This is a genomic window from Enterococcus sp. AMC1157, assembly GCF_058216555.1.
Map to the genome: position 1 here is coordinate 1,842,672 of NZ_CM177099.1, position 230,686 is coordinate 2,073,357.

The following is a 230,686-nucleotide window of genomic DNA, read 5'->3' on the forward strand; positions in this document are numbered from 1 at the left end:
ATGAAATAAAAATCAGCCTGTATTCACCAAATGCATATTTATATCCTTATTTGAACAAGCATTTTGATACACCATATTTTTCATCAAACCTTTCTTTTGCTGATGAAACAGTTCCATTACTACAATTGATTCTGAGTGGTCAAACAGAAATGTATTCAACTTATTTGAATAATGCATCAAATGACCAGAAAACAGCATTAAAATTGATTGAATTTGGTTTATACCCTAGTTTCTTAATGACAGATGAATCAGCATACAAATTAAAAGAAACTCCATCTAACAATATTTCGGTATCGGAATATAGATATTTAGAAAATCGTATGGAAAATTACTATCAATCAATTAACTCTGTATTATCAGAAGTTATAGGTGAAGAGATGGTTGATCACAAAATTGTTGAAGAGGGTATCGTTAATATTAGGTATAGTAATGGAAAAACTATATGGATTAATTACAACGATCGAGATTATAAAAATGAAGAAATTGAGATAGAAAGAAAAGGAGTGATCGTTAAATGAAAAATATAAGTATGCAAAAGAAAAAAGCTTTGACGGGTCTCCTTTTCGTCTCACCTTGGATAATAGGTTTTCTTCTTTTAGTAGCCTATCCGTTCTTTCGAACAATATCTTTTAGTTTTAATGATGTTTCTTACGGAATTAGATCGGGTTGGAGATATAGATGGGTTGGATTAGAAAATTACAGTCGAATTTTATTTCAAGATACGGATTTTATTGTGGAATTACATGATTTTCTTGTCTCAACAATTGTCCAGGTTCCTGTGATTGTTTCATTGTCAATAATGATTGCAGTATTATTGAATCAGAAAGTTAGTGCCAATTGGATATTTCGTCTAATTTTCTTTTTACCTATTATCATCCTAAGTGGAAAATTAATAATGAATATGCAAAATTATGGTGGATCTAGCTTTACATCTAATCGTATTGTCATGGATATACTCCAAACAATCATACCTTCAGAAGAAATTGCTATTGTAATTTTGGAATTATTTGAAAAAGTAACCGAATTATTATGGTATTGTGCGGTACCTATTCTCATTTTCCTTGCATCTTTACAAAATGTAAATCCAAGTGTATATGAAGCTGCTTCTATAGACGGAGCTTCACCATGGGTTACTTTTTGGAAGATAACATTACCTACGATTTTTCCTCTAGTAAATGTTTGTGTTGTTTTTGTGGTTGTATTTTTAGCTAACTTTGAAGCTAACCCTATAATATCTATTATTTTAGAATCAACTTATGATGGTGCTAGAAGAGAAGGGTACGCCTCTGCGATGTCAATTATATATACATTTTTCCAATTGTTATTAATTGGTATTTTATATTTTTCATTGCGTAGTAGGAAAAAGAGAAGCTAAATATGAGGAGTGTAATTATGGATAAAGAAATTTCAAAAGAAAATAAATCGTTATTTTTTTGGTATAAAAATAACAAACTTCGAATGAAGAAAAAAATCTTAGGTTCAACTCTCAGTGATGGTATTTTAGGAAAGTCTACAATCTATATTGTTCTGGCAATTTTTGGATTTGTCTTCCTATTTCCTCTTTTGAATATGTTAGCAATTAGTTTTATGTCTAATCTTGATTTGGCAAACAGTACAATTGAATGGATTCCTTCTGAGGTGTATTTGACGAATTATAAATTGGCATGGCGTGCTTTGCGTCTACCAGGCTCCTATTTAACGACAATATTTGTGTCGGCTTCAGCAACTTTCGCGCTTATCTTGTCATCATCTGTAATCGCTTATGGATTAGCCAGATTTAAGTTTCCATTTAAGAATTTAATATTTGCTTTAATTCTTTTTACCTATTTAGCTCCGAAAGTTTTATTTTTTATTCCTAGATACCAAATTTTTTCAAGAATGGGTTTAAACGGGAATATCGGCTCTTTGATTCTACCTGGAATATTAGGGCAGGGAGAACAAGCCGCACTCTTTATTTTGATTTTTTATCAGTTTTTCAAAATGATACCAACTGCTCTAGAAGAAGCTGCATTTTTAGATGGAGCAGGAGCATTCAAAACTTTTTTACGAATTGCTTTACCTATGGTTAAACCCGCATTCGTAATTGTAGGAATATATGCTTTTTCTTTATATTGGAATGAAACCTTGATTACATCTTTTTATTTAGAAGGCAATGTTCCCACTGTTCCGATTTTACTAAATTCACTGGAAAGTTCTTTTCAAAATGTAGTACAAAATACAAGTCAATTTGGAGATCCTAGTGTTAATCCTAATTTAAGTTATACTGAAGCGATTGTTTTCTCAGGGACAATATTAAGTATTCTTCCGATGATAATTTTTTATCTATTCGTTCAAAAATGGTTTGTAGAAAGTATTGACAAGTCAGGAATTACGGGAGAATAGAATAATAAATAGAAGGGTATTCTTCTTTTAAATATTTGAGAATATTCATAGAGGTGATTATTAATATGACAAAACATTGGTGGCAAGAGGTCGTGGTTTATCAAATTTATCCACGTAGCTTTAAAGATAGTAATGGCGATGGAATTGGTGATATCCGTGGCATGATTAGTGAATTAGATTATTTACAAAATTTGGGGATTGGTGCGATATGGCTATCACCCGTTTATCAATCGCCGAATGATGACAATGGCTATGATATCTCCGATTATCAAGCGATTATGGATGAATTTGGAACGATGGATGATATGGATGAATTTATAGCCGAGGCAAATAAACGCGACATCAAAGTGGTGATGGATTTAGTAGTCAATCACACTTCTGATGAACATCGTTGGTTTATCGAAGCGAAAAAAGGACAAGACAATCCTTACAGAGATTATTATGTTTGGGCAGATCCAGCAGAAGATGGTGGCGTTCCTAATGGCTTACGTTCAACTTTCTCAGGAACGGCTTGGGAATTGGATGAAACAAGTGATCAATATTATTTACACTTATTCAGTAAAAAACAACCCGATTTGAATTGGGAAAATCAAGAGATGCGCCAAGCAGTTTATGACATGATGAATTTTTGGATTGATAAAGGGATCGGCGGTTTCCGAATGGATGTGATCGATTTAGTCGGAAAAATTCCAATGGAAGGAATTACTGGAAACGGTCCGAAGTTACATGAATATTTACAAGAAATGAATCAAGCCACGTTTGGCAATCATGATTTATTAACGGTAGGTGAAACTTGGGGAGCCACACCAGAAATTGCTAAATTGTATTCCAATCCTGAACGCAAAGAATTATCAATGGTCTTCCAGTTTGAACACATCGGCTTGGACCAACAACAAGGTAAAGAAAAATGGGATTTAAAACCTGTTGAAATTGCCGAATTAAAAACGGTTTTAGCCAAATGGCAAACTGAACTAGGTAATGAAGGTTGGAACTCTCTGTTTTGGAACAACCATGATTTACCCCGCATGCTTTCTCGTTGGGGGAACGACCAAGAGTACCGTGTGGAAAGTGCCAAGATGTTAGCAATTCTTTTACACATGATGAAGGGCACTCCTTATATCTATCAAGGGGAAGAAATCGGGATGACCAACACGGCTATTACCGATATTTCTCAAGCCAAAGATATTGAAACAGTGAATATGTACAACGAACGATTAGCGCAAGGTTATGAAAAAGAAGATATCATTGCGTCAATTAATGCCAAAGGTCGAGATAATGCTCGTCGTCCAATCGCTTGGACAGCCAATCGCAATGGAGGCTTTACCGAGGGTACTCCTTGGTTGGCTTTGAATAAAAATTACCAAGAAATCAATGTCTCCCAAGCCTTGGCAGATAAAGACTCCATTTTTTATACCTATCAAAAATTGGTTCAACTACGTAAAGAGCATCCAATTATGATTTGGGGCGAGTTTGAATTAATGACTACTCAGGATGAAGTGTTCAGTTATATTCGATCATACCAAGGTGAACGATGGTTAATCGTGACTAACTTCTCAAATAATAACCAATCTTTCTCTTCAGTAGAGCAGGTAGCAGAAGTTCTAATTCAAAATACAGCAGATGAAATTACCTCTTTAGCAGACATGGAACTTACTCCTTGGCAAGCATTTGTGGTGAAATTGAAATAAAGATAAAAAAGACAATCGTTTTGGTTGTCTTTTTGTTTGAAAAAAAAATCAACTTTTATTCTATATAATAAAAAAAATCGCCATTTTTTGCGTAAGTAAGAGTGAAATCAAATTCATTCAACAATCATGAGAAATAACTTGCATTAGTTGGGATAAAAGTGTATAATTTGTGTTTGTGAGTAGTCTTAGACGACCACTCTCTGCTCCTAACAAAGATTAGGGGCCAAAGTCCATAGGGAGGTGAAAATCAATGGAAAACACGAAATATGAAATTCTTTATATCATTCGTCCGAACATTGATGAAGAAGCAAAAACTGCTTTAGTCGAACGTTTCGACGCAATTTTGACTGATAACGGAGCGGAAGTTCTTGAGTCAAAACTTTGGGAAAAACGCCGTCTAGCGTATGAAATGAATGGATTCCGCGAAGGTATCTATCACATCGTTAAAGTTTCTGCTCCATCAAGCGCAAGTGCAATCAACGAATTTGATCGTCTTGCTAAAATCAACGACGATATTATCCGTCACATGATTGTTAGAGAAGAAGCATAAAACTTGTTTCACGTGAAACAAAATAACGATGAAGGGATGATGAATTTTGATTAATAATGTTGTATTGGTCGGAAGATTGACAAGAGATCCTGATTTACGCTATACCGCTAACGGTACAGCTGTAGCAACTTTCTCATTAGCTGTGAATCGTAACTTTACGAATCAAAGTGGAGAAAGAGAAGCCGATTTTATCAACTGTGTTATTTGGAGAAAACCTGCAGAAACGATGGCAAATTATGCCCGTAAAGGTACATTGCTAGGAGTTACAGGCCGTATCCAAACTAGAAACTATGAAAACCAACAAGGTCAAAGAGTTTATGTTACAGAAGTTGTTGCAGACAACTTCCAATTGTTAGAGTCTCGTTCAGCAAATGAACAGCGTCGTGGCAATGATAGTGGAGATTATAGTTCAAATAATCAATCTAGCTTCGGCAGCAATAACAACAACTTTAATCAAAATAACAGTCAATCATCTCAACCATCAAGCGGAATGCCGAGCTTTGATCGAGACAACTCTGATCCATTCGGAGGCTCGACACTAGACATTTCAGATGATGATTTACCATTCTAAGAAATTTGATAGGAGGGAAATAGGATGGCACAACAAAGAAGAGGCGGACGTAAACGTCGTAAAGTAGACTATCTTGCAGCAAATCATATCGAACATGTTGATTATAAAGATCTTGAATTGCTAAAAAGATTTATCTCAGAACGTGGTAAAATTTTACCTCGTCGTGTAACTGGTACTGGTGCTAAAAACCAACGTAAATTAACAGTTGCAATCAAACGCGCACGTATCATGGGATTACTTCCATTCGTAGGCGAAGAAAACTAATTCATTTAAATTATAGGCTGAATCCTTATCTGATAAGGGTTCAGCTTTTTTGTTTGGTTAGAATTTAAAATTTAGACTAAGTTTCCATCTGATTGAGTAAAGATATCAAAATGATAAGACTAGTTGCATAGAACAATAGCTCACAAACTATAAATGTTGTGATATAAGATCAACAGGAGTGGATACGAAGTCATGTTGAAAATAAAAATTACGAGAATAATTTGGTAAAAAAATTTTAATGGCTTGCATTCTTATGAACAATGATTAATCATAATGATACTAGCACTTGTATCGTTCCCTGTTTTTTTAAACAAAGCGTTACGAGTCTTTTTTTTTTTTTTAGGAGATAATAAATGGATAAAAAAATAGAAAATTTTAAAGCTACAATTGATGAAGATAAAAAGATGAAACCATTTTGTACTATAAATGAGCTTATAAAAAAATTAGAATGTGCTAAAGTTAATCCATTGACTTTTAACGAAAACGAGAGATTGTTTGCTGAAGAATTTTTTACATATACGAACTATTATTCTTTTTCGATCTATCGAAAACATTTACCTAGCATTGAAGAAAAAATATATTCATTTTCAGATTGCATGATTTTGTATGATTTTAATATGTTTTTGAGATCCGAGCTTAATAGAATAACAGGTCAGATAGAATTAATGTTGAAATCATCATTTTTAAAAAGCTTATGTGAAAATTATTCTGGGGATTTGCAAAAAGGTGAATGTTACCTAGATTGTGAAATATATGCTTCTTTCGATAAATTTATTGATGAGAAGAGTGTTATAAATAATCGAGTTCAAGATAGAATAAAGACTTTGCCGATTTCACATCATATAGAGTACAAAAATGGTGAAATTCCTTTCTGGGTTATTGTGCCAGAACTTACATTTGGGGAAATGACGGGTTTTATTTCATCTGTTAGAGAAGATATAAAAGTGCAGTGGATAAAAGATTCATTTTTATCATTAAATAGAATAAATAAAAATATTTATAGTGATGAAATCATAAAGAAAATGTTTGGTTAGTTTTCTTCAACTTGGTACATCAGAAATGTCTGTGCTCATTATGGTAGATTATACAGAAATAATTTTAATATTGGATCGCCAAGTATTTTTTCAGAAGATTTTCGCAAAATAAAGAAATATGGAAAGAAAAAAACGCATAACAGAGATTTATTTGCATATATGATGGCTATGAAGAATATACTTACTTTTCATTCTTTGACTGTACAAAGTGAATGGAATGGATTTTTGGAAGGTATAAAAATTTGGATAGAAGAAAACCCTGAGATAATTTTATTGAAAAAAATTGGCTTCACAGAAAATTGGAAAGATGTACTCATTATAAAATAGAGAAAGTATGTCTTTGTAGATATGAAGAAAATTGTTTTAAGTTAATTAAAAATCTGAACCCTTATGTGATAAGAGTTCAGATTTTTTTAATTGAATAGGGTCAATGTATATAGATACTTATTTTGTTACTAATTATTTATATAACTTATTATATCTTTGTTCTGATTTATCGTAACTATTTATGTTTTTTTCCATAAATATAAATGTAGACAATATCACTTTATTCCATATCTCACACCCCCAACTCCAACTTCTCCGTAATCTCATGCAATTTTCTTTTAAAATTCTCTCCAATGGCATTGTCCATGACTTCTTTATTTCGCACTAAATAAATGGTACGAGTGAGATCGAAGGTCGATAAGTCTTTGCTGGCTAATGAATGGTTGGCAAGTTCTTCTTGAACTAAATATTCGGAAATAAAGGCAATCGTTTGTCCATATTCCAGAATTTTTTTCATGGTGGTAATTGAATCTAATTCAATTCGATTTAAATCTGTGATTGGACAACCTAGCCACTGTTCTAAAAGGAATTTACTAGAGCTCTGTTTTTCATGGAACAGGATTTTTTGATTTAAAATATCGGCTTTTTGGATACTTTCTTTTTTGTTAAATGAATGGTTATTGCCAAAAACTAATTTCAAACGGTCATTTCCGATCTTTACATAGTTCAATTCAGGATGTTTTTTTGGAGACCCAATTAAAATACCATAATCTAATTCAAAATTTGCGACCATTTCTTCGATTTCTGGTGAGGTAGAGGAGGTCACAGATAATTGAATTTGTGGATAATCGGTAGAAAAACTATGAATGATTTCAGGAACAAAAATTTGATTGGCTAACCCACTGACACCAATTCGAAAAGTTCCCCGTACTCCTTGGTGATTGGATTGAGCAAAATAAAGTAGTTCATCCTGTAAATGAACAATTCGTTTGGCGTAGCCGAAGATGATTTCTCCTTGAGAGGTTAAGATAAAATTCCCCATCTTTCGATAAAACAGTTGTACACCTAATTCTTTTTCTAATGATTGAATGTGAAAAGACACGGTAGAAGCAGTGATATTCAGCACTTTTGCAACTTCAGTTCCTTTTTTTAGTTCGCTTAATTTACAGAAAACCAATAATTTGAAATAGTTCATTTTCTCTGCATTCCTCTCTAAAAGTAAAAATTCGAATAATTGATAGACTATTTCTATTTTATCTTAATTATTTTGATTTAAAGTTAACAAAACGTTAACTTTAAATCAAAATTCATCAAGTATGATTGTTTTTGAGGAGGATAATCAAATGACGATTCAACTAAATAATATAAATAAGAGTTACGACCATAAAACTGTTTTACAAAATATTAGCCTCAAATTAGATAAAAAATTTACGACGATTCTCGGAGAATCTGGTTGTGGGAAAACAACCTTACTTAAAATTATTTCTGGTTTAGTTCAACCGGATGGAGGAGAGATTATTTTTGATGATCAAACGGTTTTTTCAGATCAACAAAAAATCAATATTCCACCAAATCAACGAAATTTAGCAATGGTTTTTCAAGATTTTGCTTTGTGGCCTCACATGACCGTTTTTGAGAATGTGACCTACAGTTTAAAAGGAAAGAAAAAAGAAGTAACTAAACAAGTTATGGAAGCCTTACGCTTGGTGAATTTGGAAGAGTTTGCTGAACGAAAGCCAGGTGAATTATCAGGTGGACAACAGCAACGAGTGTCTTTGGCTCGCGCAATTGCACCAAAACCAAAAGTGATTTTGTTTGATGAAGCCTTGTCTGCTTTGGATGCGGTCTTGCGAGAGCGAATGCAAACGGATATTGTTCAATTGCTAAATCAGACAGACAGTCAAGCAATTTTTGTGACTCATGATCAAAATGAAGCGATGTCGATGTCGGAAGAAATTATTGTGATGGAAAAAGGACAAGTCAGTCAAATTGGTACACCAAATGAGATTTACCAAGAACCAGCCAATTTATATGTGGCTCATTTTATTGGGAAAATCAATCAAGTACAAGATGATTTGTTTATCCGTCCAGAATACATTCAAACGTCTCAAACCAATCAAGCAGATTCAAAAGAACAGTTAACCGTCACTCTCAGTCAATTTACCGGACAACACTATATTATTCATGGAAAGCTTCAGCAGTTTTCTTGGTTGTTCTATGCAAATCAACCTTTTGAAAATGGTTCTACGTGTGATATTTATTATAATAAAAAACATTTAACAAAAATCGGAGGAAATAAAAATGAAATTTAAACAACTAGGAATTCTTTTATTTGGTGCATTGACATTAGCGGCATGTGGAAATGGAAATAGTAATGAAACAAGCAATACAACGAATGCCTCAGAATCTGAAGCAACAGAAGCCTCTTCAGTAGTAGAAAACACTGATTCGATTGAAGGCAAAGAAATTACGGTTTATTCCGCAGGTCCCAATGGTTTAGCAGAAAAAATTCAAACAGCCTTTGAAGAAAAAACAGGGGTAAAAGTCAATTTATTCCAAGGAACAACTGGAAAAATTTTAGCAAAACTAGAAGCCGAAAAAGGCAATCCAATTGCTGATGTTTTGGTATTGGCTTCCTTAAGTTCAATGGATAGTTTAAAAGAAGCGGGTGAATTACAAGCTTATTCAGAAGCAATCGGCAAAGAAAATATTAATACGGATTGGATTGATGCAGATGATTTCTACTTTGCTTACAGTGCTTCAGCTTTAGGAATCGCTTATAACACAAACAGTGTAACAGAGCCACCAAAAGACTGGTCTGACTTAGGAGATGCTAAATGGAATGGGACTTTCAACATGCCTGATCCAACACTTTCTGGTTCTGCACTAGATTTCATTTATGGATATACAACAACAGATGCAGGATGGCCAACAATCGAATCTTGGTTTGATAATGGCTTACAAATCATGGGAGCCAATAAAGAAGCTTTAGATGCGGTTATCACTGGCGAAAAAGATATCACTTTATCTGGTGTTGACTACATGACATATAAAGCAAAAGCAGATGGCGAACCAGTCGAAATCGTATATCCGACAAGTGGAACTGTGGTTAGTCCACGTGCTGCTGGTATTACAACTACTTCAAAAGAAGTCGCTGCCTCTCAAGCTTTTATTGATTTCCTTTTATCTGATGAAGGTCAACAATTAGTAGCTGACGCTTACCTATTGCCAGGAAATAGTGACATTCCAGTTAAAGACCGTGTTGCTATAGATGAGATTGACCAAATCCATGTTGACTGGACTGGTTCAGAAGCAAAACAAGTGGAAGTATTAGAACAATTTACTGATATTAGCGAGAAGTAGGGTTAACTATGATTTCAAGTAAAAAATATTTTAGCGTGATTACCTTGGCAATTAGTGTAGTCACCGTGTTCCCAATACTTGCTTTGTTCATTTACGCTTTTTTCCCAGAGGGTCATTTTTCAATGACCGCTCTGGTTCCTATTTTAACTAGTAGTAAAACTTATCTTTTAATCATGCAGTCATTAAAGTTAGGTGGTTGGGTGATTATTGGGACCTTTATTATTGCTTTTCCTTTGGCTCTGATTACCACAAAAACTTTTTTACGTAACTATTATTGGTTGGATATTTTATTCACTTTACCCTTTATGACACCACCTTATATTGGTGCAATGGGTTGGATATTATTTATGCAAAAAAATGGCTTTTTGATGCAACTTTTTCCAAAATTAAGCTATTTGTCTACACCGTTTTTCTCGTTATTTGGCATGGTTATGATTATGAGCTTACATCTCTTTCCAACTTTGTATCTGATGATTAAAAATAGCATGTTGGATATTGAAGGTTCTTTCCAAGATGCAGCGATTATTTATGGAAAAAATCCCTTAATCAATTGGCTAAAAGTTTCTTTGCCTTTACTAATTCCTAGCTTGATATTGGGTGCATTGTTTATCTTTGTTAAAACCTTATCTGAATTTGGTACACCGATTACTTTTGGTACAAGAATTGGCTATAAAGTATTTACAACCGAAATTCATAGCAATCTTTCTTCTTGGCCGGTTAGTATTTCCAAAGCTACCTTGTTATCCTTTATTTTATTTGTCATTTGCTTTGTTATTTGGTTGATTCAAGTGAAAGTCATTCAACGATTTATTCATGGCACATCAAATGCAAATAGAAAAGCTCCTTTAGTGACAAACAAATGGGTAGTTGGTGCATCTTGTCTTTTTGTTGGTTTGATTTTATTGTTTTCGATTGTGATTCCTTACTTTACCATTTTTATGACATCTTTAATGAAAGTCAGAGGAGACGGTCTAGCATGGAGTAACTTTGGTTTAGATGCCTATCGACAATTATTCCAAAATCAACAAGGAGGCTTATCTGCCTTTTTAAATAGCTTATTGTTTGCGACATTGACCGGCGTTATTACTGCTGCTTTAGGATTTTTTGCGGCCGTTTATATTCAAAAAGGCAATAAAACAACGCAAAAATTTCTTGATTTTCTTTGTCTGATTCCAAATATTGTGCCAGGAATTGTCTTAGTTGTGGGAATGATTCTGTTTTGGAACAGTTCTTGGATACCAGTGACAGTCTACAATACACGAATAATGCCAGTTCTAACCTACTGTGCTTTGTTTCTACCGTATTCCGTCCAATATGTAAAAAATAATATTATTCAAATTGGGTCCTCAGTTTTCCAAGCAACCGATGTATTTAGTCCTAATATAGGTTCGGCCTTTTTCAAAGTTTATTTTCCTTTGTTAAAAAGAGGTGTGTTAACAGGAATGATGATGACCTTTATTATTTCCATGCGCGAACTAGTCGCTTCTTCCTTGATTCTGCCGCCAGCTGTTGAAACCAGTGCTACCTTTATTTTCCGTCAGTTTGAACAAGGAGATGTCAACTCAGGCATGGCGATGGCGGTTCTTACCATCGTGATGACGTGCTTCTTTGTTGTTTGGATTGAAAGAGGGAAAATCAAGGAGGGATTGTCATCTTAGTCGAAGTTTTAGGCGGTTGCGGTGAATATGGGAGAAATTGCTTTTACATTGAAGAAAAAGGCGAGGCCATTTTACTGGATTGTGGACTGATGAATGATGAAAGCCAACGTTTACCTGATCTGACTCAAAGACATGTCAATAAGTTAACGGCAGTTTTTATTTCTCATTTACATCAAGATCATATAGGTGCCTTATCTTTATTAGTAAAATTTGGCTATCAAGGTCCGGTCATTGTTTCCGAAGTTACCCATCGATGGTTGGCAAAAAAAAAGTTACCGTTGAATTTTAAAATCTTTATAAATCATCTTCACAGAAGTTGGCAGAAAATCACCCCTCATTTGGAATTTTATTGGGGCTATTCTGGACATGTGATTGGCAGTAATTGGTACAGTTTGTTTTTCCATAAAAAAAGAATTTTCTTTTCTGGCGATGTGTCACTGTCTTCTACTTTGTATCCTGTGGAAGGTCCGTTGCGCTTGTCCTATGATCTTGCTTTACTTGATAGTGGTAATGCGGGAGTGCCGATTGATAATTTGATGAGTAAACAAAAAATGCTGGCTAGATTAACCCAGCATCCAGAGAAGTTCTTTCAACTTGAGAGTAAATTTAATGGTAAATGTATTGAGTTGTTGTTATTTTTTTACGAAATGACCCAACGACCGTTAGTGGTCGATCAAACGATTTATCAATGGCTTTTATTCCATGAAGAAAATCGACAACTGCTTTTAAAAAGAACACAAAAATTAGTCGGAAAACTACTAAAAAGTGAACGATTAAAAGTAGAAGAAAAAGTGAACCAAGCGATTTTTTTCTACAAAGAGCAATCATTGTTAGAGTCAAATCAAGAGCTTTTGTCTCTCGATGATATTCCTTTTAAAAGTCATCTGGATACAAGTGAAATCTATTATTTAAACAATTACATTGCAGCCAAACAAACGATTTTCTTCCATAATCCACAATTATCAGCTGAATCAACCATTGAAAATGTGTTAGATTTAGCTAAAGGAAACTAATGAATACTCCCTTATCGATATTGTCGGTGAGGGAGTTTTTTTGTATGACTTATCGAACCTAAGCCCCAACCTTTACTCTAACAATCGAGGATTATATACTCTTAGTAAGAAGAGCGAGAGGAGGTCGTTAAAATGAAAGAGCTGTTGTCGGAGATTTTAATCTATATGAAAGAACATACCGTAGAAGAAATCACGATTGAAGAAATTGCGGCTCATTTTGGCTACAACAAATATTATTTTAGTCGTGAATTCAAACGAATTACGGGTTTTTCTGCAGCTGATTATTTGTCCTCTGTTAAGATTGAATATGCCAAACAAGAATTTCTTAAAAGGAATCAATCGATTACCGATTCTAGCTTTGCTTCTGGTTTTTCAAGTTTAGGCACCTTTTCCACGACCTTTGCCAAAAAACAGGCTTGTCTCCTCGAGAATATAAAAATCAAGTAGAAGCATTGGTTCAATTAACGAAAGTATACGATGATCAAGCACAAATGGAGTTTGTCGATAAACAATCAAATCCTACTAACAATCAGTTAACGGTACATATTCATTATCCTGAAAATTACAAATCAAGTATTACTTTTGTTGGTTTATTTCATACATTGATTCCGAATCATAAACCGGTAGTCGGAGCAGCTTTAGTGACAAAAAAGTGTCATACATTTGAGCATATTCCTAATGGTCAGTATTATTTATTGGCGTGCTCAATTGAACAAACGAATAATCTGTTAAAGTATTTTATTTTGGATGATTGTTTACGAGGGAAAGCAGAACATCCTCTGTCTTTTCCCAATCAAAAAATGTAAATTTTATTCTGATAAATTTTCCTAAGCAAAAAAACTACTTCCGCTTTTTTTATCTAATATTATATAAAAGTTTTTTACAAAAGAAGGTGAAAATCTTAAAGGAAATTGGCAAATACCTGTTCATTTGTCAAAATAAAAGAATTTCCTATTGTTGAGTTTGAATCAAGTACAAGTGATAGTATTCAAATTACCAAAGCTATCGCCTATCCGACTACGTTTACTGTGAAAATATCGGTTGATGAGATGGAAAAATTCCCAACATACAGTGGAGAAAATACTATCCAATTAAAAGATAATGATAGATTTTATCCTTATAGAAAAGCGGATATTATTGATGACAATACGGATAAGTATTTAGAATTAATCTTTGACTGTTCTGGATACGATCAGTTTTCTGAAATATACATTGTGATAGGTAATATAGCAGAGATAAGGTTGACGAGTAAATAGGAATTAAAAAGAAGTTAAGATACTGGGTAATTTATCAAATAGTGGACTATTTGTAACTATCAGTTTTTTATTTTCACCACAAATTAGCATCTTTTCAATAACTTAGTTCTGATTATAATTAGAACTAAGTTATTAATTAATCTCCCTCCCTCCTCATCCACTTAATCGCTAAAAAACCCATTTTGTGGTAAAATCAAACGTAAAGTTTCTCATGTTGTTAGGGAGAATTAGGAGAAATATGGGGTGAAAAATGGCTACAGTAATCGGGATCATTTCTATTGATAATTATGATGATGTCATTGATAAAATGGATGATAAACATATCTCCTATCTGAATACATTGATTACGACAATGGTTTCTGATTGGGCACATGAACATCAGGCATTTTATAAACGAATCAATTCAGAACGCTATTTTTTTGTGGCTGAATCAGACGCATTAAAAAAAATGCAGGAGCACCAATTTAATTTATTGCAACGAACAAGAGATGCTGAAATTCACAGTGACATTGTGTTGACGATGAGTATGGGGATTTCTTACGGTATCGAGTCGGCTGAAAAAATTGGTGAAGTCGCTCAAAATAATTTAGATATTGCCTTGGCTCGTGGGGGCGACCAGGTAGTGCTAAAAGATACCAATCCGCAATCAAAACCCCAATTTTATGGTGGGAATACAGATGGTTCGATTAAGCGAAGTCGTACGCGTTCTAGAGCGATGAGTGTTGCTTTAAAACGAATCTTTAATGAGAATCAACGGATTTTTATCATGGGGCATCGATATCCGGATATGGATGCGATTGGTGCTGCCTTTGGTGTAGCAACTTTAGCTGGCTTTAGTGGCAAAGAGGTGCACGTGATTTTGAATCAAGAAGAAGTGGCAGAGGATATTACGCGTGCATTGAAAGAAATTACAGCAATTCCTGAACTAGCGCAACAGATTATTTCTACTCAGGAAGCTTTGACATTATTGGACAAAAATAGTGTCTTAGTGATGGTCGACTATAACAAACCTTCCCTTTCGATTTCCCAAGAAGTCTATGAAGCGTTTGAAAAAATAGTAATTATTGATCACCATCGACGAGGAGATGAATTTCCTAATAGTACGCTACTGACCTATATCGAATCCTCCGCTTCTTCTGCCTCAGAACTCGTTACAGAGCTGATTCAGTATCAAGTGGATAAAGAGCATCAACTGCCACGTATGACGGCGACGATGCTATTAGCTGGCATTTATGTGGATACCAAAAGTTTTTCTGTCCGTACGACAGGTAGAACCTTTGATATTGCTAGCTATTTAAAAAATCAAGGAGCAGATGTCTCAAAAATCCAAGGAATGTTAAGCTCGGATTTACATGCTTATTTGCAAATTAGTGAGTTGGTTTCTAGAAGTGAATATGTTAGTTCGGATGTTGTGATGGCAGTGGGGGCTGAAAATAAAATTTATGAAAGTGTCACGATTGCGAAAACAGCCGATACTTTACTGTCGATGAATGATGTTCAAGCAGCTTTTGTTGTAACGATGCAAGCAGAGGACAAGGTAGGCATTAGTGCACGTAGTTCTGGAAAAATCAATGTCCAAAAATTGATGGAATTACTAGGTGGCGGTGGGCATTTCACCAACGCGGCGACACAAATTACAGGAGAGCCTCTTGAAAAAGTGCGAGAAATGCTATTTAATGAATTAAGAAGACTTGAAGAAAAGGAGCAATCAATATGAAAGTAATTTTCTTAGAAGATGTAAAAGGCAAAGGAAAAAAAGGGGAAGTCAAAGAAGTACCTACTGGCTATGCTCAAAACTATTTAATCAAAAACAATTTAGCTCAAGAAGCCAATCGTGGAAATATGGCAGTAGTGGCAGGTCAAAAGAAAGCTCAAGCAAAACACGATGCGGAAATCTTAGCAGAGGCTAAAGAATTAAAAACGTTAATTGAAAAAGAAGAAACGGTAGTAGAAATTAAAGCTAAAGCTGGTGCAGATGGACGTTTATTTGGATCAATTCCATCAAAACAAATCACTGATGCATTAAAAGCACAATATGAAGTGACTGTTGATAAGCGTAAAGTTGATTTAAAACAACCAATTCGTGGGTTAGGCTTTACGGATGTGCCCGTCAAATTACATCCTGAAGTGACAGCGACTATCAAAGTACACGTTGTAAACGAATAATGAAGTAATATTTTCAATAAGTGTCAGACTGTGGCAAAGAGCGACAATGAAATCAGAAAATGATTGATGAATAGGGAAAAATGCGATTCATCTTAGATTATTTGCTGAGGATTATTGCCCTTTGATCACAGTCTCTCCTTTTGCAAAATCGCTGGATCAGAAGAAATATAGGAGACGAAAATTATGAATGAAGTTTGGCAAGATCGAATTCCACCTCAAGATATTGAAGCAGAACAAGCCGTTTTAGGTGCGGTCTTTTTGGATGCGGATGCGATTATTGAAGCCATGGAATTAATCGAACCTCGTGATTTTTATCGTCGAGGACATCAAATCATTTTTCAATCGATGATTCAATTAAACGATCGCAATGAAGCGATTGATTTGATCACGCTCAAAGCAGAAGTCGAAAAAAGCAATGCTTTAGAAGATATTGGTGGCATCAGTTATTTAACAGAGCTGAGTCAAGCCTCTCCTTCTTCTGCAAGTGTGTCTTATTACGCAAAAATTGTTGATGACAAAGCAACCTTACGCAATTTAATTCAAGCAGCGAACAAAATTGTGACAGCTGGATTTGAACAAGGAGAAGAAGTTCAATCGATTGTTGACGATGCGGAAAAAAGCATTTTAGAAGTTTCTGAAAAACGTAACAGTACTGGTTTTAAACGTATCAGAGATGTATTGGAAAATACGATTGAAAACATCGACTTGCTGGCTCAACAAAATGAAGCCATTACTGGTTTACCAACTGGCTATCATGAGTTAGATCGGATGACTGCAGGCTTACAAAAAGAAGAATTAATTATTTTGGCCGCTCGTCCAGCCGTAGGTAAAACGGCTTTTGCACTAAATATTGCGCAAAATGTCGGCACCAAAACAGATAATACCGTTGCTATTTTCAGTTTGGAGATGGGGGCTGAATCACTGGTTAACCGGATGTTATGTGCAGAGGGTGCAATTGAAGCTAGTCACTTGCGAACAGGTCAGCTAACACCGCTAGAGTGGGATAATTTGATTGTGGCGATGGGAACTTTGTCTCGAGCGAGTATCTATATTGATGATACACCCGGAATTAAGATTTCTGAAATCCGAGCACGTTGCCGTAAGTTAGCTCAAGAACAAGGAAATCTCGGCTTGATTTTGATTGACTATTTGCAATTAATTGAAGGAACTGGTAGAGAAAATCGCCAACAAGAAGTCTCAGAGATTTCTCGTCAATTGAAAAAATTAGCCAAAGAATTAAAAGTACCGGTGATCGCCTTATCTCAGCTTTCTCGTGGAGTGGAACAGCGACAAGACAAACGTCCAGTCCTGAGTGATATTCGTGAATCAGGTTCTATTGAGCAGGATGCGGATATCGTGGCGTTCCTTTATCGTGATGACTATTATCAACGCGAAGGAGAAGAGGAAGAAGTCGAAGCCCCTCAAAATGATAATATCATTGAGGTTATTATCGAAAAAAACCGGAGTGGAGCTCGCGGAACGGTGGAGCTCCTCTTTATCAAAGAATACAATAAGTTCTCCTCTCTTTCACCGAGGGAAGAATATGCTTAAAGGGATTGCTTCAACAGATAGAAAGCCTAGAATTTAGACTTTCTATCTTAGAATCTCTGGGCAAATATTAAATAGCCTAAAAAGAAAGCGAGGGATTCACTTTGAAAATTTTAAAGAACGTTGGTTTAGGTTCTCTTTTTTTTTGTAGTTTTATTTTTAATAAATTCTTTCTATGCACTATTTACATAACAACCAAATACGACAATTTCTACTATAACGGGGTTAAAAATTAATAATTCTACAACTTCTGCAGAATTATATAATAACTTATCTTTAACGAGCACATTTATTTTTGTATACATAATTTTTATATCCGTGTTTTTAATCATCAGTTTATTGATCTTACCTAAAATAAAACAATCATTGTATAAAAATGAGACGACGTAAATGTCTCGTTTTTTTACTGTTCATCAAAGTTTATTTTTTTCAGTCATCCTATATGGTCCACCGCTTTTTTTAGTCCGATCGTCAGGCTTAAAAGCATCGTCATATCGATAGGAATTGATTAAAAAGTATTTACTTATCAATTACAATAAAAGCAAAAAATGATTATCAAACAGAAGGATTTTGTGATGTAGCATAGCAGAAAAGTTGGAATATATTATTGTTGCAAGTGTAGATAGTGCACGAAAAAATTCAAAAAAGGAAACAAAGAATCCTAAGATAACTTTGTTTCCTTTTTTGGTATGAGTAGCTATTCAGGTTTTGCCGCCCAAATGTCCACTTCAATTTTTATTTCAGGTAAACCCAAGGCGTGGATATAAGCAATGGTCATGGCTGGATATTTTTGATTTATAAAGAAATTATCCCACGTCTCATAGAAAAAATCCCAATCAATTTCTTCCGTTGCCCAAATATTGACTTTGATAATATTGGAGGCATCTAATTTTTCTGATGCTAAAGCTAGTTGAATATTCTTGAAGGTGTTGGTTACTTGTTCATTGAAGGATTCAGGAAGTGTACCTGATTTATTTGCACCAATTTGTCCTGAAAAAGTAAATAGTTCAGAGTTTTTAGGGATTTTTGTAACATGACTATAATTACCAACCGGATTAGGCATTGTATTTGGATTATTTCGGATTATTTTATTCATTTTTAGTGCTCCTCAAAAGTTATTTTCTAGTTATTTTTGGGCAGACTCCACCCGTTGATTGTTTATTCTAGAAAAAAACAGCCGTCGAGTACCCATAACCAATCGATAAAAATGCCAGCATTTTCTTTTTCATTACAAATACCCTCCTTTTTTGAGATAATATTATAGCATAGTGGATACTATTCTTTTGATGAAGGACAAGTTAATTATCTCAAAAGTAACGACAATTTTGAAAAATCATCAAATTGTGATACGTTAAAAAGAGAAAAATTATAATATGAGGTGAGAGGATGTACGTAAAGAACGGAACCAGTGTCTTGAAGAAAGTCTTAATGTCGAAACCAAATCATCTTCAAGCTGCCGAGCAGTTGAACGAAATTGCAAAAAAATGGAACATGAAAAAAATAAATGAAGAACTTGTAGAAGATGAATTTAACCAACTACAAGCCGTGTATCAAGAAGTGGGTGTAGAAGTTAGTGTTGTTTCTACTACCCAAGCGCTCCCTCATGCTGTTTTTGCTAGAGATTTTGGTGGTTGTGTGCAAGAAGGTTACGTGATGGGGAATTTTAAACATCAAATTAGACAAGCAGAAACCTTATTTTATAAGGAAAGCATGGATCAATTAGATATTTCTTTATTAGGAGAAGTAACTGGTGATGGGTATTTTGAGGGAGGAGATTTTGCCTTTCTTGATGAAAAGACGATTGCTTTAGGTCTACTTGATCGAACCAATCAAGCAGGATTTCAGCAAGTCAAAAATATTTTGGCTCCCTATGGATATGAAGTTCATCCTGTACCGGCCAACCCTGATTATTTGCATTTAGACATGTGTTTTAATTTGATCACGCCAAATCTTGCAGTAGGATATAAAAAAGGTCTTTCAGCGGACTTTACGGACTTATTAAAGAAAAAAGATATTCAACTTATCGAAGGTGAAGAACAAGTCATTTTTCTTCATGGCTACAATGTTCAAGCTTTGGGAGAAAACCGAGTTCTTTCGTTGGCTTCTAATCAAATAATGAATCAGAAAATGCGCGACAAGGGCGTGGAAGTGATCGAAGTGAATCTATCAGAAACCTTAAAATTAGGTGGCGGTATTCACTGTATGACCTTTCCTTTGTTGAGAGGATAGGGATAGTTACTTACAAATGAAGTTGAAGGAGGGAAATAGGTGAATAAAATCATAGTTATCGGAAGTCTTTCGATGGATTTTGTCGTTTCTGTGGAGAAGAAACCTAAGCAAGGAGAAACAGTTTTTGGTGAAGATTTCCAAACAGCCTTTGGTGGCAAAGGTGCAAATCAAGCAGTAGCTGCTAGTCGATTAGGTGGAAATGTAGAAATGGTTGGTGCTGTAGGTGGCGATGAGTTTGGTAAGCAAATTATTCAAAATTTGCAGGAACAAAAAATAACGATAGACAAGGTAGAACGTATAACAGATCTTCCCTCAGGTTCAGCACATATCACTCTTTCAGAAGAAGATAATAGTATTATTGTGATTCCTAGTGCGAATAATCAAGTGTTTCTAGAGAAAGAACAATTGGAAAAACTGTTAGACAAAGAAAGTTTTGTGATTTTACAGCATGAGATCCCTCAAAAAACCAATGAAAAAATTATTGAATACTGTTATCAACATGAAATTCCAGTGTTGCTTGATCCAGCACCAGCGAGAACTGTATCACCGGAAATTCTTGAAAAAATTACGTATTTAACGCCTAACGAGCATGAATTTAAGCTTCTTTTTCCAGACGAAGACTTATCCACTTGTTTAAAAAAACATGCCAATCATTTAATTGTTACTTTAGGTTCTAAAGGAGCTATTTTTAATGATGGACAGAAGGAACAACAGATTCCCAGCTTTTCAACAAAAATCGTAGATACGACCGGAGCTGGTGATACTTTCAATGGAGCTTTAGCATTAGCAATTGTTCAAGGTTTACCATTAGCAGAAGCTGTAAAATTTGCCAATTTGGCTGCGTCTATTTCAGTGACTGGTTTTGGAGCTCAAGGTAGGATGCCGACAATGGAAACAATGAAAGAGCATTCTTCATACGAAGAAAAATGGGGATTTGAAAAGTAGAAGAAAAAGTCGTTATACTTTTGTTTATGCAACTACATTCTCTTTATCCATAAATAGATTATTCCGTTTGAAATCTTTAGGATTTTCAAGCGGAATTTTTTTGCTATTTTAACAAAGTCCAAATTAACTTATATTGAAATATTGTACAAGTTGAATTGTTTTGGTATAGTACAAACCATATGGGGTGAGAAAATGATGGATAAAAAATATTATGGTTTGTTAAAAGAGAAATTTCAGAATAAAGAAAATGTCGTGACCGAAATTATTAACTTAGAAGCAATCCTCCACTTACCTAAAGGAACGGAACATTTTTTGAGTGATGTTCACGGGGAATTTGCGGCTTTTGACCATGTTTTACGAAATGGTTCGGGAAGTGTCAAAGAGAAGCTAGTGGAATGTTTTGCGGAAGCTCCGAATGTGGATATTGACGATTTAGCTACCCTGATTTATTATCCAGAAGAGAAAATTTCACTTGCTTTATCAGGGAAAACGGCAGAGGAAAAAACAAATTGGTATGCTGAAAATATTCAGCGATTGATTCAAGCCGTTAATTTTGCTGGTCGAAAATACACTCGTTCAAAAGTCCGTAAAGCGTTACCTAGTCATTTTAGTTATATCATTGAAGAATTATTAACAGAAGCTCAAAAAGAACCTGGAAAAGAAAATTATTTTCATGGAATTATCGATAAAATTATTGATTTACAGCAAGCTTCTGCTTTGATTATTGATTTATGTTACTTAATTCAACGCTTTGTCGTCGACCATCTTCATGTCGTAGGAGATATTTATGATCGTGGACCAGCACCAGATTTTATTATAGAACGACTGATTGAGCATCATTCTGTAGATGTTCAATGGGGGAATCATGACATTGTTTGGATAGCAGCGATGGCGGGTTCACCGATTGCGATGGTTAATTTGCTACGTATTTGTGCACGTTATGGGAATTTAGATATCGTCGAGGATCGTTATGGTATCAATGTCCGTCCTCTGATAGAGTACAGTCAAAAACATTATCTACCGAGTGAAAAATTTGCTCCCCATGTAGACGATGAACAATCCTTGTCAGATATGGAAAGAAAAAATCTAAATCTTGTTCAACAAGCAACCGCTATTTTACAATTTAAATTAGAAGGACAATTGATTGCTCGTCGTCCTGAATTTGATATGAAAGATCGAGGAATGCTAGCACAGATAAATTATCAGACGAAAGAAATTCAACTGTATAACAATCATTATCCACTAACCAATTTTCAAGCTCCAACAGTTGACCCAAGCAATCCTTGCGCCTTAACAACTGAAGAAAAAGAGTTGCTTGAAAAATTATTAGTTTCCTTTCAAGCATCAGAAAAACTACGGAGACATATGGACTTCCTAATAGAAAAAGGTAATATGTATCTTTGTTATAATGGCAACCTACTGCTTCACGGTTGTATTCCGCTACATGAAAATGGCGATTTTAAATCCTTTCGTTTAAAGAAAAAACAATATTCTGGAAAAGAACTACTTGATTTATTTGAAAAACAAGTACGTAAAAGCTATCAACAACCAGAAATAAGCGATGATTTAGCAACTGATTTGTTGTGGTATTTGTGGACAGGAGAGTGCTCTTCTTTATTTGGTAAACAAGCAATGACGACTTTTGAACGTTATTATATTGAAGATAAAGCTACGCACAAAGAAGAAAAAAATGCCTACTATCGTTTGCGAAATGAAGAAAGTATTTGTCGGGAAATTTTACAGACATTTGGTTTACCCGTAACGGGACATATTGTTAATGGTCATACACCTGTCCAAGCTAAAAAAGGTGAAAGTCCGATTAAAGCAAATGGTCGTTTATTAGTTATCGATGGTGGTTTTGCGAAAAGCTATCAGTCTCAAACTGGTTTGGCAGGCTATACCTTACTTTCTAATAGTTATGGTTTACAATTAGTTGCCCATCAGTCTTTTTCTACTGTGGAAGATGCAGTTCTGCAAAAAACAGATATTCTTTCTACCAAGCGATTGATTGAAGCGGTGGAAGAACGGATTCCAGTAAGACAAACCAATACTGGTCAAAAGCTGTTAGAAGAAATGGAAGCCTTAGAAGTTTTGTATCAGAAATATGAAAAGTTTTAAGACATTAAAAAATAGACTGTGAGATAAGTAGTTGAACAGTATAATAACCGAAAGATAGAAGAGTACTCTTGCGGTCCAGTTGGTCCGAATCGTAAATTTAGCTCAAATTGATAAAATTCATTCTATTTTCTCCGGATATTTTAGTCTTGTTTTTGCTTGTGTCACAGTCTATTTTTCGTTATTTCAGTATTTTTGTCGATAAAATAAAAATATCGTTCGTCATTTTATAGATAATTTCATTTTTAACGATTGAATATTCGATATTTATTGAAATTAGGCCTGAAAATTGTTACAATTATTTAGGAATACATTAAAAATAAAGAGGGGTATTCATATGTCATCAGTAGTAGTAGTAGGAACACAATGGGGCGATGAAGGAAAAGGGAAAATCACGGACTTTTTAAGTGAAAATGCCGAAGTAATCGCACGTTATCAAGGAGGAGACAATGCAGGCCATACAATTAAATTTGATGGTGTGACTTATAAATTGCATTTAATTCCATCTGGGATTTTCTATAAAGAAAAAATCAGTGTCATTGGTAATGGGGTTGTTGTTAATCCGAAATCATTGGTTAAAGAACTAGCTTATTTGAAAGATCATGAAGTAAGTACAGAAAATCTGCGTATTTCAGATCGTGCACATGTTATCTTGCCATACCATATTAAACTAGATCAATTACAAGAAGATGCAAAAGGCGAAAATAAGATTGGAACGACAATTAAAGGAATCGGTCCAGCTTACATGGATAAAGCAGCTCGTGTGGGTATTCGAGTAGCTGATTTATTAGACAAAGAAATTTTTGAAGAACGTCTACGCATTAATCTTGAAGAAAAAAATCGCCAGTTCGTCCGCATGTTTGATTCAGAGCCAATTGAATTTGATGACATTTTTGAAGAATACTATGAATATGGTCAACAAATTAAAAAATATGTAACAGATACATCTGTCATCTTAAATGATGCGTTAGATGAAGGAAAACGTGTATTATTCGAAGGTGCCCAAGGAGTTATGCTGGATATCGACCAAGGAACCTATCCATTTGTTACTTCTTCTAATCCAGTTGCTGGTGGAGTAACCATTGGTAGTGGTGTAGGTCCTTCTAAGATTGATAAAGTTGTTGGTGTATGTAAAGCTTATACTTCTCGTGTGGGAGATGGTCCTTTCCCAACAGAATTATTTGATGAAGTAGGGGACACAATTCGTGAAGTGGGTCGTGAATACGGAACAACAACCGGTCGTCCAAGACGTGTAGGTTGGTTTGACTCCGTTGTTATGCGTCATTCTCGTCGTGTATCAGGTATTACTAATCTTTCATTGAACTCAATTGACGTATTGAGTGGCTTGGAAACAGTGAAAATTTGTACAGCTTATGAATTAGATGGCGAGTTAATTTACCATTACCCAGCAAGCTTAAAAGAATTAAATCGCTGCAAACCAGTTTATGAAGAGTTACCAGGTTGGCCAGAAGATATTACTGGTTGTAAATCATTGAGTGATTTGCCTGAAAATGCTCGTAACTATGTTCGTCGTATTTCTGAACTAGTTGGTGTGCGTATCTCTACATTATCAGTGGGTCCAGACCGTAACCAAACCAACATTTTAGAAAGTGTTTGGTCACAAATTTAACATTTTTAGGATACACGGAATTCATTTTCTGTTGTATCCTTTTTTATTTGCTATAATGAAGTATCAAAGTTCGTTTAGGAGGCGAAAAAATGTTTCAAATAATAACAGATGCGTGTTGTGATTTACCAGCAAAAGTATTAGATCAAGCGAATGTTGATTACATTCCAATGTTTTTAGATTTAGAAGGTAAAGAATATATAGATGATTTAGGTCAAACCTTTGACTATGCATGGTTTTTAGAATGTTTGAAGGAAAATAAGCAACCAACAACTTCACAAATTAATGTGGGACGTTATATGGAATTTTTCCGTCCGTATGCTGAAAAAGGAATTCCTATTTTATATGTCGGCTTTTCTTCTGGTTTAAGTGGTTCTTACAGCAGTTCGTTACAAGCGATTGAATTATTAAAAGAAGAATACCCAGAAGCAGAAATCTACAGTGTTGATACTCAAGCAGCTAGTTTAGGTGAAGGAATGTTAGTGATGGAGACAGTGGCGTTAAGAGATGCTGGAAAATCCATCACAGAGATTGTTGAATGGTTGGAAACAAACAAAAGACATCTTCGTTCATGGGTTACTGTAAATGATTTAAAACATCTTGAACGCGGGGGGCGAATTTCTAAAGCAGCTGCAGCGATTGGTGGTTTGTTAAATGTAAAACCCATTATTCACATAGATACAGAAGGTAAATTACAAAATGTTGATAAAATTCGTGGACGTAACAAAGCGATTCAAAAATTAGTAACGGAAACAGAAACAGATATTGATTTGTCGATTGTGAATGCTTTATATGTTGCCCATAGTGGAGACGATGAAATCGTTGAAAAACTAGTAGCACAATTAGAAGAAAAATACCCAGAAACACCAGTTACCCGCTTCCCTCTAGGACCAACAATTGCCAGTCATACTGGTTATGGTTGTATCGCCGTATTTTCAATGGGAAGTAAGGAAAGATAGAACTTATTTTTATTATTTGAAGGAATCTACTTTTTAGTAGGTTTCTTTTTTTATTGTGAAAATAATTTCAATATTGTGATAAAAAAAGAAACATAATACAGAATTTAACCTATATATGTATTATAAAAAATGAGGTGCTTTTAAAGTTTTGGGTATTTATCGTTACCATCCTTGATATTTGAACAAAACATTAAAATTCCTATCTCGAAACTTCGACAAATATCTATTTACTGATTTAGTGGATGCTGATTTTACTTTGGATAAAATTGGTGAGGCTATCGAAAAATCAAGAAAACGTGAAGTCGAACGGGTATCATTAGTGATTGAATAAAAATAGATACTTTTACCTGCTTACAAGTGATGAATTAAAATTAGAAACAATTTTTTTTAATACCAATCTAAATGAAAGCGTTCAGGTATGAATATCCCACGTTTAAGACAAAAATGGTTGCTAGACTTAAATATATGCTATGATTCAGTCATAAATTTTCATATAGATATTCAAGATTAATGCTATGAAAAATATAATATATTAAATAAAGAATTGAGAAAATTTCGAAGGAGAAGAAATTTGTTGTACTACTTTCTTAAATCAAAGAAAACAAATAGTTGGTTGACTAACGAAATGATAAAGGCAAAAAAATTGGGAAAATTTATTATTATGAAATGAATTCCTCTACAGTAAATATATTAAAAAATATTCCTCTTCTTTGTTTGAATGGGGGACTTCCGAACTTCCAGAAGATATCGCTTTTTATTTAAAAGAAGACCCGATACTAGCGGTAAGTGGTCATGAGAGTTTCTATTTTTTAAATAAAAAATATGAAAAATGGATTAAACCTTTCCAAACTTAGAATTCGTACTAACTGAAAAAACGTCTCGCCACTTATGGCAAGACGTTTCTTTCTTATGCATATAAAGCTGCGACACGTTTTTGTAAATCAGTATTTGCTAAGAAATCATCATAAGTTGTTTCTGCACGATCCACAACACCATTCGCTGATACCACAATGATGCGATTGGCTAATGTTTGAATAAACTGGTGGTCATGAGAAGCAAATAGTAATGAACCAGTGAAGGCCATTAAACCTTCATTCAATGCTGAGATTGACTCTAAGTCTAAGTGATTCGTTGGATCATCTAAAACCAAAACGTTGGCTTTTGAAAGCATGTTTTTAGATAACATACAGCGAACTTTTTCGCCCCCAGATAATACGTTGACTTTTTTCAATACTTCATCACCAGAGAATAACATTCTTCCTAAGAAACTACGTAAGAAAGTATTGTCATCTTCTTCTTTGTTGGCATATTGACGTAACCAGTCTAAAATAGTTAGCTCGTTATCAAATTCAGCACTTGGATCTTTTGGTAAATAAGAGTGGCTAGTTGTGACACCCCAACGAACATTTCCTGAATCAGGCGTGATTTCTCCCATAATTACTTTAAATAAAGTAGTGGTAGTAATATCATTATTTGCGATGAAAGCTACTTTATCATCTTTGTTTAAAGTGAATGAAACTTTGTCTAAAATCTTTTTACCATCAATAGTTACAGTCACATCTTCCACTTGTAACAAGTCATTTCCAATTTCACGTTCTGGTTTGAAACCAACAAATGGGTAACGACGAGAAGATGGTTGAATATCGTCTAAAGTAATTTTATCCAACATTTTTTTACGAGAAGTTGCTTGTTTTGATTTTGAAGCATTCGCAGAGAAACGTGCGATAAACTCTTGTAATTCTTTGATTTGGTCTTCTTTTTTCGCATTTGATTGTGATTGTAATTTAGCCGCTAATTGACTAGATTCTAACCAGAAATCATAGTTTCCGACATATAATTTAATTTTTCCGAAATCAAGGTCTGCCATGTGAGTACATACTTTATTCAAGAAATGACGGTCATGGGAAACAACGATAACGGTATTATCAAAGTTAATCAAAAATTCTTCTAACCAAGCAATCGATTGAATATCCAATCCGTTTGTCGGCTCGTCTAGTAATAGTACATCAGGTTTACCAAATAGGGCTTGAGCTAACAATACTTTGACTTTTTGTCCGGCAGTTAATTCACTCATTTGTAGTTGGTGCAAATCTTCTGTAATATTCAAACCTTGAAGTAAAACGGCTGCTTCAGGTTCTGCTTCCCAACCATCTAATTCGGCAAATTCGCCTTCTAATTCTGCGGCACGAATCCCGTCTTCATCACTGAAATCAGGTTTCATATAAATCGCATCTTTTTCTTTCATCACATCATAGAGACGTTTATGTCCCATGATGACTGTTTCAAGAACTGTATGATCTTCAAAATCAAAGTGATTTTGTTTTAAAACGGCCATACGTTCATCTGGTCCTAAGGTTACATTTCCGGTAGAAGGTTGAATTTCACCTGCTAATATTTTTAAAAAAGTTGATTTACCAGCACCATTTGCACCGATCAAACCATAGCAATTTCCAGGTGTAAACTTAATATTCACATCATCAAAAAGTTTGCGATCTGAAAAATGCAAACTAACATCACTTACTGTAATCAATTTTTTTCCTCACTTTTGTTTATACTTTATTGACCGAGGTCTCCTAGCATTATAGCGATGATAAGTGAAAGTTTCAAGATATTGAGATGAATTTCACGTTTTCTCTACCCTTTCCTTGATATTTCTTTTGGTACATCTTAAAATATAGACAATATTAGTTATTTTAAGTAAACGTGGAGGAATGAAAATGATTGATTGGCTTGTCTCTTTACAACCTTGGCAGCAAGCTTTAGTAGGTACGGGGTTTACCTATTTTATGACAGCTTTAGGTGCTGGTTTGGTTTTTTTCTTTAAAAGTATTAATCGCAATGTATTAAGTAGTATGTTAGGTTTTGCTTCAGGAGTAATGATTGCAGCGAGTTTTTGGTCCTTACTTGATCCAGCAATTGCACGAGCAACAGAAAGAGGAGATATTCCTTGGTTAGTTGTCAGTATAGGTTTTGCTTTTGGTGGTTTATTCTTGTATGCTGCCGATAAAATATTACCTCATATGCATTTTGGTCAAAAAGAAGCAGAAGGAATACCCAGTCATTTTAAACGTACAATCTTATTAGTATTCTCTATTACTTTGCACAATATTCCAGAGGGCTTAGCGGTTGGCGTGGCATTTGGTGCTGCGGCGAATTCAGATAATCCGCGAGTGGCTATTTTAGCAGCATTGTCCGTGGCAATCGGAATTGGGATTCAAAACTTCCCAGAAGGAGCCGCCGTTTCCATTCCTTTGCAACAAGAAGGTCTCAGCCGTAAACGAGCTTTTTTCCATGGACAAGCGTCAGGAATTGTGGAACCCATCGCCGGAGTCGTTGGTGCCGTATTAGTTGCCAGTATGGAAGCTATTTTACCTTATGCCTTGGCTTTTGCTGCCGGAGCGATGATTTATGTAGTGGTGGAAGAGTTAATTCCTGAAGCCCAACAATCGTCTACAGAGGGTACTCATTATGGAGTTTTTGGTACGATGTTAGGTTTTGTCATTATGATGATTTTGGATGTCGCTTTGGGATAATAATAGGAAAAATGAGAACTTGGACAATTTGCGAGTTCTTTTTTTTTTGCTAATAAATAAATAGGAGTTTCATCTAGCTGAAATTGAAGTTTTGAGTGAGAGACAAGCGATCTTTTTGTTTCACGTGAAACTTAGAGAACTTTTTATAGGAAAGTCTTCTGGAATTTTGATACGCTTGAGAAGCAAAAAAAGGAGGAGATTACATGAGCAGTTCCGTGATTCCATTGTACGATATCCCTTATCGAGAATTTGATGAGGTTCTGTTGTTTTATAGCGCATTAGGATTTGAAATGGTGTATTACCAAAAAGCACCCTATCGTTATGCTTCCATGAAAAAAACAGATTTAGTTGAGATTGGCTTTTTCGGAAACAAAGATTTTTCTGAGGCTCATCCTAATGGTTGTTTTATTGTGGTTGAAGATATTGATAGTGTCTATCAAGAATTAAAAAGTCAATTAAAAGAGTATTATGGAAAAATTCCAACGAAGGGTAAACCAAGATTTTCAAGATTGAATCGTACAGCAGAAGATGTGCGTGTTAATATCACCGATCCTTGTGGAAATACCCTAACCATTGGTCAACCACTGGGAGATTCACAAAAATTAATGGATGAAGAAGAAAAAAGAGTCAAAAATTTAAGCAGTCGTTTTGAAATAGCCTATGAACAAGCGTATCGTTATGCATATTCAAAAGAAGATTTTTCCACATCCAATAATTTAATTTCTGCTGCTTTGAATCGTTCACAAGAGCCTTTGACGGAAGCAATGATCTATAAAGCAAAAGTTTTACAGCTTGAATGTAGTTTAGCTTTGGATTTAGAAAGTAAAGTTAGCTTACTTGTTAAAGAGTTAAAAACTCTAGCGATACCAGAGGATTCAGAAGATTTTACAGAAATTATTGCGAGAAAAGATGAACTATTGAGGGAGATAGAAGAATTGTAACAAAAATCCGAACTTTCTCGTTCGGATTTTTTATTAACTATTTAGTTGAGAATTCCCTCTGCTAAAGCTAGCAGTTGCATCAATTTTAACTTTAAATTGAGCCTGAACTAATTCTTTTACTACAACTAAGTTCATTGCTGGTTTGCTTTCACCAAGTATCTCGGTGAAAGCCTCACGGACTTCCCCTAGGTAACTAGCATCAGTGATAAAAACATTCAATTTTACTGCGTTTGAAAAATCAAGAGACTCTTCAGTCAATACTTGCTGAATTTTTTTCAGGACAATCTTTGTTTGTTCCAAAATATTCTCAGGAATAAAGCCATTGTCTACAGGTGTTTGACCAGAAATAAATAAGAATGGACCGTTGACAATTACAGAGTTGGTATAAATTGGCATAATTTTTTTCCTCTTCTATGATATTCAATTATCGTAGCATACATTATTTTGTATTGAAAGCGCCTTTATTGCTATAATAATAGAAAGAACATTAGGAGGTATATCATGTCAAAAACAAATAAGCGAAAATTGACCCGCTTTCTGGGACCTGTGGGGAAAGTCATGGATATTCTCCCAGAGACTACCGAGGTAATTAATAAAACGATCGAAAAAGCTGCCCCGATTATAGATAAAGAATTAGAAAGTCGTCGAGAAAATCGGAAGCTCTACCGTGATATTCCCAAGGTGCTTGAATTGGACGTTAATCGTGGAAAAGAAATTTTAGAAGAAGTCGGATTTGTTACCGAGGTACTTTTGGCAAAACCTACTAAGAAGTATCAAGACAAACGTTCAGGAGAAATTGTTGGCTTATCTCTTAAAGGGAAAACTGCGAAACTAGGCACCTTAATCAAAGTATATTATGTCGATGAGCAAGTCATTGCGGATTCTCGAAAAAGAGCCTTACCTAACTTACTGGGAATGCAGGTAGAAGAGGCAAAGGAATTATTGTTGGCCGAAGATTTACAACCGATTTTAAAAGTGATTCCTCCTCATAAGAAGTATGCATTATTACAACCAGGAACGATAGTAGATGCTAATCCTAAGTTAGATTTGTTTCATAAGGTGGTTGCACCGGGGACACGAGTTCAACTATTTTATGTCAATGAACAAACAATTTTACAAAGCCAGCAATTGCTTGAGAAAAAAGAACCAGTCAAGAAGGAAAAAATGCCAAAAACCAAAAAGAAGATATTTAAACGAAAAAAATAGTCTTTCGCAAATTAAAAACACGATGCTAGTTGAGAGTTCTCATCCTAGCATCGTGTTTTTATAGTCAATTTGGTTATTTAGCGATAATCACGTTTGTTGTTGTTTCGATTCGTCAACCAACGAACAACGAAAATAGCAATCAGTAAAGGAATACCAAAACGGAATGCAACATAGAATAAACCACCTAATAAAGAAAAAGCGACTTTAAGCGCTAAACTAGCAACCACGATAAATCCAATAACGATAAAAATATTTTCTAAAGTAGAACGATTTTTCATTTTTTTGTCCTCCTGTATTTTTCTTATTCTTACTTTAACAAAAACAGAAGTTGAAAACATCCGACTTAAGATGGAATTTTACCCACGAATTTGTCCGTCACCATAAACAATATATTTGGTTGAAGTTAATTCAGGTAGGCCCATTGGTCCACGAGCGTGGAGTTTTTGAGTAGAGATTCCAATCTCAGCACCAAATCCAAAGACAAATCCATCGGTAAAACGAGTAGACGCATTAACATAGACTGCTGCCGCATCAACTTCTTTTAAGAATTTTTGTGAAGCAAAGTAGTTGTCGGTCACAATCGCTTCTGAATGTTTGGTATTGTAATGATTGATATGGGTAATGGCTTCTTCAATTGAATCAACAACTTTGACTGCTAAGATATAATCAAGAAATTCTGTGCCCCAGTCTTCTTCTGTGGCGGGTATGGCATTTGTTAAATGAGTCAATGCTCGTTCATCCCCACGCAATTCCACCTGTCCGGCTAAGGTATCCTCTAATTTTGGTAAGAAAAATTCAGCAACTTCTTGATGAACTAAGACCGTTTCGATTGAGTTACAAACAGAAGGACGTTGTACTTTGGCATTAATCGTAATATCTAAAGCCATTTGTAATTGAGCGTCCTTATCGACATAGACGTGATTATTTCCTGTACCCGTTTCAATAACAGGAACAGTTGCCGTTTCTTTTACTCGTTGGATTAAACCAGCGCCACCACGAGGAATCAGCACATCTAAATATTCTGTCAGACGCATCATTTCATTGGCGACAGCATGGGAAGTATCATCGATAAATTGAATCGCATAAGGAGAAAAATCATTAGCTGTTAAGGTATCTTGTAAAATTTTCACCAAAATTTGATTGGAATAGAAGGCCTCTTTACCCCCTCTTAAAATCACGGCATTTCCGGTTTTAAAACATAGACTCGCCGCATCGGTGGTAACATTTGGACGAGATTCATAAATAATCCCAATTACCCCTAAAGGTACACGTTGACGACCAATCATCAAGCCATCCGCATTTTTCCACATTTTTTCGACTTCACCAATTGGATCAGGTAATTGCACGACTTGGCGAATACCTTCTGCCATTTCCTTGATTCGGGAATCGGTCAAACGCAACCGATCTTTCATCGTTTCTTTGATGCCATAGTCATCGGCTTTGGCTAAATCTTGTTCATTGGCTGCCAGAATTTGTGGAATATTATTTTCTAAAGCTTCTGCCATTTTTTCCAACAATTGATTTTTAATTTCTGTGTCTAATAAACCTAATTGATAGGTACTTTCTTTTGCTTGTTTTCCTAATACGTGTAAATCCGTCATTGTCATTCCCCCTTAAAGAATGTGCCAATATCTGCGCCACTTAAAATATCAAAAATAACTTTTGGTCGTTTGCCATTAGCTAAAATCATGCCACTTTGATGATCCAATACACGTTGCGCGGCTTTTAGTTTGCTATACATACCACCTGTACCAAATTGACTGCCCTTACCACCTGCTCGTGAAAATAAATCATCGGTGAGTTCAGTGATTCGTGAATACAACTGAGCTTCTTTATTGGTACTTGGATTATCTGAGTAAAAACCATTAATATCCGATAACATAATCAGTAAATCTGCATTGGTTAATTGTAGCACAATGGCTGACAATTGGTCGTTATCACCAAATTTTGTCAGATGGTCTAATTCATCAACAGCCACCGTATCATTTTCATTAATAATTGGAATAATTCCCATTTTTAATAGCTGTTCTAGAGTATTTACTACATTTTGACGACTCTCTGGAAATTCAGTGACATCTCTCGTTAATAAAACCTGAGCAGTTTGTTGGCTATAGGTAGCAAAACGTTGTCCATAAATCGACATTAATTCTGCCTGACCCACCGCTGCGACTGCCTGTTGTTCTGGAATCGAAGAGGGGCGTTGATGAAAGTGCAATTTATTCATTCCGACGCCAATCGCTCCGGAAGAAACTAAAATTACTTCTTTCCCTTGATTTCGTAAATCAGTTAGCACAAAAGCTAATTCATCAATTCCCGCTAAATTAATATTGCCATTAGGATAAATTAAGGAACTCGTGCCTATTTTAATAACAATTCGTTGGGCATCCTGTAGTTGATTCCGCATAGTCCACCTCTATTTGATTTCTATATAGTGCCTCTATTGTACTAGCAAAAAGGTGTTTCGTCATGCAAATTATTTCAAAATTCGGAAAATGAAATAAAAATTGGGTGAAATGATTTATATGACAAAAATTTTAGCTGATTTTGTGGTGGAAATAACTCATCCAATCTTCAAAAATCATCTGGAGGTCGTTTTTTGTTACCGAAAAATTCATTTCTTTTTGTTATTTTTGAAATAGTTCAACAAAAAAAGTTGATTTTCAATTTTTTTGCATATTTATGTTAAAATAGTCTTAGTATTTATTGGAGGTTAACCATGGGAAAAAGAGGATTTGAACGGATTACAAAGTATCAAGATAAAGGGATCAATTTACCTATTCGAGCAACGCATCATGCGGCAGGATATGATTTTGAAGCAGCAGAAGATGTGGTAATTCCAAGCATTTGGAAACAATTTTTAGCGAGAAGAATTGGCGAAAACCAAGCAGTTGAAAAGAAAATCAAACCGGTTTTAGTACCAACTGGAATTAAAGCGTATATGGCTGAGGACGAATTTTTACAATTAGCCAATCGTTCTAGCAATCCATTAAAACGCTTTTTAGTTTTAACAAATGGTGTTGGTGTGATTGATAGTGATTATTATAACAATGATGCTAACGAAGGACATATCATGTTCCAATTTACCAATTTTGGTTTGCGTGATATGACGATTAAAAAAGGTGAACGGATTGGACAAGGAATTTTCTTACCTTTCTTAAAAGCCGATCAAGATGAAACAAGTGGTGAACGCACAGGTGGTTTTGGTTCATCAAACAAATAATAAATAAAGGAGGGTGATCCATGGCAAAAAAAGTAAAAACACAATTTGAATGTCAGCATTGCGGATACATCTCTCCTAGATATCTAGGAAAGTGTCCGCAGTGTAGTAGCTGGAATTCAATGGTGGAAGAGAAGATTCAAGATACCTCTGATCGCCGAGTACGCACTACTTTGACGGGACAAAAAATGCAGCCGACTAAATTAGCGGATGTTATCCCTAAAAAAGAACTGAGAGTAAAAACGGAGCTAGATGAACTAAATCGTGTATTGGGTGGCGGTGTTGTTCCGGGCTCAATGGTGTTATTAGGCGGGGATCCGGGAATTGGAAAGTCTACTTTACTCTTGCAAGTCTCACAACAATTAGCAGCAACTGGTGGCAAGGTCTTGTATGTTTCTGGTGAGGAAAGTGCCGAACAAATCAAAATGCGTGCCCAACGTTTAGGTGTGGTAGATAACGAATTTTATCTTTACGCAGAAACTGATATGCATGATATTAGTCGGGCGATTGAAAATTTAGAGCCGGATTATGTGATTATTGATTCGATTCAAACGATGACTCAACCAGATATTACAAGTGTAGCGGGTAGTGTCAGCCAAGTTCGTGAGACAACCGCAGAGTTATTAAAAATTGCCAAAACCAATGGGATTGCTATTTTTATTGTCGGACATGTAACCAAAGAGGGTTCTATTGCTGGTCCAAGAATGTTGGAGCATATGGTAGATACAGTTTTGTATTTTGAAGGGGAACAACATCAAAGTTTCCGTATTTTACGTGCAGTAAAAAATCGTTTTGGTTCAACCAATGAGATTGGTATTTTTGAAATGCGTGAAGGAGGACTTCATGAAGTAGCCAATCCTTCTCAAGTCTTTTTGGAAGAACGTCTGGCAGGAGCAACGGGTTCTGCAATTGTGGTGGCGATGGAAGGTAGTCGTCCGATCTTGGTCGAAATCCAAGCCTTAGTAACGCCAACAATGTTTGGAAATGCCAAACGAACCACGACTGGTTTAGATTTTAATCGAGTGTCATTGATTATGGCGGTACTAGAAAAACGGGCAGGCTTGCTTCTACAAAATCAAGATGCCTACTTAAAAGCGGCAGGTGGGGTAAAATTAAATGAACCCGCTATTGATTTAGCCATTGCTATTGGTATTGCTTCTAGTTACCGTGAAAAAGGAACAGATGCGACGGAATGTTTTATTGGTGAAATTGGTTTGACAGGTGAAATTCGTCGGGTAAATGCCATCGAACAACGAGTCAAAGAAGTGCAAAAATTAGGCTTTAAAAAAGTCTATTTACCAAAAAATAATTTAGTGAATTGGGAGCCACCTAAAGGAATCGAAGTTGTAGGCGTGGCAACCATTAACGAAGCGTTAAAACGAGTATTTGGTTAAGTTTTAGCAAACATCATAGATAAATAACATTAAGTATGAGAAAATACTCTCATACTTAATGGAGAAGTGGAGGACAGAGTATGCAGAATCGGATTATTACAGTGTTGATGGTTTTAGCTGGAGCAAGTATCGGTGTGTCTTTATTTCCGTTGCTATGGGAAGCCATTGGACAAAATGATATTTCTTGGCTGAATAATACAGTAACCAATAGTGTAATTGGTGCAATTATTTTTTATTTATTTTCTTTGCTGGTGGCGAAGTATATTTCAGCAGGTATCGAAAAAATTGAAAAAAAATTAAGTGAGTTTAGTTTAACCTATCTTTTATTTGGGGCGATTGGAACGATTATCGGCTTGATGATTGGTTTGATTGTGTCGATTCCTTTTTATAACTGGCAAATTCCTTTTGTAAATAGTATCGCACCGATTTTGATTATGTTTTTACTAGGTTATCTAGGTTTCCAAATTGGAACGACACGAATTGAAGAATGGAAAAAAGTTTTTTCTTCTAAAAAAAAGTCAGAACAAAATGAACAACAGTTGCTGGATCGAAAAGTGGAAGATCATTTCCATAAATACAAAATTTTAGATACTAGCGTGATTATTGATGGACGAATTTATGATATTGCTAAAACAGGTTTCTTAGAAGGAGTTATTTTGATTCCAAATTTTGTCCTGTATGAATTGCAATATATTGCTGATTCTGGTGATAGTTTAAAACGTGTTCGTGGTCGCCGTGGTTTAGATATTTTGAACTCTTTGCAAAAAGAGGAAGGAATTACGGTTGAAATGTATGATGGTGACTTTGAAGATATTTCTGAAGTTGATAGCAAACTTTTAAAATTAGCGAAGTTATTAGATGGTGTCGTTGTAACCAACGACTATAACTTAAATAAAGTGGCAGAATTTCAAAATGTACCTATCTTGAATATCAATGCTTTAGCAAACGCGGTCAAACCAGTCGTCATTCCTGGAGAAGCCATGGAAGTTCTCTTAGTGAAAGCCGGAACAGAGCGTCAACAAGGGGTTGCTTATCTCGATGATGGTACAATGGTCGTCGTAGAAGATGGGCAACATTACATGAATGAACGAATTAAAGTTATTGTAACTAGCGCCTTGCAAACAGCGGCTGGACGAATGATTTTTGCTAAACCTGCCCATTCCAGTCGAGGGATTGATAGTAAACAAGAGTGATAGTTGAAACTATTTAAAAATAGATGAATGGGTTTTAGTACCTGGAAATCACTATTAGTATTCGAAGCAAAACAACTAAATTTAGTTCGGATAGAGCCAAAACTCAACTTATATGATTAAGTTGAGTTTTTTTTCGTTGAAGAACATCTGCTGTCATGCTTAATAAAAAAACGGAATGTCCTTCATCCGGAAATAGTCAATGTATTCTTGTTGAACACCAGCATCCGTTATAATACCGGATATTTGGTTAAAAGGACAAATTTTAATTTTTGAATGCTGGCCAAATTTATGATGATCCGCCACGGCGTATATTTGATGAGCATTCGACAACATGGCTTTTTTTGCTTCATATTCCTGAAAGCCATAATCCATTAAGCCGTCATGGATAGAAATACCAGAAACACTCATGAAAAAGAGGTCGGTGTAGTAATTTGAAATAAAGTCAACGGCAGATACACCGCTAATAAATAATTCCTTGGTTAATAATCCCGGGGGTACAAGAACATTAAAATCAGAATTCAAAACAAGTTCTTGAGCAATTGTGAAACAATTGGTTAGGATCGTTAGTTGTTTAAAATGAAAGACCAACTCCTTGGCTATAGCTAAGTTTGTGGTACTAACGTCTAAGGCAATAAAGGCATTTTCAGTGATAAGAGGCATAGCTTTTTTGGCGAGCTCTTTTTTTTCTTTTCGATAGGATATTCGTCGTTGCATAAAATTCTCTTCTTCGATATTCGTCTGCTTGATTTTAGCGCCCCCATGCATTCGATCTAATCGGTAATGCACTTCTAGTTCTGTTAAATCACGACGGATAGTTTCCATAGAAACATTCAGTTGTTGACTCAATGTCTTAATTTTAATGTGTTTATTTTGATGAAGTTGTTCCATGATGAACGTTTGACGAGCGTCTTTATTCATGATTAATCTCCTTTCTATTAATTTGAGTTTATTATACCCAAAAATGTGAGTTTTTCAGTGGGATTGTGGCAATTTACAGTAAAAACACTGAAACTTTACAAGATGTTTTCGTAATCTACATCAAAACAAAGGTATTCATTTGATATTATCTTTTTGTAAAGAGGGGGAAGAAATCACTCATGGATATGATTGAACTGAAACATATAAAAAAAGACTATGATAATAAGCAAGGCGTGATAAAAGATTTTAACTTAACTATTTCAAAAAAAGAGTTTGTAGTATTTTTAGGGCCTTCTGGTTGTGGGAAATCAACTACCTTGAGAATGATTGCTGGATTAGAAGCAATTAGTTCAGGAGATCTGTTCATCGAGGGGGTCAGGCAAAATGATTTACCTGCTAAGGATCGGGACATCGCTGTTGTTTTTCAAAATTACGCTTTATATCCGCATATGACCGTTTTTCAAAATATTGGTTTTGGACTAAAAGTTAGAAATGTTCCTAAGAAAACGATAAAAGAAAAAGTGGAAGCTGCAGCAGAATTATTAAACTTAACGGATTATTTAAAGAGTTATCCTCGAGATTTATCTGGAGGCCAAATGCAGCGAGTGGCTTTAGGAAGAGCATTGGTTCGAGAAACAAATCTATTTTTAATGGATGAACCCTTATCTAACCTAGATGCCAAACTAAGAACGACCATGCGTGAGGAAATTGTTCAATTCCATCGTAGATTAAATGCAACGACAATTTACGTGACTCATGATCAGACAGAAGCAATGACTATGGGGGATAAAATTGTCATTATGAACCAAGGGGAAATACAACAAATAGGGTCGCCAAGTACGATTTATAAAGAGCCGGCGAATTTATTTGTGGCTAACTTTATTGGTTCACCATCGATGAACATTTTGCCATTAAGAAGGTCAGAAGGAAGCTATTTTCTAGAAGATTATATGGTTGAACTACCGAAAGGCATTGCCCAAAATCATGATATTGTTTTGGGAATCCGTTCGGAAGATGTAGAAGTAGTGAAAGATAAAGGGATTCGATTAAAGATTGATTATATTGAAGATGTCGGTTCTGATCAATTTTTACATGGACAATTAAATGGGGTGAAAATGATTGTTAGACAGGCCCCAGAAATTTCCTATGAAGTATCTCAAGAAATTTCACTTGCTTTCAAAAAGGGGAAAATTAGTTGGTTTGATACTGTTACTGGGAACAGATTGGTGGTTGAACAATGACCAATAAAGCAAGTTATCGTCAAATTCTTTTATTCATTTTGCTTCCAGGGATTCCTTTTCTCTTATTTTGGATTTTACCATTATTGTCTTCAGTCTGGTTAAGTTTTACAAATTGGGATTATATCAGTCCCAGCTTTGACTATGTAGGAATAGGAAATTATACCGATCTTCTGACAAGTAGTGAGTTTCAGCAAGCGTTAAAAAATACTTTGATCTTTGCGGTCGCTAGTTGTGTTCCTATTTTATTCTTTGGTTTTATCTTTGCGCTGATGATTAATCGTTTAAAGCAAACCTCAAAATTTTTACAAGGGTTGATGTTTGTGCCGTGGATTACGCCGATGATTGGGATGTCCATTGTTTGGTCATGGATGTTTAATCCGCAAGTAGGTCCAATTAACGCAGTGCTGGAAATGTTGGGATTGCCACAGCCAAACTGGCTAACAGATTCGAAGGTAGCCATTTGGGCGGTTATTATTGTAACGGTGTGGAAGAATATTGGATGGGCAATGCTCTTTTTTTCAGATGCTTTGTCTAAAATTCCTATGAGTTTATTTGATGTGGCAGATGTTGAAGGAACAAGCTGGTGGAAAAGAATACGATACATCATTATTCCAATGGTATCTCCTACAACATTGTTTTTATTAATTATTATCACGCTAGATTCCTTACAAGCATATGATCAAATCAATGTCCTGACACAAGGTGGTCCGTCTGGTAGTACGAGAACGTTACTTTACTATTATTATCAGTTGGCCTTCGAACAATTCAATATGGGAAGTGCCACCGCTTTAGCTGTTCTAATTTTAGTGTTATCTGCCATTCTATCATTTGTGTCAATTAGATTAACAAAGAAATACGTCTATTACTAATGCAAAGGAGAATAAGATGTGAAAGCGAAAAATCGTAACGAACGTATTGTATTGTTTGTTATTTTAATGATTGTCAGTTTGTTTATGATTTATCCCATGATTTGGATGTTATTTAATTCAATCAAACCAACGAATGAGGTATTAAGTGGGTCAATGAACTTATTGACAGCTAATCCTCAATGGGAAAATTATAGCAATGCGCTAAAATTGGCGCCTTTTTTCAAATATCTATGGAATAGTTTATTTACTTCCGTACTAATTGTATTATTTCAAATTTTCTTATCAAGTTTGCTTGCTTATGCTATAACCCAGTTAGAATTTAAAGGAAGACAGACTATTTTTGTCATCATTTTAGGTACTTATATGTTACCCAGTGCAGCAACGTATGTACCAAGTTATGTATTGCTATCAAAAATGGGACTGATGAATTCCTTGTCTGGCCTAATTGTTTCTAATTTAGCCAATGCCTTTATGGTATTTTTGCTTCGTCAAAGCTTTTTAAAAGTCCCACATGAAATTATTGAGGCTTCTCGCGCAGACGGAGCAAGTGAATGGCGTATTTTGTGGCAAATAGTTGTCCCGATGGCTAGAAATTCTTTATTAAATGCAGCTATCATTAGTTTCATCAGTAACTTTAATAGTTATTTATGGCCATCTTTGATTATTAATGATAAAAGTAAATATTTAATTTCTGTTGGCTTAAATAAATTTTCAAGTAGTCAAGGGGCATTTGGAGAAACTTTTCCTTTGATTATGGCGGCAACAGTTATTTCCGTTTTTCCATTAATTATTGTGTATTTTATTTTACAAAAATATTTTATCGGAGCTGTCCAATCATCTAGTGTGAAAGGATAAAAATTTAGGAGGAAGAAAATGAAACGGAATAAAGTAAGATTAATGGCATCAGTGTTGGGAATTAGTGTATTGTTAAGCGCTTGTGGGAACCAATCAGGAGAAGTATCTAGTTCAAGTACAACGAATGAAGTAGATTCGACTGAAAGAGTAAGCATTGATTTTTGGTATGGTTTAGGTTCGGTTGCAGGAGAAACGATGGAAGAGATTATTAAAGAATTCAATGAATCTCAAGAAAACGTGACAGTGAAGGGTGTCCAACAAGCGGATTATTCAGAAACATGGCAAAAAGTACAAGCTAGTTTAGCGGCTCAAAATGCGCCTGCTGTTTTCATTGCACAATCCGGGACGGTGAATGCTTATGGCGGCGATGAGGGAGTACTTGAACCATTAGATGAATATCTGTCAACGGAAGGATTTAATGAGGATGATTTATTAGATGTGTTTACGAAAAATAATGAAATCGATGGACAGACATACGCAGTTCCAGCTTATGGAACGACGCAGATTATGTATTTTAACCAGGAAGTTTTTGACGAAGCAGGAATTGATCCAACAGAAGCCTTTTCTTCTTGGGAAAATCTAGCATCCGCCTCCAAAGAAATTAAAGAGAAAACAGCCGCTACAGATGGTCATATGATTATGTGGGGAGCAGATAACCTAGCTGATCTGGCTTTGAGTAATGGAGGTAGCTTTCTATCAGAAGATGGTAAAAAGGCGACAATCAATCAACCGGAATGGGTAGAAGCTTGGGAATTTGCAAGAACGCAGCTACATGAAGATGAGAATATGGGAATTATTTCTGGTGGTCAAGGTTGGGAATATTGGTATAAAACAATTGACCAAGTAATGACCGGAAACGCGGGAAGTTATACAGGATCCTCTGGTGATCGCGGAGATTTAGATTTTTCGAAAATTGATGCTCGAAAACAACCTGGATTAAATGGTCATGAGGCAAAACCCGTAGCAGGAGGATTAAATATGGCGATTCCTAAAATAACAGAGCAAGAAGAAAAAGATGCTGCATTTGAATGGATAACGTATTTTACTAGCGCTGAAGTTCAAGCAAAATGGTCTCAAACAATCGGTTATGTCCCTGTTCGTGAATCAACGGTTGATGTACCGGAGTATAAACAGTTCTTAGAAGAAAACCCTTATGCGAATATTCCTTTTGAACAATCATTAACAGCAAGTCCTGTATTTATTGATCCAACAGGTGGGAAAATAAATGACGCCTTGACAATAGCGGCAGATAAAGTGGAGTTAGAAAATATTTCAGCTAAAGAAGCTTTGGATGAAGCGAATCAAGTTGCCCAAAAAGAATTAGATAAGATTAATAATTAAAAGAATGGGAGTCATTGTTTGATGCAAGAAAAGTGGGAAATTTACCTAAATGATGAGCCGCTAGATGATAGAAAAAGTGGTGAATTTTATCTTGAGATAGCGAAATCAGTAGAGCAGATCGAGGTTCAGATTACATTGGCCTCTAACCAATGGTGCCAAGTCACACTCCATGATAAATCTGGTGCCAGAGGACAAGTATTAAAGACGCATTTACAAGAAAAGGTTGTTGGTTTCATCGGCCAAAGCGTGGCCACAACGTCCGCCACAATGATAGCTGGATCAATTCCTTCAGGTGTGTGGCGAGTTACCTATGAAATTGAAGGCGAAGTAAAAGTCCAATCAGCATTGCACCTCACCATTTTGCAACATGCAACTAACCAATGGATAGAAGAAGGGACCGAAAACATTATGGTTCATCCAAAATCTAACCATAAAACGGGTTGGGTTAAAGGAGATTTGCATACGCACACTATTTTTAGCGATGGAAAAATGAGTCGTGAAAATAACTTATGTAGTGCAGCCAAACAAGAGTTAGATTTTTTTGTGGCAACTGACCATCAAGTGGTTACCCATCTTTGGCCGAAGTCAGATATAGCTGTATATGCTGGGGTTGAGTTAACCACACCAATGGGTCATGGAAATTTTTTGGGTGTGAATCATTTGTTAGTAGAAGCATACGAAATCTCATCCTTACCAATTCACACGCAAATGATGGACTTGATTAAAAAAAATCGAGGCAATGGTTTATTCTCTGTGAATCATCCTTTTCTAGAGCCTTGGGAGTGGCAGTTAGATGAGCTACCTTTAGCATGGATAGATGCACTTGAGCTTTGCAATGATCCGACTTTTCATGACAATACGGCAGCTACTGAAAAAGCGTTGCATTTCTGGAGTAAACTATGGAATGATGGCTGGAAAATTCCTGGTGTAGGGGGATCGGATAGCCATTTATTAATGACTGAGAAGTATCCAGGTAGCGAGCTTCCTTCGCTAATAGGAGATCCTGCAACCTACATTCATGTACGCGCGTTAAATCAAGAGGACTTGTTAAAAGGTATTAAAGAAGGAAAAACGCTACTTTCTAGAACAGGGAAAATTTTTTTATCGTCTTTAGAAGACAGGGAAATCTTACCTGGACAGCAAATGAAGCGATTGACGGGAACGTTGGAAGTTGCGATTGAAGGGGATCAGTTTGTTACATTTGAATGGGTTCTAGATGGTCAAATTGTTCAAACGAAATCAGGGACGGTATCTACGTTTACCTATCAGTTTAATCAAGAAGACTACCACTGGTTGCGAGTGGATATTAGAGGAGATCAAGGAATCTTTTTAGGAACAATGACACCTATCTATTGGCACAATCAACCGTCCAAATTTAGTATATGGAAAGATGTTTATGATGGATAGAAAATATAAAAAAGCTATTTTATTTGATAAAGACGGCACGTTAATTGAGTATAATGATTTATGGACTAAAGCTATTTTTGGGATGGTTATGGCATTAGATAAGAAATTCTCTCGAAAGTCGATGTTTGATAAGACGCTCCTTTATCAACAATTAGGAATATTGGAGACACATGTTTCGGATGCTTCACCATTAGGAACAGGAACAACCGCTCAAATTGCAAGTGTCTTACAACATTTTTTTCTATCTGAGGAAGCTGAGATGTTAGCTTTTGTGCGAGATTATTTGTATCAGTACACCCTTTCACATCAAGAAGAGTTGGTGCCGATTGGAGATCTACCACAATTACTTCAGCGCTTAAAAGCAGAAGGTTATATGTTAGGAATCGTTACGTCAGATGATTACGAATCAACCTTGTTTACATTAAAGGTGTTAGAGATAAAAACTTATTTCGATGTGGTAGTTACAGGAGATCGATTTGAACCCAAACCAAACAGAGAGGCATTGAGGTATGCAAGTTCGATCCTCGATGTGTTACCACAGAATATTTTGTTTGTAGGAGATTCTAGTGTGGATGCACAATTTTCTCGTCATTGTGGTATGGGAGCAGGTGTTACAAGCGGTTTAGCTTATGAAGAAGAGTTAAGAGAGCTAAGTCCGTATATTTATCAAACAATCCATGATATACCCTATCAGGATCTTTTTACCCAAATGAGTCAGTGCTAGTAAAGATTGTAGGACCGTATTAAGAGAAGCACTTTTTATGAGAGGCTATTTAGGCAATATCGCTAGTATAAAACAAGGAGAGGATGACAATCAGTCATCCTCTCCTTGTCAGATAGATATGAATTTTTATAGTTGTCCTAATTCTTGTTGTTTAAAGCGTTTTTCTACAGCTAAGAAGAAGGGTAGATAAAGAAGGATATCTAAGATTACGATAACAATCTGTAATACCGCGCCCATCAAACTACTTGTTGTAAGGAAACCACTGATAATAATCGGCATCGTCCAGGTGGCGACTGTTCTGGTGAATGGAACCAAACCAGATGCCATAGCAAAATAGGCGACAATAACATTAACAATGGGTGCTAGAACGAATGGAACAACTAATAAGACATTTAATACGATGGGTAACCCAAACATCGTAGGCTCATTAATATTGAAAAGTCCTGGAACTACCGTGATGGGTGCCAGTACTTTTGTTTGTTGACTGGTCTTTTTCTTGCGTGCCAAGTAACCTAAAACCAAAACTAATCCCAGCGTGGCACCACCGCCACCGATATACACAAAGTTATCCATAAAGGAACTAGTAAAAATATGAGGCAACTCTAAACCAGCTTGATAAGCTTCTCTATTTGCATCTAGGTTAGCCAGCCAAACAGGTTGCATAACAGAATTGACAACATTACCACCATGGATCCCAACGAACCAGAATAAACTATTGAGTGTGACAAGAATCATTGTCCCAAAGATATTATTTCCTAATAGGCCAAGAGGTTTTCCTAAGACAACTTGAGCGATGGCATGGATATTTGGTAGCCCAAAGGTATCTAGTAGACCAAAAATAATTAGCAAAAGGTAATAATTACTGCCCCAGGAATGATCGCACTAAAACTCCTAGCGACAGCTGGGGGGACACTATCAGGAAGCTTAATTTGAATGTCTCTATTAATAAACCACGCATAGACATAACCGTTTAATAACCCTAAGACAATGGCTACAAACAGACCTTGCGCAGCCATGTAAGTGGTGGGCATACCAGCTCCGGCATCAGATGAGATAAAAGGAGTGACCGTAATAAATGTAGCTAATGAAATAATTCCAGAAGATACTCCATCTACCCCATATTGATTCGTTAAACTATACGCAATCCCAAAACTAGCAACTAAACCAATTAAACCAAAGCTGCAATCTACCCCTTTCCATAAATAAGACGCAACGCCAATATCACCTAACCAAGTTTCCCACCCTGGAACTGGAAAACTAGCAATGATCATAAACAAAGAACCAATAATAATTAGCGGCATAGCTAAAGTAATTCCATCTCGAATCGCGATTAAAAACTTATTTGCGCTTAATTTTCCTGCCACAGATAACATTTTTTCTTCTAAAAACGTATTTAGCTTATTCATTATTTTTCCTCCTATACGATGTAGCCTATTTTCAAAATGTCTTCTATAAAAATGACTGAAAGATGATTGATATAAATAACTTAAAACCGGTTAAATCCTCCTTTCATGGTATAAGGTCTGATTGATAGCTGGTAAAGTTTAAAAATCAAGAAGCGCTATCAAGCAGAACAGTGAATCATTCAGACATTTTCACAAATACATTTGAATGCCGTAATTCCTGTGATACTTAGTAGTTATCGAGTTTGTTACTAATTATGATAGATATTTTTTTTAAAAATATCAACGCTTACACAGATAAGTGGAATAGGATCTTTATCTTATTTATAGAGAAAAGAGAATACCTCTTGTTTATTGGTATGTCTTATTTTACAAGAAATATTTTTTTGTCATACTTATTCAAAGGTAAGAGAATGAGTCAGAAATAAATCATTTAAATCGTTTTTTTACGGAACTATTTTGAAACTTTAATCGATAGTTCTGTTTTGTTGGGTACAATCATTAGGAGTATCTACAAAGACAAGTCAGTAATGAGATTACAAGGAGTGAATCGATGTTTTTGGATGGATTGAATAGAAACTTTGCTGAGAGTCAAGCCTTTAATAAAAGCTTGGCTCAAGAAAGAACTAATTTTTATGAAAATGAACAATTGCGATTAGAAGAACGAGCAAAAATTGCCATGAAAAATTTTGGAGAGCAAGAAAATTCGAAGCTGTTAAAAGAACTCTTAACAAGGTTGTATACATTAAATCCCGAGGAAGGGAACTATTTAATGGGGTTAGGGTTTCTTTCCATGAATACCGGTGAAATTGAATCCGGCTTCAACTATTATCTTCAAGCCTATAAACAGATGAAAAAGGAGGAAGCCTTAATCCATATCGGCCTTTATGCGAAAGCTTTGAATCAACAAGAATTATATGTAAAAGCAAAGAAAGAGTTAGCCATACCTGCTTTCAAAAAAGCAGAGCGCCATTTTCATTGGTTAGAGCAAAAAATGGACACGGCAAAAGATATCCCGCTAACGATCGACATGCCAGCTACATTGCCGGAGAAAAATCATCTATTTGTCTTGTTAGGGTATGAATTACGTGATGATGGCACGATGCAGGAACCTTTAATGGAACGTCTAAAGATAGCCAAAGAAGCCTTAGTCCAATTTTCTAGCTCCAAAATTATCGTAAGTGGAGGTATCGAAAAAAATGGGTTTACAGAAGCGAGGCAAATGAGCAGTTGGCTAATTCGTAACGGTATTGATCCTCAACGAATTTTGCAAGAGAATCAGGCGGTTGATAGTATGGAGAATAGTATTTATTCGTTGAAATTAATCGAAGAAGAAAAAGATATTCACTTTGTTACGTTACTATCTAGTGCCTCACATATTCGACGAGCTACCGTGTTATTTGAATTAGTTGATGAGCAGATGGCACAGCGTCAAGCTCGTGAGAAGAAGGTATTTACGAATATCTCTTATCAAGATTTTTCTGAGGATAACCGAGGGGTGATAGATTTTTTTGGAATTGCAAGAGATTCCTTGAGAATTACCGGCTTATGGGGATTTCCAGGATTTAGCCATAGTGTCAAGAATCTTGTGTAAAGTCCAACCCTGCTATTTTTCGTTTATCCATTGACGAGCTGACCGAATCCCTTGTGTATCCTTGAACCAAACTTTCGATTGTAATCGATGCACACAGAACAAAGGAATCGATCCAATGATGCTTCATTGGGGAACTGTTCTTTACGCTTGGTCAAACGCTTGAGTTGTTTGTTAAAGCCTTCGAGTAGATTAGTCGTGTAGACACTCCGGCGAATGGCTGGATCCATCGCATAAAAGCTAAATAAACTCGGATGATCGAGGGAGAACTTGTCATTAAGCTTGGGATACTTCTTCCCGAAGCGTTCGAGAAAGGCTGCTAATACTTGTTGTGCTGCCTCAAGGTCTTCTACTTGATAGCCATCCTTTAACGCATCCAAGACCTCTTTTCGATCTTTGACTCTCACCATGCGGGCTACGGAACGAGACAGATGAACCCAGCAGGATTGATGGAGTGCTTGTGGGAAAACACTCAAGCAAGCATCGCGTATACCGGCTAACCCGTCACTGACAAAGAGATCGACTCGTTCCAATCCTCGTTCTTGCAACGACAAAAGCATTTCCTGGTAGTTATGCGAAGACTCCGAGGGAAAGACCACATAATCTAATACCTCTTTATGACCCTGTGGTGTAATGCCTACCATGAAGTGAACCGCCTCTTTTGAAACACTATCGCGCCGGACATTCAACCACGTTGCATCCAAAAAGAGCACGGTGTAATGAGGTGCAACGGCCCGGGTATGGAACGCATGCACTTGCTCTTCCATGGCAAGACTCATGTTGCTGATGGTTTGTGGGCTATAGTGGGCGCCATACATGCGCTCAATCAGTTCCGCAATTTCTCTCGTCGTCAATCCTTGCCGGTAAAACTTAATGACCATTTGCTCCAGGTCGTCGGTAGACCGTTGGTAGGGCGATAGGGTCACTGGACTGAATTGACCGTTTCGATCCCGAGGCATGACAACACAGATTTCTCCAAAGCGCGTTTTGATGAAAACGTTCATAGGAGCCATTCCTTGAATTGTCGCTCCCGTAGCCTGAAAACTCGTACTTGTCGTATTGCAGTAAAGCGGTCATTTCTTGCTGTGGCAACTCGTTCACAGCTTTTTCGAGTTCTACTCGAATTAACTCGTCAATCGACTCGCCTTGGTACAGTATTTCCATCAAATTCGTGGTAAAATAACTCATGAGAGGACGCCTTCTTTCCCTGTTTATGTTTTGTTTTGTCACTTAACATTGTAACAAGGTTGGGGTCCTCTTTGCTATTAGAACCAGTTATTCAGTTTACACAAGATATTTTACGCTACCAAGAAGTACTCTAGAAGTAATAAATATGAAACTTTACTGTTATTAGTAAGTGATTTAGAGACGATTTAACGGACAATGACCTTGCTTTCGATTTGAAATGCTCTCTGAATATTTGATAACATCAATCTTGATTTTAAAGAAGGTTCAAAAAAGGAGTAATTGGTTAATCATTATCAAACAAAAAAGGACGAGAGCAATGCAAATTGCGTTCTCATCCTTTGCTATCTATTGTTTTATCTTATACTTAACACCTGATAGTATTAACATTTATTTTCTCAAAACACGCATGGCGTTCAATACAGCAACAACTGTTACGCCAACATCTGCAAAAACAGCTTCCCACATCGAAGCAACACCAAGGGCACCTAAAACCAAAAATACCCCTTTGATGGCTAGTGCAAGAATGATATTTTGCCAGACAATTTGGCGAGTATCTTTGGCCACTTGCATGGCCGTTCCAATTTTAGACGGCTTGTCGTCCATGATCACGATATCCGCCGCTTCAATGGCTGCGTCTGATCCTAAGCCACCCATCGCAATCCCGATATCTGAACGGGCCAATACAGGCGTATCGTTGATACCGTCGCCCACAAAAGCAACTTTTTCTTTTTTGTTTTTGCGCGCCATAATTTCTTCCATTTTCTCCACTTTGTCTTGTGGAAGAAGTTCCGAGTGGATTTCATCGATGCCTAATTTACTTCCAACAGCCTCAGCGACCGCTTTTGAATCGCCCGTAAGCATAATGATATGTTCGACGCCTTTTTCTTTCATTAAGGCTATACCTTCTGCAGCGTCCTCTTTAATCGTATCGGCAATCAAAAGGTAACCAGCATAAACACCCTCAATAGCTAAATAGACCACCGTTCCGACTTCTTCTACTTCTTTAAAAGGAATATCATATTTAGCCATTAATTTAGCATTTCCGGCTAATATCTCTTTCCCATTAACAATTGCTTGAACACCATGGCCTGAGAGATCATTGTATTCATCAATTCGTCGTTCATCAATCTCTTTCCCGTAATGTTCTTTGATAGAAACCGCAATCGGGTGTGAAGAATGGGTTTCCGCATAAGCGGCTAGTTCTAAGAGTTCTTCATTATTGAATTCTGGTGTCGATTGAATATCGGTTATTTCAAATTCCCCTTTGGTTAAGGTTCCCGTCTTATCCATAATGACATATTTAACATCGTTTAAGCCTTCTAAGAAGTTGCCGCCTTTCACTAAGATCCCTTTACGTGAAGAAGCACCAATTCCGCCAAAGAAACCGACGGGAATCGAAACAACTAAGGCACAAGGACATGAAATAACAAGGAAAATAGCTGCCCGGTAAACACCATCGTTAAACGTCATTCCAGGAATAGTCAAGGGTAAAAGAACAGCTAATAAGACAGCTAAAATGACCACAATCGGCGTATAGTAACGAGCAAACTTTGTAATGAATTGTTCGGTTGGTGCTTTACGACTGCTTGCATTCTCAACCAGCTCGAGAATTTTTGTCACGGTTGACTCTGAGAAGGGCTTTTCAACCACGACTTCTAGCAAGCCGCTTTTGTTGATAAAACCACTTAAAACGTCGTCACCTTCTTTAACACTTCGGGGCATTGACTCACCGGTTAAAGCAGACGTATCCATAGCGGAAGAACCGCTGACCACTTTTCCGTCTAAGGGCACTTTTTCGCCTGGACGTACGAGAATGGTATCGCCGACTTTAATCGATTCTGGTGAAACTTGGCGTGTACTGCCATCGGCTAACTTTATATTGGCGTAATCCGGACGAATATCCATCAAGTCTGCGATTGAGCGACGTGATTTGTTTACGGCCACATCTTGAAAAACTTCCCCCACTTGATAGAAAAGCATGACGGCTACTGCTTCGGGATATTCTTGCACATAGAAGGCAGCAAGTGTCGCAATCGTCATCAAAAAGTTTTCATCAAAGACTTGGCCATTAAAGATATTTCGAACGGCTCGCCAAATCACATCATAGCCGGCCACAAGGTAAGCGACCACAAACAAACCAAAGGAAAGGGAAGGGGTAATGGGGGCAAAACTTGCCAGTAAAAGCACTGACACGGCAAGGATTAAGCGACCGATGGTTAACTTAATTGCCCAATTTTCTGGTCTTTTGTGATTCTGTTTCTGACCCGATTTTTCTGACTGGAGACCCCTGTCTTCTCCAACTTCCTGACCTGTAGCTTTTATAAGAGGGATGATATCAGGTTCTAGTTTTCTAATTTTAGTTTTAACCGAAGAAAGAGTTTTAGTGTCATTTTCTGCCACAAGATCAAAGCTTAATGTCTGGGTCATGTAATTCACGTTACTATTTATGACACCGTCTATTTCAGACACGCCATTTTCAATCTTGGCGGCACAATTGGCGCAATCAATTCCCTCTAATAGCCATTCATGATGGCTTTCCTCATCTTCTTTGGATTGACTTTCCAAAGCAATTGCTGGGTTTATGTTAATCAATTGCCCATCTGCTTTGTTTTTTAAAGTAACGTCGGGTTCCAACTTGTTAATTTTTTCTTGTATATTGACTAAGATTAAATTTTCTTGTTCATCAGCAACCTCAAACCTCAAGGTTTCTGTCATGAAATTCACATTGCTTTCAGTCACTCCGGGAATTGAAGCCACGCCTCGCTCCACTTTAGCAGCACAATTGGCGCAGTCAATTCCTTCCAGGAGCCACTGATGCGATTTCTTCTTTTCACTCATCGTTTTCTTCCTTGTATATTATATTTAAGGCTTTAATCTTCCGATTTTTAGAGGAGAACCTTAGGAACCTTTTGTTATTTTTTATTTGGTATTTACTCAATTATTTGAGAAAATATACTTAATGGATTGAGAGGTAGATTGTTTCTTCCTTGAGTTTTCAAACTCGTAATCGAAAGACTAATCCCTCTCTCTGTTAAGCTGTTTACGAATGAGTTAGATGTTGAAGGCAAATGCCTTACTCCGTATCTAGAACAAGGTAGTGACGCTTTTCAGTTGAGTGGCAATCAATCCAAATTTTGTAAAGAAGGTGTGCTTATGTTTTATCTAGGTATTGATATTGGCAAACGAACACACGTCGCTTCCGTCATGAATGACGATGGAAAAGTCCTACTTAAAGGTTTTTCTTTTGCGAATTCTTTGGACGGTACTCACGCTCTTTTAGAACGACTTACTTCTTTCTCTGATTCCACAGAGGACTTTCTTGTTGGTATGGAAGCCACCGGTCACTATTGGTTAGCCCTTTTCTCATTTCTTGATGAACAACAGTTTCTTGTTCACGTCATCAATCCCATTCAAACAGATGGCTGGAGAAAAGGAACTGAAATTCGTAAACGAAAAAATGATAGTATCGACTCAGTATTAATTGCTGACTTAATTCGCTACGGTTCATTCAACGAAACAGCTTTAGCGGACGAAACCATGTTCTCCTTACGTCAATTGACTCGTTATCGTTCATATCTTGTTGGCACAGCTGGCGACTTTAAACGAAAAGTCATTGCCATACTAGACCAAATCTTTCCTGAGTACGAAAAGGTGTTTTCAAAAGTTGGCATTTTTGGCAAGGCCTCCAAAGCCGTCCTATCTGAGTTTTCGTCTCCTGATGAATTCAATCAAGTTTCTGCCGAAACATTAGCTGAAACACTCCGTGTAGCGAGTCGAAGTCGTGTTGGACAAAGCAAGGCAGAGGCACTGAAAACAGCCGCCGCTCATTCTTTTGGTGTTCGTTTTGCTCAAGATGCCTTTGTTTTTCAATTACGTTCTATGATTGATCAACTCAGCTTTTTAGAAGAACAAATTAAACGAACAGAAGAAGAAATTGCACAATTAATGGCTTCTCTTCATTCGGTCATAGAAACCGTTCCTGGTATTGGAGCTGTCCTTGGTGCGACGATTTTAGGTGAAATTGGCGATATTCAGAAATTTTCTACGCCTAAAAAACTAGTAGCTTACGCAGGAATCGATGCGTCTGTCTCAAAATCTGGTGAATATGAAGCCACTCACAACGTGATGAGTAAACGTGGCTCTCCCTACTTAAGAAAAGCACTGTTTCAAGCGGCACTCATTGCGTCCAGATGTGATCCAGTTTTCAAAGCCTTTTATGATAAGAAACGAGCAGAAGGAAAACACCATCTTACAGCGATTGGCGCTGTTTCAAGAAAGCTATGCTATATTATTCATGCCATTCTAACAAAGAATGAACCGTATGAAATTCGTCAGTAGTGAAAAAATAATCTTTCTGAGGTTTATTTGTGATGCACTTATTCGTTATTTTTCAATCAGAAGATTTTATTTATTTTCACTTGACTTTATATAGTTAGTCTTTCACATACGAGCCTTATAAACCGAATAACGTTTGAATGGTCCCGTTTTCTAGCATAATAAAGATTCCTAAACCGATAAAGACAATCGGTACAATAATTCGTTCATACTTTTCCAATGTTTCAGAGACAAACGAAATTTTTGCCAATCGATAACTGATGTAGCAAAGCACCGCAATCGATAGAGCAAAAACGACTATAGCAATGACTATTTCAGAAACAGATAGAGCGGTAAAATAAGGAATATAAATCCCTAAATTATCTCCACCGGAAGCAATTGTAATTAAAGCAACAGACCAAAACAAACGGTTGGACCCTCTGGACTCTAACTTCTCCACGACTTCCTCTTCTTCTGCTTCTTCTTCGCCTCCCATAGCAACTCGGATACCTAAATAGATAGGAATGAGTCCCAAAAGTCCGAACATCCAATCTTGGGGGATAAAATTCAGCACATAAGCAGCAAATAAACTAATGGCTACTAAAATGCCGGTTCCAAGATATTGCCCGAAATAAATCTGACGAAGTCCTTTTTGTGTATAGGCTTGCGAGAAAATAATCAGTAAGATAAATAAATAATCGATGCTGGTCGAAATATACACAGCAATTGCTGAAAAAATAATTTGTAACAAAATATTCTCCTCCAAACTAAGACGTCAAAGATAAGCTGTTTGGCATGTCTAAAACTATACGAATAGTCGAAAGGATTTCTTCATTCGTTAACGAGTAGTAGACTTCTTTTCCGTCTTTACGTGATTTCGCCACGCCTTGCTTTTTTAAATAGCTCAAATGGTGTGACGTCGTAGCAATACTAGCGTCTAATACTTCGGCTAAATCACAGACACACATTTCTTTGAAGGTTTCTAAAGCATAGAATATCTTAATTCTAGAAGAATCACTAAAACATTTTCCTAACACAAGTAAATTCGATAAATCTTTATTTTCTAATTTATTTTTTACCACATCTACTTTTTCAGGATGTATGATCGTCGTTTGGCAGACTTCAGTCATTTCATTCACCTCTCATTCAAACGTCCATTTGATTATAATATAGATATTATACATTCTACATGAGGTGATAGTCAAACGATTGTTTGATTGTTTAACTATTTGATTTTCTTGCAATAATAAATCTTTTAAATTTATATAATGACTTTTAACAGAAAATTAAAATTAAAGTGGACATGTCGATTATTTAACGAGTACAACTTTATTAGAGCTAGAAGAAGTTCCAGAAAGATTGACTGTTATTGGTTCAGGTTATATTGGGCTAGAGCTCGGTCAATTATTCCACAATTTAGGTGCTGAAGTAACATTAGTACAGGGAAGTAAACAATTACTAAAAGATTATGATCCAGAAGTTTCGGCAGCAGTTGAAAAAGCCCTTCATGAACGAGGCATACAGGTTAATATTGGTATAAATTATGACCATATCGTACAAGACGGTGGTATTAAAAAACTAACACTCACTAAAAACGGTATTCAAAAAACGATTGAGTCTGACTAAGTATTAGTTGCGACTGCTCGAAGTCCGAATACAGACGCTTTAAGTTTAAGTGCAGCTAGTGTTGATATAGGGGAAAACCATGAAATTTTAATGAATGAATATGGTCAGACAAGCAATAATCGGATTTATATGGCAGGAGATGTTTTCTTAGGCCCTCAGTTTGTATACGTAGCAGCATATGAAGGCAAGATTGCAGCAGATAATGCAATGGGTGGTTTAAATAAAAAGATCGATCTATCCGTTGTTCCTGGAGTAATATTTACAAATCCCGGAGTAGGTACAGTTGGGTTAACAATCGAGGATTTAACAGACACAATGGCTCCCTATTTAACGATCGTGGAAGGACTGAAACTTACAGCGCTTGGTTATAATAATGATATTTCAAAATTATCGTGTTGCGCGGGGTAAAAAAGGGTGCAACGGGAAAAGTTGATGTTCTACATGCACGTTTAAACACTTTTAAACGGACAATGACTTTGCAGATCCTTACAGGAACGGCAAAGCCATTTTTTTGAAAACATCTTATAATTTATTATTTACCAATTTCTAGAATGGCTTTCATTCCGCCTTCAATTACTTTAGGATTTAATCCTTTTGATTCAAGGAAAGAAGCCGCTGCAGTACTTCGGTTACCAGATCCACAAAGCGTAAAAATTTGTTTGCTCGTATCCAGTGATTGATAATCATTAACTAAATCCTCAAATGGAATATTGACCAAATTCTTCTCAGGTGCTGGTCGTGTAATTTCATCTGGATGTCTGACATCAAGTAATATAAAATCATCTGATTTATTCAGGAAATCTTCAGAAGGGATAGTTTCCGTTGTCTGTAAGTCTTCTTTGGGGACTTCATCTATCAAAAGATATCCATTGTTTTGAGTAAAACCTAATTCATCAGCAAGTTCAGAAAGTTCTTCTAAATGAGCTTCTTCCTCAGAGCCAACGATAAAAATAACGGGTTGATTTACATCGAGATAATAAGTTGCATACGTTTTAAAGTTACTTGGGTTAAGATTGAGAGAGTTTTTAATATGTCCCTCTTGGTACCCATGTTGAGTTCGAACATCAACCAGTTGTTGGTTCTTAATGTCCTCGTAAAATATTTTCTTCATTTGTAATACTCCTCCTGATAGTTAGGTATTCATTTACTATTTACCTAAAGTTGAATGAAAGGGGGGAATAAATAAGTGTCCTTCTCAAAAAATATCCCTAATGACCTTTCGACAAAATGAGGTAAATAAAAATGATAAGATGGCTTGACTAAACATAGACAGTTATTTATATTTAATACATAGACAATCTTCTATGTAGGTGAAGTATATAAAATTTAGTGAACTATTTCAAGTTTTTTGTCACATAACTCGCTTTTTTACACTGTACATAGACAATCATTTATATAGGTCATTGATTATTGAAAAAAAGTCAATCATTTCGTCCAAATCGTTTAACAAAGGAGTGAAAAATAGAATGGAAATTTTTGATCCAAAAAAACATATTAATACTAAGTATTTATTCTATACAGGTAAAGGTGGCGTTGGGAAAACAACTGCCGCTAGTGCAACAGCTATTCAATTAGCGAATGAAGGTTTCAAAGTTGTATTAGTGAGTACAGACCCTGCCAGTAATTTACAAGATGTTTTTGAACGAGAACTAGATGATAACGGAACAGAAATTGAAGAAATTCCTGGCTTAACCGTCGCTAACTTTGATCCAGTCAGTGCTGCAGAAGAATACAAAGAATCCATTGTGGGTCCATATCGTGGGATTCTACCAGACGCTGCGGTACAAAATATGGAAGAACAATTAAGTGGTTCATGTACGACAGAAATTGCTTCTTTTGATCAGTTCGCAAAATTCTTAACAAGCCCTGATATATCTGACCAATACGACTATATCATTTTTGATACAGCACCTACCGGCCATACATTAAGACTCTTACAATTACCTTCTGCTTGGACAAACTTCTTTGATGAAAATACAACTGGCACAAGCTGTATGGGGCAATTATCTGGTTTAGATGAAGAGAGAGAAAGTTATAGCTTGGCAGTAGAAACACTTGCCAATGCTGAAATGACAACTTTAATCCTCGTGACTCGTCCTCAAGAAGGACCATTAGTCGAAGCCAATCGTGCGTCCGAAGAATTACGAGCATTAGGGGTTGAAAACCAAAAATTGATTGTGAATGGTCTTTTAGAACATCCGACAGATACGATTTCTCAAACATACTATGAAATTCAACAAGATGCACTAAACAAAATGCCTGAAAATCTTAAAAACTTACCTGCTTTTGAAATTCCATTAAGACCTTACAATCTTGCAAGTATTGAAAGTATCGGTTTATTACTTAGTGAAGAACAACCTGAAATCATTCATGAAGAAGTGCAATCTCAAGAATTCCCACGCTTACAAACTGTTATCGATGATTTATACAACATAAACAAACGAGTTGTCTTTACAATGGGTAAAGGTGGCGTAGGGAAAACAACCATTGCAGCCAGCATTGCGAAAGGACTTGTAGAAAAAGGTAAAAAAGTGCATTTAACAACGACCGATCCTGCAGCTCACTTAAATTATATTGTGCATGAATCAGATACTCTTGGGGTTAGCCATATTGATGAGAAAAAAGAGTTAGAGCTTTACCAAAATGAAGTTTTAGCTAAAGCGCGTGAATCAATGTCGGAAGAGGACTTAGCTTATGTAGAAGAAGATCTAAACTCACCTTGTACAGAAGAAATTGCGGTATTTAGAAAATTTGCTGAAATTGTTTCGATGACGGAAGCAGATGTGGTGGTTATTGATACTGCTCCTACGGGACATACACTTTTACTTTTAGAATCTTCTCAAAGCTATGCCCAAGAGGTGGAGCGAACTTCTGGAGAAGTACCAGAATCAATTACTCGACTACTTCCAATTTTACAAGATCACAACCAAACAGAAGTGGTCATGGTGACATTACCTGAAAATACACCTGTCTATGAATCCATTCGTCTGCAAGAAGATTTAGATCGTGCAGGTATTGCACATACTTGGTGGGTGGTTAATAACAGTTTATTATCAACAGGGACTACAAATGAAACATTGTTAGCTCGTGCAAAATCGGAAGAAGAATGGATCCAACGTGTCGATGGATTATCAAATGGACATTTTGCGGTCATCGACTGGAGTCCTTTTGATTTAAAAGATGATGTTCTTGCTACAATTGTTTAATCTCAAAGGAGAATATAAATGAATTATGAATTATTTGCTGAAAAAATGAAAGCTTTATCTGATCCAAACCGAGTAAAGATACTCGATTTACTATCCTGCGATACTTTATGTGCCTGTGATTTGCTTGAACACTTTGATTTTACTCAACCAACTCTCTCCCATCATATAAAACTATTAAGAGATGCGGATTTAATTGTTACAGAAAAAATAGGAACTTGGCATCATTATTCGGTGAATCGAGAATTATCTACCGAGATAACAGAAATCCTTCAAAGTGTTTTCTCAAGTTCTGAAAGATGTATTTGTCATACAACAATAAATGAAAAGGAAGATCAATATGAAAAAGTTAGCCATTTATGAACCTGCCCTATGCTGTAGTACTGGAGTATGTGGTCCTTCAGTAGACGAGGATTTACTACGTATTACGGGTGTGATGAAACAAGTGAAAGAAGAAGACGATGTGATGATGATCCGTTACAATCTTGCTTCCAATCCTAATTCGTTTGTACGAAATCAAAACGTCATAGACACCATGCAAAATGAAGGACAAGACTCTCTGCCAATTACTGTTTTAGATGGAGAAATTGTTAAAACCGGTGCTTATCCAACGAATGAAGAAATTGCTGATTGGTTAGGTATTTCTTTGCAAGAAACTGAAGACTCTATAGTTTAATAGAAAGATTAACGCAATAAATTACGAAGAATATACAAAAAATCTTAAGCCTTGTCCTAACAAAACGAGGAAAGATTTTGGACATGCTATCATGCGAAAAAATGTAGCGCTGTTATATTTTAAAGGTTTTTGATTTCATACAACTGACTTTGTCCCACTATTTCAAGGTGTTAGTGAACGCAGGGATGGTTCTGCTAAAAAAATAATATCTAGCAACATGACTCAGTTAATGAAGAAACCTCAGAACAGGACATTCAAGGAATGATTCATTTATTAACATATTCAACTGATTGTGTCTGTAAAGAAAAAGAAAGTAGAGCGAAGTAAGGCAGTTTAGCCTCTGTCGTTCTTGGTTAAAAACAAATTAAATTTTGGAGGAAAGTCAAGATGAAAAATGAAGTACAAAAAACACTATCACAAAAAAATAGCGGTATGGGGCTATGGGAGCGTTACTTAAGCCTTTGGGTCGCGCTTGCTATGGTTGTAGGAGTATTATTAAGTCAGGTTATGCCTGCAATTCCAGAATTTTTAAGTCAATTTGAATATTACAATGTATCTATTCCAACGGCGATCTTAATTTGGTTGATGATTTTTCCAATGATGTTAAAAATTGATTTTAGTAGTATCGTCAATGCAACCAAAAAACCTAAAGGATTAATTTTAACAACAACCATTAATTGGTTGATTAAACCATTTACAATGTTTGCTATCTCTGCCTTTTTCTTTTTAGTGGTATTCAGACCATTTTTGGGTCCAGAACTAGCGAAAGAATATATAGCTGGGGCTGTTCTTTTAGGCGCTGCGCCTTGTACAGCTATGGTATTTGTTTGGAGTGAATTGACAAAGGGTGATCCAGCATATACGCTTTTGCAAGTGTCCATAAACGATATTATCGTTCTCTTTCTCTATGCACCAATCGTTGCGCTCTTGTTAGGGGTAGGTAATGTTTCTGTACCGATGGGAACATTGTTTCTTTCCATTGTTGTATTTATTGTAATCCCTTTGGCTCTAGGAATTATTGTTCGGAAATACGTGGTAAAGCAAAAAGGTGACGATTATTTTGAAAAAGATTTTGTGAATAAATTTGATGGGACCACACGGATTGGTTTACTACTAACTTTAGTTATTATCTTTTCATTCCAAGGTGAACGAATTCTAAGTAATCCATTCCATATTTTATTAATTGCTATTCCACTAATCATTCAAAATCTTGTCATATTTTTCCTCGGATACGGTGGAGCAAAAGCGTGTAAATTGCCATTCTCCATTGCAGCACCAGCAGCTATGGTTGGAACGAGTAACTTTTTTGAACTTGCTGTAGCTGTTTCAATTGCATTGTTTGGATTAAATTCTGGTGCAACTTTAGCAACCGTTGTAGGTGTTTTGATAGAGGTTCCTACTATGTTGCTATTAGTCAAATTTGCAAACAGAACACAGCATTGGTTTGATGGCTACGAATATTAAATAAAAAGAGACGAAAATAGCATGATAGGACTTTTTATTAACTGTTTTATTAACTTAAAATTTGGATGAATAGATCGTCCAAATGTATAATGGCAGGCTTTATCTAATCTTTGATCGGAGTAGATGTCTGCCATTTTTTGTTGCGGTCAAATCACAAACACAAAGAGAAAAGGGAGAATAAATTCAATCATAAATCCACTAGATGCAGTTAAATCTTCACAATAAGATTCATGATGTATAAGTGAGAGGATTAGAGGAGATTAAACGGTCGAAATTCCGTATTCAAGATGCTCATTTTTCTTCTGTCTATTATGAAAAGCGAGATATTGATTGTCCTACACTTCAAGAACTGGCAACCTGTAGTTTTATTAATCACCGTAGAAATGTTATTTTTCAAGGCTTTACTGGCTCAGGAAAAACCTTTTTAGCTTGTGCTTTAGGTCGGGAAGCCTGTAAGAAAGAGATCCGGACACGTTACATTCGGTTACCTGATTTACTAATAGAGCGAGATGAAGCAACGCTTAAATCGAAAGGTGTAACGAATCTCATCACAAAATTCTCCAATTATGGTCTGCTCATTATTGATGAATGATTACTTGACGACGTATCGGAAGAAGATTTAAAATTTCTTTTTGAAATTATCGAGCGTCGCTACGACTCCGGTTCCACTATCTATTGCACGCAATTTCGTAAAGCAGATTGGCATAAAAGATTAGGTGGAGACGTCCACGCGGACGCCATCATGGACAGAATTGTGCATAATGCTGTCTGGTTCGATACCGGACAACTAAACATGAGAGAACAACTCGCTAAAACGAATATGACCTGAACAATATTAAATCAGCCACGCTTTTAAATGAGCGTGGCTATTTTCCGGACTCCTTACACGAAAAGGCGGACTCGAATTAGATATCTAAAGACTCGACCATCCGTAAATGGGGACTTGAAAGCACGGAATAATCATTTGGACCTAAATATCCTGAAGTGCATAAAGATTTTGTAAAAATGTATCTAAAAAAGTTAAACATCAAAGCAGATTTAAAAAATAGTTCGTTAAACATAAAATAGAAAAAAATTACTCCATTAACCTAATAATAAGAATTTTAAAATAAGATAAAGTCCGTATAATTGTGTAAAAGTAAAAAGGCCATATAACAGTCCTTTTACGGTACAATGTTTTTAACGACAAAAACATACCCAGGAGGACTTTTACATGACCCAAGTACATTTTACACTGAAAAGCGAAGAGATTCAAAGCATTATTGAATATTCTGTAAAGGATGACGTTTCTAAAAATATTTTAACAACGGTATTTAATCAACTAATGGAAAATCAACGAACAGAATATATTCAAGCAAAAGAATATGAACGAACAGAAAACCGACAAAGTCAACGAAATGGCTATTATGAGCGCAGCTTTACGACACGTATAGGCACGCTAGAATTAAAAGTACCCAGAACACGTGATGGCCATTTTTCACCCACAGTGTTTGAACGTTATCAACGAAACGAAAAAGCCCTCATTGCTTCAATGTTGGAAATGTATGTATCAGGCGTTTCAACTCGTAAAGTATCAAAAATTGTGGAAGAACTTTGTGGTAAATCCGTCTCTAAGTCCTTCGTTTCTAGCTTAACAGAACAGCTAGAACCAATGGTTAACGAGTGGCAGAATCGTTTATTATCAGAAAAAAATTATCCTTACTTAATGACCGATGTACTCTATATAAAAGTACGAGAAGAAAATCGAGTACTCTCAAAAAGCTGTCATATAGCGATTGGAATAACCAAAGATGGCGACCGTGAAATTATCGGCTTCATGATTCAAAGTGGCGAAAGCGAAGAGACCTGGACAACATTTTTTGAATACCTAAAAGAACGCGGTTTACAAGGTACGGAACTCGTTATTTCTGATGCGCACAAAGGATTAGTCTCTGCCATTAGAAAATCCTTCACCAACGTAAGTTGGCAAAGATGCCAAGTTCACTTCCTAAGAAATATCTTTACCACCATTCCTAAAAAAAATTCAAAATCTTTCAGAGAAGCTGTTAAAGGAATTTTTAAGTTCACAGATATTAACTTAGCGCGTGAGGCTAAAAATCGATTGATTCATGATTATATCGATCAACCAAAATATTCAAAAGCTTGCGCATCATTGGATGATGGATTCGAAGACGCCTTTCAATATACCGTACAAGGAAATTCCCACAATCGACTAAAGAGTACCAATCTAATTGAACGACTGAATCAAGAAGTACGCAGAAGAGAAAAGATTATTCGTATCTTTCCAAACTGCGTTTCAGCCAATCGTTTAATCGGAGCAGTCCTTATTGATCAACACGATGAGTGGCTTTCTTCATCAAGAAAATATATTAAATTTGCCAAGTAAAAAATAGTGAGAGCATTGTATAGTATTTTACACAGGATTGTGGACTTGACTTAAAATAACTTTACAAAACATAGGCGTATGCGTGAAAATTGAGTACAAACCATTACCAAAACCATTACTATATAACTATAAACGGTGATGCGAAGGGGCTTGGTTGAGCCCCCTCAGGTCGAGGGTTGGATAGTAAATAAAAAGTAGATGATAGAAAGCCTTTTATTCAAGGTTTTCTATCATTTTTTTGTTTAAAATCAACATCTGATGGAACATGAGATTTTTAGTTCATTTGCAAGAGAAAAATACCAATTGATTTCCTTTTCAAGTCTCAAAACCGTTAGTCTGATACGTATTTTCCCCTCCTGCTTGTATGTCTTTTTTAAATCAAAAAGCGGTATTCTATATAAACGGGTGGTTTCTTATCAGCATTCAATAATTGTTATCTTCTGTTAAAAACCAACATAAAGCTTTCTTTCTTTTTTTTCCATGCTATGATGAAACCAAGAGTATTTTGAAAAGGAGCGAGTAATATGAACGTAGAATTAACCAAAGTAACGCCACCAAAAAAAGATAACAGTGGTGAGATTGTCCAACTTACCGATGCGACTTTAAGGGAGCGTCGGGAGAAAATTCTTTCAGCGATGAAAAAAGAAAATTTGGATACCTTGATTATTTATAATGATTTGGAGCATGGTGGTAATTTTTCTTATTTGACTGGTTTTGTGACCCGTTTTGAAGAGGGTTTATTAGTCTTGCATCAAACAGGAGAAGCATTTTTAATTTTAGGAAATGAAAACACTAAAATGGTTAATTATTCAAGAATTCCAGCGACTTTAATTCATACACCTTTCTTCTCTTTACCGGATCAGCCGATGGCAGGAGAAAAACCATTAACGGAAGTTTTTCAAGAAGCGGGCTTATATGAAGAGAGCAAAGTTGGATTAGTTGGATGGAAAATGTTTACTGGAAAGTCCGTTAACAATCGTCAATTATTTGATTTACCTAGTTATGTAGTGGATGCGATTCAACAAGTAGTGACAACAGGAACAGTTGAGAACTGGGCAGATTTATTTATTCATAGTGAATATGGAGCAAGAGCAACCAACAATGCCAATGAAATTGCCCATTACGAATTTGGTTCTTCTTTAGCATCGGATTGTGTTTTGGATGCTTTGGCAGCTATCGAAGTAGGGAAAACTGAACTAGAGATTGCTAGTCAGCTTGTGCAATATGGGCAATTACCTAATGTTGTACCGATTTTAGCAACAGGGGAACGTTTTGAACACGCCTATGTTTTTCCGAGAAATAAAGCAGTTCAATTAGGAGATAAAATGTCAGTGACAACTGGTTTTAAAGGTGGTTTGGCAAGTCGCAGTGGCTATGCAGTGACGAAGGCAGAAGAACTTCCTGATGGCCAGCAAGATTATGTAGAAAAAGTAGCGGCACCATATTTTAATGCGGTTGTTGCGTGGTTGGAAAATATTTTCATTGGGATGAAAGGCAAAGAAATGTACCAATTGATTGACGAGGTTTTACCGCAGTCAGACTATCATTGGGAATTAAATCCTGGTCACTTAACTAGTGATGAAGAGTGGATGTCTTCACCTATTACAGCTAATTCTGAGATTCCACTACAATCAGGGATGTTGTTCCAAATTGATATCATTCCTTCAGTTAAAGGATATGCTGGAACCAGTTGTGAAAGTGGTATTGCTTTAGCCGATGAATCGTTACGCCAACAAATTCAAACAGAATATCCGCAACTTTGGGAGCGAATCGAGACTCGTCGTAACTATCTACAAACAGAATTAAAGATTGATTTACCTGAATGTGTTCTACCATTATCCAGTGGCGTGGCTTATTATGCTCCCTATTTCTTAAATTTAGAACTGGCTTTTGCCAAAAAATAAACGAACAGTTCACATAGTCAGACTGCTCATTCTTTGCTATAATCTAGCGAAAAGTATAACGAGAAATAATGTGTGTTTAGGGAAGCTATGACAAACTAAAATATCTGAACAAGAATTACCTGAATTTCAGAAGAATTTTCTATCGTTCAGGTATTTTTCTGTCACTAGATTTAGGTATGAATATCTCTATTTCTAACACACATTTTGGAGGAATTAGATGAAAAATAATGAGCAACGCTTGGATTTCATGGCTACGACTAAAGCATTAATCATGTTTAGTTTGCCTTTAATTGGTAGTGGAATCTTGCAACAACTTTACAATTGGGCGGATGCTTTTGTTGTCGGTAATTTTGTTGGTGAGACCGCCTTGGCAGCGGTAGGATCAACTGGAACGGTTATTAACTTTTGGTTGATGGCAATTACTGGATTTACTTTAGGACTCTCAATTTTAGTTGGGAGAAAATTTGGTAGTGGCGAGAGGGATTATATTGCTCGCTTACTCTCAACTTTTAGTTTGTTTCTTGGAGTAGTGGCAATTGTCGCAATGATTGTCGGCATAGGTTTTATTCATTCGTTATTGGTTCTTTTGGATACTATGCCCGATGCAATGACTTTGGCAGAAACGTATTTAAAAATTTGCTTTTTGGGAATTCCTTTTTTAGCCATCTATAATGTGTACTATGCTGCTCTAAGAGGAATTGGTGACAGTCGCACGCCTTTTTTAGCGATTATGATTTCTTCGGTGTTAAATATTGTGTTGAATGTACTTTTTGTCGCCTATTTTAAGTGGGGGATTGCCGGAGCTGCGATTGCGACAGTGATTTCTCAGATGGGAATGACAATTTTTATTATTTGTTATGCAATCAAAAAACATGCCTTGCTTCGTTTTCCATGGAAAGCAAAACTGTTCCATTTAGATGTTTTTAAAGAAGGGTTGCGCTTTGGTTTCCCACCAATGATTCAATCAAGTGTCAGTGCTTTTGGTAGTTTGTTGCTTCAAAATTTTATGAATGGATTCGGTACTCAAACGGTTGCTGCAATTACCACCGCTTATCGGGTGGATACAATTGTGATTTTGCCTATTATTAATTTAGGTTCTGGAATTGCGACGATGGTAGCTCAAAATCATGGGGCAGGAAATCTAAAAAAAGCACGCAATGTGCTGACGGCTGGCTTATGGTTGATGGTGCTTATTTCCCTATTTTTGACTGCCTTAATTATTCCGTTTGGCGGAAAAGTCATTGCGTTATTTGGAATTAGTCCAGCATCGATTGCGATTGGATACGCTTTTTTTCAACGCTTAGCTAGTTTTTATGTGATTTATGGCTTGGCTATGGCAATGCGTGGTTATCTTGAAGGCATGGGGGAATTGCGTTACTCTAGTTTTGCTAGTATTAGTGGTTTAGTCGTTCGTATCGTAGCTTCTTATCGTCTGGTTGTTTACTTTGATAATATGGTGATTGCATATGCGGAAGCCTTTGGTTGGCTCGCTTTATTTAGTTTATTTCTTGGACGTTTGTTGATCTTATCGAGGAAAAGAGACGTCTTAACTTTAGAAAAGAATTTTGTTGACACACGCCCTTAGATAAGCTAATGTTATACGCAACTCAATAAACTCCGATGAAGAGGAGAGTAGTCTTTGGATTCTTTAAAAGAGAGATTCTGGTTGGTGGAAAGAATCAAGAATAAAAAGATGAAGATGGTCTCTGAGGAAAATTGTCGATAAGTAGGCAATTTCGATTTGTTCAATAGTTACCTTGAACGCCAATTTCATTGAAGTTGGGCAAAGAGAAGTTTTACTTCTAAACAAAGGTGGTACCGTGATTACTCGCCCTTTTACTTGTATCTTTTATGAGTAGAAGGGCTTTTTTGTTTTTTTAGGGGAAACAAAAAAAGCACACAAAAAAAGGGAGGAAATACAAATGAAAAAAAATGGTTAAAAGTAGCAACAGGAGTTGTAGCTGTAAGTTTATTGGTTTTATTGGGTACCTGTGGTTCAGGTGACTCAGCTGGTAGCAATGAAGATAAAGTAGTGAGATTAGGGGTCGTGGGAGAAAGTAACGAAGCTTGGGAATATGTTCAAAAAGAATTAAAAGACAAAGAAGGCATTGATTTAGAAATTGTTAAATTTACTGACTATCGTGCACCGATTACTTCTTTGGAAGATGGTTCAATTGATTTACATTCAACTTTGACAGAGATTTTTATGGATCGTGTCAATGAAGAAGCCGGTTATTCAAATACAACGATTGCTTATACAACACTAAATCCACTAGGTATTTTTTCTAATAAAATTACTGACATTAGTGAACTAGAAGATGGTGCAGTTGTTGCTGTTCCGAATGATGTGTCTAATGAAAGTCGTGCATTGTTGTTATTACAAACAGCTGGTTTGATTACTTTAGATGAAGAAAAAGGGTTGTTGCCAACAACGAATGATATTGTTGATAACCCTAAGAACTTAGTATTTAATCTTTTGGATGCCAATCAAACAATTCGTGTGTTAGATAATGTAGATATTTCTTGTGTAAATAATAATGTTGCCGTAGATGCTGGTTTTATTCCAACACAAACAGCGATTTATCTTGAACCTATCGCTGAATCTTCTACACCGTATTACAATGTCATTGCGGTGCGTGAAGATGAAAAAGATGAAGAAATCTATCAAACAATTGTCAAATATTACCAAACCGATGAATTCAAAGACATTATCGCAGAAGTTACTCAAGGATCTAGTGTCCCTGTTTGGTAAAAATCTTAAAAATGTTCATTGGAAAATAACCCTAAACTCAACATCTTACGCTTAAGATATTTATCCGTGACATTATTTGATTAAAAATAGTAAACAAAATAAACTACCTTTCAAACTCTCCTTGGGCTGCAAAGTTCTGAGGAGAGTTTTCTTAACGCTATAGAAAAAGCTTTCGAAAGGATAAAGAGCCCAGTAGAATAGGTTTTCTATCCGTTTTCATGAAATGCTCAATTCCGTTCTACTAATTCAACCAATAAGCATATAGTAGTTTTTTTTACAGTAATTAACGCATTGAAAAGGGTTTCTAATTTAAAGGAAGTATGATAGAGTTACTTTAACGATGAACATGGAAGGAGAATTATATGGGCAGACCAACATTTTTTGTTAAATAATTTCATATTATTTAATAAGGAGAAAAATTTATGCACTTAATCACACTAAAAAAATCAGAAGCTATTGAAAAAAATGTTCTCAATCAAATCTTTGAAGAAGCAAAACCGCATTTCAATAAGGTAGAAGGGCGCGATCCGTTGCCACCGCTAATTAATATTGAGAGCGTAATTCCTGAACTTTCTAATGACGACTGTCATTGTCTAAGTGTATTTTATTTAAATACGATAATTGGGTATTTATGGGTATTCGATGACTCTCTTTCCAGCACATACATTCTTCACTTTTATATAAGTGAGAAATATAGAAAATGTGGATTTGGTAAACTTGCAATAAAAGAATTGGAAAAGAGCTATGTTAAAAAACAGGTAGAGACAGCTGAACTTATTGTATCGGCTAATAACTACGTGGGTTTAAAATTTTGGCAATCCACTGGCTTTGATAAAATATTAAATATTTACAATATAGATCAAGTGGAAACAAGCTCTATTGAAATTGAACTTCAAAAACAATTTACCAAAGAATCTGAGGAATGGATTCATTTACTTCCAGTAAATGAAGAAAATTCTTTCTTAGGTAATAAACTAGCTGTTACTAATGAACAAAAAAATTCTAATTTGGTGTTATCAATACCAGAGGCAATTCAAGCTGCTTTTGTAAATCAATTTGCAGAACCTTATTTTATTTGCTTGAATAATAAAGTCATTGGGTATACTGCTTATGTTTTTGATCAAACGATTTTAAATGAAGAAAATCGATACTGGCTATGGCAGTTTACCATAGATAAACGTTATCAAAATAAAAAGTATGCATCAAAAGCGCTAGAAATAACTATTGAAAAGTTAATAAACAGAGATGTACCAGTCATTACTTTGTCAACGAAATCAGATAACCATAATGCGCTACACCTATATAAGAAATATGGTTTTACTTTGACTGGAGAGACGAACGGAGATGAGATAATCTTAAAGAAGCGTTTGATATAGATAAAGAAGCTTTTTAATAACTAGTGATGGTAAAAGTTTAGAAAATTTTTAATAGTTAGAATAGAGTCTTTGGGTCAATCAGCGATTTTGCTGCTTGACCTTTTTTCTTTGGTTTTGGTTGGTTAAGTTAAGATATTATTTTCCTCGATGAATAAAGTAAGAAGGTTCATATCCTCGAATCAGTTCAGAATGGTTGTAAGAAATCGATCCAATACTACTTTAAGTGTCGGTAATGTTTATCGGTGTCAGAAAATAATTTCATTACAGTGATTTAATATCTAAAGAGAACACAATTCATAGATACTTCGGCAAACGTTTCTGATTTAAATTTACCTAAGGGAAGCACCTTAGGCAATGCTTGATTTTCAGGTAACATGGTTGTGAGGTATAGGAAGAGTCCCCAAGAACACCTAGGACCATCATGAGAGCGATAGCGATTTGTTTAGCATTATAAGTTATAGAGGCATTTTTTTCAAATATCTGCCCGTTAATTTTCAGTATATATTTTGACAAGTGTAGAATAGTTAGGGCGTCTTATTTTCAAAACGTACCTGATAATGTACATCTTGTTTGACGTACGCTATTACGTACATTAAAATATACTTATTAAAGAATATGTATGGGAGTGAGCAATATGGAAGTTTTTAGCCCTACAAATGCAAGAAAAAATTTGTTCGGTATTATTAAAGCAGTTGCAAATAATAGCATACCAATTGAAATTACAAACACGAAAGATGAAAAAGAAAGTGTGGTTGTTATCAGTAAAGCTGACTGGGAGGCAATCCAAGAAACATTGTATTTACAACAAGTAGGGGTACTTGATAGAATCAAATATTTTGAAGACGAAGAGGCAGAAGACTTAGGAGAAGTCAATTGGGATACAATGTAACAATCAAAAAAAATGCGAAAAAGGATTTACCAAAATTGAAAGCAGTTCACCTTGCTGGAAAATTTGATGAATTGCTAAAAGTTATAAAAGAAAATCCCTATCAAACTCCCCCTCCTTACGAAAAATTAGTTGGTTTACCTTATTATTCAAGAAGACTTAATATTCAGCATCGCTTAGTATATAGTGTGGACGAAGAGTCAAAAACAGTTATTATCTTGTCAGTATGGTCACACTATGAAAGAGGATTGTAAAGTTAGTTTTTTTTTATGAGTGATAGAATGTCATAGTGTCAATGGAGTCTCGTTCTTCACGGAGCGGTTCTGGGCTGATCTAATCAATATTCTCTAGCAGTGAAGCGTCAAGTTCGCTGTGGATGGTAATGATTTTTTGACAAAAAACGAATTCTCCTAGTCATTGGCTTTACTATTTTGCTTAATAAATGTACAATTCTAGCTATACAGCAATTTTTTATTTAAAGAGAATTGCATTTGAAAGAAGAGGAAGATGACAATGACAAAAGTACGTGTACGTTACGCACCGAGTCCAACAGGGCATTTACACATTGGAAATGCACGAACAGCATTATTCAACTATTTATACGCTCGTCATAACGACGGCGAATTCATTATTCGTATTGAAGATACCGATCAAAAGAGAAACATTGAAGGCGGCGAAAAAAGCCAATTAGAAAACTTAAAATGGTTAGGTGTTGACTGGGATGAGTCACCGGAAAATCCAGGAGAGCACGGACCTTACCGTCAATCCGAAAGAAAAGATATTTACCAACCATTAATTGACCAATTATTGGCTAGTAACCGTGCTTATAAATGTTACTGTACAGAAGAAGAATTAGAAGCCGATCGTGAAGCCCAACGAGCTCGTGGAGAAATCCCTCGTTACAGCGGAAAATGTGCACATTTATCTGGAGAGGAACAAAGAGCTAAAGAAGCAGAGGGAATTACACCAGTGATTCGTTTCCGTGTGCCACGCAATGTTGAATATCGTTTTGACGACATGGTGAAAGGTGAAATCGCCTTTGAATCCGACAATGTCGGTGGCGATTTTGTTATTCAAAAACGTGATGGTATGCCAACCTATAACTTTGCAGTAGCAGTAGATGATCACGATATGAAAATCACTCATGTGTTACGTGGGGACGATCACATTGCCAACACACCAAAACAAATGATGATTTATGAAGCCTTTGGTTGGGATGTTCCTAAATTTGGACATATGACCTTAATTATCAATTCTGAAACTGGGAAAAAATTAAGCAAACGTGATGAATCTATCCTACAATTTATTGAACAATACCGTGATTTAGGTTACTTACCAGAAGCGATGTTTAACTTTATTGCTTTGTTAGGTTGGTCACCAGTCGGCGAAGATGAACTATTTTCTCCAGCAGAATTAGTAGAGATATTTGATGCGAATCGCTTAAGCAAATCCCCAGCAGCCTTTGATGGGAAAAAATTAGAGTGGATTAACAACCACTACATGAAACAATTAGATTTAGACGTTCTAACGGATATGTGCTTACCTTATCTAGTAGCTGAAGGACATATGGAAAAAGAACCAACACCAGAACGTTTAGAATGGTTTAAAAAAGTAGTCAGCTTGTATCAACCACAAATGAGTTATGCAGCAGAAATCGTTGAAGTCTCTAGTTTATTCTTTAATGAGCACCCAGTCTTAGATGATGCAGCGAAGGAAGTCTTAGCAGGCGAAACAGTTCCTACTGTTTTAGCAGCCTTTAAAGCACAATTAGAAGCAATGGATGTTGTCGATGCACCAACAGTTAAAGCATCAATTAAAGCAGTTCAAAAAGAGACAGGCATTAAAGGAAAAAATCTATTCATGCCAATCCGTGTAGCTGTCTCAGGACAAACTCATGGACCAGAATTACCAGATACGGTAGAATTATTAGGCAAAGAAAAAGCTTTAGCTCATTTAAATCAAGTATTATAAACAAACACAAGGAACAGACGAAGTACAAAGAACTTTTTTTAGAGAAATTGCGGGTGGTGAAAGCAATTAAAAGGACTTTGGAAATGCACCTGGGAGTGGCTTTGATGAAAATCAAAGACGGCAAAGCCCGTTACGCTTGAAGAGGCAGAGAATACTCTGTAAATAAAAGTGGAACCACGCCCAAAGCGTCTTTTGAATAGGCAAACCTATTTGAAAGGCGCTTTATTGTGTAATTAAATAAAAAAAAGAAGGTGAGAACATGAGTTGGTTGAAAAGAGCCATCCAAGCAGTCAAAACGAATGATCCCGCTGCAAGGTCAACTGCAGAAATCATTTTGACCTATCCCGGTCTCCATGCCTTATTTTGGCATCGAATTTCCCATTTTTTATACCAGCATAAACTGTATTTGTTGGCAAAAATCAATGCGCAATTTTGGCGCTTTATTACAGGGATTGAAATTCATCCCGGAGCTAAAATTGGTCAGGGAGTATTTATTGATCATGGCATGGGCTTGGTGATTGGAGAAACGGCAGAAGTGGAAGATGATGTGATTTTGCATCACAATGTCACTCTAGGTGGAACGGGAAAACATAAAACCAAACGTCATCCGACTGTCAAAAAAGGTGCACTAATCTCCGCTCATGTTCAGATTTTAGGACCTGTGACGATTGGTGAACGAGCAAAAGTCGGGGCAGGGGCCGTTGTGTTACATGATATTCCTGCAGATACAACCGCAGTAGGGGTTCCTGCAAAAGTGGTACGTGTGAAAGGAGAAAAAGTGGATTATGATTAAAATCTATAATACTTTGACAAGAAAAAAAGAAGTCTTTACTCCTTTAGAAGAAGGCAAAGTAAAGATGTACGTGTGTGGACCAACCGTTTATAACTATATTCATATTGGAAATGGTCGAAGTACGGTTTCTTTTGATACGATTCGTCGTTACCTAGAGTTTCGTGGATATGAAGTGAATTATGTGTCTAATTTTACCGATGTGGATGATAAAATTATCCGTGCAGCTAAAGAATTAGAATTAACTGCACCAGAAGTTGCGGATCGTTTTATCGAAGCGTTTAAAGAAGATACACAAGCCTTAAATGTGAAACCAGCTTGCAGCCATCCACGAGTAATGGATCACATTCCAGATATTATTGAGTTTATTGAGGCATTAATTGAAAAAGATTTTGCTTATGAAGCCCAAGGAGATGTCTATTATCGGACGCGTAAATTTGAAAATTATGGAAAATTAAGCGATCAATCGATTGATGAATTAGAAGTGGGAGCTAGTCAACGAACGGGTGAAGAGCAACAAATCAAAGAAGACCCATTAGATTTCGCGTTATGGAAATCAGCAAAACCAGAAGAAATTTCATGGGAATCACCATGGGGACCAGGTCGTCCGGGTTGGCATATTGAGTGCTCGGTAATGGCAACCAAATTGCTAGGTGAAACGATTGACATTCATGGGGGTGGACAAGATTTAGAATTTCCTCATCATGAAAATGAAATTGCTCAAAGTGAAGCCAAGACAAATAAAACCTTTGCGAATTACTGGATGCATAATGGTTATGTCACCATTGGGGATGACGATGAAAAGATGAGTAAATCCCTAGGTAATTTTGTGACGGTTCATGAAATGGTTCAACAACTGGACCCTCAAGTATTACGTTTCTTTATGGCTACCACGCAATATCGTCGCCCAATTCGTTATAGTGAAACAACCTTAAAAGAAGCTACCACTAATTTGCAACGCTTGCGAACTGCTTACGAAAATGCTGGTTTCCGTTTTGCGGATGCCTCAGCAGATTTAGCAGAAGATACTCAAAAGGCCACAGAATTACAAGCTCTTGTTGAACGTTTTATTGAAGAAATGAATGATGACTTTAATACTGCAAATGGGATTACGGTTGTCTATGAATTAGCAAAATGGTTGAATTTATATAGTGAACAAGCAGAAGTTTCCCAAGTAGTTCTTGAAAAAGCGCGAACTATTTTTAGTCAATTATTAGAGATTTTTGGAATTGTTTTTAAAGAAGAATTAGTGGATACAGAAATTGATGCTTTAATCGACGAACGAAATCAAGCGAGAAAAGATCGTAACTTTGCCCGTAGTGATGAAATTCGTGATTTATTAAAGGAACAGGGAATTATTTTGGAAGATACCCCGCAAGGAACAAGATGGAGAAAAGAAGCATGAGAGATTATCGACAATTAAATGGTTTAGCCTTAGCCTATGTAGGGGATGCAATTTACGAAGTATACATTCGTGACTATCTTGTTTCCCAAGGACAAACTCGTCCGAATCAACTCCATCGAATGGCAACACATTATGTTTCGGCGAAAGCCCAAGCAGCCTTGGTTCAACTGATGTTAGCAGAGGAGATTTTAACAGAGGAAGAACAAGATTTTTACCGTCGTGGACGTAATAGTAAAAGCCATACCAGTGCTAAAAATGCCGATATTACCACTTATCGCATTTCTACTGGTTTTGAAGCATTAATGGGTTATTTACATTTGACGGAACAAAAAGATCGTTTAGAAGAACTGATTCAATGGTGTATTGATAAAGTTGCACAAGAAAATAAGTAAGTTTACCTAGGTAGAATGACAAAGAAAAGGTGAAGACAATGAAAAAAGGGTTTAACAATGACAAGCGTCAAAATAAACCAGATAAACGCCGAGGAAAAAATCCTCGTGAAGATAAACCAACTGTTCGAACGCAAGAAGAAATTGAAGAGAATTTTGTCTTTGGTCATCATGCAGTCGTCGAAGCCTTAAAACAAGGAAGAGGTAATAAATTATTTGCTGCAGAAGATGCTCGTGGCGAAAAGATTGAAGAATTAAAAGAATTAGCTAGAGAACAAGCAGTTCCGATTAAATGGGTACCGAAACAAAAATTAGATACGATGAGTAATCAAGGAGTGCATCAAGGCTTAATTTTAGCGATTACTCCATATGAGTATTTAACGTTGCCAGAATTGATGGAACAAAGTAAGGAGAATCCATTCTATTTAATCTTAGATAGTATAGAAGATCCTCATAATTTTGGCTCGATGTTAAGAACCGCTGATGCCAGTGGAGTGGACGGAATCATTATTCCAAAACATCGTGCAGTAGGTATCACTCCAGTCGTTGTAAAAACATCTACGGGAGCAGTGGAACATGTACCAGTCGCCCGAGTGACTAACTTAAATCAAGCGATTAAAGAATTAAAAGAACAAGGTTTCTGGATTTTTGGTACAGATATGAATGGAACGACTTATACGAAGTGGAATGCACAAGGTTCCATTGCTTTAATCATTGGCAATGAGGGTCGTGGCATGAGTGAAGGCTTGAAAAAAGAAGTCGATGAAATGTTAACCATTCCAATGACTGGTCATGTTCAAAGCTTGAACGCTTCTGTAGCGGCAGGATTATTAATGTATGAAGCTTATCGTCAGAGGGCGGAACTATGAAGAGCCAACTCCTAATTGTGGATGGCTATAATATGATTGGTGCTTGGCCAGAATTGGTTACACTAAAAAATCAAGATCGTTTAGAAGACGCTCGAGAGAACTTGTTGCAACGATTATCGAATTATGCAAAGTATGAAGGATTACGAATTATCGTTGTTTTTGATGCCCAGCTAGTTCCAGGAATTACTCAAAATTATAAAAAGTATCAACTGGAAGTGGTTTTTACCGAAGAAGGTGAGACAGCAGATAGTTATATCGAACGCATTGCTGGCGAATTAAACGATTTGTTAACCCAAGTCACTGTAGCAACAAGTGATTTGGCTGAGCAATGGGTGGTTTTCTCCCAAGGCGCTTTACGAACCTCTGCTAGAGAATTGTATAAAGCCGTTCAAAAAACCGAAAAAACCATCAATCAGCATCAACAAGATATTAAATTCACGAGCTATCGTCGTAATTCACCGTGGAATCAAGACCAATTAAGTGAATTAGAACAGATATTAAAAGATTTAAGCAATCGAAAATAGGAAATGAAGAAAGGAAAAAACGACAAGCGATTGTCTGTTTTTTCCTTTTTTGTTAGTTGCCTCCTCAAAAAACCTAGCGTTCAGGACAAGATATTCAACGTTCAGGGTATTTTTGGTTTTGAACGGGATTTGTTTGGTAAAATAATTGTCCAATGATGAAATGAGGTTGATTGTCTATGAAAAAACGAATAGCATATACATTATCTTTTAAAGATCGGGGATATATGAATTTTTTAGAGGCATTGTTTTCAGAATGTGACTGCCTTTTATTTTACATGAAAGAGACTAAAAATCCGTTAAATAAAAAGGACGAGCAATTTTTAGAATATATGCTTCAAAATATTTACACTGTGACATCAGAAGAAGTCGAAGAAGACTTTTATGGTAGAGCCCAAAGAAATTGTTATCAAATACTAATTACCCCAGAATTTGAAAAAGTGTTTAAAGAGCACTATCCTACGATGCAAGCTTTATTTGCCAGTCAAATATGTGAGGAATGGATGTTCCAACGGGAAAACCATATTGTCTTTTGGGCAGTGTCAGATGATTTAGATGAAGGTCTATTTACCTTGCATTTGGATAAAGAGATTGCTTATTTTCGAAGCATTGATGGTGTAATCTATCACGAAATGGGAATTCTTAGTTAAATCTCAATTTTTTGTTCGATAAATACTTTTCTATAAAATCAGAATTGATATACCATATGAGAGACGACTCTTTTCTTGCGTGATACCCTCAGTTTACTAAGGTAGACGAAGGGAGAAGTTTAGGATGGAAGAAGTATTAGCTTTGGCAAAGCAAGGAGATGAAGACGCGTTTCTTCAGTTGTATATTCATCATCAAGGAATAATCTATAGAATTAAAAATAAATACTATTTATGTGATTTTGACTATCAAGATTGGACACAAGAAGGTTTGATTGTTCTTCACCGATGTGTTCATAGTTTCGAAGTGACAGAAGGAATTACGTTCGGCTCTTTTTTCAAACGTTCTTTTGAAAATCAAATTCGTAGTTATGTTCGTAAAAAATTGGCTTACAAACGAAAAAGTAATGTAAATACTCTTTCGGTAGAAGAAAAAACAGCTCACGAAGGTGGTTTTTATGGACATTCTCCGTTTTATGGTGAAACCTTAGACCAAATTTTGATACAAGAATCTTTGGAAGAATGTCAGGATTTACTCTCTGATTTAGAGAGAGCAGCTTTTTTTACTTATGCGGTAGAAGGTAATCAACCCATTCAAGAAGCGAATCCAAGAATGCGTAGTGCTTATGAGCGTTCTCGACGAAAAATTCGGTTTTTTTTATTAGAAAAATAACCGAATATATTTGATTGTCGATTATGAAATATATAGGAACAACAAATAATCTTTGAAAAAATAGGGAATTAATAAAAGAAGATTTAGCAATTAGTCGAATATTGAAATAAGTTTTATTTTATGGTAAACTTGAATTTTTCAGATAATTATGCTATAATGTGTGGTAGAGGTGAACGTGATGGCAACAACTTTAGCGACAATCAAAAAAGATTTAGAAGGCCGTATTGGTAGCGAAATCATGCTAGTTGCACAAACCGGAAGAAAACGCCAGACAGAGCGTAAGGGTATTTTAACTGAATTATATCCATCGGTTTTTGTGGTAGATCTTGATCCAGAAGAAAATTCTTTTGAAAGAGTTTCTTATAGTTATTCAGACATCTTAACAAAAACTGTAGAAATTGAATTTTTATCTGAGGCAGTCTAATAAAAGAGTAAAGAGCTTCCTTTTTAGGTAGGCTCTTTTTTTCAATTTCTATAAGTGAGGAGCAATAAATTTGGACGTAAAATACAAGCGATTTTCAGAATTACATATTATGGAGTATCATCGTATTCTTGCTTTGCGTGTAGCTGTGTTTGTGGTGGAGCAAGAATGTCCTTATCAAGAAGTCGATGATGTTGATCTTGAAGCAATACATCTTTGGTTGGAAGATGAGGGAGAAATTTTAGCATACGCTCGTATTTATCAAAGCAAAGAAATGCTTCATTTTGGCCGCGTGTTAGTCAAAGAAACGGCACGTCATCAGAAATTAGGAAATCGTTTAGTTCAAGAGGTATTGGATTGGATGACTGAGCGTTATCCTAATCAGTTGGTAGAAATTGGCGCACAAGCACATTTACAAAACTTTTATGGTAGTTTTGGTTTTGAAATAATTTCCGAAGTGTATTTAGAAGACAACATTCCTCATATAGACATGAAAAAAAAGCTTTGTTGACTTGAGTAAATAACTCAAGCAACAAGCTTTTTTTTATTCTTCCTCTTCTTTTGGTGGTAAACCTGATTGTAGACGTAACAAGTCACGAATTTCAGAAAGGTAGTCCTCTGCAGTAGCAACCACTTCTTCAATTTCGGGCTCACCTTTTTTACGAGATTCTTGCAAGCGATTGATTCCTCTTACTACTAAGAATAGAACGAAGCCAGTAATAATAAAGGTAATAATTGCACTGACAACAGATCCGAAGTCAAAGGTTACTCCGTTGACGGATACTTCTAATACTGCAAGGGTGCTTTCTAAGTCAGTTCCGTTGGTAAATAGACTAACGAATAAGGCAACTAAAGGAGTAATCAAGCCATCAACTACTTGGGTAACAATCGCAGTAAACGCACTACCAATAACAACCCCAACTGCTAAGTCAACCACATTTCCTCGCATCAAAAATTCTTTAAATTCACTAAACGTATCTTTCATTTAATTCACCTCCATTTGATGTTTTTAGTATAGCGAAAGTAGATGTTTTTTTGAAATAATAACACTCCGATTCAACAGATTTTCTGCTATTGGAGGTCTATGTTATAATTTATAAGAATTAAGGTAATAAAAGGTATTAACTTATATATATTACAAGTGACAGGAGAAAATAAATGACCGTTCAATTACAATCAGGAGTACATTTAACTGTAATTCCAACTGAAAAATATAAAACTATTCGTGTTTTTTTGCGTTTCTCAACGAAACATAGTGAAAAAACAGCAGCAAAAAGAACTTTATTAACTAGTTTATTAGAAACTAATAGCTTACACTACCCAGATCAAATTGCGCTAAGTTCTCAATTGGCAGAACTTTATGGGGCAAGTTTTGGCTTAAATGTTGGCAAGAAAGGTAATCTTCATCAAGTCCATGTTTCTATGTCTATTGTCAATGGGAAATACATCGGTAGTCCCCAAGTGTTTACCGAGGGAATTGATTTTTTAAAAAAAATTCTATTCTATCCTAATATTCAAGAGGGACATTTTGAAGAAGAAACTTTCCGTATAGAAAAAGATAATATTATTTCTTATATCAAGAGTTTAGAGGAAGACAAGCAAACCTTAGCAGCTTTGCGCCTTCAAGAGCTTTATTTTGGATTAGATGCAGATCAGAAAGTACCAAGTTTTGGTGCAATTGAACATTTGACCGAGGTAACGTCTACGGATTTAGTAGAAACTTATCAAGAGATGATGAAAAATGATCAAATTGATATTTTTGTGGTGGGAGACATTCAAGAAGAAATGGTCAAAGAGGCATTCGCCAACTGGGAGTTTCCAAAAACAGAGCGTAAACGACCAGAAATGTTTTACCATCAAGAGTTGTTCCCAGAAGTTAAAGAAGAAACGTTGCATGAAAAGGTGACCCAAGCTAAGTTAAATCTTGGTTATCAAATTCCAGTTTATTACAATGATTCTCGCCGTTTTGCTTTAATGGTCTTTAATGGCTTATTTGGAGGTTTTCCCCATTCAAAATTGTTTATGAATGTGCGTGAAAAAGCTAGTTTAGCTTATTATGCTTCCAGCCGTGTGGATACTTTCCGTGGCTTTTTATCGGTACAAACGGGTATTGATGGAAAAAACCGCCAACGAGTCTTTGATTTAATTAGTGAACAATTAGAAAGTATGCGTCGTGGCGAATTTAATGAAGATGAATTAGCACAAACAAAAGCGATGTTACAAAACCAATATTTATTGTCATTAGACAATCCACAATCTTTAATCGAAACAGCCTATTTAGATCAGTGGTTACCTGAAACCAAACTGACAGAAACCGAATTTTTACAAGCGGTAAAAGCTGTAACGAAAGAAGAAATTCAAGCAGTAGCCAAAGACATTCGATTACAAGCAGTCTTTGTTCTGGATGGAGAGGAATAAGATGGATAAAAAAGTATATGAGCAATTAAATGAAACGTTATATAAAGAAGTCTTACCTAATGGCTTAAAAGTTTTTGTTTTACCTAAAGAAGGGTTCCATAAAACTTATGGACTATTCAGTACGAATTATGGCTCAATTGATAATCAATTTGGCTACGAGGGCGAAGAGAATACCCATGTACCCGATGGCATTGCTCATTTTCTAGAGCATAAATTATTTGAAAAAGAAGATGGCGATGTCTTCCAATTATTTGGAAAACAAGGAGCTTCAGCGAATGCCTTTACTAGTTTTACTAAGACTAGTTATCTTTTTTCAGCGACAGATCGAGTAGAAGAAAACTTGCGTACTTTGATTGATTTTGTACAGGATCCTTATTTTACGGAAGAGACAGTTGAAAAGGAAAAAGGGATTATTGGTCAAGAAATTCAAATGTATGATGATGATCCAAATTGGCGCCAATTTTTCGGTATTTTAAACAACTTATATCCAAAACACCCTTTGCACATTGATATTGCAGGAACTATAGAAAGTATCGCAGACATTACTGCAGAAGATTTATATCACTGCTACCATACGTTTTATCATCCAAGTAATATGACTTTATTTGTTGTAGGGAATGTGGAACCTGAAGCGATTATTGAACTGGTTCGAGAAAATCAAGCGCAAAAAGAATTCGCTGAGATTCGTGAGATTCATCGCCAGTTTCCAGAAGAAACTATCGAGGACATTGTCCCTTTTAGTCGTTTACAAATGCCCGTTAGTCGTACAAAAGTTGTTGTTGGGATTAAAGGCCAACAAGCCAACCTACCGACAGAGCCTTACGAATTATTACGCTTTCGTACCTCTGTGAATTTATTGTTCCAATTGTTAGTAGGAAATACTAGTAAAAATTATTTGAAGCTTTACAATGAAGGGGTCATTGATGACACCTTTGGCTTTGAATTTTCATTAGACCGTAGTTTCCATTTTGCTGATTTTTCAGGTGATTCTGATGCACCCGAAGCTTTTTGTGAAGCAATTGAAGCAATTCTAGTCAACTTTAAACAAGATGCAGAAGTTAATGAAGCCAATTTAGCACTTTTAAAGAAAAAAATGTTAGGCAAATATTTCCAATCATTGAATTCTTTAGAGTTTATTGCCAATCAATTTACTCAAGACCTATTTGGTGACATCACATTATTTGATGTGCCAGAAGTGATTCAAAGTATTCAACTAGAAGACGTCCTAGAAGCCGGAGACCGCTTTATCAATCCCAAAGCCTTCAGCCGCTTCTACCTAGAACCTCTTGAAAAGTAAAAATAGACTGGGTAATGAAGCTTAGATGAACGCTGAAACTTCCAGAACAAAGCTCCGAAAATACTCTTGTTGTGTGAGACCGCCATGAGCCTCTATACAGAGTCTCTTCGGCTGCTGACGTTCAAACTCAGACTAAGTGTTATACACTAAGTCTGAGTAATTCATTCAGCTCTTTGTCACACGACAAGGTGTTTTCTCCGTTTGTTCTTACAGCTTCTTGTTGCAGAACCTTTTTACTTCTTGTAAATTTGAAAATAAAATGAGGTCAAAAACTGGAAGGCAAGCTGGGAGAAAAGACACTCATCGCTGGCCAAAGATGAGGATGAATTACACAGTGTTGGAAGTAGCGACTTTCTACTTGCTACAGTGTGTTTGAACGCCGAAAGCTTTGAGACTTCTGAAAGAAGGCTCAGAGCGGTCTCTGGCAATGAGTGTCTTTTTCGGACAGGTGGACTGGAAGTTTTATTGTTTCAAGTCTTATCTAACCTTGGATGTAAAAAAAGAGTTTAAAAATTGTTTGAGAGTGGTTGACTTTCTATCCTCATTCGATTTTATTTATGGTATTCTAGAGTATATTGATTTATAGACTGGAGAAGAGATACGTGGGCAATGAAATAATTATTGGAGATAAACTACGGCAAGCCCGATTAAATAAAAATATAAGCATTGATGAATTACAGAAAAAAACTAAAATTCAAAAAAGATATCTAGAAGCAATCGAACGAGGGGATTTCAAATTATTACCTGGCGATTACTATGTTCGTACTTTTTTAAGAGAATATGCAGCAGTTGTTGGCTTAGATGGCAGCTTTTTAGTTGCTGTATTTGACGGAGAAGCTAGTTTTGATGCACCACCACCAAAGCGCTCTGCTCCTGAAACGGCAGAAGGCTCTCGTGTAGCAAAAGAACGAAAACATGCAACAGACTACATTCCTATGATTTTATTAGGACTAATTGCTTTTACGATTATCACAATTGTTGGCTACATGACTTGGCAAGATCGACAATCACAGCCTATGATTAACAGTCGTCCATCTTCTGTAGTAAGGGAGTCCACTTCCACATCTGAAGTAAGTACTTCAGAATCTACTGCTGAATCAACAGAAACAACCAGTGAAACGACAGAATCTTTAGAAGAGCCAGAGATGATGATCGAATTAACGGATTCACGTGTTGCAGGCTCTACATTTAGTATCGATTTTGATGTTCAAGAAGCAACAAAACCGATGGAACTAATGTTTAAAGTAAATGAAGCAGGTTGTTGGATTAGTGTCACGGCAAATGGCGAAGAAATTTTCCAAAAAACCTTGTATGACACTGAAGAAGAAGTGATTCTTCCAGAAGACGCCACAGATGTTGAAATTATTTTGGGTAGAAGTTCTAGTGTAGAGTTTTTAGCAAATGGAGAATTGCTAGAGTACGATGATTCACAATATGAATTGTTAGTAAAAAATCTTCATTTGACGATTGCTTACGCAGAATAAGAAAGCAATAGATTAGTTACAGAGAGGGAAAATTATGAATTTACCAAATCAATTAACCGTATTAAGAATATTAATGATTCCAGTGTTTATCCTGATTTTAGTCTTACCTTTTGATTGGGGAACGTTAACTGTTGGAGGTACTCAATTATTGGGGACCCATTTAGTTGCAGCTGTGATTTTTGCGGTAGCTAGTATAACAGATTGGTTAGATGGAGAAATCGCCCGCAAGCGAGGTTTAGTGACCAATTTTGGGAAATTTGCGGATCCATTAGCTGATAAAATGTTGGTGATGACTGCTTTTATTATGTTAGTCGATCTAAATAAAGTTGCTGGTTGGATTGTGGCAATTATTGTTTGTCGCGAATTAGCAGTCACTGGTTTACGTTTATTATTAGTCGAAGATGGAGAAGTAATGGCTGCCGCTTGGCCAGGTAAAATCAAGACAGCAACCCAAATGGTAGCAATTATCTTATTGTTTATTAATAATATACCCTTCAATATGATGGGTATACCATTGGATCAAATCATGTTGTACACTTGTTTAGCTGCAACTATCTACTCCGGAGTAGATTATTTTGCAAAAAATACGGCAGTTTTTAAAGGATCTATGTAGAAATGTGAGGAAGAGAAGAAAATGACTAGTCATTTTCTTCTTTTTTGTTTTGGCATATTTTAAAGGGAAACGTTTGATGTAAGAAAGTGAGTAAGGCTTTCTTTAATTTTTTTCAGCAATCTTTACGTGTTTTCATCTATGATTGTTTGTTGTCACACGTTTCAAGTATCAGCAGTAAGCATGAAATTATCGGTTTTTAAACTGTTTTGATATTTTTGATATTATTTTAAAAAGGATATAACCTAAAAATGTAATCAGTAAGAATTCGAAGAAAAAAACATAAATCTTAAATTAAATGCAAATTTAAGCCAAACGACCCACAAAAAAAGCGCAAATAGAAGTTTTCCTGTAAAGTTCAATTTTCTTACTAAAAACCACGTAATAAAATCATCTGTAGGTTGTCGAGTATCCCTATAATCTTGAATAAACTTTCGCATATATCCTCCTTCAAATTGTCTGAAGATTTTTTTTAGATTTCATTATCTATAGTTTATAGGTTACTTAGTGCATATTCAAGAGAGAGAAAATTATGTATTTATTACATTAGTGAGCTCCTGTGGCCATCAATAGTTATGTTACTAACTACACTACAAAGTCTGCTTTTGTTGAACGTGAGCTTGAAGTCTGTGGTCTCTAGGCTGCCAATCTTCAATCTGTAATGTCTGTCAATAAATCCTCAATTAGTAAACTCAATTGTCCTCTGCCGTTCCTATCAAAATAAAGAAGTTCATTTCATGTTAAATTTTTTATTAAAGTGTAAAATGAAATTAGAGAAAAATGCGTATATTAATATAGGAGCGTGACATATGAAAGCAGAAATTATTGCAGTCGGGACAGAATTATTGCTTGGACAAGTTGTGAATACCAATGCCACCTTCATTTCAGAAGAATTGGCTAGCCTAGGAATTAATGTTTATTATCATAGCGTCGTAGGAGATAACCCACAACGCTTAGAAGCTTTATTAGAACTTGCAGATCAAAGAAGTGACTTAATCGTCTTGTGTGGTGGATTAGGACCTACAGACGATGATTTAACGAAACAAGTGACGGCAGCTCATGTGGGACAGGAATTGGTGCAAGATGAATGGGGCTATCAAAATTTGATGACCTTCTTTGAAAAAAGACAACGTCCAATGACTGAAAATAATCTATTACAGACACTAGTTTTTAAAGAGGGGCTAGCTTTAAAAAATACAGCTGGTTTAGCGATAGGCATCTTTTATACTTCAGACCAAGGAAAACACTACTTGCTATTGCCGGGACCACCTAGCGAGCTGAGACCGATGTTTTATCATGAAGTGGTGCCTTTGTTACAAAAGAATTTTCAAAAAGAAGACTACCTTATCTCTCGCGTGTTACGTTTCTACGGAATCGGTGAATCTCAATTAGTCACTGATTTAGCAGATTTAATCGAAAAACAAACGAATCCGACCATTGCCCCTTATGCTAAACCAAATGAAGTAACCCTGCGTCTAACTGTCAAAACGGCAGATAAAAAACAAGGAGAAGAACAGCTGGATGAATTAGAAGAAAAAATTCAACAGTTGGTAGGGGATTATTTTTATGGTTATGGCGAAGAAAACTCATTGGCGAATGTGGTGATTGAGTTATTAAAAGAACAGGGGAAAACCCTGACTGCTGCGGAAAGCTTAACTGCAGGAGCTTTTCAATCAGCTTTAGGGGCTGTTCCAGGAGTTTCAGAAGTTTTCAAAGGTGGTTTTGTCACGTATTCAGCAGCAACCAAAGCAGACTTTTTAGATATTAGTCCAGAGTTATTGGAAGAATTTGGGACTGTTAGTCAAGAATGTGCAGAAGCTATGGCACAAAATGCTCGTAAAAAAGCAAAGGCTGATTATAGTGTGGCATTCAGTGGTGTTGCAGGTCCAGATTCATTGGAAAATCATCCTGCAGGAACCGTTTGGATTGCTTTGGCAAATGAAGATGAAGTAGTCAGTCGTAAGTATCATTTTTCAAGAGATCGTAGTTATATTCGCCAGAGTGCCGTGATGGCAGGCTTGGATTTAGTTCGTCGAGGTTTATCAAAATAAAGCGAATGTTTGTTCGCTTTTTCTTGCTTTTTTGATTTAGAAGGGCTATTATAGACATACGAAGTGGAACATGGAATTAACATGGTTTTAAATATAAGGAGGACATCCCATTGGCAGATGATCGTAAAGCAGCCTTAGACGCTGCGTTGAAAAAAATTGAGAAAAACTTTGGTAGAGGCGCTGTAATGAAACTTGGAGAGAAAGCAGATCAACGTATCTCTACTATTCCAAGTGGTTCATTAGCTTTAGATGTAGCTTTGGGTGTCGGTGGTTTTCCTAGAGGCCGTATTGTTGAAGTCTACGGACCAGAGAGTTCAGGTAAAACAACCGTTGCTTTACATGCAGTGGCAGAAGTTCAAAAACAAGGTGGAACAGCAGCCTTTATTGATGCGGAACACGCATTAGATCCGCAATATGCTGAAAAATTAGGCGTAAATATTGATGAATTATTACTTTCACAACCAGACACTGGAGAGCAAGGCTTAGAAATTGCCGATGCTTTGGTATCTAGTGGAGCTGTTGATATCGTGGTTATTGACTCGGTAGCCGCATTAGTTCCTCGTGCAGAAATTGATGGAGAAATGGGTGCTTCTCACGTTGGTTTACAAGCTCGTTTGATGTCTCAAGCATTGCGTAAACTTTCAGGAACAATCAATAAAACCAAAACAATCGCTTTATTCATTAACCAAATTCGTGAAAAAGTGGGAGTAATGTTTGGGAATCCTGAGACAACACCAGGTGGACGTGCGTTAAAATTCTACGCAACTGTTCGTTTAGAAGTTCGTCGTGCCGAGCAATTAAAATCAGGTACTGACATTATTGGGAACCGTACCAAAATTAAAGTTGTAAAAAATAAAGTAGCTCCACCATTTAAAATTGCAGAAGTAGATATTATGTATGGTGAAGGTATTTCTCAAGTTGGGGAATTGTTAGATATGGCTTCCGACAAAGACATCATCAATAAGAGTGGTGCATGGTATTCATATAAAGAAGAGAGAATCGGCCAAGGTCGTGAAAATGTTAAAACTTATATGAAAGAGCATCCTGAAATGGTTGCAGAAGTTTCTGCTCGTGTCCGTGATGCCTATGGAATTGGCGATGGAGGAACCTTGGCAGAAGAAGGTCAAGAAGAGTTAATTTTAGATTAAACATACAGGGTGTGGTAGAAGCAAATTTAATGGCTTTTACCACGCTTTTTTTTCATAAAAAAGTTACTAAAAAAGAGGGATTATCGGTACCAACTTCTTTTTTTTAAGTTGACACTCTCCCCTACAAACATTAGAATAAAACTGTGTACTACACACATATGCAAAGTAGGCATATTGATAATTTTATGTAAATGTATGTTTATCAAAAAACTACAAATTGAAAATAAGAAAGATAGTATGGAGGTGATTCATCAATGGGACTTAACATTCTCCTCGCTATCATCGGGTTAATTGTCGGTCTTTTCGTTGGTATCTATGTTGCCAATTCTCGTCATGAAAAAGAGATTAATGGTGCAAAAAACAGCGCTGAAGGCATTTTATCTAGTGCTAAAAAAGAAGCTGAAACCTTACGAAAAGAAGCGTTATTAGAAGCTAAGGAAGAAAATCAGAAGTACCGGTCAGAAATTGAAAGTGAGTTGAAAGAAAGCAGACTTGAAATAAAATCACAGGAAAATCGCTTACTACAAAGAGAACAATTACTTGATCGAAAAGATGATTCTTTGGAAAAACGTGAGAATTCGTTGGCAAACAAAGAAAACAGAGTCAATGAGAAACAACAATTACTAGACGAGCGAGAAACAGATGTTGAAAAACTAATTGGCGAACAACAAAGTGAATTAGAACGAATTGCTGCATTATCTAATGATGAAGCAAGAAGCATTATCATGAAAGCAACGGAAGAAGAATTAAATCATGAATTGACAATAATGGTGAAAGAATCAGAACAACGTGCGAAAGAAGAGGCTGATCGTAAAGCGAAAAACTTACTTTCATTAGCTATTCAACGATGTGCAGCGGATCAAGTATCCGAAACAACGGTTTCAGTAATCACATTGCCAAACGATGAAATGAAAGGTCGAATTATTGGTCGTGAAGGCCGAAACATCCGTACCTTAGAAACATTGACAGGAATTGATTTAATCATCGATGATACACCAGAAGCGGTCGTATTATCAGGATTCGATCCTATCCGTCGTGAAATTGCTCGTATGACCTTAGAAAAACTGATTCAAGATGGACGTATTCATCCAGCGAGAATCGAAGAAATGGTTGAGAAATCTCGTAAAGAAATGGATGAACGTATTCGTGAATACGGAGAGCAAGCAGCCTTTGAAGTTGGCGCTCATACCCTACATCCAGATTTGATTAAGATTATGGGACGTTTGCGTTTCAGAACTAGTTATGGACAAAACGTATTGAACCATTCGATTGAAGTAGCGAAGTTAACAGGAGTGCTTGCCGCTGAATTAGGCGAAGACATCCAATTAGCTAAGCGCGCTGGTTTCTTACATGACATCGGAAAAGCATTGGATCATGAAATCGAAGGCTCTCACGTACAAATTGGTGCCGAATTAGCTGCGAAATATAAAGAAAATGCGACAGTTATCAATGCGATTGCTTCTCACCATGGAGATACCGAAGCGACTTCAGTTATCTCTGTCTTAGTTGCCGCTGCCGATGCTTTATCAGCAGCTCGCCCAGGTGCACGTAGCGAGTCATTGGAAAACTATATTCGTCGTTTAGAGAACTTAGAAAATATTTCTAATAGTTTTAATGGCGTGGACTATAGCTTCGCCGTTCAAGCAGGACGTGAAGTACGTGTAATGGTTAAACCAGAAGAAATTTCAGATTTAGATGCCGTACGTTTAGTACGTGATATTCGTAAGAAAATTGAAGATGAACTGGATTATCCAGGAAATATCAAAGTTATCGTTATTCGTGAAACACGAGCAACTGATTACGCGAAATAATAAAAAAAGCTAAAAGCCTTATCATACTGGGCTTTTAGCTTTTTTTGACTGTACTTATTCTGAAAATGAAAAAAACCAGCTAAGAATGAATAATACGCGACGAAAATATGGGAAAATTTGTGCATGTTTATTTTTAGCTCTGTCTTTTTCTTAAAAACATGAAATAAAACCCGAAAAAATGATCCTACTCATGGTAGGCTTTGCTTCACGGCGAGAAAATCTTGCTTAAGTCAACCAAGAAATCACCCTGAGCGGTTTCGAAGTTTGAAGCTTAGTAGATTTAAATAGCCGATTCAAGTCGGTTGTATGAGCAACAAAAAAACATTGCTGTGTAGTGGATCGTTTTGATTAAAAAATAGCCTTGAATTCGTAGCAAAAAAGTTGATTTTAGTAGTTATTTTGTTTGAAATAACTATTCCAATCGATAGGAGTAACGTAGGTTCAATTATTGTTAGACTAGTTAGAAATTTACTATACTTATTGTAAGTAGTGGGAATGAACGGAGGAGGATCTGATATGACAAAACAACGTGATATAGGCTATTTATATGTTTTAGTGTTTTTTTTATTCTTTACTTTTAGTCAATTTATGCAAAGTTTTTTATATATTTTATGATTAATGTGTCAAGTATTACGGACACGCCTTTTACGGAAGGTGCCATAGGATATAGTCGTTTTATGATTTATCTAGGTATTACTCAAGTTCTTACATTGCCTTTAGGTGGATACTTATCTGATCGAATCGGAAATATTCGTATAATTAAATGGGGTTCGCTATTGGCCTTGATTTTATGTATTGTCGATTTAGTACTTTTGGCTAGCAAAATGAATCATCAAACTATTTTGTATGCTGTAAATATTGGTTTTGCCATTGTTTGGGTATTAATAATTCCGGGATTGTATTCGAGCATCCCTAAATTAGTCCAAAATGAGCAGTTACTTCGCGCGAATAGTGTGGTTGATTTTGTACAGCAACTAGTCTTGCTAGCTGTTCCAGGCTTCGCATTGAAATTGTTCTATACTCAATCTGCGTTGGTTTATTTGGGTGTTGTATTATTCACAGCATTGATATTATCTGTCGTTATTTTTTTAATCGAACGAAAAAGCAGTCAAGACGAGTGGTTTTCTTCCAATTCATCTAATATAAAAAATTCTGGTGAAAAGACGCAAAATGCGCTACAGATAATTTTATTATTGCTTGCAGCACTCGTAGTAAATCTACCTGTCACTGGATTGCGACAACTTATTGTTCCGCTTATTTTTCAACAAAATATCATTGAAACTTCTTTTGATGTACCGACGCTTTTATTTTCTTTACTTGGGATTGGGACTTTACTTGGAGTCATTCTTTCTTTTGGTGTGAACTTTAAAACTGTTAAAAAAGTTCTTTTGAGTAGCATGTTATTTTTGGGAATTACCTTTGTTTTATTTGGATTAGTCCGTAATATTTCTCTAGTAGGAATACTTTTATTGATAACTGGAGTATTGCTAGGCATAATCAATATCTTACTGATTACCCAACTACAACGTGTTACCTTGATTGAAAATATGGGCATTATCATGAGTTTATTCCTGATGCCCACTGCCTTACAATCATTGGTTATAGCAGGTACAGGAACAATCATCGAAAAAATGAGTTTTCCTATCGTTTTGATTGGTTGTGGTGTATTAATTGTTATTGTATCTGGAATTGTGTCCTACTTTATGAAGAATACTGAAAAATGATGAGAGAAAAATGCAAGAAGAATCATTTATACCACGAATAGTTGAATGGATAGAGGATAGAAGCAACTATTGTTTCAAAACTGAAAAATGTATCTGTTAATAAGTCAAAAAGATAGGTAACTTTCAGCAGAATACGTGCAGAGTGATTAATCCATACCTAGAAGAATATATACGAAACTATTTACTTGGTAAACTTTAAAAAGGAGTGTACGTTGTATGGGAACTATTTATGAAAAAATCTATCAGATTGAGATCATTAATGAATTTTCTCCCACTGTTTATAATCGTGTATTGAATTATGTATTAAATCATGAATTGGATAAAACGAATAATCAATTATTGGAAGTTAATTTGTTGAACCAATTAAAACTAGCCAAGCGTGTAAATCTTTTTGACTATTCTTTGGAAGAATTAAAAGCAGTGGATGACTATTGGCTTTCCATGGATCACTATTCAAAAAAACTATTATCCAAAAAAGAGGGTGCTTGATATGTCAAATATCATTCATTTTACCGAAAAACAATTTGAGGATCGTTTAACTGATAATTTAGAAGAATTGATTCAAGGGAAAAGAGCAGTCGATAACCCAAGTGCTTTTTTACTTAGCGGACAACCAGGATCGGGAAAAACAGGTTTACGTTCGATCATTTTGGAAGAAACGCAAGAAAATATGATAGTTATTGATAATGATACATTCAAGCAACAGCACCCTAATTTTGAAGAACTAGTAAAATCGCATGGAAAAGAAGTTGTGGCAGAGATTACGCCTTTCTCTAACCGAATGACAGAAGCCGTAGTTGATCACTTGAGCGACCAGAGCTACAATCTAGTAATCGAGGGAACAGGGCGAACAACAGACGTTCCTATTCAAACAGCAAAAATGCTTCAATCCAAAGGGTATGAAACAAAAATGTATGTCATGGCAGTACCGAAAATGGAATCTTATTTATCCATAATTAAACGGTATGAAGATATGTTTAAACGAAATCCGTTGACTGCCAGAGCGACACCCAAACAAGCACATGACATTGTTATCAAAAACTTACCTAGCAATTTAGAAGTGCTATATAAAACGGGCTTATTTAGTGAAATTCGCCTTTATAATCGAGACAAGATAAAACTTTATTCAATCATAGAAACGCCCTTTATTAGTCCAAAAGAGATCTTAGAAAAAAGTTTGAATCATAAGGTATCATCCAACCAGCAGAACGAATCAAAGAAAAAAAGGAAATACTAGGCAAGGTCCAAATTTCAAGTAATCAACCGAAATTTAGGTCAATTGCAGAGGCTAATGTCGCAGATTCTGAAAACACTTAAGTTATCAGGACTGTTATTAGCTAGATTAGAAATTTTTTCTCTTATGTTCTGGGATACCCCCTTTAAGTGGACAAAAAAAGGTTACTATTCACAGTTAACTTTTGAATCCATTCGCTACACTGCGAGAGAGGCTTGCGTTGTCGCCACGTCTAGAATTCAATGTGAACTACGCCGCCCAGTAACCAATTGATTGGTTACTGGGCGTGTGAAGCTTGAAAGCTCCAAGACTACGGGCTTGGAGCGGTTCCGTAGCTGACCTAAGCAAGAATCTCTCGCAGTGAAGCGTCAAATTTACTGTGAATAGTAACAAAAAAAGCGCTATGCTAAAGCATATCACCGCTAAACCGTTGAATTTCCTTCTATTTTTTGCTATACTAAAACTGTAAAGAGGAGTTGCTGAAACAACTCCTCTAACAGCACCGTTTAAAGAACGGTGGCACAGTTTAATTATTTAGAAAAATAACCGAACTCGCCAAAGTTAGACGGTTATTTTTTTTGCGTTTTTTTCGCGTCTGCTTGCTTTTCAAGCGAGCAGAACGAGCTTCCATAATCGTAGTTGCTAACTTAACACATGCTTCCAGCAAGCCAATTAAAGCTATTAGTAGCGGTGTGGTAGTCACAAGCGTAACGATTATATCTGCCATTTGCAAAAGGCTACTCCTTCAGATTTCGATAGTAAATGCATATGCACCACCTCACTTTCAAAAAAAGCGCCACCGTCATTAAACTTTACTGTCACTAATAGTATAATATTAAAAGAGGTGGGAATCTATATGCATCAATGTTTTCTACCTCTTTTTATTTCTGAGTTATAGAAAAAAACATCTTTTTATGGATATGAAGCGACCCCTAAAAATCTAACATCTAGAGGTCGTTTTTTATCCAGCATCTACTTTTGTTGGCTGAGAGCGATTTTTTTTTTTTGTTTATCAAGTAAATTTGAACTTTTCAAAGATAAGTTAACGACTAGTCATCAAGAAAATGATGAGCCCAATGTTGAAAGTACCTACTCTTGATTCATAAATACAAATTGAATGGACCAAGGTTACGTACAAATTGCAAAATAAATCCTAGACAAAACATATAGGTGAAGTGCTAGTTCGTTCAGTCTCCCCATTTCTAACAAAAAAAGTATGATAAGGGTCTTAACTAGATATTTTAACAAAACATCAAAGACAACTTACCTCACTAAAAACCGTTGAACAGCCTCGTCAATATGCAACAAGTCTCGCGAGGTCAGTTGAAGGCGAATCATAATGAACTGTTGCTTTTCTGAAAGTGTCTGTTCTCGAAAATTTATGGTGCCTATAATCACATCGGCAGCTTCCCAAGTAGACACAAAGGTGAATTTATACTTATTCGAAAAATAAATTTCTAAATTATTTTGAATACGGTGCAACGAAAGAATAGTCAAATCAGTAAATACATAAAGTTTCACTTCCGGTAAATCATTCATTATAGGGAAAAAATATTCACATAAAAGAAAGCTCTGTGTTTTTAAATGTGGAGTTGTCCACGTTGGCTGTCGTTTGCTCAAATCGTCCCAAAAATTAGTAAATAGTTGCAGGTAGAAAGGTTTATTTTTTTCAATTAATCGAAAATCAACCGCAGGAAATGCTTTTAAAAGAGTTTCATCAATGGCCAAAAAATAATCTGAGAAATAACGTTTGATTAAATTTTGATACAAAAATTCTCTTTGATTTTGATCTAAGGGAGCAAAATATTGCTCAAAACAATGAACCCATGCTGTAACCAAGGCATCAAGTTTTTCGGAATGAAAGGCAGAAGTATCAATAGGAATAGTATAGTTTACTAAATTTGAATTATAGGTCATCAATAAGAGTGCTTGCCATTCCTCCTCAGGCCAAGAAATAAAACTGGGTTTATCAGGAAACTGTAAATCCTCTTGATAAGGGAAAGCTTCTTGTTCAAATACAAACCTATGCCCTTGCTGAATGGCTGTTTCGAATATGAAAAGAAATAATGAAAAATTTTCAAATTGTGTTGTACGAAAAGGAAGAGCCAAAAAGTCGGCGATTTTTTTAGATAATTCGAGATAGTGCTGCTTGTTTTCAATCCAAAAAATATTTGAAATTTGCCGATGCTTTATATAAAGGAATATAAAGGCAGCAGAACGAACAGTCGCCTCTTTTCCTTGAATGCTGAATTTTTGTCTTGAGTAGGACAAATGAAGACCGTATCTATTGATGTCAGCATTAATCTTTTTGATTTTTCGCTGCAAAGTAGAGGCACTGATAAAGCTTCTCTGGCAAAAATCCTCTGTTGAAACGGTACGCTCAAATAAAACCGATTGATAAATTTCGAAGGCCAAGTCTTTTGAGGAAATAAAATCTATTAAGCTTTGGGCATTTCTAGAAGAACTCGTCACGAAACGGATACCATTACGAGTGTTAATAATCAGCTCAAACTCATCTTCCGAATAAGATTCTTGGATATATTTTTGTAAGTCCTTACATAATTTTTTGATTTGACCAAGATTTGAGTATCCAAGCAAATCAAGAAGCTGATTACTTGAAATAAAATCGTCTTGTTCATTTAAAATACGAATCATGTCACGAATCATCCATAAAGATAAATCAAATCCAAACATCGATATACAACCCCTTTTCCTTGGAACAACTGAAAAATAAAAATCCTTAGATGCGAAAAAAATAATCTAGCACGGATAGTTTCTAAAAATTTTTTTTCACTACTAGTCTTATTTCAATAATAGTAGTATACCTATTTCTTTGGATTTTTTGAAAATATCGGCTCATGATACTTTCGACTGAATATAATACCATGAGAGAAATGAATATTGAAGGAAAAGCCCTTATGAAATTTGTTTAAAGAACAATGATTTCATCAGGATTTTTATTTTTGTATAAAGGGAAAATAGGCTACTGAGTATCATTAGATTCATATTTTGAATAGTGCTGGGTAATACTACGGGCATAGTTATTGTTTAGAGATACTGCCAAGTTTTTTGTGGATGTATCTCTGTACGAAATTGACCACAGATGCTAGCGATTTACTCGGTATAGGACATTCGTTTTAGTAAATTTTTTTTAATAGCCGTATCAATATTTAAAAAATCTCGAAAAGCCAATTGAAGACGAGTCATGACAAAGTTTTGGTCTTCAGAAAGTGATTCTTCTCTAAAATTAATGTTACCCACAATCACATCAGCCTCTTCTAAAGTAGAGACTATGGTTATTTTGTACTTGTTTGAAAAATAAACCTGAATGGTATCTTGAATTCGATGTAAAGATAGGGCCGTCAAATCAGTAAATACATAAAGCTTCACTTCTGGCTGTGAGTTTCTTAAAGGAAAAAAGTATTCACACAAAAGAAAGCTTTGCGTTTTTAAATTGGAAATTTTGAATGAAGCGGGCTTATCAGAAAGAGACTGCCAAAAGTTGTTAAATCGATGCATATAGAATGGCTGCGTTTGTTCAATTAAACGAAAATCGACTGCAGGAAATGTTTTCATCAGAATTTCGTCAACCGTAAACATATAATCTGAAAAGTACTGTTTTAATAAATTTTGGGACAAAAAAGCTCTTTGCTTCATATCAAAAGGCGCAAAATGTTGCTCAAAACAATTAATCCATTCAGTAATTAATTCTTCAAAGTCGTCAGAGTAAAAAGCTGACGTATCAATTGGAATATTATAGTTAGCTATATTTGAATTGTAAGTCATAAGTAAGAGTGCCTGCCATTCTTCTTCCCCCCACAAAAGAAACGGTGGCTTAGTTGGAAATTTAAGATCTTTTTTATAAGGCAAATTTTCTTTTTCAAATATAAATGCATGACCTTGTTGAATGGCTGTTTCAAAAATAAAAAGAAATAACGAAAAACTTTCTAGTTGTGTGGAACGAAAAGATAGTTCCAAATGGTCAGCGATTTTACTAGAAAGGTCAAGATAATAGTCTTTATTTTTAATCCAAGGAACATTTGAAATCTGTCGATGTTTCACATAAAGAAAAATAAAGGCAAAAGAACGAAGCGTGGATTCTTTACCATGGATACTAAATTTTTGTCGTGAGAAAGACAAATGAATACTATTTTTGTTAACCTCTTCATTGATTTTTATAATCTTTCTTTGCAAAGTAGAGGCAGAAACGAAATTTTCCTGACAAAAATCCTCTGTTGAAACGACCCGCTCAAACAAAACTGATTTATAAATCTCGAAAGCTAAGTCTTTAGAGCCAATGAAATCCATTAAATTTTGGGCATTTCGACCAGCGTGAGTTTTTAAGCGAATACCGTTTCGAGTGCTAGTAATCAACTCAAATTCGTTTTCCGAAAATGATTCCTGAATATATTCTTGCAATTCGGCACATAATTTTTTTACTTGACCAAGATTAGAGTAGCCAAGCAACTCAAGAAGATAACTAGTAGAAATAAACGTTTCTTGCTCACTTAAAATTCGAATGATATCACGAATCATCCATAAAGACTTATCAAAACCAAACATCAACGAATAACCTCTTTTCTTTGGTAATTATGCAAAATAACCCTCATATAAATAATCAGTTTATCTATTTATATACATGATAGCTTCTTAAAAAGCAACTTTTGAGTCTAATTTGCTAACATGCGCAGCTAAAGTATGTCACATGCATTTTTTCGTAGTGACAAAGTGATCTTCATGGTTTGGTTCTTATCTAAATCAATAGTCAAAAGTGGGTTGTAAATCAAAGAATATTTTTATTGACTAAAACTCCATGAATAACTTTTTCAATATGAGTCAAGTCTTTTTTAGTTAATTGCAAGCTTGTCATGACAAACTGCTGATGCTCTAAAAGTTCTTTTCCCCTAAGGTCGATAGGCCCAATCACGATATCCGCTTGCTCTTTCGATTCAACCAATACAAGCTTGTATTTATTCGAAAAATATAATAATAGATTATTTTTCATACGCTGCAGAGACAAAAAAGTTAAATCAGAATACACATAAATGCGGATTTCAGGTAAGCATAGAGAGACAGGGAAAAAATACTCGCACAACAAAAAGCTCTTCATTTTGAAATAATTATCGGCCCATTGAGGTTGTTTTTTCGAAAATAAGGCCCAAAACTCATTGAAACGGTAGCTAAAAACAGGATAGTTACGGTTAAATTGATCCAAGTTATACGATAAGAAAAGAGACAGCAAAGCATTGTCAATCACCAAAAACTGATAGAATAACAATATTTTTACAAGACTATTATGTAGAAATTTTTGCTGTGCAAACGTAGGCTTAATGAATACTTTTTCAAATGATTGAAGCCAGTCTTGCATGACTAGATGTAGTTCTGTTCCCGGGTATTCTGAATTATCAGTAGAAATATTGAAGGAAATCAAATCCATACAGAACGCCAAAATTAGGAAAAATTGTCATTCTTCAGTAGACCAATCCGCTAGAAACTTAGGTTTTTCAGGAAAATCAAATAGTCTACTATAAGCAAATTCTAGTTGAAGAGACAAACTATTTGCAGACTGCTTTCTTTCTTCAAAGACTGTCACTAACAGTTGAAATACTCTAAATTGTGGTTCTCTAAAAGAAAGCGTCAAATAATGAATAATATCTTTGCACCGAGTCATTAAGTTAGGTGGGTCTGCTAGCGATTCAAAAGCTGGAAATTGTCGATCAGAGGCTAAATGTAGAAAAAAAATAAAGGTTCGAATGGTTGTCTCCTTCCCGGAAATATGAAAATTGTGCTGTGAAAAGCAAATATGTAGACCGTAAGTTGTAATCGTTTCGTTCATTCTTTTAATTTTTCGCTGTAATGTAGATAGACTGACGAAATTTTTTTGACAAAATTCATCAGTCGAAATTACTTGTTTAGCAAAAAGTTCTTGATAAACAGCTAAGGCTAAATCTTTTGAAAAAATAAAATACAATAGCTTGGATATATTTTGGTTAGAGTAAATGACCAATTGAATGCCGTGGCGTTTATTAACAATTAATTGCAACTCTTGATTGGGATAACATTCTTGAATATAAAATTTTAGCTGATTACATAGTTTAAGTATGTGGCTACTGGAGTATCCTAGCTGCTGGGCGAGTTGCTGACTAGGAATGAAATTAGGATGTTCATTTAAGAGTAAAAGGATGTCTTTAATTGTCCATAGCGTTTTATCAAATCCAAACAAGTCGGTCACCTCCTGAAGCATAATAAATTAATTATTCACAAAACTAAGGATAAATAGAAATACTCAATAAAAGCTTATTAGCTAGCATGAAAATGAGTATTGAAAAAATCGGGATTTTATGTGAGTGAAATCACTTTTTTTTTTTAGGATTTTTCACTAATTCCATTAGATTTTTGTTCATTTTTCGGAATAATATTAATAACTTTGTGATAATTGAATTTAAAATTTATTCAGTATTTCTTAACATGTTAAAACCATCACTTTTATTTCTGCTATATACTCACTTTTTCGCTTGCTATTAGCACAGAAGCGACCACTTAGTCGCCTGATAAAGCAGTTAATATGAGCATAAGATAGTTATTACTACACATCCAATTGATTTGAAATGACGTTATGATAATTGCCTTTTTTGAAGTAAATCAGTTTAGTCTTTAAAAAAGTATTTTATTGAGCTGAGTTTCACTCATTTTTGTATAACTGACTATCTTTGAAATCATTTATATAAAATAGGAAAAGTGAGGGAGCGCAGATGAAAAAGAGTAAATTTCAGTTGATGCAAAAAATATCAACTATGTTGGCTATCGGGCTACTGATTTTACAAGTGACTTTGCCAGCAGTAACCGTATTAGCTGAAGGAATCGATCAAACGACTGAGACTACTTCAGACATGCAACAAGCATTACAACAAAGTTCAGAGTCAGTACCTTTAGTGGATAGCTCTGTGACAAATGAAACATCGACTTCTCAAACAGCAGAAGTCACAGCCGAAAGTTCATCAGAGGCTAAGGAAAACGGGGATACCGTTGATGTAGTAACTGAGGAAGAAGATGGCGAGGAGTCAGATGACCCTGACCCTGTGAGTGAAGGGGAGACAACAGCAGAATCAGAGGAAACTGAAGCTACTTCTGAAGATGTAACTGAAAAAGCAAAAATAACTCCTAATGCGACGAAAAAGGGAGCGATTGGCCCACAAGCAGTAGCATTATCAGGGAACTATGTGACTGAGTTTTCAATGATTTTGAAAACGGCTGATGGAGATATTTCTCTTACTGATGGTAGCACGGTGGAAATAGACCCAACTAAAATTACTGGACTTCAGTATATCTATGATATGGAGTTCCCAGATGATTTAGAAATTCTTGAAGAAACAACTTATTCATTTAATTTGCCTGAAGTGACAAACATTATACCTACACCTGGACCGATTAGTATTCATGAATCTCCAGATGTTTATTATGAGATTGATACGGATGGTAAGGTAACCATTAGTTTTACAGATGGTTGGGAGACTGGCGATCATCGTGAGTTGAAATTAGATTTGACTCAAGCATTAAATGTAGAAATTTTTAATGAAGATAAAGTGCAAGAGATTGAAGTTCCCTATTCGGAGGATAAAAATTTCCACGCCATTCTTATTGGTAAGAAGGATGGTGTTGAAGGGCAAGATTACAAACAAGGCTTCTCTTATACATTAAATGGAGATACAAAGACAGAAACAACCTATCGTCCAACACATGCAGACTGGAAAGTTCGAGTTAATGATCAAATGGGTGTCTATTCAAATGCAAGTGTAGTAGATGAGTTAAGTTCTGGTCATACATTAGTCGTTGATTCTGTAAAAGTGTATCGTGTCAAACGTGACTTGGATGGTAATCCTATCGGGGACAGAACCTTAGTTTCAGTTGATGAGTATACTATTGATCCTTCTTCAGACGGTTTCAAAATAGATTTCAAAGATGATATAAAAGACACTTATGAAATTGAATATACAACAACGATTGAGCAAGAATTGGTAGAAAATGAAACTACGATTAATAACACTGCTACGATTACGCTAGGGGATGACAGTAGCAAAGTTGATTATCCAATTGAGTTAGAGTGGGGCAATGATTTTGATCCAATTACTAAAAAAGGTCAAATAAATGCGAACGATAAAACACTAATTGATTGGTATATTGAATATAATTTCTCTGGTAAAAAATTAGGAGATGTTGTATTAACAGATACGATAGATTTTGGCACGATTATTTCAGATAGTATCCAAATTTATGAAGTTGATGTTGATCAAAATGGACAGCCACAAAATTGGCGCCTAGTTCCAGTTACCCCTGTAATTTCTAATGAGGGGAAAACTGCGACGATTACTATTCCAGATTCGGATGGAAAATCATATGTAATGAAATTACAATCGGATGTTCCACCAAATAAAGTAGGCGAAGTTTTAAATAAAGTGGACGACAACAATCCTAATACACCAGAAGCTGAGGATACAGTAGAATACAATACGGTTCCAACTGCTAAAAAGTCGGGTACTGTTAAGTATGGTTCAGATGGTCGTCCATATATAGAATGGACAATCAAATTCAATAGTGAAAAAATTGCTTTTGATGGATTTTCTTTCCAAGATAACTTTGATAAAACTTTGTTAATATTAGATGAAGATTCATATAACTTGACACCTAATACTCCTGATTTTACTGTCAATCCAAATGATAATGGGTTTAAATTCACATTGAATGGTACTTCACAAAAAGAAGAATATACATTTACCTATAAAACGTATTACACTGCAGAAGGATTGAAAAAACCTAATGTTACTAATGGTGTTAGTTTAGATTGGTCTGGCGTTGGAATTGGTTCTGGCGATATTGGACATCCAGTTGCAGGTATCGAAAAAGTTGCCAATTGGGTAGTTGGCGAAGATGAGAATGGGAAAGCTCGCCAAGAAATTGAATGGACGATTACCTTTAATAGTAATAAGTTGGTTTTGGAAAATGCGAAACTTATTGATATTTTGACACCTGCTGAACTTGAAATTGTTGATGGAACATTCAGTATGAAAGTTAATGGAGCCGATGTAAACTCTAATTTCTATACCTATACTCCAACAACTGATCCAAAAGGTTTCGAAATTCAATTTACACAAAACACACTTCCACAAGTGTATACGATTAAATATCGGACAACAATTCCTGCTGAAAATACTGGTGCGGAGAACAAAGTTAATCTGATTTGGCAAGGAAATTCCGAAAAAGATAATGCAAAAGTTGATAAACAAATCAACAAACCAGGAGTTTCAAAAACTGGGGAAGTTGAATATTATCAAGTAGAAGGTATTACTTACAAGAAAATTAATTGGACAGTGAAGTTTAACACGAATAAACGAATCATTAAAAACTTAGTTCTTACGGATACCTATACACCAAGTGATGTAGAACTAACAGATTTTAAAATTGTTAAGGGAACTTCTGATGAAGCGTTAGTCGAAGGTGAAGATGGTATCTACACACTGGAACAAGATACTGGAATATTTACGGTTAAATTTAAAGATCAAACAGAAGCAGAAGAATATACTTTAACTTACAGTTCAAGCTGGAATGCAGATCAAGACACTGCCAATGCCGTGAATAATGTAAGTGTGAAGTATACTGGTGGGGAAGACAAGGATGATGAAACAATCGTTAAACCTACCCTAACACTTCAAAAAGCAGCAACAAATGTTTCTAAAAAAGAAAACGGCGATGTCGTGATTAGCTGGGAAATCAAAATCAATACGGATAAACCATACAAGGCGTTGAAAGATGCAGTGTTGGAAGATACGATTGAAAATGATCAACGTTATGTAGATGGCTCATTGACGTTAGATACTGCAGCCTATGATGAAGACTCAACTTGGTCAGGATCGTATGACGATAATACGCGTAAATTTACAATAAACTTACCAGACGGTGCAGCAACACATACTGTCACTTACCAAACAACTATTTATAGCTACCCATCAAATGATGGAACGATTCAAGATAAGTATAACAATATAGCTAAATTAACAAATTATTCTAAAGCAGACGAACCAGAAACAATCTCTAAAGATGCTTCTGCTAGATACTTTAAGGAAGGTGAAAACAATAAACCAACAAAATCAGGTATTCAAAATGAAGACACTGACTTAATTGAATGGACAGCAATGATTAATCCACATGCTTTACCAATTAAGGGTGGTTACATTCTTGATGAACTTGATGTGAATCAAGACTACTTTGGGGCACCAGAAGTTTACGCTGTTATTGATGGTAAAGAAGTACTAGTTCCAACGAGCGGTTATACGTTTAGAACTGGAACAGGAGAAGATGGTACAGCTAATTTTAGAATTGACTTTAATGGACCAACTACTGTGACCCCAAATGAAAAAGAACATGGAATCCATTATACGTATGTGATTAAGTATAGTACTTCGCTGAAACCAGATGTTATTGGAATAAAAGAAGTAGCAAATACTATTAAAGTTGTCGCTTATGATAAGGATAAAATCATTGAAGAGGGCGGAACATCTACAACGGGTGAAAAATGGTACTTTGGTGGTAGTGGTTCAAGCATCAACATTACGTTTAAAGGCAAAAAAGTTATTACTGATTTACCAAGTGCAACCTTAGCAAATGTACCTTTTACATGGGAAAGAATTACTGGAAAAGAAGGCAGTGAAAAAATTGCGGCCTCTGGAGAGGTAGTAACCAATGATCAAGGTCGAGTATCAGCTGAAGGAGTTCGTGCTGGAAGATATAGAATAACGGAAACATGGACTGACGATAACTTCCTTGACATCGCCCCTATTTATCTGATTATTGGGTATGATGAGAATAAAAACAGTACGTTAGAGCTTGCTAACTCCGATTGGTCTACACCTGGTACTCATCCAAACGTGACAGTTGATGAGAGTGGTGAATTGGTGATTACGAATACACCAGCAGAAAATAGAATCAATATCCCTGTACAAAAAGTTTGGGACGATGTAGAGAATGTGGAAGGTTTCCGTCCAGAATCGATAACAGCAGTTTTAGTTATTGATGGAGAAGAATCTGACCAAACACTTGAACTTAATGAAGACAATAATTGGTATGGCGTATTCATCGGGTTAGACAAAGATCATGAATACGAGGTAAAAGAAGTAACAGTTACGATGTATGAATCTGTTATTACCGGTGATCCAATTAAAGGATTTACCATTACAAATAGCCGTACACCTGAAAAAGTTACTGTTGAAGGTACGAAAACTTGGGATGATGATAAGGATAGAGACAGAATCCGCCCAGAATCAATTACAGTTAACTTACTAGCAGAGGGAGAAGTTTTTGACACAATTGAAGTTACTGAAGGCGATGACTGGAAATATGAATTTACTGATTTACCGAAATATGTTGAAGGTAAAGAAGTATTATACTCTATTGAAGAAGTAGCCGTTGATAAGTATGAAACGAGCATTGATGGATACAACATCATCAACTCTTATGAACCTGTAAAAGTGAGCGTTAGCGGTAAGAAAACATGGGATGATGCAAATAACCAAGATAATAAACGCCCGGGATATATTACAGTTCATTTATTAGCGGACGGAGATAAGGTTGGTAGTCAAACAGTGAGAGCTGAAGACAATTGGAAGTATGAATTTACCAACTTACCAAAATTTGCAGAAGGAACAGAGATTGTTTTTACCGTCGAAGAAGATGCAATAGAGGGTTATGAAGCAACTTACGACGGAATGAACATCACCAACACCCACAAACCTGAACAAATCACTTTATCAGGTGAAAAAAAATGGGATGATAATGACAATCAAGATGGTGTGCGTCCAGATTCCATTTATGTATATCTGAAAGCTGATGGGGCGGTTGTCGCTGAACAAGAAGTAACGCCAGGTGATGATGGAAAATGGACTTACTCTTTTGAAGGTCAACCAAAATTCAAAGCTGGAAAAGCGATTATCTATACAGTTCAAGAAAAACAAATGGATGGTTACACACCAACTTACAGTGCAAATGGCTTAAGTATTAAAAATAGTCATAAACCAGCAGAAACGTATGTTGAAGTAACAAAAACATGGAGTGATAGTCAGAACCAAGATGGTATTCGTCCAGAGTCAGTGAAGGTTCAACTTTTTGCAGATGGTGAAGCGACAGATGAATTCCTAGTATTAGATGCTAGTAACAACTGGCGGGGTATCTTTGACGGACTTGATAAATTCAAGAGCGGTAAGGAAATTGAATATACCGTGAAAGAAGTGAGTGTGGAAGATTCTAAATATAAAGCAGTAATCACAGGCTCACAAGCAAGCGGCTATCTCATTGACAACCAATATACACCTGAGACTACTACTATTTCTGGTATAAAACATTGGCACGATGACAATGATCGTGATGGCAAGCGTCCAGAATCAATCACAGTTTATCTGTTAGTTGATAACAAACGTGTGAGAGATGAAGAAGGCAAGTATATTAAGCAAGAAGTAAAAGCAAATGAAGATGGTGAATGGGTATTTAGTTTTGATAACTTGCCAAAACGCGAAAACGGAAAAATCATTGATTACTCTGTTGAAGAAGTAAAAGTAGCTGACTATCAACAAGGATATGAATTTGATGGCACAGTTGTTGATATTTACAATAGCTATACACCAGGGTTAACAAGTGTAAGCGTAAGAAAAGTTTGGGAAGATAGCGATAATCAAGACGGTATCCGACCAGATACAATTACAGTTCAATTACTTGCTGACGGTGAAGTTATTCAAGAACAAGAATTAAATGAAGAAAATGACTGGAAATTTATCTTTGCCGATTTAGATGAATATAAACAGGGCGAAGTGGGTCAATTAGTCAACTATACGATTGAAGAAGTTGATGTAGAAGGATATGAATCAATTGTTACACCAGTTGATTCTGACGGAGAAAATAGCTATGCTTATCAAGTAACAAATAGTTATATGCCAGAAGTGATTGCCCTTGAAGGTACGAAGACTTGGGATGATGCAGATAATCAAGATGGTAAACGTCCAGAATCAATTACAGTTAACTTGTACGCTGATGATAACGAAGAACCAGTTAGAACGGCTACCGTGAGTGAAGCAACTAATTGGACGTACGCATTTGAATCCCTTCCAAAATTTAGAGATCAAGGTGTAGAAATTAACTACTTCGCTCGTGAAGTAAATGATGAAAATGTGGTAGCATATACTCCTGAATATACGGAAAGTGGTATCATCAACCACTACAAACCAGGAAAAACTTATGTCGATGTCGTAAAAGTTTGGAACGATATGAATGACAAAGATGGTCTACGTCCAGATGAAATCACGGTTCAATTACTGGCAAATGGAAAAGTGGTAGATGAACAAAAAGTCACTGTTAAAATGGCTTGGCGCTATATCTTTACTGATCTAGATGAGTATCAAGATGGTGAATTAATTGAGTACACTGTGAAAGAAGTCAATGTAGCAAAAGGCTACGAGTCTTCAATTAGTGGTACTGCGAAAGATGGATTCACTATCACGAATACCCATAAATCAACAAAACCTGAAAAAGAGAAGAAACCTACGAAGAAACCTAACAAAGGTCATAAACATGGTAAACTTCCTCAAACAGGTGAAAACAATGGCATTATGTTAATGGTAATTGGTTTAGTACTGATTATACTAACTGCTTCTGGTTATGTAGTTTATAGACGTAAATCATAAGCCGGAATAAGGATAGAGAAGAGTAGGTGTCCTTCGCTCTTCTCTATTTCTTTACATATGATTATACGTAATGTTAGAGCCAAAATAATAGAAAAAATGATAGAAAGAGAGTTACATTTCTCTTCCTATCATTTATTTGTGTCGAATAATATAATTTCTTTTGGCGGCGACAACACAATTCTCTTTAAATTTTACGTCTTCTTGCGAAATCGACAAAGCGGAATTTGTCTAATCGGTGAATGGATTCGGTATATTCAAAACAACGAGTATCTTCCAGATAAACCAAGCTTCGAACGGTAACCACATGCTGATCTTCTGGATGCAAGTCCATCAAATCACGTAATTCCTTATTCACAGGATCAACGACAATTTCTTTTTGTGCATAAGCGATTTCTAAGCCTAAATCATTTTCGAAATAATCATAAATAGATTTTTGGGCCTTGTTTTGAGGTAATTCAGTAATAATATCAGCAATTAAATAATCTTTGTCTAAAATCACGACTTCTCCATCAATTCTGCGTTGACGAACTAAACGCCAAGCTTCGCCAGCTACTGGCCAACCGGTGATGTCATGTAATTTAGGTGAGACAGCAATTTTGCGAATTTCCACAACATTGGTTTCACTAGGAATTTGCTGGGCATTTTGCAGTTCTTGAAAACTGGTTAAACCAGAAATCGGGAAGTCAAAACGATTTAAATCTAAGACAATCGAACCTTTGCCCTGCTTTTTTTGAATATAGCCAGCATCTCTTAACAGATTTAAGGCTTTTCGAACAGTTTCCCTAGAAACATTATACATTTTTATTAGTTGGTTTTCACTAGGTAACAATGTATTTGGCGGGTATTCTTTTGCTAATATCTTCTGTTCAAGATCCAAAAAGATTTCTTTGAATTTATTCATCATTCAGCCTCCTCCCATTCATTATAGCGACAGGAAGTGGGGAAAGCAAATACCTATTTTTGTAGAAGCTCGTCGATTGAAATATCTGTCAAGTGGTTCACGATTAAATCAGCTCCATGAAGTTCTTCGCCAGAGTAAACGCCAACAGCAAACATGCCGGCAGCTTTGATACCATCTAGTCCTGCTTGCGCATCTTCAAAACCAATTGCTTCAGCAGGAGTAATGTTGATTGCTTCGGCTGCACGGACGAAAATTTCTGGATCTGGTTTGCCTTTTGTTAAAGTAGCTGGGTCAACAATCGCATCAAATGCTTCATTTACTTCTAATTTTTCAAGAATAAAAGGTGCATTTTTTGAAGCTGAAGCAATTGCACAAGGAATACCTTTAGCAGCTGCAGCATCTAAAAATTCTTTGACACCAGGTAACAAATCAGCTGGCGTTAAGTCTTGTAACAATTCAACATAATGGGTATTTTTCTTCGTCGCTAACGCTTCTTTTTCTTCCGTAGTAAACGCATCGGATTTGTTTCCGTGCGCTAAAATACGTTCTAATGAATCCATACGACTAATCCCTTTTAATTGTTCATTAAATTTTAAGTCAATATCAACACCAATTTCACTTGCTAAATCTTTCCAAGCTAAGTAGTGAAACTTAGCTGTATCCGTAATTACGCCATCTAAATCAAATACAAATCCTTTTTTCATGAATAAGCTCCTCGTTAATAAGAAATTTTTTGTGTTTCGTTTGCTACTAATGTGATAGTTTTACCCTGCACATCAATTGTTGTATCTTGATTGACTGTTACAACGACTTCTTCTTTAGTGACTTCCACTGAGAAATCAATCCCACGAATAGTCATTTGGAAACGAATGCCATCCCAAGCAGCGGGCATATTTGGTTCGAAGGTCACACGTTCTTTACGAATATCCAAACCAGCAAAAGTAGTTAATGGAATATAAAGAGTGGCTGCCATTACACCTGCATGGATACCTTCTGCCGTCGTTCCACCTTGAATATCACGGTAATCAGAATACAAGGCTTCTTGGTATAATTCCCAAGCTAAGTCTTGATCATTTACCATTGCAGCTAATTGTGCATGAACGACACGAGATAAAGTAGAGCCGTGGGAAGTACGCGCTAGATAATAATGTAAATTACGTTCCACGTAATCTTCTGGCAATTCATAGTTTAAGTCTTCCAAAATCAAGCGGACTTGTTCTTTAGAGAAATTGTAGAAAATCATTAGACTATCAGCTTGTTTAGCTACTTTATAAGTATCAGCTGATTTGCCTTCTGCATTTAAAATACGGTCCATACGGTAAATGTTGCCATATTTTTCTTTGTAGTGATCCCAGTCCAAATCTTTTAAGTCAAAATAGCCTTCAAATTGAGAAATGATACCTTCGTCGTTAATCTCTAATTCCAATTTGTGTTTGATATCAGCCATGCGAGCAAGTGTGTCAGTTGAAACAGCTGTTTTTTCTTGAACTGCTTGGAAAGTTTCAGCTGGTAACTGCTTGCTTAAGCGTTCGATTTCTTCAAATAACCAAACGACCATCATGTTTGTGTAAGCATTATTTTTTAAACCGCCTTTTTCAGAGCCAGGATAATTTTCATGGAATTCATCTGGACCCATCACACGATCAATATAGTAGCGTTGATTGCCTTCATCAAAGCTAGCTGCACTTTCCCAGAAATGAGCGATTTCTAACATCATTTCTAAACCAAAGTTCTCCATGAAATCAACGTCTTGGGTATTGTGCCAATATTGCCATACATTATAAGCAATCGCTAAGGAAACGTGACGTTGCAAACGGCTATGATCTTCTTTCCATTCGCCACTGATTGGATTTAAATGTAGTTCTTGTGATTGTTCTGTTCCGTCCAAACCAGATTGCCATGGGAACATTGCTCCTTGATAGCCGGCTTTTTTAGCATCGGTTTTAGCCGTTGCAAGACGGCGGTAACGGTACATTAATAGTTCACGAGCCGTTTCAGGGAAATGCAAGGTATAGAATGGTAAAATGAACAATTCATCCCAGAAAATATGACCACGATAAGCTTCCCCGTGTAAACCACGAGCTGTCACACTGGCATCTAAATCTTTGTTACCATTTGGTGAAGCAGAAGCTAAGATGTGGAAAGTATGCAGATTTAACATTTTTTGTGACATTAAATCGCCGTCAATTTCAATTCCAGCTGTTGCCCATAATTTTTCCCATTCGCTAACAGAAGCTTGATAGCTAGCGTCAAAAGTAGGATAATCACCAGAAAAATCAAGTGCTGGTACTACTTCATCCTCACGATATTGCTGAACAAAGACTGTTTTTTCAAAGGTATAAGCTTGTCCTTCTTTTGCGTCAAAGCTTACTTGTTGAACAATCGCTTTTTCTGTTTTTTCAGTTGTTAGATTTTCTAAAAGTCCAGCTTCATTTTGTAATTTTGCTTGTTGTGTCACAGTAATTTTAGAAGACTCAGTAACAGCTGTTAAAGAAGTGAAGGTATCTTCTGCTTGCAAATCAGTAACTGCCAAGTGATGGCGAGATAAACTACGGTAACGAGCAACGTTATAGTTGTACACATCGCCATCTGCTTCAGAAACAAAAGTGATTTCTCCTGAGAAATTCAAAGGAGTGACTGTGTAAGAAAGGTTAAATTGATGAACATTTGCCATACTAGCAATTTTTTTTGTTTGGATGGCTAATTCTTTGCCGTTAGTTAATTTAACAGTCACCCATGCTTCGAATAAACCTGTTTTTAAATCTAAGCGACGTTTCATTGAAAGAAGTTCATTATTGGCGATGTCTACCCGTTCACCATCAATGATGACATACATTTTTTGTAAGTTAGGTGCATTTACAAAGTCTTCATTATAAATTGTACGATCGGCAACTTGAGAAGCAGCGCTATTGTACAAACTCGCCAAATAAAGGGCAGGATAGTTTTCTTCTGCAATTTCCATTTCAGGTGTAGTTCCACGTAAGCCCATAAAACCATTTCCTACTGTTAATAATGATTCAACAGAGTATTCGTCTTTACCAGGTGTATATCCGTGATAAACCACTTCCCAAGGGATTTTAGCTACTTTTTCTGAGGAATAATCTCCTACAACAAAAGGAACATTTGCTTTTTCTGTTAAATATTGGGCAACGTCAGTTGTTTGTCCTTCAAGTGTCAATACAAATTCTTCGTTGACAGTTCCACCATCTACGTTGTTTGCGTTAATCAATTCTACTAATGAAGAAAGACGATCTAAGTATTCTCCCTCCAAATTAGTTTGTGATCCATTCGGCCAATGAGCAGTCCATGTTTGGCCAAGCTGTAAATTTACGATGTTCATCATGTATTGTCCCCTTTCTATCTTGTCTATACATGTATCTAAATTATAAAGGATAATGAAAGCTTTTACAATTATTTTCTATATTTTTTATTTTAATAAAAAAATGTAAGGGTTTTATCCGAATTGAACAACAGAAAAATAACGGATATAATCGTTGGTATATCAATAATTATCTCGTTTTTTGTCAGTAAGATGAAAAAATCAGAACTAAAACGCTTGCAATATTTTTTTTTACACGGTATTATAGGACTGTCGGTAGACATGTATATACAATTTATATATTTAGGAGGAGTTATTATGGGCAAGTATCAAGCAGATGCTGAAAAATTGCTAGAGTTAGTCGGAGGCAAGTCAAATATTGCTGCGGTTACTCATTGTGCAACTCGCATGCGTTTTGTGTTAAACGATCCATCAAAAGCTGATGAAAAAGCGATTGAGGATATCACTAGCGTGAAAGGAATGTTTACCAATGCGGGGCAATTTCAAGTAATCATTGGAAACGATGTATCTTCTTTCTACAATGACTTTACAGCGGTTTCAGGCATCGAGGGAGTTTCAAAAGAGCAAGGAAAAGCACTTGCGAAGAAAAACCAAAATCCATTGCAACGTGCAATTGCGGTTTTAGCTGAAATCTTCACACCATTATTACCAGCAATTATCGTCGGGGGTTTAATTTTAGGTTTCCGTAACTTATTAGAAGGTGTTCAGATTGAGGCTTTAGGACAAAAAATCGTGGATGGTGTAGCGTTGCTTAATCCAGATGGATCAGCAATCTACAATACTATTGTAGATACCTCTCAATTTTGGTCAGGAGTTAATCATTTCTTATGGTTACCAGGTGAAGCAATTTTCCACTTCTTACCGGTTGGAATCACTTGGAGTGTTACACGTAAAATGGGAACTACACAAATCCTAGGTATTGTATTGGGTATTACGTTAGTTTCTCCTCAGTTGTTAAATGCTTATGCAGTAAATAGTACAGCAGCAGCGGATGTTCCTTTCTGGGACTTTGGTTTTGCGCAAATTAATATGATTGGTTACCAAGCGCAGGTTATTCCAGCGATGTTAGCAGCCTTCACATTAGTTTATTTGGAGAAATTCTTTAGAACAAGAATTCCAGAAGCAATTTCTATGATTTTTGTTCCATTATTCTCTCTAGTTCCGGCTATTTTTGTCGCACATACAATCTTAGGTCCACTTGGATGGAGAATTGGTACAGGAATTTCTTATATTGTGAATTTAGGATTAGAATCACCAATTTCATGGTTATTTAGTGCAATTTTTGGTGCGGTTTATTCACCATTAGTTATTACAGGTTTACATCATACAACTTTAGCGATTGACGCTCAATTGATTGCTGACTTTGGTACAACTAACTTATGGCCAATGATTGCTTTATCAAACATTGCTCAAGGTTCTGCAGTATTAGCAGTAATTTTCTTACACCGTGGAAATAAAAAAGAAGAACAAGTATCTATTCCAGCGACTATTTCTTGTTACTTAGGAGTAACGGAACCAGCGATGTTCGGGATTAACTTAAAATATGTGTATCCATTCGTTGCAGCAATGATTGGTTCAGGTATTGCAAGTATGTTTAGTAACATCATGGGTGTTCGTGCGAATGCGATCGGTGTTGGTGGACTTCCAGGTATCTTAGCTATTAACGGAAATGAAGGTGGCGGATGGTTAGCCTTTACAATTGCAATGGTTATCGCTATCGTAGTGCCATTTATTTTAACAATCTTCTTCCGTCGTCAAGGAATTTTCAATAAAATTGATCTTCCAGGACAAGAAGTAGCGACTCCAGAAGGCATGGTTGTTGATGCTTCAGCAACAGAAGCAACTGCATCAACTAGTTCAGAAGTGGTTACAGAAAAATTATACGCAACAGCAAATGGAACAGTTATCGGGATTGCCGAAGTTTCAGATCAAGTATTCTCTCAAAAAATGATGGGTGATGGTTATGCGGTTCGCCCAACAGATAAACACGTTTACTCTCCAGTTGAAGGAACAGTGACAAGCATTTTTGATACAAAACACGCGATTGGCATTTTAACTCCTGCTGGTTTGGAAGTATTGGTTCATATGGGTCTTGATACCGTTGAATTAAAAGGTGCGCCATTTACAATTAAAGTAAAAGTTGGCGACAAAGTAACACCAACTACAGAATTAGCTGAAATGGATTTAGATGCAGTAAAAGCTGCTGGGAAAGAAACAGATATCATTACTGTTTTAACCAATGCAGATAAAGTACAAAGCTTAGATCTTAAAGGTTTGGGTGAAAATTCTGCAAGTAGAGAAATCGGTTCAGTAGAAGTAAAATAAGCGAAACTAAACGCTCAATCCTCTTGTGGGATTGAGCGTTTTTTCTACAACAAAAAGTATTGATTATGATGTTCGATAAGCTAAATACAACGCTAAACCTATTAAAAACCTACTCCACAAAGGAAAGATTTTGAGGTTCTGTAGGATACCGCTGTTCACTGTCAAAATCAGTGGTAGCAACATCTTCAGTAACAATTTCTAAACAAAAATCATCCGCCCACAAAGTGCCTTCTCCTTGTAACAAAAAGCCAAAATTAAGGACTTCCGCTTCTTGAGGAACATCTAACACAGAGGAGTAATAGTTCCAGTCGTTTGTTCCTTCAATCGGTCTATTTTGCATATTATCAAACTTTAACTGTTCAAACTCGTTTTTATCTATGCGTAACCAAAGACCACCCCAACCATCGATTTGGTCAGATTTCAAATAAGCACTCAAGCGAATCCGCTGATTTATATAGTTTTTGGCACTGACTTGCTGCATAACTGTTGCAAAATCATCGGTAAACAGGCTATTTTTCCGACTAATTTTAACGGATTGTTTGCCGCTATGGAAATGTGTATTGTCTAAAGCGATATCGTATTTATCGTGATTATTACCAGAAACGAGCCAGCCTTTTATTTTTGTATCAGTCATTTTTAAATTCCTCCTAAAAAAATTTTTGAATTGTACTCTGTATTGTCGAGGTGCTAATTGATAATACCTTTTGAAAACTCTGGAAAAAGCTTCTTGAGAAGAAAAGCCACTGATTAAAGCAATATCAATAATCTTTAACTCACTATTCAGTAATAGCAAGGAAGCGTTAGCGATACGTCTTTTTTGAATATATTTATAAATCCCCATATGTAATTGTTTTTTGAACACTCGCTGGAAATGAAATTCAGACATACTCACTTTTTTAGCAATGCTTTCTAAGGAAAGGTCGTCAGTTAAGTTTTCTTCAATATAAATCAATGCTTTTTGAATATCTTTTGTATAATCCATAGGTCACCTCTATCTATATTTATCATACGCTTTTTTAGGATTTTTTTTTGATTATTTTTGCTATTTATCTAGGACAATAGAAATAGACTGAATATCGAGCGTTGGCAATCTAAAAACTTTATGTCAATTTCAATCATTGCGTCTTGCGATTTTGACGTGTAAAATTTAGTTAAAAGATAGGAAATAATCAATTTTTTGCATCAGTATCTTGGTTGATTATTTCTAATCAGAACGATAATTAAAACAATAGAAAGAGGACTGGATATGGAAAGAATAAGCCGAGAACATTTAATTTTTGAAATGAACAAAGAGAACAAACCTGTATTATCTGTAGATAGTGGATCAATAGTTATTTTTGAAACAGAAGACTGTTTTTCTGGAGAAGTTCGCACCGAGGCGGATACAGTCAGCCAAATTGATTTTGCCAAAGTTAATCCTGCGACAGGACCCTTGTATGTAAATGATGCAGAAGTCGGCGATATCCTGAAAGTGACGATCAAACGTATCACTTTAGATGAAAAAGGAGCGGTAGTGACTGCTCCTGGTTTGGGTTTATTAGCTGAAGGTATTCAACAAGAAGAGACCGCCATTGGAGAAGTCACACAAGAAGCAACTGAGTATAAAGGATATTCACTGCCACTTCGTAAAATGGTCGGTGTGATTGGAACAGCGCCAGCTGGTGAAGGCATTAATACTGGCACTCCTCATGATCACGGTGGGAATTTAGATACGACTTTATTAGGTGAAGGAGCTACTTTATATTTGCCAGTAAATGTGGAAGGTGCGTTGTTGGCAATGGGGGATATGCACTCCTCGATGGGCGATGGGGAAATCATGGGCTCAGGACTAGAAATTGCCGGTGAAATTGAAGTGGAAGTAGAGGTATTAAAAGAAACAAAACTGCCACTACCTTTTGTTGAAACGGCTGAATTGTATGCGACATTAGCTTCGCGTGAGACGATGGAAGAAGCAAGTAAAGTTGCATTGAACAATATGGTAGACTTCATACAAAACAAAACGGATTTAACCTTCAACCAAGCGGGTATGCTTCTTTCTTTGGCTGGAGATTTAAAGGTCTCCCAAGCAGTCAATCCGAATAAAACCATGCGAGTAGAATTGAAAAAGTCTATTTTAGAGAAAAAATAGTGGGGTATTTGCATCTGATGTGAATACAATTCTTTGCTTTTTTTGAACGCTTTAATTAAAAAAGAGTTAGTTTCTTTAGTAGAATTGAGTATTTTTCTACCTTCTTGTTTCCCATTTATTCCTATGCTATCGTGGTAGTAACAATAAGAGACGTAGGGGGATGACAATGGTTAAATTAATTGCAGTAGATATGGATGGAACTTTTTTGAGTAGTAAAAAAGAATATGATCGGGAACGATTTCAGGCGATTTTTCAGGAATTAAAAAATAGAGACATCAAGTTTGTCGTAGCTAGTGGTAATCAGTATGCCCAATTGGCTTCCTTTTTTCCAGATATTAAAGATGAAATTACTTTTGTTGCTGAAAATGGAGTTTTAGTAATTGAAGAGGGAAAATTGGTTAGAGAAAGTCATTTTGAGACAGAGACCGTCCAAAATATCATTTGTTTTATTCGTGCAAATGAACCAGATGTACAAATTATTTTATCTGGAATTAAGAGTGCGTATGTTGAAAGCAAGGTTCCAACATACTTTATGGATGTGGCAGTTTTTTATTGTCACGCATTGACGGTGGTGGAGGAATTACTGTCGATTGATTTAGAGTCAGACAAATTTGTGAAGTTTGCCTTGAGTGTGCCAGATGACCGTACGGAAGAGATTGCGGAATTGATTTCTCAAGAGTTTGCTGGAAAAGCTCGAGCAGTTTCAAGTGGTCGTGGTTTTGTGGATATTATTATTCCGGGAAAAGATAAATCCGATGGTTTGCAATTTTTAGCTAAAAAATGGCAAATTGAGCCTTCAGAAATGATGGCGTTTGGCGATGGGAACAATGACCTAGAGATGTTGAAATTGGTGGAACATAGCTATGCCATGGCAAATGGTGCAGAGACAGTGAAGGAAACTGCTAAATATGCGGCTCTGTCCAATGAAGAAAGTGGTGTTTTGGCAGTGATTGAAGAATTTCTAGCCAATAATTAAGGAGTTTTGTATGATTGAAAATCAAACTTTTTCTTTAGATGAGGTAGAAGTAGGAGCAGTGTACAAAAATTGTCAGTTTACTTATTCTTCCGAAATCACTCATGTTTCCGATGTGACCTTTGAGCGATGTGAATTTCAAAATCAAGAATTTCAGCGTAGTGAATGGTTGGATTGTACGTTTAAAGATATTATTTTTTCTAATTTAAGTTTTTCCGAAAGTGTGTTTTATCGTTGCCGTTTTGAGCATTGCCAACTTTTGGGAACCAATTTTATCGACAATCGTTGGAAAGAAACCCGTATTTCGGATTCTCGCTGTGATTATATTAATTTTAGTGAATCTGTTTTAGAAAAATGTTTCTTTGAGAATACCTCGTTGAAAGAAGCTTATTTTCAATCGTTGACCGTTAAAAAAAGTTTAGTTTTTGATTCTTGCCAGTTAGAGCAAGCAGATTTTCTCGGAACGAAACTAGCGACTATTGACTTTTCTAAAAGTGAATTTGAGAATATCGTATTTTCTCCAAATTTATTAAAAGGAGCTATCATTTCTCACTATCAAGCCGCTCAGATGATTGGGATGCTTGGAGTGAAGATCAAATAAAAGCCAAAAGCCGATTAATGTCAGTCACGTTAATCGGCTTGTTTTATAAATTTTTCCTTAAAAGTAAATTATTACTTGGCAACTCCCCAACCATATTTACCAAATTTTTTTGTCAACTCTTTTTCAAAATGAATCTTTCCATTTGCAAAGTCGGCAAAACTATCTTGGATTAGTTTGTTATCATGGTCTCTTTCTATATTTTGTGTATGTACACCTATCTGGTTGTTTAGAGGATATGCTACTGCCTTTTCAATCTTTTTCATAATAAAGCCCTCTTTAGTAAAATTGTAGAAAAAAACAACCCCATTCTCTACAATAGCTGGCCTATATACCCAAAAAAATAAATTTCTTCCAAGAAATAATATCTTCTCAGTGCCTATACAAGTGAAATTTGCTATGATATTATCAAGGACTATTTTCGAGTAGGTGGAATTATGGAAATTATAGAGAAAGCTCCCGCGAAGATTAATTTGGGATTGGATGTTCTTCATAAAAGAGAAGATGGGTATCATGAGCTTGAGATGGTCATGTCCAGTGTGGATTTAGCTGATCGTTTAGTATTTGAACGATTACCAGAAGATAAAATTATCGTGGAGACAAATAAAGCTTTTTTACCAATTGATAAACGTAACAATGTCTATCAAGCGGCAGCGATTTTAAAAGAAAGATACGGAATTACTGAGGGAATCAAAATATCGATTACCAAAAGTATTCCAGTTGCAGCTGGATTAGGCGGAGGCAGTACGGATTGTGCCGCAGCCTTAAGAGGCATGAACCGACTGTGGGAGTTAAATCTTTCGATGGAAGAGTTAATTTCAATGGGCGTAGAAGTCGGGACGGATGTGCCCTATTGCCTTTATGGAACAACGGCATATATTGCTGGTAAAGGCGAAGTGGTGGAACCTTTAGTACCGATGCCTCAGTGTTGGGTTGTCTTGGTAAAACCGCGAATCAGTGTGTCTACTCGTAAGATTTTTCAACAAGTCGATATGGAACAGCTATCTCATCCAGATATGAAGAAGCTTTCAGAAGCGATTGTCGAGCAAGATTATCAAAAGATGTTGACGTATATGGGCAATAGTTTAGAGGATATTACGATTCCGAAGCATCCAGTTATTCAACAAATCAAAGATCGAATGATGAAGTATGGAGCAGACGTGGCATTGATGAGTGGAAGTGGCCCGACTGTCTTCGCCCTGTGCCAAAAACACTCGCGCGCCCAACGAATTGTTAATGGTTTAAAAGGTTTTTGCGAGGAAGTTTATTTAGTTAGAACCCTAAAATAGTAATTTATTTAATGAGAGAATCATTTGTTGTCTATTTTTTAGATGATAAATGGTTCTCTTTCTCTTGACGAAAAGCGTAACCTTTGATACATTATCTTTTGTTATCAAATCGGAAAGTTTACGATTTGATTTATTTAAAAGAAATGAGGATCAGAAAAAAATGAAAAAAATCCTTTTAATTAGTTTAATACTTATGAGTAGTTTGTTGTTCGTTGCTTGTGGAAATAATGAAGGGACTTCAAATGAAAATGAGAAGTTACAAATTGTAGCGACCTTTTATCCAATGTATGAATTTACCAAGGAAGTTGTTGGAGAAGAAGGCGATGTATCGTTATTAATTCCAGCGGGAACAGAGATGCATGATTACGAACCTAGTGCAAAAAATGTAGCGGAAATTTCTGAAGCAGATGCCTTTGTTTATAATAGCCACGAATTAGAAACTTGGGCCGAGAATTTACAAAGTAACACTGAAAATACTTTGTTTATTGAAGCTGCCAGCCAAATTTCTTTAATGGAAGCGAGTGGCGAGGACTATAACCATGATCACGAAGAAAACGACCATGAGCATGAAGAGGATGGACACAACCATAGTCATGACCCCCATGTTTGGGTTGATCCAGTATTGGCGATGGTGGAAGTGGAAACAATTCGTGATGCGTTGAGTGAACAATTTCCCGAAAAAAGTGAAATTTTTACTGCCAATGCGGAAAAGTATTTAGCAGAATTAAAAACCTTGGATGACGAATTTACTGCAGCTTTTGCTAATGCAGGAAATACGACATTTGTGACTCAACATTCGGCTTTTGCTTATTTAGCAAAACAATACGGATTAACACAAGAATCGATTGCCGGCATTTCATCAGAAGAAGAACCGACACCTAGTCGTTTAGCTGAACTGAAACATTTTGTGGAAGATCATCAAGTAACAGTGATTTATTTTGAAGAAAATGCTTCTTCCAAAGTAGCAGAAACTTTGGCGAAGGAAACAGGGGTTACTTTAGCTGTCTTAAATCCATTGGAAAGTTTGACTAATGAGCAGATAGAGGCTGGTGCCAATTATTTGAGTGTCATGAGAGACAATTTACAAGCATTACAATTAAGCATTCAATAGAGGATTGGTATGCGAAGAGAGAATAAAACTTAAATTTCGTTTTTTAGAAATTTAAATACACTAAAACGAAATAGCTTAATCCATTAATAGAAATAAGGATGCCAGTTCCACTTACTAGGAGCTCTAAACTAGTGGAATGGTATACGGCATTTCAATCAAACTAAAATTTCGTTCTTCTTGAAATTTTAATCCATTAATAGAAATAAGGAGGGAACCTTGTGCATTATATCGAAGTGAAAGATTTAACCTTTTATTACGATGATGAACCTGTTTTAGCAGGTGTCAATTATCATGTAGATGCTGGCGAATTTGTGATTTTAACTGGCGAAAATGGTGCGGCAAAATCAACGTTAGTTCGTTCTACGTTAGGTTTATTAAAACCAACGAAAGGGAACATTACGATTGCTAAGAAGAATACTGAGGGAGGAAAACTGAGTGTTGGTTACATTCCCCAACAAATTGCTTCTTTTAATGTGGGTTTTCCTAGTACAGTTTTAGAATTAGTACGCTCAGGACGTTATCCCAAAGGTCGTTGGTTTAAAAAGTTAACGGAAAGAGACCACGAACATGTAAAAAAAGCGTTGGAAGCGGTCGGAATGTGGGATATGCGAAACAAGCGGATTGGTGAACTTTCTGGCGGACAAAAACAACGGATTAGTTTGGCACGAATTTTTGCGACGGACCCTGATTTATTTATATTAGATGAACCAACAACAGGAATGGATGAAGAATCTCGTAATAATTTTTATCGATTGTTGCGCCACAGTGCTCATCAACATGGTAAAGCAATTTTGATGATTACCCATGACCATGAAGATATTAAACAATATGCAGATCGACAAATTCGTTTAGTGAGGAAGGAGGATTCCCAATGGCGTTGCTTTCATATGAATTCATGAGGCGGGCATTTTTAGCTGCAATTTTTATTGCCGGAATTGCTCCGATGCTAGGTGTATTCTTAGTTATTCGTCGTCAATCTTTAATGGCGGATACCTTGTCTCATGTTTCTTTAGCAGGTGTGGCTTTAGGTTTCTTCTTAAACTTGAATCCAACTTTTACCACAATGATTGTAGTCATTCTAGCAGCAATTGTATTAGAATATCTTCGTTCGATGTATCGCAGTTATTCAGAAATTTCGATTGCGATTTTAATGTCTGGTGGTTTGGCGATTGCTTTGGTATTGATGAATCTCAGTGGTGGAAATTCTGCTACTAGTATTCAGTCCTACCTTTTTGGTTCGATTATCACTATTACTTCTAGCCAAGTGATGTTTTTAGGAATTTTGTTTGCAGTGACAACCATTTTATTTTTACTCTTTAAAAAGCCAATGTATGTTCTAACTTTTGATGAAGATACGGCTCATGTCGATGGTTTGCCAGTACGTTGGATGTCGATGTTATTCAACGTGTTAACAGGTGTAGCGATTGCAGTAATGATTCCGATTGCTGGTGCTTTATTGATTTCAGCGATTATGGTTTTACCTGCTGCTATCAGTATGCGTTTAGGGAAAAGTTTTAATACTGTCATTTTAATTAGTATTTTTGTCGGATTATTAGGAATGATTAGTGGATTGACAAGTTCATTTTACTTAGACACTCCACCTGGAGCAACGATTACATTAGTTTTTATTGTTCTTTTCCTAGTAGTTAATCTGATTAAACGAGTGATCACGTTTTTCCAACGAAAAAAACAAAGTGAAAATTAAAGAAAAAGGACGAGAAACGAAAATTTCTCGCCTTTTTTTTATTGTTTCCTAATAAATGACGAACAATTTTCGATAAAAGTTACAAAATACTCGAAAAATAATCGGAAAAGCTTTATAATAAGGGGAAAGAATTTAGAAGAAGGAGTTGGAGTGCGTGAAAGTTCGTCGTAGTGAGCGATTGATTGATATGACCCATTATTTGTTAGATCATCCCCACGAGTTGATTTCGTTGACTTTTTTTGCCAAGCGTTATGAGTCAGCCAAATCATCTATCAGTGAGGATTTAGCAATTATTAAAAAGACATTTAAAGAAAGAGGAACAGGTTTATTAGATACCATCCCTGGAGCTGCAGGTGGGGTTATTTTTGTTCCAATGATTTCAAAAGAAGAGTCAAAGGAATATGTGTTGGCATTATCTGAGCGTTTATCAGAACAAAATCGTTTGCTTCCTGGTGGGTATGTCTATCTCTCTGATTTGCTAGGAGAACCAGAATTATTACGCCAAGTAGGCAGAATCATTGCTTCTAAATATCTAGGGAAGAAAATTGATGCGGTTATGACTGTGGCAACAAAAGGTGTGCCGATTGCACAAGCAGTTTCTTCTTACTTAAACGTTCCTTTTGTCATTGTTCGTCGTGATTCTAAAATTACAGAAGGCTCAACAGTTAGTGTGAATTACGTTTCAGGTTCATCTGAACGCATTGAAAAAATGGAATTATCCAAGCGTAGTTTAAAACGTGGCTCACGTGTCTTAGTGGTTGACGACTTTATGAAAGGTGGCGGCACCATCAACGGCATGCAAGGTTTGATTGAAGAATTTGAGGCAGAGCTTGTTGGCGTGACTGTTTTTGCGGAAGCAAAATTCCGTGGAGAACGAGCAGTCACAGATTACAATTCTTTATTATTTGTAGAAGATGTAAACACTCAAACAAAAACAATTTCCGTTGTACCAGGAAATTATTTCGAAGAAGAATAATTCTTAAAGAGGGAACAAGCTAAAATGAAGCTTGTTCCCTCTTTTGATTTGTTTTTTAAAAATAACCTCGTTGCAAACTAAACTATATCCGTATAATAAATAATTTCCTTACCCAATGATTTTGCAAAAGCAATCTCGGACTGGGTACTCTTTCCAATGTAATGATCCACATCCACGACTAAAATAGCATCGGACATCTTGATGCGTTCTTTGTGCATGCGGTCGAATACGTTTATTTCTTCTTCTGTATAATCATCTTTATTTTCCCTAGTAGGATAAACAGGACTAAGTATACAGTGTCCTTGTAAATCCATTTTTTCCATTATTTCCATCATTTCCTGTTGAAATCGCAAGCTACCACAGACAGTAATAATCTTCATTATGTTTAAACCTCTCCCTCTCTTTTAGCGGTTTCCTGAATTTGTACGAATTTTATTTTAGCGATATTTTCACAAGTACGAATGATTAAACGTAGGAAAAAATAAACTTGAATCGTCAAAAAGATAGGTAAAATAGCCGTAAAAATTTCTAATAACATCTCTGCATGAAAAGAGTCAAAAATATCACTTAAGTTAAAAAGTATGTACAACAAGCGAAAACCAAAATAAGTAATCGAAAAAATAAAGGACAAGTTGGTCCAAAAGTAAGCGGAGCGCGAAAACTTAGAATCTACATCAGTTAAAAATTTATTCATGTGAAAACCTCCAACAAAATAAGTATTGTTTCAAGTTAATGGTAACACAAATCAGTGAAATCTGTAGATAGCAGAGATATTTGTTTAGTGTCATTTTACGGATGGATGTAGTAGAGTAAGTATAAAGATTTATTTTAAACGGAGGTATTGAATTGTATAAGAATAATCATCAAATGAAACTGATAGAACCAACGATTGAAATGAGGGCATATTGGTTATTCGATTGCGCCCAGTGAGCGTCAAAACGGATATGGATCACTTTTATTGGATTTAACGTTGGAAAAAATGAAAGATTTTGGATTTGATCGAGTACTGATTACTTGCGATGAGTCAAATCTTGCTTCAGCAAAAATCATTGAAAATAATGGTGGAAAGTTAGAAAACAAGGTTTTTAATAAAGAAAGTCAGAAGTGGGTTTGTCGGTATTGGATTAAGCTTTAAAGAGTCATTGGTTTTTCTCTTCCTATCCGTTAAAATAAGGCTATACGCAAAGGAGTGTTGCAAAATGAGTGAACAAACGTTAGCAATTATCAAACCGGATGGCGTGAAACGGCATTTAGTTGGCGCTTGGTTCAACGCTTTGAAGATGCAAATTTGTCCATTCAATGGATGGAAATGAAACGACTATCACCAGAATTAATCGAAGAGCATTATCAACACTTAATTGGTAGATCCTTCTTTCCAGAATTATGCAATTATATGACGGAAGCCCCTGTTGTTGTGATGGTTTTATCGGGAAACAATGCGATTGCTAGAGTTCGACATTTGATGGGAGCAACCAACCCATTAGAAGCACAACCGGGAACGATTCGAGGCAATTTGGCACTTAGTCAAACACGAAATGCTGTCCATGCTTCAGATAGTGTGGAAGCTGCACAAGCCGAGTCGCTCGATTCTTTGCAGACTAATAGAATAGCCAACTGTGAATTATTTTTGTTAAAAAATTTTAGATTATCTAACAAAGATTGTAGTTTCTGTTAAAAAGCTGCCGATTATTTAACAAAGACCGCAGTTTCTGTTAAAAAGCTATCGATTATTTAACAAAAAAAGAGTGTTCTGCTAAAATTCTTCAAATTATTTAACAAAAAGTGGCTATTTCCCATTTTTTTAGAATAAAACAAACGCATGAGCCAACTCATGCGTTTATTTCGTTATAATAAATTTGTTCGTACAACAACTCTAAGGGAAGCTGTTGTAAGGAAATCGTACTTGGCTGTAAGTCCATGACTTGCGCCATTTCTGTCTCGATTTCAGTGGGATAAAAGTATTATTTTTCTGGTTGGTTGTTGACGGTATAGACTTTTTTGTCAATTGTATCGACAGCTTGTTTGGTTTCAAAAAGCAAGACACGATTGGTATGTGCCTCGGTATCTTTTTCCAAAGATAGTGATTTACGGAAAATTGAACAAGGAGTATTGTAACCGAAAATTTATCACAAAAAGGAGGTTCTATGTTTAAAAAAGTAAGTTTAGCTGTATTGTTGGTTGTAATGTTAGGTTTGGGTGGTTTCTTTTACCTACGTAAACGAAATACGAGACAAGCGGTCTATATCTTGGAACATTTACAGTACGTGGATAACATTATTGTTGAAAATCAAGAGGGTGTCGAGGTAGAGTATTTTGTTCAGACAGATGATTCCTTTGACGAATTACGGGATATTTATGGACATCTAGTGAAATCAATCGCGTTTTCTGATAGAAAATTATTGAGAAATCCGCTTGTTTATCGTTTCCTTCTAGAAATTGAAGAAGAAACTTTAGCAACAGTGAAGATCTATCGTATAGAAGAGCACGAAGAATTAATTCCTACCGCAGATTCAGGCACGATAGAAATTAGAGAGTATGGTTTTACTTGGGAAGACAGTCAGTATTTAATGAGTGTGAAGGAAGGGAAACAGTTCACTCTTTTTAGTTCAACTTATAAATATGTTTTGCGACAATTACTTGAGAATAATTGAGGTATTTATTCTATCTTTTTTCCCTTGAAAAATAATTGGTATACCTCCAACTTCTCGGTATGTGTCAAGTTTTTTGAGGTTGTATAAAAAAGTAGCTGACTTCACTTAAATTTTGTTGGTAGTACCTCACTTGCGTTCGGTTTGCCTAGTTATTTCTGATGGAAAAATTTTCCATCAGAAATAACTAGGAGTCATGTTTAATTGGTTGAGTTCTTTTGATAGTTGACCAATCGGCTCGCTCTTCGCCAGCCCTTGACCGATAATTCCTTTAAACACCCCTTCATGTGAGCGAAAAGGCGGTGTTTTTTGAACTTTTCGTTTCATAGCTTTCCATTGTTTCTGCCGTTCTACTTCATCATCAGAGACTTCTTCATATTGATTTAACCAAGTCGCCATCTCTTGATTTCTCAAGCTATCAATCACACGAATCATGGCTGCCGCACCTGCTTTACTCCATAAACGACCTTGACGCTTCATTCGATACGTCATTTTGCGATGCGTACTTTCAATCGTACCAATACTTTGATTCGAATCGTGGATCCCTCTTTGTTCGAGGGATTTTACATACACCCAATTTCGTGTAAGATACCCTCTTAATAAGCGCACCTGTTCCAAATAAGTTTCTTCTCGTTCTTCAATCAGACTTTCTGCCGTATCTAAACACGCACGAACCGTTTCATTCTCATACAAGCGGATCGCTTCAATTAATTTATTTTGTAGTTTGGGAGAAACAAAGTTTAGTCGCTCTTTTATTTTTTGATGGACATGGTAGCTATCTCGGAAATGTTCGTGACGGAAACAACCCAAAGAAAGTTCATCAAACACTTCTTTTTCATAGCCAGAACCACCGTCACTGTTAGAAATGACCACGGTATCCGATAAATCGTAGGTTGCTTGAAGATAGTTCATCATTTCTTTTTGTGCGCTCTTTCGATTCAAATGACTGACAAAATAGGGGCAGATTAACTGTGAGCGGTTGCCTGTCACTTGGCTACCTTCACTTACTTGGAATCGATGAATTTCTAGCCGTTGTTTTTTCTGTCCTCGAATCAAGACACCATCTCCTTCTAAATAAAGATACCGCACTTTTTTCTTTTGTGTTATTCCCTCATATCGACTTTCATGGGTACTTCTTTTTTGGACAATTTTTCCTGTTTTTACCACTAATTGTTGGACATTTTGATGACTCATACTCCAAGTCGTTAAGCAATCAATGGCTTGTGCGACATGACGATACACCATCATTGAACCTAACTCTGAGACATTTCTTAAAACGAGTGAACTATAGCGAATACCTTTGAGTATCCCTAAAAATTCATCCAGAGGGTACCGAATGTCGCCGGCTTTATTTTTCATTCTTCGTCTGACATAAGATATGGAACCAAAAAGGAAGGTCACTGTTCGTTGACTTTTTCGATCTACTTGGAAACCTTCCTCTTTCAATTTTGCGGATACTTCTTCATCCTTCATTACTTTCACTAAATCTGTTACAATGATATCCATAAGAAACCGCCTCTTGTAAGTAGTGCCTGCCAGCCTAATTACTAGAGTAACGGTTTCTTTTTTATTCGTCTAATCTTCTACCTCAATAAATTTTACACTTAGGCTAACCATACCCTATATTCACACCTGGTACATAAAATAAAAATGGCATTTATTTGGTTCTCACACAAGCATTCTAAGCGATTTTCAAACTTTTTTGTGGGTAGTTATCTGCTAAAATCGCTGTAAATCATCACTATTTCATTAATGATGGCTCTTAATTATCCTTCTTAATTCTGTGATAAATAGTTTTTAATAATATAATAAATAAGTAGACAAGAAACAAAAAAGATTATGAATAGCAATCCAAAAAATAATACAGGTACCTTAACCTTAGACGGTAATAACAAAATCATCGTTACAATAGCCGTTAATACAAGAATATAAGGTGTTGCTTTTTCAATTGTTTTTTCTCGAACACTTTTTTCTTCTGTTTTCTCTAGCTCTTTTTCGGGTTCTCCTTTTAATTCTTCTATCAATTCTTCTTTTGATTCCTCTGTTCGTTCTAAAATAATATCTTCAGTAAAATATTCCAATTTAAGGTCAAAATACTTAGCAATTAGAACTAGGGTATTCAAGTCTGGTAAAGATATATTATTTTCCCATCTCGAAACGGCTTGTCTTGAAATATTTAGATAATCAGCAAGTTGCTGTTGTGAGATATTTCTTTTTTTTCTTTCATTTTTTATTCGATCACCAATTTCCAAAATAAAATCTCCTTAAAAGTATATATATTTAATAATACGGTGTTTAAATCCGTTTAGCAATCAGAAATTGCGCTATTGCCATTAAGGATTGCTAGTATATCAACAACTACACAGGGTAATATGAGCATGTAAAAAAAATAAAAAAAGAAAGAAGGAATTAAAATGGAACAAAAAGTGAGTAACAAAAAATTTTTTAAAGCAATTATAATTGCTTTGGTAGCATGTTTATTTTCTAACATATTACTACCAACTGTAAATGCTTTTGCTTCTGAAAAGGAGGATATCTATCAAAAATTAGATCAAATTGATCAAGAAGAATTTGAAGTGGTTCTTAATCAAATTACAGAGTATTCAGAATACGACTATGCTAGTCAAAAATGGATTCTAAGTTATGATATTGTAACTGATGGTGTCTTTACAGAAGATCAATATGCAAATGCTGAAAAATCTGGTGAAGAATGGGAAAAAGTAGAAGCTTTAGCAAACGAATCAAAACAAGGTACTATTACAACCTTTGCATTACCCGCTCTACTAATACTAGCTATTAAGGCGGTTGGGGTCATTGCTGGTACAGCAGTTGTTACTGAAATAACTACCGCTTTCACTAAATGGGGTATGTCAGCTGGCTGTAAGAAATTTAAAAAATATGGACCAATCAAATCATTCTGTGAAGCAAATGACTACCTATAAACATTTCTTGATCTTATTGGTTTTAATACCCATTTTTTCAGCATGTAATTCCCCTTCAGACAATGGTACAAAAAGTAGTTCTGAAAATTCGAGTAGTTCTAGTTTTGAGCAAACAATAATCGAAAAAGAAATTGATTTATACGAAAAGGCACTAGAGAACGATAATGTAGAAAAAATTGATCTAGTCAAATTTAAAGACATTACAGAACCAACTCAAAATAATGAACTAATATACTTTGGAAGAGCTACTTGCATATATTGCAGAAAATTAATAATAGAAAATGAAGAAGCTATAAAAAGTTCACCTATAAAAATCTTTTATGTGGATACAGATTTATTAACTTCTGAAGATAAGAAGGAATTAGCCGATTTTCAAGTAACAGAAGTACCTTCATTTATCGAAATCAACGACAATTTAGAGTATGTAAAAGTATACTTAGAAGAATTTGAAAGGAGGATTCATAATGAATAATAAGACAATTTGGTTATTACTTATTATCATCCTTTTAATAGGAACTGCCTTTCTCTACTATTTTTCAAATGAAGAAATACGAGCTAGCATAATATTTTTTGGTTCGATTATACTAGTATGTTTAGTTGCTGGACTGTTAGTTGCGTCAGGTATTAAATATTTTCTGTCTAACAAATAATATTGCCTACAAAAAAGCATAGTATAGAGAAGCAACCTCTATATTATGCTTTTTCATTTACACTCGTTTTCTTAAAATTACACCTGACCCTAACACCAGAAAACCACCTAAGACAGATAATGCAATAGTCTCTTTTTCGCCTGTTTTTGGTAAAACTTTCATTTTTCCGATAGTTTTTATGGCTTCTTTTTTTGTAATCTTTAGGGGCTTTATACCAAGCATATTTTTTAGGTGAATATCGGAATTCTAGGGCTTTTATATCTTCATTATATGGTTTTGTATTACCTGTTAGCCATATAAATGTTCCTACTACTTCGATTGCTACGCCGTCCATTTTTAGATTGAACAATTTATTAATAATATCCTTAAACTGTTCGGGTGTTTCTGTTGTTTCTTTGGTGTAAGTTTCACCCTCTTTGTTCTTGTGAGTATTTTTCAATTTTTTAAAAAGTTCGTCATATTCATTGTTCAAAATTTTCATTTCTTCTTCATTCCCGCCACAATCGGGGTGTAACTTCAAAGCTAACTTTTTGTAGGCTTTTTTCAATTCTTCCAATGTTTCAACGTTTTTAATGTATTTCATTTTTATCATTCCTTTTCTTTTTGATTTTTGGCTTTTTGACAACCATTTTTGTTAGGCGTTTGAAGAAGTGAAGCTGTTTTCCTCATGTTTTAAAAGCTAGAAATAAATTACAGTGTATGCTCCTTTCTTTTTTCGTTTTGTTGGTTCATTTTCGCCAGTGTGTTCGTGTCGTTTGCTGTGACGAGTACGCAACATAGACACAAAGAAAACACAAGGGCGAGCTTGCTCGTTTATATACCCTTGTGTTTTCGACTGGATATGTTAAGGTAACAAACAGTAAATGACACGTTACAGACTGCAAAATGTACCAACTGAAAAAAGAAAGAATACCGTTGTGTGCTTTATTTCTCGATCAGCTTTTAAAACATGAGGAAATGTTTTTATAAAAAAAGAGTAGTTACCGTTTTTTGGTAACTACTCTTTTCCTTTTTAAGGTTTAAATCCCTGGAAGTTTAGGTGTTTTGGGTATTGGTGGTGTAGGTGGCTGCAAGCTTTCCATTTTTTGTTGAATTGCTTTAAATTCAGGGGTTTCTTGGTGTTGATTTTGAACCATTTTTTGCTCTATTCTCTCCAAAGTCGGTTGAATTTCTTTCCCTGATACTTTACGATTTAATTCTCTTTCTAAGGTCTCTTTCGGACTAATGGAAGGCGTTTCTAAGCTTGAATAGAGTTTCACTCCTTCTCTATTGTAAAGCCTTATATCTCTAAATAAGCCCGTTTTATGAAGGGTTTCTAAATTGGTCGGTAAAGTTTTTGACAACAATATCATGCGCTTGTTTTGGTGTTGCCCTGGCTGTCATTGGATCATCTGCATACATGGTTTCATATCGTTCAATTGTTCCTAAATATGAGTTGATTTTAGGTACTGCCATGACATACATTTTTGTTTCATAACCTTTGGCTTGAAGCATTGTTGCGGTTTGAATAGGAACGTCTGTTGTTCGTCCTGTACCTTCGATCACCAAATTATACCCTTTATCGCTCAAACGGCTTATGATCGCTTCTGTCATGCGATTAGAATAAGGGGTAACGTGTTTTACTACGTCTTTTTCATAAAGTTTCACTAGTTCATCAAAATTAGGGTGCTGTTGTTTAAAGGTATCATTATCAATGACAATAACATTCCCTTGTGTTTCTTCAAAAATTGCTGATCGCAAACTGGTTTTCCCTGACCCTGGTTGCCCACCAAGTAAAAAAGCGGTTGGCGATTCAACTTTAAAGGGCTTTTATGTTTATTTTGAGAAAGATATAAAATCAATATATCCCTTTTCCCCAATTTTCACAACGGCATTGTAGGGCTTTTTCTCTTTGTTTTTGATTCCTTTTACCAGAGTTTCTTTTCCCTCCAGTAATTCTTTTACATTCGTTTTGGTGAGTTTTTTCTTTCTAAAATGTTCAGCTAAAGTAAACTTACATTCAGGATAATTTGAACAACCATAAAACGATTTTTTTAATACAATATTGTTGCCACACTTAGGACATTTGCCTACAATACTTTTTTCTGCTTCTTTTTCTTTCTGTTCCTGGTAATCAGAAAAACTTAATTTCTCTATATCGGTAGGTACAGCAATTTTGCTTCATACAACTTCTCGTATATAGTTGAAATGTTCGGTAAATTGGGCTACACTAAAAAAAGCAAAAAGCGAATGGAGTGAAGCGCGTGGAAGCACGTTACGCAATTATCTTAGCAGCAGGTAAAGGGACACGTATGAAATCAACTCTTTATAAAGTATTGCATCCTGTTTGCGGCAAACCAATGGTAGAACATATTATTAATCGAGTAGAAGAGACGGAACCAAGTGAAATCGTGACGATTGTCGGGCATGGTGCAGATAAAGTCAAAGGACAATTAGGCGAACGCAGTCAGTATGCTTTGCAGGCAGAACAATTGGGAACAGGTCATGCTGTCTTACAAGCTGTCGATTTTTTAAAAGGGAAAAAAGGAACGACTTTAGTTATCAGCGGAGATACGCCACTATTGACTACAGAAACTTTGGATAACCTATTTGACTATCATCAAGGTAAAGGCGTGTCAGCGACGATTTTGACGGCTCATGCGGAAGATCCAACAGGTTATGGACGAATTATCCGTGACCATATTGGTATCGTTGATCGAATTGTTGAACAAAAAGATGCAAGCTCGGAAGAAGCACAAGTTAAAGAAATCAATACTGGAACGTATTGCTTTGATAATGAATTATTGTTCGATGCTTTGGAAAATCTAAATACCGATAATGCGCAAGGGGAATATTATTTAACAGATATCATTGAAATTTTGAAAGCTGATGGTCGTAATGTGGCGGCTTATCAGACCAATGATTTTAACGAATCTTTAGGCGTTAATGATCGTGTTGCCTTGTCAGAAGCCAACCGCTTAATGCGCACACGTATCAACCATCAACACATGGTGAACGGTGTGACTTTTGTTGATCCTGCCGCTACTTATATTGATGCAGGTGTTAAAATTGGTGCTGAAACAGTGATTGAACCAGGTGTTTACCTAAAAGGTGACACAGTGATTGGTGGAAATTGCGTCATTACTGCTAATTCTCAAATCGTGGATAGTGTGATTGAAGATAATGTGGTTATTAAATCTTCTGTAGTAGAAGAAAGTATCGTTCATTCTGGTGCAGATGTTGGTCCGTATGCGCATTTACGTCCAAAAGCTGAAATTTTAGCTGATGCCCATATCGGCAATTTTGTCGAAGTGAAAAATGCGATTATTGGTGAAGGCACAAAAGTGGGTCATTTAACTTATGTTGGCGATGCAACATTAGGCAAAGATATTAATGTTGGCTGTGGAACAGTTTTTGTCAATTATGATGGAAAAAATAAGCATCGTACAGTGATTGGCGACCATAGTTTCGTCGGTTCTGGTGTAAATATTATTGCGCCAGTAACAGTTGAAAAAAATAGTTGTATTGCTGCAGGTTCGACAATTACCGAAGATGTGCCAGAAGATTCTTTAGCAATTGCCCGTGCAAGACAAGTAAATAAAGAAAAATATGCAAAAAAAATGCCATATAATCAATAAGTCTTTTCAAATGGCTTGATTTATTGAGAAAAAATGACTACTATTTACTAGGAAGATGATTCTAGTAGATAGTAGTCTTTTTACTAGTCGGAATGTAAAGAAAGTGGAGGTTCTCATGTCGAATCAATATTTTGATCCAAAATTAAAGATTTTTGCGCTAAACTCTAATCGTCCATTAGCGGAAAAAATCGCTGCAGCAGTAGGTGTAGAATTAGGACAGTGTTCAGTGAAACAATTCAGTGATGGCGAAATTCAAGTCAACATTGAAGAAAGTATTCGTGGTGACCATGTGTATATCGTTCAATCAACAAGTAGCCCAGTTAATGACAACATTATGGAGCTATTAATTATGATTGATGCTTTAAAACGTGCCAGTGCAAAAACAATTAACGTTGTTATGCCTTACTATGGTTATGCACGTCAAGACCGTAAAGCACGCTCTCGTGAACCAATCACAGCGAAATTAGTAGCGAACATGATTGAAAAAGCGGGTGCGAATCGTATGGTCACACTAGACTTGCATGCATCACAAATTCAAGGTTTCTTTGATATCCCAGTGGATCATTTAATGGGTGCCCCATTAATCGCTAATTATTTCTTAGAAAATAATATTCAAGGCGATGACGTTGTTGTTGTCTCACCTGACCATGGTGGTGTAACGCGCGCACGTAAACTAGCAGAATTCTTAAAAGCACCGATTGCAATCATTGACAAACGTCGTCCTCGTGCAAACGTGGCGGAAGTCATGAATATCATCGGTCGTGTTGATGGAAAAGTTTGTGTATTAATTGATGACATCATCGATACAGCAGGTACAATTACTTTAGCAGCGAATGCCTTAAAAGCAGCTGGTGCGAAAAGCGTTTATGCTTCTTGTACACATCCAGTCTTGTCTGGTCCAGCCCTAGAACGTATTTCTGACTCAGCAATTGAACGCCTAGTTGTCACAGATTCAATCAACTTGCCAGATGAACGCAAAATCGACAAAATTGATGAAATCAGCGTAGGAAATTTGATGGCTGAAGCAATCAAACGTATCCATGAGAACAAACCAGTAAGTCCTTTATTTGAATCAAAAGAAGCATTTACTCAATAAAAAAAGTATCCTCATTCTCTTGTCAAGAGTGGGGATATTTTTTTGTTGGAAATTACTTCGCAAACAAGTGAGTGATGGTTTTTGCACCAAAATCGGCGAAAAAAGGTGCAAACCACTGAGTATTGCACCAAAATAGAAGAGAAAAGGTGCAAACTGCTGAATATTGCACCAAAATAGAAGAGAAAAGGTGCAAAAACAGAAAGTATGCACCAAAATTGAGGAGAAAAGGTGCAAAAACAGAAAATATGCACCAAAATTGAGTAGAAAAGGTGCAAAAACAGAAAATATGCACCAAAATTGAGGAGAAAAGGTGCAAAAACAGAAAGTATGCACCAAAATAGAAGAGAAAAGGTGCAAAAACAGAAAATATGCACCAAAATTGAGGAAGAATGGTGCAAAAACAGAAAGTATGCACCAAAATTGAGGAGAAAAGGTGCAAAAACAGAAAGTATGCACCAAAATTGAAGAGAAAAAGTGCAAAAACGAAAATACACTCAAAAAAATTGATTCAATAATCTATCGTTGGACAGTAAAAATTAATGTTTACGCCTGCGGAACATAGCCACTAGACTAGAAATAGCAAAAAGTACTATTCCTACGGTTGTGAAAGTGATAAATACTCCGACTAAGTCTTTGAATGAATGCACTGGATAATAACCACTTACTAATAGGAACGGGAAGATCGTCAGTAACATAATCAGATAATGAACAACCATCTGTTTTAGATAGGACCAACTTTTAATTTCATAGATAACACTAAATACTCGTAAAATCAGAAAAATGACCGCATAAAAAAGCAACGCTTTAATTGTGTGATTACTTTCCTGAAAGTAGTTCCATAGCGACAAACACAAAACAATAATAAACGGAACTCGCCCTCTAGCTAAACCTTTGTAAAATAAATTCATTCTTTCTATTCCTTCATGCTTTTTTGAGGGGAAAATTTACTAGTAGTAACAAAAAAATACAACCCTAAAATCATTGTTTGAAAATAGATTTTAGGGGTGTGTTTAGTTAATTATTCTTTATCTTTAAAATAAAATTTCATTCCCAACGCAAACAATAACCAACTGATTGTTATTAATTGCAAAGCTCGCACTAGTGCTAATATAGCTACTCGCCAAATTTCCCCATCACTAAAAATAATGAAGGGAGTAATTAGTAGAATAATAAATCCTACTATAAAAAATAAGATTCCTTTTCCTTTCGAACTCATAAATGCTCCTCCAAAAATTATTCCTCCTGTTAAAAAAGGTGATTTCTTTTTGCCAACACGAATATTTTTAATTGGAAATAGTCTAAACAATAAAATCATCCGTCAATTAATTCGTTTATTTTTCTTATAAGCGTATATCAGTGCAAAAATAGTCATTTGTACAAGAATGATACCAATCCCAAAGATTTGCGGATACAAATAAGAAAAGAAGAAGAAGGTTGTGCTAAATAATAGTGCTACTGTACATTGATAAATAGCTGTTACAACTCTGTCCATAGGTTATTCTCCTTTCAAATTAATTTTTTATGTCATCAAAAATCACTTGCTCTACAGTTCTAGACAATCCATCATGGAAATAAACTTTCAGAACAGCTTCACCAGAATCTTCATCAAAAGAAACAACTGTAATTCTTAGATAATAGTCTCCGACACTTGTATCAAGATAACCAATAATATCCTTTGTCTGATTACCAAACGTAAGGGAGATTCGACTTTCTCCGCCATTAGAAGCAACAAGCTCTTGTTTGTCATTCGTTACGAGAGAGTTTTCATAAAGAACAACTTCGCTATCTGAATAATGTCTAGTAATGGTAATTGATTCAGGTATCTCTTGCGATGTTTTAATCTCGATCCCTTCAGAACGTTGAACAAAGTAGAGAAAGCTAGCGATACTGATGATTAGCAGGGCAGTGAGTATCTTCCAATGTTTGATTAATTGATTCATCTATACTCATCCTTTCGATTACTTGATTGACTTTTCAGCATCAAAATGCGAAATCTAGAAAATTGATAAAAAATAAGTTAACGGATAACAGCTCATTCAATAGTTCAGATATCATTGGGGAATTCGGATGACTTAACTAGAGAGCATATGACTTTAAAATTAGCTCTTGTATAGGAAATGTCCGATTACTTTATTGTAAGATAAATATCTCTGTTATCCGTTAACATTAACACGCTTGATTTATAGAATCTGAAAAAGAATCCAGAGTAAAAATTTTATCTTATTTCATTGTTAAGAGCAGTATAACTTAAAAAGCAACGGTTGAACCATTTATACCCCAAACGTTGAATATTTAATCCTGAACGCAGTACTTAGAAGAAAATAGCAAAAAGTGCTTACCAATCACTAAATCATTCACTGGCAAGCACTTTTGTTCAAGTCACTGTTAAACTTCTCCATAATAAGAAGCTGAGTAGAAAATAAAAATCTTTTTGACTTCAAAAGTTTTTAATTCAGAATGTGTGGCTTTTTCAAAGGGAGCTGGCTCCACGGTATAAAGGGTGGATTGACTATTTTTAGATTCAACTGGTGTTAATTTAGCGTGAAGAGCCTCATTGAAGTGTCCTGAAAAAAAGAGAGTGGTTCTTAACGATAAACTAGGAGTCAGATGCAGACCTATAGCGACGAAAGTAACAACCATGATTGAGAAAATGATAGTGTTTTCCCAGTGCTTTCTTTTATTTTTCATTTGAATACTCCTTCATATTAGATTTCGATAGAGATGAATCAGTTTTTTTAGTTTCTTTCAGATTAAATAGTCTATTTTGAGAGTAGAGTGTTGAGTAAATTTAAAGAACATATCTAGCTAGCAATAAAATTATTGTGCAAAATATTGGTATTCGTTAAAAACTATGTGTGGATATTCTTCAGTTAGATCAAAGGTCAATCCCTCTGTTGAGCGAAGGATATATCCTTTGTTGTCGGATAAAAGAAAGACGCCATTTCCAATAAAGGCATAGTCTGCTGCTAAAAGTACCTCACGATTAAATGTTTCAATCGTGATACTGGATTCATCTGCAAATACATAATAGCTCAAGTCGCTTTCCGCTTCCCAAGCTTCTTTATCTTCACGTACAGGTATAAAAGTTCCAGATAGTTCTTTATTTGCTAAAATGTTTTCCAAATTAGATTTTTGATATAGCGCAAAAGAAGTTAGTACAAACAGACTGAGCATGACAAGAGTAAGAATTATTTTTGTTTGTCGATTCATCGGTACTCGTCCTTTCGATTAGTGAGTATCAGTTTTTAATTCAAAAAGCCATTAAAAATAATTTGCCAGTTCTGATTGTCCTGTTGGGTCAGTATCCAGTAGTAGTTTTCATAATGAGTGTTAGGGTCTAAAGAGCCAGAAGAACGTTTTGTTTGAAATTCTGAATAAAAGACGACTGTGTTTTCATTCGTATAATCAATTGTTTCTATCGTTGGTAAATAATCGGTAATTATTTGTTGAGAAATATCTTCATCAAAGGTTAACTCTGTCAAGTCAGCAACTGATAAATAGTTATCTACTTCAAGTTTCACTGTATCAATAGCTGTTTGGATTTCTGTTGTTGAAAAGTGTTCAGAAACGCCAATGTTCTCTTCCAATTTAGGAGAGCAACTTGTTAAAAGGAATAACAGGGAAAAAGCCAATCCTATTTTTATCATTTTCATTGATTTTCCTCCATTATTATTACCTCTCACGTTCTTGTTTAATCAGTTGCAGTATAGTTTAAAAAAGGGTAGAAAAAATAATGTGTTCACCCATTTTTATTTTTGGTTGTTATGTGAAACGTTCTTTTTTAAAATGCTATGACTAAGCTATTTTCATCCAAATTATAGATTAAAAAGGAGTCAAAAAACCATTTATACCCCAAACGTTGAATATTTTGTCCTGAACGCAAATATTGAGAGAAAATAGTCATAATATTTGCCACATTTATCAATTGTTGGCAAGCATTTTTTGTGCGATACAATGTTAAACTTCTCCGTAATAAGAAGCAGAATAGAAAACAAAAATCTTTTTGACTTCAAAAGTTTTTAATTCAGAATGGGTGACTTTTTTTAATGGAGTTGGTACCACGGTATAAAGTTTGGACTGGCTATCTTCAGATTCAACAGGTGTCAATTTCGCGTGCAAAGCCTCATCGAAATGTCCTTGGAAAAAGATATTAGTTCGTAACGTTAGACTAGGTGCCAGATGTAAAACGATAGCGACAAGAATGACTAAAATGATGGATAAAATAAAGATGTTTTGCCATTTTTTATTTTGGTCGTCATATGAGTCTATCCATTTTAATTTTATAATAGTGTACATGTTTTTATGGAAATAAATACTAGTCGTGAAATCATGTTATACTAGCTTTTGGCACTAGCACGTACTTCACTAGCACACACGCCTAGTCGCAGAGCGCAAAAAAAGCCAATTACCGTCACAGGTGAATTGGCTTTTGTGCTTATGAAATCCGTGCTAGAAAATTCTGATGTTTTCACACTTTTGTCGTAGCATGAAAACAGTAAAATATCAAACTAACCCTTTCTAAAATACAAGCATAAGTCTCAAGCCTAGATCCATACAAACAACTACCCACAAAACAACATTTTCTTTTTTAGAAATGAAAGGAATAAGAGAACTAAAAAGATAGAATAACACCATTCTGATGACATTTATAAAAAGTAGTGGAGTTTGAGTAAAGAAATCAAATAAAGCATTTATTGTTAAAAGTAAAATTAAGGATGGTACAGTTAATTTTAGAAATATCCAGACACGTTTCCAAAAATTTGTTCGAATAAATAGCAGTGTTTTGACATGCCAATAATCCTTTGCATAGTACAGAACTAAAAGACTCTCCAACAAAATCAATAAGACCGTAATCAAAATGCTAATCATTGTTTCCATGGAAATGGTGTAACGAAAGGCGTTAAACTGGTCAATAAAACGATGAAAGAACAAATACAAAAAAACAAGCGTAAAAAAATAACTGTAAATATACGGGTTTTTTAAGATTCGGCTTGTAATTGTAATCTCCCCTTATCTAAGAGATAGCTTTTGGTGAAAGGAATTTCCGCAGAATTATCGTGTGATGCGATAACAACCGCTTTTCCATCAGAAATTAACTCCGTAATCAATTGGCGAAAAACAACTAAAGCATCTGCATCTAAGCCTCTAGTCGGCTCATCCAACAAAATAAGATTTTGCTCCTCCATAACGGCTTGAATAATTCCAACCTTTTGACGCATGCCAACAGAGTATTTTTTTAATTTTTCCTTGCTATAGTAATCTAAATGAAATTGCTCAGCTAGTTTTGCTACTTTTTCTTCATCATAGTTTCGATTAATCGAGGCTAAAAACTTTAAATTGGTCTTCATCGTACAATCTTCCATAAAATTAGGATTTTCAATCAAGGCACCTAATACAGCCTCATTTGCCAGTTCGATTTTTCCAGCATCAGGTTCAATGATATGACAAATCAATTTAAAAATGGTTGATTTTCCAGAGCCATTACTTCCTTGAATATGAATCAAATCTCCGCTATGTACGGATAAATCAATACTTTCTAGTAAGTGATTGGCTTTAAAGCTTTTTTTAACATTGTTCATCTGTAACATTATTATCAACTTCTTTCTAATCATAGTAGAGGGTATATTTCTGTCAGGTATCCAATTAAGTAAGCATAGTGATAAAAGAGAACCAAAGCGATCGATAGAAGGAGCACCCAGACTCTCTTAATTCCATAATTCATTAAGGAAATAATTAGCGTTGCACAAATCATGACACTGGTGTTAGTGATAAAAAATAGCCTAACGAATGTCCATACTACAGGTAATTGAATATTGGAAAGTAAAAACGCTAGACCATATTGACTCATCAAATAAATAAACATCATCAAGATGGCGGATAGATATTGCGTGATTAGAAATGTACGATAACTTAATCGTGGGATTAAAAGATTACTGATATGCAACCCCCGACCAACCTTTATGCCAATTAAAATGAGAATAATGATATTTGGACCATAAGCAACGAAGTTAGAAAAGGCTAGATCGGAAATAATATCGTCATTTAGACTACCTTTCATGACATACGAAATGCCTGTCAGAAAGGATAGGAGATAAAAAATGCCATTTTCTTTACTAAAAAAAACTCGATTCATAATTTTCCTACCTTTAACTAGATTTTTTATCTAATTTTATTCGAAAATGAAACAATATAATAATGAGTAGTACAAAGAAAATAAGAGAGAAAAGATAGGCAAATGTTGCACTAAAAGCTGGTGTGACACTTCCTAAGGTTGTTAACCCGGGCTTTAATAGACTATCTGCTTCGATAGCATAAAGAAGCGGATCTAAGGCAGATGTATTAAGAGTCATTTTGATTAAAGCTGGTGCAATAATTAGAATCAAACTTAATAATAGTCCACTCGATAAATAGACAAAGTAGTTCTTAATATATAATCCAACGACCATAATAAAGGTAGAAAAAATTGCTGACCCCAAAGGAGCTAGGAGTAGATACATAACAAAATTAGTCAATCCATTAGGAGATAGATAGTAGGTTATGCTTTCTGTTAAGAAAAAACTAGTTTTTTGAAAAATAAAAGGTTGATAGGCGATTTGAATAACTAAAACTTCTACAATTAATATAGAAAAGAAGAAAAGAAAAGTATAGAAAAAATTAGTCCAAAGAATCCGAACGAGATAAGAACTATTCCACTTATTTACTATCCCATTTTTCTGAGCTCTTAAAGCAATTATATAATCGAAATGGTTGATTCTTGCATGGATTGGTTGGAAAGAATAGATAAAAGGGAAACAAACAATTGTAAAGAAAGTGTAACCAACACCTGCTAATTCAGGTGTAACCATTCCATTCTGTAAATCATAGAAAAAAGGAAGTCCCCCTTCACTGAGTGGATGATTTACAATTGGGGCTGCATTCTGAATACTGAGCATTGTATAGGGAATAATCAAGAAAATAGTAATTAGTAAAAATAAAAAGAAATTTTTCTTTGAAAAATGAATCATCTTTCCAACTCCTTATCATAAGGCAATATTGTGTTATCTGTGTTCTTAAAGTAAGAGTACTTTAGATTTAATTGTTAGTAAACAAGAATTTAAATCAAATAGTTAAAATAGAAAAATATACACCAAAAAAATGAAAAGAGGTACACAAATAGTATACCTTTTTCATTTATTAGACTATTTGTAGTCTGATGAGAAACTAAGTTTTACAGTACTTGTACTTGGCTCTAAAATTTTTGAGTTTACTCGTGCGTAATAATAATAATTAATTGTACCTGAATTTTCAGAAGCTCGAGTAGTTTCATTTAATTTTAATGAAGCACTATTGGAACGACTATCATTATTCACATTTACTAAGCGTACATTATAACCAAAAGAGTTTGGCAATGCAGAACCTTTGAATGATGCATAATTTGAGTTACTATCTTTTAAATTACTAGCAGATGTTCTTGAACCTCCTCCCCAACTAGGTACACTTACCGAGCCAACACTCCATGTTGCGGCTAATGCTGCTGTAGAACCAAATGTTAAAACCAAAACCAACGTTGCAATAATTCCTGTAAAGCTTCTTTTCATTAAAATCGCCTCCTGTTTATTTTTTGCGAGGTTTATACCTCACTATTTTTTACCTAAAGACATTTCTTATAAACGCTTACTTGATGAGTAATGCTGAAAAAAACATCTTTAGGTTACCCAAATATTAACAGTATTTGCTTCTTGAAAAAAAGCAACGCATCGTTGACGTAGTACTATTTAGTTGGTGTCAACGATGCGTTGCCCCCTGTGCAACTTCAAATTATCTATCTTTTTTTCGATATAAGTGCTATATTTCAAGAAAATAGATACCGATGCACTAATCTATTTTTACTTACAAATATATTTTATGAGGAGTATTAAAGATGAAATCAAGATATTTATTTGTGTTTTTATTAGGGTGTATGACTTTTTTCTTTTCTAAGACAGTAATGGCGCAAGAAATTATTTCAGAGAATCAAAAAGAAATATTAGAATATTTGTTAGATGGAACAGAAGGTAAGAAAGAATTTTCTTATGTAGATGAAAATAATGAGGAGATTATAGTTCAAATAGAGTATATCCCATCAATGTTACAAATTTCAGCAGGAACTTATAAAGTGTCCAAAACGTCCAAAGGAAATTGGTCGGTATCATTTAATGTTACGGTAAACTCAAGTGGGAAAATTACAGGAACCTCAAATCTGAATTTAAAGGTTTTAAGTGGAAGTATCTTGTCTAGCTCATTGACACACACATCTTCAAAAGCCACATGTGATTTTAAAAGAAAAGTAGGGATATTAACTTCAAATGTAACCGTGACAGCAACTGTTTCTGGTGATAAAATAGTAGTCAAATAAAGTTTCTTAGGAGGTTGAAGATGGAATTAGCAGGAAGTCTAAAAAATCATCGCGAACGTAGTGGACTATCTCAGGTACAAGTAGCTGAAAAATTACATTTAACTCGTCAAGCAATTTCAAGATGGGAAAATGGAAAAGGTTATCCTGATTTAGATAATCTTTTACTTTTAAGTGAGCTTTACCAAGTGACTTTGGATGAACTGATGGATGAAAACAAAGTAATAAAAGAGCATCTTCAAATAAATGAAGTAGAAATTAAAGAGCAGAAGAAAAAAATTTATCGTCTTAAAAAACAAATTCAAAATAAACAAGAAATAGACGAAGGCTTATTTTTACTATTACTTGCTGCAATTTCATCTTTTATTTTTCCAATAGGAATAGTCCTTGGTGGATTTGTCATTTGGAGAAATAAAAAAAGTAACTCTTTCTATAAATTGGTCTATGTGGTTAGTGTCGTTGCCTTATTAGTAAACATTCGAGATGGGCACAGTTATGTGAGTGATATCCTCGGCTGGGGTGAAGTAACAGTCGAAAAAATTGAATAAGAAAAAAGTGCCTGCCTATCAAACGATAAGCAAGCACTTTTTTCTTTTGTTAATCCAATTCCAACGCGCCAGTAGCTAGTTGGTAATACACACCTTTTTGTTTCAATAAATCATCGTGATCGCCGCGTTCGATGATGCGACCTTGGTCTAATACCATGATAGCATCGGAATTTTGAATGGTTGATAAACGATGGGCGATAACAAAAACAGTGCGACCATGCATCAACGCATCCATCCCATTTTGAACGATCCGTTCAGTCCGAGTATCAATACTTGAAGTGGCTTCGTCTAAAATCATAACGGGCGGATCAGCAACGGCTGCTCGGGCAATCGCTAGTAATTGGCGTTGTCCTTGAGATAGACCTTCACCATCACCAGTGATGATTGTGTCATAACCTTGTGGCAAACGAGAAATGAAGTAATCGGCATTGGCTAATTTTGCTGCTTGACGAACTTCTTCATCAGTTGCATCTAATTTACTATAACGAATATTTTCACTGATTGTTCCTGTAAATAAATGAGTGTCTTGCAAAACAATTCCTAAAGAACGACGTAAAGATTCTTTTTTGATTTGATTAATATTAATCCCGTCATAAAGAATTTCTCCATTAGAAATATTGTAGAAACGATTAATCAAATTAGTAATCGTTGTTTTACCCGCACCGGTGGCACCAACGAAGGCTAATTTTTCACCTGGTTTGGCAAACAGGCTAATATCATGTAAAACTTTTTTCTTCGGTGTATAACCAAAGTCCACATGATTAAAACGAACATCGCCTTTTAGTGGCGTATAAACAAAACCTGTCCCTTGTGGTTGTTTCCAAGCCCAATCACCAGTTTTTTCTGCATATTCGACTGGCTGGCCATTTTCATAACGAATATTAACTAGCGTAACAGTTCCATCATCCACTTCAGATTGTTCATCCATTAAGGTAAAGATACGTTCAGATCCTGCTAACGCCATGATAACAAAGTTAATTTGTTGTGAAATCTGCGCAATCGGCATATTCAATGAACGACTTAATTGTAGGAAAGAAGCAATGGCACCAATAGTTAATACAGAAATTCCATTGATACTTAACAAACCACCCACAATCGCAATTAAGACGTACTGGATGTTTAATAAATTCATCATGACTGGCATCAAAATGTTGGCATAACCATTGGCTTTTGTCGCATCATCAGCCAATTGTTCATTTAATCCATCAAATTGTTCAATCGTTTGTGTTTCATGATTAAAGATTTTAATCACTTTTTGTCCATGCATCATTTCTTCGATAAAACCATTTAGTTTTCCTAGAGATTTTTGTTGTTGACCAAAGTAACGACCACTTAAACCACTGATTTTACGGACAGTATAAAGCATCAAGCTTACGGATAAAATCACAAAAAACGTCAAAGGCAAACTGACAGAAAACATTGCGACAAATACACTAACAAAAGTAACTAACGCTTGTAACAGTTGAGGGATACTTTGAGAAATCATTTGTCGCAAAGTATCAATATCATTGGTATAGTGACTCATGACTTCTCCATGAGTATGTGTGTCAAAATAGTTGATCGGTAAAGTTTGCATATGGATAAACAAATCATCCCGAATTTTCTTTTGCACTCCTTGGGAAACAACGACCATCAATTGATTGAAGACAATGTTAGAGATAACTCCCACCAGGTAAATAATCCCCATGTTAAAGATTGCTCTCAGTAGTCCTGAAAAATCAGCAGGACCATTTTGAGCCAACAAAGGCAATGCATGTTCATCAATCACTACTTGTAAGAAGAGGGAGCCTCTTACAGAAGCAACTGCCGATAAAATAATTGCTATCACAACAATGAGTAAATGCAGAGGATAGCCTGTCACTAAATAACGTAACAATCTAGCAGAGGTTTTCATCGGATTATCGGCTGCTTTTCTTTTATTATTCATAAGCTTCACCAAATCCTTTCACTTGAGAATGATTGACTTCTTGATAAATAGTATTGTTTGCCATTAATTCTTCGTGGGTACCCATTCCGTTAATGACGCCTTCTTCCATTACAATAATTTGATCCGCTTTTTCGATAGAAGAGATTCGTTGAGCAATGATAAATTTTGTTGTATGAGGAATTGTTTCGTAAAAAGCTTCTTGAATGAGACTATCCGTTTTGGTATCTACCGCACTGGTTGAGTCATCTAAAATCAGAATTTTTGGTTTTTTCAACAATGCTCGAGCAATAGTCAAACGTTGTTTTTGTCCACCAGAAAAGTTAGAGCCGCCTTCTTCAACATAAGTGTCATACCCATCTGGCATTTTTTGAATAAATTCATCGGCTTGTGCTAAGCGACAAGCTTCGATTAATTCTTCATCTGTTGCTTCGGGGTTTCCCCAGCGTAAATTTTCTTTGACAGTTCCAGAGAAAAGGACATTGCTTTGTAAAACCATTCCGACTGCATCTCGCAGTGTTTTTAGTGAGTATTCACGAACATCTCGTCCACCAACTAAGACACTTCCTGTTGTAACATCGTACAAGCGAGGAATTAGCTGAACTAAAGAAGTTTTCCCACTCCCTGTTCCACCAATAATCCCGACTGTTTTTCCAGAAGGAATCGTAAAATCACAATCTTTGAGAATTAATTTATCCTCATCATTTGAATAACTAAAAGCGACATTTTTAAAAGTCACAGAACCATCTACAACCTCATTAACTGGTTGTTCAGGATCTGTTAAATCACTTTTTTCATCAATTACTTCCATGATACGTTCTGCAGAAGGACGAGAAATAAGTAGCATAACAAACACCATAGACATCATGTTCAAGGCAATTAAAATTTGGATGATGTACATAAACATACTCATCAATTCACCAGTCGTCATTGAACTATCAACAATCAACTGTGCCCCAATCCAAGAAATCAATAACATACAGCTAAACATAGTAAACTGCATCAACGGACCATTAAAGGAGACAATACGTTCAGCTTTAGAAAAGCCTTTGTAAATTTGTTGAGAAACGACTTGGAATTTATCAGCTTCATGATCTTCACGTACATAAGATTTTACAATTCGAATGCCTTGTAAATTTTCTTGAACGACTTGATTTAAACGGTCGTAAATTTTGAAGACGTGTTGAAAAGCAGGTAGAGCGAATTTAATGATCAAGAATAATCCGACCACTAAAAAAGGAACCGCATATAAAAATACCACGGCTAACTCACTGTTAATTCGAAAAGCCATAATTAAAGAAAAAATGAATAGCAACGGACTACGAACTAAGATACGGATAGTCATTTGGAAAGAGTTTTGGACGTTGTTGATATCTGTCGTTAGACGGGTGACTAAACTAGAGGTTGAGAATCGATCAATATTTGAGAAAGAAAAACTCTGGATATTTTCAAAAATATTTTTTCGGATATTCTTAGCCAAACCAGCAGAAGCGATTGCTGCATACCGCGCCGAAAGCATACCGAAAATCAAGGCAAATACTGCCGAAACCAACAAACCAACACCAATCAATAGTAGACTAGACTGGTCGCCTTTCGTAATTCCTCGGTCGATGATCATCGCCATCAGAACAGGAATTAGTATATCTAAAAGAACTTCTAATGTTACAAAAAAAGGTGTCAGCAACGTTTGCTTTTTATACACACCGATATTTTGAAGTAATGCCTTTATCACTTTTTCACACTCCTAATATTTTTATTCTATTAAGTAAAAAAAACCTATAGAAAGATTGTCCTTAATTTCAGAGAAAAAGTCAATGGAAGGGATTGAAAAAAAGCAAGAAGTTTGTGAAAGTCGAGTTGTTGTTTTCAATTAAGTATCAAAAGGAATTTTCAGATATCTAGGTGTAAATCACACTATTCAATCGATGATAAAAAGTTTGAAAAATTGTAAATACTAGTGGTACGTGTTATATTTTTTGTGAAAGGTGTGATTTTTATGGAAATGTTGGATAAAGTGAAATCTAGAAAACAAGGAAATTCTATTGTAGTTACGCTGTCCAGTAAATTGAATATTGATGAAGGAAAAGAATTCTATGTATATAAAAGTGCTTCTGGAGCCATTACGTTGCTACCAAAAGTAGAAGACTACTTTGAATCATTAAAGAAAGAGGATTTTGAACTATCTGATATAGATAATTTTTCCGTAGACTATCAACCTCAAGGAAGTGAATGGATAGATGAGTGAGTCAATGATTAAGCAAGGTGATATTGTGGTAATCGATTTTGATCCTTCGAGAGGTTCAGAAATAAAAAAGCGAAGACCGGCTTTAGTTTTGAGTAAAGATAGCTATAATAAAATGACTAGCTTACTTATTGTTTGTCCAATCACTTCGAATAGTCAGAATCGTCCTTTTTTAGTTCCTATTGAGAGTGTTGGACTCGACAAGAATAGTCAAGTAAACACGATGCAAGTCTATTCATTCGATAAAACCAGACGAGGAAATAGAAATATCCAAGTCATTGGGCATGTGGAAGAAGCTGAATTTTTAGCGGTCGCGCAACGCTTTCTATTAAACTTTGATTTTCCTTTTATTTGAATTATTCCATCTCAACAATCGCAGTCCAGTCTATTTTTTTCTTCTCAAGGTTCTGTTAAGCTATAGCTATCAACTTTCATGAATTGGCTGAGTACACAGTGGATTATATTTCTTTCAGTTATTATCTAAGTGGAACAGCAACCGCTCATCCTGAAAATTATGAAAAAGCAGTGGGGAATATTTCAATTGGACCAAAAAATCCATTCTTAGATGCTTCAGAGTGGGGCTAGCAAATTGACCTACAAGGAATTTATATTGCTTTAAACATGCTGTATGATCGTTACCAGTTGCCGTTATTAATTGCGGAAAATGGTTTAGGTGCCAAAGATAAGTTAGTTCAAGACGACAATGGTAATTGGACAGTCAATGACGACTATTGTATCAGCTACATGAATGATCATCTAGTTCAGGTAGATCGTGCGATTGCTGACGGCGTGGAAGTCATGGGTTATACCTCATGGGGATGTATTGATTTAGTGAGTGCTTCAACTGCTCAAATGTCTAAACGTTATGGTTTCATTTATGTGGATCGTAATGACGAAGGTGAAGGAACTTTGGATCGTTATAAGAAGAAAAGTTTCGATTGGTACAAAGAAGTGATTGCTACCAATGGTGCCGCGTTAAAATAGGGTAATTAATTAAGCAACGAGGTTTTCAACTTGCAGATTCTATGCTATGCTTGCTTATGTAATAAAAAATTAAATAGAATCTACTCACAAAGGGGAGTCCATCATGGGCTGAGATTGAGTTTACTCTAAACCCTCTGTACCTGTTTCGATCATTCGAACGTAGGAATTGTGACGAGTTGAAGTGCACAGAATATCTATCATCCACTTCTCCTTTGTGAATTGTGAAGATTCTAAAGGAGGAGTTTTTTTATGCGTTCTACAAACACAAAAATCTGGGTGGAAGGAACTATTTTAGCTGCCCTAGCAATGGTTTTATCAATGATTCCATTATCGATTGGTTCTAGCTATTCGATTTCATTGGGTCAAATTCCTTTGGCTGTTTATGCTTTACGTCGAGGAGTCAAACCAGGATTACTAGCAGCCTTTATTTGGGGGCTTTTGCATTTCCCCGCAGCGAATGTATATTTTTTAAGTCCAGCACAAGTTTTAATTGAATATCCAGTAGCTTTTACTTTTGCTGGTTTTACAGGAATAGCCTCTGTGAAATTACAACAAGCATTAGCAAATAAGGATGAAAAATCTGCTCGCTTTCAAATTGTCTATGGTGTCTTAGTCGGAGCAATTGCTCGTTATTTTTGGCATTTTGTAGCAGGTTGGATTTTCTGGGGTCAATACGCTCTATGGGGCTTAAGTCCAGTGATTTTTTCTTTAGTTATGAATGCGGCTAGTGGTCTATCGACGGGTGTCGTGACGATTGTTGTGTTATTAATTTTTTATCGTGTATTTCCAGATATATTTGTTCCCAAAGATTAATCATATGAACTAGTTACATTCCCTCGATTTTTTTCACAAAGATTGAGGGTTTTCTTATTTTAAGGTTAAAAATTTTTTGAAAATAGACGATTAATAATAAAGGAACTGTTTTGTACGATTCAAAAAAGTAACTCAGTTTAATTTAAAAGTGATAGAATGATTTTGAAAGAAATCGATAAAATAGAAATTTCTTATCAGAAGCCCACACTATCCTTCAAAATAAGGGGAATTAGAGAGAGGAAAGGTATATGAAACAAAGTATTTTTCATATTGTAGATGAAAAAGTATATTTTAGCGACTCTTCTTTTTTTGAATTGATGGGGATTGATGAAAAAACAGTTCAAGGAAGTAATTATTTTGATACTTTAAGTAAGTACTTAAACGAAGAGATGGCAAAATACTTTAGTGAGCTTATTCAAGATAAAGAAAATGCGAAATACAATCGAATTTTTGTAAATGATAAAAATGGTAGCGTATTACCATTAAGTATTTTTGGACAGGTCATTCGAACTTTGGATAGTCAAGTTGTCTTAGGAACAATTATTGAAACCAGAGAGTTAAATCAAGAATTATTTGGTACATTAGATGACTTAACTCTGATGCAACACGCTTTTAATAGTTCAATTATTTTAGCAATCACTGATACTGTGGGCAGAATTACCTATGCCAATAGTCAATTCTGTGAAATTTCAGGCTATGAAAGTCATGAATTGATAGGAAGAACCCATAAAATTGTGAATTCAGGTTATCATCCACCAGAGTTTTTCAAAGAGATGTGGGAGACCATACAGAGCGGTGAAACTTGGCGTGGTGAAGTGAAAAATCGGAAAAAAGATGGGGCATACTATTGGGCAGATTCTACGATTATTCCCGTTCTAAACGAAGATGGTGAACCTTTTCAATATATGGCTATTCGTTACAATATTACCAACCAAAAAGAAAATGAAGCACAAATCTTACACTTAGCTAATCGTGATTCATTGACAGGTGTAGCTAATCGCCGTTTATTTGATGAACATTTAGTTGCATCTATTGAACAAGCAAAAAAGAAGAGTGAAAAATTTGGAGTGCTCTTTATTGATTTAGATAGCTTTAAATACGTAAATGATACCAAAGGACACGCAGTAGGTGATGAGTTATTGATTCAAGTTTCCATTCGTTTATCTGAAATTATCGGTAATAACGGCTTGGTTGCTAGAATTGGCGGAGATGAATTCTCGATGATTGTCTACAATGTTGCCAGTTTGGAAGAGTTGAAGCAAACAGCTGAAGAATTATTATTACGATTTAAAGAGCCTTTTTTTATTGATGATTTTATTTTACGAATGACTTGCAGTATCGGTATTGCGATTTTTCCTGAGTCAGGTACAAATTCAGAGATGATTATGAAAAACGCCGATTCAGCGATGTATCAGGTGAAAAATACACGGAAAAATGACTATCTATTTTCCATTAATCATGTCGGTCAGTCCAATCAACGCCTGTTTCATATTCAAAATAATTTGCGTGCTAGTAATTTTGATGAAGAGTTTTATCTAGTTTACCAACCAAAAGTGAATCCTTATACCAATCAAGTCACTGGTTTAGAAGCTCTATTGCGTTGGCGACACCATGAGCTAGGAGAAGTATCACCAGGAGAATTTATTCCAATTGCGGAAGAAATCGGCATGTTAAATGACTTGAATGATTGGGTTTTAGAGCATGCGTGCAAGCAAATAAGACAATGGATGGCTCAAAATTATCCAGTTCTACCTGTTTCTATTAATTTATCAGCCAGTAAATTCGTCCAAACCAATTTTGTTGAAAAATTCTTAGCTAGATTGAAAGCATATGAAGTAGCAACAGAGTGGATTCATATTGAAATCACAGAAGGTGTATTAATCTATAGCGAAGCACAAGCGCAAGAAATTTTAAAAACATTAAGAGCTCATGGTATCCAAATTTCCTTAGATGACTTTGGCACAGGTTATTCTTCTTTGTCCTATCTCATCAAACTAGATCTAGACACTTTAAAGATTGATAAATCACTTATTCAAGGGATTTCGAAGAATTGTAAAGAACGTAAAGTAGTCGGTACAATTATTCAATTAGGAAAAGATTTAGGTTTACGAGTAGTTGCAGAGGGTGTAGAGGAGCTAAATGAATTGCAAGTTTTGATGGATTATGGTGTGGATGAAGTTCAAGGCTATTACTACAGTCGACCAAAGCTACCTGAAGAAATAGAGTATGTATTTAATAAGTCTATAATTCAAAGAGTCTAAGTTAAAAAGGAGCAAACCGAAATGGATGGTTTGCTCCTTATGTTTTATTTTAAAGATTAAATATAAGTGAATTCTTTGATGACTTGGTCAATATCAAAGTCGACCAAATACTCTTCATCCGTTACAAGATAGTGTCCTTCTTGCAATGTATAAGGAATTTTTTGATTGGAGAAAAGAGATAAGTCAAAGATTTAATACCTAATTTTTTTATCGGATATTTGATAGAAACGAATTTTCATAGTGTTCTCCTTTTAAAATAAATAAAAGCCAATAATGCTGTAAAGTACGTTTAGAATACCTGCAAAAAACATAACAAGTACCGGATTGGCTTTTTTATAGAGTAAACGCAAGCAAAGCAAAAATATAACAATCATATGGATACGTAGCTGGTGCCATTGAGTGACTTCTCCGCCAAAAATAGCTGTCAAAAAAATACTGACGCCGGCTGTCGCAATCAAAGCGATGACCGCTGGACGCAACATACTCAAGATATCTTGCAGAGCAGATAGGTGACGATACTTCAAATAAAAATAAGCAATGGCAGTCACAATTACTAATGATGGAAGAATACTTGCAATGGTTGCGGTAATTGCACCTGGAATACCAGCAACTTGAATACCAATAAAGGTTGCAGAGTTAATGGCAATCGGGCCGGGTGTCATTTGAGAAATAGTAATTAAATCCGTAAATTCTGTGAGTGTCAACCAATGATGGGTATCAATCACTTGTTCTTGAATCAAGGGAACAGCGGCATATCCACCACCAAAACTAAATAAACCAATTTGAAAGAAACTAACAAATAATTGCCAATAGATCATTGTTTATCTCCTCCTTGTTGATTGGTTTTTTTAGGAAAAAATTGCCCGATGATTCCTAATAAGATACAAGAAATAATGATATAGGCAACATTTACCTTTAAAAAATAATTCGCAATAAAAGCAAGTGTGGCAATCAATATGTGTAGAATATTTTTTTCCTTAAACATGCCTCTACCCATTTGAAAAACGACCAGTCCAATCACCGCGGCTACACCGGCTTGCATACCTTCCAGCATTGTAGCGATAAACCAGTTTTCACTGAAAATGGAGTAAAAGACAGAGATAATAGAGATAATGACCATGGGCGGAAGAATCGCAGCTAACACGCTAACGAGAACTCCCAGCATTCCTTTTAGTTTATAGCCAATTACAATGGCCCCATTCACAGCAATCGCTCCTGGCGCAGATTGAGCAATTGCAATTAAGTCTAACATTTCTTCTTCTTCAATCCAGCCATACTCCTGAACAAATTTACTCCGCATAAGAGTGACAATGACGTACCCACCGCCAAAGGTAAAAGCACTAAGATACAAAGTGGAGATGAATAATTTCCATAATACAGACGGATGCTTGTTTGTTGCAGTTTTCTTTTTCATAAGTAAAACTCCCCTCTTACGAAGATACTACTAATCTGTAATCAGTAGGTTTCATTACTTCTATCATAACTTATTTCATTGGATTAATAAAAGAGAGCAAAAAAATACATCTCCTTTTAATGAAAGAAGATGTAAAAATTAAAATGAATAAGGTAATCCACTTAAAAGTAGGTTGTCTTCATCTAAATCTAGACTCCATACTTTATCAGTTAAATGATAGCTCAAATGACCAACCAGTTCCTCTTCTTTTAGAGCTCTGATTTGCGTTAGTAAGGAGTCTTCTACCACATAGATTGGAATTTGGTAGCTGTCACCTTTACGTGCATCTTTAAAAGAAAGAACAATCCCTTCTCTCATGACTTCACGCAACGATTTGATTAATTCGATATTGATTTTTTCGACAGGCATAGGCTTTTTAAAAAATCCACGACGCTCATTAAGAGCTTCTAAGGCAGTATGTGTGATTTTGTTTGAAAGAATCCGATAAAATTCATCTAAATAGCGGTAATAAGTGCGAGATACTTGATCTTTCAGGTCAAAATACACAAAATTATTTTGTAATTTATAAAAAAATGGAGAATGTAGATGGGTCTTCATATGACCAAAATACAAAAGTTCGGATATTTCTAAAGGAGAAAGTTCTTTCAGCATTTGTACATCGGTAAAGTCAATCCACTTATTGTCATCAGGATTACCTCGTGAAGCTAGTTGAAAGAAATTGGTCACAGCTTCACTACCACGAATAATTTTCATGCCAGTTGAAGGTTCGAAAGCCCCTAAGTCACTCGTGGGATTTAGCAGTAAGAGGTTCTTAGGTTGATGGACAATGCCTTGATGAAAATCATGGGTGGTAATACCTTGTGTTAAGATCGCGTTACTTGTTGTGTCGATATGTACGTAAACCAAGTCAGGCATGCCCCAGCCTCCTTTTATTCATAATATAGGTACTTTCCGACCATACTGTCATTTTACAATAAAGGATTTAAAAAAGCTTGTGTCTTTTCCGTTAAAAATTCATTACAAACAAAAGAGGAAAGCGCTTTTTCTTGTTAGATATTATTCTATAAAAAAGGTTCTATGATATGATAAAATCAAGAAAAAGTTCCTATTCATAGCAAAAAAATATTTATTTGTGAGAGGGAATAAAAACAAAGGGAGTAACAGAATGAAAAAAAAATCACGAGTAAAAAATGGGTTAATCAATTTGTTGTTATTATTGATGTTATTGATTGGTTTAGCTTTAGTATTTAACAATCAGATAAAAAACTTTTTATTAAAAACTTGGGGAGAAGATTATGCGGTTTCACAAGTGACTGCGACAGATGTTCAAGAAAATTTAGCTTATGAGGCTTCCTTTGATTTTGATGCGGTGGAACCTTTAAGCTTGGATTCGATTTTACGGAGACAATTAGATAGTAAATACTTACCTGTCATCGGTGGAATTGCTATTCCTAGTGTCGAAATCAATTTACCAATTTTTAAAGGCTTAGGAAATGCAGAATTGAGTTTTGGAGCAGGGACTTTTGACCCAAATCAAAAAATGGGTGAAGGGAATTATGCCCTTGCTAGTCATCGTGTGGATGATACGGATATGTTATTTACTCCCTTAGATGTGGTTGAACTTGGGGCAGTGATTTACTTAACTGACTTAGAAAATATTTATGCGTATACGATTACTAATAAAGAACGAATTGATCCTTCAAGGGTTGAAGTGGTCGATGAAGTTCCAGGAGAAAAATTAGTTACCTTGATTACTTGTGGAGAAAGAGATGCGGTCACTCGTTGGTGGGTAAAAGGTGAATTGACGGACATTGTTTCTGTAGATGATGCTACTGAAGAGATGTTACATGCATTCGAAATGGAACAACAGACCTTTTGATTGTATAAGTATTGAAAATGAGGTGTGACAGTGAAGAGTGAAAAATTATACCTGTCAGATTTAATCTATCATCAAGAAAAATTTCAGGCGAGCCAATTAGTGATTCCTTTATTTGCCACGCACTCCGAAGCGAAAAAAGCATTCATTCGGCAAACAAGAAAAGGTGAAAGTTGGCAGTTGGACTTTCAAAATCATCGAATTTATATAGCGATACAACGAATAGAAAAAAGTGTCACCTTGACTAATTTACTTTTTGTAAAAGGACAACCTTCATGGACGAAAGTTTTACAAGCGCTAGAAAACTTTTTACGCCAACAGTTTGTGGAAGATGTTTTGATTCCTGTGAATTTTGGTGAAGCAATGAGTACATGGTTGTTGCAACAAGGTTATCACCAAACGACCAAAGGGATGCAAAAACAGTTTGTTTATCATCGTGGGCTAGTTTTAGGTGGTGGAGGAGCCAAAGGAGCGTATCAAATTGGTGTTTGGCAAGCATTAAAAAGTGAAAATATTACCTTTGGGGTTATTACTGGAACTTCTGTCGGCGCATTGAATGGTGCTTTAGTCTTATTGGATGATGTCGAAGTGGCTCGTGATTTATGGCTAACCATCAGCACGGATAAAGTATTGGCTTATCCTGATGCCAGTAAAGATAGCCAAAGTTTAAAAGAGTTATTGCAACAAATTAATTCTTTGGCGACAACTGCTATGCGAGAAAATGGAGCGAGTACTGAACCTTTACAAAAGTTATTACGAAATTTGTACAACCAAGAAAAAATGAGTCAATATCCGGCTAAATTCTTTTTATGCACCACTCGTTTTCCTACGATGCAAGAAACCGTACATGAATTTGATGTCAGTCAAGGAGTGTCGGAGTTAGATTGGTTGATTGGCTCGGCTTCTTTTTATCCTGCGATGATGCCCAAACAAATTGGTGAGCATCACTATGTAGACGGTGGTTATCGTAATAATATTCCCATCGATGTCGCTATAGCTCAGGGAGTGACTGAATGTATTTGTATTGATGTCAAAGGACCGGGGATTACCAAAAAAGTAGAGATTCCTGAGCACGTAGCAATCACTAATTTTCGAACACCATGGACTTTAGGAAATTTATTAGTTTTTGATCGTGAGCGTTCGGAGTTAAATTATCGTTTAGGTTATTTAGAAACAATGAAAACATTAGGTCACTTTAAAGGCTACTGGTACACTTTCAGCCAGGAAACCAATTGGCGCAAGGATTGGCGTGGCTTTTTACAGTCGTTACAAGAAGAACCTCTGTATCTGGCATTGATTCAACAAACTGACTTTTGGAAAAAAATTACCAAAATTCACTTACAAAAAGCACCTGTTGAAGAAGGTGGTTTGATTTTAATGGAATTAATTGGACGCGTCTTGGAAATTACTCCGGGTCACGTCTATACACAAGAAACTTTTTTAGAGGCTTTGCAAAACGCGTATCAAGCAGAACAACCAGCCATGGTTGGCAGTTTATCTGTAGGGGAATGGTTACAACAGCTGCACAATCAACGCTTTGTCCTTTCTGAAAAGAATCAATTAATTCGACTGTACCAAACGATGCAGGAAAAAGGTGAAATTCCACCACAAGTTCTGACATTGGTACCAATTGTTGCGGTTGCTGCCAAGTTTTTGAGTTATTTAGCAGAGAATGAAGAAGAGCAAACGATTTAGTGAAAAACAATTAGATAATAAATAATTTCACACTAATTTTGCGTATATGATGATCAGTCACTGTTTTTGGACGGTGGCTTTTTTATTGATTACTCAGATAGGGATAATAATGGAAAATTTGCTGTTATCTAAGCGCAGAGTGGGTGGCATGATTGTGACTTGTTGTCATCTGAGGTAAACGTCTCTTTATTTACAGCAGACTCGACACTTCACTGCGAGAGAGGCTTGCTTAGGTCAGCCCGAAACCGCTCCAAGCCTGTAGTCTTGGAGCTTTCAAGCTTCACACGTCCAGTAACCAATCAATTGGCAACTGGGTGTAGTTCACATTAAATTCTTAACGTGGCGACAATGCGAGCCTCTCTCTTCGTTACGCAGTGTAGCGCATGGATTAGAAAGAGAGCTGTAAATAGTAACCTTTCGTTATTTTTAAAAGTTAAAGGAGTATAAAAACAGTTGAACAATGCATATAAAATGCGTATAACTTAAACATGAGAAGGAGATATAAAATGCCAATGATACCCAAACAAATGGTGAAGTTACTTAAAAAGAACGGATTCATCAAAGTAAGACAACGCGGTAGTTATGCTCTCTACTTCAATCTTAAAACTAATAAACAAACAACAGTTCCAATGCATGCGAAAGATCTAGGAAAAGGAATTGAAGCAGATATTCTTAAGCAAGCGGGGCTCAAATGATTTGCATGTATGATTGGTTCGATAAAAAAAGATGAAAGGACGTTTTATATGCTAGTATATCCAGCTACATTTGAAGAAGATGGGCAATATATTTTAATCAAATTTCCAGATATCCCTGAGGCTCTGTCTCAAGCAGAGTCCATTGAACAAGCCTATGAAATGGCAGAGGAAGTTCTAGGTCTTGTTTTGGAAGATAAGAAAGATTTTCCAGTAGCTAGCTCTTTCGCTGATGTCGCTAAACAATATCCTGATAAAGCCGTTGCTTTAATTGGTGTTGATTTAGCAGATTATCGTAGAAAACATCATGCGAAAACTGTCCGGAAAAATGTCACAGTTCCAGAATGGTTAGCAGATTTAGCTGCCAAGGAACAGATTAACTTCTCACAAACTTTAACGGATGCTTTGAAAGAAAAATTAGGAGTCTAGTATTTTTCTGGGCTTTTTTTCTTGTAATTGTGGGTTGTGTCGTAGTAAGACCGATTTTTACACGGGAGAGAAAATGGGTTAAAATAAAAGAAATACACGAAAAGAGGGAGAAAAAATGGCATCAGAATTTTCTTATGAAATTGTAGAAGAAATTGCGGTTCTATCTGAAAATCCGAAAGGCTGGCGCAAAGAATTAAATTTAGTCAGTTGGAATGGTCGTCCGCCAAAATTTGACTTACGCGATTGGGCTCCAGAACATGAAAAAATGGGCAAAGGAATTACTTTAAGTAATGAAGAATTCGAAACATTAAAGCAAACATTTTTATCAATGTAAAAGAGCGAGAAGCGAGGAGTAAATAAGTATGAAGAGCATGACAGGTTTTGGGAAATCTCTGCAAGAGTCTGAAAATTATCAAATTGAAGTGGAAGTGAAAAGTGTCAATCATCGGTTTCTTGATATTCAAGTCCGCAACCCCCGCCAATTAAATAGCTATGAACAAGCCATTCGCAATACGATTAAGGAAGTTTTACAACGAGGACGAGTGGAAGTTTATGTGACTTTAAAAGAAAAAGGCGATAACAACAAAGAAGTGGTCATGCATTGGGATTTAATCCAACAATTGGTCACTGATATGCAAAAAGAAGCACAAGAACGTTTTGGTACGGAACTTCCAGCAACGGCGATTTTAGAGCGAATGACTGACAATGAAGCCTTTATTGAAATTCGAGAAAAGCAAACCAAGGATACGACATTAGAACCAGCTTTACTGACGGCGATTCGTGAAGCGACTTTGGCAAATGCTAGTAGTCGTCAAAAAGAAGGAACAGGCATCCAACAAGTTTTAACAGAAAATCGTGAAGGCTTGGCGCTAAAAATTACGGAATTAAACCAGTTTGTTGAAGTGTATGAACAAGATTATCGTCAACGCTTTGAGAAAAAACTGACGGATTATCTTGGAGGAGAAGTTGATCAAGAACGATTATTGACGGAAATGACCATTTTGATCGAACGAGGAGATATTCATGAAGAATTAGATCGTATGGAGATTCATTTGCAAGCGATGGCCGAATTAGTCGCTTCAGATAATCCTGTTGGTAGAGAGTTGGATTTCCTGATTCAAGAGATGAATCGTGAGGTCAATACGATTGGTTCGAAGTCAAGTCCGATTGAAATCAAAAATGCCGTCGTTCAAATGAAAACAATCATCGAAAAAATTCGAGAACAAGTCCAAAATGTTGAATAATTGCGATTTCTTGGAACTTTTCAATAGTTTTTTAATAAAATTCTCGTTATAATAAAGTAATTCTTGAAAGTTGCTGAAAAAAAGTGCAAAATAGACGTTAAGCAAATTGAAGAGTGAAAGGACGTCCATATGACAGAGCGAGGTTTATTAATCGTATTATCTGGCCCTTCAGGTGTAGGAAAAGGGACAGTTCGTAAAGCGATATTCGATAGTGAAGACAATGATTTTCAATATTCTATTTCCATGACTACTCGTAAACAACGTATTGGCGAAGTAGAAGGAGTAGACTATTTTTTCCGTAGCCGTGAAGAATTCGAGGAATTGATTGCTTCTGGTCAGATGCTAGAGTATGCTGAATATGTAGGGAACTATTATGGAACACCCCTATCTTATGTGCAACAAACTTTAGATGAGGGCAAAGATGTCTTTTTAGAGATTGAAGTACAAGGGGCATTACAAGTGAAAAAACAGGTTCCAGACGGCGTCTTTATTTTCTTAACGCCACCAGATTTAACAGAACTCCGCTCAAGAATTACTGGTCGTGGGACAGACGCAGCGGATGTAATTGACGAACGTATGCGTGTAGCCCGAGCAGAAATTGAAATGATGGCATCATACGATTATGCTGTTGTAAATGATGAAGTTCCTCAAGCTGTACAACGAATTAAAGATATAATCTCTAGCGAACATTTTCGCGTAGAGCGTGTGATTGGTAAATATAGAAAAATGTTAGAGGAGTTGTAAGAAATATGATGTTAAAACCATCAATCGATTCATTGTTGGATCGTGTGAATTCAAAATATTCATTAGTTATCTTAGCAAGTAAACGTGCCCACGAGTTAGACGGAGGCGCACAAGCAACCTTAGATTCATTTGATTCTGTTAAGAGTGTCGGTCAAGCTTTAGAAGAAATTGAAGCAGAAACAGTTATTAGTGATCCACATCCAGAAGTAAAACGTGCTCGTTTGAAAATGGAAGCAGAAGAGCGTAAAGCGCAACAAGAAAGAGAACAAAAAGAATTAGAACAACGTATTCGTCAAGAAAAGATATAATTTGCAGGGTCTGGACTGGTTCCAGACTCTTTTCATTTTGTTTTGACCAGAATACAGACAAAAGAAGGCAATTTTAGTAAAATATAGTAGAATGTGACAACAAACAACTAAGAAAAAGGGGGAAGAAAAGATGCCAGTATTCGCAGAAGTCATTGTAGATGTACCGACCATGCAGACGGATCAACCCTTTACTTATTTTGTCCCAGAAAATTTGCAAGAAGTGATCGAGGTTGGTATGCGAGTCGAGGTACCTTTTGGTGAGGGAGGTCGTCGGATTCAAGGTTTTGTGACGCGTTTATCTGAAACCACTGACTATCAAGCCGAATTAAAACCGATTGTTCGCACCTTAGATTTATCACCAGTTTTAAATAAGGAGCTTTTGCAGTTAGCTGACTATATGAAAGAAACAACCTTTTCATTTAAAATCACTTGTTTACAAACCATGCTTCCTGGTGTGATGAAGGCAGAATATCAGAAAAAAATTCTCTTAAAAGATCCCACACATCCGATTAAAGAAACGTACTTTAAAGACGGTGATACCCTGAATTGGGAAGCAGCGGAAGAATTAGGTTTGTTAAAGCAAATGAAACAGTTGCGAGCAGATAATATTGTTGAAATTCAGTACCTTGTAAAAAATAAAAACAAAGTTAAAACGATTCGTTACGTCAAAAGTCTTGTTACAGAAGAGAATTTACAAGAGATTCATAGTCAAATTCGTAAGGGTGCTAAACGTCAAGAGCAACTAGTTGCCTTGCTTTTGGAGCATCCGACAAAGCCTAGTGCTTTTTATACGGAACAAGGAATTTCAAGCAGTGTTTTAAACCAAGGCGTGTCAAACGGTTGGTTGGAATTAGAAGAGGTCGAAGCTTATCGTGATCCCTATCAAGATCGAGCGTTTGAACGGACAACTTCGCTAGCATTAAATGTTGAGCAACAAGATGCTGTAGAGGCTATTTTAGCATCGGAAGCACAAGCAAAATCAGAAGTCTTTCTCTTAGAAGGAATCACAGGAAGTGGGAAAACCGAAGTCTATTTACAAACGATTGCCTCTTTGTTAGCCAAAGAAAAAACCGCGATTATGCTGGTGCCAGAAATTGCCTTAACTCCACAAATGGTGGAACGATTTAAGAGTCGTTTTGGTGAAGCGGTGGCAGTTATGCATAGTGGTTTATCCCAAGGAGAAAAATACGATGAGTGGCGAAAAATTGAACGTGGGGAAGCTCAAGTCGTTGTTGGAGCTCGTTCAGCTATTTTTGCACCTTTAAAAAATATTGGTGTGATTATTGTCGATGAAGAACATGAGGCTTCGTATAAACAGGATGAAACGCCAAGATACCATGCCAGAGATTTGGCGATTTGGCGGGGGAACTATCATGGTTGTCCAGTTGTATTAGGTAGTGCGACCCCTTCGTTAGAATCTCGTGCGAGAGGACAACGAGATGTCTACCGTCTATTGACCTTAACGCACCGTGCCAATCCTCATGCCAATTTACCAAGTGTTGAAGTCATCGATTTAAAAGATGAATTTTCTAAGAAAAATACCAGTACCTTTTCGCGTGTTTTACAAGAAAAAATCGCCGATCGTTTAGCCAATAAAGAACAAATCGTTCTTTTACTGAATCGTCGAGGGTATTCTTCTTTTGTGATGTGCCGTGATTGTGGGTATGTCTTACCTTGTCCGAACTGTGATATTTCTTTAACTTTACACATGGACACCAAAACGATGCGTTGCCACTACTGTGGGCATGAAGAAGGGATTCCTCATCGTTGCCCGGATTGTGGCGGAGATAAAATTCGTTACTATGGAACAGGGACGCAAAAAGTTGAAGAAGAACTGCAAGGCCTATTTCCGGAAGCACGTATTTTACGAATGGATGTCGATACCACGCGAAAAAAAGGTGCTCATGAGAAAATTTTGCAAGCTTTTGGAGCGGGAGAAGCAGATATTTTGTTAGGGACTCAAATGATTGCTAAAGGATTAGATTTTCCCAACATTACTTTAGTAGGGGTTTTAAATGCGGATACAGCTTTAAATTTGCCAGATTTTCGATCCAGCGAGCGAACCTTTCAACTATTAACCCAAGTGAGTGGACGTGCGGGTCGAGCAGAAAAAGCCGGTGAAGTAGTCATTCAAACCTTTAACCCAGAGCACCATGCGATTGTCTTAGCCCAAGCCCAAAATTATGAACGTTTTTATCAACAGGAAATGTTTATGCGTCATCAAAGTGGTTATCCACCGTATTATTTTACGGTAAAAATTTCTTGTAGCCATCCAGAAGAGCAAGTGGCTGCCAAGCGGATGTATCAGATAGCGCAAGAATTGAAACAAGTTTTGAGTCCACAAAGTATTCTCTTGGGACCCATTCCAAGTGGTGTGGCTCGAGTCAAGAATCGTTACCATTACCAATTGATTATTAAATATAAAAAAGAACCCCAACTCTCACAAACATTACGTGAGATTTTAGAAGTCAGTCAAAGAGATCAACGCCAAGGCTTGTATGTGTCAATCGACAATGAGCCATTGAATTTTATTTAAAAGGAGAACATGATGCGATACCCAATTATTATTCACCCAGATGACAAGTTACGCCGTCCTTGCGAACCAGTGAAGGTGGTTACTGATGAATTAGTGCAATTGCTAGAAGATATGTATGAAACGATGGTTGCCCATGATGGAATTGGGATTGCTGCTCCCCAAATTGGAAAAAATATTCAAGTGGCAGTAGTCGAAATTGACGAAGGCGATCGTTTTGAATTAATCAATCCAACAATTATTGAATCAAAAGGCAGTGACATTGATGTGGAGGGTTGTTTGAGCATCCCTCACGTTTTTGGAACGGTGGAACGAGCAGATGAAATTACGGTTCGTTATTTTGACCGCGAAGGAGACGAGATGGAAGTAGAAGCTTTTGGTTATTTGGCAAGAGCGATACAACATGAAATCGATCATTTAAACGGCAAACTATTTGTGGATCAAATGTTGGAACAAATTCCAGAAGAAGAGTTAGAAGCTTATATGGAGGAACGAGAAGATGACTAAGATTGTATTTATGGGTACCCCTCAATTTTCAGTCCCTATTTTAGAAGGATTAGTAGATGAAGGCTACCAAGTAGTGGCAGTTGTGACACAACCGGATCGACCAGTTGGGAGAAAGCGAGTGATTACGCCAACCCCAGTTAAAGAAGCGGCAGTGCGTCTAAATATCCCTGTTTTACAACCTGAAAAAATTTCTGGTTCACCTGAGATGGCAAAGATTGCTGAATTGCAACCAGACGTCATTGTGACGGCTGCTTTTGGACAATTCTTACCAGAAAGCTTATTGAAGGTTCCTACTCATGGAGCGATTAATGTCCATGCCTCATTATTGCCTAAATACCGAGGAGGGGCTCCTGTCCATTATTCAATTATTGACGGTGAAGCTGAAACTGGCGTGACGATTATGGAAATGATTAAAAAAATGGATGCTGGTGGCATTTATTCTCAAGGCAAATTACCGATTACTAAGCAAGATGATGTTGGAACAATGTTTGATAAGTTAAGTCTTTTAGGGAAAGAATTGTTGTTAGCAACCTTACCAAAAATTTTGGATGGTTCATTAAAACCAACTCCTCAAGACGAAGAAAAAGTAACTTTTTCTCCTAACATTACTCGTGAGCAAGAAGCGATTGATTGGCAAAAAAGGGCGGAAGCCATTGACTGTCAAGTTCGTGGGATGCGTCCGTGGCCGATTGCCTTCACTATGTACCAAGGGCAGCGTTGGAAACTTTGGTCAGTGACACCTTTAGCAGAAACAACGACTGCAACACCTGGAACAATTATTAATCGCAATAAAAAAGAGCTGTGGATTGCTTGTGGAGAAGGCACCGTATTAGCTATTGATGAATTACAACCAGCAGGCAAAGGCAAACAAGAAATTACAGCCTTCTTAAATGGCTCAGGTCAACAAGTCGCTGTAGAACAAATGGTGGGGAATGAATGATGAAAAAAAGTGTGAAAAAATCTGTTCGTTATGTTGCCTTAAAAGCCTTAGAACGTGTTGATCAAGGTGGAGCTTACTCAAATTTATTACTAAGAGAATTAATTGATAAAAGCAAATTAAATGAAAAAGATGGTCGTTTGTTAACTGAACTCGTTTATGGAACGATTAGTCACCAACGTTTATTAGCTTTTTATATTCAACCTTTTATTATGAAGGCTAAAAAAGTCGATGACTGGGTCAAACTATTATTAGAACTTTCAGTCTATCAATTACTTTATTTGGATAAGGTTCCTAGTCATGCCGTCTTAAATGAGGCCGTAGAAATTGCCAAAGGTCGTGGAAACGAAGGCATTGGTCGTTTTGTTAATGGTGTTTTACGTAATATTCAACGCCAAGGAGTGCCCTCGTTGGAGACCATTGAAGACCCGATGGAACGCTTGAGTCGCGAAATTAGTCTTCCAAAATTTTTAACGAAGAAATTAGTTAATGAAATCGGTGAAGAAGAAACTCTTGAACTTGGTTTGTCTTTATTTGAACCAAGTCATGTTAGCTGTCGTGTGGACACCAGAAATGTCACCCGCGATGCTGCTTTAGACATTTTATTAGAAGAAGGCATTGAAGCACGTAAAAGTGATGTTTCTCCTTATGGAATTGTGGCAGATCGAGGATACATTGCAGGAAGTAGTCTATTTAGATATGGTTTATTAACCATTCAAGACGAAAGCTCGATGCTGGTTGCACCCGCTTTACAAGTTGAAGCAAACCATCAAGTATTAGATGCTTGTGCTGCACCAGGAGGGAAAACTACCCACATAGCGACATTTTTAGATGCCGAAGAAGGCGGAAAAGTGACTTCCTTGGATATTCATCCTCATAAAGTTTCTTTAATCGAAGAAAATGCTAAACGATTACACGTTTCTGACGTTGTAGAAGCCAAAGAATTAGATGCTCGAGCAGTTTCTGAAACCTTCCCAGAAAATTATTTTGATCGAATTTTAGTAGATGCACCTTGTTCTGGTTTAGGGCTAATGCGTCGTAAACCAGATATTCGCTACAATAAACAACCAGAAGATTTCCGTAAATTACCAGTTATTCAACTAGATATTTTAGAAAGTGTTGCACCTAGCTTAAAACCTGACGGAATTTTGGTTTACAGTACCTGCACATTTGCTCCAGAAGAAAATCAAGAAGTCGTTGCCGAATTTCTAAATAGACATCCCGAATTTTCTCTAGTAGAAGTCCCAGTGGGTAACGTGGTACAATCAAGTATCAAGAACAACATGCTAACGATTTATCCTCATCAATATATGACAGACGGATTCTTCATTAGCTGTTTACGGAAAAACAAGTAGAGATAGTAAATGCTAGCTATTTTCTAAATGCTAAATATCAGTAATTAAAAGGAACGAGAAAAGGAACGAGGTGTAAAGATGGAAATTCGCTATCAAAGTGATGTGGGAAAAAGGCGTAATACGAATCAGGATTATACCGGCGTGTTTACAAATCAAAGAGGTTATACATTAGCACTACTGGCTGATGGTATGGGTGGACATCAAGCAGGTGATGTGGCCAGTCATGATACAGTGGAAGAATTGGGTAAAAAATGGCAAGCATCAGATATTGCAGATAGTGAGAAGGCTGCCCAATGGTTGATTAAAAATATTCAAGAAGAAAATACCAATATCTACGAGCGAGGCCAAGCGAATCCTGATTTGAATGGAATGGGAACAACCTTGGAAGCAGTCATCTTGTTAGACGATCAGTTTACTATCGCTCATGTTGGAGATAGTCGTACCTACCTATTACGAAATGGTGAGTGGGATCAATTAACAGAAGACCATTCCCTAGTAAATATTCTAGTCAAGTCTGGTGAAATTACACAGGAAATGGCAGCTAATCATCCTCGTCGCAATGTGGTCACACGTTCAATCGGTATGCCAGGGATTGTTGAGGTAGATGTAGCTACTCATTATATTACAGGCCAAGAATATCTAATGCTTTGCTCTGACGGCTTAACAAACATGGTTCATGATGAGGTCATTAAAGAGTATATAGAAACGAGCGATTCATTGGAAGAAGCGTTAGATCGTTTGATTGATGAAGCAAACGCACAAGGTGGGGTTGATAATATTACGGTATTATTGATTCGTTTAGGAGGTGACTCTCGATGATTGAAACTGGCAAGAAACTAAGCGGTCGTTATCTGATTTTAGGTAACATCGGTAGTGGAGGAATGGCAAATGTTTTTCTTGCCCGAGACTTGATTTTAGATCGGGAAGTAGCCGTTAAAGTATTACGTTATGATTTCCAAAATAATAAAGATGCTATTCGTCGTTTTCAGCGAGAAGCACTAGCAGCCACGGAATTAGTCCACCCCAATATCGTTTCAGTCTATGATGTCGGTGAAGAGGATGGTATGCAATATCTTGTGATGGAATATGTGAAAGGAATGGATTTAAAAAGATACATTCAAACACATTATCCAATGGACTACCCTGAGATTGTGGATATTATGCAACAAGTTCTATCTGCCGTTTCTTTAGCCCATGAACATCGCATCATTCATCGTGATTTAAAACCACAAAATATTTTGATGAATGAAGAGGGGATTGTTAAAATTGCCGATTTTGGAATTGCTATCGCCTTAAGTGAAACGTCTATTACACAAACAAACACCATGTTAGGTTCTGTGCACTATCTTTCACCAGAACAAGCGCGAGGTAGCATGGCGACCAATCAATCAGATATTTATGCAATTGGGATTATCCTGTATGAAATGTTGACAGGGCGAGTACCTTTCGATGGGGAATCAGCTGTCACGATTGCTTTAAAACATTTTCAAGATGAGATTCCCTCTATTCGACTGTTTGATCATCATTTACCTCAGTCTTTAGAGAATGTCGTGTTAAAAGCTACTGCAAAAGAATCGGCTGATCGCTACAAACAAGTCGATGATATGAAAGAAGATTTGGCAACAGCTCTTTCGCCAGAACGCCTAAATGAACCTCGTTGGGAACCGCAGGCAATGGTGGGTGAAACGAAGATGTTGACTCCAATTCAGGAAGATACACCGATGCCGGAGTCTTTCAAAGAGATGCCGGCTCCTGAAAAGGCTAAAACAGAGCCTGTAGCAGAACCACCGAAGAAAAAGAAACGTCGTGGCTGTTTAGTTGGCTTCATTCTGTTAATCGCAGCTGCCGTTATTGGTACGGGGATTTATTTTGCTATGGGTGGAGGTCGCGGAGAAGTAACGGTTCCCGCGGTTGCAGGTATGACTGAAAGTGAAGCCCGTCGAGAACTAGAGGGCATGGGATTAACAGTTGCTGATGAAGTAGAAGAAGTTGCTGATGAAGAATATGAATCAGGGCAAGTTATTCGAACAGATCCATCTTCAGGAACAAATGTAAAAACAACGCAAGAAATTGTTCTGTATGTCAGCACAGGTGAACCAACGATTGAAATGGACGACTATGTTGGAGAAAATGTGGATGACACGATTAGAGAATTAGTAAGAAAAGGTTTTGAACGCGACAATATCACAACCACTCTCCAAAATGACGAAGAAGTTCCAAAAGGTGAAATAATGGAACAAACGCCAGAAGAAGGGGAAGAAGTTGTTCCTAGAAGCACTGAAGTGGAGTTACTTGTTAGTGATGGACCAGAAACAATCTCGATGCCTAGCCTTAGTCATATGACGGAAGAAGCGGCGGTGGAGTTACTTGTTGGTTTAGGATTTGATGAAGACAATATCCGCACAGAAGAAGCTGCAAGTGCGGATATAGCAGAGGGTTTAATTATCAGTCAAACACCAACTGCTGATACAGATGTTGTACCGGCAACTGAAGATATTGTTTTGACAATCAGTACAGGAATTGAAAAAGTAACGATTCCACCAGTGGCTAACAGACCTCTTACAGAAGTGGATAAAGCTTTACGTGATTTAGGTTTGGAAGTATCTATTGAAGAAGAAGCATCTGATTCAGTTGCGGAAAATAATGTTATCTCAAGTGATCCCGAGTCAGGTTCGGAAGTCAATAAAGGCGATCAAGTAACATTAAAAGTCTCAACAGGAAGAGTACAAACACGAAACTTCACAGTAACGGTTTATGCGACATTTAAAGAGGATGGAAATCCAGAGCAGACCATTACAGTCTGGTTAACAGATTATGAACATCCAGATGGTTATCAAGCCGAACAAGTGCAACTTTCTGAAAGTGTTCCTTTACGAGAATTGTCCATCCGAGTGACGGTTCGTGAGGATGAAGATGCACATATTAGAGTGGAGCGAGATGACGAAGAAGTTGCCTCTAGAGATGTATCTAATGCAATAAATATTCAAGTACCAAATTAAATAGCTAAAAGGATAATCGATCTTATTTCTGACCGATTATCCTTTTTTAGTATTTCAAAAACCTAGTGTCGGTTTAACCTTTCTTTAAATAAAAGCCTTCTCCTTTCCAAGCTAGAAAAAATTGGGTATAATTAAGGTCAATATTAGTCAAGGGAGGTCACGAAAAGATGGGTCATCAAAATACTTCTGATTTAATTGAAGCATATTTGAAGAAAATCCTTGAGGAAAGTGAAAAAATCGAGATTCGACGTGCAGAGATGGCAGATTTATTCAATTGTGTACCTTCGCAAATCAATTATGTCATCAATACTCGTTTTACCGTTCAACGAGGTTATGCAGTAGAAAGTAAAAGAGGCGGTGGCGGTTATATTCGGATTGAAAAAATTCAAATTGCCAGTTGCCATCATTTTCTAGAACAAGTCAATCAATTGTTTGAGGAAGAAATTTCCGAAAAAGATGCGATTGCGATTATTCAAAAATTATATGAAGAAAGTATTTTATCAAAGCGAGAAGGTAATTTATTTTTAACGACAATTAGTAAAGCAGTTTTAGGCAAGTCAGAAGATGAAAATATAATTCGAGCGATGATTATGCACAGTATTTTGGAACGATTAAGTTACGAAGACCGAGACATTCGTTCGTCTTACTAAGTACTCCATTAATATATAAGAGGTGAAAAACATGGATGAATTATTTACACAGCGAGCAAGAGCAGTCTTAGCAATTGCCCAAGAAGAAGCGAAATATTTTAAACATCAATCCGTTGGTTCTGAGCACATTTTATTGGCTTTAATTATTGAACAAAACGGGATTGCTGGCAAAACGTTGAGAGAAATGGGCATCAATGAAAACGACATCCGTGAAGAAATTGAACATTTGACTGGTTATGGCACAATGAAAGATTATCCAGTGGGAGGCTTTTTACCTTATTCTCCAAGAGCAAGACAAATCTTTGCTTATGCTGGAGATGAGGCAAAACGTTTAGGTGCGCAACAAATTGGTACGGAGCATCTATTGTTAGGTTTGTTAAGAGATGAAGAGATTCTAGCTTCACGTATTATGTTAAACCTAGGAATGAGTTTAGCTAAAATGCGTCAATTATTGAAGAAAAAAATGGGTGTGAATGATACTCAAAATCAACCCCGTGGTATGGCATCAAATGTTGCCAGAGCGAATCGTCGCAATCAACAAAACCGTCAACAGCCAGAAGGTACACCAACCTTAGATTCATTGGCTCGTGATTTGACGAAATTAGCCCGTGAAAAACGCTTAGATCCAGTGGTTGGTCGTAGCAATGAAGTCAAACGATTGATTCAAATCTTAAGTCGTCGTACTAAAAATAATCCAGTATTAGTGGGTGAACCTGGTGTAGGTAAAACTGCGATTGCTGAAGGCTTAGCTCAAAAAATTATCAATGGTGAAGTGCCAAAAGATATGCAACAAAAACGTCTAATGATGTTGGATATGGGTGCATTAGTTGCTGGTACGAAATACCGTGGTGAATTTGAAGATCGGATGAAAAAAATCATTGATGAAATTTATCATGATGGACAAATTATCCTATTTATTGATGAATTGCATACGCTAATTGGTGCCGGTGGAGCTGAAGGAGCAATTGATGCTTCCAATATTCTAAAACCAGCCTTGGCACGTGGCGAATTACAAACAATTGGTGCTACTACATTAGATGAATATCAAAAATATATTGAAAAAGATTCTGCTTTGGAACGTCGTTTTGCCCGTGTTCAAGTCAATGAGCCAACTCCTGAAGAAGCAGAGGAAATTTTACAAGGTTTGCGTCCTCGTTATGAAGAACATCATGGTGTAGAAATTACCGATGATGCTTTGCATGCTGCTGTGCAGTTATCTGTACGTTATATTAATTCTCGTCAATTACCAGATAAGGCGATTGATTTAATGGATGAATCTGCAGCGAAGGTTCGTTTAGACAAAGCAGATGAAGCTTCAGAAACAGCTCTTTTGCAAGAAGAACTACTGGATTTATCTCAAGAAAAAGAAGCAGCGATTCGTCAACAAGACTTTGAGACAGCCGCTCGTCTAAGAATCAAAGAAAAAGAATTAAGTCAGCGTTTAGCAGAGGTTACTTTTGTAGAAGTGAAAGAGGCAGCTGGTTATGAAAACAGTGTGACTGCTGAAGATGTTGCTTCTGTGGTGTCTCAATGGACAGGCGTTCCATTACAACAAATGGAGAAAAAAGAAAGCGAACGTTTGTTAGATTTAGAAAAAATTATCCATCAGCGTGTGGTCGGTCAAGATGAAGCAGTGCAAGCAGTCGCTCGTTCGATTCGTCGTGCCAGAAGTGGTTTAAAAGATCCGAATCGTCCAATTGGTTCATTTATGTTCTTAGGTCCAACAGGTGTTGGTAAAACAGAATTGGCGAAAGCCTTGGCAGAAGCTATGTTTGGTAGTGAAGATTCCTTGATTCGTGTGGATATGTCTGAATTTATGGAAAAATACAGCACGAGCCGTTTGATTGGGTCTCCTCCAGGTTATGTTGGTTATGATGAAGGCGGACAATTAACTGAAAAAGTTCGTTCTAAACCTTACTCTGTTATTTTGTTAGATGAAGTTGAAAAAGCTCATCCAGATGTATTTAACATCTTACTGCAAGTTTTAGATGACGGTCATTTGACAGATTCTAAAGGTCGTCGTGTTGACTTCCGCAATACCATTCTAATTATGACTTCCAATATTGGTGCAACCGAATTGCGTGAAGAAAAAAATGTCGGCTTTAACGTAACTGACGCGAATAAAGATCATTCTGCGATGCAAAAACGTATCTTAGAAGAGTTGAAGAAAGCTTATCGTCCAGAATTCTTAAATAGAATTGATGAAACAGTTGTCTTCCGTTCATTGGATCAAAGTGAAATTCATGAAATCGTGAAAATCATGAGCCAATCAATTATCAAACGTTTAGCAGAACAAGACATTCAATTGAAAATTACGCCAGCAGCCTTAGATGTAATTGGTAAAGCTGGTTTTGATCCAGAGTATGGTGCACGCCCAATTCGCCGTGCCTTACAAAAAGAAGTGGAAGATCGCCTAAGCGAAGCCCTACTTTCAGGTCAAATCCATTTTGGTAATAACGTAACCATTGGTGCCTCTAAAGGAACCATTACGTTGAATGTCAAAGAAGCAAAAGCAGCGAAAGTCTTGCAGAAGGCGTAACAATTTTAATTGGACTGGGATATAAGTGCAAACAAGAATGAAATCCATCAATCTTTTTTGTTTATGTTAAAGAAAGTATAATTTTTAAGGGATGAAAAGCCGATATGATAGGTTTTTTATCCCTTTTCATTTACATACAGTACATAAAAAAATCCGTCAAAACTTGCAAGCCAACTGGGAGAAAAGACAGATATCATGAGTTAAAGATGAGGATGAATTACGCCATGTTGAAAGTAGTGAATTTCTACTTTCTAACATGGCGTTTGAATGCCGAAAGGTTTGAGACTCTTGTAGAGAGGCTCAGACCGGTCTCTCATAATGTCTGTTCTTTGCGGACAGATGGCTTGCAAGTTTGTCAGGTTGGAATCTTTTGTTGTTTGGCTATAAGCACAGTCTCACTTTTTTTACTTGTACAGAACCAATGAGAAACAGTATGATAAAAGAAAAGGAGGTTTATGTAATGATTGAAAGTGAAAAACTAGCCAAGATGATTGATCATACCTTACTGAGAGCAGATGCGCTTTCTTCTGAATTAGAACAATTATGTCAGGAAGCAGAGGAATATGGCTTTAAAATGGTGGCAATTAATTCTTATCCAGTCAAACAATGTCGCAAATATTTGAAAGACAGTTCCGTCCATGTGGGAGCCGCTATTGGCTTTCCTTTAGGACAAACAACCATTGCAGCAAAAGTATTTGAGGTCGAGGATGCGATTCAAAACGGTGCAGATGAGATTGACTACGTGATTAATGTCGGTAAATTAAAAGAAGGGGATTTAGCTTATATTCGTCAAGAAATGGAACAAATTGTTTCCACTGCAAGAAAAGGAGAAATTTTAAGCAAAGTCATTCTGGAAACTTGTTATTTAACCGATGAGGAAAAAATCCAAGTTTGTCAAATTGCGAAGGAAGTCCAACCAGATTTCGTAAAAACATCGACTGGATTTGGAACTGCTGGAGCAACGGTAGCCGATGTTAAGCTAATGAAGCAAACGGTTGGGGATACAGTGAAAGTTAAAGCTGCCGGAGGGATTCGTGATTTAGCTACGGCTTTAGAAATGATTGAAGCAGGTGCAGAACGTTTGGGAACGAGCGCGGGAATAAAAATCATGCAAGAATATCAATACACTTACAAATAGTAAGCATATTTATTGGTTTTTATTTTAAATTCGTTATAGTAGAGATAGCAACTACGAATGTGAGGAAAAACGAATGACGATAGATGTGAAAAATGTGATATTTGGTTTAGATTCTTTTGGGGATGTCGCTTTTGATGATCAAAGTAAACAACCGTTAAGTTACGGAGAATCTTTGAGAAGGATTGTGGAAGAAGGCAAGTTAGCTGATGAATTAGGAGTAGACATTATTGCTTTAGGGGAGCATCATCGCAAAGAGTATTCAATTTCTAGTCCTGAGATGGTCTTAGCAGCTTTAGCTTCAGTGACAAAAAAAATTAAATTAGGGACGGGTGTCACTGTTTTGAGTTCGGATGATCCAGTTCGTGTATACGAACGTTTTGCAACCTTAGATGGAATATCTAATGGGCGAGCACAAATCATGTTAGGTCGAGGCTCTTTTACGGAATCTTTTCCATTATTTGGCTACAACCTACAAGATTATGAAGATTTATTTGAAGAAAAATTTGTATTATTCAATGAATTAGTAAAAAATGAACCTGTGACTTGGGAAGGTCGTTTTACGCAAACACTGAATAATGTTCAAGTGTATCCTAAAATGGATCATCCTTTAGATGTCCAAGTCGGTGTAGGTGGCTCTCCGGAATCAATTATCCGTGCAGCGAAGTATGGTTTACCTGTAATGTTAGCGATTATTGGTGGTGAACCTACTCGTTTTAAACCCTTTATCAATTTATATGAACGAGCAGCCCATCAATTTGAGCAACCAAATCATCCTTTAGGCATGCATTCTCATGGTGTCATTGCGGATACTGATGAAGAAGCTCAAGAAATTGCTTGGAACTATTTAAAAAAATCAATGGACCAAATTGGTCGAGAACGTGGATGGCCAGAAATGAGTCGAGAAAAATTTCTATTTGAAATTGAACAAGGTGCTTTTTATATAGGAAGTCCAGAAACAGTTGCCCAAAAGATTGCTCGTATGATTCAGGCAGTTGGGGTCCAACGTTTTGATTTAGTCTATGGAACAGGTGGACAGTTGCAAAAAGATCGCTTTAAAACGATTCAATTATATGGAGAAAAAGTGATTCCTAGAGTGAAAGAATTATTAGCAGAATAATAAAAAAGAGTTGCCAAGTGAATCATGGCAACTCTTTTTCGTCCTCTGAGATCCATAAACCTTGTTGATAAGAAGAATATTTACTCAAGACTTCTTCATAAAGTAATGGGAGTTCAGGGTGCTTATTTAATAAAGAAGCATAGTCAGGTAATAAGTATTGAAAACTACTGACTAAGTGTCGTGTCTCTGTAGAAATGGCTCGTTTAGGTAGACAAATTTCACCAGAAAAAAATGAACAAATACAGTGAATTTGATGAAATCGTTGCTGGATTTCTTCAAAAAAAGATTCATTTATGTTTGTGTGGGCGTGTAGCGCAAACACAAGAGTGTCGTGAATGTCTTTTGAAATCCAGATTTTTTCGATACCAGTTAGTTGTTTCCATAAGAAAAGCAATCCTCGATGATTGAGTTGAAACGGTGGTTGATAGTAAGTTGAATCAAATTGGCAATGGCTTGAATGAGACAAGATTGGGTAATCTTGATGCACTTCAAGATATCGCTGAAAACAAGTGTCTGATGAATAATCAAATGGTGGATCGGCAATTAAGGAAACTTGCCAGGCAAACCAGCGAAGTTGAGCAGGATTACCTTTTAATGTTGGAAAATGTGTAAAAGATAATGTTAATTCATAGGGTGCTAAAAATGCTTGCAGAAAACGAATACGACGATTTAAAGTAGCCAAACTAAGATTCATTGTGCGTTGCAAAGAAGTAGCCGAAGCATAAGGATTGGCAACTATTTTAGTGAGCAGCTGAAAAGAGTCACTACGATGTAAAAGTGTTGTAAGAAAAAGCTCCCCGTCTTCTTTAGTAAAAATTCCTTTGATTTGTGATCCGTTTAGATAAAAACTGATTCCTGTTCCACGATTAAGTGGATTTTTTTGCCAGTTTTGGATATTTTTTTTAAGTAAGTCGGGTGTTTTATCCAGTTTTTTAGCAAGTGCTTCTAACGAACAATGGGATACTACTTGTAAAGCTTCAAATACTTCATAAATAACTTTGTCTTCTCGATTTAATAATAATGGAAACATCCTTTCATCACCTCTTCCACAAAGTACCATGAAGCGAATAAATTTCAAAAGTGGCTTAATAAGTAGAAAAAGACCATAATGAACAAATAAATAGTGTTAATGAAACATAATTTATTTTTGACTACGCCAAGACCCCATAATATCAAGCTTTTGTTTTTTATTACTATTTATTTTTACTTGTTTTTGATGTATTTTTGCCCATTTTTATCAATTATGGGATGTTTTTACTCATTAAGGATTACGTACTTATCTTTATAAAACTGATATTTTCAAAGAGACTAGCAAAAAATAGCAAGTTCTTAATGAGTAAAAAAGACTGATAATCGCAAATAATAGGTCTTATTGATAAAAAAGGGTTCATAATGGTGATTTTTAGATAATAATCAGTTTAAAGTTTCACTAGATTTAGTCACTGACAATCCAGTTTTTATCAATAATAACCAAAAAAGGTTCTTTAAAGTTGGCAATTTAGCAAAGAATTAGTATGATTAAGAAAAGATAATTAGAATGAAAATAAAGGAGTTTTGGATGATAGGAATTATTTACTTTATTGTAATTGTCGCTGCAAATATTGTAGGGACTATTTCAGGACTAGGTGGCGGTGTGATTATCAAGCCAGTCTTAGACTTTATTGCTGCAGATTCTGTGGCAACTATTTCCTTTTATTCAACAACGGCGGTCTTTTTAATGTCGGTTGTTGCTATTTTCCGCCAAATGAAACAAGGAACGAATCTGAATTGGAAAATTATTTCTGGAGTTGCCATGGGATCTATTGCAGGAGGGATTCTTGGCAATATCGCCTTTGATTACCTGTTTTTACTATTTGGTAAGGAGAGCAGTGTTCAACTATTTCAAATTGTTCTATCAATTATTACTTTGATTTTCGCTTTTTGTTATACTCGTTTTGAACTCCCTGCCTTTCGCTTAAAGGGAATTGTTTGGTATATTATTTGTGGATTGATTTTAGGCTTTTTAGCCAGTGTGATGGGTATTGGCGGTGGACCAACCAATATGTCTGTCCTAATGTTACTCTTTTCTTTATCAATCAAAGAGGCAGCTATTTATTCTATCTGTGCCATTTTTTTCTCTCAGCTATCCAAATTAATTACGATTGGTTTAACAACTGGTTTTGTTATCTACAATCTACCCATGCTTTGGTTCGTCATTCCTTCAGCAATTTTAGGTGGTTGGCTAGGAGTGCAGTTGAGCAAATTAATTTCAACGAAACGAGTGACATTTATTTTTCAGGTAACAGTATTAGCTGTTTTATTCATAAATATCTACAATGGTGTAAGAATATTTTTATAGACTACAGAGGACTGTAACGTAAATAAAACAAGACAAAGATATCCGAACAAAATAGAATGATCATTTCAAATGTATTTTCTATTGTTCTGGTATTTTACTGTAAATTATTTGTGTCACAGTTCCTTTTTTTTTTGAAGTAACTTTGTCTTTTCTATCGGGAAAAATATGATATACTAAGACCTTGAAAACGTTTTAAATTAATAGAATAATATCGAATGGGTTGAGGATGGAAAAAATGGCAAAAAATATTTCGAGTAAACTGTTTTACCAAATTTCTTTTTCTTTGATAGGAACCTTTTTAGTTGCTTTAGGTATTCGTTTAATTGTTATCAGTCAGTTAGGTGCAGATGCTTTAAGTACATTTATCTTAGGAATATTGCAGTATATTGATACAAGTTTTGGTAATGTGAGTCTTTTTATAAATGCACTGATTCTAGTGGTTGTCTTTTTTAAACAACGAGAATTAATTGGTGTAGCCAGCATTATTAATAGTTTTGGAATAGGATTATTTATTAATTCATTTGACTATTTACAAATCTTAGGAAGTATCCCTCAAGGTTTTCAATTAGTCTCATTATTGATAGGTGTAGAACTATTTGCCATGGGAACCGCAATGTATCTATTAACTGACGCTGGATCTGGCGCGTATGAATGTTTGATGTTTGTTGTAGAAAAATGGCTAGGTAAATCTTTACGAGTGGCACGGATGTTAGTCGATGGTACCTTGATGATTCTAGGAATTTTGCTAGGAGGTCCTTTTCATGTAGGAACACTTTTAATTGTCTTATTGTTGGGTCCTTCCTTACAATTTTATCTAAAGATGCTATCAAAAATTATCAAGAATTAATAAGGTCAAATCAAAAAGGCAAGGAAAGCACGTATGTTTTCCTTGCCTTTTTTTAATTTTCTTCCGAAAAAGAGAGATGCATAAGCAAAATGAGAAATGCGATGCAAACAACAAATTGGATAATTGAAAATTGCAGGGTCAAACGATAAAACAAAATAAAAATAATCAGCAACAAGCCTAAGGTACTAAGGAGCATTTTCAAAGAAATCACATCCTTTATTCTGAATCAGGATTATCAAATGCAACAATAAACATCAGGGTCACGATAGAAAGCAGCGCTCCAATGAGTACCCAAAACTGATACTGGGCATCAGGAGACCCAAATAAATTAATGGCAATCAGCACTACGGTCAACAAGTATAGGGTGGGTCGGATTAAAGATACCAACCGAGGTACCCCCCTTTAGTTGTTTCGACATGAACCAATGTTCTGCCATTAAATGTTTTAGGTGGATAAGAAGAAAAGAATTTTTTGAATCCAGTATGAGATTGCGGCGCAACTACGTCAGGGTCAATAGAGGTGTCGGCCAAAACTACTGGAGTAAATGTTCCTAAAATTCCCATTGCTAATAGACAGATAATAATTTTTTTCATAGTTAGTCAGCTCCTCAAAATATTTACTGTTAGTATATAACATATTTGAGTGGAGTAACCAAAAATACCCTGAACGTTGATTATTTTGTCCTGAACGCTTGATTTAGGATGCTAATTTGTCGAGTAGAAGCCCAACATGTTTCTCCATTACGAAAAGTTAAGGTCCGATTTTTACGATTAACGTGTACAATATTCTCCTGATTGGCAACAAAAGATTTATGGACACGGAGGAAGCTTTCCGATAACTGTTCTATTTCAGTAATCTTTCCATAAAATTCAGTTTGACTATTAGATAAATGAAGAATCAATTTATGAGAAGTAGGGGACGTTTCAATAAACATGATATCTTCTAGATTAAAAAGACGAGTTTGATTGCCCACTTCAATGCGAATTCGATTGCTAGGAGTTGTACTACTTTCTGATGTGTAGTGACGTTGAGTTTGCTGAAGAGCTTCTCGCACCCGATTTTCTAATTCTTCTTGATCTTCTTTGATGATGTAATCCATGGCTTCAACTTTGTATTTAAAAGTTAGTGGCAATAATTCATCATGAGTGGTAATGAAAATAATTTTCCCATCCACACAAAGATTTCGAATTTGTCCACCTAACTCAATGCCATCAATCTCTTTATTAAGGTCAACATCCAAAAAAAAGATGGCATGGGATTGAGGATGTTGTTCAATATATTCGAGCAAATCGTATGGGTTGTCCGTACTTAAAGATATTTTCATGTCTAAATCTTCCATCAGAACATATTTTTCAATCATTCGTTCTAGTCGAATTCTTTGAGTTAAATTATCTTCACAAATAAAAATTTCTAACATATGTTTACTCCCCCATCAGTGTTAGTTTTTGTGTGAAAAGTTGTTTTTCAATGCTGGTTTCTAATAATAAGCTAGGTTCTTGTTTAATCAGATCATCAATGATGCTTAATCCTAACCCGCGTTTTTCACCACGAGTTGAAAACCCTGATTTTTTTAATTGATGCAAAGGTTCGATGCTTTTTCTGGCGGTATTTTGTATCACAATCATCGTATCATTATCGATGTTAATCAAAGCTACTTCTAATTGCCCGTGTTGCAAGGCAGTTAACTCCTCCAGCGCATTATCCAAAAGAATGCCAATAATACGCACTAAGATCACTAGGTCAATTGATTCAGGTAAATGGACAGGACTAGCGACTTCCAAGTTAATAGAGAGTCCTCTTTCTTGTGCAAGTAAGAGTTTGGTCATCAAAATACTTCGTAAGGCAGAATTATCGATCTGTTGCAAAGCATTCAATTTAGTAAAATGATTGGAAAAAATAGTCTTAGTGGGTTGAATTGACTGTTGGTAAAATTGTTTCAATTCATCAAGATTATCTTCCTCCATATAGCTTTCTAAAGACGCCAAGATATTTAGATAATCGTGTCGAAATTTATGGATTTCTCGATTTTGTTCAGTAATTTCTTGAATATAGTTCTCCATTGCTTGATATTCGAGAGCTTTTTTCTGAGTTTCCATGGCTAGTTGTTGATTACGGGAAAGAGTGCCGATACTAATGAGGCTAATTGTTGCTAATAAAATCATAAATACAACTAAAATTTGTATGACTGATTGCAATTCACTATCCAAAAACCATGAAACGTAAGTATACAAACGATACATTTCATAGACTAACAGAGTAAAAAAACTTAAATAGCCAAGGTATGTTTGGATTTTATTTGAAACTTTTATTTGTAAGAACTTCCTGAGAAGAAAAGCAAAAAGTGTAAGTAAAACTAACTCAACAATCATATAAGTAATTAATATGAAGTTACTAGCTTCTAAGATCAAATAGATTTGTACAGTAGTTGGGAGTAATTGCATAATAATAATCGGCATAGAGAAAGCTAGTGACAAGTGAAGCATGGTTATTCCCAGCGCTTGCTCTCGGCGATTCATAAAAGACCATGAAAAAAGTAGGATAATAAAGATAAATTCTTCTATGATAGATACAGCTAAGGCAAAGGCGACACTAATCACCACGAGAGCGATTAAACCAGCAAATAACCAATTTTTCTTTTTGAATAAGGGAATACGATCGAATACAATAAAAGCAATAATAGTTATTAAAATATGTAGAATACTAAATATCCGAAACAAGAAAAGACCTCCTTCAATAAGTTTGTCCAAATTATAACATGAATTAAATGTTATGGCTGTTCTTTATGAGGGGATAGATTTGTTAAAAAGAAATGTAAAGATTTACTTTGACGCCTAGATATCAAACAAGTTTCACCATTTTTAAAAGTTATCATCCGATTTTGGTTATCGATGCTGTCGATATTTAAGTAGTTGATGATAAAAGATTTATGTACTTGAATAAATTTATCTGTAACTGTCAATAGCTCAGAAATTCTGCCATAAAACTCTATTTGCTGATTGGATAAGTGCAGAAGTAGTTTATGAGGGGTAGGAGCAGTCTCGATAAACATAATATCTGATAAATCAAACATTCGAACTTGAGAACCTATTTGTAAACGAATATAATTTTCAGCTAGTGTATTTCTTAAATTATACTGATAATGGACTAACGCTAAAACTTCTCTGATTCTGTGTGCCATCTCTTTAAAATCATCTTTAGGAATATAGTCTAAAGCTTCAATTTTATATTTAAAGGTTAGCGGTTGAAATTCGTTATAAGAAGTGATAAAAATAATTTTTCCATGAATATCTAAGTTCCTAATCTTAGCAGCCAGTTGAATACCATCAAGAGTTGCGTTTAAGTAAATATCTAAAAAATAGATGGCGTGATTCTGCGGATTTTCATTTAAAAATGTCAGAATTTTGTCAGGGTCTGATGTACTTAGTGCGAGTTGCATTTCAAAATCTTCGATAAGTAGGTAGTGTTCGATAAGCTTTTGAATACGGTCTCTTTGACTGTGGTTATCTTCACAGATAAATATGTTTAGCATAATTAAGAATTCTCCATTGGGATTATTTTAAAAGTAGATAATAATCTTAGTATTATTTATTATAAGTGTGAATTCAAAACATTTGATTAACTAAACCTTATTTTTTTCTCATGTTTTTTTAATCTCAATAACGTTTATGATGCAATTTAAACCGTTTAAGATACTTTTAGTTTTAACTGGGTAAAGTGTGTTATATTTCTCTTGCAATAAAAAAATCTTTTGGTGGAATTTTGAAGATGAAAAGAAAATTAGTATCAATGGCAGTTCTAGGACTAGCTCTTTTGGGAACATCTGCACCAGTTTCAGCTAGAGAAATTGGGGAATTTAGTAACTTTACTGTCAAATATTCTGGATCAGAAAAGTATACATCTTACGTACTTAAAGAAGCTACTGGACGAAATGGAGTTGTAAATTTGTCTAATGATACTGGGACAGCTTGGATTACTGCAAATATGAGAAATGCTGATGGAGCATACAGAGGGGGTACTCAAGTACAACGAGGAAAACGTGCCGAATTTGTAACTTCAAATGCTCAGGGAAGTTATTATTACAGACTGGGGTTGAAAAAAACGAATAATACTGGTGGTGGGCAAGTAACTATCAAAGGTTCTTGGAGTCCAGATTCATATTAATTGAGAAAGATAGATTTAATAAGAGAGTGTGGTTCAAGCCACACTCTCTTACACTATTGCTAGAAAGGATATTTCAGATGAGAAAGATTCAATTTAGATACGTACCTATTACTTTTGTCATACTTTTCATTGCTTTGACTATTTCGTGGTTTTTTTCTAGTGAACTTTTTGGTATTCTAACAATGGATTATAACGCTTCTGATTTAATTGGTGAGAAAAATGAAATTCAGTCTGCATATATCTACCAAATATTAACTTGGGAAAGTTTAGTAGATTCGTCGATGTTTTATATAATCAATTTTCTGCCATTATTAGTTGTGTTACCAACATTGTCCTTATTTGATGAAAAGAAACTTTTTTTCAAAATGGCTAAGCATAAACTTTCTAACTTAGATAAAAAGATTACAATAACCGTTCTAAAATATTCGTTAATAAGTGCTGTAACCGTATCTAGTGTCTTTACATTGTTTTATTCGATTGGAGGATTATTTGTTCATCGGTCAATCGAGGATATTGGTGGCTTTGCCTCCTTGTTTCCAACAGATTTTTACCCGAATCATCCGTATTTGTTCTTTATTATTATGGTATGGACGATTTATTTTGCTAGTTCTTTTGTTTTATCTTTTATTTCAAGTTCTATTATCTTGATTGTAGAGAATGAATATACAGTGTTAGCGAGTATTTTATTTCTATGTATGGGATTAAGTTTATTGTCCAATGTGGTGAATATTCCGTATTTAAATATTTATGATGCTTATGTTGCATTTAATACAACTAACCAAACGCATGAAACATTTTATCCCGTGATTGCATTTTTTATGATAGGTGTAGGTATTTTTATTTATGGTAAAAACAAGTTGAAAAAATATTATTAAGAGAGTGTTATTATGCTAAAAAATATCAAAAAAGTAGGTATATTTGTCGTATTTCCGATGATTATTGCTCTGGCAACTTATGCTCAAGCCTTTCAAGAATTAGCTAATTTTTTTGAAGGAATGACTCATTTGATAGACAAAGAGTATTTGCTAAATAAAATTTTTTTATTTCCCGATTATAACCAATTTGAATATTTAGGAGGTAGGAGTATTTTTCAACTGATGCCCCCTTACTTTTTTTGGGTAGGTTGTATGATAGTCAGTGCAGAATCGTATTTAACACGGTCTAAAAAATATATTCAGTTTATGGCTGCTAGAAAAACAACATCATTTCAGCTATATCAGGATATTCAGAAGCAGAGCCTAGTTTCGAGTATATTATTTTCCTTTGTCTTTCATTTAACAATAGCTATTTTGATTGTGTGTGGGAATAATCTAGCGACAGAACTAGGTATTGTCAGTATTCTCCAATCCATTAGTATTCTTTTTGTGACACATACGTTGCTGATAATCGGTATGATGAGAGTCATATTTTATATTTACTTGAAAAAGAATGAAGTTGTATTCGTGTTAACCAGTGCCATTGTGGTAGGCTTACTGATGATGATAAATCTAGTGGTTCCACAACTATCTATTATTTTTTTGTGGTATGACCAATTTTGGATTCCGAGTACCGTTTTAGCGATAATTTTATTATTGATAGCGCATATCTTACAAAAAAGAATAAAATTTGATTTCTAAACATGATAAAAATGAGGTGACTAAGTGTATATTGATGTAAATAACTTAACAGTGGTCTTAAATAAACAAACCATTTTAAATCAGGTGACATTTTCAGTTTCCCAAGGGCAATGTGTTGGTTTAGTAGGACATAATGGTTCGGGAAAATCTGTATTATTAAAAGCCTTATGTGGATTTGTTCCTATACAAAGTGGAGAAATAACAGTGGATCAAACCTCGGTGATTAACGGCAAAGAATTTATTAAACATGCAGGAATCGTTATTGAGCAAGCAGATATGGTCAACTACTTATCTGCCAAAGAAAATCTAAGTGTGTTAGTATCTATTAAAAAGAAAATATCTGAATCAGACATTGATCAGACGTTAGATGAAGTAGGATTGTCAGATACAAAAAACAAAAAATTTAAAAATTTTTCTTTAGGTATGAAGCAAAGATTACGTATTGCTCAAGCAATTATGGAAAATCCGGATATTTTAGTTTTGGATGAACCTTTTAATGGTTTGGATAAATCAGGTGTAGCAGAAATTAGCACCCTTTTATTAGCTCAAAAAAATCAAGGGAAGACTATTTTTCTAACCAGTCATGATGAACGACACATTGAGATGCTGTGTGATGAAGTATATGAACTGGAGGAAGGGAAATTATGCAAAAAATAATGTTTTTGTGTGTAGGACTATTGATTTTAACAGGATGTGGAGCCTTGGCACCTGAAGCCCCCAAAGAAGAGACATTGACCAGTCAGCAAATGGAGCAGGTTTTGAAAGAAGAACAAGCAGCTGTTGAAAATGCACCAACTTTTACGTTTACAGTGAAAGAATTTGAAGAAAATTTATCTAAAGTTGAAGATATTGAATTTGACGATTATGGATTTACCTCTAAGAACGGGAAGGTAGAAGTTCATTATACTTCACCAGAGGGTAAAAAAAGTGATCTATTAGGAACGATCTATCTTGAGATTGATGCGTATTCTGAAGACTATGAGAAGGTTGCGAACGAAGTCGATCAGGTGATGAATCCTTTATTGCATGCATTGAATGAAGAATACGATGCTGAGGGATTGAAACATGCGTTAGAAAATCCACAGTCTTTAACACTTGGGGAAATTGCGACCTATGATTCATTAACTTTTGTTATTACCAATAACGACAAACCCAATAGGATTCAAATAATGATTGCTCCCAATTAACCTAGTCAATATAAAAGTGTAACAAAAAAATAAACCAAAAAGAGAACTGACTTAAACCACAGTCAGTTCTCTTTTTGGTTTATCGTAGAATAATATCTCCTAGTTCACTCGTGATTCGAAGCGTATTTGGAAATTCTTGCGTGCTGTCAAAAGTATGTTCTGTCAAATCACCAGATAAATTTGGGATTTGTAGAGTTCCTAGTTCAGTTTGCAAAGAAAATTGAGTGGTTTTTAATGTCTCAGGAAGTAATTCTAATTGGATGTCTCCCATTTCAGATTCGAAAAGAGAATTTCCGCTAATCATTAATTGCGATCCGGTTATGTTGCCTAAGTCAGAGACAACCTTTGCTTGATTTAAGTGAGAGTTGTTGATTTCTAAGTCGCCCATTTCTAAATAGATATCGGTGGACAAACTGTTTAGCTGTTGAATACGAAGGTCTCCCTTGATAATCGCAAGTGTTAACTCTGACAACTCTTTATCTTTAGATAGATAAAGGGTGATTTTAGTCTCATCCACTTTTTTTGTGGTTCCTGAAGAAAAGAGATGGCTAACAAAAGAAATATCAACATAAGCATCCCACTGGTTCCTTTTTTTTGTGATCCGAAGTGTGTCTTTGTCTACTTGATATTCAAGTGATTGTGGATGGTTCTCATTTACAATCTGATAAGAAAGGTAGCTTTGGTTATCTTCGGAAGGAAGTATCTCAATGTTTGCAAAATCGATATCCATCATTATCTGATTAAAATCGTTCAAAGGTTCCATTGTTAACATCAGATTACTAGAATCTGAAGTTTTATCTTTGAGTGCTAAATCATTTAAATCAGCATTGGCGATATATTCTTTTCCACCAGTTACTACTCCTAAAGCTAAGGTAATCCCACCTAAAACCATCAAGCCGATGCTAGTATTGAAAATGAGTTTCTTCCATTTCATGCAAGCACCTTCTTTCTGCTTGTGAACAGTGCTAGAAATTTAAGAATAGTTTTTTTACCAGTCTGCCAGATTTTTGGAAGAACTAAGGTACATATGCATCCAAATCCAAAGAGTAAAACGCCTAATCCGATTAAAAGTAGTCCACCTGACAAAGAGAATGGAAGTGCAACTATTCCACGAAGTACCAGTTTTCCACTCACTAAAATGCCAGCAATCATCAAAGAAACAATCGTTAAAAGTAAACTGAAAAATAATAGGATAGCTGTAAGTACAAGCATGAACAGTGTCAGTGCCAAGGGAATACCGATTGGTGCAGCTAAAATAGCTAAACTGATGAGACCTAATGTTTGTTTAGAGGTCCAATTGGATGCTTGTTTTTGTAGTAATTGATTCAGCACATCATTTGCAGCTTGTTTGGGCGATCCTAATTCACGAATAATTGCTTGTTCATTCTCATCACCGGCTTCATCAAAGTACTCAGTAAAATAATCCATCGCATCCAAATAGTCCTCGTGGGGTAATTTTTTCAAGTATTTTTGTAATTCATTTAGATATTCTTCTCGGTTCATCCTCTAATACCTCCTTCAATAATCGCATCTAAACTGTCTCGATATTGTGACCATTCATGTCTCAAAAAGGTCAGTTGTTGTTTCCCTTCAGTAGTGAGGGAATAGTATTTTCTTTTTCTTCCTTGAAATATTTGTGTATAGGTGGTTAAAAAACCACTTTTTTCAAGTTTTTTTAGAATTGGATAAAGTGTGGATTCTTTGATATCTGCGACAATTTTGACTGTTTGACTGATTTCATAACCATAAGAATCCGCTGTTTCTACAACAGAAAGAATTAAACATTCAATTAATAAAGAAGAAACAGGATAGTACATAAGCCTCACAACCTTTATTTTTCAATGAAAACTAATATATAAAAATTTTATATATATAATTTATACATATAATACAATGGAATAAAAAGAAAAGCAAATAATTTTTAACCTCTTTATGTTGACATGTGTAAACATAAAGTTTATAGTAAATACATAAGGTGATTACAAACGTAAACGAATTATGGATATAGTATGTAAAGGAGGTATCAATATGCAGATTTCTAATGCAGAGTGGCAAGTGATGAGAGTTATTTGGTCTCAAGGAGAATCGACGAGCCAAGAGATTACGCAGTTACTTGCAGAGAAATTAGATTGGACTGCTTCCACTGTAAAAACATTACTGACTCGCTTGGTTTCTAAAGAATATATTGTGGCGAATAAAGAGGAACGTCGTTTTGTATACTCTCCCCTTGTGACAGAAGATGAGAGCGTTCAAGAGATTTGTCAGGATGTTTCTGAAAAAATATGTACGAAAAAAATACCCAAGGTCATTCATGAACTTATTCAAACCCATGAATTAACCGAAGAAGATATCCAAGCACTTATTAATCAACTAAAAGAAAAAGAACCTGTTGGACAAATTACTTGTGAATGTATTCCAGGGGAGCATACTTGTTGATTTTAAGATCACCATGTAAAGAAAATCAAACCAAAATATGAATGAGGAGCAAATATAAATGAAAAATACTTATGTTGTTGAAGGGATGACGTGTGCTTCATGTGCCCAAACCGTTGAAAAAGCGGTCCAAAAAATTGAAGGAGTCGATGTAGCCAGTGTCAATCTAGCGACAGAAAAATTAAGCGTCACCTATCAAGAAAATGTTTCAGAGGAACAGATAAAAAAAGCAGTGAGTGATGCTGGATATGGTGTAGCGGATCAAGGAGAAAATCAAACTTTCGCATTAGAAGGAATGACGTGTGCTTCATGTGCTCAAACAATTGAAAAAGTAGTCAATAAACTGGCAGGTGTTCAAACAGCTTCTGTCAATCTAGCAACAGAAAAAATGCAAGCTCGTTTTAATCCAGACGAAATTTCCGCAACGGATATTATTCAAGCGGTAGAAGATGCTGGCTATAAAGCTATTCTTGATGGTAGTGAAACGGGTGAAAAAACAGACAAGAAACAAGCGCATATTAAAGAAATGTGGACTCGTGTTATCTGGTCAGCCATTTTTACTGTGCCGTTATTGTACATTGCTATGGGGCCGATGATTGGTTTACCGATTCCAAGTGTGCTTGATCCAGTGCACCATGCAGATCGTTTTGCCATTGTTCAATTACTACTAACCTTACCAATTGTCTATGTAGGACGCTCTTTTTATACAGTAGGATTTAAAGCCTTATTCAAAGGACATCCTAATATGGATTCCTTGATTGCTATCGGAACTTCAGCGGCGGTACTACAAGGGATCGTCATGACGTATCTATTAGCAACCGGTCGCGTGATGATCCATCATGGACATCCAGATTTATATTTTGAATCAGCGGGTGTCATTTTAGCATTAATTACATTAGGGAAGTATTTGGAAGTAGTTTCTAAAGGGAAAACGTCAGAAGCCATCAAAAAGTTGATGGGCTTAGCACCAAAAACAGCTCGTATTTTTAAAGACAATCAGGAAATTGAAATTCCCATTGAACAAGTACAAACTGGAGATATCGTAATTGTACGACCAGGAGATAAAATTCCTGTTGATGGTAAAATCATTTCCGGAAATTCAGCTGTTGATGAATCCATGATTACGGGTGAAAGTATTCCAGTTGAAAAGTATGAGGGGGATAAGGTGATTGGTGCAAGTATCAATAAAAACGGCTCTTTCCGCTTTGAAGCAACAAAAGTCGGTAAAGATACCACTTTAGCACAAATTATCAAGTTAGTAGAAGATGCCCAAGGTTCAAAAGCTCCGATTGCTAAATTAGCGGATAAAGTTTCTGGTGTATTTGTACCAATTGTGATTGTTTTAGCGATTCTTTCTGGTTTGTTGTGGTACTTTTTAGGTCAAGAATCATGGGTATTTGCGTTGAGTATTACCATCTCAGTTTTAGTTATTGCTTGTCCATGTGCATTAGGCTTAGCGACACCCACTGCTATTATGGTAGGAACGGGTAAAGGAGCTGAGAATGGCGTCTTGATTAAAAGTGGCGATGCACTAGAAACAACTCAAAAAGTTGAAACGATTGTTTTTGATAAAACTGGAACAATTACAGAAGGAAAACCAATTGTAACTGACGTGCTAACCTATCATGAGTATTCGGAAAATGATGTTTTAGCTTTGGCAGCTTCTGCAGAAACGGGTTCAGAACATCCGCTAGGAGAAGCCATTGTTGAAGGGGCTAAGGAACGCCAACTAACATTAAAAGAAGTCACAGATTTTGAAGCAATTCCTGGACATGGGATTCAAGTAACGGTGGATGGACAAAAACTATTGTTGGGTAATCAAAAGTTAATGCGAGAAAATACGATTGATTTACTTTCAGCAGTCACTGATTCTGACCGATTGGCCTCAGAGGGCAAAACACCGATGTTTATTGCATCTGAGCAACAATTGATTGGGATTGTAGCGGTGGCGGATACGATCAAAGAAAATAGTCTAGCGGCTATTGATAAATTACACCGTATGGGCATCCAAGTAGCGATGATTACCGGAGATAACAAGCGAACAGCTGAAGCGATTGCTAAACAAGTTGGGATTGATCGAGTCTTTAGTGAAGTATTACCAGAAGATAAAGCCAATGAAGTGAAAAAATTACAAGAAGAAGGACTTCATGTGGCAATGGTGGGAGACGGTATTAACGATGCACCTGCTCTTGCCCAAGCAGATGTTGGAATTGCGATTGGTTCAGGTACCGATGTGGCGATTGAGTCCGCCGATATTGTCTTGATGCGTAGTGATTTGATGGATGTACCAACAGCTATTGAATTGAGTCGGGCAACAATCAAAAATATCAAAGAAAACTTATTCTGGGCCTTTGCCTATAATGTCTTAGGGATTCCTGTAGCGATGGGTGTCTTGCATATTTTTGGTGGTCCATTATTGAATCCAATGATTGCCGGTGCTGCCATGAGTTTTAGCTCGGTATCTGTTTTGTTAAATGCCTTACGTTTGAGAAGATTTAAACCGAAGAAATAAGTGAAAAAAGAAGAACTTCCTCTCACAGATAACTGTTGAAGAAGTTCTTTTTTTAGTGTTTTATCCCATGAAGCAACCATTTTTTCCTGAATTGAAATTCTTGCAAGACTTGGGCAGTTGTCCATTGATTGGTCATACAATCGGTTAGTGTTCCCATGACCAAAGCCATCACAAAATATAAGAAACTAAGGGCTTCTTCCGTGGTTGCCATGTCAAATTGATTGAGAGCGAGTAACTCTAACCACTGTTTGACCATCGGAGAATCTGAGGATACGGGGCGTCTTCGGGACAATTCTACATTGTTACTTTGAGTTAGAAATAAAAGCATTCGCCAGTGATGGCTATTAGGATCTGCCTGACTACAACGAATTAAAAAGGTTTCGATACCTGCAAAAAAATCTTGTTTATTTTTAGAAATAGCTTGTAAGATTTCTCCATGAATCACCATGGAGTATTTTTTGATTAGGTAAGTATAGGCATCTTCTAAATCATGAAAGTATTTATAAAAAGCTCCTCTCGACATCTGCATCGCTTCGACAATCTCAGAGACTTTTACTTGGCTAATATGACGGTTATAAAAATTTTCTAGTAAAATTTCTTCAATATGTTGTTTTTTTTCTGATGGCAAATGTAGAAAAGTTTCTTTCGGCATAAAATCCGTGTCCTTTCGTCGTTTAATTAAATTATACGAGAATCTAAAATATCTGTCTTTAATATTTAGGATTTTTCTGCAAGTAATTGTCCATCTTCCATGCGGTAGACTCGATCACTCCACTGAATCATTCGTTCGTCATGAGTGACCATGATAGTGGCTTTTTGTTTTTCATGGGCTTCTTTAACCAAAAGTTTTACCACGTCATAAGCATGGTCAGTATCCAAGCTAGCTGTGGGCTCATCTGCTAAAATTAGACTAGGTTCATTAAACAAAGCGCGAGCAATAGCCACTCTTTGACGTTCTCCACCAGATAAATCTTTTGGATAACTATCTTTAAGGTCTGCAATATCCAAAGAGTCCAATAAGTCATTCATACGTTGCTCGTCTTCTTTTCTTTTTGCTACTTTATTGACTAATTGAAATTGTTCTTTGACTTTTAGGAAAGGAATCAAATTTGAACTTTGTAAAATGAAACCAATCTCTTTAAAACGGAGGTCAGAGCGTTTCTTTTCGTTTAAGTCTGCAAAAGAAGTACCGTTGATTAATAATTCACCAGAAGTAGGGCTTTGTAGGCCACCAGAGATGGTTAAAAAGGTACTTTTTCCAGAACCAGAAGGTCCAATAATACTGACAAATTCGCCTTCTTTTACAGTAATATTAATGTCTTTTAAGGCGGTAACTTCAGTACGTCCTACCCCAAATTTTTTCACTATGTCTTTCATCACTAAAATATCTTTCATTTTCTTATCCTCCAATTGCTGTTATCGGATCTACTTTTGAAACGGTTCTAATGGAGAACACGCCACCTAAAATCGCAACTAAAACTAAAATGGCGCTGTATAAGATCCATTGAGACCAAATAATGGTAAACGGCATGGCACCAGGTAAAATTAAACTGGTCAATATGGCTAAAATCATCGCAATACCTACGCCCAAAATACCGACAATAAAAGCTTGGGCAATTAAAGAACGTGCGATAAAGAAATTTTTAATTCCTTGAGCTTTCATCACACCAAAAATAGTTGTTTTTTGAAGGGTGATAACATACATGAAGATTCCAATAATCGCCGTAGCTACAACAAATAAGAAATAAATCATTGCATTTAAGGTAAGGCTTTGAGCAGAATAACCAGGAATATTTTGAATCAACTCATTCGTTGACAGAGTATCGTAAGCATCTGCATTGTCAGTGAATGTTACCGAACTATTTAAAGCAATTGCATTTAAAGGTTTGTCACCATCTTCTGCAAAAGGTTGATCTCCGAATTTCATTTCTGTCCACGTATCTAAGTCGGAATAAATAATTGGTGAAACTGTGTAGTAACTCTCTGGGAAAATTCCAACAATCGTAAGAGCCTCCTCGTATTTTCCAACATGAAGGGTATCACCTATTTGGTAGCCTTCATCTGCTAAATTTTGTGAGATGATAATTTGATTTTTTTCGGAAAAGACGTTTCCTTCAATGATTTCTGGAATAATAAAGGCTGCACTGTCTGTACCAAAGGCAATTACACTTTGATCTGTACCTTTAATAGAAGAACTAAATAGGCCAATCGGTGCTTTATCTTCATTTTCAATCGAATCTAAATCATTGCGTGTTAGCTGAGAAGCAACTAGTGTTTTGTTGGCTTCTTCTGATAAAATGATTTCCTTGGCTTGCCAATCCTCTACGCCTTTTCGAAATTCAATGGCTAGTCCACTCGCTAATCCCGAAAGCATAAAAACAACATAGGCAATTAAAATCATGATACCGATAATTAAGCTGTATCGTAGTTTTGCCGTGCGCATTTCTTTTAAAGCTATAAACATAAAAATCCTCCTAAATGTTTCAAAATTGACGAGTGACATTTTGTCACTGTTTAGAGTATAAAATAAAAGTGACAAAATGTCACTCGAAAAGCAAACAAGAAAGCTAAATTAGTTTTCTTGTTTAAATGACATTAAAAACCAGCTGTCCATCAAAGTATGTCCTGTTGCACCAAGGGGGTTATCTAAAGCTTGAAAGTGATTTTTTTCGTATAACTTTTTTGCTTCTTTCAAGATTGAAGAAGTTTCGATGTACAATCCTTGATAGTTTTCTTTAGTAAAATGAATGGCGTGGTCTAATAATTTTTGACCGAAGCCCTGACTTTTTACCTGATCTGTTAAATATAACTTTTGCAATTCAGCAATCTGATTTTCCAGTGGAGAAACCCCAACACCGCAAATCACTTGGTCCTCGTCATTGACTAACACCCAATAATTCCCTTGTTCCACTGTTTGATAAAATTGATACAATCTATCTAACTCAGAATCGTAGTATGCTGTTCCGGGCAAATCTAAATGATAGGCTTCAAGATTTTTCCTAATAATCGCTGCCATGGGGGCATTATCTTTTTCTTGAATGAATCGAATACTCATTATCTCACCTCGCTAGTAGTCTAATGCTTATTTTCTCGTATTCTATAAAGAAAAGCTAGATAAAATTTTTAGCTAATTCGATTGGAAATTTCTCCTAAATAACAGAGGTTAGAATAAGACGCGTTTCTTTTTTTATGCTACCCTTTAATTAGAGGGAGGAGATTCATAATGAAAAAATGGGTCATTTGGCTACTTAGTGTAATCGGTATTGAATTAACAGGGGTCATTTCGAGTTTGTTCGCAGGAGATATTGGAGCGATGTATCAAGCGATGGATAAACCACCTTTTTCACCACCGGGTAGTGTATTTGGTATTATATGGACTATTCTTTATGCAATGATGGGTACCGCCTTATTTTTATTAATTGTTGCAGAAGATACAAAGTGGAAAAAAATCGCTATTGTATTGTTTGGACTTCAACAAATTTTAAACTTTTCTTGGAGTATCATCTTTTTTGGTGGAAACAATTTAGGGATTGCGAGTACCGTTATCGTAGTGCTAGATTTATTAATCCTTGCCAGCATCTGGGCCTTCGCTAAAGTAAATCGTTGGGCGAGCTATCTGTTTATGCCTTATCTGATTTGGTGTTTATATGCCACGTATTTATGTATTGGTTTTGCGATATTGAATTAAGTAAAATAGGCAAACGTTAGCATATAATTTAGCTAATGTTTGCCTATTATTATTTTAGTGAATTTCAAATTGATAAATACTGGTTGGCACACCAGTTAGATAATCAAACTCTCGACAATAAGCGGACACCGTATTTGTGTGCAAATTTTTGACAAGTAACCATTCCTCATCACTAACCTCTTGAAATTGATAGATTCCAATCCTTGCATCTTCAGCCAATTTCTCCGCAGTTTTCAAAATTTCTGGATTTTCTTGGCGATACAAATAGTAGGAAACGTCCTTATATAATATGTTCTCAAAGACGAAAACGCTGCGGAATAATTTTGAACTTACTAAATGTTGTTCTAACAACGTTTATGAGAGCTTTTCCTGTTATGGGAGAGGCTCTTTTTTTGGTTTGAATACGGTTTTGAATACGGTTTGAAAAAATAGATATTCAACCGCCCATGAAACTAGCAAATTTATCAGCTGTTTCTTCACGTTGACGATCAGTCACATGAGCATAGATATTCATAGTTGTTTTGATGTCAGTGTGGCCCATTCGTTCCTGGACTTCTTTAATTGTCGCTCCTGATTCAAAGAGCAAACTACAATGTGTATGTCGGAAGCCATGAACAGTCATTTTTTCTAGTTGGTGGCCATCTATGATTTTTTTCAAATTGTGATTTAAGAAATCAAGGTATAGAGGTTTGTTCTCGATAGAAGGGAAAAGCAGCTGCGAATCATCTTCTATCTTAATGCCAACTTTGAAAAAGAGTTCCTTTTGCCGGATCCGCCACTGTTTGATTAATCGTAATGTCTCAGAGTCCAAAGAAAGTGTACGAATACTTTTTCTAGTTTTTGGTGGCTGAAAAACTAATTCCCAGCTATCATCAGTTCCTACCGTTGCCAAAGTTTGCCTGACTGATAGACTTTGATGAGCAATATCAATATCCTTCCACCTTAAAGCATGCACTTCACCTTTACGCAAACCAGTATAGGTTAAAATTCGAAACATCAAATAAAGTGGTTCCTGTGTAGTAGCTTTAGCAATGGAAAGAAATTCATGCAGCTGCTCTTTATTGTAATAGGGAGCTTGAAAATCTTCCTCATCGATGGATTGTTGTTTCTTAGGCCGAATAATCCCATTCATTGGATTGGTTGTCAGTAATCTAATGTTGATCGCATACTGAAAAATAGATGCAGTGATACTGATCAAATTAGAATATTTCTTGTAATAAGTAAACCAATGATTCACTTGTTTTTGACAGTATGGAATAGTAATTTTACTAATTTGAAGCTTTCCAAAAAGAGGGAGAATATGTTTCTTTAGTGCCACCTTTTGAACAGTGAAAGTACTTGCCTTTACTGTATTTTTGTATTGTTCTAACCACATCTCGGATATTTCTTCAAAAGTTTTTTTACTGTCCAGGATAAAATCAGGATTCTTTGAAGCTACTTGAATTCGTGCGAGAGCAAGTTTTGCCTCTTGCAAAGTTTTAAAACCACGTTTAGTAGTTCTAAGTTCTTTACCATTTTTAGGATTAATACCTAAATATACCTGGAACATGTAAGCTGTGGATCCATTCTTTTTTTTATATTTTTGTATCTTTGTCATTTTTCTTCGTCCTTTCTTAGCCCGCCAGCATGTAGATTAGACGAAAGTTATGTGGCAACACCCCTTTCAATTTGATATAATTATGTATGACAAAGAAGCCTAGTACTATGTATTAAGTTCTTGTTGCGATGCACATCCACTCAATCTTTGGTCGGGGAGAGGGATGTGTATTTTATTTCATAAATGATTGTTACTCAGCAATAACCATATCTTTTAAGTTTTCTACAATGGCCAAAGTTTGATTATATTCTTCAGCATACATAGTTTTAGTAAAGTCAGCGGTAGGATCGATATCTTCCACTAGTGTTTCCAAATCATCAATCGATGATTTAAAGAATTCTTTCCGGAAATTGACCTTGTTCACTCTATTTTCGGAAAGTCGTTTATGAAGTGCATTTTCTAAACCAACAGCATCATCACTGAAAATCATGGCATGAACATCGAATCTGAATGGAACAGATGCACTACCTAGTTCATCTACACGTTGTTGAGGCTCCAATCTCCTTGTCATACCAATCTTAAATACATTTTCTCCAAATGATCCTAAGTTTGAAATGACATATACATAACCTGCTTTACCCATGGCTAGGCTTGTCACTTCTTCTTTTTTCACTTCGACTTCTTCAAGTTGTTTCTGTAATTCTTCCAATCTGTCTTGCAATTGAGCAATTTTCAATTCATCTGTTTCCGATTTTAGTAGTTCTTCGTTGCGTTCCATTTCCGTTTTATATTTTGATTCTTCACGAGCTAGTTTTTTCTTTTCGGCTTCAAGTGCTTTACGTTCTTCAGCTTCTTGCTTCATTTGTTCTCTGATTGCTTGTTGCTCTTCTTTTTCTTTTTGTCGGTAAATGTAGTAACGGTATTCAATATCTACAAGTTCCATATATAGAGGTTCAATTTCAGTAATGAATTTAACTAAAGTTGGTCTAATACTTTGATTCCCCTCAGTAGCTATGGTTACATATTTAGCTAATACTGTAGAAACTTTACTTTTAGACTCGCTCAATTTATTGTAAGTAAGTTGAAACAGAATTAGTTGCATTTCTGCCTGTAACCCAATAACCATTAGACTGTAGAGAGCTTTGTTGGTTTTTGTGTTGTATCGATCTTGATATCGATCAAGTAAATTGTCGATTTCTTTTTTTGTCGCTGTAGATAATCTTTTCAGTTCCCTAGAGTTATCTGAGTGAATAGGAAGATCGATGATAGATTTAATTAAAGTATCTTCTGCAGCAAGAACGGTGATTTCATCGATTGCATCATCTAAGGCATCTTGATTCCATTCGTAATCAGCATTAATAACATGTTTGTATTTTTTGAAAAATTCTTTTAAACCATTAAGCTCAGATTTGAATTTTCGTGCTTGACTAGTGGTCCTTTTTACTTCTTTATTTATTTTTTCAAATTCAGTATGTAATTCTGAGTTTTTAGTTGTATAGTCAGCTATAGATGTCTGTAGACTAGAAACCTCAATTTCAGCTGTTTTTTTAATATTATCAGACTCTTGGACAGCTTTATCTACAATATCTTTTCGAATATTTTCATTTTCAGCTTTTAAAATGTCACGAATATTGTCCATTGTAGATTCGCGATCAGCTAGCTGTAAGTCCAATTTGTTGATAGATTCCTCGATATTACTTTTCTGTTTTTCTTTTTCTTGGATAGATTTATTGATAGCTTCTACCTCAGACTGTTTTGTTTCTAACTCTGTTTTTAAATTTGCTAGTTCTTTGATTTTTTGAAAGAAATTCATAAAGTTAACCTCATCTCTGGTATAATATTTGTAATGAAAGATTTCCAGAAATGGAGATTTGAGCTAAGCGATGCTACCAACATTGCTTAGCTTATTTTGTGTAAATCAGATATTTTCACACTACAATCAGAAAAATAGAAATGCTTTCCTTTGTAGTAATGATAAAAACCAAATTTATTTTGATAGTACTGGAATGCTTCAAGTAAAAGTTCTTCTGAAAGAGATAGGTATTCGGAGCACTGGAAGAGATTGGTTGCTCCAGCACTATGACATTCTAGTAAATCATTTAATGAAATAAGTCGTTCAATTGAATATCTTCTAGCTGTCCATTCTTGTTTTCTACTTTCAGCATCGTTATAGTTTGAAATATTTCCAACTGATGTTTTATGATGAGCGTACTCTTCAGATAATATTTCTAGCTTTCTATTTTCAGGAAGCGAGGAGTCTATGTAAATTACTTCATCATAGTAATTTCCTTCACTCCCAAACCAAAGTAGAGGTAGCTCGATTACAGGAACTTCTTTGCGAATTTTTTCTAATAGTAACTCATATCTAGTCAACTAATCACCTACTAATCATGATTCTTCAAATAATCTTCTTTAGCCTTGGACAGGTAAGCTTTAAAGGCATCAATTTCCTCTGGTGTATAAACTCTATTTGGATCCACAAAATGAGCAGCAAAATCAACTTCGTAATTTGATGAACCTTCAGCAACAGAACTGTTGCCACCTGCATCACCATCATCTTCAATTAATTCATCTGATTTTTTAAACTCAACATTATTAACTCTAGAAATATTTTGAACATTGCACTGTTTTTCAGCAAAGTCAATTACTTTCAATTGTCGAGCTCGTTCCAGTTGTCTGAAGAGATAGTTAATTTTTTCTTCTAGTGACTGAGTATTGTCAATTTGAACGCCTAAGCTCTCGCTAGATAGTTTATCAACTGTTACGTTAAAATAATCTGCTAGTAGTCTTATTGAAGAAAGCTTGGGTTCTTCTTTATTATTCTCCCACTTAGAAAGTTTTCCTTTATTAAAATTAATTGTTCCAGGATATTTTTTATTCAATTCATCTGCTAATTGTTCTAGGGTCAATTTTTTCGCTTTCCTCAGAAATTTAATATTGTCACCTAACATAGTATTTTCTCCTTTGAATTCTTATCTAATCATAACTTACCACGTTTGTTGCGAAAACGCAACAGTAAATAAAAAAATCAAAAGTTGTTGACTTCGAAACTTTTTGTGATATAGTAAGAGTGTAATTAAGTTGCGAAAACGAAACTTTTCTGTAAGGAGGTATTGGTGATGGTAACAGCAGAACAATTCAGAGCCCCATATCGGAATCTGAAAAGAATTATTGAAGATGATGGTTTTCGACAATCTGATATAGCAAAAAAGTTAAATATGGATAGAACCACGTTTAATTTAAAGTTAAATCGTAGCAACGGCAGAGATTTTTCTTTTGAAGAGGCAAGGAAACTTTCTGAAATTTTAAATAGAAAAATCGATGAATTTTTTTAAATAAAAAGTTTCGAAAACGAAACTCAAATAACAGGAGGTGAGGTAGATGGGAATAAAAGATGTGCTAGTGGTTAACAATGAGTATTTGAGAAACATAGCAAATAGCCTTAAGACTATTGAGAACTATATTATCGAAGAATCTGAGAAGGATAAGAAAGCTGAACAAGAAAAGCGGGACTCATTGAGAAAGTTATTTCGATAGTTCAGCTAAAAATCCATCAAACATTAACGAATATGCAGCACAGTATCGCTCGTATTCTGAGGCATCAAGTGAAATTTTATTTTCATCTTCCATTATTGAAATTAAGTTTTTTACGTTTTCGGAGTCGGAAAGATAAGCAATGGTTAAGTCATGAGAGATTTTTTCTTGAGATATAGGCAATTTAAACGCCACCTTTCAATTGGATTATAACAAAAGATAGGTGACAAAAGAAGAGGAGGTGGGATAGGTGGAAGAAAAGAATCATATCAACGAGGCAAACAAGATCATGTTTGAACAATTGGAAATATTACATGTGGAATCGAAAAAGGAAGAAACCACCGCTTTGGAGAAAGTAGGGCTTTCTCAGGCGATGGTTAATATTTACAAAACAGTAATGGATTGGGATTAGGTTCTAATTTGCTGTCTCTTCCTAGTTGCAAATCCAGCTTTAATTTCTTTATGAACTCTTTGGTATTTTTTTGCGAGTTCATCGGGTGAGATGTTAGATAAATCTTGATTTTGAAGATAGAGCATAGTTAAAGCTTCAACCTTAGTTGATGGGAATGTATCTAATTGAACATCTGACATGATAGTAGCTCCTTTCATTATGATTTCAGCGGATTGAGCGCTGATAGTTTGATTATAGCAAACGGTTTTGGAAAAAGTTACGTTCTGAAAGAAATTGGCAGCATTTATGAGAAAGGAACAGGAGGTGGGGTAGTTGAATATCATGGGAGTAATTAAAAAAGCTCAAGAAGAGAAAACTGCAATAAGGCGAAAAAGTTGGGCTGAAGCACAGGCAGGAATCATACCAACAAATAGTGAATTTTTAGGGATGTTTGTAATTAAGGAAAACGGAAAAAAGGGCACTCGTTTTTGGAATCCGAGTGCCGATGATCTTCTTGCTGAAGACTGGGAAACGTTTTAGCTCCCTTCAATCCCAAGAAGTTTCATTAATTGGACTTTTGCTATCTCTCCCATGATTGGCAGAGAGACACTGGCAATTTTAGAAGCAACGGATTTTGCATTTTTCCATACTTTTGGATCTCGAATGTTGTCTAAATAACTATGACCATCCCAAGTGATTGCATTAATAGAGAACCAGAATACTTGATTACTAGCATATTGGATAGATGAAGTAATGAATTCAGCATCGGTCAATCTTTGAATAATGTAGATCAATTCATTTTTTGATATTTCATTTTGTGTGGCAAATTCCATTAATTCAGCTTCGGAACGTGAAGAATTTTCTTCTTTGCTTTCTACGAAAAGTAAAAGTGATCTGACGTTATCATGATTTAGTTTCATTATTTTCCCACCTTTCAGAGTGATTATAACAAATGAATTTTCAAAAAGCGATGAGATTAGGAGAGTGAGGTGAACAATATGTCAGCTATTTCAGTACCAATAGAATTACCGGATTCATTTGCTGAATCCATTGCAGCTGTCATTACTCAAAAAGTAATGGAAACAGTTGATCAGAATGTTCGTTCAAACGAATTACCACCATATCCAACGAGAAAACAAGTACGTGAAATATTGAGAATCGGCGATGATCGTCTGCAAGATTGGATCAACGAGGGATTGCATGTCATTCCTTTTGGGAAAGAGACAAGATTTGACCGGGATGATATCAAACAGTTTTTAAATTCTAAAAAAATCTAAATTGCCCGCCAGCATGTAGAAAACAGAATTTATAGCAATTTGTCGGATTCATGAAAGTAGGTGAGTAAATGAAAGAGAAGCGTTGGTTAGCAAAGTTCACAGCAAATAATACCATCGGAAGAGTTAGGCAATTTCAAGCACTGGTATATCTTAGTTTCCTATTAAATATTGTTTTCATCATTGTTTTTTTGATGATTATTTGGGAATTGAACAGATGAAAGGAGACGTCTGAAAATGAAGTTTGACCAAGCGATTATTAGATATTTAGGTAGGTTAATGGAACGGAAGTTTGAAATCGAAAATAAAATTATTGATGATTTTGGTGTGTTTACCCGGCAGCAGGAATTAGAACTTAAATGGATTAGTCAGAGGTTGGAGTTAATTCGAGAGGTCCAATTGATGCGATGGAAAAAGAATAGAGCTTTGAATTAGGAAGGAGGAAACTAATATGGCAGTACAAAATACTTTGGAAGATTTACAAAATTTTCTTTTTGGACAGATGGAACGTTTAGACAATCCAGATTTAACAGCTGATGAATTGGAAATGGAAATCAAACGTGGAGAAACGATGGCCAAGATTGCTGACAAAGCAATTGACAATGCCAATACCGTAATTACTGCGATGAAATTTTACAACAAGACAGAGGGATATATTCCTCCTGAGCAAAGACCAAAAATGTTGGAAGGTTGATCGTTATGGTGCAGAAATACTCAAAAGAACAAATCGCTTTTATTAAAAAGCATGCATCAAATAATACTAGGTCTGATTTGACTAAGATGTTTAACAATCGATTTGGCACATCAATCACGGATAAAACCATGAAAAGTACCATGTCGAACCACAAAATCAAAATTGGCATACGCAATACCCAAAATATCCGACGTCTGATGTCGATGGAACAAGAAGAATTTGTTCGAAATAATTATATAGGAATTACTAACCAAGAACTAAGCAATTTGATAAATGAAGAATTTGGCACAAATTTCACCACGCAGCAAATTAAGTCTTTCAAGCACAACAGAGGTCTTGATTCAGGATTGACCAGTCATTTTGAAAAAGGACACCAACCAATCAACAAAGGTACTAAAGGAATGTTTAACGTAGGTGGGAACAGTGGTTCGTTTAAAAAGGGGCAAAAGCCAAGTAACACTTTACCTGTTGGATCGGAAATAATGAAAGGCGATGGCTACCTTTGGACTAAGATTCAAGAAAGTCCGCCTAAATGGAAACAAAGTCATGTTCTTTTTTGGGAGAAAGAGAGTGGGAAGATTCCTGATGGGAAAATGCTAACTTTCTTGGATGGCGATAAAACCAATATATCTTTAACCAATCTTAGGTTAATTACTCAGAACGAAAATATCCGACTAAATGCTTCCGGTTATCGATCCAATAATCCGGAAATCACAGAAACAGGTCTAGTACTGACAAGAACAAAACTGAAAATAAATGAAAGGAAAAAAGAAAGGAGTGAGTCCCATGGAAAAGCTATTAAACAATAGAGAAATGAAATTTGCTACCGATTATTTTGAAAAGAAGAGATTTAGAGTTATCAGATCAGATGATCGTGGAGACCGAATTCAAGTATTAGCTAAAAATTTGAAAACAAAGAACAATGACACCTTCGAAATTAAAGGTGGAGAATTGAAGATGCTGATCCATCAGAAAAACAACAAATATCATCCGTGGAAATGGAAAGTAGTTGCACGTCGAGTTTCAACTAGAAGTTATCTTCAGGCGATGCGTGAAGCTGTAAATGGTTCGAGACAATAAAAAAAGCCACCTTACAAGGCGGCTGCTGAGTTTGATATACCAAACCCTCTAGACAAGGTCAGTATATCATTCTCAGTTGATTTTTGCAAAAAAACGCTTGAAACATAGCGTTTTATCGTCCTTGTAATAGGTATTAATTTAACGGACAAACTGAGAGTGAGAGGTAGTCATGAGAAAATCATTCGTGAGAGAGAAACGAGTATATGCTGGTGAAGAGTACATGGAAGTTAGCCTATTTACGAGAACAGCAGAACAAGAAAGATATTGTAAAGGGCTAAAAGGAAATCGTGGGCGTAAAAATAAAGTATCACGTCCTGCTCAAAATAATTTGAATGATCGTAACAGCAAACGTTATGCAAAATTATTAGTGCATGCAAACTTTCAAGCAAATGATTATTACATGACTTTCACTTACAACGATAAGTATTTACCGAAAAAACCAAGCGATGCAAAAAAACATCAAGAAAATACTTTGGGAAAATTAAGCAGATTGTATAAAAAGAATGGCAAAGAATTTAAATATATGTGGTTCACGTCATATCAGTTTGATGATAAAACTGGATTTATTCAACGTATTCACCATCATGTTCTAGTGACTGGTGGTGTCAATCGTGACGAGGTAGAGTTTTGTTGGTCTGCTGGACGTGGCAAGAAAAAAGAAAAAATGGGACGTACTCAATCAAGATTAGTTCAACCAGGTAAAAATGGTATGGATGAATTGATTAACTATTTGACTGGTCAAGAAAAATGGGAAAATCGTCAATGGAAAAAAGGGCAAAAAAGATATTCAGGTAGTAAAAATCTAAGAAAACCTCATGAAACAAAAAATGATCATCGATGGTCATTAAGAAAATTGGAACAAATAGGTATTTCGAATGATGCCGGAGAAGAGGAAATTCTAAAGAGATTTCCAGGTTATCGAATCGTCAATGATCCCAAGCCTAAAAAACATGATGAATTAGGTTGGTACGTTCAGTATGAGTTGATGAAAATTTCAGAATGGGGAGATTCGTAATGCTTGATGAAAAGCAAAAGGCTAAATATTTAAAAGTAATCATGTGTCAAACCGAGGGAGCTAGACAGGACTTGGCAGTGTTGACTAGACAGATTTCTGATCAAGCGACTTTAAAGCTGCTGAGGTCTTTATATCAAAACGGTCATACCGTTATTAGCACTAGAAGTGGTGAGTCAAGATGTTTAGGCAGGAAGTCGATGTTGTTTCTTCAGGCAAAAGATTTAAATAATTGCCAAGTAACTTATCGTATCGATTATACAAGCCAAGGATCCACGGTTGATATTTTGAGAGAAATTAGAAAAGGATATAAGCCAGTTTCAGTCTGGTAGGTGAGTGTATGAAAAATTATTTAGTAGCATGTTTCAACGAAGCTGATTGTATCAATCACTTCAAGAAATTTTATTTGAAAATAAAAGCGGATGATCCAGAGGGCGATGCCAAGATTTCTCGTGAGAACATGGAAATTTCAAGTTCGAAGTTTTCGATTATTTTTCGAACCAAAGAGCAGATTCAAAGGATGAGTATGCATCATTTGTTTTACGGAATGATCAAGACAGAGTATTTTGTTGAATTTACATGGATAGAATCACGACTTGAATACAACGAACTGTTGAAGGCAACAAAGGCGATGTATCGCATAAATGATAAAGATGGAGTTTTGAAATATTTGATGAGAAGAGGATGAAATCTATGAAAAAAATGATTAGTACGTTTGTCAGAAGAAAAAGTTGGGATATAGGTATTATTTTTGGAACGAAGGTTACTAAGCAGCAAGGCGAATATCTGTTTGATTTTAAAGGTTTAAAACTGTTTGGATTTTACGAGCCAGATGGAACGTATAACATTTCCGAAGCTTGTTCAGGGTATTTAATTATCAGGGGGGGAAATCGAGAGGATTTAATCGAAAAGTCAAAAAATATTCTAGCCCAAGCTGCTGATAATCAGATTTTAACTATTCGAAAAATGGCAAAGTATTATGGAATCTCTGCGATGCATACAAGTGATTATCATATTGTTCGAGGCAATACTTTGGCTAATTGGAAAGAAAAAAAGAAATATATAAATCGAATCGGAAATATTCGTTGCAAAGATTGTGGATGTCTGTATGAAAAGTGTATCGAACGGACAAATAAAGGTGAAATTAGAGCTTGCTGTCCGGATTGTCATTGTGGAACTAGGAGGAAAAATATTGAAAACTGAAAATAAATTGATGATATGGTTCATTGTAGTTTTTATGATTATGTTCTCTTGTTGGGGAATACTAGCAATTAAAGCAACGGAGACAATTGGTAATCTTCAGGAAGTCGCTAATAGAATGCACCTTGAAAAGTCGATTCTTCAACAAGAAATTCGTACCCTTCAGGGGCAGAATAATTTCTTGAAAAGTCAAAATGCGATGCTGATGGAATTAGAGAAAGAGAGGTCGAACGAATGAATGATGAAATTGTTTGGTTATATAAGGTTTACGACATAACGAATTTAGCAGCTGAAGATCTTCAAAAAGAATTAGATAAATGGAGTGAGAGCATTATGCCTCATGAAACGGTTGGAATGAATGGCAATTTATTAATCATTCGCTATCAGTCCGCTTTGAACAGAAAAGGGTGGTTGGAGCAAAAAGCGATAGAAATGCATAACCAGATAAGAACTAGCTCTTTTGAATTTGGAGCATAATTTTTCGGAGGTATGGTATGACTAACAAAAAAATGAAGCAAAGAAAATTTAGATTACCAACGGATCGTACAAAAGTGATTGCAACGATTGCTGCAACTGAAGCTGTGAAAGAAACAACTGCATACCTCGCTTCTGAAGCATTTAGAAAATTAGCCACAGATCTAGATAAAAAAATTGAGAAGGGTATTGATAAAGGAATTCAGAAGCAAGAAAAGGTCCGTGTTCTGCAGCAGGGAAAGCAACAAAAGCGAATCATCAAAAACACTGAACTTCTGATCAAGCATTATCGTAAGTGTAAAGAAATGGTCAAAGAATTTGAATTTGAGAAGTATCAAGATGAAGGGACGTTCCTGGCATCGGAAGCATTGACTTTGGAAAAATTGGAGCAACAACATGCCAAAACGTTCAAAATGGTTCGCCGTATTGAAGGAGCCTTAGCAGCTTGTGAAGCAGAATCTTTACGTGGAACGGAAGAGGAACGGATTCGATTTGCTATCATGAAAAAAAGATATATTGACGAGAAACGCTTATCTGTCAAGGAATGCATGGATTATTTTAATGTGAGTCAGACGAAAGTTTACACTGACACAACTAAGGCGATTAAGGACATGGCAAGCTATATTTTCGGTTACGAGGCTGTTCTTTTTCAGTAGCGAAAAAATTGAGAAAAAATTAAAAGGTCTAATGCGCTATAATGATATTGTGAAATTGGTATAGCGAATTCAATCTTTCTCCTGATCTCGATTTGAGATGAGGAGTTTGTTATTTTTGGAGGTGTGAAAAATTAAGACTGTGGATCCATTTTATAAAACACCCAAATGGCGAAAAGCTAGAAAGAAATCTTTTCGGGATAACGACTACTTGTGTCAGGAATCGTTGAGATTTGGAAGGCGTGTAGAAGCTGAGATGGGGCATCATGTATTCCCTTTGTCAGAGTATCCAGAGTTAGCTTATGAACCTTGGAACATACTGCCAGTGACGTTTAAGAGGCATAACACCTTCCATAACCGCAAAGATGATTCGTTAACTGAAAAAGGAAAATATTGGCAGGAAAGAAGAAAAGAAGAGTTCGAGCGATGGCAAAAGAAGCATCCCCCCACCTTGTGAAATTAATTTTTTGAGTCACGGGGAACCGAGATGGGGAGGTTTTTCCAAGTGCGCTGAACTCTCAGAATTTTTTTTCTGGAAAAAGGCGGTGAGAAAATGTTATGAAAAACATTCCAACTGAAGAGTCGATTCAACAGATGGTTACCAGGCACATGAAGCGTATGGGAACGCATGACGTCAGCTTTAATCGATTAATTAAGATGTATGCTCGTACCCTAAGACAGTACTATCTTTTAGACAAAGAATGGGAAGAACAGTGTTATCGAACCTATATCATTTCAGGTGAAAGTTCTGTCAAAAAGAACCCAATTATGGATCAAATTAATACATTGAGGAAAGACATCATGGCACTTTCTGACCGCCTCATGTTGAACCCCAAAACGATGGCCAATGATCTTTTAAAAAATAAAGAAGACAATTCGGAAAATCCTCTGCTTGATTTCCTTAGCAAAAATGGAGCTTAAAAATGGCTAGAAATTCGTTGGCTAGGATAGATTCGGAAAACTTCAAGATTGCAGTAAAATATGCTGAAGATGTTGTTTCTGGAATCAAAGTAGCTTGCGATGAAGAAATTATGGGGTGCCAGCGATTTTTAAATGATCTGCAATCGGATAAATGGGATTTTAGACAGAATCAATTTGATTTTGCTATAAGTATGATTCAAGGAACGATTAAACATGTACAAGGTGAAGACTTAAAGGGGCATCCGTTAAAAGGGAAGCCTCTTATTTTATTGCCCTGGCAAATTTTCGTGATTGTCAATCTCTTAGGATTTTTTCTGCCGGGATCTGATATTCGAAGATTTAATGAGTCTTTGATTTTTATTCCGAGGAAGCAAGGGAAAACGTCGTTCATGGCTGCCTTTACTTGGACACTTGGAATTATGGAAAGAATGTCGGGATCCAAAGCGTATATTCTAGCAAGTTCTCTTCAGCAAACCAAAGAGGCATTTAGCTTTATGGTGGGTAATGTCAAACCAATGGCAAAGCAGAATCAAATGCGAATTCGTGATAATAACCAGGAACATTCCATTTCTTTTGATTGGGGTGTAGGTGGATCCTTCCATATTCAAGCCTTGGCTGATAACCCTGATAAATTAGATTCATTAAACTGTAACATCTTGATTTTAGATGAATTGCATGCATGGAGACGTGCAGCTGCAAAGAAATACATTTTGATGAAAAATGCTCAAAAGGCTTATCGAAATAGTTTGTTATTAGGGATTTCCACTGCAGGCGATGTGCCTAATGGATTCCTTGCTAATAGATTACGTGTTCTAAGAAAAGTTTTAGATGGGACGGTTCATGATGAAGCATGGGATCGTTACTTTATTTTTATTTGTAAAGCCAATCAGGATGAAAAGGGCAATATTCTTGGAAAAGACCGCAAGCCAACGACTTTAGATGATCCGTATGTTTTGGAAATGGTGACACCTTCAGCCAATCAAACAGTGACGATCGATGAGCTGATCCAAGATGCACAGCAGGCGATGAGTGATCCACAATTACGAAATGAGTTTCTAAATAAAACTATGAATGTCTTTACCAATTCGATGGATGCCTGGTTTGATATTGATGAGTTCAAGTGGTCGGATAGCTTTTACGATTGGACTATTGAAGATTTACTGAAAATGAAAGGAATCAAGTGGTATGGGGGAGCGGATTTATCCAAGCTTGCCGATTTAACCACTTCTGCACTCTATGCGAAAGTTCCACAAGTTCGAATCAACGAAGAAACAGGCAAAAAAGAAAAGATTTTTGTTGATGTAGCAATCACTCACGCTTTCTTTCCACGTCCTTTGATGCTTGAAAAAGCAGAAAAAGATGATATCCCACTTGGAGAGTGGGATCAGGAAGGTTGGTTGACCTTAAGCAATACACCAACCGTTCATTATGATGATGTCGTGAAGTGGTTTATGGCCATGCGTGATCTTGGATTCAATATCAAACAAATTGGCTTTGATAGACGGTTTGCGAAGGAATTTCAAGCAATGATGAAAAAAGAAAAATTCAAAATTGTGGACCAACCGCAAAATTACATCAATAAAAATGAAGGATTCCGCCGGATAGAAGTGAAAGTGAAAAATGGCGAATTCTATTACTTGCATAATCGAGCGTATGAATACTGTGTAGCTAATATCAAAGCAGTAGAGAAGCTAGATGATATGGTCCAATATGAAAAAGTAGGACCAAACATGAGAATCGATTTGTTCGATGCTTCTGTGTTCTCTTGCTGCCGAATGTTGGAAAATGATGATAAACAAGCTGCTGCAGATCGTTTCTATGGTAGTGAAAGGGGCTGATAAATTGAGTAAAAAGAAAAACAAAAATAGTAACAAAATTAGATCTGAACCGAAAAAGACGATGGGTGAACAAATTGCTTACTGGTTTGATGCCTCTGCTGATGATTTAGCAATTGCAGGCTATACTAGATTGTCAGATAACCCGGAAGTTCAAACTGCAGTTGATAAAATTGCAGATATGGTTTCGAATATGACCATTTATCTAATGCGTAATACGGATAAAGGTGATGTTCGAGTCAAAAATAATAAACTTGCTAGAAAAGTAGATATCAATCCCAATACACGGATGACTCGAAAAAACTTTATCAAATGGATCGTGAGAACGATGTATCTTGGTGGCGATGGGAATGCGGTTGTTTATCCTATTTTCCGAAATGGTGAACTTCAAGAATTGCAGCCACTATCTGCCAACAAAGTTCGCTTTGTCGTTAATGGATTAGATTACAAAATTGATTACCAATCAAAAATGTATAGTCCTGATGAAGTCATACATTTTGTCATGAATCCCGATGAGGATAAGCCTTGGCTAGGAACTGGCTTTCGTGTTCCGTTAAAGGATATTGTGGACAATCTGAAACAAGCGGCTAAAACAAAAAAAGGATTCATGGGCAGCAAGTATCGCCCAAGTATTGTTGTTTCAGTTGATGCTGATGTAGATGAGCTAAGCGATGAAAATAGTCGAGATGCATTAGTTTCCAAATATCTTGGTGAAGCTGAAGCCGGAAAACCCTGGGTGATTCCGGATGAATTTATCAAGATTGAGCAAATCAAACCATTGTCATTAAAAGACCTGGCGATTAATGAATCAGTTGAATTAGACAAAAAGACGGTGGCGGCTATTATTGGTGTGCCACCTTATTTATTGGGAATTGGTGAATTTAATCAGAAAGCTCATAACCATTTCATTGATACCACGATCCTAAGCGTAGCTCAGATTATTCAGCAGACGTTAACACGAGATCTAATCATTGAAGATGATTTGTACTTTCAATTTAATCAAAAAAGCTTGTACCAGTACGATATTAATACGATAGGTAATCTAGCTTTGAATTATGCCAATGCTGGAAAAATAACAGGAAATGAAGCGAGAAGTTTCTTAGGGTTCGATCCAATTCCGGAATTAGACGAATTGATTGCTTTGGAAAATTATATTCCTGTTTCCCAACTCGGGAATCAAAGTAAATTGAATGGAGGTGGTAGTGGAAATGAAGACTAGACACATGTATTTTCCATCAGAGTTAAAAGTGAGAAGTCAAACTGAAGAGGATCAAACACAAGCCCCCATGATTGAGGGCTATTTTGCTGTTTTCAATCAAGAAACGGAATTGTGGCAGGGGATGTTTGAAGAAATTGCTCCTGGAGCCTTTGATAATAGTTTGGCAGACAACGATATTCGTTGCCTCTTTGATCACGATTCAGCAATCGTTCTTGGTCGATCTGCTGCAGGCACATTGGCACTAACTGTTGATGAGCGTGGTTTGTATGGCAAGGTCATGATCAATCAAGATGATACTGAAGCGATGAATATTTATCAACGTGTCAAACGTGGTGATATTTCTGGCTGTTCGTTTGGATTTGATCCCATCGATGAGGAATTGATCAATCGTGATGATGGCACGGTCAAATTTATTGTGAAAGAAGCAGATACCCTGGAAGTGTCGATTGTTACTTTTCCTGCTTATCCTCAAACCGAGATTGAAGCAAGGAAAGCGGATGTTACTAAAATGACTAAACGGCGATTACAAGCCAAGAAAAATAATTTGAAGGAGCGAATGAAAAAATGGCATTAAGACAATTATTGATTCAAAAAAAATTACGCCAAAAAGCAGAAATGATGAAGGCGATTCGTGCAGCCTTTCAAGGTTTCGAAACACGAGAGCAGCAGTTAGAAACGGCTTTAGATGAGGCTGAAACAAATGAAGAAACGGATGTTGTTGAAGAATCCATTCAGGAATTAGAACAGGAAATTACTGATAAGAAAGAAGAGGAAAAAACTCTTCAGGAAGAAATCGATGCTTTAGAAAAAGAATTACAAGAATTAGAAGACAAGGAACCAGCTGGTGCTGGATCTGCAGGAGGAGAAGAGAGAGGTATGGGAAAACAAGTACAAACAAGAGCGCAAGTAGTGCCGATGTCTATTCGAGAATCATTGGAAGTCAAGGAAGTTCGTAGCTTTTATGAAGGACTAGCGAATGCTATTAAAGAAAAACGTGGACTGACTGGCACTGATTCTACAATTCCTACAATCATTGTTGATCGTATTACCAATAAAATTGGTGATTACAGTGTATTAGTCAACGAAGTGGAGTATTTACCGCTACCTGGTAAAGGACGTGTGGTCATTGATGGGGCGATTCCGGAAGCTATTTGGACTGAGATGACTGGTGCATTGAATGAACTATCAGATAGTTTTGAACCAGTAGATGTGGATGGTTTCTCACTAGGCGGTTTTGTGCCGATTCCAAATTCAACAATTGAAGATTCATTGATTGCTTTAGCGAACTTTACTGAAGACCGCATTGCCAAAGCGATTGCCAAATCTTTGGATAAAGCAATTTTACTTGGTACTGGTGCAGCGAATAAACAACCAGATGGAATTATCCCTCAATTAGATGTAGCACATAAAGTGGAATCAGATGGATCTCTTAAAGATATCATTTCTCATTTAGGGATTGTTGATACGGACGGTACTGGTGGAGAAGTCATTTACGTGATGAACCGTGTAACGTATTACGGACATATTTTAACGCAAATGATCACTTCTACTTCCGATGGTAAAACAGTGACTGGTAATGTTAATCAGCCAAATGTAGTTGGGGTTCGTGCAGTTCTTTCAGCACATATGCCAAATAAGCACTTGTTGGCAGGAGACTTCAAGCAATATCTTTTAGCGGAACGTGCAGCTGTTCGTTTGGAATCTTCAAAAGATGTCAAATTCATTGAAGATCAAACAGTGTTCAAAGGTGTTGGTCGCTATGATGGTAAACCAGTTCGCAAAGAATCATTTGTTCTGATCGAAATTGTTGAAGACAATACTGAAGGGGCATAGAAAGGAGAATTCACATGAAACAAGTTAGATTTGTAGTTGTGGAAGCATTCAAGGATTTAGAAGATGAGGGGCGTGTATATAGACCCGGGGACAATTACCCTCATAAAGGTCCAGTTGATGTGGAAAGAGCAAAAGTTTTGGCATCAGAGGAAAATAAATTGGCTAAGCCGCTTTTGCGTGTTGTTGAGGAACAGGTGGATTTATCACCACTTGGAATTGAAGATACACAAACGGAAGTAGCTGCTGAAGTCCAAAATGTGGCACAGCAATTGATTGATAACGAAAAAGAAAAGCAAGAAGTTACTAAACCACCTGTAAAAAAAGCAACAAGAAAGAAAGTAGCTGAAGGCGATGCAGCAACAACAGATTGATCTATTGTTACCACTGCTAAAAGCTAATCTTGGTATTTCTTCAAATAGCCGTGACGGGCTACTTAAAAAAACGATGGAAGCAACTTTTTCAGAATTCACCAGTAAAGGGATTAAGCCGAATGCTGAAGGACTAGAAAAAGATGCGGACCTGATCATGTTGATTGTCGATTATTCTTCTTGGCAGTATCGTAGCCGAGGAGAATCGGCAATGCCGAGAAATATTCAGTACCGGATGCGTAATCGAATCGTGCAAGGAGTGACGGCTGATGAATGAAACTTGGGATTATGAAGTGACTTTGATCAAAAAGAAATTCAAATCAGGATCAGCTGGTGTACGAACATCAGATGGTGATGATAAAGATACCGTTATGGCCAAACAAACACCTGTGCATTCGGCTGAATTTTACCGAGCCGGGCAAAATGGGATTGAAATAAGTAAAGCATTTGTGATCCATGCTTTTGAGTATGGTGGTCAAGTAGAGCTAGAATTTGAAGGCATTCGATATCGAATTGTTAAAACTTATCCAATTGCTTTCAACGAATTGGAGCTTTCCTGTCAAAAGAAGGTAGGGCGATAGCATGAATATTGATTTATCAAAAGAGCTGGCAACAATTCTTGGGCAATACACTTCAGACGTTGAAGAGGAGCTAGAAGAGGCAAAAAAAGATATCACCGATGAAGGTGTAAGTGATTTGCGTTCAACTAGTCCTATCCGAAAAGGGAAGTATGCTCGTGGGTGGCGTAAGAAAAAACAAGGATCAGCTTATGTGGTTCACAATGCCACAGCTTATCAACTAACTCATTTACTTGAAAAAGGACATGCCAAGCGTGGCGGTGGCCGTGTGGCTGCACGTCCGCATATTCAACCAGTCGAAGAAAAAATGATAAAAGAGTATGAAAAACGTGTAGAAAGGGCGATCAAAAAATGACCATTGTTGAATTAGAACAACATCTGCAAACATTAGGGTTGCCTTTAGCTTATCGTCAGTGGGGAGAAGGTGAGGAACCGAATCTTCCTTACATTCTCTTTTATCGTGATCAATCAGATGATTTTTTTGCAGACAATCAGAACTACGTTTCAGGAAATCAAATGTCACTGGAACTATATACAGAAACAAAAGATTTTAATCAGGAAGAAAAAATAGAAAATTTATTGAAAGACTTATGTATTCCTTATCAGATATTTGAGGGAAATCTTGAAACAGAAGGAATGTATGAAGTGCTTTACGAGTTTAAAATTTAGGAGGTAGAAAGAATGTCGGAAGAAACAAATAAAGTAACATTTGGTCTAAGAAATGCTCACTATGCAGTGATTACAGAAGCAGCTGGTGTGCTTACATTTACGACACCAAAACCTTTAAAAGGATCTGTAGAGTTATCTCTGGAACCAAATGGCGATGCCACAGAGTTCTATGCAGATGATGAGATGTATTATTCTGCTGATAACAATCAAGGCTATAATGGAACATTAAACATTGCTTTAATTCCACAAGACTTTGCTGAAGATTGTTTAGGTGAAGAATTTGATGAAGAAAGTGGCACTCTTGCTGAAGTGGCCGATGCAAAACCAAAAGCTTTTGCTTTGATGTTTGAGTTCGATGGAGATCAAAAAGCAGTACGTCATGTAGTTTACAATTGTAAAGCAAGCCGACCAACTGTTTCATCAAGTACTAAGACCCAGAGTTCAGATCCAAGTACCAGTGAATTAGGATTCAAAGCAAAACCGACTGTATTCAATGGGAAACGTTATGTTAAAAATAAAACGACACCAACTACTCCAGCAGCAACCTATGATGACTGGTATAAAGAAGTATTCACGCCAGGATCAGCACCAGGAGGAGCGTAGATGGAAAAGACAATTATTATTGATAGTCAATCAATTCAGTTGAAATCAACAGCTGCTACTCCGTTACGTTACAAAGCACAATTCAAACGTGATTTCTTCAGCGAGCTACTAAAATTAGCTAAGTTGTTCGCTGGTCAAGAAGGAACTGCAGAAGATGTCAAAGAAGATGGTATTGATCTCAGCAAGATTTCGTGGGAAGCTCTTGATCATTTAGATTTTGAAGTATTCTATAATTTTGTTTGGGTTCTAGCCAAGTCGGCTGATCATTCGATTCCAGATCCATTAGATTGGCTGGATCAATTTGATGAATTTCCAATCAAAGAAATTTTCCCACAGATCACTGATTTACTATCAAGCAGTATTCAGTCAAAAAAAAAGTAGATGATGAAGCGACTTCCAGCGATGAGATATTCACTGTGGAGTCGTTTCTTTATGTTTGCAAGGAAATTGGCATTTCGTTTGAAGAAATGGAAGTTATGGATATTGGAATGTGCTTGGACTTTATTCAAGAGTGGGTTGATGCCAAACGTCCAGAGAATGAAAAAACAAGAAATGCAACACAAAGCGATTTTGATAATTTTTAGGAGGTGAGTAGAGCAGATGGCAGCTGGTGGAAGAATTAAAGGAATCACAATTGAGATTGATGGCGAAACAAAAGGTTTGCAAAAAGCCTTATCATCAGTCACTAAGGAATCAATGAGTGTTACCAAGGAATTGAAAGACGTTGAGCGATTGCTGAAGTTGAATCCAGGTAATACTGAATTGGTGGCACAGAAACAAAAGCTACTTTCTAAGCAGATTGAAGTTACCTCTGAAAAATTGAAGGGATTACGTGATGCACAAGATCAAGTTCAAGCTCAGTTTGAAAAAGGAGAAATCGGTGAAGAACAGTATCGAGGTTTCATGCGTGAAATCGAGGCAACTGAAGGAGCTTTAAAAGGCTACAAAGGTCAATTGGAAAATGTCGAGACTTCACAAGATCGATTAGGTGAAAACACGAAACGATTAGGAACGCTCTTTGAAGCAACTGGAACATCGGTTGATGATTTTCGGGACATCTTGGGTAGCAGACTAACGGATGCAATCAAAAATGGTACTGCAAGTGCCGATGATATGGAAGTTGCCTTAAATAAAATTGGTCGTGCCAGTTTAGGAAATGATGCAGATATTGGTCAATTGAAGAAAACACTCGATAGTATCGATGATGGAAATTCTGTTGAGAATGTTCGCATGGAAATTGAAAAAATGGGTGATTCTTCTTTAGAAGCGACTGAAAAAGTCGGCAAGTTAACTGAAATTGCTGGATCCCAAATGATGATGGACGTTGCCGATAAAGCTGCTGCCGCTTCCGATAAAATTATTGAAATTGGTCAGGCTGGAATTGAAGCCGCTGCTGAAATGAGAGCCAGTGAAGCAGCATTTGAACAAGTTTTTGGAGAAATTGAAAGTCAAGCGCAGAAAACTGCGGAATCTTTAGGTAATGAGCTGGGAATGGTTCCTAACCGAATTAAACCAGGTTTAGCACAAACAACTTCAATGTTCAAGGGGTTAGGATATGACACTGAAGAGGCATTAGGAATGGCGGAAAGAGCTGTAAGATCATCTGCCGATGCTGCTGCATTTTGGGATAAATCTTATGAAGATGCTAGTGGATCTTTATCTAGTTTCTTGAAAGGAAACTATGAAGCTGGTGAATCTGTAGGAATTTTTGCCAATGACTCTCAAATGGCTGCGTTTGCAATTGCTAATGATTTGATTCCTGCAACTGAAGGTGCCAAAGAAGCCACTGAAAAGCAAATGATTGCAGTAGAAAAAGCACAAGTTGCTTACACAAAAGCAGCTAATAAATATGGGACAGGTTCTCTTGAAGCAAGAGATAAAATGTTGAAATTAAAAGAAGCTCAAGAGGATATTGCCAATGCGACAGGTGAACAAGCAGGTAAGTGGAAAGATTTAGATGAGGCAACCAAACAAGCTGTTCGATTAGAATATATTGAGAATATGCAAAAAATGAGTGAACAAACTGGACAAGCTGCACGAGAGATGGACGGCTATGAGAATGTGATGGGAAATATCACCTCTGTTACTGATGAATTTATGGCTGCTATTGGTGATGAAGCATTAAGTATGTTTATTGAAATTGCAATGTCTCTGATACCCGTACTGCAACAAGTAATCGAATGGATCAAAAATCTAAGCCCAGCAGTTAAACAATTTATTACCATTTTTACTGCCGCAATTGCGATTGTTGGAGCAATACTGCCAGTTATCGCTGCATTAGGCGCAGCAGCTGCAGTTGCTGGTGTTTCTATCGGTACACTGATTACAACGACAATTCTACCGATGATAGGTATTATTGCAGCAATCGCTGCAGGAGTCACCGCACTGATCCTCGTCATTCAGAACTGGGGAACTATTTCAGAATGGATTACCACAATTTTTGCAGCAATGGGGATTGATATTCAAGCAGTTTGGGATAGCATTTACACGACAATCTCAGCTGTGGTTCAATCAGTAGTTGATTTTATCATGAGCATCTGGGGAATATTAGTTGGTTGGTGGAATGAAAATAATGGATTGATTCTGCAAACTGCAAGAACTATTTGGAATGCAATATCTGCAGTGATTACTGCAATCATGAATGTGCTTGCTCCATATTTAACCATGATCTGGAATAATATCAAAGCGACGATTCAAGCCGTATGGGCAGCTATTCAAGTAATTGTGACCACAGCGATTAACGTAGTTCTGGGCATTATAAAAGCAGTCATGCAGATTATTAATGGTGACTGGAAAGGTGCTTGGGAAACGATTCAATCAATCTTATCAACTGTGTGGGGTGCCATTCAGTCAATTGTAGATACTGGAGTGAATTTCGTAAACAACATTGTAACCAATACATTCAATGGATTGATAGGGATTGTTGAAGGTATTTGGGAAACGATTAGAAATACAATTTCATCTGCAATAGAGGGAGCAAGATCAGCTGTTGCAACAGGTATTGAAGCAATTAAAGGGTTGTTTAATTTTCAATTCAAATGGCCACATATACCTTTACCACACTTTTCTATCTCAGGTTCCGCAAATCCATTAGACTGGATCAAAAATGGTCCGCCTAAGTTAGGTGTGGAATGGTTCGCAAAAGGTGGAATTTTAACCAAGCCAACTGTGTTTGGTCAAAATGGAAATAATTTGATGGTTGGTGGCGAAGCTGGTAAAGAGGCTGTTGCACCAATTTCAACTTTGATGGATTACGTTCGTCAAGCAGTTGCTGAAGCGAATGATAATGAAGGATTGATTGCTGCTATATTGGCATTGGCAAGTCGTGAGGTTGTTTTGAATATTGATGGTAGAGAGTTTGCTTATGCTACGCAAGAACCAATTGCGATGGCACAAGAGGAGTATAAGAATAAAAAATCTTGGGATAACGGTTATAGGAGTGTGAAACCATGATTCGAACAACGATTTTAGATGATGTTCTTACATTTGAAGATTTTGGGTTTCGTCACTCTTACGGTACTCAATTACAAAAAATAGGGGAAATAAAAAGAAATTCTGTTAGTATTCCTGGAATGAAAGGTTCATGGAACTTTGGAGAATCCATTGGTGATAAACGAATACCTTTTACTTTGTTTTTAGATGAAACTGATGATTATCAAAAGGAGATTAAATTAGACAATCTGATTAATTGGTTGAGTGATGATGAAGGCTACCCAAGAACAATTAAAATTTCGCTAAGACGTGAACCTGACAAACATTTCTTTGCTCGTTTGGATGAAGTGGGAGAATCTGAAGTTACTACTCACACTTTAATTGTTCAAATGTATTTTTATTTAACAGATCCAAGACGCTTTTCTAATTTAAAAGCCGATGAAGTTTTATGGGGATCACAAGCTGTTGATTTTCGTTCGAGTTATCGATTAGGAAATACTGGTCCAGATGCAGTTCAAAGAAAAATAATTGGTAATACAACAATTTATCCTTACCTAGAAGGAAAAGCAGTATTTCCAATTATTAATATTAATGGATCAGGTCAGAACGTCACGCTCAAGTCATCTGATCGTGAAGTAAATATTGGAACTTTTTCCAATCAGACTATAAAAATTGATGCCGAAATGTACGTTGCTTATTTTAATGGAACAGAAACCATTTTAGATATGGATGAATTTTTAATTTTTCCAAGAAAAGCAATTAGTATTTCTGGAACAAATATGAATTTTACTCTAAGTCTAGATTATTACAATGTTTATACGTAAGGTGGTGTGTCAATGCTTAAAGTAATGGATATCAATAGAAATAAAGTAGCTTATCTTGAAAATGCTTATAGTGTAGCTTATGAGAAACAAACCAATAAAATTGGGTCAGCAAGCTTTTCGTTACCACTGGATGATCCTAAAGTTGAAAAGGTTAAACAACTAAAATTTATTGAGATTACAGATACTGATGGAGAATACATTGGACTTTATCGTGTAATGCCTACAGAAACAACTGTATCTGAATCAACTCAATCGATTACTTTTGAATTAAGGCATGTTTTGTCTTTGCTATTAGATAGTGTGATTTTTGGGTACAAGGAAATTTCACCGAATACTAATACCAGAGATACAATTACTTACTTGTTGAGTTTACAAAAAACAAAGCATTGGCAATTGGGGAAATGCGAATTCACAAGGTATTTTCAATACTCATGGGAAAACGTCAACGGATTAGTCGATGCTATTTGGAGTGTGCCTATGCCTTTTGATGAAGAGTATATGTGGACCTTTGATACTGAAACATATCCATGGACTTTGAATTTAATTAAACCGCCTACTACTCCTACTTGTTTGATTCAAGAAGGATATAATTTGAAAGGATTTCGAATCAAGTCTAATCCAAATCAATTGATCAATAGAATTTATCCACTTGGTCAAGGTGAAGGAATTAATCAGTTGAAAATCAACAAAGTTAATCCTACAGGTAAGACTTATGTTGAAGATGCTGCAAGTATCGTAGAAAATGGGTTGATTGAATATATTTGGGCAGACAGAAGATTCACAGATGCACTTTCTCTATATAGTAGTGCTCAAGCTTTATTGAAAAAATGGAAGAATCCGATTGTTTCCTGGGAAATTGATGCTGTTGATTTAATTAAAGCTATTGCAAAAATACCTGGACAAAAAATACCTAAAATTACTGAATTGCGTGAAGGAAAAGTTGTTCGCGTGAAAACTAATAAATTTGGCGCAATTAATCTTAGAATACTTAAAGAAAGCAAGTCAGATATGTTTAATGATTCAGGGAGCATTTCTCTATCTATTGGTTACGTTTCATCTGATTTAGGAACAACTCAAGCAGATATAGAAAGAAAAATTGAAATCAATCAGCTGTATTCTCAGGGAGCAACAAACATCTTAAATTATGACAAAGCAGACAATGCTGACAGTGAGTACCCTGTCGTGTTTCGAATCTTTATCGATAATGATGTGGTTAAAATTAATACGTGCGAATTAACCTTTGAAACATCAGCGTTTCGAGCATATTCGAAAGCAATTGAAGGTGGAGGAGCAGTTGTTTCTTCTACTTCTGCTGGTGGAAGTGTTAGCAAATCTACAAATTCGGGAGGAGATAGTGTGCAATCAACGACTAGTCAAGCCGCAGGTCAAAGCACAAATACATCTAGTGCGAATGGTAGTCATAGACATTCGGCATTGAAGTATGTGAGGGATGTCGATCGTGAGACTGGCTCAGTCGGTTCGGCAAGAATATATGAAGCGTATGGATCTGGCCATTATGTCATGCTTTATTCTGTCGCAATGCCAGGCGATATTGTCACATCAGGAGCTGCTGACAATCATACGCATAGCGTGACTACCCCAGCTCATACACACAATGTCTCAATTACAATTCCAAATCACAGCCATGATTTTACAATACCTGCACATACTCATGATATTACTCTACCAAACCACACACATAAAATTGAGTATGGTATTTTTGAGGACTCTGAGAAAGCAAACCAGGTTGAGTTAGTTGTTGATGGAAATGAAGTGCCAGGAACGAACACAAACAGAGAAAGATTTAACCTGGTGAATTATCTTTCTAAGCAAGAAGATGGGACAATCAATCGAGGATGGCATGAAATTGCGATGAAACCAAATAAAAGAGCAAGAATTGAAGCACAAATTACGATGAGAGTATTTATTAAATCGCAAATAGGAGGAGAATTCTAATGTCCAAAAAAATAACGTTACATTTACAAGGAAAAGAAACGGAAGAAATAGTTGTTGATAGTTTCGATTTAAAAACTGATTATTATGACTACGTTTTAGGGAACGTTAAGGATCCCAATGGTAATTTAGTACAGGGTGTGATGATTGGAGATAATCGATATGTCAGAATTATTGATGTAGTAGATATTAAAGTAGAAGATGGTGAGGAGTGAGTACATGCCTGATAAAATCGAACATATCCAATCCGATGATGTCCTAAATACAGGAAGGGAAAAGATTAATAAGTTTGCAATTGATCCGGCGATGAGAGCAGAAGTGAATAGTCTGAACGCGAAGAATACAGCAAATCAAGCAAATCAAACTTCTAGTGAGGCGAAAGAAATTGCAGAAAATACTGATGAAAGATTGGATAATATTCTTGCTGGAGAAATGGAAGATGCTGAAGTTATTGATGCCAGAAAGCCATTTAGTAAAGACTCTTATACAACATTAGGGCAACGTTTGAATGCGATGGACACTTCTAATACTGCGGTTAACGAACGAGTAGAGACTTTGAATCAACGTTTTAGAGGACACGTAAATACTGATAGCGCAATTACCAATTTGTTAAATATCGGTCTGACGTACACCGAACAGTCAAAAATCCGGTATGGTCAACAGGGAACGGCAGCATCTGCCAATAATACCGGAAAATTGCATGATGACGGATTTTATTATATGGACTGTTCATCTTTTGTAGAAATTGTTTTACGAGGTGTGGAGTATCAAAATAGCGCCTATGAAAATAATGGAGCAAACTATCCGACGTCGGAAGGTTTTTATTTTGATACAAATTTTGAACATTTATATGATCGCTTTTTAGCCAACGAACAAGCAAAGTATTGTTTAGAGCACGGTTGGGCATTTGAACCGAATGATGATTTGACGAATGTCATGCCTGGCGATTTAATATTTATGACCGGAGCAACTGAGCCAGATTACTTTTTAAATATTGGACATGTCGGTTTTGTCCTAAATAAAGATCAAAATAGCAATCTGACTTTGCTGGAACAGGGAAACGCGAACGGCAATAAAATCGATGATTATGGAGCTCAGATTACACAGTACGGAAAAGGATGGCTAAAAGCAAGAGTACCTTTGATAGGAAGGATTCCCATCAAAGAAGCTTCTCAAGAAGTAAAAAATGTTAATTTAGCTAAAAGTATTAGTCAAAACAATGTATTTTACTCTCAAAACGAGTTAAAACATAAAAAAGTTTATACAATAATATTTGATGCGGACATCACTACTGGATATATAGCATTTGGAGAAAATACGAGCAACTACTACTACAATTTCTTATCACATATAACACGACTGCCAAATAATAAATACAAAGCGACGTTTGTTATTCCGTCAGATAAGTCTGTTTCTCAAAAGAGATTAGGTTTTTATGGCCTCGGTGGAGCAGGTGAAGTAGTTATTGATAAGGTAAAACTATTCGAAGGTGTGGTAACTAACTATGATCCAGTCGAGTTGGAGACAGGAAGTCAGTCAATTGATTCAAACGGTGTCGTTTTTAAATTAGGGAATGGACTTATGATATGCTTAAAAACATTTAACGATGTGGGGCCAAATAAAACACAACTTGGCGATGTGTGGCTTAGTGATGTATATACATGGACTTTTCCGGAAGAATTCTATACTACCGAGAATCTCGTAGTCAACTTTGACACTAGCCTGAGTGGTCGATGGGCAACGATGACAACGTCACCAACGAGAGGCGAAGTAACATTCCAAACGATATCTGCTGTGGAGCATAATTCATTGAGTAATGTATTTGCTATGGCTATAGGAAGGTGTAAATAAAAACCAATCTTATTAGCAAGATTGGTTTTTTGTGTCATAAATTTGAGAAATAAAGCTACATGAAATTCCTATAATAGTCCATTGTAGAAGTGCCGGTAAAAATTGATTTTGAGTAAGGGTCACTTCAAAAATTTGATGAACCATAATAATTATCAAATAAGAAGATGTGATTCTGATTCTTGGGTCATAGTCGACTTTCACAGAATTTTTCCAGATAGTAAAAAATAAAAGGCCAAGGAAAAATATTCCAATAAGTCCTACTTGTAAAGCTGTTTGTAAATAAAGGTTATGCGATGATAAAGTTGTTTGGTAAAAGTCACCAGGAGTTGCACTAGCACCATGACCAAAATATGGGTTTAAATCAATGAAACTTAAGATACTTTTCCAAATAGTATTTCTTCCTGTAAAAATAGGCTTATTGAATAAGGTGAGAGACCAATAGTTTAACTTTGGATAAAAACTATAACTGTCTATTGTTGGGTAAATAACTGTTACTAAGTAAATGCCAAAACACACAGCAAAAAAATATAAACTACTCAACAATTTTCTTTTTCTTAGTTTTTTCCAAAATACAAAAGTTACAATACCCGCAAATCCAGCAAGAAATGTTGATCTTGCTCCTGATAATAGGATAAGAACTAATGACAGTAAGACAACGGGGATTACTTTAGTTGATTTATCAATTTTTTTATATCCGTATATATATAAAATAGGGAAAAAAGAAGTATAAAGTATAATGGAAGCCAAAGTATTTTCATTTACTAAAGTTCCTTTGAATAGAATTCCTAAAAAGATGAAAGGAAGTGAACCATAAAAAAGTTTCGAAAAAATCTTAAGATGTTCTTTCTTCCATAAAAATCTATATAAGACAAATGCGTAAAGAATCAAAGAGATTTGATTAATTACAATCATAAATCCATCTAAATCACTTGATTTTAATAAATATATACCACAGAAAATCAATGCTGGCAGAAACATCAAATCTGTTTTTTTAGCTGTAGATTTATGCTTTGATTGTAGAATAAATATGGTTATAACTACCAAAAGAATAATATACTTTAAAAGGGTGCTTAAAATTGAGATATTTACAATTGTTGTCGATACGTAAAGAACAAATAGCATGATTAGCAATATAGTTGTTTGTTTGTGAAGAACCAGATTTTTCACTTTTTTACCCTCCAGTTAATGAAATCCATTTTATTTTAACATTAAGATGGTATAAAGTCTTTGATTTTTTGAGAATTAGATAGAAAGCAATCTAAAAAGTGTAAGTATTATCAAGCAGGGTGACTAATCGTACTCGGATTAGTCTTTTTTAGTTGATTTATGGATGTTTTAAAATAAGAAAGAAAAGGTGGTAAAAATGAATGTATTCTATGGATACTTATTAAAACTAACCGATACGGAAGAAGAAAGAGTTAGGATTTAGCTATTTTCAGAGTTAAGTTGGGACAAGGAGCTTGCATCGGGTGTAACATGGTTTGGTCTAAGTGTAAAATATATTGCGGTAGGACTAGAAAAAAAGAAAGAAGACCATTATTCTTAATGTTAGGTTTCGCGGCCAATAACAAAAAGAGGATGGTCTTCATGGATACAATTATAAATGATTTAGTCGCTATTTTAAAGGATGACATGGACAATATTTCAAAAGAAAAACAATTAGGTGCTTATATTCAAAAAACAGTTAAAACAATAGTTGGAGAAGCATTTGAAAGATATGATGAGTCGTTGATTCCAATCATGAAAGAAAAAGGCTATCAAATCGAAAAGAAATTACCACGTACCATTGTGACAACATTTGGAGAAGTTTCACTGACTCGACGTCGGTATATCCAACCTAATCAAGCACCAATCTATCCTCTTGATGAAACCATGGGATGGCAGAAATATGGTCGTTATAGCCTTCTTCTTGTTCGCAATCTAAGTGAATTTGCGACAAAAGTTCCCTACCGTACAGGCGAATTAGCGATTCACTTATTTGCGCCGTTTACCATTAGTCATCAGAAGTTGAACCAACTGGTGAATCAAGCAGGACAAGAATTAAAAAAGCAACAAACTTCAGATGAACGATACATTGAATTGAAACAACTGAAACGCACGCCTAAAGTATTATACATCGAAGGAGATGGGTTTATATTCAAAGGAAAACATAACAAAAGATTAGAAGGACATCGTTTCCAAGTATGCGAAGGCAGTGTGGAAATCGGAAAGAATCGAAAACAGAGAATCTATGCAAAAGATTTTGTTTCATTGGATCGTCTCACCGCGTTAAAGGAAATGATGGAGTATCTAGGCAATATGTATGATTTATCAGAAACGGTCGTATTAAGCAATAGTGATGGTGGTTCAGGTTATGAAAAAGCAGTGTTCGAGGAATTGATAGGCGTATGTAAACGACATGAATTTTTCTTGGATGCGTATCATGTGAATCGAAAAGTGAAAGAACGTTTAGGTTGGTTGAAAGGACTCCAAGCGCCTTTGATGGACGCAATTTGGAAGGAATATGATGACGATAAAATGCACGTCATCATGGATACGGCAGAAAGCTGCTTAGTGGACGAATTGGATACAGTTAAAAATCAAGAGCACGTTCGAAAGTTAAGAAACTATCTTGATCGCCATTGGGAAGCGATATGCCCATTCTATCAACGAAATTTGCCTGAGGGAATAAGTAAAACCATCGGTACCTGCGAAAGCAATCACAGACAGTATACCTACCGAATGAAAGGACAAGGGAAATATTGGACAAACGAAGGTGCCGAAGGAATGCTTCGAATCATTGCCAGCTTGAAGAATCAAGAGTTAGATGAATGGTTTCTTTCAGATTTGTCGCCAAGTCCTTCCTTACCTGAAAAAAGAAAACGAGAACAAGTAGCTGTACGAGTAGCGACTTCTAAAAAATGGAATAAAGGAGAAACTCATATAGGTGCCTATCAGGTAAAAATTGTTGGGAGCGAAAAATCTTCTACAGGAATGAGTAAACTAGCACGAGCTTTTTCAGGACGAGACTAAACAAAGGGTAAAAGAGTGAGGTGGCTTGCGAACACTTGATAATGAGCGTCTTTGGATGACAATGATTCGCCTGGCGCATCTATGGTGAAGCGTTTTTTACGGCAGGCCATCCAAAGACGGAGGCTCGTTGTCAAGTGCACCGGACAAAAGAATAAAATCAAAAATAAGGTTAAACTATCTAACAACAATAATGGTAAAAGATTTCTACCGCAAAACTATTGACACATACTGGTTTGGTGGAGCAGGAGAACATTACTTGAATTCATGATATAATCACCTTATTCAAAGATAAGGAGTAAGACTATGAACGAGAATAAAAAATTAGATTTAAAGTATCGTATGGAAATTGCGAAGTTGCAGAACCATTTATCAGAATTAAAACAAGGTAATATTAGACAATTATCTAAGAATACTACACATAGTAGTCATGAGCAACTTGCAAATTATATTGAAGAGGATATAAATGATTTGTTAGTAAAAATTATAAGTGATAAACCAGGGTATCATGAACAGATTTTTGGAATTTAATTTAAAAAACGACAAGCGACTAATCTAAAAGGTTAGTCGCTTTTATTGGCATAAATACTATTTTATGGATAACAAAATAGAAAAGGATGGGAGTTTTATGGATATGAAAATGATTTTATGGGCGGAAGAAATGATGCAAAACGAGTATGGGAGACTGTTATTTTGGTTAGTGTTTATTATAATTCTAATGGCAATTGATGTGTTTATTGGTTTTATCCAAGCGTATGTCAATCGCAATATTAAATCAGGGAAAATAAGTACAGGAATATTGAAAAAGATCGCTTTGATTTTAGTACTGATTGCGATTATTCCACTGACAATCGTATTACCGGATATTATATCTATTAGCGTGATTATCGGAGTATATGTGCTAGAAACTTTAAATGAATTTGTCAGCATTATTGAAAATCTAAATAAGCTCGGTATGGCCACTAATATTTTTGAACCAATTATTAAACGACTAGAAAATAAAACCGAACGAAAGGATGATGAATAGTGAGTATTCCGAAACCTATAATTTTAGACATTAGTGAGTGGCAAGTACCAGGATCAATTAATTATGACCAGTTAGCAAAAGCCATTGGTGGTGTGATTGTTCGTGTGCAGTATGGTTCGAACTATGTAGATAAGCATTACAAGACACACATCAAAGAATTTCAGAAACGTGGGATTCCCGTGGCAGTCTATGCTTGGGTGCGTGGTGTAAATAACGAAGACATGGAAAAAGAAGCAACAGATTTTTACAATCGAGCAAAGGAGTTTAACCCGGTTTTTTGGTGGTTAGATGTTGAAGAGTATTCAATGTCGGATATGCGGACAGGCTGCGAAAAGTTCCGTGCTAGGTTAAAAGCGTTGGGTGCTAAAAAAGTTGGAGCATATATTGCCAATCATATGTATCACGGATTAAACCTTGATACATCAAAGTTTGATGGCGTTTGGATTCCAACGTATGGATCTAATAATGGTCAATACAATGGCAGTAATCCAACAGCTACTTGGTCATATGACATCCATCAATATACAAGTAATGGTAAATTATCAGGATATAATGGACCGTTGGATTTAAATAGAATTGTGAATGTCGGTAAAAGTTTTGAGTATTATTTTGGAAGCAAGTCGGTACTTGAAAAACCAGCTGCAATAAATACAGCAGATAATCAAGTAGAAAAAACAGAAGGGAAGATTAAATTGAAAACTATTAAACTATCGACAGATGTCTACCTGCGTACAAAAGCAGATAAAAATAGTGCAGCAATTGCATTACTGAAAAAAAGTGAGAAAGTTAATTTTGATGATGTGATTGTAGCAGGTGGCTATATGTGGGGAAGACAACCTCGTAAAGACAAGTATAAGGTTGGCTATATTTCACTGGGTAAAATTGAACCACATGGAACAATCTCTTAAATGATCGTCAAGATTACTTCATGGATTCATATCATAATAATCTGAAATAAAAAAAGCCTATGCTGATTATAGTAGAAATTAATTATCATCTGTAGTTTTATTCACTCTTTATTCTTGATATAATATTTATTGTTAAAGTTGAGAAAGGGAGATTAAAATGTTTGAAAAAATAATGAGCTTTGCTGCTGACATACAACCACTCTTTATTATGGGATTGTCCGTATTTACCTTATATTGGAATTACAATACTAACATGAAACATAAAATTTTTTTGGAAAAACTAAATTTGTATAGAGAGTATATAACTTTAGTAAGTAGTTCTGCTAATCCCCAAAAAACTAAGGAAGAGATGGAATTAAACCCAATAAAGTTGCTAAAATTAAAACAAGAAATAATTTTAGTAGCACCTGATGAAATCATTAATTGTATAGTAAAAATTGGTGAATTAGATTTATCAAAACCTGAAAAGAGTGAGATATATTTTGAGTTATTAACTTTAATGAGACAAGATTTACTAAAAAACAAATCAAAGATTTCTAAGAAAACTGTCAGTGATTTGATTGCGTAAAGTTAGTTTTATTTATCTAAAGATAACGGTTTATCATGAACATATTTCAGATAGTGTTTTTTTTATTCTATTCTATGTACTACTTGCTGGCGGAAATTTGACTACCATTTGACTACATTCAGTAGTTAATAATAGCTTTTATTAGAGAATTAGATAATGCTAAAATGCTTATATATCAACTAAAACCAACACTAAAGATTATTAAATTATCAAAAAGCGTTAAATATGTTCTCATTGGTATCCACAGGCAGATTTTCATACAAACTAATCGGAATCAAGTCGAATTCATCAGACACATACAACATTTTTAGTTCTTCCATGATAGCAAAATTTCTTACGGCAATATAGTTAGATGGATCTAAATTATCAACTAAATGAACGCTTTCTTTATGATCAAATAAGCCAATCGAGTCTTTATCACCCAAGATATAACCTAATTTTTTGTCAAAGTTAAATTGATCAGCGCTTGTCGCCCTATAATAGTTTTTTTCTTGAAAAGTAAGCGCAGAATACTGTCCATCGACATATTTTGCCACAATACTTTTTTGCAAGTGAACGTAATAGATGATAACGGTAGATGTAAGTATGAATAATCCATAGAGAAAGATTCGAATTTTATTTGTTTTCATTAGTCGTTTACTCCTAATCCTCAGTTATTGTCTTTATTTTAGTATACTTAATAATCTAAAAAATTTCTTCGATAAATTGACAGAAAATTTTGTATGTTGTGCTGTAATTCGAAAGAATGAGCAAAAAGAGGTGAATAATTGTTGTTAAATGGAGTATTTGTCAATAGCGGAGCAATTATACTAGGGAGTTTAATTGGTGCTATTTTAAGAAATATTACAGAGGGAATGAAGGACACTGTAACTAAAGGAATTGGTTTGGGTGTGATTGCTTTAGGAATTAAAATGGCTATCAAAACTGAAACTTTTACGATAGTAATTATTAGTTTATGTCTAGGTGGTATGTTAGGTGAATGGTTAGGAATTGAAGCTGGAATGAATCGTTTGGGTCTATATTTGGAGCGACGCTTTAGTCGAGGGAATAGTAATTTTTCTGAAGGTTTTGTGACGGCATCTTTGATTTTTGTGATTGGTTCGATGGGAATTATCGGATCAATTGAAAGTGGTGTATCGTTGAACCATACTACTCTATATACGAAAGCTGTAATGGACGGTTTTTTGTCAATCATGTTGACAGCATCTTTGGGAGTGGGTGTATTATTTTCTTCCGTACCAATTTTGTTATATCAAGGAAGTATTGTGCTTCTTGCCAGTTTAATTGTCCGCTTTGTTCCACCAGAATTGATGGATTCCTTGATGGGAGAAATTAGTGTCATTGGAGGTATTTTAATTTTAGGAATTGGCATTAATCTGACTAAAACAAGTTATTTTCGTGTATCGAATTTTTGCCGAGTATCGGTTTTATGATTGCTATTTTAGTTGTCCAATATTTTTGGTAAGAGGAAAAAAGGAATCTGTGACATAAGTAAAGACTAGACAAAAATATCCAAACAAAATAGAATGAGTCACGCCAAATCGAGGCGAAATTGCGATGAGGACCAACTGGACCGCAGGAGCAATCTTCTATTGTTCGGATATTTTAGGTTAAACTACTTATGTCGTAGGTTCCTTTTAGTTATTTTACATATTCTTCAGTTAACGCCATAAATTCTGCTACATCTTGCAAGACCATATCAATACCAGCTTGCCAGAAGTCTGGTTTAGTTAAATCGGCTTGTAAATGTTTTTGAGCCAATTCTTCCGTAGTCATTGAAGCTGTATCACGTAATAAAGCGATATATTCATCTTCAAAGTTTGAGCCTTTTTGATTGGCGTAAGCATAGATTCCCATGCTAAATAGGTAACCAAATGTATAAGGGAAGTTGTAAAATGGGACGCTATCAATAAAGAAATGTAACTTAGCTGCCCAGAAATGTGGGTGGTAGCTACCAAGGCTATCCAAATAGCTTTCTTTTTGAGCAGCTAACATCATTTCAGTAATTTCTTCCGTTCCTACCAACCCTTTTTGACGTGCTTGGTAAAAATTATTTTCAAAGATAAAACGTGTATGAATGTTCATAAACATCGCAATCGCATTTTGCATTTTAGCATCTAATAGATTGATTTTTTCTTCTTTGGTTTGCGCTTCTTTCAAAGTAGCATCAGCAACAATCAATTCCGCAAAGGTACTAGCAGTTTCGGCTACGTTCATTGCATAATCTTGATTCAAGCTTGGTAAATCCCACAATACGCTACTATGGAAAGCATGTCCTAATTCATGGGCTAAAGTTGCCACTTCATTAACAGAATTACTATAAGTCATGAATATACGAGACTCTTTACTTTCTGGTAGGCTAGTACAGTAACCACCCGGACGTTTACCTGGACGATCTTCGGCTTCAATCCAAGATTTATTGAAGGCCATTTGAGCAAATTCAGACATTTTTGGACTAAATTTTTCAAAGTTTTCTACGATAAATTCTGCTGCAGCATCAAAGGAGTAGGTACGTTCTTGCATATCTCCTAAAATAATTGGTGCGTCTTGATCTTGCCAATCCATTTTTTCTTTCCCAAATAATTGTGCTTTACGAGTCAAGAAATCAACAATCGGTTGTTTATTTTTTTGGATCGTCGCCCACATCGTATCTAAAGTTTGTTGTTGTAGGCGATTATATTCAAGAGGTTCTTTTAAATAGTTATCAACACCATGTAATTTTTGCTCAGATAGACGGAAACCATCTAAATGATTTAGTGTATCAGCAAATAGGTCAGCTTTTTCACTCCAAGCTTTTTCCCATTTTTCGAATAATTCTTGACGCACAGCCGCATCTGGATCGCCCATCATTTTATTGAAGGCTTGTCCAGCAGAAAGTTTCACTTCTTTGCCATCTTCGGTGAAAGAAATTTCAATACTGGCAACGATGGTATCGTAGTGTTCGCTCCAAGCATTGATGCCATCTAATTTTAAAGTGTTAATAATATTTTCTTCCGCTTCTGACAATAGTTCTTTTCCGTCACGACGAATTTCCGACAAACGGAAAGCAACTTGTTTCAAAGTGTCCGTAGCAATTAATTGCTCCCAAACATTTTCTTCAATAGCTGTTAGTTTTTTCGAAAAGATGGTGCTTGATAATTGATATTCAGGAAGCTTTTTGTATAAATCTCCTGAAAGGATTTTTGCTTTACTATCATTGACGTTGCTTGCTAGTAGGGCGTTGATAAAACTACCGCACTGTCCAAAACCATTCCCAATTTGTTCAGCTAAAGCTAACAAATGTGATAAAGCTTGAGCATCATCTTGTTCAGGATTCCATGAAGTGACTGCTTCATGATACGCGTTGATTTCCTCTGATAACTGTGCCATGCGTTGGCGTAATTCTACGGATTCACTTCCATTGGGAAAAATAGAATCTAAATCCCAGTTTATTGCATAAGACATGAAAAAATCTCCTTTCTTTTTCGCAATCTAGTATAACATAAGAAATTTAAAAATGTTTCTTTGCTGGATAGAAAATGCTAAGATGAACAGAGTAGAGTTTCTTTTTCATTGTTTGCTTTAAATCCTTCGTTGATTTTGGAAAGCGTAATTACAATGGAATTTGACGATGAATGGTAACAAGTAGAGGTGGAAATAGTGTTAAAAAAAAGCATGAAAAATGGCAATTTTTATTTAGGAATTGGTTTTTTAATGATGGCTGTTTTATTTTATAGTTCTTCTCAATCTTATGAACAACAATCACAAATTGGTTTGTTGTCAACGCTTTTAAAGAATCAACCTTTTAAAGAAAGTTTGAGTGAATTCTCTTTTGTTTATGCTGGAAGTGAAGTCAGTATTGCCGCGAGAGGATACTTTGGTTTTGTTGAATTTTTTATTCGTAAATTGGCACATTTTGGTACGTATTTTATTTTAGGTGGAAGCTTCTTCTTAGGTTTGTTTCCTCGGATTAAATCTTTGTGGCTAGCGGCTTTTTTTGGTTGGCTGGCAGCAACAGGTTATGCAGGAATGGATGAATTTCATCAAATGTTGACAAATGGTCGCACCCCATTGTTTCAAGATGTGATGTTAGATTCAGCAGGAGCTTTAACAGCGGTATTGTTTTGTTGGTTGATTTTAGGAATCCGTAACAAGCGATTTTTTTAAGTAGAGGAGGAATATCTTTTGGCAGGACATAGTAAGTGGAAAAATATTCAAGGAAGAAAAAATGCACAGGATGCCAAACGTGGCAAAATTTTTCAAAAATTATCTCGTGAAATTTATATTGCGGCTAAAAATGGTGGGGCAGACAGTACCTCTAATCCAGCTTTGCGATTGGCTTTGGATAAAGCTAAATCAGCGAATATGCCAAATGACAATGTAGAGAGAGCGATTAAGAAAGCCACAAGTTCGACAGACGGTGCCAATTACGATGAAGTGATTTATGAAGGTTATGGACCGGGCGGAGTCGCAATTTTAGTCGAAACATTGACAGATAATCGTAATCGTACAGCTACCAATGTGCGGGTAGCTTTCAGTCGTAATGGAGGAAGCTTGGGCGAAACGGGTTCGGTCAGTTATATGTTTGATCGTAAGGGATATCTTGCCATCGAACGACAAGACCTGGCTGTCGATGAGGACGAAATGTTAGAGCGTGTATTAGAAGCTGGTGGGGAGGATTTAATTGTTTCTCCCGAAGTATTCGAAATCTATACAGAAGCAGAAGATTTTACTAGTGTTCGTAACATTTTAGAACAAGAATTTACTTTGGCACAAGCAGAATTGACGATGATTCCTCAAACAACAGTAGCATTGACCGAGGCTCAAAAGACTCAACTTGATCAATTAGTTGAGAAATTAGAAGATGATGACGATGTTTCTGAGGTTTATACATCAATTGAAGAATAAAAAAAGAATCCTTCGATTTTGAAGGATTCTTTTTTTTATAAAACGATAACCGGCGTACCGACTTCGATTTTTTCATATAAGGTTTTCATGACATTTGGTGGGGTGTTGACACAACCATGAGATCCGGCTGTTTGCCATAAGTTACCACCGAAGTCTGGTTGCCAGTTAGCATCGTGAATTCCGACACCTGTCCAGTCGATAGGTAACCAATAATCCACAGGTGTTGCATATTTTGTACCATCATCATTCGTACCTCTTAAAGTAGAGTTACGTTCTTTTTTCCAAACATAAAAGACACCTTTAGGAGTAACCGTTGTAGGTTTTCCAGAAACGATATCTGTTTGTAAAACAACTTCACCGTCTTTGTAATACCACATATATTGGTTTTCTAAATCGACTTCGACATAGGTGTTGCCAACTAATGGCGCACCAGAACTAGCGCTTCCTTGTGCAATCGGTGAACGAGTAAAATCTTCACCGTTTAACAAATCAGCAATTAAGCCATCGGTTTCTGTTTCTGTGGCAATTGTCCAACTCAAGGTACCTGCTGGAACACTCACTTCACCTTGTCGTGTACTTTGGAAAGTTGTAGGATTTGTACTTGTATTATAGTTATTCGCAACATCCGTTACATAAGTAAGTACTTTCTCACGATCAAGTTCCACTTCTTCATCGTTGTAACTTAACCAATCGGTGATATTCTCAGTTGGAACTTGGAAACTATCTCCATTGATTACATAGGTTGCAGTTACATGAGCAATTTTATTTAATTCAGCTATTTCACTTTGAAGTTTTTCATCTTCTTGTGTGATAGTCGCTTCTTTTTTAAAATCTTCTAGTTCTAATGAATCAGAAGTAGTAAATAAAGTTGGATTGAGGTCTTCTAAAATTTCAGCTACATTTAATTCAGTCCCTTTTTCTTCAGGTTGAATCATAAAACCATCTTCGTTTTTTACGATAGTCGCATTTTTAGTAGGTGTTCGATTTTCATTCAAAGCAAGTAACTCTTCTTCTACGATGGCTTTTTGCTCATCAAAAGTGGCTTCGTCAAAAGCAGCATCACCTAAAGAAAGTTCTTGATTATTAAAATGAGCTATCGGCCATGACCAATTATTTTGTTCTTCCTGCAAAGCTTCTAGTTCTTTACCGAAGTCCGTTTGTAAGCCAAAGTCAGCTTTATTTAATGTTTTCCATTCATTAGCATCTATTGTTAAAGTAAATTCTTCAGAAGTGTAGCGATCGTGAAGCAATTGATCCACTTCAGTGACAGTTAAATTACTGATATCCATTCCTTCAACATATGTATTAGGAAGATAGTGAGTGGCATAGTACGAACTGCGGTAAGCATAAGCGCCGGTTAAAGCTACTAAGGCTACTAAACCGCCAATTAAAAAATATTTGCCTTTGTTGTTAGCTTTTTTCGAGCGTTTGTTTGCACGAGACATTAAAAAAATCAGCTCCTTGTTTCGTTCACTAAATAGCGACATTCATTTCATATAATAGCACATCTACAGATGAAAACGACATTTTTGCTCAAAAGCATTGAAAGTTTTCCATCAAAAAAGCAGATTGACCTCTATAGATCAACCTGCTCAGACTGTTTAAGGAATTATTTAGATTCTGCATCCTCTGCTTCTAATTTTTCAAAAGCGGCATCTAAAATTTCTTTTAGCTGTTTTGCAGAAGCTGTCATACGGTCTTTTTCACCGTCAGTTAAAGGAATTTCAATGACTTGTTTAATTCCTTGAGCATTGATAATAGCTGGTGCACCGATATAAACATCTTCCAAGTCATATTCACCATTCATAAATACTGATAATGGTAATACGGCATTTTCATCATCTAAGATAGCTTTGGTAATACGAGCTAAGGCAACGGCAATTCCATAGAAGGTTGCGCCTTTCTTCTCAATAATTGTATAAGCAGCGTCACGAACGCTAAAGAACAAGTTAACCATTGCTTCTTCATCGATGTCTGGATTATTTTTCACCCATTCATAGATTTGTAAGCCGGCTACGTTGGCATGAGACCAAACGGGAAATTCAGAATCGCCATGTTCACCCAAGATGTAAGCATGGACGTTACGTGCATCTACGTCTACTAATTGAGCCAAAGCTTGACGGAAACGTGCAGAGTCTAGAGAAGTTCCTGAACCAATAACACGTTCTTTAGGGAAGCCAGAGAATTTCCAAGTTGAATAAGTTAAAATATCTACTGGGTTAGCAGCTACTAAGAAGATACCGCCAAATCCAGAGGCAACAATTTGTTCTACAACAGAACGATTAATTTTTAAGTTTTTATGAACTAAGTCTAAGCGGGTTTCCCCTGGTTTTTGAGGTGCGCCGGCAGTGATAACGACAATATCTGCATCATGAGCATCTTCATAGCTAGCAGCATAGATTTTTTTAGGTGAAGTGAAGGCCAAGGCGTGAGACAGGTCAATAGCGTCTCCTTCAGTTTTTGCTGTATTGATATCGATAATACCGACTTCTTGGGCAATGTTTTGAGTAACTAAAGCAAAGGCGTAGCTTGAACCAACAGCTCCGTCTCCGACAAGAATAACTTTTTGATGATCTTTTGTTGGTGTTTGTTCAGTCATCTGTGTATCATTCCTTCCACTTTTTGTTTTATTTTTTCTCTTACAAAAATTATGTTACCATATTCACTAGTATTTGTCATGTGATAATCGGATAATTAGTACAGAAATTTTAACTGTTATAGTTGTAACTGCTTACTTTGGAAACTGTATTTATTTTTCACTAACAAATAGCAGATGATTCTAAAGAAAATATTTATTTCAAGTTCCTAGTTTAGGAACAACAGTCAGACTGTGTTATACTTTTTAAAAATATGTACAAAAACTGGACAACCAAATGAAGGTGTCCAGCGTTTTGCGTGAGATTGGAAGATGGAGAAGAATAGCATGAAAATGATTGTTGGATTAGGAAATCCAGGAAGAAAATACGAAGAGACAAAACACAATGTGGGCTTTATGGCAGTGGATCGCTTAGCCAAAAATTATTCCGCAACGTTTAAAAAGAATGACTTTCAAGCAGAGGTTGCGGATTTTTTTGTTAATGGTGAGAAGATTCTGTTAGTGAAGCCTCAAACTTTTATGAATGAATCCGGCCGTGCAGTAGGTCCTCTGATGAATTACTTTGGCATTTATCCAGAAGAACTAGTCGTTATCTATGATGATTTAGACTTGGCTTTAGGCAAAATTCGCTTACGCCAAAAAGGAAGTGCCGGCGGTCATAATGGGATCAAAAGTATCATTTCGCACTTAAATACCCAAGAATTTGACCGAATTAAAATAGGGATCGATCGTCCAAAACCAGGAATGACAGTAGTCAATCATGTATTGAGTCCTTTTTCTAAAGAAAACCAACCGTTAATAGAGGGAAGTATTGATAAAGCGGTAGAAGCGACGATTGATTTTATCGAAAAAAATGATTTTATTGCAACGATGAATCGATTTAATTAAGGGAGAAATGAGACCAATATTTTCCCGACACTGTTTTATT

At 35.9% G+C, this 230,686-nt stretch carries 232 protein-coding genes, 10 pseudogenes, 1 riboswitch and 2 other annotated features (1 of these 245 running past the window's edge); of the genes and pseudogenes, 167 read left to right on the plus strand and 75 right to left on the minus strand.

Features of this window, described 5'->3' with window-relative positions; all coding sequences use genetic code 11:
* The 8 genes from AC4BBX_RS08750 to AC4BBX_RS08785 form a co-directional block, all read left to right on the plus strand.
* Positions 1-518, plus strand: partial view of a DUF5696 domain-containing protein gene (locus AC4BBX_RS08750; RefSeq protein ID WP_490453483.1) — the end only. Its footprint begins 1,741 nt before the window's first position; the window shows 518 of its 2,259 coding nt (coding positions 1,742-2,259); its start codon lies off the left edge, out of view; the stop codon is at positions 516-518.
* A complete protein-coding gene (locus tag AC4BBX_RS08755) occupies positions 515-1,375 on the plus strand; it encodes a carbohydrate ABC transporter permease (protein WP_490453484.1) in 861 nt (286 codons plus the stop codon). The genes AC4BBX_RS08750 and AC4BBX_RS08755 overlap by 4 nt, the downstream gene beginning before the upstream one ends.
* Before the next feature lie 17 nt (positions 1,376-1,392).
* Positions 1,393-2,382, plus strand: a complete 990-nt coding sequence (locus tag AC4BBX_RS08760) for a carbohydrate ABC transporter permease (protein WP_490453485.1) — start codon at positions 1,393-1,395, stop codon at positions 2,380-2,382.
* Positions 2,383-2,447: 65 nt separating this feature from the next.
* Complete coding sequence (locus AC4BBX_RS08765; RefSeq protein ID WP_490453486.1) at positions 2,448-4,070, plus strand: glycoside hydrolase family 13 protein; 1,623 nt, start codon at positions 2,448-2,450, stop codon at positions 4,068-4,070.
* A 250-nt stretch (positions 4,071-4,320) separates the two neighbouring features.
* The gene (gene rpsF, locus AC4BBX_RS08770; protein ID WP_490453487.1) at positions 4,321-4,620 is read left to right on the plus strand and encodes a 30S ribosomal protein S6; all 300 of its coding nucleotides are present in this window, start codon (positions 4,321-4,323) and stop codon (positions 4,618-4,620) included.
* A gap of 46 nt (positions 4,621-4,666) precedes the next feature.
* Positions 4,667-5,191, plus strand: coding sequence for a single-stranded DNA-binding protein (ssb, locus tag AC4BBX_RS08775; protein WP_490453488.1), 525 nt, complete (start codon positions 4,667-4,669; stop codon positions 5,189-5,191).
* A 24-nt stretch (positions 5,192-5,215) separates the two neighbouring features.
* Positions 5,216-5,455 (plus strand): 30S ribosomal protein S18, encoded by a 240-nt coding sequence (gene rpsR, locus AC4BBX_RS08780; protein WP_490453489.1) that lies wholly within the window; start codon positions 5,216-5,218, stop codon positions 5,453-5,455.
* Between the two features lie 353 nt (positions 5,456-5,808).
* Entirely contained in the window at positions 5,809-6,489 is a 681-nt protein-coding gene (locus tag AC4BBX_RS08785; RefSeq protein WP_490453490.1) for an Abi family protein, read from the plus strand.
* A gap of 559 nt (positions 6,490-7,048) precedes the next feature.
* On the opposite strand, the gene AC4BBX_RS08790 is transcribed toward AC4BBX_RS08785, so the two are convergent.
* Positions 7,049-7,951, minus strand: coding sequence for a LysR substrate-binding domain-containing protein (locus AC4BBX_RS08790; RefSeq protein ID WP_490453491.1), 903 nt, complete (start codon positions 7,949-7,951; stop codon positions 7,049-7,051).
* 148 nt (positions 7,952-8,099) lie between these two features.
* Here AC4BBX_RS08790 and AC4BBX_RS08795 point away from each other — a divergent pair, with 148 nt between their 5' ends.
* The 10 genes from AC4BBX_RS08795 (at position 8,100) to dnaB (ending at position 17,763) form a co-directional block, all read left to right on the plus strand.
* Positions 8,100-9,068, plus strand: a complete 969-nt coding sequence (locus tag AC4BBX_RS08795; RefSeq protein WP_490453492.1) for an ABC transporter ATP-binding protein — start codon at positions 8,100-8,102, stop codon at positions 9,066-9,068.
* Positions 9,058-10,119 (plus strand): ABC transporter substrate-binding protein, encoded by a 1,062-nt coding sequence (locus tag AC4BBX_RS08800; RefSeq protein WP_490453493.1) that lies wholly within the window; start codon positions 9,058-9,060, stop codon positions 10,117-10,119. Before AC4BBX_RS08795 ends, AC4BBX_RS08800 begins: the two co-directional genes overlap by 11 nt.
* 8 nt (positions 10,120-10,127) lie before the next feature.
* On the plus strand, positions 10,128-11,777 hold the full coding sequence (locus AC4BBX_RS08805; RefSeq protein WP_490453494.1) for an ABC transporter permease: 1,650 nt from the start codon (positions 10,128-10,130) through the stop codon (positions 11,775-11,777).
* Positions 11,771-12,790, plus strand: a complete 1,020-nt coding sequence (locus tag AC4BBX_RS08810) for an MBL fold metallo-hydrolase (RefSeq protein ID WP_490455793.1) — start codon at positions 11,771-11,773, stop codon at positions 12,788-12,790. The genes AC4BBX_RS08805 and AC4BBX_RS08810 overlap by 7 nt, the downstream gene beginning before the upstream one ends.
* Before the next feature lie 132 nt (positions 12,791-12,922).
* Positions 12,923-13,237 (plus strand): helix-turn-helix transcriptional regulator, encoded by a 315-nt coding sequence (locus AC4BBX_RS08815; RefSeq protein WP_490453495.1) that lies wholly within the window; start codon positions 12,923-12,925, stop codon positions 13,235-13,237.
* A 5-nt stretch (positions 13,238-13,242) separates the two neighbouring features.
* Positions 13,243-13,596: a hypothetical protein gene (locus AC4BBX_RS08820; RefSeq protein ID WP_490453496.1), complete on the plus strand. Its 354-nt coding sequence runs from the start codon at positions 13,243-13,245 to the stop codon at positions 13,594-13,596.
* Between the two features lie 105 nt (positions 13,597-13,701).
* A complete protein-coding gene (locus tag AC4BBX_RS08825) occupies positions 13,702-14,046 on the plus strand; it encodes a hypothetical protein (protein ID WP_490453497.1) in 345 nt (114 codons plus the stop codon).
* 250 nt (positions 14,047-14,296) lie between these two features.
* On the plus strand, positions 14,297-15,763 hold the full coding sequence (locus AC4BBX_RS08830) for a GGDEF domain-containing protein (protein WP_490453498.1): 1,467 nt from the start codon (positions 14,297-14,299) through the stop codon (positions 15,761-15,763).
* A complete protein-coding gene (gene rplI / locus AC4BBX_RS08835; RefSeq protein WP_490453499.1) occupies positions 15,760-16,212 on the plus strand; it encodes a 50S ribosomal protein L9 in 453 nt (150 codons plus the stop codon). Before AC4BBX_RS08830 ends, rplI begins: the two co-directional genes overlap by 4 nt.
* A gap of 183 nt (positions 16,213-16,395) precedes the next feature.
* Complete coding sequence (dnaB, locus tag AC4BBX_RS08840; RefSeq protein WP_490453500.1) at positions 16,396-17,763, plus strand: replicative DNA helicase; 1,368 nt, start codon at positions 16,396-16,398, stop codon at positions 17,761-17,763.
* A 694-nt stretch (positions 17,764-18,457) separates the two neighbouring features.
* Here dnaB and AC4BBX_RS08845 read toward each other — a convergent pair.
* The gene (locus AC4BBX_RS08845; protein WP_490453501.1) at positions 18,458-18,856 is read right to left on the minus strand and encodes a RidA family protein; all 399 of its coding nucleotides are present in this window, start codon (positions 18,854-18,856) and stop codon (positions 18,458-18,460) included.
* 290 nt (positions 18,857-19,146) lie between these two features.
* Between AC4BBX_RS08845 and AC4BBX_RS08850 the strand changes: the two genes are divergently transcribed.
* The 6 genes from AC4BBX_RS08850 (at position 19,147) to AC4BBX_RS08875 (ending at position 25,966) form a co-directional block, all read left to right on the plus strand.
* Entirely contained in the window at positions 19,147-19,989 is an 843-nt protein-coding gene (locus AC4BBX_RS08850; protein ID WP_490453502.1) for a dimethylarginine dimethylaminohydrolase family protein, read from the plus strand.
* 39 nt (positions 19,990-20,028) lie between these two features.
* Positions 20,029-20,934, plus strand: coding sequence for a ribokinase (gene rbsK / locus AC4BBX_RS08855; RefSeq protein ID WP_490453503.1), 906 nt, complete (start codon positions 20,029-20,031; stop codon positions 20,932-20,934).
* A 195-nt stretch (positions 20,935-21,129) separates the two neighbouring features.
* Complete coding sequence (locus tag AC4BBX_RS08860; protein WP_490455794.1) at positions 21,130-23,052, plus strand: fructose-1,6-bisphosphatase; 1,923 nt, start codon at positions 21,130-21,132, stop codon at positions 23,050-23,052.
* A 334-nt stretch (positions 23,053-23,386) separates the two neighbouring features.
* Positions 23,387-24,679, plus strand: a complete 1,293-nt coding sequence (locus AC4BBX_RS08865) for an adenylosuccinate synthase (RefSeq protein ID WP_490453504.1) — start codon at positions 23,387-23,389, stop codon at positions 24,677-24,679.
* 89 nt (positions 24,680-24,768) lie between these two features.
* Positions 24,769-25,635 (plus strand): DegV family protein, encoded by an 867-nt coding sequence (locus tag AC4BBX_RS08870; protein WP_490453505.1) that lies wholly within the window; start codon positions 24,769-24,771, stop codon positions 25,633-25,635.
* Positions 25,636-25,813: 178 nt separating this feature from the next.
* Positions 25,814-25,966, plus strand: a complete 153-nt coding sequence (locus tag AC4BBX_RS08875) for a hypothetical protein (RefSeq protein ID WP_490453506.1) — start codon at positions 25,814-25,816, stop codon at positions 25,964-25,966.
* A 576-nt stretch (positions 25,967-26,542) separates the two neighbouring features.
* On the opposite strand, the gene AC4BBX_RS08880 is transcribed toward AC4BBX_RS08875, so the two are convergent.
* On the minus strand, positions 26,543-28,165 hold the full coding sequence (locus tag AC4BBX_RS08880) for an ABC-F family ATP-binding cassette domain-containing protein (RefSeq protein ID WP_490453507.1): 1,623 nt from the start codon (positions 28,163-28,165) through the stop codon (positions 26,543-26,545).
* A gap of 187 nt (positions 28,166-28,352) precedes the next feature.
* On the opposite strand from AC4BBX_RS08880, the gene AC4BBX_RS08885 reads away from it, so the two are divergent.
* Both AC4BBX_RS08885 and AC4BBX_RS08890 read left to right on the plus strand, forming a co-directional pair.
* The gene (locus AC4BBX_RS08885) at positions 28,353-29,168 is read left to right on the plus strand and encodes a ZIP family metal transporter (protein WP_490453508.1); all 816 of its coding nucleotides are present in this window, start codon (positions 28,353-28,355) and stop codon (positions 29,166-29,168) included.
* Between the two features lie 203 nt (positions 29,169-29,371).
* Entirely contained in the window at positions 29,372-30,109 is a 738-nt protein-coding gene (locus AC4BBX_RS08890) for a DUF8817 family protein (RefSeq protein ID WP_490453509.1), read from the plus strand.
* Positions 30,110-30,142: 33 nt separating this feature from the next.
* Here AC4BBX_RS08890 and AC4BBX_RS08895 read toward each other — a convergent pair whose 3' ends face one another.
* A complete protein-coding gene (locus tag AC4BBX_RS08895) occupies positions 30,143-30,505 on the minus strand; it encodes a RidA family protein (protein WP_490453510.1) in 363 nt (120 codons plus the stop codon).
* 105 nt (positions 30,506-30,610) lie between these two features.
* On the opposite strand from AC4BBX_RS08895, the gene AC4BBX_RS08900 reads away from it, so the two are divergent.
* Entirely contained in the window at positions 30,611-31,315 is a 705-nt protein-coding gene (locus AC4BBX_RS08900) for a PASTA domain-containing protein (RefSeq protein WP_490453511.1), read from the plus strand.
* A gap of 77 nt (positions 31,316-31,392) precedes the next feature.
* On the opposite strand, the gene AC4BBX_RS08905 is transcribed toward AC4BBX_RS08900, so the two are convergent.
* From AC4BBX_RS08905 to proB, 3 genes are all read right to left on the minus strand, one after another.
* Positions 31,393-31,593: a hypothetical protein gene (locus AC4BBX_RS08905; RefSeq protein ID WP_490453512.1), complete on the minus strand. Its 201-nt coding sequence runs from the start codon at positions 31,591-31,593 to the stop codon at positions 31,393-31,395.
* A 78-nt stretch (positions 31,594-31,671) separates the two neighbouring features.
* The gene (locus AC4BBX_RS08910) at positions 31,672-32,916 is read right to left on the minus strand and encodes a glutamate-5-semialdehyde dehydrogenase (RefSeq protein WP_490453513.1); all 1,245 of its coding nucleotides are present in this window, start codon (positions 32,914-32,916) and stop codon (positions 31,672-31,674) included.
* 2 nt (positions 32,917-32,918) lie between these two features.
* Positions 32,919-33,719: a glutamate 5-kinase gene (proB, locus tag AC4BBX_RS08915; protein ID WP_490453514.1), complete on the minus strand. Its 801-nt coding sequence runs from the start codon at positions 33,717-33,719 to the stop codon at positions 32,919-32,921.
* Positions 33,720-34,031: 312 nt separating this feature from the next.
* Here proB and AC4BBX_RS08920 point away from each other — a divergent pair, with 312 nt between their 5' ends.
* The 3 genes from AC4BBX_RS08920 (at position 34,032) to AC4BBX_RS08930 (ending at position 37,119) form a co-directional block, all read left to right on the plus strand.
* Positions 34,032-34,535, plus strand: coding sequence for a dCTP deaminase/dUTPase family protein (locus tag AC4BBX_RS08920; protein WP_490453515.1), 504 nt, complete (start codon positions 34,032-34,034; stop codon positions 34,533-34,535).
* A 20-nt stretch (positions 34,536-34,555) separates the two neighbouring features.
* Complete coding sequence (gene radA / locus AC4BBX_RS08925) at positions 34,556-35,926, plus strand: DNA repair protein RadA (protein ID WP_490453516.1); 1,371 nt, start codon at positions 34,556-34,558, stop codon at positions 35,924-35,926.
* An 80-nt stretch (positions 35,927-36,006) separates the two neighbouring features.
* Complete coding sequence (locus AC4BBX_RS08930; protein ID WP_490453517.1) at positions 36,007-37,119, plus strand: PIN/TRAM domain-containing protein; 1,113 nt, start codon at positions 36,007-36,009, stop codon at positions 37,117-37,119.
* A gap of 159 nt (positions 37,120-37,278) precedes the next feature.
* Here AC4BBX_RS08930 and AC4BBX_RS08935 read toward each other — a convergent pair whose 3' ends face one another.
* Entirely contained in the window at positions 37,279-38,037 is a 759-nt protein-coding gene (locus AC4BBX_RS08935) for a DeoR/GlpR family DNA-binding transcription regulator (RefSeq protein WP_490453518.1), read from the minus strand.
* Between the two features lie 179 nt (positions 38,038-38,216).
* Between AC4BBX_RS08935 and AC4BBX_RS08940 the strand changes: the two genes are divergently transcribed.
* The 6 genes from AC4BBX_RS08940 to AC4BBX_RS08965 are packed head-to-tail and all read left to right on the plus strand — an operon-like array spanning position 38,217 to position 44,474.
* Complete coding sequence (locus AC4BBX_RS08940) at positions 38,217-39,278, plus strand: ABC transporter ATP-binding protein (RefSeq protein ID WP_490453519.1); 1,062 nt, start codon at positions 38,217-38,219, stop codon at positions 39,276-39,278.
* On the plus strand, positions 39,275-40,147 hold the full coding sequence (locus tag AC4BBX_RS08945; RefSeq protein WP_490453520.1) for a carbohydrate ABC transporter permease: 873 nt from the start codon (positions 39,275-39,277) through the stop codon (positions 40,145-40,147). The genes AC4BBX_RS08940 and AC4BBX_RS08945 overlap by 4 nt, the downstream gene beginning before the upstream one ends.
* An 18-nt stretch (positions 40,148-40,165) precedes the next feature.
* Positions 40,166-41,002, plus strand: coding sequence for a carbohydrate ABC transporter permease (locus AC4BBX_RS08950; protein WP_490453521.1), 837 nt, complete (start codon positions 40,166-40,168; stop codon positions 41,000-41,002).
* An 18-nt stretch (positions 41,003-41,020) separates the two neighbouring features.
* On the plus strand, positions 41,021-42,343 hold the full coding sequence (locus tag AC4BBX_RS08955; protein WP_490453522.1) for an ABC transporter substrate-binding protein: 1,323 nt from the start codon (positions 41,021-41,023) through the stop codon (positions 42,341-42,343).
* 21 nt (positions 42,344-42,364) lie between these two features.
* A complete protein-coding gene (locus AC4BBX_RS08960; RefSeq protein WP_490453523.1) occupies positions 42,365-43,750 on the plus strand; it encodes a CehA/McbA family metallohydrolase in 1,386 nt (461 codons plus the stop codon).
* Entirely contained in the window at positions 43,740-44,474 is a 735-nt protein-coding gene (locus AC4BBX_RS08965; protein ID WP_490453524.1) for an HAD family hydrolase, read from the plus strand. The genes AC4BBX_RS08960 and AC4BBX_RS08965 overlap by 11 nt, the downstream gene beginning before the upstream one ends.
* Positions 44,475-44,600: 126 nt before the next feature.
* On the opposite strand, the pseudogene AC4BBX_RS08970 reads toward AC4BBX_RS08965, so the two are convergent.
* Positions 44,601-45,880 (minus strand): annotated as a pseudogene (locus tag AC4BBX_RS08970) (PTS sugar transporter subunit IIC).
* 550 nt (positions 45,881-46,430) lie between these two features.
* Here AC4BBX_RS08970 and AC4BBX_RS08975 point away from each other — a divergent pair.
* The gene (locus AC4BBX_RS08975) at positions 46,431-47,471 is read left to right on the plus strand and encodes a YdcF family protein (RefSeq protein WP_490453525.1); all 1,041 of its coding nucleotides are present in this window, start codon (positions 46,431-46,433) and stop codon (positions 47,469-47,471) included.
* Between the two features lie 23 nt (positions 47,472-47,494).
* Here AC4BBX_RS08975 and AC4BBX_RS08980 read toward each other — a convergent pair.
* From AC4BBX_RS08980 to AC4BBX_RS08990, 3 genes and pseudogenes are all read right to left on the minus strand, one after another.
* A pseudogene (locus AC4BBX_RS08980) lies at positions 47,495-48,656 on the minus strand (IS256 family transposase).
* A 387-nt stretch (positions 48,657-49,043) separates the two neighbouring features.
* On the minus strand, positions 49,044-51,221 hold the full coding sequence (locus tag AC4BBX_RS08985; protein ID WP_490455795.1) for a heavy metal translocating P-type ATPase: 2,178 nt from the start codon (positions 51,219-51,221) through the stop codon (positions 49,044-49,046).
* Positions 51,222-51,299: 78 nt separating this feature from the next.
* A pseudogene (locus AC4BBX_RS08990) lies at positions 51,300-51,494 on the minus strand (cation transporter); the annotation flags it as partial.
* A gap of 315 nt (positions 51,495-51,809) precedes the next feature.
* On the opposite strand from AC4BBX_RS08990, the gene AC4BBX_RS08995 reads away from it, so the two are divergent.
* Positions 51,810-52,994, plus strand: coding sequence for an IS110 family RNA-guided transposase (locus tag AC4BBX_RS08995; RefSeq protein ID WP_490453526.1), 1,185 nt, complete (start codon positions 51,810-51,812; stop codon positions 52,992-52,994).
* A 115-nt stretch (positions 52,995-53,109) separates the two neighbouring features.
* On the opposite strand, the gene AC4BBX_RS09000 is transcribed toward AC4BBX_RS08995, so the two are convergent.
* A complete protein-coding gene (locus tag AC4BBX_RS09000) occupies positions 53,110-53,721 on the minus strand; it encodes a CadD family cadmium resistance transporter (RefSeq protein WP_490453527.1) in 612 nt (203 codons plus the stop codon).
* A 16-nt stretch (positions 53,722-53,737) separates the two neighbouring features.
* Positions 53,738-54,100: an ArsR/SmtB family transcription factor gene (locus tag AC4BBX_RS09005; protein ID WP_490453528.1), complete on the minus strand. Its 363-nt coding sequence runs from the start codon at positions 54,098-54,100 to the stop codon at positions 53,738-53,740.
* A gap of 175 nt (positions 54,101-54,275) precedes the next feature.
* On the opposite strand from AC4BBX_RS09005, the pseudogene AC4BBX_RS09010 reads away from it, so the two are divergent.
* Positions 54,276-55,004, plus strand: a pseudogene (locus AC4BBX_RS09010) (FAD-dependent oxidoreductase); the annotation flags it as partial.
* 124 nt (positions 55,005-55,128) lie between these two features.
* Here AC4BBX_RS09010 and AC4BBX_RS09015 read toward each other — a convergent pair.
* Positions 55,129-55,707, minus strand: coding sequence for a rhodanese-like domain-containing protein (locus tag AC4BBX_RS09015; RefSeq protein ID WP_490453529.1), 579 nt, complete (start codon positions 55,705-55,707; stop codon positions 55,129-55,131).
* Between the two features lie 355 nt (positions 55,708-56,062).
* On the opposite strand from AC4BBX_RS09015, the gene arsA reads away from it, so the two are divergent.
* The 22 genes and pseudogenes from arsA to AC4BBX_RS09125 all read left to right on the plus strand — a co-directional run bounded on the left by arsA (position 56,063) and on the right by AC4BBX_RS09125 (position 77,440).
* Positions 56,063-57,802, plus strand: coding sequence for an arsenical pump-driving ATPase (gene arsA / locus AC4BBX_RS09020; protein WP_490453530.1), 1,740 nt, complete (start codon positions 56,063-56,065; stop codon positions 57,800-57,802).
* Between the two features lie 18 nt (positions 57,803-57,820).
* Positions 57,821-58,162 (plus strand): ArsR/SmtB family transcription factor, encoded by a 342-nt coding sequence (locus AC4BBX_RS09025; protein ID WP_091482171.1) that lies wholly within the window; start codon positions 57,821-57,823, stop codon positions 58,160-58,162.
* On the plus strand, positions 58,140-58,475 hold the full coding sequence (gene arsD / locus AC4BBX_RS09030) for an arsenite efflux transporter metallochaperone ArsD (RefSeq protein WP_490453531.1): 336 nt from the start codon (positions 58,140-58,142) through the stop codon (positions 58,473-58,475). The genes AC4BBX_RS09025 and arsD overlap by 23 nt, the downstream gene beginning before the upstream one ends.
* Positions 58,476-58,862: 387 nt before the next feature.
* Positions 58,863-59,939, plus strand: coding sequence for an ACR3 family arsenite efflux transporter (gene arsB, locus AC4BBX_RS09035; protein WP_490453532.1), 1,077 nt, complete (start codon positions 58,863-58,865; stop codon positions 59,937-59,939).
* 241 nt (positions 59,940-60,180) lie between these two features.
* A pseudogene (locus AC4BBX_RS09040) lies at positions 60,181-60,768 on the plus strand (ATP-binding protein).
* A gap of 384 nt (positions 60,769-61,152) precedes the next feature.
* A complete protein-coding gene (locus tag AC4BBX_RS09045) occupies positions 61,153-62,325 on the plus strand; it encodes an IS256 family transposase (protein ID WP_049055336.1) in 1,173 nt (390 codons plus the stop codon).
* Between the two features lie 524 nt (positions 62,326-62,849).
* Positions 62,850-64,229 carry a M24 family metallopeptidase gene (locus AC4BBX_RS09050; RefSeq protein ID WP_490453533.1) on the plus strand — a complete coding sequence of 460 codons (1,380 nt, stop codon included), beginning with the start codon at positions 62,850-62,852 and terminating at the stop codon, positions 64,227-64,229.
* A 217-nt stretch (positions 64,230-64,446) separates the two neighbouring features.
* On the plus strand, positions 64,447-65,814 hold the full coding sequence (locus AC4BBX_RS09055) for an MATE family efflux transporter (RefSeq protein ID WP_490453534.1): 1,368 nt from the start codon (positions 64,447-64,449) through the stop codon (positions 65,812-65,814).
* 26 nt (positions 65,815-65,840) lie between these two features.
* Positions 65,841-66,068, plus strand: a binding site (T-box leader).
* 133 nt (positions 66,069-66,201) lie between these two features.
* Positions 66,202-66,981: a MetQ/NlpA family ABC transporter substrate-binding protein gene (locus AC4BBX_RS09060; RefSeq protein WP_490453535.1), complete on the plus strand. Its 780-nt coding sequence runs from the start codon at positions 66,202-66,204 to the stop codon at positions 66,979-66,981.
* 422 nt (positions 66,982-67,403) lie between these two features.
* Positions 67,404-68,357 (plus strand): GNAT family N-acetyltransferase, encoded by a 954-nt coding sequence (locus AC4BBX_RS09065; protein WP_490453536.1) that lies wholly within the window; start codon positions 67,404-67,406, stop codon positions 68,355-68,357.
* Between the two features lie 634 nt (positions 68,358-68,991).
* Positions 68,992-69,246 carry a type II toxin-antitoxin system Phd/YefM family antitoxin gene (locus tag AC4BBX_RS09070; protein WP_490453537.1) on the plus strand — a complete coding sequence of 85 codons (255 nt, stop codon included), beginning with the start codon at positions 68,992-68,994 and terminating at the stop codon, positions 69,244-69,246.
* Positions 69,231-69,497, plus strand: coding sequence for a Txe/YoeB family addiction module toxin (locus AC4BBX_RS09075; RefSeq protein WP_490453538.1), 267 nt, complete (start codon positions 69,231-69,233; stop codon positions 69,495-69,497). The genes AC4BBX_RS09070 and AC4BBX_RS09075 overlap by 16 nt, the downstream gene beginning before the upstream one ends.
* 259 nt (positions 69,498-69,756) lie before the next feature.
* A complete protein-coding gene (gltX, locus tag AC4BBX_RS09080) occupies positions 69,757-71,214 on the plus strand; it encodes a glutamate--tRNA ligase (protein WP_490453539.1) in 1,458 nt (485 codons plus the stop codon).
* Positions 71,215-71,410, plus strand: a binding site (T-box leader). It begins immediately after the preceding gene.
* 63 nt (positions 71,411-71,473) lie between these two features.
* Positions 71,474-72,007, plus strand: a complete 534-nt coding sequence (epsC, locus tag AC4BBX_RS09085; protein WP_490453540.1) for a serine O-acetyltransferase EpsC — start codon at positions 71,474-71,476, stop codon at positions 72,005-72,007.
* A complete protein-coding gene (cysS, locus tag AC4BBX_RS09090) occupies positions 72,000-73,409 on the plus strand; it encodes a cysteine--tRNA ligase (RefSeq protein WP_490453541.1) in 1,410 nt (469 codons plus the stop codon). Before epsC ends, cysS begins: the two co-directional genes overlap by 8 nt.
* Positions 73,406-73,801 carry a Mini-ribonuclease 3 gene (locus tag AC4BBX_RS09095; RefSeq protein WP_490453542.1) on the plus strand — a complete coding sequence of 132 codons (396 nt, stop codon included), beginning with the start codon at positions 73,406-73,408 and terminating at the stop codon, positions 73,799-73,801. The genes cysS and AC4BBX_RS09095 overlap by 4 nt, the downstream gene beginning before the upstream one ends.
* A gap of 38 nt (positions 73,802-73,839) precedes the next feature.
* Positions 73,840-74,667, plus strand: coding sequence for a 23S rRNA (guanosine(2251)-2'-O)-methyltransferase RlmB (gene rlmB / locus AC4BBX_RS09100; protein WP_490453543.1), 828 nt, complete (start codon positions 73,840-73,842; stop codon positions 74,665-74,667).
* Positions 74,664-75,191 carry an NYN domain-containing protein gene (locus AC4BBX_RS09105; RefSeq protein WP_490453544.1) on the plus strand — a complete coding sequence of 176 codons (528 nt, stop codon included), beginning with the start codon at positions 74,664-74,666 and terminating at the stop codon, positions 75,189-75,191. Before rlmB ends, AC4BBX_RS09105 begins: the two co-directional genes overlap by 4 nt.
* Positions 75,192-75,367: 176 nt before the next feature.
* Positions 75,368-75,838, plus strand: a complete 471-nt coding sequence (locus AC4BBX_RS09110; RefSeq protein WP_490453545.1) for a hypothetical protein — start codon at positions 75,368-75,370, stop codon at positions 75,836-75,838.
* Between the two features lie 124 nt (positions 75,839-75,962).
* Positions 75,963-76,508, plus strand: a complete 546-nt coding sequence (locus tag AC4BBX_RS09115) for a sigma-70 family RNA polymerase sigma factor (protein WP_490453546.1) — start codon at positions 75,963-75,965, stop codon at positions 76,506-76,508.
* A 178-nt stretch (positions 76,509-76,686) separates the two neighbouring features.
* Positions 76,687-76,932 carry a Veg family protein gene (locus tag AC4BBX_RS09120; protein WP_490453547.1) on the plus strand — a complete coding sequence of 82 codons (246 nt, stop codon included), beginning with the start codon at positions 76,687-76,689 and terminating at the stop codon, positions 76,930-76,932.
* 70 nt (positions 76,933-77,002) lie between these two features.
* Positions 77,003-77,440, plus strand: a complete 438-nt coding sequence (locus tag AC4BBX_RS09125; protein WP_490453548.1) for a GNAT family N-acetyltransferase — start codon at positions 77,003-77,005, stop codon at positions 77,438-77,440.
* Positions 77,441-77,473: 33 nt separating this feature from the next.
* Here AC4BBX_RS09125 and mscL read toward each other — a convergent pair whose 3' ends face one another.
* Positions 77,474-77,914: a large conductance mechanosensitive channel protein MscL gene (gene mscL, locus AC4BBX_RS09130; protein WP_490453549.1), complete on the minus strand. Its 441-nt coding sequence runs from the start codon at positions 77,912-77,914 to the stop codon at positions 77,474-77,476.
* A 173-nt stretch (positions 77,915-78,087) separates the two neighbouring features.
* On the opposite strand from mscL, the gene yfmF reads away from it, so the two are divergent.
* From yfmF to AC4BBX_RS09180, 10 genes and pseudogenes are all read left to right on the plus strand, one after another.
* Positions 78,088-79,347: an EF-P 5-aminopentanol modification-associated protein YfmF gene (gene yfmF / locus AC4BBX_RS09135; RefSeq protein ID WP_490453550.1), complete on the plus strand. Its 1,260-nt coding sequence runs from the start codon at positions 78,088-78,090 to the stop codon at positions 79,345-79,347.
* Between the two features lies 1 nt (position 79,348).
* Positions 79,349-80,644: an EF-P 5-aminopentanol modification-associated protein YfmH gene (yfmH, locus tag AC4BBX_RS09140; protein ID WP_490453551.1), complete on the plus strand. Its 1,296-nt coding sequence runs from the start codon at positions 79,349-79,351 to the stop codon at positions 80,642-80,644.
* 602 nt (positions 80,645-81,246) lie between these two features.
* The gene (locus AC4BBX_RS09145; protein ID WP_490453552.1) at positions 81,247-82,128 is read left to right on the plus strand and encodes a helix-turn-helix domain-containing protein; all 882 of its coding nucleotides are present in this window, start codon (positions 81,247-81,249) and stop codon (positions 82,126-82,128) included.
* A 34-nt stretch (positions 82,129-82,162) separates the two neighbouring features.
* Positions 82,163-82,741 (plus strand): CDP-diacylglycerol--glycerol-3-phosphate 3-phosphatidyltransferase, encoded by a 579-nt coding sequence (gene pgsA / locus AC4BBX_RS09150; protein WP_490453553.1) that lies wholly within the window; start codon positions 82,163-82,165, stop codon positions 82,739-82,741.
* A gap of 806 nt (positions 82,742-83,547) precedes the next feature.
* Positions 83,548-84,789: a competence/damage-inducible protein A gene (locus AC4BBX_RS09155; RefSeq protein WP_490453554.1), complete on the plus strand. Its 1,242-nt coding sequence runs from the start codon at positions 83,548-83,550 to the stop codon at positions 84,787-84,789.
* Positions 84,790-84,899: 110 nt separating this feature from the next.
* Positions 84,900-85,937: a recombinase RecA gene (recA, locus tag AC4BBX_RS09160; RefSeq protein WP_490453555.1), complete on the plus strand. Its 1,038-nt coding sequence runs from the start codon at positions 84,900-84,902 to the stop codon at positions 85,935-85,937.
* A gap of 254 nt (positions 85,938-86,191) precedes the next feature.
* Positions 86,192-87,748, plus strand: coding sequence for a ribonuclease Y (rny, locus tag AC4BBX_RS09165; protein WP_490453556.1), 1,557 nt, complete (start codon positions 86,192-86,194; stop codon positions 87,746-87,748).
* 611 nt (positions 87,749-88,359) lie between these two features.
* Complete coding sequence (locus AC4BBX_RS09170) at positions 88,360-89,472, plus strand: MFS transporter (RefSeq protein ID WP_490453557.1); 1,113 nt, start codon at positions 88,360-88,362, stop codon at positions 89,470-89,472.
* 216 nt (positions 89,473-89,688) lie between these two features.
* Entirely contained in the window at positions 89,689-89,961 is a 273-nt protein-coding gene (locus AC4BBX_RS09175) for an antitoxin (RefSeq protein ID WP_490453558.1), read from the plus strand.
* A 1-nt stretch (position 89,962) separates the two neighbouring features.
* A pseudogene (locus AC4BBX_RS09180) lies at positions 89,963-90,676 on the plus strand (zeta toxin family protein); the annotation flags it as partial.
* 556 nt (positions 90,677-91,232) lie between these two features.
* Here the strand turns inward: AC4BBX_RS09180 and AC4BBX_RS09185 are convergent.
* The 5 genes from AC4BBX_RS09185 to AC4BBX_RS09205 form a co-directional block, all read right to left on the minus strand.
* On the minus strand, positions 91,233-91,433 hold the full coding sequence (locus AC4BBX_RS09185) for a hypothetical protein (protein ID WP_490453559.1): 201 nt from the start codon (positions 91,431-91,433) through the stop codon (positions 91,233-91,235).
* Between the two features lie 536 nt (positions 91,434-91,969).
* Complete coding sequence (locus AC4BBX_RS09190) at positions 91,970-93,400, minus strand: helix-turn-helix domain-containing protein (protein ID WP_490453560.1); 1,431 nt, start codon at positions 93,398-93,400, stop codon at positions 91,970-91,972.
* Between the two features lie 420 nt (positions 93,401-93,820).
* Complete coding sequence (locus tag AC4BBX_RS09195; protein WP_490455796.1) at positions 93,821-95,269, minus strand: helix-turn-helix domain-containing protein; 1,449 nt, start codon at positions 95,267-95,269, stop codon at positions 93,821-93,823.
* A 220-nt stretch (positions 95,270-95,489) separates the two neighbouring features.
* Positions 95,490-96,143, minus strand: a complete 654-nt coding sequence (locus tag AC4BBX_RS09200; RefSeq protein WP_490453561.1) for a hypothetical protein — start codon at positions 96,141-96,143, stop codon at positions 95,490-95,492.
* Between the two features lie 27 nt (positions 96,144-96,170).
* Positions 96,171-96,929, minus strand: a complete 759-nt coding sequence (locus tag AC4BBX_RS09205) for a helix-turn-helix domain-containing protein (protein WP_490453562.1) — start codon at positions 96,927-96,929, stop codon at positions 96,171-96,173.
* Between the two features lie 529 nt (positions 96,930-97,458).
* Here AC4BBX_RS09205 and AC4BBX_RS09210 point away from each other — a divergent pair.
* Positions 97,459-104,427: a Cna B-type domain-containing protein gene (locus AC4BBX_RS09210; protein WP_490453563.1), complete on the plus strand. Its 6,969-nt coding sequence runs from the start codon at positions 97,459-97,461 to the stop codon at positions 104,425-104,427.
* Between the two features lie 184 nt (positions 104,428-104,611).
* Here AC4BBX_RS09210 and treR read toward each other — a convergent pair whose 3' ends face one another.
* From treR to AC4BBX_RS09225, 3 genes are read right to left on the minus strand one after another with little or no spacing between them, the layout of a single operon-like run.
* Positions 104,612-105,328, minus strand: coding sequence for a trehalose operon repressor (gene treR, locus AC4BBX_RS09215; RefSeq protein ID WP_490455797.1), 717 nt, complete (start codon positions 105,326-105,328; stop codon positions 104,612-104,614).
* 53 nt (positions 105,329-105,381) lie between these two features.
* A complete protein-coding gene (pgmB, locus tag AC4BBX_RS09220; RefSeq protein WP_490453564.1) occupies positions 105,382-106,032 on the minus strand; it encodes a beta-phosphoglucomutase in 651 nt (216 codons plus the stop codon).
* Between the two features lie 14 nt (positions 106,033-106,046).
* The gene (locus AC4BBX_RS09225; RefSeq protein ID WP_490455798.1) at positions 106,047-108,668 is read right to left on the minus strand and encodes a glycoside hydrolase family 65 protein; all 2,622 of its coding nucleotides are present in this window, start codon (positions 108,666-108,668) and stop codon (positions 106,047-106,049) included.
* A gap of 297 nt (positions 108,669-108,965) precedes the next feature.
* On the opposite strand from AC4BBX_RS09225, the gene treP reads away from it, so the two are divergent.
* Entirely contained in the window at positions 108,966-110,993 is a 2,028-nt protein-coding gene (gene treP / locus AC4BBX_RS09230; RefSeq protein ID WP_490453565.1) for a PTS system trehalose-specific EIIBC component, read from the plus strand.
* Positions 110,994-111,102: 109 nt separating this feature from the next.
* Here treP and AC4BBX_RS09235 read toward each other — a convergent pair whose 3' ends face one another.
* Entirely contained in the window at positions 111,103-111,975 is an 873-nt protein-coding gene (locus AC4BBX_RS09235; RefSeq protein WP_490453566.1) for a helix-turn-helix domain-containing protein, read from the minus strand.
* A 264-nt stretch (positions 111,976-112,239) separates the two neighbouring features.
* Between AC4BBX_RS09235 and AC4BBX_RS09240 the strand changes: the two genes are divergently transcribed.
* The 3 genes from AC4BBX_RS09240 (at position 112,240) to AC4BBX_RS09250 (ending at position 114,695) form a co-directional block, all read left to right on the plus strand.
* Positions 112,240-113,121: an acetamidase/formamidase family protein gene (locus AC4BBX_RS09240; protein WP_490453567.1), complete on the plus strand. Its 882-nt coding sequence runs from the start codon at positions 112,240-112,242 to the stop codon at positions 113,119-113,121.
* A gap of 166 nt (positions 113,122-113,287) precedes the next feature.
* A complete protein-coding gene (locus AC4BBX_RS09245; RefSeq protein WP_490453568.1) occupies positions 113,288-114,097 on the plus strand; it encodes a Cof-type HAD-IIB family hydrolase in 810 nt (269 codons plus the stop codon).
* 10 nt (positions 114,098-114,107) lie between these two features.
* Positions 114,108-114,695, plus strand: coding sequence for a pentapeptide repeat-containing protein (locus AC4BBX_RS09250; protein ID WP_490453569.1), 588 nt, complete (start codon positions 114,108-114,110; stop codon positions 114,693-114,695).
* Between the two features lie 71 nt (positions 114,696-114,766).
* On the opposite strand, the gene AC4BBX_RS09255 is transcribed toward AC4BBX_RS09250, so the two are convergent.
* Entirely contained in the window at positions 114,767-114,958 is a 192-nt protein-coding gene (locus AC4BBX_RS09255; protein ID WP_490453570.1) for a hypothetical protein, read from the minus strand.
* Between the two features lie 171 nt (positions 114,959-115,129).
* Between AC4BBX_RS09255 and ispE the strand changes: the two genes are divergently transcribed.
* The 5 genes from ispE to purR all read left to right on the plus strand — a co-directional run bounded on the left by ispE (position 115,130) and on the right by purR (position 119,773).
* Complete coding sequence (gene ispE / locus AC4BBX_RS09260; protein ID WP_490453571.1) at positions 115,130-115,981, plus strand: 4-(cytidine 5'-diphospho)-2-C-methyl-D-erythritol kinase; 852 nt, start codon at positions 115,130-115,132, stop codon at positions 115,979-115,981.
* A 160-nt stretch (positions 115,982-116,141) separates the two neighbouring features.
* On the plus strand, positions 116,142-117,092 hold the full coding sequence (locus AC4BBX_RS09265; RefSeq protein ID WP_490453572.1) for a metal ABC transporter substrate-binding protein: 951 nt from the start codon (positions 116,142-116,144) through the stop codon (positions 117,090-117,092).
* Between the two features lie 218 nt (positions 117,093-117,310).
* The gene (locus AC4BBX_RS09270; RefSeq protein WP_490453573.1) at positions 117,311-117,991 is read left to right on the plus strand and encodes a metal ABC transporter ATP-binding protein; all 681 of its coding nucleotides are present in this window, start codon (positions 117,311-117,313) and stop codon (positions 117,989-117,991) included.
* Positions 117,964-118,797: a metal ABC transporter permease gene (locus AC4BBX_RS09275; protein ID WP_490453574.1), complete on the plus strand. Its 834-nt coding sequence runs from the start codon at positions 117,964-117,966 to the stop codon at positions 118,795-118,797. Before AC4BBX_RS09270 ends, AC4BBX_RS09275 begins: the two co-directional genes overlap by 28 nt.
* Before the next feature lie 154 nt (positions 118,798-118,951).
* Entirely contained in the window at positions 118,952-119,773 is an 822-nt protein-coding gene (gene purR, locus AC4BBX_RS09280) for a pur operon repressor (protein WP_490453575.1), read from the plus strand.
* Positions 119,774-119,850: 77 nt separating this feature from the next.
* Here purR and AC4BBX_RS09285 read toward each other — a convergent pair whose 3' ends face one another.
* Positions 119,851-120,153 (minus strand): hypothetical protein, encoded by a 303-nt coding sequence (locus tag AC4BBX_RS09285; RefSeq protein ID WP_490453576.1) that lies wholly within the window; start codon positions 120,151-120,153, stop codon positions 119,851-119,853.
* A 5-nt stretch (positions 120,154-120,158) separates the two neighbouring features.
* Complete coding sequence (locus AC4BBX_RS09290) at positions 120,159-120,467, minus strand: hypothetical protein (protein ID WP_490453577.1); 309 nt, start codon at positions 120,465-120,467, stop codon at positions 120,159-120,161.
* Positions 120,468-120,677: 210 nt separating this feature from the next.
* Between AC4BBX_RS09290 and AC4BBX_RS09295 the strand changes: the two genes are divergently transcribed.
* The 3 genes from AC4BBX_RS09295 to AC4BBX_RS09305 all read left to right on the plus strand — a co-directional run bounded on the left by AC4BBX_RS09295 (position 120,678) and on the right by AC4BBX_RS09305 (position 122,424).
* A complete protein-coding gene (locus AC4BBX_RS09295; protein ID WP_490455799.1) occupies positions 120,678-120,908 on the plus strand; it encodes a GNAT family N-acetyltransferase in 231 nt (76 codons plus the stop codon).
* 174 nt (positions 120,909-121,082) lie between these two features.
* Positions 121,083-121,448 carry a nucleoside-diphosphate kinase gene (locus AC4BBX_RS09300; RefSeq protein WP_490453578.1) on the plus strand — a complete coding sequence of 122 codons (366 nt, stop codon included), beginning with the start codon at positions 121,083-121,085 and terminating at the stop codon, positions 121,446-121,448.
* Between the two features lie 469 nt (positions 121,449-121,917).
* Positions 121,918-122,424: a hypothetical protein gene (locus tag AC4BBX_RS09305; protein ID WP_490453579.1), complete on the plus strand. Its 507-nt coding sequence runs from the start codon at positions 121,918-121,920 to the stop codon at positions 122,422-122,424.
* A gap of 174 nt (positions 122,425-122,598) precedes the next feature.
* Here AC4BBX_RS09305 and AC4BBX_RS09310 read toward each other — a convergent pair whose 3' ends face one another.
* Together AC4BBX_RS09310 and AC4BBX_RS09315 are read right to left on the minus strand one after the other, a co-directional pair.
* The gene (locus tag AC4BBX_RS09310) at positions 122,599-123,927 is read right to left on the minus strand and encodes an ISLre2 family transposase (protein WP_490453580.1); all 1,329 of its coding nucleotides are present in this window, start codon (positions 123,925-123,927) and stop codon (positions 122,599-122,601) included.
* A 269-nt stretch (positions 123,928-124,196) separates the two neighbouring features.
* Entirely contained in the window at positions 124,197-124,673 is a 477-nt protein-coding gene (locus AC4BBX_RS09315) for a helix-turn-helix domain-containing protein (protein ID WP_490453581.1), read from the minus strand.
* A 162-nt stretch (positions 124,674-124,835) separates the two neighbouring features.
* Between AC4BBX_RS09315 and AC4BBX_RS09320 the strand changes: the two genes are divergently transcribed.
* From AC4BBX_RS09320 to AC4BBX_RS09330, 3 genes are read left to right on the plus strand one after another with little or no spacing between them, the layout of a single operon-like run.
* Positions 124,836-125,363: a hypothetical protein gene (locus tag AC4BBX_RS09320; RefSeq protein WP_490453582.1), complete on the plus strand. Its 528-nt coding sequence runs from the start codon at positions 124,836-124,838 to the stop codon at positions 125,361-125,363.
* Positions 125,350-125,835, plus strand: coding sequence for a thioredoxin domain-containing protein (locus AC4BBX_RS09325; RefSeq protein ID WP_490453583.1), 486 nt, complete (start codon positions 125,350-125,352; stop codon positions 125,833-125,835). The genes AC4BBX_RS09320 and AC4BBX_RS09325 overlap by 14 nt, the downstream gene beginning before the upstream one ends.
* Positions 125,828-126,013, plus strand: coding sequence for a hypothetical protein (locus tag AC4BBX_RS09330; protein WP_490453584.1), 186 nt, complete (start codon positions 125,828-125,830; stop codon positions 126,011-126,013). The genes AC4BBX_RS09325 and AC4BBX_RS09330 overlap by 8 nt, the downstream gene beginning before the upstream one ends.
* Before the next feature lie 43 nt (positions 126,014-126,056).
* Here the strand turns inward: AC4BBX_RS09330 and AC4BBX_RS09335 are convergent, their stop codons facing one another.
* The 3 genes and pseudogenes from AC4BBX_RS09335 to AC4BBX_RS09345 form a co-directional block, all read right to left on the minus strand.
* Positions 126,057-126,596, minus strand: coding sequence for a DnaJ domain-containing protein (locus AC4BBX_RS09335; RefSeq protein ID WP_490453585.1), 540 nt, complete (start codon positions 126,594-126,596; stop codon positions 126,057-126,059).
* A 436-nt stretch (positions 126,597-127,032) separates the two neighbouring features.
* Positions 127,033-127,810, minus strand: a pseudogene (locus tag AC4BBX_RS09340) (zeta toxin family protein); the annotation flags it as partial.
* 18 nt (positions 127,811-127,828) lie between these two features.
* Positions 127,829-128,164 (minus strand): annotated as a pseudogene (locus AC4BBX_RS09345) (topoisomerase C-terminal repeat-containing protein); the annotation flags it as partial.
* A gap of 92 nt (positions 128,165-128,256) precedes the next feature.
* Here AC4BBX_RS09345 and glmU point away from each other — a divergent pair.
* Both glmU and AC4BBX_RS09355 read left to right on the plus strand, forming a co-directional pair.
* A complete protein-coding gene (gene glmU, locus AC4BBX_RS09350) occupies positions 128,257-129,630 on the plus strand; it encodes a bifunctional UDP-N-acetylglucosamine diphosphorylase/glucosamine-1-phosphate N-acetyltransferase GlmU (protein WP_490453586.1) in 1,374 nt (457 codons plus the stop codon).
* Positions 129,631-129,745: 115 nt separating this feature from the next.
* Positions 129,746-130,726 carry a ribose-phosphate diphosphokinase gene (locus tag AC4BBX_RS09355; protein WP_490453587.1) on the plus strand — a complete coding sequence of 327 codons (981 nt, stop codon included), beginning with the start codon at positions 129,746-129,748 and terminating at the stop codon, positions 130,724-130,726.
* Between the two features lie 536 nt (positions 130,727-131,262).
* On the opposite strand, the gene AC4BBX_RS09360 is transcribed toward AC4BBX_RS09355, so the two are convergent.
* The 12 genes from AC4BBX_RS09360 to AC4BBX_RS09415 all read right to left on the minus strand — a co-directional run bounded on the left by AC4BBX_RS09360 (position 131,263) and on the right by AC4BBX_RS09415 (position 138,303).
* Positions 131,263-131,634 (minus strand): DUF3021 family protein, encoded by a 372-nt coding sequence (locus tag AC4BBX_RS09360; RefSeq protein ID WP_490453588.1) that lies wholly within the window; start codon positions 131,632-131,634, stop codon positions 131,263-131,265.
* Between the two features lie 110 nt (positions 131,635-131,744).
* Positions 131,745-131,942, minus strand: coding sequence for a hypothetical protein (locus AC4BBX_RS09365; protein ID WP_490453589.1), 198 nt, complete (start codon positions 131,940-131,942; stop codon positions 131,745-131,747).
* A 102-nt stretch (positions 131,943-132,044) separates the two neighbouring features.
* Positions 132,045-132,218 carry a hypothetical protein gene (locus AC4BBX_RS09370; protein WP_490453590.1) on the minus strand — a complete coding sequence of 58 codons (174 nt, stop codon included), beginning with the start codon at positions 132,216-132,218 and terminating at the stop codon, positions 132,045-132,047.
* Positions 132,219-132,237: 19 nt separating this feature from the next.
* Positions 132,238-132,666 (minus strand): hypothetical protein, encoded by a 429-nt coding sequence (locus AC4BBX_RS09375; protein WP_490453591.1) that lies wholly within the window; start codon positions 132,664-132,666, stop codon positions 132,238-132,240.
* Between the two features lie 445 nt (positions 132,667-133,111).
* Positions 133,112-133,414, minus strand: coding sequence for a YjcN family protein (locus AC4BBX_RS09380; RefSeq protein ID WP_490453592.1), 303 nt, complete (start codon positions 133,412-133,414; stop codon positions 133,112-133,114).
* A 129-nt stretch (positions 133,415-133,543) separates the two neighbouring features.
* Positions 133,544-133,936, minus strand: coding sequence for a hypothetical protein (locus AC4BBX_RS09385; RefSeq protein ID WP_490453593.1), 393 nt, complete (start codon positions 133,934-133,936; stop codon positions 133,544-133,546).
* Between the two features lie 35 nt (positions 133,937-133,971).
* A complete protein-coding gene (locus AC4BBX_RS09390; RefSeq protein WP_490453594.1) occupies positions 133,972-134,379 on the minus strand; it encodes a hypothetical protein in 408 nt (135 codons plus the stop codon).
* Between the two features lie 128 nt (positions 134,380-134,507).
* Positions 134,508-134,681, minus strand: a complete 174-nt coding sequence (locus tag AC4BBX_RS09395; RefSeq protein ID WP_490453595.1) for a hypothetical protein — start codon at positions 134,679-134,681, stop codon at positions 134,508-134,510.
* A gap of 2 nt (positions 134,682-134,683) precedes the next feature.
* Positions 134,684-135,022, minus strand: a complete 339-nt coding sequence (locus AC4BBX_RS09400; RefSeq protein WP_490453596.1) for a YjcN family protein — start codon at positions 135,020-135,022, stop codon at positions 134,684-134,686.
* A 683-nt stretch (positions 135,023-135,705) separates the two neighbouring features.
* Positions 135,706-136,314 (minus strand): ATP-binding cassette domain-containing protein, encoded by a 609-nt coding sequence (locus AC4BBX_RS09405; RefSeq protein ID WP_490453597.1) that lies wholly within the window; start codon positions 136,312-136,314, stop codon positions 135,706-135,708.
* Between the two features lie 558 nt (positions 136,315-136,872).
* The gene (locus tag AC4BBX_RS09410; protein ID WP_490453598.1) at positions 136,873-137,730 is read right to left on the minus strand and encodes a hypothetical protein; all 858 of its coding nucleotides are present in this window, start codon (positions 137,728-137,730) and stop codon (positions 136,873-136,875) included.
* A gap of 174 nt (positions 137,731-137,904) precedes the next feature.
* The gene (locus AC4BBX_RS09415; protein WP_490453599.1) at positions 137,905-138,303 is read right to left on the minus strand and encodes a choline-binding protein; all 399 of its coding nucleotides are present in this window, start codon (positions 138,301-138,303) and stop codon (positions 137,905-137,907) included.
* Positions 138,304-138,626: 323 nt separating this feature from the next.
* Here AC4BBX_RS09415 and AC4BBX_RS09420 point away from each other — a divergent pair, with 323 nt between their 5' ends.
* Both AC4BBX_RS09420 and AC4BBX_RS09425 read left to right on the plus strand, forming a co-directional pair.
* Complete coding sequence (locus AC4BBX_RS09420; protein WP_490453600.1) at positions 138,627-139,100, plus strand: DUF5626 family protein; 474 nt, start codon at positions 138,627-138,629, stop codon at positions 139,098-139,100.
* A 20-nt stretch (positions 139,101-139,120) separates the two neighbouring features.
* On the plus strand, positions 139,121-139,645 hold the full coding sequence (locus tag AC4BBX_RS09425; protein WP_490453601.1) for a helix-turn-helix domain-containing protein: 525 nt from the start codon (positions 139,121-139,123) through the stop codon (positions 139,643-139,645).
* Between the two features lie 49 nt (positions 139,646-139,694).
* On the opposite strand, the gene AC4BBX_RS09430 is transcribed toward AC4BBX_RS09425, so the two are convergent.
* Positions 139,695-141,572, minus strand: a complete 1,878-nt coding sequence (locus tag AC4BBX_RS09430; RefSeq protein ID WP_490453602.1) for an ABC transporter ATP-binding protein — start codon at positions 141,570-141,572, stop codon at positions 139,695-139,697.
* Positions 141,565-143,301, minus strand: a complete 1,737-nt coding sequence (locus tag AC4BBX_RS09435) for an ABC transporter ATP-binding protein (protein WP_490453603.1) — start codon at positions 143,299-143,301, stop codon at positions 141,565-141,567. The genes AC4BBX_RS09430 and AC4BBX_RS09435 overlap by 8 nt, the downstream gene beginning before the upstream one ends.
* Positions 143,302-143,565: 264 nt before the next feature.
* Between AC4BBX_RS09435 and mazE the strand changes: the two genes are divergently transcribed.
* The 5 genes and pseudogenes from mazE to AC4BBX_RS09460 all read left to right on the plus strand — a co-directional run bounded on the left by mazE (position 143,566) and on the right by AC4BBX_RS09460 (position 147,869).
* Positions 143,566-143,814: a type II toxin-antitoxin system PemI/MazE family antitoxin gene (gene mazE, locus AC4BBX_RS09440; RefSeq protein WP_490453604.1), complete on the plus strand. Its 249-nt coding sequence runs from the start codon at positions 143,566-143,568 to the stop codon at positions 143,812-143,814.
* 4 nt (positions 143,815-143,818) lie between these two features.
* Entirely contained in the window at positions 143,819-144,166 is a 348-nt protein-coding gene (locus tag AC4BBX_RS09445; RefSeq protein WP_490453605.1) for a type II toxin-antitoxin system PemK/MazF family toxin, read from the plus strand.
* Positions 144,167-144,249: 83 nt separating this feature from the next.
* Positions 144,250-144,795, plus strand: a pseudogene (locus tag AC4BBX_RS09450) (family 1 glycosylhydrolase); the annotation flags it as partial.
* A gap of 80 nt (positions 144,796-144,875) precedes the next feature.
* Positions 144,876-144,978, plus strand: a riboswitch (TPP riboswitch).
* Between the two features lie 66 nt (positions 144,979-145,044).
* Positions 145,045-145,608 (plus strand): energy-coupled thiamine transporter ThiT, encoded by a 564-nt coding sequence (gene thiT / locus AC4BBX_RS09455; protein WP_490453606.1) that lies wholly within the window; start codon positions 145,045-145,047, stop codon positions 145,606-145,608.
* 248 nt (positions 145,609-145,856) lie between these two features.
* Positions 145,857-147,869, plus strand: coding sequence for a putative bifunctional diguanylate cyclase/phosphodiesterase (locus AC4BBX_RS09460; RefSeq protein ID WP_490453607.1), 2,013 nt, complete (start codon positions 145,857-145,859; stop codon positions 147,867-147,869).
* A 251-nt stretch (positions 147,870-148,120) separates the two neighbouring features.
* Here the strand turns inward: AC4BBX_RS09460 and AC4BBX_RS09465 are convergent, their stop codons facing one another.
* The 3 genes from AC4BBX_RS09465 to AC4BBX_RS09475 all read right to left on the minus strand — a co-directional run bounded on the left by AC4BBX_RS09465 (position 148,121) and on the right by AC4BBX_RS09475 (position 150,198).
* On the minus strand, positions 148,121-148,687 hold the full coding sequence (locus tag AC4BBX_RS09465) for a chromate transporter (protein WP_490453608.1): 567 nt from the start codon (positions 148,685-148,687) through the stop codon (positions 148,121-148,123).
* Positions 148,684-149,283, minus strand: a complete 600-nt coding sequence (locus tag AC4BBX_RS09470) for a chromate transporter (RefSeq protein ID WP_490453609.1) — start codon at positions 149,281-149,283, stop codon at positions 148,684-148,686. Before AC4BBX_RS09470 ends, AC4BBX_RS09465 begins: the two co-directional genes overlap by 4 nt.
* A gap of 138 nt (positions 149,284-149,421) precedes the next feature.
* Positions 149,422-150,198 (minus strand): hypothetical protein, encoded by a 777-nt coding sequence (locus tag AC4BBX_RS09475; protein WP_490453610.1) that lies wholly within the window; start codon positions 150,196-150,198, stop codon positions 149,422-149,424.
* Positions 150,199-150,448: 250 nt separating this feature from the next.
* Here AC4BBX_RS09475 and AC4BBX_RS09480 point away from each other — a divergent pair, with 250 nt between their 5' ends.
* From AC4BBX_RS09480 to AC4BBX_RS09565, 18 genes are all read left to right on the plus strand, one after another.
* A complete protein-coding gene (locus tag AC4BBX_RS09480; protein WP_490453611.1) occupies positions 150,449-151,162 on the plus strand; it encodes a class A sortase in 714 nt (237 codons plus the stop codon).
* A gap of 30 nt (positions 151,163-151,192) precedes the next feature.
* Positions 151,193-152,854: a patatin-like phospholipase family protein gene (locus tag AC4BBX_RS09485; RefSeq protein WP_490453612.1), complete on the plus strand. Its 1,662-nt coding sequence runs from the start codon at positions 151,193-151,195 to the stop codon at positions 152,852-152,854.
* 506 nt (positions 152,855-153,360) lie between these two features.
* Positions 153,361-153,549, plus strand: a complete 189-nt coding sequence (locus tag AC4BBX_RS09490) for a type II toxin-antitoxin system HicA family toxin (RefSeq protein ID WP_490453613.1) — start codon at positions 153,361-153,363, stop codon at positions 153,547-153,549.
* 48 nt (positions 153,550-153,597) lie between these two features.
* Complete coding sequence (locus tag AC4BBX_RS09495; protein ID WP_490453614.1) at positions 153,598-153,975, plus strand: type II toxin-antitoxin system HicB family antitoxin; 378 nt, start codon at positions 153,598-153,600, stop codon at positions 153,973-153,975.
* Positions 153,976-154,090: 115 nt separating this feature from the next.
* On the plus strand, positions 154,091-154,309 hold the full coding sequence (locus tag AC4BBX_RS09500) for a YdbC family protein (RefSeq protein WP_490453615.1): 219 nt from the start codon (positions 154,091-154,093) through the stop codon (positions 154,307-154,309).
* A 28-nt stretch (positions 154,310-154,337) separates the two neighbouring features.
* Positions 154,338-155,219, plus strand: a complete 882-nt coding sequence (locus AC4BBX_RS09505) for a YicC/YloC family endoribonuclease (protein ID WP_490453616.1) — start codon at positions 154,338-154,340, stop codon at positions 155,217-155,219.
* Positions 155,220-155,348: 129 nt separating this feature from the next.
* Entirely contained in the window at positions 155,349-155,963 is a 615-nt protein-coding gene (gene gmk, locus AC4BBX_RS09510; RefSeq protein ID WP_490453617.1) for a guanylate kinase, read from the plus strand.
* Between the two features lie 5 nt (positions 155,964-155,968).
* A complete protein-coding gene (gene rpoZ / locus AC4BBX_RS09515; RefSeq protein WP_490453618.1) occupies positions 155,969-156,271 on the plus strand; it encodes a DNA-directed RNA polymerase subunit omega in 303 nt (100 codons plus the stop codon).
* A gap of 130 nt (positions 156,272-156,401) precedes the next feature.
* A complete protein-coding gene (gene priA, locus AC4BBX_RS09520; protein WP_490453619.1) occupies positions 156,402-158,807 on the plus strand; it encodes a primosomal protein N' in 2,406 nt (801 codons plus the stop codon).
* Positions 158,808-158,819: 12 nt separating this feature from the next.
* Positions 158,820-159,311, plus strand: a complete 492-nt coding sequence (gene def / locus AC4BBX_RS09525) for a peptide deformylase (protein WP_490455800.1) — start codon at positions 158,820-158,822, stop codon at positions 159,309-159,311.
* Positions 159,304-160,251, plus strand: coding sequence for a methionyl-tRNA formyltransferase (fmt, locus tag AC4BBX_RS09530; RefSeq protein WP_490453620.1), 948 nt, complete (start codon positions 159,304-159,306; stop codon positions 160,249-160,251). The genes def and fmt overlap by 8 nt, the downstream gene beginning before the upstream one ends.
* Positions 160,251-161,603, plus strand: a complete 1,353-nt coding sequence (gene rsmB, locus AC4BBX_RS09535) for a 16S rRNA (cytosine(967)-C(5))-methyltransferase RsmB (protein WP_490455801.1) — start codon at positions 160,251-160,253, stop codon at positions 161,601-161,603. Before fmt ends, rsmB begins: the two co-directional genes overlap by 1 nt.
* A gap of 78 nt (positions 161,604-161,681) precedes the next feature.
* Positions 161,682-162,422, plus strand: coding sequence for a Stp1/IreP family PP2C-type Ser/Thr phosphatase (locus tag AC4BBX_RS09540; RefSeq protein ID WP_490453621.1), 741 nt, complete (start codon positions 161,682-161,684; stop codon positions 162,420-162,422).
* Positions 162,419-164,602 carry a Stk1 family PASTA domain-containing Ser/Thr kinase gene (pknB, locus tag AC4BBX_RS09545; RefSeq protein WP_490453622.1) on the plus strand — a complete coding sequence of 728 codons (2,184 nt, stop codon included), beginning with the start codon at positions 162,419-162,421 and terminating at the stop codon, positions 164,600-164,602. Before AC4BBX_RS09540 ends, pknB begins: the two co-directional genes overlap by 4 nt.
* 167 nt (positions 164,603-164,769) lie before the next feature.
* Positions 164,770-165,252: a CtsR family transcriptional regulator gene (locus AC4BBX_RS09550; protein ID WP_490453623.1), complete on the plus strand. Its 483-nt coding sequence runs from the start codon at positions 164,770-164,772 to the stop codon at positions 165,250-165,252.
* Positions 165,253-165,283: 31 nt separating this feature from the next.
* The gene (locus AC4BBX_RS09555; protein WP_490453624.1) at positions 165,284-167,791 is read left to right on the plus strand and encodes an ATP-dependent Clp protease ATP-binding subunit; all 2,508 of its coding nucleotides are present in this window, start codon (positions 165,284-165,286) and stop codon (positions 167,789-167,791) included.
* A gap of 460 nt (positions 167,792-168,251) precedes the next feature.
* Complete coding sequence (deoC, locus tag AC4BBX_RS09560) at positions 168,252-168,929, plus strand: deoxyribose-phosphate aldolase (protein ID WP_490453625.1); 678 nt, start codon at positions 168,252-168,254, stop codon at positions 168,927-168,929.
* 73 nt (positions 168,930-169,002) lie between these two features.
* Positions 169,003-170,046, plus strand: a complete 1,044-nt coding sequence (locus AC4BBX_RS09565) for an LLM class flavin-dependent oxidoreductase (RefSeq protein WP_490453626.1) — start codon at positions 169,003-169,005, stop codon at positions 170,044-170,046.
* A gap of 22 nt (positions 170,047-170,068) precedes the next feature.
* Here AC4BBX_RS09565 and AC4BBX_RS09570 read toward each other — a convergent pair whose 3' ends face one another.
* The gene (locus AC4BBX_RS09570; protein WP_490453627.1) at positions 170,069-171,076 is read right to left on the minus strand and encodes a helix-turn-helix domain-containing protein; all 1,008 of its coding nucleotides are present in this window, start codon (positions 171,074-171,076) and stop codon (positions 170,069-170,071) included.
* 528 nt (positions 171,077-171,604) lie between these two features.
* Here AC4BBX_RS09570 and AC4BBX_RS09575 point away from each other — a divergent pair.
* Both AC4BBX_RS09575 and AC4BBX_RS09580 read left to right on the plus strand, forming a co-directional pair.
* On the plus strand, positions 171,605-172,384 hold the full coding sequence (locus AC4BBX_RS09575) for a sulfite exporter TauE/SafE family protein (protein WP_490453628.1): 780 nt from the start codon (positions 171,605-171,607) through the stop codon (positions 172,382-172,384).
* 235 nt (positions 172,385-172,619) lie between these two features.
* The gene (locus AC4BBX_RS09580) at positions 172,620-173,231 is read left to right on the plus strand and encodes a YczE/YyaS/YitT family protein (protein ID WP_490453629.1); all 612 of its coding nucleotides are present in this window, start codon (positions 172,620-172,622) and stop codon (positions 173,229-173,231) included.
* Between the two features lie 374 nt (positions 173,232-173,605).
* On the opposite strand, the gene AC4BBX_RS09585 is transcribed toward AC4BBX_RS09580, so the two are convergent.
* From AC4BBX_RS09585 to AC4BBX_RS09600, 4 genes are all read right to left on the minus strand, one after another.
* Positions 173,606-173,824, minus strand: a complete 219-nt coding sequence (locus AC4BBX_RS09585) for a hypothetical protein (RefSeq protein WP_490453630.1) — start codon at positions 173,822-173,824, stop codon at positions 173,606-173,608.
* An 80-nt stretch (positions 173,825-173,904) separates the two neighbouring features.
* A complete protein-coding gene (locus tag AC4BBX_RS09590) occupies positions 173,905-174,648 on the minus strand; it encodes a LytR/AlgR family response regulator transcription factor (RefSeq protein ID WP_490453631.1) in 744 nt (247 codons plus the stop codon).
* Between the two features lie 4 nt (positions 174,649-174,652).
* A complete protein-coding gene (locus AC4BBX_RS09595) occupies positions 174,653-175,948 on the minus strand; it encodes a GHKL domain-containing protein (RefSeq protein WP_490453632.1) in 1,296 nt (431 codons plus the stop codon).
* 50 nt (positions 175,949-175,998) lie between these two features.
* The gene (locus AC4BBX_RS09600; RefSeq protein ID WP_490453633.1) at positions 175,999-176,760 is read right to left on the minus strand and encodes a LytR/AlgR family response regulator transcription factor; all 762 of its coding nucleotides are present in this window, start codon (positions 176,758-176,760) and stop codon (positions 175,999-176,001) included.
* A 236-nt stretch (positions 176,761-176,996) separates the two neighbouring features.
* Between AC4BBX_RS09600 and AC4BBX_RS09605 the strand changes: the two genes are divergently transcribed.
* The 5 genes from AC4BBX_RS09605 to AC4BBX_RS09625 all read left to right on the plus strand — a co-directional run bounded on the left by AC4BBX_RS09605 (position 176,997) and on the right by AC4BBX_RS09625 (position 180,195).
* Positions 176,997-177,392, plus strand: a complete 396-nt coding sequence (locus tag AC4BBX_RS09605) for a hypothetical protein (RefSeq protein ID WP_490453634.1) — start codon at positions 176,997-176,999, stop codon at positions 177,390-177,392.
* A gap of 77 nt (positions 177,393-177,469) precedes the next feature.
* Positions 177,470-178,267, plus strand: coding sequence for a hypothetical protein (locus tag AC4BBX_RS09610; RefSeq protein WP_490453635.1), 798 nt, complete (start codon positions 177,470-177,472; stop codon positions 178,265-178,267).
* Between the two features lie 12 nt (positions 178,268-178,279).
* The gene (locus AC4BBX_RS09615) at positions 178,280-179,008 is read left to right on the plus strand and encodes a hypothetical protein (protein WP_490453636.1); all 729 of its coding nucleotides are present in this window, start codon (positions 178,280-178,282) and stop codon (positions 179,006-179,008) included.
* A gap of 24 nt (positions 179,009-179,032) precedes the next feature.
* Positions 179,033-179,665, plus strand: a complete 633-nt coding sequence (locus AC4BBX_RS09620) for an ABC transporter ATP-binding protein (protein ID WP_490453637.1) — start codon at positions 179,033-179,035, stop codon at positions 179,663-179,665.
* The gene (locus AC4BBX_RS09625; RefSeq protein WP_490453638.1) at positions 179,653-180,195 is read left to right on the plus strand and encodes a hypothetical protein; all 543 of its coding nucleotides are present in this window, start codon (positions 179,653-179,655) and stop codon (positions 180,193-180,195) included. The genes AC4BBX_RS09620 and AC4BBX_RS09625 overlap by 13 nt, the downstream gene beginning before the upstream one ends.
* 79 nt (positions 180,196-180,274) lie before the next feature.
* Here AC4BBX_RS09625 and AC4BBX_RS09630 read toward each other — a convergent pair whose 3' ends face one another.
* The 3 genes from AC4BBX_RS09630 to AC4BBX_RS09640 are packed head-to-tail and all read right to left on the minus strand — an operon-like array spanning position 180,275 to position 182,012.
* Positions 180,275-181,129 (minus strand): DUF4097 family beta strand repeat-containing protein, encoded by an 855-nt coding sequence (locus tag AC4BBX_RS09630; protein WP_490453639.1) that lies wholly within the window; start codon positions 181,127-181,129, stop codon positions 180,275-180,277.
* The gene (locus AC4BBX_RS09635; RefSeq protein ID WP_490453640.1) at positions 181,126-181,698 is read right to left on the minus strand and encodes a DUF1700 domain-containing protein; all 573 of its coding nucleotides are present in this window, start codon (positions 181,696-181,698) and stop codon (positions 181,126-181,128) included. The genes AC4BBX_RS09630 and AC4BBX_RS09635 overlap by 4 nt, the downstream gene beginning before the upstream one ends.
* Entirely contained in the window at positions 181,695-182,012 is a 318-nt protein-coding gene (locus tag AC4BBX_RS09640) for a PadR family transcriptional regulator (protein ID WP_490453641.1), read from the minus strand. Before AC4BBX_RS09640 ends, AC4BBX_RS09635 begins: the two co-directional genes overlap by 4 nt.
* A 211-nt stretch (positions 182,013-182,223) precedes the next feature.
* Between AC4BBX_RS09640 and AC4BBX_RS09645 the strand changes: the two genes are divergently transcribed.
* A complete protein-coding gene (locus tag AC4BBX_RS09645) occupies positions 182,224-182,631 on the plus strand; it encodes a CopY/TcrY family copper transport repressor (RefSeq protein ID WP_490453642.1) in 408 nt (135 codons plus the stop codon).
* Positions 182,632-182,689: 58 nt separating this feature from the next.
* Positions 182,690-185,140 (plus strand): heavy metal translocating P-type ATPase, encoded by a 2,451-nt coding sequence (locus tag AC4BBX_RS09650; RefSeq protein ID WP_490453643.1) that lies wholly within the window; start codon positions 182,690-182,692, stop codon positions 185,138-185,140.
* Positions 185,141-185,192: 52 nt separating this feature from the next.
* On the opposite strand, the gene AC4BBX_RS09655 is transcribed toward AC4BBX_RS09650, so the two are convergent.
* From AC4BBX_RS09655 to AC4BBX_RS09670, 4 genes are all read right to left on the minus strand, one after another.
* The gene (locus tag AC4BBX_RS09655) at positions 185,193-185,792 is read right to left on the minus strand and encodes a TetR/AcrR family transcriptional regulator (protein WP_490453644.1); all 600 of its coding nucleotides are present in this window, start codon (positions 185,790-185,792) and stop codon (positions 185,193-185,195) included.
* 65 nt (positions 185,793-185,857) lie between these two features.
* Positions 185,858-186,535, minus strand: a complete 678-nt coding sequence (locus AC4BBX_RS09660; RefSeq protein WP_490453645.1) for an ABC transporter ATP-binding protein — start codon at positions 186,533-186,535, stop codon at positions 185,858-185,860.
* Between the two features lie 4 nt (positions 186,536-186,539).
* A complete protein-coding gene (locus tag AC4BBX_RS09665; RefSeq protein ID WP_490453646.1) occupies positions 186,540-187,604 on the minus strand; it encodes an ABC transporter permease in 1,065 nt (354 codons plus the stop codon).
* A gap of 108 nt (positions 187,605-187,712) precedes the next feature.
* On the minus strand, positions 187,713-188,195 hold the full coding sequence (locus AC4BBX_RS09670; protein WP_490453647.1) for a GNAT family N-acetyltransferase: 483 nt from the start codon (positions 188,193-188,195) through the stop codon (positions 187,713-187,715).
* 168 nt (positions 188,196-188,363) lie between these two features.
* On the opposite strand from AC4BBX_RS09670, the gene AC4BBX_RS09675 reads away from it, so the two are divergent.
* Complete coding sequence (locus tag AC4BBX_RS09675) at positions 188,364-188,828, plus strand: TspO/MBR family protein (protein WP_490453648.1); 465 nt, start codon at positions 188,364-188,366, stop codon at positions 188,826-188,828.
* Positions 188,829-188,882: 54 nt separating this feature from the next.
* On the opposite strand, the gene AC4BBX_RS09680 is transcribed toward AC4BBX_RS09675, so the two are convergent.
* The 5 genes from AC4BBX_RS09680 to AC4BBX_RS09700 all read right to left on the minus strand — a co-directional run bounded on the left by AC4BBX_RS09680 (position 188,883) and on the right by AC4BBX_RS09700 (position 193,316).
* A complete protein-coding gene (locus AC4BBX_RS09680) occupies positions 188,883-189,092 on the minus strand; it encodes a hypothetical protein (protein ID WP_490453649.1) in 210 nt (69 codons plus the stop codon).
* 172 nt (positions 189,093-189,264) lie between these two features.
* Positions 189,265-190,425, minus strand: coding sequence for a site-specific integrase (locus tag AC4BBX_RS09685; RefSeq protein WP_490453650.1), 1,161 nt, complete (start codon positions 190,423-190,425; stop codon positions 189,265-189,267).
* A 190-nt stretch (positions 190,426-190,615) separates the two neighbouring features.
* Positions 190,616-192,178 (minus strand): GIY-YIG nuclease family protein, encoded by a 1,563-nt coding sequence (locus AC4BBX_RS09690; protein ID WP_490453651.1) that lies wholly within the window; start codon positions 192,176-192,178, stop codon positions 190,616-190,618.
* A gap of 86 nt (positions 192,179-192,264) precedes the next feature.
* Entirely contained in the window at positions 192,265-192,738 is a 474-nt protein-coding gene (locus AC4BBX_RS09695) for an ImmA/IrrE family metallo-endopeptidase (RefSeq protein ID WP_490453652.1), read from the minus strand.
* Between the two features lie 11 nt (positions 192,739-192,749).
* Positions 192,750-193,316 (minus strand): helix-turn-helix domain-containing protein, encoded by a 567-nt coding sequence (locus tag AC4BBX_RS09700; protein ID WP_490453653.1) that lies wholly within the window; start codon positions 193,314-193,316, stop codon positions 192,750-192,752.
* Positions 193,317-193,484: 168 nt separating this feature from the next.
* Here AC4BBX_RS09700 and AC4BBX_RS09705 point away from each other — a divergent pair, with 168 nt between their 5' ends.
* Positions 193,485-193,700 carry an XRE family transcriptional regulator gene (locus AC4BBX_RS09705; protein ID WP_490453654.1) on the plus strand — a complete coding sequence of 72 codons (216 nt, stop codon included), beginning with the start codon at positions 193,485-193,487 and terminating at the stop codon, positions 193,698-193,700.
* Positions 193,701-193,746: 46 nt separating this feature from the next.
* Positions 193,747-193,902 (plus strand): hypothetical protein, encoded by a 156-nt coding sequence (locus AC4BBX_RS09710; protein ID WP_490453655.1) that lies wholly within the window; start codon positions 193,747-193,749, stop codon positions 193,900-193,902.
* Here AC4BBX_RS09710 and AC4BBX_RS09715 read toward each other — a convergent pair.
* A complete protein-coding gene (locus AC4BBX_RS09715) occupies positions 193,891-194,082 on the minus strand; it encodes a hypothetical protein (protein WP_490453656.1) in 192 nt (63 codons plus the stop codon). The genes AC4BBX_RS09710 and AC4BBX_RS09715 overlap by 12 nt on opposite strands.
* Before the next feature lie 67 nt (positions 194,083-194,149).
* Between AC4BBX_RS09715 and AC4BBX_RS09720 the strand changes: the two genes are divergently transcribed.
* Positions 194,150-194,311 (plus strand): hypothetical protein, encoded by a 162-nt coding sequence (locus AC4BBX_RS09720; RefSeq protein WP_490453657.1) that lies wholly within the window; start codon positions 194,150-194,152, stop codon positions 194,309-194,311.
* On the opposite strand, the gene AC4BBX_RS09725 is transcribed toward AC4BBX_RS09720, so the two are convergent.
* Complete coding sequence (locus AC4BBX_RS09725; RefSeq protein WP_490453658.1) at positions 194,308-194,490, minus strand: hypothetical protein; 183 nt, start codon at positions 194,488-194,490, stop codon at positions 194,308-194,310. The two genes, AC4BBX_RS09720 and AC4BBX_RS09725, sit on opposite strands and share 4 nt — an antisense overlap.
* Positions 194,491-194,632: 142 nt before the next feature.
* Here AC4BBX_RS09725 and AC4BBX_RS09730 point away from each other — a divergent pair, with 142 nt between their 5' ends.
* Positions 194,633-194,830, plus strand: coding sequence for a Thoeris anti-defense Tad2 family protein (locus AC4BBX_RS09730; protein ID WP_490455802.1), 198 nt, complete (start codon positions 194,633-194,635; stop codon positions 194,828-194,830).
* On the opposite strand, the gene AC4BBX_RS09735 is transcribed toward AC4BBX_RS09730, so the two are convergent.
* Positions 194,827-195,210, minus strand: coding sequence for a DUF2513 domain-containing protein (locus AC4BBX_RS09735; RefSeq protein WP_490453659.1), 384 nt, complete (start codon positions 195,208-195,210; stop codon positions 194,827-194,829). The two genes, AC4BBX_RS09730 and AC4BBX_RS09735, sit on opposite strands and share 4 nt — an antisense overlap.
* A 78-nt stretch (positions 195,211-195,288) precedes the next feature.
* Between AC4BBX_RS09735 and AC4BBX_RS09740 the strand changes: the two genes are divergently transcribed.
* The 30 genes from AC4BBX_RS09740 to AC4BBX_RS09885 all read left to right on the plus strand — a co-directional run bounded on the left by AC4BBX_RS09740 (position 195,289) and on the right by AC4BBX_RS09885 (position 216,763).
* Positions 195,289-195,567, plus strand: a complete 279-nt coding sequence (locus tag AC4BBX_RS09740; RefSeq protein ID WP_490453660.1) for a helix-turn-helix domain-containing protein — start codon at positions 195,289-195,291, stop codon at positions 195,565-195,567.
* A 234-nt stretch (positions 195,568-195,801) separates the two neighbouring features.
* Positions 195,802-195,999, plus strand: a complete 198-nt coding sequence (locus AC4BBX_RS09745; RefSeq protein ID WP_490453661.1) for a hypothetical protein — start codon at positions 195,802-195,804, stop codon at positions 195,997-195,999.
* A gap of 16 nt (positions 196,000-196,015) precedes the next feature.
* The gene (locus AC4BBX_RS09750) at positions 196,016-196,258 is read left to right on the plus strand and encodes a hypothetical protein (RefSeq protein ID WP_490453662.1); all 243 of its coding nucleotides are present in this window, start codon (positions 196,016-196,018) and stop codon (positions 196,256-196,258) included.
* Between the two features lie 5 nt (positions 196,259-196,263).
* On the plus strand, positions 196,264-197,067 hold the full coding sequence (locus AC4BBX_RS09755) for an HNH endonuclease signature motif containing protein (protein ID WP_490453663.1): 804 nt from the start codon (positions 196,264-196,266) through the stop codon (positions 197,065-197,067).
* Positions 197,045-197,338 (plus strand): hypothetical protein, encoded by a 294-nt coding sequence (locus AC4BBX_RS09760; protein ID WP_490453664.1) that lies wholly within the window; start codon positions 197,045-197,047, stop codon positions 197,336-197,338. The genes AC4BBX_RS09755 and AC4BBX_RS09760 overlap by 23 nt, the downstream gene beginning before the upstream one ends.
* A 169-nt stretch (positions 197,339-197,507) precedes the next feature.
* Positions 197,508-198,353, plus strand: coding sequence for a rolling circle replication-associated protein (locus AC4BBX_RS09765; protein WP_490453665.1), 846 nt, complete (start codon positions 197,508-197,510; stop codon positions 198,351-198,353).
* Positions 198,353-198,682, plus strand: a complete 330-nt coding sequence (locus AC4BBX_RS09770) for a hypothetical protein (protein WP_490453666.1) — start codon at positions 198,353-198,355, stop codon at positions 198,680-198,682. The genes AC4BBX_RS09765 and AC4BBX_RS09770 overlap by 1 nt, the downstream gene beginning before the upstream one ends.
* An 8-nt stretch (positions 198,683-198,690) precedes the next feature.
* Positions 198,691-199,038, plus strand: coding sequence for a hypothetical protein (locus AC4BBX_RS09775; protein WP_490453667.1), 348 nt, complete (start codon positions 198,691-198,693; stop codon positions 199,036-199,038).
* A gap of 5 nt (positions 199,039-199,043) precedes the next feature.
* The gene (locus tag AC4BBX_RS09780; RefSeq protein ID WP_490453668.1) at positions 199,044-199,553 is read left to right on the plus strand and encodes a hypothetical protein; all 510 of its coding nucleotides are present in this window, start codon (positions 199,044-199,046) and stop codon (positions 199,551-199,553) included.
* The gene (locus tag AC4BBX_RS09785) at positions 199,543-199,788 is read left to right on the plus strand and encodes a hypothetical protein (protein ID WP_490453669.1); all 246 of its coding nucleotides are present in this window, start codon (positions 199,543-199,545) and stop codon (positions 199,786-199,788) included. Before AC4BBX_RS09780 ends, AC4BBX_RS09785 begins: the two co-directional genes overlap by 11 nt.
* Complete coding sequence (locus AC4BBX_RS09790; protein ID WP_490453670.1) at positions 199,785-200,027, plus strand: hypothetical protein; 243 nt, start codon at positions 199,785-199,787, stop codon at positions 200,025-200,027. Before AC4BBX_RS09785 ends, AC4BBX_RS09790 begins: the two co-directional genes overlap by 4 nt.
* Positions 200,028-200,044: 17 nt before the next feature.
* Positions 200,045-200,680, plus strand: a complete 636-nt coding sequence (locus AC4BBX_RS09795; protein WP_490453671.1) for a hypothetical protein — start codon at positions 200,045-200,047, stop codon at positions 200,678-200,680.
* A 223-nt stretch (positions 200,681-200,903) separates the two neighbouring features.
* Complete coding sequence (locus tag AC4BBX_RS09800) at positions 200,904-201,134, plus strand: HNH endonuclease (protein WP_490453672.1); 231 nt, start codon at positions 200,904-200,906, stop codon at positions 201,132-201,134.
* Between the two features lie 101 nt (positions 201,135-201,235).
* Entirely contained in the window at positions 201,236-201,598 is a 363-nt protein-coding gene (locus AC4BBX_RS09805) for a P27 family phage terminase small subunit (protein ID WP_490453673.1), read from the plus strand.
* 2 nt (positions 201,599-201,600) lie between these two features.
* The gene (locus tag AC4BBX_RS09810; RefSeq protein ID WP_490453674.1) at positions 201,601-203,436 is read left to right on the plus strand and encodes a terminase large subunit; all 1,836 of its coding nucleotides are present in this window, start codon (positions 201,601-201,603) and stop codon (positions 203,434-203,436) included.
* 4 nt (positions 203,437-203,440) lie between these two features.
* On the plus strand, positions 203,441-204,652 hold the full coding sequence (locus AC4BBX_RS09815; protein WP_490453675.1) for a phage portal protein: 1,212 nt from the start codon (positions 203,441-203,443) through the stop codon (positions 204,650-204,652).
* Complete coding sequence (locus AC4BBX_RS09820) at positions 204,642-205,226, plus strand: HK97 family phage prohead protease (protein ID WP_490453676.1); 585 nt, start codon at positions 204,642-204,644, stop codon at positions 205,224-205,226. The genes AC4BBX_RS09815 and AC4BBX_RS09820 overlap by 11 nt, the downstream gene beginning before the upstream one ends.
* On the plus strand, positions 205,217-206,485 hold the full coding sequence (locus AC4BBX_RS09825) for a phage major capsid protein (RefSeq protein ID WP_490453677.1): 1,269 nt from the start codon (positions 205,217-205,219) through the stop codon (positions 206,483-206,485). The genes AC4BBX_RS09820 and AC4BBX_RS09825 overlap by 10 nt, the downstream gene beginning before the upstream one ends.
* Positions 206,486-206,499: 14 nt before the next feature.
* Positions 206,500-206,856 (plus strand): hypothetical protein, encoded by a 357-nt coding sequence (locus AC4BBX_RS09830; RefSeq protein ID WP_490453678.1) that lies wholly within the window; start codon positions 206,500-206,502, stop codon positions 206,854-206,856.
* Entirely contained in the window at positions 206,837-207,130 is a 294-nt protein-coding gene (locus AC4BBX_RS09835; protein ID WP_490453679.1) for a hypothetical protein, read from the plus strand. Before AC4BBX_RS09830 ends, AC4BBX_RS09835 begins: the two co-directional genes overlap by 20 nt.
* A complete protein-coding gene (locus AC4BBX_RS09840; protein ID WP_490453680.1) occupies positions 207,123-207,434 on the plus strand; it encodes a phage head closure protein in 312 nt (103 codons plus the stop codon). The genes AC4BBX_RS09835 and AC4BBX_RS09840 overlap by 8 nt, the downstream gene beginning before the upstream one ends.
* Before the next feature lies 1 nt (position 207,435).
* Positions 207,436-207,786, plus strand: coding sequence for an HK97 gp10 family phage protein (locus AC4BBX_RS09845; protein WP_490453681.1), 351 nt, complete (start codon positions 207,436-207,438; stop codon positions 207,784-207,786).
* Positions 207,783-208,100, plus strand: a complete 318-nt coding sequence (locus tag AC4BBX_RS09850; protein ID WP_490453682.1) for a hypothetical protein — start codon at positions 207,783-207,785, stop codon at positions 208,098-208,100. The genes AC4BBX_RS09845 and AC4BBX_RS09850 overlap by 4 nt, the downstream gene beginning before the upstream one ends.
* A 12-nt stretch (positions 208,101-208,112) precedes the next feature.
* Complete coding sequence (locus tag AC4BBX_RS09855) at positions 208,113-208,703, plus strand: major tail protein (RefSeq protein ID WP_490453683.1); 591 nt, start codon at positions 208,113-208,115, stop codon at positions 208,701-208,703.
* On the plus strand, positions 208,704-209,084 hold the full coding sequence (locus AC4BBX_RS09860; protein WP_490453684.1) for a hypothetical protein: 381 nt from the start codon (positions 208,704-208,706) through the stop codon (positions 209,082-209,084). It abuts the gene before it with no gap.
* A gap of 219 nt (positions 209,085-209,303) precedes the next feature.
* On the plus strand, positions 209,304-212,156 hold the full coding sequence (locus tag AC4BBX_RS09865; protein ID WP_490453685.1) for a phage tail protein: 2,853 nt from the start codon (positions 209,304-209,306) through the stop codon (positions 212,154-212,156).
* Positions 212,153-212,959: a phage tail domain-containing protein gene (locus AC4BBX_RS09870; protein ID WP_490453686.1), complete on the plus strand. Its 807-nt coding sequence runs from the start codon at positions 212,153-212,155 to the stop codon at positions 212,957-212,959. Before AC4BBX_RS09865 ends, AC4BBX_RS09870 begins: the two co-directional genes overlap by 4 nt.
* Positions 212,960-212,971: 12 nt before the next feature.
* A complete protein-coding gene (locus tag AC4BBX_RS09875) occupies positions 212,972-214,915 on the plus strand; it encodes a phage tail spike protein (RefSeq protein ID WP_490453687.1) in 1,944 nt (647 codons plus the stop codon).
* Positions 214,915-215,127, plus strand: coding sequence for a hypothetical protein (locus tag AC4BBX_RS09880; RefSeq protein ID WP_490453688.1), 213 nt, complete (start codon positions 214,915-214,917; stop codon positions 215,125-215,127). Before AC4BBX_RS09875 ends, AC4BBX_RS09880 begins: the two co-directional genes overlap by 1 nt.
* A 4-nt stretch (positions 215,128-215,131) precedes the next feature.
* Positions 215,132-216,763, plus strand: a complete 1,632-nt coding sequence (locus tag AC4BBX_RS09885) for a hypothetical protein (RefSeq protein WP_490453689.1) — start codon at positions 215,132-215,134, stop codon at positions 216,761-216,763.
* 12 nt (positions 216,764-216,775) lie between these two features.
* On the opposite strand, the gene AC4BBX_RS09890 is transcribed toward AC4BBX_RS09885, so the two are convergent.
* Positions 216,776-217,930: an O-antigen ligase family protein gene (locus AC4BBX_RS09890; protein ID WP_490453690.1), complete on the minus strand. Its 1,155-nt coding sequence runs from the start codon at positions 217,928-217,930 to the stop codon at positions 216,776-216,778.
* A 420-nt stretch (positions 217,931-218,350) separates the two neighbouring features.
* On the opposite strand from AC4BBX_RS09890, the gene AC4BBX_RS09895 reads away from it, so the two are divergent.
* The 5 genes from AC4BBX_RS09895 (at position 218,351) to AC4BBX_RS09915 (ending at position 222,275) form a co-directional block, all read left to right on the plus strand.
* On the plus strand, positions 218,351-219,775 hold the full coding sequence (locus tag AC4BBX_RS09895) for an ISLre2 family transposase (RefSeq protein ID WP_490453691.1): 1,425 nt from the start codon (positions 218,351-218,353) through the stop codon (positions 219,773-219,775).
* A gap of 303 nt (positions 219,776-220,078) precedes the next feature.
* Positions 220,079-220,303: a hypothetical protein gene (locus AC4BBX_RS09900; protein WP_490453692.1), complete on the plus strand. Its 225-nt coding sequence runs from the start codon at positions 220,079-220,081 to the stop codon at positions 220,301-220,303.
* A gap of 97 nt (positions 220,304-220,400) precedes the next feature.
* The gene (locus AC4BBX_RS09905) at positions 220,401-220,799 is read left to right on the plus strand and encodes a phage holin family protein (RefSeq protein WP_490453693.1); all 399 of its coding nucleotides are present in this window, start codon (positions 220,401-220,403) and stop codon (positions 220,797-220,799) included.
* A gap of 5 nt (positions 220,800-220,804) precedes the next feature.
* The gene (locus tag AC4BBX_RS09910; RefSeq protein WP_490455803.1) at positions 220,805-221,707 is read left to right on the plus strand and encodes a glycoside hydrolase family 25 protein; all 903 of its coding nucleotides are present in this window, start codon (positions 220,805-220,807) and stop codon (positions 221,705-221,707) included.
* Positions 221,708-221,864: 157 nt separating this feature from the next.
* The gene (locus tag AC4BBX_RS09915; RefSeq protein WP_490453694.1) at positions 221,865-222,275 is read left to right on the plus strand and encodes a hypothetical protein; all 411 of its coding nucleotides are present in this window, start codon (positions 221,865-221,867) and stop codon (positions 222,273-222,275) included.
* A 209-nt stretch (positions 222,276-222,484) separates the two neighbouring features.
* Here the strand turns inward: AC4BBX_RS09915 and AC4BBX_RS09920 are convergent, their stop codons facing one another.
* On the minus strand, positions 222,485-222,904 hold the full coding sequence (locus AC4BBX_RS09920; RefSeq protein ID WP_490453695.1) for a hypothetical protein: 420 nt from the start codon (positions 222,902-222,904) through the stop codon (positions 222,485-222,487).
* Positions 222,905-223,042: 138 nt separating this feature from the next.
* Here AC4BBX_RS09920 and AC4BBX_RS09925 point away from each other — a divergent pair.
* A pseudogene (locus tag AC4BBX_RS09925) lies at positions 223,043-223,740 on the plus strand (DUF554 domain-containing protein).
* 176 nt (positions 223,741-223,916) lie between these two features.
* On the opposite strand, the gene AC4BBX_RS09930 reads toward AC4BBX_RS09925, so the two are convergent.
* Complete coding sequence (locus AC4BBX_RS09930; RefSeq protein ID WP_490453696.1) at positions 223,917-225,719, minus strand: M3 family oligoendopeptidase; 1,803 nt, start codon at positions 225,717-225,719, stop codon at positions 223,917-223,919.
* Positions 225,720-225,914: 195 nt separating this feature from the next.
* Between AC4BBX_RS09930 and AC4BBX_RS09935 the strand changes: the two genes are divergently transcribed.
* Together AC4BBX_RS09935 and AC4BBX_RS09940 are read left to right on the plus strand one after the other, a co-directional pair.
* Positions 225,915-226,421: a VanZ family protein gene (locus tag AC4BBX_RS09935; RefSeq protein WP_490453697.1), complete on the plus strand. Its 507-nt coding sequence runs from the start codon at positions 225,915-225,917 to the stop codon at positions 226,419-226,421.
* A gap of 18 nt (positions 226,422-226,439) precedes the next feature.
* Positions 226,440-227,162: a YebC/PmpR family DNA-binding transcriptional regulator gene (locus AC4BBX_RS09940; protein ID WP_490453698.1), complete on the plus strand. Its 723-nt coding sequence runs from the start codon at positions 226,440-226,442 to the stop codon at positions 227,160-227,162.
* Positions 227,163-227,197: 35 nt separating this feature from the next.
* On the opposite strand, the gene AC4BBX_RS09945 is transcribed toward AC4BBX_RS09940, so the two are convergent.
* Both AC4BBX_RS09945 and AC4BBX_RS09950 read right to left on the minus strand, forming a co-directional pair.
* A complete protein-coding gene (locus AC4BBX_RS09945; RefSeq protein ID WP_490453699.1) occupies positions 227,198-228,607 on the minus strand; it encodes a L,D-transpeptidase family protein in 1,410 nt (469 codons plus the stop codon).
* A 164-nt stretch (positions 228,608-228,771) separates the two neighbouring features.
* Entirely contained in the window at positions 228,772-229,761 is a 990-nt protein-coding gene (locus AC4BBX_RS09950) for an L-lactate dehydrogenase (RefSeq protein WP_490453700.1), read from the minus strand.
* 324 nt (positions 229,762-230,085) lie between these two features.
* Between AC4BBX_RS09950 and pth the strand changes: the two genes are divergently transcribed.
* Positions 230,086-230,646 carry an aminoacyl-tRNA hydrolase gene (gene pth, locus AC4BBX_RS09955; RefSeq protein ID WP_490453701.1) on the plus strand — a complete coding sequence of 187 codons (561 nt, stop codon included), beginning with the start codon at positions 230,086-230,088 and terminating at the stop codon, positions 230,644-230,646.
* The last annotated feature ends 40 nt before the right edge of the window (positions 230,647-230,686 follow it).

Bases quoted from the DNA above. Each gene is read 5' to 3' on its own strand.
- AC4BBX_RS08755 (WP_490453484.1), top strand. From the start codon at position 515: ATGAAAAATATAAGTATGCAAAAGAAAAAAGCTTTGACGGGTCTCCTT.
- AC4BBX_RS08760 (WP_490453485.1), top strand. From the start codon at position 1,393: ATGGATAAAGAAATTTCAAAAGAAAATAAATCGTTATTTTTTTGGTAT.
- AC4BBX_RS08765 (WP_490453486.1), top strand. From the start codon at position 2,448: ATGACAAAACATTGGTGGCAAGAGGTCGTGGTTTATCAAATTTATCCA.
- rpsF (WP_490453487.1), top strand. From the start codon at position 4,321: ATGGAAAACACGAAATATGAAATTCTTTATATCATTCGTCCGAACATT.
- rpsR (WP_490453489.1), top strand. From the start codon at position 5,216: ATGGCACAACAAAGAAGAGGCGGACGTAAACGTCGTAAAGTAGACTAT.
- AC4BBX_RS08785 (WP_490453490.1), top strand. From the start codon at position 5,809: ATGGATAAAAAAATAGAAAATTTTAAAGCTACAATTGATGAAGATAAA.
- AC4BBX_RS08790 (WP_490453491.1), bottom strand. From the start codon at position 7,951: ATGAACTATTTCAAATTATTGGTTTTCTGTAAATTAAGCGAACTAAAA.
- AC4BBX_RS08795 (WP_490453492.1), top strand. From the start codon at position 8,100: ATGACGATTCAACTAAATAATATAAATAAGAGTTACGACCATAAAACT.
- AC4BBX_RS08800 (WP_490453493.1), top strand. From the start codon at position 9,058: ATGAAATTTAAACAACTAGGAATTCTTTTATTTGGTGCATTGACATTA.
- AC4BBX_RS08805 (WP_490453494.1), top strand. From the start codon at position 10,128: ATGATTTCAAGTAAAAAATATTTTAGCGTGATTACCTTGGCAATTAGT.
- AC4BBX_RS08815 (WP_490453495.1), top strand. From the start codon at position 12,923: ATGAAAGAGCTGTTGTCGGAGATTTTAATCTATATGAAAGAACATACC.
- AC4BBX_RS08830 (WP_490453498.1), top strand. From the start codon at position 14,297: ATGGCTACAGTAATCGGGATCATTTCTATTGATAATTATGATGATGTC.
- rplI (WP_490453499.1), top strand. From the start codon at position 15,760: ATGAAAGTAATTTTCTTAGAAGATGTAAAAGGCAAAGGAAAAAAAGGG.
- dnaB (WP_490453500.1), top strand. From the start codon at position 16,396: ATGAATGAAGTTTGGCAAGATCGAATTCCACCTCAAGATATTGAAGCA.
- AC4BBX_RS08845 (WP_490453501.1), bottom strand. From the start codon at position 18,856: ATGAATAAAATAATCCGAAATAATCCAAATACAATGCCTAATCCGGTT.
- AC4BBX_RS08850 (WP_490453502.1), top strand. From the start codon at position 19,147: ATGTACGTAAAGAACGGAACCAGTGTCTTGAAGAAAGTCTTAATGTCG.
- AC4BBX_RS08860 (WP_490455794.1), top strand. From the start codon at position 21,130: ATGGATAAAAAATATTATGGTTTGTTAAAAGAGAAATTTCAGAATAAA.
- AC4BBX_RS08865 (WP_490453504.1), top strand. From the start codon at position 23,387: ATGTCATCAGTAGTAGTAGTAGGAACACAATGGGGCGATGAAGGAAAA.
- AC4BBX_RS08870 (WP_490453505.1), top strand. From the start codon at position 24,769: ATGTTTCAAATAATAACAGATGCGTGTTGTGATTTACCAGCAAAAGTA.
- AC4BBX_RS08885 (WP_490453508.1), top strand. From the start codon at position 28,353: ATGATTGATTGGCTTGTCTCTTTACAACCTTGGCAGCAAGCTTTAGTA.
- AC4BBX_RS08890 (WP_490453509.1), top strand. From the start codon at position 29,372: ATGAGCAGTTCCGTGATTCCATTGTACGATATCCCTTATCGAGAATTT.
- AC4BBX_RS08895 (WP_490453510.1), bottom strand. From the start codon at position 30,505: ATGCCAATTTATACCAACTCTGTAATTGTCAACGGTCCATTCTTATTT.
- AC4BBX_RS08900 (WP_490453511.1), top strand. From the start codon at position 30,611: ATGTCAAAAACAAATAAGCGAAAATTGACCCGCTTTCTGGGACCTGTG.
- AC4BBX_RS08905 (WP_490453512.1), bottom strand. From the start codon at position 31,593: ATGAAAAATCGTTCTACTTTAGAAAATATTTTTATCGTTATTGGATTT.
- AC4BBX_RS08910 (WP_490453513.1), bottom strand. From the start codon at position 32,916: ATGACGGATTTACACGTATTAGGAAAACAAGCAAAAGAAAGTACCTAT.
- proB (WP_490453514.1), bottom strand. From the start codon at position 33,719: ATGCGGAATCAACTACAGGATGCCCAACGAATTGTTATTAAAATAGGC.
- AC4BBX_RS08920 (WP_490453515.1), top strand. From the start codon at position 34,032: ATGGGAAAAAGAGGATTTGAACGGATTACAAAGTATCAAGATAAAGGG.
- radA (WP_490453516.1), top strand. From the start codon at position 34,556: ATGGCAAAAAAAGTAAAAACACAATTTGAATGTCAGCATTGCGGATAC.
- AC4BBX_RS08930 (WP_490453517.1), top strand. From the start codon at position 36,007: ATGCAGAATCGGATTATTACAGTGTTGATGGTTTTAGCTGGAGCAAGT.
- AC4BBX_RS08935 (WP_490453518.1), bottom strand. From the start codon at position 38,037: ATGAATAAAGACGCTCGTCAAACGTTCATCATGGAACAACTTCATCAA.
- AC4BBX_RS08940 (WP_490453519.1), top strand. From the start codon at position 38,217: ATGGATATGATTGAACTGAAACATATAAAAAAAGACTATGATAATAAG.
- AC4BBX_RS08945 (WP_490453520.1), top strand. From the start codon at position 39,275: ATGACCAATAAAGCAAGTTATCGTCAAATTCTTTTATTCATTTTGCTT.
- AC4BBX_RS08955 (WP_490453522.1), top strand. From the start codon at position 41,021: ATGAAACGGAATAAAGTAAGATTAATGGCATCAGTGTTGGGAATTAGT.
- AC4BBX_RS08960 (WP_490453523.1), top strand. From the start codon at position 42,365: ATGCAAGAAAAGTGGGAAATTTACCTAAATGATGAGCCGCTAGATGAT.
- AC4BBX_RS08965 (WP_490453524.1), top strand. From the start codon at position 43,740: ATGATGGATAGAAAATATAAAAAAGCTATTTTATTTGATAAAGACGGC.
- AC4BBX_RS08975 (WP_490453525.1), top strand. From the start codon at position 46,431: ATGTTTTTGGATGGATTGAATAGAAACTTTGCTGAGAGTCAAGCCTTT.
- AC4BBX_RS08995 (WP_490453526.1), top strand. From the start codon at position 51,810: ATGTTTTATCTAGGTATTGATATTGGCAAACGAACACACGTCGCTTCC.
- AC4BBX_RS09005 (WP_490453528.1), bottom strand. From the start codon at position 54,100: ATGACTGAAGTCTGCCAAACGACGATCATACATCCTGAAAAAGTAGAT.
- AC4BBX_RS09015 (WP_490453529.1), bottom strand. From the start codon at position 55,707: ATGAAGAAAATATTTTACGAGGACATTAAGAACCAACAACTGGTTGAT.
- arsA (WP_490453530.1), top strand. From the start codon at position 56,063: ATGGAAATTTTTGATCCAAAAAAACATATTAATACTAAGTATTTATTC.
- AC4BBX_RS09025 (WP_091482171.1), top strand. From the start codon at position 57,821: ATGAATTATGAATTATTTGCTGAAAAAATGAAAGCTTTATCTGATCCA.
- arsD (WP_490453531.1), top strand. From the start codon at position 58,140: ATGAAAAAGTTAGCCATTTATGAACCTGCCCTATGCTGTAGTACTGGA.
- arsB (WP_490453532.1), top strand. From the start codon at position 58,863: ATGAAAAATGAAGTACAAAAAACACTATCACAAAAAAATAGCGGTATG.
- AC4BBX_RS09045 (WP_049055336.1), top strand. From the start codon at position 61,153: ATGACCCAAGTACATTTTACACTGAAAAGCGAAGAGATTCAAAGCATT.
- AC4BBX_RS09050 (WP_490453533.1), top strand. From the start codon at position 62,850: ATGAACGTAGAATTAACCAAAGTAACGCCACCAAAAAAAGATAACAGT.
- AC4BBX_RS09055 (WP_490453534.1), top strand. From the start codon at position 64,447: ATGAAAAATAATGAGCAACGCTTGGATTTCATGGCTACGACTAAAGCA.
- AC4BBX_RS09065 (WP_490453536.1), top strand. From the start codon at position 67,404: ATGCACTTAATCACACTAAAAAAATCAGAAGCTATTGAAAAAAATGTT.
- AC4BBX_RS09070 (WP_490453537.1), top strand. From the start codon at position 68,992: ATGGAAGTTTTTAGCCCTACAAATGCAAGAAAAAATTTGTTCGGTATT.
- gltX (WP_490453539.1), top strand. From the start codon at position 69,757: ATGACAAAAGTACGTGTACGTTACGCACCGAGTCCAACAGGGCATTTA.
- epsC (WP_490453540.1), top strand. From the start codon at position 71,474: ATGAGTTGGTTGAAAAGAGCCATCCAAGCAGTCAAAACGAATGATCCC.
- cysS (WP_490453541.1), top strand. From the start codon at position 72,000: ATGATTAAAATCTATAATACTTTGACAAGAAAAAAAGAAGTCTTTACT.
- AC4BBX_RS09095 (WP_490453542.1), top strand. From the start codon at position 73,406: ATGAGAGATTATCGACAATTAAATGGTTTAGCCTTAGCCTATGTAGGG.
- rlmB (WP_490453543.1), top strand. From the start codon at position 73,840: ATGAAAAAAGGGTTTAACAATGACAAGCGTCAAAATAAACCAGATAAA.
- AC4BBX_RS09105 (WP_490453544.1), top strand. From the start codon at position 74,664: ATGAAGAGCCAACTCCTAATTGTGGATGGCTATAATATGATTGGTGCT.
- AC4BBX_RS09110 (WP_490453545.1), top strand. From the start codon at position 75,368: ATGAAAAAACGAATAGCATATACATTATCTTTTAAAGATCGGGGATAT.
- AC4BBX_RS09115 (WP_490453546.1), top strand. From the start codon at position 75,963: ATGGAAGAAGTATTAGCTTTGGCAAAGCAAGGAGATGAAGACGCGTTT.
- AC4BBX_RS09120 (WP_490453547.1), top strand. From the start codon at position 76,687: ATGGCAACAACTTTAGCGACAATCAAAAAAGATTTAGAAGGCCGTATT.
- mscL (WP_490453549.1), bottom strand. From the start codon at position 77,914: ATGAAAGATACGTTTAGTGAATTTAAAGAATTTTTGATGCGAGGAAAT.
- yfmF (WP_490453550.1), top strand. From the start codon at position 78,088: ATGACCGTTCAATTACAATCAGGAGTACATTTAACTGTAATTCCAACT.
- yfmH (WP_490453551.1), top strand. From the start codon at position 79,349: ATGGATAAAAAAGTATATGAGCAATTAAATGAAACGTTATATAAAGAA.
- pgsA (WP_490453553.1), top strand. From the start codon at position 82,163: ATGAATTTACCAAATCAATTAACCGTATTAAGAATATTAATGATTCCA.
- AC4BBX_RS09155 (WP_490453554.1), top strand. From the start codon at position 83,548: ATGAAAGCAGAAATTATTGCAGTCGGGACAGAATTATTGCTTGGACAA.
- rny (WP_490453556.1), top strand. From the start codon at position 86,192: ATGGGACTTAACATTCTCCTCGCTATCATCGGGTTAATTGTCGGTCTT.
- AC4BBX_RS09170 (WP_490453557.1), top strand. From the start codon at position 88,360: ATGATTAATGTGTCAAGTATTACGGACACGCCTTTTACGGAAGGTGCC.
- AC4BBX_RS09175 (WP_490453558.1), top strand. From the start codon at position 89,689: ATGGGAACTATTTATGAAAAAATCTATCAGATTGAGATCATTAATGAA.
- AC4BBX_RS09185 (WP_490453559.1), bottom strand. From the start codon at position 91,433: ATGGCAGATATAATCGTTACGCTTGTGACTACCACACCGCTACTAATA.
- AC4BBX_RS09190 (WP_490453560.1), bottom strand. From the start codon at position 93,400: ATGTTTGGATTTGATTTATCTTTATGGATGATTCGTGACATGATTCGT.
- AC4BBX_RS09195 (WP_490455796.1), bottom strand. From the start codon at position 95,269: ATGTTTGGTTTTGATAAGTCTTTATGGATGATTCGTGATATCATTCGA.
- AC4BBX_RS09200 (WP_490453561.1), bottom strand. From the start codon at position 96,143: ATGGATTTGATTTCCTTCAATATTTCTACTGATAATTCAGAATACCCG.
- AC4BBX_RS09210 (WP_490453563.1), top strand. From the start codon at position 97,459: ATGAAAAAGAGTAAATTTCAGTTGATGCAAAAAATATCAACTATGTTG.
- treR (WP_490455797.1), bottom strand. From the start codon at position 105,328: ATGAATAAATTCAAAGAAATCTTTTTGGATCTTGAACAGAAGATATTA.
- pgmB (WP_490453564.1), bottom strand. From the start codon at position 106,032: ATGAAAAAAGGATTTGTATTTGATTTAGATGGCGTAATTACGGATACA.
- AC4BBX_RS09225 (WP_490455798.1), bottom strand. From the start codon at position 108,668: ATGAACATCGTAAATTTACAGCTTGGCCAAACATGGACTGCTCATTGG.
- treP (WP_490453565.1), top strand. From the start codon at position 108,966: ATGGGCAAGTATCAAGCAGATGCTGAAAAATTGCTAGAGTTAGTCGGA.
- AC4BBX_RS09235 (WP_490453566.1), bottom strand. From the start codon at position 111,975: ATGGATTATACAAAAGATATTCAAAAAGCATTGATTTATATTGAAGAA.
- AC4BBX_RS09240 (WP_490453567.1), top strand. From the start codon at position 112,240: ATGGAAAGAATAAGCCGAGAACATTTAATTTTTGAAATGAACAAAGAG.
- AC4BBX_RS09245 (WP_490453568.1), top strand. From the start codon at position 113,288: ATGGTTAAATTAATTGCAGTAGATATGGATGGAACTTTTTTGAGTAGT.
- AC4BBX_RS09250 (WP_490453569.1), top strand. From the start codon at position 114,108: ATGATTGAAAATCAAACTTTTTCTTTAGATGAGGTAGAAGTAGGAGCA.
- AC4BBX_RS09255 (WP_490453570.1), bottom strand. From the start codon at position 114,958: ATGAAAAAGATTGAAAAGGCAGTAGCATATCCTCTAAACAACCAGATA.
- ispE (WP_490453571.1), top strand. From the start codon at position 115,130: ATGGAAATTATAGAGAAAGCTCCCGCGAAGATTAATTTGGGATTGGAT.
- AC4BBX_RS09265 (WP_490453572.1), top strand. From the start codon at position 116,142: ATGAAAAAAATCCTTTTAATTAGTTTAATACTTATGAGTAGTTTGTTG.
- AC4BBX_RS09275 (WP_490453574.1), top strand. From the start codon at position 117,964: ATGGCGTTGCTTTCATATGAATTCATGAGGCGGGCATTTTTAGCTGCA.
- AC4BBX_RS09285 (WP_490453576.1), bottom strand. From the start codon at position 120,153: ATGAAGATTATTACTGTCTGTGGTAGCTTGCGATTTCAACAGGAAATG.
- AC4BBX_RS09290 (WP_490453577.1), bottom strand. From the start codon at position 120,467: ATGAATAAATTTTTAACTGATGTAGATTCTAAGTTTTCGCGCTCCGCT.
- AC4BBX_RS09300 (WP_490453578.1), top strand. From the start codon at position 121,083: ATGAAACGACTATCACCAGAATTAATCGAAGAGCATTATCAACACTTA.
- AC4BBX_RS09305 (WP_490453579.1), top strand. From the start codon at position 121,918: ATGTTTAAAAAAGTAAGTTTAGCTGTATTGTTGGTTGTAATGTTAGGT.
- AC4BBX_RS09310 (WP_490453580.1), bottom strand. From the start codon at position 123,927: ATGGATATCATTGTAACAGATTTAGTGAAAGTAATGAAGGATGAAGAA.
- AC4BBX_RS09320 (WP_490453582.1), top strand. From the start codon at position 124,836: ATGGAACAAAAAGTGAGTAACAAAAAATTTTTTAAAGCAATTATAATT.
- AC4BBX_RS09325 (WP_490453583.1), top strand. From the start codon at position 125,350: ATGACTACCTATAAACATTTCTTGATCTTATTGGTTTTAATACCCATT.
- AC4BBX_RS09330 (WP_490453584.1), top strand. From the start codon at position 125,828: ATGAATAATAAGACAATTTGGTTATTACTTATTATCATCCTTTTAATA.
- AC4BBX_RS09335 (WP_490453585.1), bottom strand. From the start codon at position 126,596: ATGAAATACATTAAAAACGTTGAAACATTGGAAGAATTGAAAAAAGCC.
- AC4BBX_RS09355 (WP_490453587.1), top strand. From the start codon at position 129,746: ATGTCGAATCAATATTTTGATCCAAAATTAAAGATTTTTGCGCTAAAC.
- AC4BBX_RS09360 (WP_490453588.1), bottom strand. From the start codon at position 131,634: ATGAATTTATTTTACAAAGGTTTAGCTAGAGGGCGAGTTCCGTTTATT.
- AC4BBX_RS09365 (WP_490453589.1), bottom strand. From the start codon at position 131,942: ATGAGTTCGAAAGGAAAAGGAATCTTATTTTTTATAGTAGGATTTATT.
- AC4BBX_RS09370 (WP_490453590.1), bottom strand. From the start codon at position 132,218: ATGGACAGAGTTGTAACAGCTATTTATCAATGTACAGTAGCACTATTA.
- AC4BBX_RS09375 (WP_490453591.1), bottom strand. From the start codon at position 132,666: ATGAATCAATTAATCAAACATTGGAAGATACTCACTGCCCTGCTAATC.
- AC4BBX_RS09380 (WP_490453592.1), bottom strand. From the start codon at position 133,414: ATGAAAAATAAAAGAAAGCACTGGGAAAACACTATCATTTTCTCAATC.
- AC4BBX_RS09385 (WP_490453593.1), bottom strand. From the start codon at position 133,936: ATGAATCGACAAACAAAAATAATTCTTACTCTTGTCATGCTCAGTCTG.
- AC4BBX_RS09390 (WP_490453594.1), bottom strand. From the start codon at position 134,379: ATGAAAATGATAAAAATAGGATTGGCTTTTTCCCTGTTATTCCTTTTA.
- AC4BBX_RS09400 (WP_490453596.1), bottom strand. From the start codon at position 135,022: ATGTACACTATTATAAAATTAAAATGGATAGACTCATATGACGACCAA.
- AC4BBX_RS09405 (WP_490453597.1), bottom strand. From the start codon at position 136,314: ATGTTACAGATGAACAATGTTAAAAAAAGCTTTAAAGCCAATCACTTA.
- AC4BBX_RS09410 (WP_490453598.1), bottom strand. From the start codon at position 137,730: ATGATTCATTTTTCAAAGAAAAATTTCTTTTTATTTTTACTAATTACT.
- AC4BBX_RS09415 (WP_490453599.1), bottom strand. From the start codon at position 138,303: ATGAAAAGAAGCTTTACAGGAATTATTGCAACGTTGGTTTTGGTTTTA.
- AC4BBX_RS09420 (WP_490453600.1), top strand. From the start codon at position 138,627: ATGAAATCAAGATATTTATTTGTGTTTTTATTAGGGTGTATGACTTTT.
- AC4BBX_RS09425 (WP_490453601.1), top strand. From the start codon at position 139,121: ATGGAATTAGCAGGAAGTCTAAAAAATCATCGCGAACGTAGTGGACTA.
- AC4BBX_RS09430 (WP_490453602.1), bottom strand. From the start codon at position 141,572: ATGAATAATAAAAGAAAAGCAGCCGATAATCCGATGAAAACCTCTGCT.
- mazE (WP_490453604.1), top strand. From the start codon at position 143,566: ATGGAAATGTTGGATAAAGTGAAATCTAGAAAACAAGGAAATTCTATT.
- AC4BBX_RS09445 (WP_490453605.1), top strand. From the start codon at position 143,819: ATGATTAAGCAAGGTGATATTGTGGTAATCGATTTTGATCCTTCGAGA.
- thiT (WP_490453606.1), top strand. From the start codon at position 145,045: ATGCGTTCTACAAACACAAAAATCTGGGTGGAAGGAACTATTTTAGCT.
- AC4BBX_RS09460 (WP_490453607.1), top strand. From the start codon at position 145,857: ATGAAACAAAGTATTTTTCATATTGTAGATGAAAAAGTATATTTTAGC.
- AC4BBX_RS09465 (WP_490453608.1), bottom strand. From the start codon at position 148,687: ATGATCTATTGGCAATTATTTGTTAGTTTCTTTCAAATTGGTTTATTT.
- AC4BBX_RS09470 (WP_490453609.1), bottom strand. From the start codon at position 149,283: ATGAAAAAGAAAACTGCAACAAACAAGCATCCGTCTGTATTATGGAAA.
- AC4BBX_RS09475 (WP_490453610.1), bottom strand. From the start codon at position 150,198: ATGCCTGACTTGGTTTACGTACATATCGACACAACAAGTAACGCGATC.
- AC4BBX_RS09480 (WP_490453611.1), top strand. From the start codon at position 150,449: ATGAAAAAAAAATCACGAGTAAAAAATGGGTTAATCAATTTGTTGTTA.
- AC4BBX_RS09490 (WP_490453613.1), top strand. From the start codon at position 153,361: ATGCCAATGATACCCAAACAAATGGTGAAGTTACTTAAAAAGAACGGA.
- AC4BBX_RS09495 (WP_490453614.1), top strand. From the start codon at position 153,598: ATGCTAGTATATCCAGCTACATTTGAAGAAGATGGGCAATATATTTTA.
- AC4BBX_RS09500 (WP_490453615.1), top strand. From the start codon at position 154,091: ATGGCATCAGAATTTTCTTATGAAATTGTAGAAGAAATTGCGGTTCTA.
- AC4BBX_RS09505 (WP_490453616.1), top strand. From the start codon at position 154,338: ATGAAGAGCATGACAGGTTTTGGGAAATCTCTGCAAGAGTCTGAAAAT.
- gmk (WP_490453617.1), top strand. From the start codon at position 155,349: ATGACAGAGCGAGGTTTATTAATCGTATTATCTGGCCCTTCAGGTGTA.
- rpoZ (WP_490453618.1), top strand. From the start codon at position 155,969: ATGATGTTAAAACCATCAATCGATTCATTGTTGGATCGTGTGAATTCA.
- priA (WP_490453619.1), top strand. From the start codon at position 156,402: ATGCCAGTATTCGCAGAAGTCATTGTAGATGTACCGACCATGCAGACG.
- def (WP_490455800.1), top strand. From the start codon at position 158,820: ATGCGATACCCAATTATTATTCACCCAGATGACAAGTTACGCCGTCCT.
- fmt (WP_490453620.1), top strand. From the start codon at position 159,304: ATGACTAAGATTGTATTTATGGGTACCCCTCAATTTTCAGTCCCTATT.
- rsmB (WP_490455801.1), top strand. From the start codon at position 160,251: ATGAAAAAAAGTGTGAAAAAATCTGTTCGTTATGTTGCCTTAAAAGCC.
- AC4BBX_RS09540 (WP_490453621.1), top strand. From the start codon at position 161,682: ATGGAAATTCGCTATCAAAGTGATGTGGGAAAAAGGCGTAATACGAAT.
- pknB (WP_490453622.1), top strand. From the start codon at position 162,419: ATGATTGAAACTGGCAAGAAACTAAGCGGTCGTTATCTGATTTTAGGT.
- AC4BBX_RS09550 (WP_490453623.1), top strand. From the start codon at position 164,770: ATGGGTCATCAAAATACTTCTGATTTAATTGAAGCATATTTGAAGAAA.
- AC4BBX_RS09555 (WP_490453624.1), top strand. From the start codon at position 165,284: ATGGATGAATTATTTACACAGCGAGCAAGAGCAGTCTTAGCAATTGCC.
- deoC (WP_490453625.1), top strand. From the start codon at position 168,252: ATGATTGAAAGTGAAAAACTAGCCAAGATGATTGATCATACCTTACTG.
- AC4BBX_RS09565 (WP_490453626.1), top strand. From the start codon at position 169,003: ATGACGATAGATGTGAAAAATGTGATATTTGGTTTAGATTCTTTTGGG.
- AC4BBX_RS09570 (WP_490453627.1), bottom strand. From the start codon at position 171,076: ATGTTTCCATTATTATTAAATCGAGAAGACAAAGTTATTTATGAAGTA.
- AC4BBX_RS09575 (WP_490453628.1), top strand. From the start codon at position 171,605: ATGATAGGAATTATTTACTTTATTGTAATTGTCGCTGCAAATATTGTA.
- AC4BBX_RS09580 (WP_490453629.1), top strand. From the start codon at position 172,620: ATGGCAAAAAATATTTCGAGTAAACTGTTTTACCAAATTTCTTTTTCT.
- AC4BBX_RS09585 (WP_490453630.1), bottom strand. From the start codon at position 173,824: ATGAAAAAAATTATTATCTGTCTATTAGCAATGGGAATTTTAGGAACA.
- AC4BBX_RS09590 (WP_490453631.1), bottom strand. From the start codon at position 174,648: ATGTTAGAAATTTTTATTTGTGAAGATAATTTAACTCAAAGAATTCGA.
- AC4BBX_RS09600 (WP_490453633.1), bottom strand. From the start codon at position 176,760: ATGCTAAACATATTTATCTGTGAAGATAACCACAGTCAAAGAGACCGT.
- AC4BBX_RS09605 (WP_490453634.1), top strand. From the start codon at position 176,997: ATGAAAAGAAAATTAGTATCAATGGCAGTTCTAGGACTAGCTCTTTTG.
- AC4BBX_RS09610 (WP_490453635.1), top strand. From the start codon at position 177,470: ATGAGAAAGATTCAATTTAGATACGTACCTATTACTTTTGTCATACTT.
- AC4BBX_RS09615 (WP_490453636.1), top strand. From the start codon at position 178,280: ATGCTAAAAAATATCAAAAAAGTAGGTATATTTGTCGTATTTCCGATG.
- AC4BBX_RS09625 (WP_490453638.1), top strand. From the start codon at position 179,653: ATGCAAAAAATAATGTTTTTGTGTGTAGGACTATTGATTTTAACAGGA.
- AC4BBX_RS09630 (WP_490453639.1), bottom strand. From the start codon at position 181,129: ATGAAATGGAAGAAACTCATTTTCAATACTAGCATCGGCTTGATGGTT.
- AC4BBX_RS09635 (WP_490453640.1), bottom strand. From the start codon at position 181,698: ATGAACCGAGAAGAATATCTAAATGAATTACAAAAATACTTGAAAAAA.
- AC4BBX_RS09640 (WP_490453641.1), bottom strand. From the start codon at position 182,012: ATGTACTATCCTGTTTCTTCTTTATTAATTGAATGTTTAATTCTTTCT.
- AC4BBX_RS09645 (WP_490453642.1), top strand. From the start codon at position 182,224: ATGCAGATTTCTAATGCAGAGTGGCAAGTGATGAGAGTTATTTGGTCT.
- AC4BBX_RS09650 (WP_490453643.1), top strand. From the start codon at position 182,690: ATGAAAAATACTTATGTTGTTGAAGGGATGACGTGTGCTTCATGTGCC.
- AC4BBX_RS09655 (WP_490453644.1), bottom strand. From the start codon at position 185,792: ATGCCGAAAGAAACTTTTCTACATTTGCCATCAGAAAAAAAACAACAT.
- AC4BBX_RS09660 (WP_490453645.1), bottom strand. From the start codon at position 186,535: ATGAAAGATATTTTAGTGATGAAAGACATAGTGAAAAAATTTGGGGTA.
- AC4BBX_RS09665 (WP_490453646.1), bottom strand. From the start codon at position 187,604: ATGTTTATAGCTTTAAAAGAAATGCGCACGGCAAAACTACGATACAGC.
- AC4BBX_RS09670 (WP_490453647.1), bottom strand. From the start codon at position 188,195: ATGAGTATTCGATTCATTCAAGAAAAAGATAATGCCCCCATGGCAGCG.
- AC4BBX_RS09675 (WP_490453648.1), top strand. From the start codon at position 188,364: ATGAAAAAATGGGTCATTTGGCTACTTAGTGTAATCGGTATTGAATTA.
- AC4BBX_RS09685 (WP_490453650.1), bottom strand. From the start codon at position 190,425: ATGACAAAGATACAAAAATATAAAAAAAAGAATGGATCCACAGCTTAC.
- AC4BBX_RS09690 (WP_490453651.1), bottom strand. From the start codon at position 192,178: ATGAATTTCTTTCAAAAAATCAAAGAACTAGCAAATTTAAAAACAGAG.
- AC4BBX_RS09700 (WP_490453653.1), bottom strand. From the start codon at position 193,316: ATGTTAGGTGACAATATTAAATTTCTGAGGAAAGCGAAAAAATTGACC.
- AC4BBX_RS09705 (WP_490453654.1), top strand. From the start codon at position 193,485: ATGGTAACAGCAGAACAATTCAGAGCCCCATATCGGAATCTGAAAAGA.
- AC4BBX_RS09710 (WP_490453655.1), top strand. From the start codon at position 193,747: ATGGGAATAAAAGATGTGCTAGTGGTTAACAATGAGTATTTGAGAAAC.
- AC4BBX_RS09725 (WP_490453658.1), bottom strand. From the start codon at position 194,490: ATGTCAGATGTTCAATTAGATACATTCCCATCAACTAAGGTTGAAGCT.
- AC4BBX_RS09730 (WP_490455802.1), top strand. From the start codon at position 194,633: ATGGGAGTAATTAAAAAAGCTCAAGAAGAGAAAACTGCAATAAGGCGA.
- AC4BBX_RS09735 (WP_490453659.1), bottom strand. From the start codon at position 195,210: ATGAAACTAAATCATGATAACGTCAGATCACTTTTACTTTTCGTAGAA.
- AC4BBX_RS09740 (WP_490453660.1), top strand. From the start codon at position 195,289: ATGTCAGCTATTTCAGTACCAATAGAATTACCGGATTCATTTGCTGAA.
- AC4BBX_RS09745 (WP_490453661.1), top strand. From the start codon at position 195,802: ATGAAGTTTGACCAAGCGATTATTAGATATTTAGGTAGGTTAATGGAA.
- AC4BBX_RS09750 (WP_490453662.1), top strand. From the start codon at position 196,016: ATGGCAGTACAAAATACTTTGGAAGATTTACAAAATTTTCTTTTTGGA.
- AC4BBX_RS09755 (WP_490453663.1), top strand. From the start codon at position 196,264: ATGGTGCAGAAATACTCAAAAGAACAAATCGCTTTTATTAAAAAGCAT.
- AC4BBX_RS09760 (WP_490453664.1), top strand. From the start codon at position 197,045: ATGGAAAAGCTATTAAACAATAGAGAAATGAAATTTGCTACCGATTAT.
- AC4BBX_RS09765 (WP_490453665.1), top strand. From the start codon at position 197,508: ATGAGAAAATCATTCGTGAGAGAGAAACGAGTATATGCTGGTGAAGAG.
- AC4BBX_RS09770 (WP_490453666.1), top strand. From the start codon at position 198,353: ATGCTTGATGAAAAGCAAAAGGCTAAATATTTAAAAGTAATCATGTGT.
- AC4BBX_RS09775 (WP_490453667.1), top strand. From the start codon at position 198,691: ATGAAAAATTATTTAGTAGCATGTTTCAACGAAGCTGATTGTATCAAT.
- AC4BBX_RS09780 (WP_490453668.1), top strand. From the start codon at position 199,044: ATGAAAAAAATGATTAGTACGTTTGTCAGAAGAAAAAGTTGGGATATA.
- AC4BBX_RS09790 (WP_490453670.1), top strand. From the start codon at position 199,785: ATGAATGATGAAATTGTTTGGTTATATAAGGTTTACGACATAACGAAT.
- AC4BBX_RS09795 (WP_490453671.1), top strand. From the start codon at position 200,045: ATGACTAACAAAAAAATGAAGCAAAGAAAATTTAGATTACCAACGGAT.
- AC4BBX_RS09805 (WP_490453673.1), top strand. From the start codon at position 201,236: ATGAAAAACATTCCAACTGAAGAGTCGATTCAACAGATGGTTACCAGG.
- AC4BBX_RS09810 (WP_490453674.1), top strand. From the start codon at position 201,601: ATGGCTAGAAATTCGTTGGCTAGGATAGATTCGGAAAACTTCAAGATT.
- AC4BBX_RS09820 (WP_490453676.1), top strand. From the start codon at position 204,642: ATGAAGACTAGACACATGTATTTTCCATCAGAGTTAAAAGTGAGAAGT.
- AC4BBX_RS09825 (WP_490453677.1), top strand. From the start codon at position 205,217: ATGGCATTAAGACAATTATTGATTCAAAAAAAATTACGCCAAAAAGCA.
- AC4BBX_RS09830 (WP_490453678.1), top strand. From the start codon at position 206,500: ATGAAACAAGTTAGATTTGTAGTTGTGGAAGCATTCAAGGATTTAGAA.
- AC4BBX_RS09835 (WP_490453679.1), top strand. From the start codon at position 206,837: ATGCAGCAACAACAGATTGATCTATTGTTACCACTGCTAAAAGCTAAT.
- AC4BBX_RS09840 (WP_490453680.1), top strand. From the start codon at position 207,123: ATGAATGAAACTTGGGATTATGAAGTGACTTTGATCAAAAAGAAATTC.
- AC4BBX_RS09845 (WP_490453681.1), top strand. From the start codon at position 207,436: ATGAATATTGATTTATCAAAAGAGCTGGCAACAATTCTTGGGCAATAC.
- AC4BBX_RS09850 (WP_490453682.1), top strand. From the start codon at position 207,783: ATGACCATTGTTGAATTAGAACAACATCTGCAAACATTAGGGTTGCCT.
- AC4BBX_RS09855 (WP_490453683.1), top strand. From the start codon at position 208,113: ATGTCGGAAGAAACAAATAAAGTAACATTTGGTCTAAGAAATGCTCAC.
- AC4BBX_RS09860 (WP_490453684.1), top strand. From the start codon at position 208,704: ATGGAAAAGACAATTATTATTGATAGTCAATCAATTCAGTTGAAATCA.
- AC4BBX_RS09865 (WP_490453685.1), top strand. From the start codon at position 209,304: ATGGCAGCTGGTGGAAGAATTAAAGGAATCACAATTGAGATTGATGGC.
- AC4BBX_RS09870 (WP_490453686.1), top strand. From the start codon at position 212,153: ATGATTCGAACAACGATTTTAGATGATGTTCTTACATTTGAAGATTTT.
- AC4BBX_RS09875 (WP_490453687.1), top strand. From the start codon at position 212,972: ATGCTTAAAGTAATGGATATCAATAGAAATAAAGTAGCTTATCTTGAA.
- AC4BBX_RS09880 (WP_490453688.1), top strand. From the start codon at position 214,915: ATGTCCAAAAAAATAACGTTACATTTACAAGGAAAAGAAACGGAAGAA.
- AC4BBX_RS09885 (WP_490453689.1), top strand. From the start codon at position 215,132: ATGCCTGATAAAATCGAACATATCCAATCCGATGATGTCCTAAATACA.
- AC4BBX_RS09895 (WP_490453691.1), top strand. From the start codon at position 218,351: ATGGATACAATTATAAATGATTTAGTCGCTATTTTAAAGGATGACATG.
- AC4BBX_RS09900 (WP_490453692.1), top strand. From the start codon at position 220,079: ATGAACGAGAATAAAAAATTAGATTTAAAGTATCGTATGGAAATTGCG.
- AC4BBX_RS09905 (WP_490453693.1), top strand. From the start codon at position 220,401: ATGGATATGAAAATGATTTTATGGGCGGAAGAAATGATGCAAAACGAG.
- AC4BBX_RS09915 (WP_490453694.1), top strand. From the start codon at position 221,865: ATGTTTGAAAAAATAATGAGCTTTGCTGCTGACATACAACCACTCTTT.
- AC4BBX_RS09920 (WP_490453695.1), bottom strand. From the start codon at position 222,904: ATGAAAACAAATAAAATTCGAATCTTTCTCTATGGATTATTCATACTT.
- AC4BBX_RS09930 (WP_490453696.1), bottom strand. From the start codon at position 225,719: ATGTCTTATGCAATAAACTGGGATTTAGATTCTATTTTTCCCAATGGA.
- AC4BBX_RS09945 (WP_490453699.1), bottom strand. From the start codon at position 228,607: ATGTCTCGTGCAAACAAACGCTCGAAAAAAGCTAACAACAAAGGCAAA.
- AC4BBX_RS09950 (WP_490453700.1), bottom strand. From the start codon at position 229,761: ATGACTGAACAAACACCAACAAAAGATCATCAAAAAGTTATTCTTGTC.
- pth (WP_490453701.1), top strand. From the start codon at position 230,086: ATGAAAATGATTGTTGGATTAGGAAATCCAGGAAGAAAATACGAAGAG.